General features: G+C 62.1%; 194 protein-coding genes, 1 tRNA gene and 1 pseudogene (1 of these 196 cut by a window edge). 77 read left to right on the top strand and 119 right to left on the bottom strand.

Going from position 1 to position 230,686, the window contains the following annotated elements; genetic code table 11:
- A protein-coding gene (locus G3O01_RS13915; RefSeq protein WP_205805577.1) for a fatty acid--CoA ligase crosses the window boundary here: on the bottom strand, positions 1-1,109 show its 5' portion. 535 nt of this gene lie to the left of the window's left edge; 1,109 of the gene's 1,644 nt are visible here — the first part of the coding sequence; it begins with the start codon at positions 1,107-1,109; the stop codon falls past the left edge of the window.
- Positions 1,110-1,333: 224 nt separating this feature from the next.
- Positions 1,334-2,035 (bottom strand): Crp/Fnr family transcriptional regulator, encoded by a 702-nt coding sequence (locus G3O01_RS13910; RefSeq protein ID WP_205805575.1) that lies wholly within the window; start codon positions 2,033-2,035, stop codon positions 1,334-1,336.
- A gap of 134 nt (positions 2,036-2,169) precedes the next feature.
- On the opposite strand from G3O01_RS13910, the gene G3O01_RS13905 reads away from it, so the two are divergent.
- The 3 genes from G3O01_RS13905 (at position 2,170) to G3O01_RS13895 (ending at position 4,834) form a co-directional block, all read left to right on the top strand.
- The gene (locus G3O01_RS13905) at positions 2,170-2,937 is read left to right on the top strand and encodes a class II aldolase/adducin family protein (protein ID WP_205805574.1); all 768 of its coding nucleotides are present in this window, start codon (positions 2,170-2,172) and stop codon (positions 2,935-2,937) included.
- A gap of 117 nt (positions 2,938-3,054) precedes the next feature.
- Positions 3,055-4,104 carry a 2-dehydropantoate 2-reductase gene (locus G3O01_RS13900; RefSeq protein WP_205805573.1) on the top strand — a complete coding sequence of 350 codons (1,050 nt, stop codon included), beginning with the start codon at positions 3,055-3,057 and terminating at the stop codon, positions 4,102-4,104.
- A gap of 37 nt (positions 4,105-4,141) precedes the next feature.
- Positions 4,142-4,834: a Crp/Fnr family transcriptional regulator gene (locus tag G3O01_RS13895; RefSeq protein WP_241023926.1), complete on the top strand. Its 693-nt coding sequence runs from the start codon at positions 4,142-4,144 to the stop codon at positions 4,832-4,834.
- Positions 4,835-4,850: 16 nt separating this feature from the next.
- Here G3O01_RS13895 and G3O01_RS13890 read toward each other — a convergent pair whose 3' ends face one another.
- Positions 4,851-5,999, bottom strand: a complete 1,149-nt coding sequence (locus G3O01_RS13890) for a porin (RefSeq protein ID WP_241023925.1) — start codon at positions 5,997-5,999, stop codon at positions 4,851-4,853.
- A gap of 270 nt (positions 6,000-6,269) precedes the next feature.
- On the opposite strand from G3O01_RS13890, the gene antA reads away from it, so the two are divergent.
- From antA to antC, 3 genes are read left to right on the top strand one after another with little or no spacing between them, the layout of a single operon-like run.
- Positions 6,270-7,658 (top strand): anthranilate 1,2-dioxygenase large subunit, encoded by a 1,389-nt coding sequence (gene antA / locus G3O01_RS13885; RefSeq protein ID WP_205805572.1) that lies wholly within the window; start codon positions 6,270-6,272, stop codon positions 7,656-7,658.
- The gene (gene antB, locus G3O01_RS13880; RefSeq protein ID WP_205805571.1) at positions 7,655-8,143 is read left to right on the top strand and encodes an anthranilate 1,2-dioxygenase small subunit; all 489 of its coding nucleotides are present in this window, start codon (positions 7,655-7,657) and stop codon (positions 8,141-8,143) included. Before antA ends, antB begins: the two co-directional genes overlap by 4 nt.
- 14 nt (positions 8,144-8,157) lie before the next feature.
- The gene (antC, locus tag G3O01_RS13875) at positions 8,158-9,186 is read left to right on the top strand and encodes an anthranilate 1,2-dioxygenase electron transfer component AntC (protein WP_205805570.1); all 1,029 of its coding nucleotides are present in this window, start codon (positions 8,158-8,160) and stop codon (positions 9,184-9,186) included.
- Positions 9,187-9,222: 36 nt separating this feature from the next.
- On the opposite strand, the gene G3O01_RS13870 is transcribed toward antC, so the two are convergent.
- The 3 genes from G3O01_RS13870 to G3O01_RS13860 all read right to left on the bottom strand — a co-directional run bounded on the left by G3O01_RS13870 (position 9,223) and on the right by G3O01_RS13860 (position 13,071).
- Positions 9,223-10,236 carry an AraC family transcriptional regulator gene (locus G3O01_RS13870; protein WP_205805569.1) on the bottom strand — a complete coding sequence of 338 codons (1,014 nt, stop codon included), beginning with the start codon at positions 10,234-10,236 and terminating at the stop codon, positions 9,223-9,225.
- Between the two features lie 162 nt (positions 10,237-10,398).
- Entirely contained in the window at positions 10,399-11,490 is a 1,092-nt protein-coding gene (locus G3O01_RS13865) for a porin (RefSeq protein ID WP_205805568.1), read from the bottom strand.
- A 117-nt stretch (positions 11,491-11,607) separates the two neighbouring features.
- Positions 11,608-13,071, bottom strand: coding sequence for a carboxylesterase family protein (locus G3O01_RS13860; protein ID WP_205805566.1), 1,464 nt, complete (start codon positions 13,069-13,071; stop codon positions 11,608-11,610).
- 39 nt (positions 13,072-13,110) lie between these two features.
- Between G3O01_RS13860 and G3O01_RS13855 the strand changes: the two genes are divergently transcribed.
- The gene (locus G3O01_RS13855) at positions 13,111-14,229 is read left to right on the top strand and encodes a LysR family transcriptional regulator (RefSeq protein ID WP_346779181.1); all 1,119 of its coding nucleotides are present in this window, start codon (positions 13,111-13,113) and stop codon (positions 14,227-14,229) included.
- Between the two features lie 53 nt (positions 14,230-14,282).
- Here the strand turns inward: G3O01_RS13855 and G3O01_RS13850 are convergent, their stop codons facing one another.
- The 7 genes from G3O01_RS13850 to G3O01_RS13820 all read right to left on the bottom strand — a co-directional run bounded on the left by G3O01_RS13850 (position 14,283) and on the right by G3O01_RS13820 (position 21,366).
- Positions 14,283-15,839, bottom strand: coding sequence for a DHA2 family efflux MFS transporter permease subunit (locus tag G3O01_RS13850; protein ID WP_205805562.1), 1,557 nt, complete (start codon positions 15,837-15,839; stop codon positions 14,283-14,285).
- A 46-nt stretch (positions 15,840-15,885) separates the two neighbouring features.
- Complete coding sequence (locus G3O01_RS13845; protein ID WP_205805560.1) at positions 15,886-17,049, bottom strand: HlyD family efflux transporter periplasmic adaptor subunit; 1,164 nt, start codon at positions 17,047-17,049, stop codon at positions 15,886-15,888.
- A gap of 64 nt (positions 17,050-17,113) precedes the next feature.
- The gene (locus tag G3O01_RS13840) at positions 17,114-18,649 is read right to left on the bottom strand and encodes an efflux transporter outer membrane subunit (RefSeq protein ID WP_241023924.1); all 1,536 of its coding nucleotides are present in this window, start codon (positions 18,647-18,649) and stop codon (positions 17,114-17,116) included.
- 109 nt (positions 18,650-18,758) lie between these two features.
- Positions 18,759-19,193 (bottom strand): MarR family winged helix-turn-helix transcriptional regulator, encoded by a 435-nt coding sequence (locus G3O01_RS13835; protein WP_205805556.1) that lies wholly within the window; start codon positions 19,191-19,193, stop codon positions 18,759-18,761.
- Between the two features lie 88 nt (positions 19,194-19,281).
- Positions 19,282-19,533: a superinfection immunity protein gene (locus G3O01_RS13830; protein WP_205805554.1), complete on the bottom strand. Its 252-nt coding sequence runs from the start codon at positions 19,531-19,533 to the stop codon at positions 19,282-19,284.
- 159 nt (positions 19,534-19,692) lie between these two features.
- Positions 19,693-20,598, bottom strand: a complete 906-nt coding sequence (locus G3O01_RS13825; protein ID WP_205805552.1) for a LysR family transcriptional regulator — start codon at positions 20,596-20,598, stop codon at positions 19,693-19,695.
- Between the two features lie 138 nt (positions 20,599-20,736).
- Positions 20,737-21,366, bottom strand: a complete 630-nt coding sequence (locus G3O01_RS13820; RefSeq protein WP_205805536.1) for a TetR/AcrR family transcriptional regulator — start codon at positions 21,364-21,366, stop codon at positions 20,737-20,739.
- Positions 21,367-21,533: 167 nt separating this feature from the next.
- Here G3O01_RS13820 and G3O01_RS13815 point away from each other — a divergent pair, with 167 nt between their 5' ends.
- Positions 21,534-21,935 (top strand): nuclear transport factor 2 family protein, encoded by a 402-nt coding sequence (locus G3O01_RS13815; RefSeq protein ID WP_205805534.1) that lies wholly within the window; start codon positions 21,534-21,536, stop codon positions 21,933-21,935.
- A gap of 30 nt (positions 21,936-21,965) precedes the next feature.
- Entirely contained in the window at positions 21,966-22,712 is a 747-nt protein-coding gene (locus G3O01_RS13810) for an SDR family NAD(P)-dependent oxidoreductase (protein ID WP_205805526.1), read from the top strand.
- Between the two features lie 119 nt (positions 22,713-22,831).
- Here the strand turns inward: G3O01_RS13810 and G3O01_RS13805 are convergent, their stop codons facing one another.
- The gene (locus G3O01_RS13805; RefSeq protein ID WP_205805524.1) at positions 22,832-23,659 is read right to left on the bottom strand and encodes an H-NS family nucleoid-associated regulatory protein; all 828 of its coding nucleotides are present in this window, start codon (positions 23,657-23,659) and stop codon (positions 22,832-22,834) included.
- A gap of 176 nt (positions 23,660-23,835) precedes the next feature.
- Between G3O01_RS13805 and G3O01_RS13800 the strand changes: the two genes are divergently transcribed.
- Together G3O01_RS13800 and G3O01_RS13795 are read left to right on the top strand one after the other, a co-directional pair.
- Positions 23,836-24,186 (top strand): H-NS family nucleoid-associated regulatory protein, encoded by a 351-nt coding sequence (locus tag G3O01_RS13800; protein ID WP_205805523.1) that lies wholly within the window; start codon positions 23,836-23,838, stop codon positions 24,184-24,186.
- Positions 24,187-24,302: 116 nt separating this feature from the next.
- Positions 24,303-24,614 (top strand): hypothetical protein, encoded by a 312-nt coding sequence (locus G3O01_RS13795; protein ID WP_205805521.1) that lies wholly within the window; start codon positions 24,303-24,305, stop codon positions 24,612-24,614.
- 134 nt (positions 24,615-24,748) lie between these two features.
- Here G3O01_RS13795 and G3O01_RS13790 read toward each other — a convergent pair whose 3' ends face one another.
- From G3O01_RS13790 to G3O01_RS13780, 3 genes are read right to left on the bottom strand one after another with little or no spacing between them, the layout of a single operon-like run.
- Positions 24,749-26,107 (bottom strand): MFS transporter, encoded by a 1,359-nt coding sequence (locus tag G3O01_RS13790; RefSeq protein ID WP_205805520.1) that lies wholly within the window; start codon positions 26,105-26,107, stop codon positions 24,749-24,751.
- A 39-nt stretch (positions 26,108-26,146) separates the two neighbouring features.
- Positions 26,147-26,944 carry a TIM barrel protein gene (locus tag G3O01_RS13785; protein ID WP_205805519.1) on the bottom strand — a complete coding sequence of 266 codons (798 nt, stop codon included), beginning with the start codon at positions 26,942-26,944 and terminating at the stop codon, positions 26,147-26,149.
- 19 nt (positions 26,945-26,963) lie between these two features.
- Complete coding sequence (locus G3O01_RS13780; RefSeq protein ID WP_205805518.1) at positions 26,964-27,707, bottom strand: SDR family NAD(P)-dependent oxidoreductase; 744 nt, start codon at positions 27,705-27,707, stop codon at positions 26,964-26,966.
- 123 nt (positions 27,708-27,830) lie between these two features.
- Between G3O01_RS13780 and G3O01_RS13775 the strand changes: the two genes are divergently transcribed.
- Entirely contained in the window at positions 27,831-28,745 is a 915-nt protein-coding gene (locus G3O01_RS13775; RefSeq protein WP_205805517.1) for a LysR family transcriptional regulator, read from the top strand.
- 6 nt (positions 28,746-28,751) lie between these two features.
- Here the strand turns inward: G3O01_RS13775 and G3O01_RS13770 are convergent, their stop codons facing one another.
- From G3O01_RS13770 to G3O01_RS13750, 5 genes are all read right to left on the bottom strand, one after another.
- Entirely contained in the window at positions 28,752-30,587 is a 1,836-nt protein-coding gene (locus tag G3O01_RS13770) for an ABC transporter ATP-binding protein (RefSeq protein ID WP_205805516.1), read from the bottom strand.
- A gap of 201 nt (positions 30,588-30,788) precedes the next feature.
- Positions 30,789-31,025, bottom strand: coding sequence for a hypothetical protein (locus tag G3O01_RS13765; protein WP_205805515.1), 237 nt, complete (start codon positions 31,023-31,025; stop codon positions 30,789-30,791).
- 65 nt (positions 31,026-31,090) lie between these two features.
- Positions 31,091-31,873, bottom strand: a complete 783-nt coding sequence (locus G3O01_RS13760) for a class II aldolase/adducin family protein (protein WP_205805512.1) — start codon at positions 31,871-31,873, stop codon at positions 31,091-31,093.
- 106 nt (positions 31,874-31,979) lie between these two features.
- Complete coding sequence (locus G3O01_RS13755; protein WP_205805511.1) at positions 31,980-32,912, bottom strand: electron transfer flavoprotein subunit alpha/FixB family protein; 933 nt, start codon at positions 32,910-32,912, stop codon at positions 31,980-31,982.
- 27 nt (positions 32,913-32,939) lie between these two features.
- Positions 32,940-33,689, bottom strand: a complete 750-nt coding sequence (locus tag G3O01_RS13750; RefSeq protein ID WP_205805510.1) for an electron transfer flavoprotein subunit beta/FixA family protein — start codon at positions 33,687-33,689, stop codon at positions 32,940-32,942.
- A 452-nt stretch (positions 33,690-34,141) separates the two neighbouring features.
- On the opposite strand from G3O01_RS13750, the gene G3O01_RS13745 reads away from it, so the two are divergent.
- From G3O01_RS13745 to G3O01_RS13715, 7 genes are all read left to right on the top strand, one after another.
- Positions 34,142-36,241 (top strand): hydantoinase/oxoprolinase family protein, encoded by a 2,100-nt coding sequence (locus tag G3O01_RS13745; protein ID WP_205805509.1) that lies wholly within the window; start codon positions 34,142-34,144, stop codon positions 36,239-36,241.
- Positions 36,242-36,255: 14 nt separating this feature from the next.
- On the top strand, positions 36,256-37,938 hold the full coding sequence (locus G3O01_RS13740; RefSeq protein WP_205805508.1) for a hydantoinase B/oxoprolinase family protein: 1,683 nt from the start codon (positions 36,256-36,258) through the stop codon (positions 37,936-37,938).
- Between the two features lie 9 nt (positions 37,939-37,947).
- Positions 37,948-38,781: an NAD(P)-dependent oxidoreductase gene (locus G3O01_RS13735; RefSeq protein ID WP_205805504.1), complete on the top strand. Its 834-nt coding sequence runs from the start codon at positions 37,948-37,950 to the stop codon at positions 38,779-38,781.
- A 37-nt stretch (positions 38,782-38,818) separates the two neighbouring features.
- Positions 38,819-40,015 carry an FAD-dependent oxidoreductase gene (locus G3O01_RS13730; protein WP_205805502.1) on the top strand — a complete coding sequence of 399 codons (1,197 nt, stop codon included), beginning with the start codon at positions 38,819-38,821 and terminating at the stop codon, positions 40,013-40,015.
- Between the two features lie 32 nt (positions 40,016-40,047).
- Complete coding sequence (locus G3O01_RS13725) at positions 40,048-40,788, top strand: SDR family oxidoreductase (RefSeq protein WP_205805495.1); 741 nt, start codon at positions 40,048-40,050, stop codon at positions 40,786-40,788.
- Between the two features lie 33 nt (positions 40,789-40,821).
- Positions 40,822-41,574: an SDR family oxidoreductase gene (locus G3O01_RS13720; protein WP_205805494.1), complete on the top strand. Its 753-nt coding sequence runs from the start codon at positions 40,822-40,824 to the stop codon at positions 41,572-41,574.
- Between the two features lie 172 nt (positions 41,575-41,746).
- Positions 41,747-42,499, top strand: coding sequence for a FadR/GntR family transcriptional regulator (locus G3O01_RS13715; protein WP_205805490.1), 753 nt, complete (start codon positions 41,747-41,749; stop codon positions 42,497-42,499).
- A gap of 108 nt (positions 42,500-42,607) precedes the next feature.
- Here G3O01_RS13715 and G3O01_RS13710 read toward each other — a convergent pair whose 3' ends face one another.
- Positions 42,608-43,780: a branched-chain amino acid ABC transporter substrate-binding protein gene (locus G3O01_RS13710; RefSeq protein WP_205805488.1), complete on the bottom strand. Its 1,173-nt coding sequence runs from the start codon at positions 43,778-43,780 to the stop codon at positions 42,608-42,610.
- Between the two features lie 392 nt (positions 43,781-44,172).
- On the opposite strand from G3O01_RS13710, the gene G3O01_RS13705 reads away from it, so the two are divergent.
- Positions 44,173-44,901: a phosphonate utilization associated transcriptional regulator gene (locus G3O01_RS13705; protein WP_205805487.1), complete on the top strand. Its 729-nt coding sequence runs from the start codon at positions 44,173-44,175 to the stop codon at positions 44,899-44,901.
- Positions 44,902-44,904: 3 nt separating this feature from the next.
- Here G3O01_RS13705 and G3O01_RS13700 read toward each other — a convergent pair whose 3' ends face one another.
- The 5 genes from G3O01_RS13700 to G3O01_RS13680 all read right to left on the bottom strand — a co-directional run bounded on the left by G3O01_RS13700 (position 44,905) and on the right by G3O01_RS13680 (position 51,551).
- Positions 44,905-46,293 carry an FAD-dependent oxidoreductase gene (locus G3O01_RS13700; protein ID WP_205805484.1) on the bottom strand — a complete coding sequence of 463 codons (1,389 nt, stop codon included), beginning with the start codon at positions 46,291-46,293 and terminating at the stop codon, positions 44,905-44,907.
- 96 nt (positions 46,294-46,389) lie between these two features.
- Entirely contained in the window at positions 46,390-47,520 is a 1,131-nt protein-coding gene (locus G3O01_RS13695) for a 2-aminoethylphosphonate--pyruvate transaminase (protein ID WP_205805482.1), read from the bottom strand.
- 34 nt (positions 47,521-47,554) lie between these two features.
- The gene (locus G3O01_RS13690; protein ID WP_205805480.1) at positions 47,555-49,282 is read right to left on the bottom strand and encodes a putative 2-aminoethylphosphonate ABC transporter permease subunit; all 1,728 of its coding nucleotides are present in this window, start codon (positions 49,280-49,282) and stop codon (positions 47,555-47,557) included.
- The gene (locus G3O01_RS13685) at positions 49,279-50,370 is read right to left on the bottom strand and encodes a putative 2-aminoethylphosphonate ABC transporter ATP-binding protein (protein ID WP_205805479.1); all 1,092 of its coding nucleotides are present in this window, start codon (positions 50,368-50,370) and stop codon (positions 49,279-49,281) included. Before G3O01_RS13685 ends, G3O01_RS13690 begins: the two co-directional genes overlap by 4 nt.
- A gap of 125 nt (positions 50,371-50,495) precedes the next feature.
- Positions 50,496-51,551 (bottom strand): putative 2-aminoethylphosphonate ABC transporter substrate-binding protein, encoded by a 1,056-nt coding sequence (locus tag G3O01_RS13680; protein ID WP_205805478.1) that lies wholly within the window; start codon positions 51,549-51,551, stop codon positions 50,496-50,498.
- Between the two features lie 215 nt (positions 51,552-51,766).
- Between G3O01_RS13680 and phnA the strand changes: the two genes are divergently transcribed.
- The 11 genes from phnA (at position 51,767) to G3O01_RS13625 (ending at position 67,487) form a co-directional block, all read left to right on the top strand.
- The gene (gene phnA / locus G3O01_RS13675) at positions 51,767-53,002 is read left to right on the top strand and encodes a phosphonoacetate hydrolase (RefSeq protein WP_205805477.1); all 1,236 of its coding nucleotides are present in this window, start codon (positions 51,767-51,769) and stop codon (positions 53,000-53,002) included.
- 13 nt (positions 53,003-53,015) lie between these two features.
- A complete protein-coding gene (gene phnY / locus G3O01_RS13670; RefSeq protein WP_205805475.1) occupies positions 53,016-54,473 on the top strand; it encodes a phosphonoacetaldehyde dehydrogenase in 1,458 nt (485 codons plus the stop codon).
- 66 nt (positions 54,474-54,539) lie between these two features.
- Entirely contained in the window at positions 54,540-55,655 is a 1,116-nt protein-coding gene (gene ald / locus G3O01_RS13665) for an alanine dehydrogenase (RefSeq protein ID WP_205805467.1), read from the top strand.
- Positions 55,656-55,814: 159 nt separating this feature from the next.
- Entirely contained in the window at positions 55,815-56,900 is a 1,086-nt protein-coding gene (locus tag G3O01_RS13660) for a catalase (RefSeq protein ID WP_205805465.1), read from the top strand.
- 336 nt (positions 56,901-57,236) lie between these two features.
- The gene (wecB, locus tag G3O01_RS13655) at positions 57,237-58,409 is read left to right on the top strand and encodes a UDP-N-acetylglucosamine 2-epimerase (non-hydrolyzing) (protein ID WP_205805463.1); all 1,173 of its coding nucleotides are present in this window, start codon (positions 57,237-57,239) and stop codon (positions 58,407-58,409) included.
- A gap of 58 nt (positions 58,410-58,467) precedes the next feature.
- Positions 58,468-60,786 carry a cellulose biosynthesis cyclic di-GMP-binding regulatory protein BcsB gene (locus tag G3O01_RS13650; protein WP_205805458.1) on the top strand — a complete coding sequence of 773 codons (2,319 nt, stop codon included), beginning with the start codon at positions 58,468-58,470 and terminating at the stop codon, positions 60,784-60,786.
- Positions 60,786-62,957 carry a glycosyl transferase family protein gene (locus G3O01_RS13645; RefSeq protein WP_346779183.1) on the top strand — a complete coding sequence of 724 codons (2,172 nt, stop codon included), beginning with the start codon at positions 60,786-60,788 and terminating at the stop codon, positions 62,955-62,957. The genes G3O01_RS13650 and G3O01_RS13645 overlap by 1 nt, the downstream gene beginning before the upstream one ends.
- Positions 62,954-65,413, top strand: a complete 2,460-nt coding sequence (locus tag G3O01_RS13640) for a bacteriophage N4 adsorption protein A (RefSeq protein ID WP_205805451.1) — start codon at positions 62,954-62,956, stop codon at positions 65,411-65,413. The genes G3O01_RS13645 and G3O01_RS13640 overlap by 4 nt, the downstream gene beginning before the upstream one ends.
- Before the next feature lie 42 nt (positions 65,414-65,455).
- Entirely contained in the window at positions 65,456-66,313 is an 858-nt protein-coding gene (locus tag G3O01_RS13635; RefSeq protein WP_205805448.1) for a hypothetical protein, read from the top strand.
- 448 nt (positions 66,314-66,761) lie between these two features.
- Positions 66,762-67,055 (top strand): DUF4148 domain-containing protein, encoded by a 294-nt coding sequence (locus G3O01_RS13630; RefSeq protein WP_205805723.1) that lies wholly within the window; start codon positions 66,762-66,764, stop codon positions 67,053-67,055.
- A gap of 57 nt (positions 67,056-67,112) precedes the next feature.
- On the top strand, positions 67,113-67,487 hold the full coding sequence (locus G3O01_RS13625; protein ID WP_205805446.1) for a VOC family protein: 375 nt from the start codon (positions 67,113-67,115) through the stop codon (positions 67,485-67,487).
- A 16-nt stretch (positions 67,488-67,503) separates the two neighbouring features.
- Here the strand turns inward: G3O01_RS13625 and G3O01_RS13620 are convergent, their stop codons facing one another.
- Positions 67,504-68,235, bottom strand: coding sequence for a GntR family transcriptional regulator (locus G3O01_RS13620; RefSeq protein ID WP_205805441.1), 732 nt, complete (start codon positions 68,233-68,235; stop codon positions 67,504-67,506).
- A 323-nt stretch (positions 68,236-68,558) separates the two neighbouring features.
- Here G3O01_RS13620 and G3O01_RS13615 point away from each other — a divergent pair, with 323 nt between their 5' ends.
- Together G3O01_RS13615 and G3O01_RS13610 are read left to right on the top strand one after the other, a co-directional pair.
- Entirely contained in the window at positions 68,559-70,049 is a 1,491-nt protein-coding gene (locus G3O01_RS13615; RefSeq protein WP_205805440.1) for an MmgE/PrpD family protein, read from the top strand.
- Between the two features lie 110 nt (positions 70,050-70,159).
- Positions 70,160-71,191 carry a MerR family transcriptional regulator gene (locus G3O01_RS13610; RefSeq protein ID WP_205805439.1) on the top strand — a complete coding sequence of 344 codons (1,032 nt, stop codon included), beginning with the start codon at positions 70,160-70,162 and terminating at the stop codon, positions 71,189-71,191.
- On the opposite strand, the gene G3O01_RS13605 is transcribed toward G3O01_RS13610, so the two are convergent.
- The 8 genes from G3O01_RS13605 to G3O01_RS13570 form a co-directional block, all read right to left on the bottom strand.
- Complete coding sequence (locus tag G3O01_RS13605) at positions 71,188-72,978, bottom strand: ABC transporter ATP-binding protein (protein WP_205805437.1); 1,791 nt, start codon at positions 72,976-72,978, stop codon at positions 71,188-71,190. The genes G3O01_RS13610 and G3O01_RS13605 overlap by 4 nt on opposite strands.
- Complete coding sequence (locus G3O01_RS13600; RefSeq protein WP_205805436.1) at positions 72,975-73,835, bottom strand: ABC transporter permease; 861 nt, start codon at positions 73,833-73,835, stop codon at positions 72,975-72,977. The genes G3O01_RS13605 and G3O01_RS13600 overlap by 4 nt, the downstream gene beginning before the upstream one ends.
- Positions 73,832-74,761, bottom strand: coding sequence for an ABC transporter permease (locus G3O01_RS13595; RefSeq protein ID WP_205805427.1), 930 nt, complete (start codon positions 74,759-74,761; stop codon positions 73,832-73,834). Before G3O01_RS13595 ends, G3O01_RS13600 begins: the two co-directional genes overlap by 4 nt.
- Before the next feature lies 1 nt (position 74,762).
- Positions 74,763-76,457, bottom strand: a complete 1,695-nt coding sequence (locus G3O01_RS13590) for an ABC transporter substrate-binding protein (protein ID WP_205805422.1) — start codon at positions 76,455-76,457, stop codon at positions 74,763-74,765.
- A 225-nt stretch (positions 76,458-76,682) separates the two neighbouring features.
- The gene (locus tag G3O01_RS13585) at positions 76,683-77,990 is read right to left on the bottom strand and encodes an Nramp family divalent metal transporter (protein ID WP_205805418.1); all 1,308 of its coding nucleotides are present in this window, start codon (positions 77,988-77,990) and stop codon (positions 76,683-76,685) included.
- A gap of 92 nt (positions 77,991-78,082) precedes the next feature.
- The gene (locus G3O01_RS13580) at positions 78,083-79,339 is read right to left on the bottom strand and encodes a cupin domain-containing protein (RefSeq protein ID WP_205805415.1); all 1,257 of its coding nucleotides are present in this window, start codon (positions 79,337-79,339) and stop codon (positions 78,083-78,085) included.
- A 267-nt stretch (positions 79,340-79,606) separates the two neighbouring features.
- Positions 79,607-80,149 carry a carbonic anhydrase gene (locus G3O01_RS13575; RefSeq protein WP_205805414.1) on the bottom strand — a complete coding sequence of 181 codons (543 nt, stop codon included), beginning with the start codon at positions 80,147-80,149 and terminating at the stop codon, positions 79,607-79,609.
- A gap of 115 nt (positions 80,150-80,264) precedes the next feature.
- A complete protein-coding gene (locus tag G3O01_RS13570) occupies positions 80,265-81,251 on the bottom strand; it encodes a nitrilase-related carbon-nitrogen hydrolase (RefSeq protein WP_205805412.1) in 987 nt (328 codons plus the stop codon).
- A 217-nt stretch (positions 81,252-81,468) separates the two neighbouring features.
- Between G3O01_RS13570 and G3O01_RS13565 the strand changes: the two genes are divergently transcribed.
- Positions 81,469-82,425, top strand: coding sequence for a helix-turn-helix domain-containing protein (locus tag G3O01_RS13565; RefSeq protein ID WP_205805410.1), 957 nt, complete (start codon positions 81,469-81,471; stop codon positions 82,423-82,425).
- Between the two features lie 13 nt (positions 82,426-82,438).
- Here G3O01_RS13565 and G3O01_RS13560 read toward each other — a convergent pair whose 3' ends face one another.
- Positions 82,439-83,386, bottom strand: coding sequence for an amino acid ABC transporter substrate-binding protein (locus G3O01_RS13560; protein ID WP_205805408.1), 948 nt, complete (start codon positions 83,384-83,386; stop codon positions 82,439-82,441).
- Between the two features lie 13 nt (positions 83,387-83,399).
- Positions 83,400-84,707, bottom strand: coding sequence for a dicarboxylate/amino acid:cation symporter (locus tag G3O01_RS13555; RefSeq protein ID WP_205805406.1), 1,308 nt, complete (start codon positions 84,705-84,707; stop codon positions 83,400-83,402).
- Between the two features lie 435 nt (positions 84,708-85,142).
- Between G3O01_RS13555 and G3O01_RS13550 the strand changes: the two genes are divergently transcribed.
- The 6 genes from G3O01_RS13550 to G3O01_RS13525 all read left to right on the top strand — a co-directional run bounded on the left by G3O01_RS13550 (position 85,143) and on the right by G3O01_RS13525 (position 91,959).
- Positions 85,143-86,027, top strand: a complete 885-nt coding sequence (locus tag G3O01_RS13550) for a LysR substrate-binding domain-containing protein (RefSeq protein ID WP_205805404.1) — start codon at positions 85,143-85,145, stop codon at positions 86,025-86,027.
- 93 nt (positions 86,028-86,120) lie between these two features.
- Positions 86,121-86,870 carry a glucose 1-dehydrogenase gene (locus G3O01_RS13545; RefSeq protein ID WP_205805402.1) on the top strand — a complete coding sequence of 250 codons (750 nt, stop codon included), beginning with the start codon at positions 86,121-86,123 and terminating at the stop codon, positions 86,868-86,870.
- 77 nt (positions 86,871-86,947) lie between these two features.
- A complete protein-coding gene (locus tag G3O01_RS13540) occupies positions 86,948-88,276 on the top strand; it encodes an MFS transporter (protein ID WP_205805400.1) in 1,329 nt (442 codons plus the stop codon).
- A 36-nt stretch (positions 88,277-88,312) separates the two neighbouring features.
- A complete protein-coding gene (locus G3O01_RS13535; protein ID WP_205805398.1) occupies positions 88,313-89,158 on the top strand; it encodes a transketolase in 846 nt (281 codons plus the stop codon).
- Entirely contained in the window at positions 89,155-90,153 is a 999-nt protein-coding gene (locus G3O01_RS13530; RefSeq protein ID WP_205805396.1) for a transketolase family protein, read from the top strand. Before G3O01_RS13535 ends, G3O01_RS13530 begins: the two co-directional genes overlap by 4 nt.
- A 315-nt stretch (positions 90,154-90,468) precedes the next feature.
- Positions 90,469-91,959, top strand: coding sequence for a DUF308 domain-containing protein (locus G3O01_RS13525; protein ID WP_241023923.1), 1,491 nt, complete (start codon positions 90,469-90,471; stop codon positions 91,957-91,959).
- Between the two features lie 108 nt (positions 91,960-92,067).
- On the opposite strand, the gene G3O01_RS13520 is transcribed toward G3O01_RS13525, so the two are convergent.
- A complete protein-coding gene (locus G3O01_RS13520; protein ID WP_205805393.1) occupies positions 92,068-92,415 on the bottom strand; it encodes a cupredoxin family copper-binding protein in 348 nt (115 codons plus the stop codon).
- Positions 92,416-92,450: 35 nt separating this feature from the next.
- Positions 92,451-93,395: a metallophosphoesterase gene (locus tag G3O01_RS13515; protein WP_205805392.1), complete on the bottom strand. Its 945-nt coding sequence runs from the start codon at positions 93,393-93,395 to the stop codon at positions 92,451-92,453.
- 253 nt (positions 93,396-93,648) lie between these two features.
- On the opposite strand from G3O01_RS13515, the gene G3O01_RS13510 reads away from it, so the two are divergent.
- The 5 genes from G3O01_RS13510 to flhC all read left to right on the top strand — a co-directional run bounded on the left by G3O01_RS13510 (position 93,649) and on the right by flhC (position 97,289).
- On the top strand, positions 93,649-93,840 hold the full coding sequence (locus G3O01_RS13510) for a hypothetical protein (protein ID WP_205805390.1): 192 nt from the start codon (positions 93,649-93,651) through the stop codon (positions 93,838-93,840).
- Positions 93,837-94,625, top strand: coding sequence for a hypothetical protein (locus G3O01_RS13505; RefSeq protein WP_205805388.1), 789 nt, complete (start codon positions 93,837-93,839; stop codon positions 94,623-94,625). The genes G3O01_RS13510 and G3O01_RS13505 overlap by 4 nt, the downstream gene beginning before the upstream one ends.
- Before the next feature lie 180 nt (positions 94,626-94,805).
- Positions 94,806-96,062 carry a glycosyltransferase family 1 protein gene (locus tag G3O01_RS13500; protein ID WP_205805386.1) on the top strand — a complete coding sequence of 419 codons (1,257 nt, stop codon included), beginning with the start codon at positions 94,806-94,808 and terminating at the stop codon, positions 96,060-96,062.
- 301 nt (positions 96,063-96,363) lie between these two features.
- Positions 96,364-96,681: a flagellar transcriptional regulator FlhD gene (gene flhD / locus G3O01_RS13495; RefSeq protein ID WP_205805384.1), complete on the top strand. Its 318-nt coding sequence runs from the start codon at positions 96,364-96,366 to the stop codon at positions 96,679-96,681.
- An 11-nt stretch (positions 96,682-96,692) separates the two neighbouring features.
- A complete protein-coding gene (gene flhC / locus G3O01_RS13490; protein WP_205805382.1) occupies positions 96,693-97,289 on the top strand; it encodes a flagellar transcriptional regulator FlhC in 597 nt (198 codons plus the stop codon).
- A gap of 8 nt (positions 97,290-97,297) precedes the next feature.
- On the opposite strand, the gene G3O01_RS13485 is transcribed toward flhC, so the two are convergent.
- The 20 genes from G3O01_RS13485 to tssA all read right to left on the bottom strand — a co-directional run bounded on the left by G3O01_RS13485 (position 97,298) and on the right by tssA (position 122,908).
- The gene (locus G3O01_RS13485) at positions 97,298-98,137 is read right to left on the bottom strand and encodes a tetratricopeptide repeat protein (protein ID WP_346779180.1); all 840 of its coding nucleotides are present in this window, start codon (positions 98,135-98,137) and stop codon (positions 97,298-97,300) included.
- The gene (locus tag G3O01_RS13480) at positions 98,134-99,075 is read right to left on the bottom strand and encodes a Ku protein (RefSeq protein WP_205805380.1); all 942 of its coding nucleotides are present in this window, start codon (positions 99,073-99,075) and stop codon (positions 98,134-98,136) included. The genes G3O01_RS13485 and G3O01_RS13480 overlap by 4 nt, the downstream gene beginning before the upstream one ends.
- 165 nt (positions 99,076-99,240) lie before the next feature.
- Positions 99,241-100,158, bottom strand: coding sequence for a hypothetical protein (locus tag G3O01_RS13475; protein ID WP_205805378.1), 918 nt, complete (start codon positions 100,156-100,158; stop codon positions 99,241-99,243).
- A 24-nt stretch (positions 100,159-100,182) separates the two neighbouring features.
- The gene (locus tag G3O01_RS13470) at positions 100,183-100,776 is read right to left on the bottom strand and encodes an OmpA family protein (protein ID WP_205805377.1); all 594 of its coding nucleotides are present in this window, start codon (positions 100,774-100,776) and stop codon (positions 100,183-100,185) included.
- A 57-nt stretch (positions 100,777-100,833) separates the two neighbouring features.
- On the bottom strand, positions 100,834-101,577 hold the full coding sequence (gene tagF, locus G3O01_RS13465; protein ID WP_205805375.1) for a type VI secretion system-associated protein TagF: 744 nt from the start codon (positions 101,575-101,577) through the stop codon (positions 100,834-100,836).
- Positions 101,574-105,101, bottom strand: coding sequence for a type VI secretion system membrane subunit TssM (gene tssM, locus G3O01_RS13460; RefSeq protein WP_205805373.1), 3,528 nt, complete (start codon positions 105,099-105,101; stop codon positions 101,574-101,576). Before tssM ends, tagF begins: the two co-directional genes overlap by 4 nt.
- A gap of 43 nt (positions 105,102-105,144) precedes the next feature.
- The gene (locus G3O01_RS13455; RefSeq protein WP_205805370.1) at positions 105,145-106,434 is read right to left on the bottom strand and encodes a DotU family type VI secretion system protein; all 1,290 of its coding nucleotides are present in this window, start codon (positions 106,432-106,434) and stop codon (positions 105,145-105,147) included.
- A 23-nt stretch (positions 106,435-106,457) separates the two neighbouring features.
- A complete protein-coding gene (gene tssK / locus G3O01_RS13450) occupies positions 106,458-107,792 on the bottom strand; it encodes a type VI secretion system baseplate subunit TssK (protein WP_205805368.1) in 1,335 nt (444 codons plus the stop codon).
- Between the two features lie 45 nt (positions 107,793-107,837).
- The gene (tagH, locus tag G3O01_RS13445) at positions 107,838-109,652 is read right to left on the bottom strand and encodes a type VI secretion system-associated FHA domain protein TagH (protein WP_205805367.1); all 1,815 of its coding nucleotides are present in this window, start codon (positions 109,650-109,652) and stop codon (positions 107,838-107,840) included.
- Positions 109,653-109,702: 50 nt separating this feature from the next.
- Entirely contained in the window at positions 109,703-111,691 is a 1,989-nt protein-coding gene (gene tssI / locus G3O01_RS13440) for a type VI secretion system tip protein TssI/VgrG (RefSeq protein ID WP_205805365.1), read from the bottom strand.
- 1 nt (position 111,692) lies between these two features.
- Complete coding sequence (locus G3O01_RS13435; RefSeq protein WP_205805364.1) at positions 111,693-112,082, bottom strand: DUF4280 domain-containing protein; 390 nt, start codon at positions 112,080-112,082, stop codon at positions 111,693-111,695.
- Between the two features lie 12 nt (positions 112,083-112,094).
- Complete coding sequence (gene tssH / locus G3O01_RS13430) at positions 112,095-114,794, bottom strand: type VI secretion system ATPase TssH (protein WP_205805363.1); 2,700 nt, start codon at positions 114,792-114,794, stop codon at positions 112,095-112,097.
- A gap of 5 nt (positions 114,795-114,799) precedes the next feature.
- Positions 114,800-115,879 carry a type VI secretion system baseplate subunit TssG gene (tssG, locus tag G3O01_RS13425; RefSeq protein ID WP_205805362.1) on the bottom strand — a complete coding sequence of 360 codons (1,080 nt, stop codon included), beginning with the start codon at positions 115,877-115,879 and terminating at the stop codon, positions 114,800-114,802.
- Positions 115,864-117,741, bottom strand: coding sequence for a type VI secretion system baseplate subunit TssF (gene tssF, locus G3O01_RS13420; protein ID WP_205805361.1), 1,878 nt, complete (start codon positions 117,739-117,741; stop codon positions 115,864-115,866). Before tssF ends, tssG begins: the two co-directional genes overlap by 16 nt.
- Positions 117,742-117,745: 4 nt before the next feature.
- On the bottom strand, positions 117,746-118,258 hold the full coding sequence (gene tssE, locus G3O01_RS13415; protein ID WP_205805358.1) for a type VI secretion system baseplate subunit TssE: 513 nt from the start codon (positions 118,256-118,258) through the stop codon (positions 117,746-117,748).
- The gene (locus G3O01_RS13410; protein ID WP_205805357.1) at positions 118,251-119,090 is read right to left on the bottom strand and encodes a type VI secretion system accessory protein TagJ; all 840 of its coding nucleotides are present in this window, start codon (positions 119,088-119,090) and stop codon (positions 118,251-118,253) included. The genes tssE and G3O01_RS13410 overlap by 8 nt, the downstream gene beginning before the upstream one ends.
- 120 nt (positions 119,091-119,210) lie before the next feature.
- Positions 119,211-119,705 (bottom strand): type VI secretion system tube protein Hcp, encoded by a 495-nt coding sequence (locus G3O01_RS13405; RefSeq protein ID WP_205805356.1) that lies wholly within the window; start codon positions 119,703-119,705, stop codon positions 119,211-119,213.
- Between the two features lie 45 nt (positions 119,706-119,750).
- Complete coding sequence (gene tssC, locus G3O01_RS13400; protein ID WP_205805354.1) at positions 119,751-121,247, bottom strand: type VI secretion system contractile sheath large subunit; 1,497 nt, start codon at positions 121,245-121,247, stop codon at positions 119,751-119,753.
- Positions 121,248-121,276: 29 nt separating this feature from the next.
- On the bottom strand, positions 121,277-121,777 hold the full coding sequence (gene tssB, locus G3O01_RS13395; protein WP_205805327.1) for a type VI secretion system contractile sheath small subunit: 501 nt from the start codon (positions 121,775-121,777) through the stop codon (positions 121,277-121,279).
- Between the two features lie 78 nt (positions 121,778-121,855).
- Positions 121,856-122,908: a type VI secretion system protein TssA gene (tssA, locus tag G3O01_RS13390; RefSeq protein ID WP_205805324.1), complete on the bottom strand. Its 1,053-nt coding sequence runs from the start codon at positions 122,906-122,908 to the stop codon at positions 121,856-121,858.
- Between the two features lie 772 nt (positions 122,909-123,680).
- On the opposite strand from tssA, the gene G3O01_RS13385 reads away from it, so the two are divergent.
- Genes G3O01_RS13385 through G3O01_RS13375 form a run of 3 tightly spaced genes read left to right on the top strand, consistent with a single transcriptional unit; the run spans position 123,681 to position 127,336 of the window.
- On the top strand, positions 123,681-124,412 hold the full coding sequence (locus G3O01_RS13385) for a hypothetical protein (protein ID WP_205805312.1): 732 nt from the start codon (positions 123,681-123,683) through the stop codon (positions 124,410-124,412).
- Entirely contained in the window at positions 124,388-125,176 is a 789-nt protein-coding gene (locus tag G3O01_RS13380) for a protein phosphatase 2C domain-containing protein (RefSeq protein WP_205805310.1), read from the top strand. The genes G3O01_RS13385 and G3O01_RS13380 overlap by 25 nt, the downstream gene beginning before the upstream one ends.
- A gap of 45 nt (positions 125,177-125,221) precedes the next feature.
- Positions 125,222-127,336 (top strand): tetratricopeptide repeat protein, encoded by a 2,115-nt coding sequence (locus G3O01_RS13375; protein WP_205805308.1) that lies wholly within the window; start codon positions 125,222-125,224, stop codon positions 127,334-127,336.
- On the opposite strand, the gene G3O01_RS13370 is transcribed toward G3O01_RS13375, so the two are convergent.
- The 3 genes from G3O01_RS13370 to G3O01_RS13360 form a co-directional block, all read right to left on the bottom strand.
- A complete protein-coding gene (locus G3O01_RS13370) occupies positions 127,333-131,070 on the bottom strand; it encodes a filamentous hemagglutinin N-terminal domain-containing protein (RefSeq protein WP_205805305.1) in 3,738 nt (1,245 codons plus the stop codon). The two genes, G3O01_RS13375 and G3O01_RS13370, sit on opposite strands and share 4 nt — an antisense overlap.
- Positions 131,071-131,196: 126 nt before the next feature.
- A complete protein-coding gene (locus G3O01_RS13365) occupies positions 131,197-132,873 on the bottom strand; it encodes a ShlB/FhaC/HecB family hemolysin secretion/activation protein (protein ID WP_205805303.1) in 1,677 nt (558 codons plus the stop codon).
- Between the two features lie 8 nt (positions 132,874-132,881).
- Entirely contained in the window at positions 132,882-135,032 is a 2,151-nt protein-coding gene (locus G3O01_RS13360) for a CHAT domain-containing protein (RefSeq protein WP_205805301.1), read from the bottom strand.
- Positions 135,033-135,425: 393 nt separating this feature from the next.
- On the opposite strand from G3O01_RS13360, the gene G3O01_RS13355 reads away from it, so the two are divergent.
- The 4 genes from G3O01_RS13355 to G3O01_RS13340 all read left to right on the top strand — a co-directional run bounded on the left by G3O01_RS13355 (position 135,426) and on the right by G3O01_RS13340 (position 141,604).
- Positions 135,426-137,504, top strand: coding sequence for a serine/threonine-protein kinase (locus tag G3O01_RS13355; RefSeq protein ID WP_346779179.1), 2,079 nt, complete (start codon positions 135,426-135,428; stop codon positions 137,502-137,504).
- Between the two features lie 39 nt (positions 137,505-137,543).
- On the top strand, positions 137,544-139,337 hold the full coding sequence (locus G3O01_RS13350; protein WP_205805299.1) for an MltA domain-containing protein: 1,794 nt from the start codon (positions 137,544-137,546) through the stop codon (positions 139,335-139,337).
- Between the two features lie 119 nt (positions 139,338-139,456).
- Positions 139,457-140,482: a hypothetical protein gene (locus G3O01_RS13345; protein ID WP_205805298.1), complete on the top strand. Its 1,026-nt coding sequence runs from the start codon at positions 139,457-139,459 to the stop codon at positions 140,480-140,482.
- Between the two features lie 216 nt (positions 140,483-140,698).
- Complete coding sequence (locus G3O01_RS13340) at positions 140,699-141,604, top strand: hypothetical protein (protein WP_205805297.1); 906 nt, start codon at positions 140,699-140,701, stop codon at positions 141,602-141,604.
- 60 nt (positions 141,605-141,664) lie between these two features.
- Here the strand turns inward: G3O01_RS13340 and G3O01_RS13335 are convergent, their stop codons facing one another.
- The 6 genes from G3O01_RS13335 to G3O01_RS13310 all read right to left on the bottom strand — a co-directional run bounded on the left by G3O01_RS13335 (position 141,665) and on the right by G3O01_RS13310 (position 147,946).
- On the bottom strand, positions 141,665-142,123 hold the full coding sequence (locus G3O01_RS13335; protein ID WP_205805296.1) for a hypothetical protein: 459 nt from the start codon (positions 142,121-142,123) through the stop codon (positions 141,665-141,667).
- Between the two features lie 108 nt (positions 142,124-142,231).
- Positions 142,232-143,092 (bottom strand): IclR family transcriptional regulator, encoded by an 861-nt coding sequence (locus tag G3O01_RS13330; RefSeq protein ID WP_205805295.1) that lies wholly within the window; start codon positions 143,090-143,092, stop codon positions 142,232-142,234.
- Positions 143,093-143,191: 99 nt separating this feature from the next.
- On the bottom strand, positions 143,192-144,589 hold the full coding sequence (locus G3O01_RS13325) for an MFS transporter (RefSeq protein ID WP_205805293.1): 1,398 nt from the start codon (positions 144,587-144,589) through the stop codon (positions 143,192-143,194).
- Between the two features lie 122 nt (positions 144,590-144,711).
- The gene (locus G3O01_RS13320) at positions 144,712-145,548 is read right to left on the bottom strand and encodes a sugar phosphate isomerase/epimerase (protein WP_205805721.1); all 837 of its coding nucleotides are present in this window, start codon (positions 145,546-145,548) and stop codon (positions 144,712-144,714) included.
- A gap of 44 nt (positions 145,549-145,592) precedes the next feature.
- Positions 145,593-146,204 (bottom strand): NIPSNAP family protein, encoded by a 612-nt coding sequence (locus G3O01_RS13315; protein ID WP_205805291.1) that lies wholly within the window; start codon positions 146,202-146,204, stop codon positions 145,593-145,595.
- Entirely contained in the window at positions 146,201-147,946 is a 1,746-nt protein-coding gene (locus G3O01_RS13310) for an FAD-dependent oxidoreductase (protein WP_205805289.1), read from the bottom strand. The genes G3O01_RS13315 and G3O01_RS13310 overlap by 4 nt, the downstream gene beginning before the upstream one ends.
- Before the next feature lie 104 nt (positions 147,947-148,050).
- Here G3O01_RS13310 and G3O01_RS13305 point away from each other — a divergent pair, with 104 nt between their 5' ends.
- Positions 148,051-148,959 carry an NAD(P)-dependent oxidoreductase gene (locus G3O01_RS13305; protein ID WP_205805287.1) on the top strand — a complete coding sequence of 303 codons (909 nt, stop codon included), beginning with the start codon at positions 148,051-148,053 and terminating at the stop codon, positions 148,957-148,959.
- Between the two features lie 14 nt (positions 148,960-148,973).
- Here the strand turns inward: G3O01_RS13305 and G3O01_RS13300 are convergent, their stop codons facing one another.
- Complete coding sequence (locus G3O01_RS13300; RefSeq protein ID WP_205805285.1) at positions 148,974-150,011, bottom strand: Gfo/Idh/MocA family oxidoreductase; 1,038 nt, start codon at positions 150,009-150,011, stop codon at positions 148,974-148,976.
- A 166-nt stretch (positions 150,012-150,177) separates the two neighbouring features.
- Between G3O01_RS13300 and G3O01_RS13295 the strand changes: the two genes are divergently transcribed.
- From G3O01_RS13295 to G3O01_RS13265, 7 genes are all read left to right on the top strand, one after another.
- Complete coding sequence (locus G3O01_RS13295) at positions 150,178-151,458, top strand: ABC transporter substrate-binding protein (RefSeq protein ID WP_205805284.1); 1,281 nt, start codon at positions 150,178-150,180, stop codon at positions 151,456-151,458.
- Positions 151,459-151,561: 103 nt separating this feature from the next.
- Entirely contained in the window at positions 151,562-152,431 is an 870-nt protein-coding gene (locus tag G3O01_RS13290; protein ID WP_205805282.1) for a branched-chain amino acid ABC transporter permease, read from the top strand.
- Entirely contained in the window at positions 152,428-154,980 is a 2,553-nt protein-coding gene (locus G3O01_RS13285) for a branched-chain amino acid ABC transporter ATP-binding protein/permease (RefSeq protein ID WP_205805280.1), read from the top strand. The genes G3O01_RS13290 and G3O01_RS13285 overlap by 4 nt, the downstream gene beginning before the upstream one ends.
- Positions 154,977-155,819 carry a shikimate dehydrogenase gene (locus tag G3O01_RS13280; protein ID WP_205805270.1) on the top strand — a complete coding sequence of 281 codons (843 nt, stop codon included), beginning with the start codon at positions 154,977-154,979 and terminating at the stop codon, positions 155,817-155,819. The genes G3O01_RS13285 and G3O01_RS13280 overlap by 4 nt, the downstream gene beginning before the upstream one ends.
- Positions 155,816-156,565, top strand: a complete 750-nt coding sequence (locus G3O01_RS13275; RefSeq protein WP_205805268.1) for an SDR family NAD(P)-dependent oxidoreductase — start codon at positions 155,816-155,818, stop codon at positions 156,563-156,565. The genes G3O01_RS13280 and G3O01_RS13275 overlap by 4 nt, the downstream gene beginning before the upstream one ends.
- A gap of 54 nt (positions 156,566-156,619) precedes the next feature.
- Positions 156,620-157,837 (top strand): porin, encoded by a 1,218-nt coding sequence (locus tag G3O01_RS13270; protein ID WP_205805266.1) that lies wholly within the window; start codon positions 156,620-156,622, stop codon positions 157,835-157,837.
- A gap of 174 nt (positions 157,838-158,011) precedes the next feature.
- A complete protein-coding gene (locus G3O01_RS13265; RefSeq protein WP_205805263.1) occupies positions 158,012-159,784 on the top strand; it encodes an FAD-dependent oxidoreductase in 1,773 nt (590 codons plus the stop codon).
- A gap of 21 nt (positions 159,785-159,805) precedes the next feature.
- On the opposite strand, the gene G3O01_RS13260 is transcribed toward G3O01_RS13265, so the two are convergent.
- Both G3O01_RS13260 and G3O01_RS13255 read right to left on the bottom strand, forming a co-directional pair.
- The gene (locus G3O01_RS13260; protein ID WP_205805261.1) at positions 159,806-160,783 is read right to left on the bottom strand and encodes a 2-keto-3-deoxygluconate permease; all 978 of its coding nucleotides are present in this window, start codon (positions 160,781-160,783) and stop codon (positions 159,806-159,808) included.
- A 137-nt stretch (positions 160,784-160,920) separates the two neighbouring features.
- Positions 160,921-162,447 (bottom strand): altronate dehydratase family protein, encoded by a 1,527-nt coding sequence (locus G3O01_RS13255; protein WP_205805720.1) that lies wholly within the window; start codon positions 162,445-162,447, stop codon positions 160,921-160,923.
- 186 nt (positions 162,448-162,633) lie between these two features.
- On the opposite strand from G3O01_RS13255, the gene G3O01_RS13250 reads away from it, so the two are divergent.
- On the top strand, positions 162,634-163,335 hold the full coding sequence (locus G3O01_RS13250) for a FadR/GntR family transcriptional regulator (RefSeq protein ID WP_205805259.1): 702 nt from the start codon (positions 162,634-162,636) through the stop codon (positions 163,333-163,335).
- On the opposite strand, the gene G3O01_RS13245 is transcribed toward G3O01_RS13250, so the two are convergent.
- Together G3O01_RS13245 and G3O01_RS13240 are read right to left on the bottom strand one after the other, a co-directional pair.
- The gene (locus tag G3O01_RS13245; RefSeq protein WP_205805257.1) at positions 163,332-164,084 is read right to left on the bottom strand and encodes an MBL fold metallo-hydrolase; all 753 of its coding nucleotides are present in this window, start codon (positions 164,082-164,084) and stop codon (positions 163,332-163,334) included. The two genes, G3O01_RS13250 and G3O01_RS13245, sit on opposite strands and share 4 nt — an antisense overlap.
- 32 nt (positions 164,085-164,116) lie before the next feature.
- Positions 164,117-165,652 carry a cytosine permease gene (locus G3O01_RS13240; RefSeq protein WP_205805256.1) on the bottom strand — a complete coding sequence of 512 codons (1,536 nt, stop codon included), beginning with the start codon at positions 165,650-165,652 and terminating at the stop codon, positions 164,117-164,119.
- 84 nt (positions 165,653-165,736) lie between these two features.
- Here G3O01_RS13240 and G3O01_RS13235 point away from each other — a divergent pair, with 84 nt between their 5' ends.
- Positions 165,737-166,294 (top strand): nuclear transport factor 2 family protein, encoded by a 558-nt coding sequence (locus tag G3O01_RS13235; RefSeq protein ID WP_241023922.1) that lies wholly within the window; start codon positions 165,737-165,739, stop codon positions 166,292-166,294.
- Here G3O01_RS13235 and G3O01_RS13230 read toward each other — a convergent pair.
- The 11 genes from G3O01_RS13230 to G3O01_RS13180 all read right to left on the bottom strand — a co-directional run bounded on the left by G3O01_RS13230 (position 166,286) and on the right by G3O01_RS13180 (position 177,877).
- Complete coding sequence (locus G3O01_RS13230) at positions 166,286-167,422, bottom strand: porin (RefSeq protein WP_205805255.1); 1,137 nt, start codon at positions 167,420-167,422, stop codon at positions 166,286-166,288. The two genes, G3O01_RS13235 and G3O01_RS13230, sit on opposite strands and share 9 nt — an antisense overlap.
- A gap of 23 nt (positions 167,423-167,445) precedes the next feature.
- Positions 167,446-168,945: an aldehyde dehydrogenase gene (locus tag G3O01_RS13225; RefSeq protein ID WP_205805254.1), complete on the bottom strand. Its 1,500-nt coding sequence runs from the start codon at positions 168,943-168,945 to the stop codon at positions 167,446-167,448.
- A gap of 64 nt (positions 168,946-169,009) precedes the next feature.
- Entirely contained in the window at positions 169,010-169,801 is a 792-nt protein-coding gene (locus G3O01_RS13220) for a gamma-glutamyl-gamma-aminobutyrate hydrolase family protein (protein WP_205805253.1), read from the bottom strand.
- 48 nt (positions 169,802-169,849) lie between these two features.
- A complete protein-coding gene (locus G3O01_RS13215) occupies positions 169,850-170,806 on the bottom strand; it encodes a PDR/VanB family oxidoreductase (RefSeq protein ID WP_241023921.1) in 957 nt (318 codons plus the stop codon).
- Positions 170,803-171,837 (bottom strand): Rieske 2Fe-2S domain-containing protein, encoded by a 1,035-nt coding sequence (locus tag G3O01_RS13210; RefSeq protein ID WP_241023919.1) that lies wholly within the window; start codon positions 171,835-171,837, stop codon positions 170,803-170,805. Before G3O01_RS13210 ends, G3O01_RS13215 begins: the two co-directional genes overlap by 4 nt.
- A 27-nt stretch (positions 171,838-171,864) precedes the next feature.
- Positions 171,865-172,704, bottom strand: coding sequence for an SDR family NAD(P)-dependent oxidoreductase (locus G3O01_RS13205; protein WP_205805252.1), 840 nt, complete (start codon positions 172,702-172,704; stop codon positions 171,865-171,867).
- A 24-nt stretch (positions 172,705-172,728) separates the two neighbouring features.
- A complete protein-coding gene (locus tag G3O01_RS13200) occupies positions 172,729-173,148 on the bottom strand; it encodes a VOC family protein (RefSeq protein ID WP_205805251.1) in 420 nt (139 codons plus the stop codon).
- Positions 173,149-173,180: 32 nt separating this feature from the next.
- A complete protein-coding gene (locus G3O01_RS13195) occupies positions 173,181-174,254 on the bottom strand; it encodes a C45 family peptidase (RefSeq protein ID WP_205805250.1) in 1,074 nt (357 codons plus the stop codon).
- Positions 174,251-175,090, bottom strand: coding sequence for a polysaccharide deacetylase (locus G3O01_RS13190; protein ID WP_205805248.1), 840 nt, complete (start codon positions 175,088-175,090; stop codon positions 174,251-174,253). The genes G3O01_RS13195 and G3O01_RS13190 overlap by 4 nt, the downstream gene beginning before the upstream one ends.
- 119 nt (positions 175,091-175,209) lie before the next feature.
- Positions 175,210-176,850: an APC family permease gene (locus G3O01_RS13185; protein ID WP_205805716.1), complete on the bottom strand. Its 1,641-nt coding sequence runs from the start codon at positions 176,848-176,850 to the stop codon at positions 175,210-175,212.
- A 559-nt stretch (positions 176,851-177,409) separates the two neighbouring features.
- Complete coding sequence (locus G3O01_RS13180; RefSeq protein ID WP_205805246.1) at positions 177,410-177,877, bottom strand: Lrp/AsnC family transcriptional regulator; 468 nt, start codon at positions 177,875-177,877, stop codon at positions 177,410-177,412.
- 369 nt (positions 177,878-178,246) lie between these two features.
- On the opposite strand from G3O01_RS13180, the gene G3O01_RS13175 reads away from it, so the two are divergent.
- The 3 genes from G3O01_RS13175 to G3O01_RS13165 all read left to right on the top strand — a co-directional run bounded on the left by G3O01_RS13175 (position 178,247) and on the right by G3O01_RS13165 (position 181,223).
- Positions 178,247-178,414 carry a hypothetical protein gene (locus G3O01_RS13175; RefSeq protein WP_205805244.1) on the top strand — a complete coding sequence of 56 codons (168 nt, stop codon included), beginning with the start codon at positions 178,247-178,249 and terminating at the stop codon, positions 178,412-178,414.
- A gap of 97 nt (positions 178,415-178,511) precedes the next feature.
- On the top strand, positions 178,512-179,882 hold the full coding sequence (locus tag G3O01_RS13170; RefSeq protein WP_205805242.1) for a glutamine synthetase family protein: 1,371 nt from the start codon (positions 178,512-178,514) through the stop codon (positions 179,880-179,882).
- Positions 179,883-179,909: 27 nt separating this feature from the next.
- Positions 179,910-181,223 (top strand): FAD-binding oxidoreductase, encoded by a 1,314-nt coding sequence (locus G3O01_RS13165; protein ID WP_205805241.1) that lies wholly within the window; start codon positions 179,910-179,912, stop codon positions 181,221-181,223.
- A 109-nt stretch (positions 181,224-181,332) separates the two neighbouring features.
- Here G3O01_RS13165 and G3O01_RS13160 read toward each other — a convergent pair whose 3' ends face one another.
- Together G3O01_RS13160 and G3O01_RS13155 are read right to left on the bottom strand one after the other, a co-directional pair.
- Complete coding sequence (locus G3O01_RS13160) at positions 181,333-181,800, bottom strand: YaiI/YqxD family protein (RefSeq protein ID WP_205805240.1); 468 nt, start codon at positions 181,798-181,800, stop codon at positions 181,333-181,335.
- A 218-nt stretch (positions 181,801-182,018) separates the two neighbouring features.
- Entirely contained in the window at positions 182,019-182,615 is a 597-nt protein-coding gene (locus G3O01_RS13155; protein WP_205805239.1) for a TetR/AcrR family transcriptional regulator, read from the bottom strand.
- A 273-nt stretch (positions 182,616-182,888) separates the two neighbouring features.
- On the opposite strand from G3O01_RS13155, the gene G3O01_RS13150 reads away from it, so the two are divergent.
- The 3 genes from G3O01_RS13150 to G3O01_RS13140 all read left to right on the top strand — a co-directional run bounded on the left by G3O01_RS13150 (position 182,889) and on the right by G3O01_RS13140 (position 185,451).
- On the top strand, positions 182,889-183,551 hold the full coding sequence (locus G3O01_RS13150; protein ID WP_205805238.1) for a DUF3313 domain-containing protein: 663 nt from the start codon (positions 182,889-182,891) through the stop codon (positions 183,549-183,551).
- Between the two features lie 28 nt (positions 183,552-183,579).
- Complete coding sequence (locus G3O01_RS13145; RefSeq protein ID WP_205805237.1) at positions 183,580-183,789, top strand: hypothetical protein; 210 nt, start codon at positions 183,580-183,582, stop codon at positions 183,787-183,789.
- Between the two features lie 102 nt (positions 183,790-183,891).
- Positions 183,892-185,451 carry an MlaD family protein gene (locus G3O01_RS13140; RefSeq protein ID WP_205805236.1) on the top strand — a complete coding sequence of 520 codons (1,560 nt, stop codon included), beginning with the start codon at positions 183,892-183,894 and terminating at the stop codon, positions 185,449-185,451.
- A gap of 30 nt (positions 185,452-185,481) precedes the next feature.
- Here G3O01_RS13140 and G3O01_RS13135 read toward each other — a convergent pair whose 3' ends face one another.
- The 5 genes from G3O01_RS13135 to G3O01_RS13115 all read right to left on the bottom strand — a co-directional run bounded on the left by G3O01_RS13135 (position 185,482) and on the right by G3O01_RS13115 (position 192,988).
- Positions 185,482-186,882: an efflux transporter outer membrane subunit gene (locus tag G3O01_RS13135; protein ID WP_205805235.1), complete on the bottom strand. Its 1,401-nt coding sequence runs from the start codon at positions 186,880-186,882 to the stop codon at positions 185,482-185,484.
- A complete protein-coding gene (locus G3O01_RS13130) occupies positions 186,875-188,071 on the bottom strand; it encodes an efflux RND transporter periplasmic adaptor subunit (protein ID WP_205805234.1) in 1,197 nt (398 codons plus the stop codon). Before G3O01_RS13130 ends, G3O01_RS13135 begins: the two co-directional genes overlap by 8 nt.
- Positions 188,061-191,243, bottom strand: coding sequence for an efflux RND transporter permease subunit (locus tag G3O01_RS13125; RefSeq protein WP_205805233.1), 3,183 nt, complete (start codon positions 191,241-191,243; stop codon positions 188,061-188,063). The genes G3O01_RS13130 and G3O01_RS13125 overlap by 11 nt, the downstream gene beginning before the upstream one ends.
- A 128-nt stretch (positions 191,244-191,371) precedes the next feature.
- Positions 191,372-192,052, bottom strand: coding sequence for a response regulator transcription factor (locus G3O01_RS13120; protein ID WP_205805231.1), 681 nt, complete (start codon positions 192,050-192,052; stop codon positions 191,372-191,374).
- A 12-nt stretch (positions 192,053-192,064) separates the two neighbouring features.
- The gene (locus G3O01_RS13115) at positions 192,065-192,988 is read right to left on the bottom strand and encodes a LysR family transcriptional regulator (protein ID WP_205805229.1); all 924 of its coding nucleotides are present in this window, start codon (positions 192,986-192,988) and stop codon (positions 192,065-192,067) included.
- A 60-nt stretch (positions 192,989-193,048) separates the two neighbouring features.
- On the opposite strand from G3O01_RS13115, the gene G3O01_RS13110 reads away from it, so the two are divergent.
- Both G3O01_RS13110 and G3O01_RS13105 read left to right on the top strand, forming a co-directional pair.
- Entirely contained in the window at positions 193,049-193,219 is a 171-nt protein-coding gene (locus G3O01_RS13110; protein ID WP_205805227.1) for a hypothetical protein, read from the top strand.
- Between the two features lie 166 nt (positions 193,220-193,385).
- A complete protein-coding gene (locus G3O01_RS13105; protein ID WP_205805225.1) occupies positions 193,386-194,531 on the top strand; it encodes a porin in 1,146 nt (381 codons plus the stop codon).
- A gap of 132 nt (positions 194,532-194,663) precedes the next feature.
- Here the strand turns inward: G3O01_RS13105 and G3O01_RS13100 are convergent, their stop codons facing one another.
- On the bottom strand, positions 194,664-195,842 hold the full coding sequence (locus G3O01_RS13100; RefSeq protein WP_205805224.1) for a porin: 1,179 nt from the start codon (positions 195,840-195,842) through the stop codon (positions 194,664-194,666).
- A 351-nt stretch (positions 195,843-196,193) separates the two neighbouring features.
- On the opposite strand from G3O01_RS13100, the gene G3O01_RS13095 reads away from it, so the two are divergent.
- Positions 196,194-196,430: a DUF4148 domain-containing protein gene (locus G3O01_RS13095; protein WP_205805715.1), complete on the top strand. Its 237-nt coding sequence runs from the start codon at positions 196,194-196,196 to the stop codon at positions 196,428-196,430.
- Between the two features lie 160 nt (positions 196,431-196,590).
- Here the strand turns inward: G3O01_RS13095 and G3O01_RS45745 are convergent, their stop codons facing one another.
- The 5 genes from G3O01_RS45745 to G3O01_RS13070 all read right to left on the bottom strand — a co-directional run bounded on the left by G3O01_RS45745 (position 196,591) and on the right by G3O01_RS13070 (position 200,222).
- A complete protein-coding gene (locus tag G3O01_RS45745) occupies positions 196,591-197,268 on the bottom strand; it encodes a response regulator transcription factor (protein ID WP_205805223.1) in 678 nt (225 codons plus the stop codon).
- A 14-nt stretch (positions 197,269-197,282) separates the two neighbouring features.
- Entirely contained in the window at positions 197,283-198,698 is a 1,416-nt protein-coding gene (locus tag G3O01_RS13085) for a HAMP domain-containing sensor histidine kinase (RefSeq protein ID WP_241023917.1), read from the bottom strand.
- Positions 198,699-198,711: 13 nt separating this feature from the next.
- Positions 198,712-199,398 carry a response regulator transcription factor gene (locus G3O01_RS13080; RefSeq protein ID WP_205805713.1) on the bottom strand — a complete coding sequence of 229 codons (687 nt, stop codon included), beginning with the start codon at positions 199,396-199,398 and terminating at the stop codon, positions 198,712-198,714.
- 168 nt (positions 199,399-199,566) lie between these two features.
- On the bottom strand, positions 199,567-199,851 hold the full coding sequence (locus G3O01_RS13075) for a hypothetical protein (RefSeq protein WP_205805222.1): 285 nt from the start codon (positions 199,849-199,851) through the stop codon (positions 199,567-199,569).
- Between the two features lie 50 nt (positions 199,852-199,901).
- A complete protein-coding gene (locus G3O01_RS13070; protein WP_205805221.1) occupies positions 199,902-200,222 on the bottom strand; it encodes a DUF4148 domain-containing protein in 321 nt (106 codons plus the stop codon).
- A gap of 263 nt (positions 200,223-200,485) precedes the next feature.
- On the opposite strand from G3O01_RS13070, the gene G3O01_RS13065 reads away from it, so the two are divergent.
- Positions 200,486-200,848, top strand: a complete 363-nt coding sequence (locus G3O01_RS13065) for a hypothetical protein (protein ID WP_241023916.1) — start codon at positions 200,486-200,488, stop codon at positions 200,846-200,848.
- A gap of 55 nt (positions 200,849-200,903) precedes the next feature.
- On the opposite strand, the gene G3O01_RS13060 is transcribed toward G3O01_RS13065, so the two are convergent.
- Entirely contained in the window at positions 200,904-201,800 is an 897-nt protein-coding gene (locus G3O01_RS13060; RefSeq protein WP_205805219.1) for a LysR family transcriptional regulator, read from the bottom strand.
- A 111-nt stretch (positions 201,801-201,911) separates the two neighbouring features.
- On the opposite strand from G3O01_RS13060, the gene G3O01_RS13055 reads away from it, so the two are divergent.
- The gene (locus G3O01_RS13055) at positions 201,912-202,970 is read left to right on the top strand and encodes an alkene reductase (RefSeq protein ID WP_205805218.1); all 1,059 of its coding nucleotides are present in this window, start codon (positions 201,912-201,914) and stop codon (positions 202,968-202,970) included.
- A gap of 43 nt (positions 202,971-203,013) precedes the next feature.
- Here G3O01_RS13055 and G3O01_RS13050 read toward each other — a convergent pair whose 3' ends face one another.
- The 6 genes from G3O01_RS13050 to G3O01_RS13025 all read right to left on the bottom strand — a co-directional run bounded on the left by G3O01_RS13050 (position 203,014) and on the right by G3O01_RS13025 (position 208,884).
- Positions 203,014-203,961, bottom strand: a complete 948-nt coding sequence (locus G3O01_RS13050) for a 2-dehydropantoate 2-reductase (protein WP_205805216.1) — start codon at positions 203,959-203,961, stop codon at positions 203,014-203,016.
- Between the two features lie 223 nt (positions 203,962-204,184).
- Positions 204,185-204,604, bottom strand: a complete 420-nt coding sequence (locus G3O01_RS13045; protein WP_205805214.1) for a DUF3830 family protein — start codon at positions 204,602-204,604, stop codon at positions 204,185-204,187.
- 23 nt (positions 204,605-204,627) lie between these two features.
- The gene (locus tag G3O01_RS13040; RefSeq protein WP_205805213.1) at positions 204,628-205,380 is read right to left on the bottom strand and encodes an aspartate/glutamate racemase family protein; all 753 of its coding nucleotides are present in this window, start codon (positions 205,378-205,380) and stop codon (positions 204,628-204,630) included.
- Between the two features lie 14 nt (positions 205,381-205,394).
- Positions 205,395-206,810, bottom strand: a complete 1,416-nt coding sequence (hydA, locus tag G3O01_RS13035) for a dihydropyrimidinase (protein ID WP_205805212.1) — start codon at positions 206,808-206,810, stop codon at positions 205,395-205,397.
- A 10-nt stretch (positions 206,811-206,820) separates the two neighbouring features.
- A complete protein-coding gene (locus G3O01_RS13030; protein ID WP_205805211.1) occupies positions 206,821-207,549 on the bottom strand; it encodes an aspartate/glutamate racemase family protein in 729 nt (242 codons plus the stop codon).
- A gap of 39 nt (positions 207,550-207,588) precedes the next feature.
- Positions 207,589-208,884, bottom strand: coding sequence for an MFS transporter (locus tag G3O01_RS13025; protein WP_205805210.1), 1,296 nt, complete (start codon positions 208,882-208,884; stop codon positions 207,589-207,591).
- A 226-nt stretch (positions 208,885-209,110) separates the two neighbouring features.
- Here G3O01_RS13025 and G3O01_RS13020 point away from each other — a divergent pair, with 226 nt between their 5' ends.
- On the top strand, positions 209,111-209,809 hold the full coding sequence (locus G3O01_RS13020) for a GntR family transcriptional regulator (protein ID WP_241023915.1): 699 nt from the start codon (positions 209,111-209,113) through the stop codon (positions 209,807-209,809).
- Between the two features lie 51 nt (positions 209,810-209,860).
- On the opposite strand, the gene G3O01_RS13015 is transcribed toward G3O01_RS13020, so the two are convergent.
- The 7 genes from G3O01_RS13015 to fdnG all read right to left on the bottom strand — a co-directional run bounded on the left by G3O01_RS13015 (position 209,861) and on the right by fdnG (position 219,114).
- Positions 209,861-209,953: transfer RNA gene (locus tag G3O01_RS13015), tRNA-Sec, on the bottom strand.
- Positions 209,954-210,016: 63 nt separating this feature from the next.
- Entirely contained in the window at positions 210,017-211,960 is a 1,944-nt protein-coding gene (selB, locus tag G3O01_RS13010) for a selenocysteine-specific translation elongation factor (protein ID WP_205805209.1), read from the bottom strand.
- Positions 211,957-213,402: an L-seryl-tRNA(Sec) selenium transferase gene (gene selA / locus G3O01_RS13005; RefSeq protein ID WP_205805208.1), complete on the bottom strand. Its 1,446-nt coding sequence runs from the start codon at positions 213,400-213,402 to the stop codon at positions 211,957-211,959. The genes selB and selA overlap by 4 nt, the downstream gene beginning before the upstream one ends.
- Before the next feature lie 37 nt (positions 213,403-213,439).
- Positions 213,440-214,372, bottom strand: coding sequence for a formate dehydrogenase accessory protein FdhE (gene fdhE, locus G3O01_RS13000; RefSeq protein WP_205805206.1), 933 nt, complete (start codon positions 214,370-214,372; stop codon positions 213,440-213,442).
- 95 nt (positions 214,373-214,467) lie between these two features.
- Entirely contained in the window at positions 214,468-215,100 is a 633-nt protein-coding gene (locus G3O01_RS12995; RefSeq protein WP_205805204.1) for a formate dehydrogenase subunit gamma, read from the bottom strand.
- Positions 215,097-216,035, bottom strand: a complete 939-nt coding sequence (fdxH, locus tag G3O01_RS12990) for a formate dehydrogenase subunit beta (protein WP_205805202.1) — start codon at positions 216,033-216,035, stop codon at positions 215,097-215,099. The genes G3O01_RS12995 and fdxH overlap by 4 nt, the downstream gene beginning before the upstream one ends.
- Positions 216,036-216,045: 10 nt before the next feature.
- Complete coding sequence (fdnG, locus tag G3O01_RS12985) at positions 216,046-219,114, bottom strand: formate dehydrogenase-N subunit alpha (protein ID WP_205805200.1); 3,069 nt, start codon at positions 219,112-219,114, stop codon at positions 216,046-216,048.
- Between the two features lie 265 nt (positions 219,115-219,379).
- Here fdnG and G3O01_RS12980 point away from each other — a divergent pair, with 265 nt between their 5' ends.
- Positions 219,380-220,702 carry a YihY/virulence factor BrkB family protein gene (locus G3O01_RS12980; RefSeq protein WP_205805197.1) on the top strand — a complete coding sequence of 441 codons (1,323 nt, stop codon included), beginning with the start codon at positions 219,380-219,382 and terminating at the stop codon, positions 220,700-220,702.
- A 397-nt stretch (positions 220,703-221,099) separates the two neighbouring features.
- A complete protein-coding gene (locus G3O01_RS12975) occupies positions 221,100-222,308 on the top strand; it encodes a porin (protein ID WP_205805195.1) in 1,209 nt (402 codons plus the stop codon).
- A 151-nt stretch (positions 222,309-222,459) separates the two neighbouring features.
- Here the strand turns inward: G3O01_RS12975 and G3O01_RS12970 are convergent, their stop codons facing one another.
- The 6 genes from G3O01_RS12970 to G3O01_RS12945 all read right to left on the bottom strand — a co-directional run bounded on the left by G3O01_RS12970 (position 222,460) and on the right by G3O01_RS12945 (position 230,225).
- On the bottom strand, positions 222,460-223,368 hold the full coding sequence (locus G3O01_RS12970; protein ID WP_205805193.1) for a proteasome-type protease: 909 nt from the start codon (positions 223,366-223,368) through the stop codon (positions 222,460-222,462).
- A 155-nt stretch (positions 223,369-223,523) separates the two neighbouring features.
- Entirely contained in the window at positions 223,524-224,330 is an 807-nt protein-coding gene (locus tag G3O01_RS12965; RefSeq protein ID WP_205805191.1) for a transglutaminase family protein, read from the bottom strand.
- A 13-nt stretch (positions 224,331-224,343) separates the two neighbouring features.
- Positions 224,344-225,294, bottom strand: a complete 951-nt coding sequence (locus G3O01_RS12960; RefSeq protein ID WP_205805190.1) for an alpha-E domain-containing protein — start codon at positions 225,292-225,294, stop codon at positions 224,344-224,346.
- Positions 225,295-225,427: 133 nt separating this feature from the next.
- Complete coding sequence (locus G3O01_RS12955) at positions 225,428-226,837, bottom strand: circularly permuted type 2 ATP-grasp protein (protein WP_205805189.1); 1,410 nt, start codon at positions 226,835-226,837, stop codon at positions 225,428-225,430.
- A 1,134-nt stretch (positions 226,838-227,971) separates the two neighbouring features.
- Positions 227,972-228,427 carry an HU family DNA-binding protein gene (locus tag G3O01_RS12950; protein WP_205805188.1) on the bottom strand — a complete coding sequence of 152 codons (456 nt, stop codon included), beginning with the start codon at positions 228,425-228,427 and terminating at the stop codon, positions 227,972-227,974.
- 328 nt (positions 228,428-228,755) lie between these two features.
- Positions 228,756-230,225, bottom strand: coding sequence for a PLP-dependent aminotransferase family protein (locus G3O01_RS12945; RefSeq protein ID WP_205805187.1), 1,470 nt, complete (start codon positions 230,223-230,225; stop codon positions 228,756-228,758).
- 133 nt (positions 230,226-230,358) lie between these two features.
- Here G3O01_RS12945 and G3O01_RS12940 point away from each other — a divergent pair.
- A pseudogene (locus G3O01_RS12940) lies at positions 230,359-230,686 on the top strand (hypothetical protein); the annotation flags it as partial.

Raw genomic sequence — 230,686 nt, 5'->3', positions numbered from 1 at the left:
GGTACGGGATAACCGGTCTTGCAGCGCAGGCGCACTTCTTCATCGAGACCGAGCGGCTCCGTGTGCAGCGGCAGTTGCGCAAGACTCAGCACCGGGCACGTTTCGGACATGCCGTAACCCACGAACACATCGATGCCCCGATCGAGCGCGGCGCGCGCGAGACCATGCGGCAGCGCGCCGCCACCGATCACGATCTTCCATTGGCTGAAGTCGATATGCTTCGCTTCGTCACACGAAAGCAGCATGTGCAAAATCGTGCTGACGCAGTGCGAGAACGTGACGCCTTCGTCGCGCACCAGTTGCGCGAGACGCTCGGGCACATAACGGCCCGGATAGACCTGCTTCACGCCGAGCACCGTCGCGATGTAAGGCATGCCCCATGCGTGCACATGGAACATCGGCGTGAGCGGCATATAGACGTCGCCGCGATGAAAGCGCTGGCCCGATACCGGGCTCGCCAGCGCGCCCATCAGCGTAATGGTGTGCAGCACCAGCTGACGATGCGAGAAGTAGACGCCCTTCGGCAAGCCCGTCGTGCCCGTCGTGTAGAACGTGGTGGCGCGGGTGTTCTCGTCGAAGTCGGGAAAGTCGTAGGTGGTCGCGCTCGCGGCGAGCATCGCCTCGTATTCCGTCGCAAATGGAATCGTATGCGCGCTTGCGTCGCTGCCTGGTTCATCGATCCAGATGAACGTGCGGACCGTTTCGAGCTGATCCTTGATCGCTTCCACAACCGGCAGAAAGTCCGTATGAACCAGCAGCACTTCTGCGCCCGCATGGTTGATCGTGTAGGCGATTTCGGCCTGCGACAGCCGCACATTCACTGTCTGAAGCACCGCGCCCATCATCGGCACCGCGAAGTACGATTCCAGATAGCGATGGCTGTCCCAGTCCATCACGGCGACCGTCGCGCCGTGGCGCACGCCCAGATCGTGCAGGCCGTTCGCGAGCCGCGCGATGCGCTCGCGCAGCGTCGTATAGGTCATCCGCAACTCGCCGCGGTAAACAATTTCCTGATCCGCCGCCTGGATGAAGGTCGTGTGCAGCAACTGCTTGATCAGCAGCGGATAGGCGTACGGGGATGGCGTCGAGTGATGGCCGGCGTCCTGCATCGATGTCTCCTGAAGTCTTGGGATGAACCGGGCTCGCACAGGGCCGTCAGGGCGTGTCGTGCGCGGTGCATCCGGGGTGAGACCATGATCGATTTGTTCGGCGGGAAGCAATATCCCCTAAACGGGGGAGTCCCACGCGGCGGCCGCCTGGACACAATACGGCTTGAGGAATGCAGGAAGGAAAGTGCTGAAAGAAACGGTGTTAGCTTACGTGGAGCCTACGGTCAGGTGGGAGTACCAGCGCTGGCCGCACGCAGCCGTTCGAGGTCGAGAATCTGGATTTCGCCGAATTTCAGGCTGATGATCTGCTGGCTTTCGAGGCTTTTGAGCAACTGGTTCGTGGTCTGGCGCGACAGCGAGACCATCGATGCAAGGCTGTCCTGCGAAAGCCGGATTTTGCTCTGCATTGCGTTGAGGCCGTCGTAGCCTTCGGCGATCAGCAGCAGACGGCTGGCGACGCGTTGCGCCGCCGGCTGCAGCGCCAGCGACTCGGTGCTCTTGAACGAGAGCCTCAAACGCTGCGCCATCAGCAGCGCGAAATCGCGCCAGTAGCGCGGCGAGGCATCGAGCAGATTTTGCAGCGCGGCTTCGGGCACATGCAGGAAGAGTGAACGGCTGACGGCAATGGCGTCGTGCGGACGCGGCAAGCCGTCGAACATCGAGATTTCGCCGACCCACGCAGTGGGCCCCAGCACGGCAAGCAGCGATTCCTTGCCGTCGATACCAACCGTGCCGATCGACAGCGCGCCTTCGAGTACGGCATACAAGCCATAAGAAGGATCGCCGTATCGATACAGCAGTTGGCCTTTTTCGAGCCGCAGCAGCGTGGCGTGGCTCATCAGGTAGTCCTGCAGTTCGACGGGCAGGCCGCGAAACCATGGCGTCGATTCGAGTTGAGGACGATAGTGAAGCAGCCTGGAATCCATGCCCATCCCGACGTGTCGGCTATGCGACAGATTTTACGCGGGATTGCCGACATCATGCGTTCACGGCATTGGCCGCCAGCGCAGTCAGACGCGCTGTTTTCAGACGCACGAACCATTGATCAAGGAGTCTCGCCGTGAGCTCAACGGATGTCAGCCTGAAGCACGCAGTATCGCCCGCCGAATGGGAAGCACGAGTCAATCTTGCGGCGGCGTATCGCCTCGTCGCGCTATTCGGCTGGGACGACCTCGTGTTCACGCATATTTCGGCACGCGTGCCCGGTCCGGAACACCATTTCCTCATCAACCCGTACGGGATGATGTTCGACGAGATCACCGCGTCGTCGCTGGTCAAGATCGATCGGGACGGCCGCAAGGTGTCCGATTCGCCGTTCGACGTGAACCCCGCCGGCTTCAATATTCACAGCGCCGTGCATGCAGCGCGCGAAGATGCCCTCTGCGTGATGCACACGCATTCGGTCAACGGCGTCGCCGTGTCGGCGCAGGAAGCGGGCTTGCTGCCGCTGTCGCAGCAATCGCTGGTGGTGCTCGCGTCGCTCGGCTATCACGACTACGAAGGCATCGCGCTCAACGAAGAAGAGAAGCCCCGACTCGTGCGCGATCTCGGCAGCAACACGTATCTGATGCTGCGCAATCATGGTCTGCTGACTGCGGGCGCGACGCCTGCCGACGCGTTCGTCGCGATGTACTTCTTCGAGGCCGCCTGCATGATCCAGGTTCGCGCACAGGCGGGCTGCGGGAAGCTGCTGCCGGTCGCGCAGCCGATTCTCGACGGCATTGCGAAGCAGGCAGCGCATGCGACGCGCGGCGTGAGCGCGGGACAGCTTGCATGGCCCGGCCTGCTGCGGCGGCTCGACCGGCGCAACCCCGGCTATGCGGACTGAGCGCATAGCAACCCATTGAAAGAAGCGATGCGGGAACTGGGCGGCAGCAACATGACGAGCCGTGTCTGCCGCCCAGCGCATCGAACGTAGCGACAAGCGGCTCGATCGAGATAACGCATGGCGAAGATTTTTATCTATGGCGCGGGTTCCATTGGCTGCTACGTGGGCGGACGGCTGCTCGCCGGTGGCAGCGACGTGACGTTCATCGCGCGCGAACGCGTTGGCAAGCAATTGCGCGAGCACGGGCTGACGCTGTCGCAGTTCGGCGAGCGCCAGTGGTACGTGCCCTCCGAACACATCGACGTATCGGCGGATTACACGACGGCGGCTCACGCGGATCTGGTGCTTGTCACCGTCAAGTCCGCGGCGACACCGACGGTTGCTGCAGAACTGGCTGGCGTGCTGCGCCCTGGCACCGTCGTGGTCAGCTTCCAGAACGGCGTCGGCAATGCCGATATCCTGCGCGCCGCGCTGCCGAACCAGACCGTGCTCGAAGGGATGGTGCCGTTCAATGTCATCGAACGCGGGCCGGGTGCTTATCATCAGGGATCGGGTGGCGAACTGGAAGTCAGAAGCGCGCCCGGCTTGCAGCCGTTCGTCGATGACTTCGCAAGTGCAGAACTGCCGCTGCAACAACATGCCGACATGCTCCCCGTGCAGTGGGCCAAACTGCTGCTCAACCTGAACAATGCGATCAACGCATTGTCGAACCGGCCCTTGAAAGAAGAGCTATCGCAGCGCGCGTATCGACGCAGCCTCGCGATGGCGCAAGCGGAAACGCTCGCGCTGCTCGCACGCGCCGGCATCCGCCCGGCGCGTCTGACGCCCATTCCGCCCGCGTGGATGCCGCGCTTCCTCAGCATGCCCGACGCCTGGTTCGCACGTCTCGCACGCGCGATGCTGACCATCGACCCGCTCGCGCGCTCGTCGATGTCCGACGATCTCGCAGCGGAACGCGCGACCGAAGTCGACTGGATCAACGGTGAAGTCGTGAAGCTCGCTCATCGCCTCGGGCTCAATGCGCCCGTCAATGCGCGCCTCTGCCAGCTCGTGCACGAAGCCGAGCAAAGCGCTGCGCGTCCGTCGTGGACGGGTGACGCGCTATTGGCCGAACTGCGCGCTGCTGCGCGTGGCGCGTCCGCGAATAGCCAACGCGTGCCCGCCTGACAGGCGCATTCAGGCGCATTCGCGCGGATCGATCCCTATGGCGCTCCTGACCGATACCTCCGAAGCAATGCGGACCAACCTGTGGTTCCGTGCTTTGCCTGCTGCCGGGCAAGAGGCGCTCATGCGCCATTGCGAAACGGTGACGCTGCATGCGGGCGAGTATCTGTTCCGGCGCGGCGATGCGCCGAATGGCTTCTTCGGGCTCAAGTGCGGCAAGCTGAAAGCCTGCACGCTGCGCGAAGACGGCAAGGAAGCGATTCTCGCCGTGATCGAAGCGGGCAACTGGTTTGGACAGACTTCGATGACCAGCCGCCAGCCACGCCTGCGCGATGTCGTCGCGCTCGAACGCTCGACCCTGTTCGTCGTCAGAGCCCAGGCATTCGACGAATTGATGAACAACCAGGCGTTCTTCCGCGCGATTGCGGAGTTGCAGGTCATCCATATGAACTGGCTGTATCGCATGGTTGAAGATGCGACCTTGCATTCCACACGGGCACGCATTGCCCGCCGCCTGCTGCTGCTCGCATCGGGGGACGTGACGATGCTGTCGCAGAGCCGCCCCGACGTCGCCGTCTCGCACGACACGCTGGCGATGATGCTCGGCATCACGCGCCAGACGCTCTCGCTGGAACTCAAGGCGATGGCCGAGCAAGGCGCGATTGTCCTCCGGTACGGCCGCATCGAAATCTGCTCGAAGGACGTGCTTTCCTCTTTCCAGGAAAGCCGTTGATCGCTGGCTTCATGCGCTAGAACGTGTGCCGCAAGCCGACCATGACGCCCAGCTGCGTCGTGCCGAACGCCGAACTCACTGCGCTGATGCCCTGGAATTGCGCGCCCACCATGCCGCCACGATACAGCGAGTAGTCGGCTTCCACGTACGTATCCGTGCGCTTGGACAGGTTGTAGTCCGCTACCAGCTGGAACTGCGTCGCGTTGCCGTCGGCGGGCTGCGTTTTGCCCGTCTGGATCGTGCGCCACACGTTGGCCGACAGATGGGTCGCATCGCCCACGAGTTGCGACACGCCGCCGAAATACATCTTGCGCGAACTGAACGTGTTGAACTTCAGCGCAGTCAACCCCGGTGCGCTGAACGGACCATTCGGGAAGTTGCCGACGAATCCATCGTCCTGCCGGTTCACAGCCCAGCCGGCCATGACCGTCGTGCTGCCGAAGCTGTACGAACCGCCCGCTGTCCATGATTTCAGATGCGCGGATGAGTTCACCGCATCGCGCGAATCGAGGTAGGCGGCCGCCAGGCGCAACGGCGCGCCGGGCAGATAGATCAGCGACGCGCCGATCTGACTGCCCGAGCCGAACGCACCCGCATTGCCGCCGAACGCATACGACACTTCCGCAGTGAGGTACTGCCAGCGCGCCGCGTACTTGACCATGTTGCTGGTCCACACGCCCTGCGCCATCATGACTTCCGGACGGAACTGATAGAAAGTCGGCAGCCAGGGGTTCGTGATGTAAGCGCTCAACACCGCATCGGAAAGCGGGTTGATCTGCCGGCCCATCGTCAGTTTGCCGAAGGTGCTCGATTGCAAACCGACGAATGCCGTATTGAAGAACGGATAGGCGGGATCGATCACGCCTGAGTTCGGGAAGAAGCGATCTTCGAGTTCGAAGACGACCTTGTTACCGCCGCCGATATCCTCCGTTCCCTTGAATCCGAACAGACTTTCGGTTGCGCCGCCATTACCGAGTCGAACGGCTGAATCACCCTGTGGATTTGCGTGCGTCGTATAGCGAATACCCGTATCGACAACACCGTAAAACGTCACTAGCGACTGCGCACTCGCCGGAACCGACGACAACGTCGCCGTTGAAATCACGCCTGCCACCAGTCCGCTTCTGCGAGCGGTTTTGCCCAGCATTCTCCTGACCTTCTTCATACCTCGTCTCCAACCATTTTGATTTTGTCGTACAGCCAGACAGATGAGCAGTCCGATGACGATTGCCGCCACCAAACTCACTGCTCTCAGGCTCGGCGCCACACCCATACGTTGCCCGGAAAAAATCGGCGGAACTGCCAGAAAATTTACATTTCGCCGCCGCCAAAATAATCGGATAGCGAACGCAAACTGGCTGGATAGTCCGCCCGCCCCTTTCGGTATTCAATCCATCCATCGACATTGAAGCGATGAAACGGAGGGGCACACACCATGAGCGAAAAGCGCAGCGCATCCGAATGGAGCGAGTTTGTCAGCGGCTGTCTGGACTTCCGGCCGACGGAAGGCGTCTACCGGATTGCACGCGAGATGTTCACTGAACCCGAACTCTTCTCACTGGAGATGGAGTACATCTTCGAGAAGGCATGGATCTACGCGTGCCACGAGAGCGAGATTCCCAACAGGAACGACTATCTGACGATGCGCGCAGGCCGTCAGCCGCTGATCATTTCGCGCGACGGCAATGGCAACCTGAACGCGATGATCAACGCGTGCCAGCATCGCGGCGCGACGCTCACGCGGATGAGCAAAGGCAATCAGTCGACTTTCACGTGCCCGTTTCATGCGTGGTGCTACAAGAACGATGGGCGCCTGGTCAAGGTCAAGGCGCCGGGCGAGTACTGCGACGACTTCGACAAGTCGGTGCGCGGCCTGAAAAAGGCCCGCATTTCGAGCTACAAGGGCTTTGTTTTCGTCAGCCTCGATGTGGATGGCACCGACACGCTGGAAGACTATCTCGGCGATGCGCGCATTTTCTTCGACATGATGGTCGCGCAATCGCCCACAGGCGAACTCGAAGTGTTGCCGGGCCGCTCGAGCTACACGTTCGACGGCAACTGGAAGCTGCAGAACGAAAACGGTCTGGACGGCTATCACGTCAGCACGGTCCACTACAACTACGTCGCGACCGTCAAGCATCGGCAGGAGACGAACAGCCAGAATGGCGACACGAACAGCACGCTCGACTACAGCAAGCTCGGCGCGGGCGACGCCGATACCGACGACGGCTGGTTCGCATTCAGGAACGGCCACAGCGTGCTCTTCAGCGACATGCCTAACCCGGAAGTGAGGCCTGGTTATGCGAGCGTGATGCCGCGTCTCGTCGAAGCGTATGGACAGCAGAAAGCCGAATGGATGATGCATCGGCTGCGCAATCTGAACGTCTATCCGAGCCTCTTCTTCATGGATCAGATCAGCTCGCAATTGCGCATCGTGCGGCCTGTTGCATGGAACAAGACTGAAATCATCAGCCAATGTATTGGCGTCAAGGGCGAATCGGATAAAGACCGCGAAAGCCGCATCCGCCAGTTCGAAGACTTCTTCAACGTGTCGGGCATGGGTACGCCGGACGATCTCGTCGAGTTCCGCGAACAGCAGCGCGGCTTTCAGGCGCGGCTCGAACGCTGGAGCGACGTTTCGCGCGGCAATCACAAGTGGGAATCGGGTTCGACTGCGAATGCCGACCTGCTCGGCATCCAGCCCGCGATGACAGGAACCGAAATGACGCACGAAGGCCTGTACGTGAACCAGCACGGAACGTGGCGCGACACCATTCTCAAAGGCCTGGCGAAGTCCGGCGACGTTCAGGGAGAGCAAGCATGAGCCAGCTTCAGCATTCGGTCGAACAGTTTCTTTACCTGAAGTCGGATCTGTGCGACCGCCAGCAATGGGACGAGTACCTCGAACTGTTCGATCCGCAAAGCGTATTTCATGTGCCGCAATGGGATTCGGAGCATGTGTACACGAAAGACCCGGCGCGTGAAATGTCGCTGATCTATTACACGGATCGCGCCGGACTCGAAGACCGCGTGTTTCGCCTGCGGACAGGCAAGTCGGCGGCATCGACGCCGCTGCCCCGCACGATGCATCAGATCAGCAATGTGCGTCTGACCGAAAAGGCCGATGCGCGGATCGAAGCGGCCGTGAACTGGTCGACGTTGTACACCCGCCAGGGCACGACCGATTACTTCTACGGCCGCGCGGTTTATGACCTGCATGCGTCGGGAGATAGCTGGAAAATCGCGCGCAAACACGTGCTTCTGCTGAACGACACCATCAATGCGGTGTTGGACTTCTATCATCTGTAACCGGGAGCACGGCCATGACGCATAAGGTCGCGTTGAACTTTTCCGACGGCAAAACCGCTTTCTTCGACGTGCATGCAAACGAGTTGCTACTCGACGCAGCATTACGCAACGGCGTGAAGATTCCGCTCGACTGCCGCGAAGGTGTGTGCGGCACCTGCCAGGGACGCTGCGAATCGGGTACGTATACGCAGGACTACGTCGATGAAGAGACGCTGAGCGAGGATGATCTCGCGCAACGCAAGGTACTGTCGTGCCAGACGCGCGTTCAGTCAGACGCGTCGTTCTACTTCGATTTCGATTCGAGCCTGTGTCAGAGCGGCGGCACGCGCATGGTGTCCGCGCGCGTCGAGGCAGTCGAACTCGTGTCCGAAACGACGGCGATCCTGCGCATCGATGCAAGCGCGCATGAAAAGCGGATCGATTTTCTTCCTGGGCAATATGCACGCGTGAAAGTGCCTGGCACCGATCAGTGGCGCTCGTACTCGTTCGCGAATCATCCGAACGATCAGAACAAGCTGCAATTCCTCATTCGCCTTCTGCCCGATGGCGCGATGAGCAATTACCTGCGCGACCGGTGTGCGGCAGGTGATGAGATCGAGTTCGAGGCACCGTTGGGCGCGTTCTATCTTCGACAAATAGAGCGTCCGCTCGTGATGGTTGCGGGTGGTACGGGTTTGTCGGCGTTTCTCGGCATGCTCGACGATATGTCGGAAAAGAAAAGCGCCAGCCATGCCGTGCAACTCTATTACGGTGTAACCAACGCGCGCGATCTGTGCGAACTGGAACGCCTGAACGGCTACGGCACGAAGATCGACGCTTTCACGCTTGAAACCGTCGTGATGAATCCCGCTGCAGAATGGAATGGGAAAACCGGTCTGATACCGGAGCATTTCGACCGCTCGTTTCTGGAGTCGAACGGATTCGATATGTACGTGTGCGGGCCGCCGCCGATGGTCGAAGCGATCAAGACGTGGCTCAATGAACAGCGCATTCAGGACTATCGGCTGTTCTATGAGAAGTTCGGCGAGAGCAACACGCGATAAACGCTTGCATGGCTGCGTACCGGCACGCCATGCAGTCTAGCGCTTGCCCGCAGGCTTGCTTGCGGCGCGCTTCAAGGTATCGGACGGCGACTCGCCGAACAGCGCCTTGTACTCCGTCGAAAAGCGTCCCAGATGCGATATGCCCCAACTCATCGCAGCCGATGAGATATTGCGCACTGAGCCGTCTTCGAGAATCTCACGCCGCACGCATTCGAGCCGATACTTTCGGACGTAGCCCATCGGCGCGCAGCCGAAGTGCTGCTTGAATCCCTCGAACAGCTTGAATCGCGACACACCCGCAGCGCGCTCGATGTCTTCGAGCGTGAGCGGTTCACGTGCATTGTCGTGAATGAATTGACGGGCTCTCGTCAGATAATGCGGCGGCGTCGGTGCCGACTTGCTGGCCAACTGTTCCGAGTAGTTGTGCGGCTGTGAAAGCAGCAGGCCTTTGAGCAGCGTCAGTTCAAATTCACTCGACAGATAGAACTGCGCCAACTGCGGCCCTGCCCGCTCCATTTCACTTATCAGAAACTTGACCATTCGCCACCACGCGGCCTGGTCGCCCGTCACGGCGTCCATGTCCGGCTGAAATACGATGGGTGCGTCGACGGGCCGTTGCAGCATGGCCTGCAATACCTGTTGCAACGCAGAACGGGGGATCGCGAGATGAATCTTCCGACAGTTCCCTGCTATGTCGAGATCTTGCGATTCCTGCGGGCTGACGATCAACCCGCGGTCCTGGTCCGACACCCACAGCTTTCCTTGTGCCGCCAGTTCCTGCTGGCCGATCACGGGCAAACTCACGCTATAGCAGTTCAGCGGGCTGTCGCCGTTGACGGCGACGGTCACATCCGTTCCGTATTCGACATAGCCGACTGTGGTGGACATCGAGCGCAGCACGGTGCCGGACTGATGAAACTTCAGCCGTTCGGGACGGGTGACGCGCAGGCCATGAGGGCCGCATATGGAAGCCATCCAGTCGCGCGCGCCATCCATGTCGCTGAGCGCGGCCTGGATATCGCGGTAACCTTGCTCCGATATAACCGGCATTTTTATGAATGACCTGCTGAATAGCCGCTCGCCGGATAACGGCTAGCGGGCGCGAGAATGGGGATTGATGTCGATTCCCGTAAGACTACATCAAGCGTTACCGATGCGCAGGTGAACAAAAATGCCCGTGCGGTGCACGCTGGAGCGTGCACCCGAAGCGGGTCAGAATTTCTGTTGCAGGCCGACCATGACACCGAGCTGATTCATGCCAACACCAACGGATCCGCCGGCCGCAACCGCGTTCGCAGCCTGCGCACTGTTGAACATATACCCGACTGAGGTGTACACCATGGTGCGCTTCGAAAACAGGTAGTTGGCCCGACCGACCAGCAAGGTGGAGTTCGCATCCTTCTTGCTGTCCGCGCTGCGCTGAAGATAGCGCACACCTTGCGCGTCGAAGAATAGCGCCGGCGTCGCATAGTACGTCGCGCCCGCAAAGAAAATATCCGTCTGCAGATGGGTCGCCGTCGCGAGATTGTTTCTGATCCAGCCGAAGCCTATTTTCGCGGAGCCGAACACGACGTAACCGTCGACGACGTTGTGCGTATCGGTATAGGCACTGCTGTTCAATGGCGCCGTTGCACCTGTGCCGCCGCGAAGCACGTCGTATGACGCTGCGAAACCGAAGCTCGCGCCGTCGTAAGCGAGCAGCGCGGTGTATTGCCGGCACGCAAGCATATTGCCCGGCACCTGCCCCGGACAGTTGGTTGCGCCCGGACCCGCCGGTCCCGCGGCATCACGCCCAAAACTGTAGGTGCCGCCAATCGTGAATCCGTGGAATTTGCCCATGTAGCCGATCGCATTGTCGCTGCGTGCGTTCGGCAAATAGGAATCGAAAACGCTTAGCGAGTGAATCGACGGGCCAATGACATCCGCGTTCATCAGCGCGTACATCGTCATGCCCAATTGCCGGCCGAGCGTGATCGCACCATAGTCGCTGCTGATGCCCACATTCGCCTGAATACCGAAGAGACGGCCGCCGTAGTTCAACATGCCGTTGCTGGGTTGAAATCCATTCTCCAGTACGAAAAAGGTCTTGAAACCATTGCCAATATCTTCGGAACCTCTGAGGCCCCAGCGGGATGGCAATCGTCCCGTCAGTGAAGCCATTCCGATCGTCGACCCGCCTTTGGCAGTCGCATGGTTGTAATACGATAGACCCGTATCGACGATCCCATACAGCGTGACGGTGCTCTGGCCGTGGGCGAGCCCCGTCGCAGCGGCCAGAAGCGCCGCGCTCCATCTCATCTTCATGACGAACCTGTCTCCGGTTTCTCGTGGTATCCGCGTCGCCAACCGTTTGTTGTTCTATTTCGAATGAGCCGTTGGAACGCGATACCCGAGTTTGATTTTCTGTGGCCTCTGTATTTCTCAGTGCTCCGCGGTATTCACGTTGTTTGTAACGACGTGAATCAGATCCGCGAAATGCATCGTCGGCTTTTGCGTGCCGTCGTAGACCGGCCATTGCGGCAGATCGTTTCCATTTGGATTGCCCGACTCGACAAAGTTGAGAACATATTCCTGAATGCGTGTCGACAGGGCACGGGCAGCTGACATGTCGAGCCCGGCCAGCATCGGCGCCTCGACCCAGTTTTCGAAGTTGCCGAACAGGAAAGGCAGCTCGAAGCAGTGACACGCGCCAACCGCATCCTGAGGCGATGGATAGTCGAACTGATAGGCAAACACGTTGCTGCCGGACGATTGCAGCGTCGCCGCGAATCCGGTCGATGGCAGCCTGATCAGCTTGTCAGAACCCAGATCGACGAGCGCCGTGTACGGCCGGCCATCGATGCGGCGCTTCACCGCCCGCTCGTAGCGTTGCTTGCCCTGCTCGCCAAATTCGTCGGTGTACTTCTTCAGCGCCTGCTGGTACGTTGCACTGACAAGCGACGGATTGCTCGCGAAGAAACTCCCCGCTTCCTCACGCGTCCAGCCGATCATCAGCGGCTTGCCCGCGAAGTTGCGCGCCGCCTGCTCACCCGGATTGGCTGGCACGACGTCGTCGCTGACCGGGCGGAACAGGACGGGAACCTCCGCGTAGACGCTTTGCTCACGCAACATTTCAGTCTGCAACGCCAGAATGCGTTCGACAGGCATGGTCCGCAACGCTTCGCCCGACGGTTCGATACCGGCGATCCTGCAGAACTGCTCGGCCAACGTCTGCGCGGTCTCTGGCATGAGTGGCGGCAGCCCCGGATAACTCATCATGATGCCGGCCTTGAAGAGCGAGTTCGTCGACTCCATCGCGGCTAGCAGTTGAGTGAACCAGGCACCCGCTGATTGTCCTGCGACGACGATCGCATCCGGATCACCGCCGAAGTTCGCAATGTTCGATTTGACCCATTGCAGAGCCAGTTCCAGATCGCGAACGGCGAGGTTTCCCGCAGAGACGCCTTTCATATACAGGTTGCCAAGCAGACCGAGCCGATAGTTCACGGTCACGACAATGGCCTGCCTGCTCCTTGCGAGTTCGTCACCGAAATAGCATGGGAGCGAACCGCCGCCCGTCAGGAATCCACCGCCATGAATCCAGAAAATGACGGGAAGATTTCCGGTGAGTGAAGGCGTAAAGACATTCAGGCGAAACGCATCTTCCGATAATTCGACGCCTCTGCAGGTCGGCCCCATGACGAAGTCGAGCCGGCTCGCCAGTTGCGGAAAAACAGGTCCTGCCCGCGTGCAATCCCGCTCACCATCCCATGTGGGCGACGCGATCGCCGGAAGGAACCGGCCTGCATTGGCAGCATAGGGAATATCGAAGAATGTGTGGATACCGTCATTCAGACTGCCTTTGAGGGCGCCCTGGGCGCAATGCGCTTTTGTCGTTTCGTCCATCAGGTTGACTCACTTTGACTTTCAGAAATAAGTAAGGGGATGTCGCATTGCGCATCGCCTTGCAGCGCGATATCCCGTCGCTCTCCCCGTTTCTCCGGATATTCAATGCCTATCCGGCCACGTATGGTGTCCTGCATCGGAAGCGATAATCGCGTACGCGGAATGGAAATAAAACGGAAAGATTCGACTTCACCCTTGAAGAAAATTCATGCCCCCGACACCATGACTTCAATGCAGCAGCGTCTAAAACTCCGCCACATTTCGGTGGTCCTCGAAATCGCGCGATGCGGGAGTTTGCAAAAGGCAGCGGAGGCACTGGCCGTGGGCCAGTCCGCGATATCGAAGGCGCTGGCAGAAGTGGAGGCCATCGCAGAAGCGCAACTGTTCGAACGCACGCCATCGGGCATGCGGCCGACGGTCTATGGCGAGGCGCTCGTGCGTCACGGCTATCTGATCGCGAGCGACGTGCAACGGGCCGAAGCAGAACTCGACGCCTTGCGCAGCGGCGATATCGGAACGCTGTCCCTCGGGATATTCTTTCCGCTCAACTGGTGGGAAGCACTTGCCGACTGCATCGCCGACTTTCGCGCCGCATCGCCGAAAATTCGTTTGAGCGTGCGTGAAGAATCGATGGAGACCTTGCTTGAACTGCTCGATCAGGATCTCGTCGATATCGTGATCGGTCGCCTTGCGAGCGGTTACGGAAGCGACCAGTATGCGCAGGCTTTGCTGCGCGAAGATCATCCGCATTTTGTCGCACGTGAAGGGCATCCGCTCACCCAGGGCCCCGTGACGCTCGAAGACCTGTTGGGCTTCCCCTGGGTGTTGCCCGAACAACCGAATATCATCCGTCAACAGCTCGAGTTCGCAGTGCGTGACATGGGCCTGCGTTCGGGAGCCGACGTCATGTCGTCGCAAGTGTCTCCGCTGACTTTCCGCCTCGCGAGCAAAAGCGACACACTCGTTCTTGTGTCGCAATGCATCGCGGAAGAACTGCGCGCGTTATATGGACTGAAGCCGGTACTGTGTAACTTGCCGCTTCATCTCGGTCCGCTCGTCGCCGTCACACGAAGCGACAAACCTGTCAACCGGGCAGCGACGGCGTTCATGCAGAAGTTGAAAAACGCGATGACCGCGTCGGGCACTGCGAGTATGTAAGGAAAACGGACCCGGCACGCGGCGTCTGTTCGACGCGCGTGCCGCTTCCCGCTTCAGTGCGCCCCGGCCGCCGCGTCGCTCGAACCGCCAGCCTTGCCGGGCTTCGTGATCCAGATCAGCGGAATGATGATGATCATGACAATCGCCGCGCCATAGAACACATCGTTCAATCCCATCATGGCCGCCTGCGTTTGCACCGTGTGGTCGAACAGCGCATACGATGCCTGCTTGCCGAGACCGAGCAGCGAGTGATACGCATCGAGTTGCTGGTTGAAGATCGGGTTGGTCGGGCCCGACTGCTGCGTCAGGATTTCATGATGAAAGATCGTGCGGTTATTCCAGATCACATTCGCAATCGATGTGCCGATCCCGCCGAAGAACATCCGTCCAAAGGTAGACAGACCCGCTGCCGCAGGCACCTTTTCGGGCGGCTGTCCCGACAGGATGATCACCGTCAGCGGCGCAAAGAACAGCGCCATCGGAATGCCTTGCAGCAGCGTCGGCAGAATGATGTAGCCTTCGCTGAGGTCCGTGTAGAAGAACGAGCGCATGTAGTACACGATCGCAAAGCCGATAAACGCAAACGTACCGATAATGCGTGCGTCGGAACGCGGCAGGATCTTGCCCATGATCGGCGCGCCGATCACCGCGAAAATACCAAGCGGTGCCGTTGCGAGCCCTGCATCGACGGCCCGGTAGCCGAGGTACTCCTGCATCCACTGCGGCAGCAATACGAGTGTCCCGAAGAAGATCGCATACGCGACCGCAATGGAAACCGTTCCACCCAGAAAATTGCGCTGCTTGAACAGCGTCAGGTCGACAATCGGATTCTTGTCCGTCAGTTCCCACACGATAAAGAGTGCGAGCCCGACCGCAGCGACAATGGTGAGAACGACGATCGTCGTCGACGAGAACCAGTCGAGATCCTTGCCTTTATCCAGCATCACCTGCAACGCCGCGACCCACACGATCAGCAGCAACAGGCCCACTATATCCACGGGTATCTTCTTCGACGGCGTATCGCGATGCCGGTAGAGCATCCACACCATGCCCGCCGCGAACAATCCCACAGGAATGTTGATGTAGAAAATCCACGACCAGCTATAGCTGTCGGTGACCCATCCGCCGAGCGCGGGACCGACGATCGGCCCTGTCACGACGATCATCGAGAACAGCGACAGCGCCAATGATGACTTGCTCTTCGGCCACGAACTCAGCAACAAGGCCTGCGACATCGGAATGAGCGGGCCGGCCACGGCGCCTTGCAATATCCGGGCGGCAAGCAGCACGGGCAAGGAAGGCGCGATGCCGCACAGCCACGACGCGATCACGAACAGCAGGATCGAGCCGACGAAAAGCCGGACCTGTCCAAGGCGTTGCGTGAGCCAGCCGGTCAGCGGTATCGCCACCGAGTTCGCCGCGGCAAACACGGTAATGACCCAGGTGCCTTCATCGACGGAAACGCCGAGATTGCCTGAGATAGTTGGAATCGCAACGTTCGCGATCGACGAATCGAGCACGGTCATGAATCCGGCCAGACCGACGACGAACGAGCCTAAGGCAAGCTTCGCTCCCGTCAGCGGCGGATGAGTTAGTTGGGGGGTGGTCATGGTGATCCAGCCTTCGTGAATACGGAGAAAGGGGCGCGCAAGCGCATCATTCGTTCGCGGCGATGATGTGTGCGATCGCGGCGTTCGCCTCGTCGCCGTACTTCGCGAATACGTCGGTCTTGTAGCTCGAATGGGGATCGACGGCCGTAAGCGTTGCTGCGCTCGTATCCTTCACGTCGACGTTGACGTTCATCGAAAGGCCCACGCGCAGCGGGTTCTTTTGCAGTTCTTCGAGCGGGATTTCGATGCGCACGGGCAGCCGTTGCACGACCTTGATCCAGTTGCCCGTCGCGTTCTGCGCAGGCAACAGCGCGAGCGCCGACCCTGTTCCCGGCGTGAGGCCCACGACCTTGCCGTGATAGGTGACCGACGAACCATAGACATCGGCGGTCAGTTCGACGGGCTGGCCCACGCGAATGTGCCGAAGCTGCCACTCCTTGAAGTTCGCATCGACCCACACCTGATTGAGCGGCACCACCGACATCAGCGGCGTTCCCGTTGCGACGCGCTGACCGACCTGCACGCTGCGCTGCGCGACATAGCCCGTGACGGGCGCGGGCAAGGTCGTGCGTGCATAGGCGAGGTAGGCGTCGCGCACATGAGCGGCGCTGGCCTGCACGTCGGGGTGGTCCTCGATCGACGTATTGGCCGTCAGCGCGCGGTTGGCGCCGAGCTGCTGTTTCGCGGCGTCGAGCGCGGCCTGTGCGGACTTGACGGCGTCGCGTGCATGCGAGATTTCTTCTTCCGACACCGCGCCCGTCATGCCCGTGGAAAGACGGCGGCGCAGATCGTCCTGTGCCTTCGACAGATCCGATTGCCGCTCGGCGATATCCGCGCGGTATTTGTCGTCGTTGACATAGAGGCCATGCACGCGGCGCACCGTCTGGCCGAGATTCGCTTCGGCCTGTTGCAGGGCGATGCGTGCGTCAGCGGGATCGATCCGTACGACCGGCTCACCCTCATTCACGATCTGCGTGTTGTCGGCATCGACGGCAATCACGGTTCCGCCAATCTGCGGCGTGATCTGCACGACGTTGCCGTTCACATACGCGTCGTCCGTTTCGACGTGAAAACGCGCGACGGTGTAGTAGTACGCGCCATACGCGGCGCCCGACGCCGCCAGTGTCGCCGCCAGCAGCGCGAGCAGCAGCTTGCGCTTTCCGGCTTTTTTCGGCGGTTCGTTGACCGGTTGGGATTGAGGTGCATTCATGATTTGAACTCCAGCAAGGCTTGGTCGACGCCACGCATCGTTCGATGGCGGCGGCTCGAATGGGTTAGTCGTTGGTCTTGACGTTCGAAGGCGTCGGAATCGGCGTATCGGTGTTCGACGCGAGGCCGGCTTGCGTCGCATCGAAGCCGCCGCCCATCGCCTTGATGAGACCGATCTGCTGATCGCGGCGCCCCATCTGCAGGTTGATGACGGACTTTTCGGCGGCGAGGCGGTTGTCGTCGGCGTTCAACACCTGCAACTGCTGGGTCAGTCCGGATTTGTAGCGAACCAGCGCCAGTTGATATGCCTTCGTCTGTGCGTCGAGCGCCTGTTGGGAGTCGACCAGTTGACGATCGGTCGACTGGATCTGCGAAACCTGTGTCGCCACGTCCGACAGCGCGTTGATCAACGTGTGGTTGTAGGTCGCCACGTCGTAATCGAAGTCGGCGTAGCGGTCTTTCAGTTGCGAGCGCAGCGCGCCGGCGTCGAAGATCGGCAGATGGATGGCCGGGCCCGCCTGAATCTGGCGGCTCGACGCCGTGAGGAAACGTCCCCATCCGAATGCGTCCAGACCCGCCGACAGCGACAGATTCACATCGGGATAGAACTCGGCCTTCGCGACCTTTACGTCGTGCATCGCGGCATCGACTTGCCAGTAGGCCGCCACGATGTCGGGCCGGCGCGAGATGAGATCGGCAGGCAGGTTATCGGGCAACGCAACGGCCGGGCCTGTGCCGAACGAAGGATTGGCAATTGCGAGCCCACGGTCCGGGCCCTTGCCCAGCAGCGCGCCCAACTGGTAGCGCACCGTGGTGATCTGTCCGTCGAGATCGCTGACACTCGCGCGGCTGGTGGACGTTTCGCCACTCGCAGTCTGCTTTTCCACGTTGGTGTCGAGACCTGCGCTCACGCGGCCATCCGTGATCCGCCCGATGTCTTCGCGATTGCGCACTTCGCGGCTCTCGACATCGCGCAATGCGTAGAGGAGCGCGAGATGGTTGTACGTGCTCGCCACCGATGCAGCCAACGTGATGCGAACTTCCTCGGCCTCTGCCTCGGCGACCTTTTCCTGCGAAACGGCCTTACGCAGCCGCTCGCGATTCTTGCCCCACAGATCGAGATCCCATGACGCGCTGACGAGCAGGTTGTTCTCGCTCTGCGTCGAGCCTGCGTAAGGCGGCGGCACGATCGCGTTGGCCGAGTAGTGTTCGCGGGTCCACGAATAGCTGCCGCTCACGCTGGGATACAGCAGGGATTTCGCGCTGCCCACGTACGACGTCGCTTTCTCGATGCGCGCACGCGCCTGATCGATAGTCGGGTTGCCTTGCAGCGCTTCGTCGATCAGCTTCGGCAATTGCGGGTCGCCGAACTGCTGCGCCCAGTCGAGCGCGGGCCATTTCCCGCCTTCGTCGGGCAGGCTCTGCTTCGTTTCATAGGTCGCAGGTGCCTCGATGTGCTTGTCGCTCCTGATACCGGCGTAGTTGACGCATCCCGCCAGACTGAAGGCCGCGACTGCCGCTGCGAGCAGCGCAGCCGGTTTGCTGACGAACGACACGGCTCGCCCTTTCTGCGGCACGTTTTCCAGTCTCGTCGTGTTCATTTGCGTGATCATGCTTTCGCATCCGTTAAAAAGTGTATATGCACATGCTAGTGTTCGTTGATGCACGCATCAATGCGCGGGAATGCATCAGTTTGTTGCCTTGCTGTTATCAGACGCTGGGCACGTCGCGCGTGATGCGGAACAGTTCGTTGCGCAAATGCACGGCCTGCTCGCGGCCAAAGATGAGTTCGAAGTTCGCCTGCGCCGCGTGCCAGTGAGCGGTCGCCTGCTCGAGACGTTCACGGCCCTTTTCGGTGAGCATGAGGCGCAGACGTCGATTGAGCCGCTCTTCGGCGGGCGCGACCACGAGGCCGTCGCGCAGCAGCGGCTTCAGGATGCGCACGAGCGTGGTGCGGTCCATCACCAGCGCGTCGGCCAGCTGGACCATGGTTGCTTTCGGATTGCGATCCAGCATGCTCAGGATGCTGAACTGGGTCGGCGTAATGCCGACCTTGGAAAGATGGCGTTCGTACAGCTTCGAAATATGCCGCGCTGCCTGGCGCACGGCGAAGCAGTCATCGGTTTCGGATGAAAATGGATTCATTTCTACGGGATAGTCTGCGATACCGTTTTCTATTTATATTTGGCATCCTTAATATTTAACGTGAAGCCAGCCCGCTGGCAGGCTACTCTCAGCGGCGCTCCGACTCCAGCGCGCGGCGCTGCAACCGTGCCGCGTTCTCCGCGCTGCGCAAATCGACGTCGAATGATTTCGTCGCCCAGCTCAGCGCCGCGATCCAGCCCGCGATGGTCCATCCGAGGAACAGATTGAGGAGGAGAACCCGGGCCGCTTCCTGCTTCATCCTGCGGCGGGCGATCATCGACGGCGTGAAATACACCGTCACACCCATAGCAACAATGACAAAAGACATGAATACGTGCATCTGACACCTGTTCTGATAACGCTGAACTTCAGAAAACACACTCGAAAGTGCATGCGCACAGAATAGCCAAACGACGTGCGGGAAGCGATGCCCGGCGCGTCATCAGACTGTTGCCGTCAGACGCATCAATTGGACCGGGATGGCGAGCGTGGCGCCCCTTCAGCGCGGCGCGGTGCGCTCGAAGAATTCGATCGCGTGATCGATGAACGCGCGGACCTTGGCGGGCAGCAGCGTCCGGTTGCTATACGCGAGGCGGATCTCGATGCCGATGTCAACCAGTTCGAAACCGGCGAGCAGTCGTACGAGCTTGCCCGATGCCAGTTCCTTTTCGATCAGCGCGACAGGCACGATGCCAATGCCGAATCCGCGCAGCACCATTTCGCGGTTGAACGCGGGGCTGTTCGATGACATGTCGAAGTGAAGGGGAATCGTCAGTTCTTCGCTGCCGACCCGAAAGCTGACGCTCGGGCGCCGCAGCGACGGCGACATCGCCACGAACTGATGATTCGCCAGCTCCGACGGATGATTCGGCGCAGGCGTTCGCTGCAAGTACTGCGGCGACGCGACGAGGATCACGGGAATGCGTTCGAGCAAGCGCACCACGGCCGTTTCGCTCGTCAGCATATAAGGCACGACGATGCCGAGATCGTAGCCGTCCGCGACGAGGTCGACGGGACGTTCCGTCAGCGTGACGTCGAGTGTGATTTTCGGATGCGCGAGTTTGAATTCGGCGATCAACGGAACGAGCCGCTCCATCGTCGACGTCGTGTGCGCGACGAGGCGCAGCACGCCGCCCGCCTCGCGCGTCTGGTTGCCGACGTCGGCTTCGAGGGCGTCCAGATCGTCGAGAATGCGCACGCAGCCTTCGTAGAACCGTTCCGCGGCCTCGGTGAGCGACACCTGCCGCGTGGTTCGATGCAGCAACCTGCAGCCGACGCGCTCCTCCAGCGCCGAAACCGCCCGCGATACCGCCGGCCTCGCCAGCCCGTGCATGTCCGCCGCGCGCGCGAAGCTCTTCAACTCCACTACCGACCGGAACACGCGCAGGCTCTCGACATAGTCCATGAAGCGATCTCGCTATAGGTGCAGGGGCGGCGGGTTTGCCGCAGGCAGGTCTTCAGGTACGACGCGTCCCGTCCGCGCATGCCGCGATACTACCCCGGAAGGCTTTACCGCACGATTGCCGGGCACGCACCGCGTACGTCAGCGCTTGCCCTGCCCGCCTTCCAGCGCGAAATTCTTCAGCAGCGTCTGCCGGCTCGCCTTCAGTATTTCCTCGCCCAGACGTGGATCCGCGCCGCCGACCGCCCGCGACAGAATCAGCGCACCGACCATCTCGCTGTAGAACGCAATCGCTTCGCGCCGCGCTTCATCCGCATCCATGCCTTCTTCGCGCTGTTCGACGACGAGCGCCGTCAACGTGTCGAACATCGTTTCCAGTCCGCTTGCAAAGTGCGTTTGCGCTTCCGTGCCGAGCCGGCGAACGTCGGCGGTCAGTCCGGCGACGGCGCAGCCCTGTTCGATATCGCCGCAATGCGTGCCGGACAGATAGAAATCGACCTGCCGTTTCAAGCGGTTGCCGCCCCGCTTGATGGGCGCGGCGATCGCGTCCTTCAGGTCGCGGTTGGCCTTGTCCATCGCGCTCGCCACGACCTCGGCCGCAAGCGCTTCCTTCGATTCGAAGTGGTTGTAGAAGCCGCCTTGTGTAAAGCCCGCCGCCTTCATCAGCGCGCTCAGGCCCACGCCGTCTATCCCATGTTCACGGAATAATTTCTCCGACGCCGCAATGATGGCCTTGCGGTTCTCTTCCGCCTGCTGTTTCGAGACTCCCATCGTTCGATGCTCCCACGCGCTTGTCGCCCAGTTTGTTGCCGCAATTATAGCGTCCTTCGAAAAATACAATGGTGACCACCATTGACATCTCGCGGACGATCAACCAAACTCAATGTCAGTCACCATTGTGTTTTCGGTGAACCCTTCAATCTGGACAGGAAATATTCATGACCAATACGACGGCAGACGCCAACAAGGCCCTCGTGCTAGAGGCATTCGACACGCTTTTCAACCAGCGCGATTACGCCGCCGCAGAGCGCTTCTGGTCGCCCGGCTACATCCAGCACAGCGCGCATATCGAGCCCGGCCGCGACGGCCTGTTCAATCTGATCAAAACGCTGCCTCCCACCTTGCGATACGAACCCGGCGTGATCGTCGCCGATGGCGACCATGTGATCGTGCACGGCCGCTTTTCCGGCCACGGGCGCCCCGTCGCATGGATTGCCGCCGACATCCTGCGCATCGAAAACGGCGTACTCGCCGAGCATTGGGACGTGCTGCAGGACGAAGCCACCCAGTCCGAATCGAAAAGCGGCCTGCCGATGTTCGGCAACCGGTTCCCGGACTAACGACATCCTCCACTTCAAGGCGAATCAATCATGAAACTCACTGGCAACACGATCTTCATCACGGGCGGCGGCTCGGGCATTGGCCGCGGTCTCGCCGAAGCGCTTCACAAACGCGGCAACAAGGTGATCATTTCGGGCCGGCGCGCGGAGCGCCTGCAGGCGACCATCGACGCGAATCCCGGCATGCGCGCGGTATCGCTCGACATGACGGATCCTTCAGACGTGCAGGCCGTGGCCGCGAAGCTGATCGCGGAGTATCCCGACCTCAACGTGCTGATCAATAACGCGGGAGTGATGTATCCCGACGGCGCGCAAGGCCCCGTCGACGACGATCTGCTGCGCACGACGGTCGACACGAACCTGCTCGGGCCGATCCGCATGACGTCCGCGCTGATCGAACATCTGAAGACCCGCGACGATGCCGTGGTCGCCAATGTGACGTCGGTGCTGGGTTTCGTGCCGCTCGCGATTGCTGCCGTCTATAGTTCGACGAAGGCCGCGTTACATTCGTACACGTTGTCGCAACGCTATCTGCTGCGGGACAGCAACGTTTCCTTCATCGAAATCGCGCCGCCGTGGGTTCGCACCGAGTTGCTGAACAGCACGGAAGAAGAACGCGCGATGCCGCTCGATACGTTTATCGAAGGCGCAATCGAGCAATTGGGTACTGATGCGAATGAGATTCTCGTGGGCCCGGCTGTCGCGATGCGAGCCAATCCTGGCCCGGGCGAGCACGCATGGGTCAACGAGTTCAACGATATGTTTGCCGCTGGCTGAGCGCTTTGCGTTGCCGCTTATGAGCGGCAACGGGCTCGGTCGGGGGGATCCGAACAGGCTTTTCAAGCCCACATGGAGTCAAGCGGGACACGTCGGTCCCGCTTGAACGACGGTTTCCGTTACGCGGAGACCGGCGCGTTCGTCGCTTCAGGCGCAACCGCGGGAGCCGCGCTTTCCGTGCCGACGCTTACCTTCTTTGCCGCGACCTTCCGGGTCGCCGCCTTCTTCGCAGGCGCCTTCGTGGCGGGCGCCGCGGCCTTCTTCACAGCACGCTTCCGGGCGGCCGGCTTTTTCGCCGCAGCCGCTTTACCGGTCGGCGCTGCTGCCTTCTTTGCAGCAGCGGCCTTCGGCTGCGCCGTGTTTTCCGTCGCGCCTTCGATCAGAAACTTCGTACGGTCTTTGGCGCCAGCGAGCCATGCGGGTGCCGGTCCACGGCCGCTCCACGTCGCACCGCTTTTCGGGTCGCGGTACTTGGGCGCTTGCGGGCCACGCACATAGTTGCCTGCCTTTGCGACTTTCACTGCCTTTCCGGCTTTCGCAACCTTTGCGACTTTAGTGGCCTTAGCGGCCTCAGCGACCTTCTTGCCAGCAGGCGCCGGAGCAGAAGCAGCGCCTTCAACCAGAAACTTGTTGCGATCCTTCGCGCTGGCAATCCACGCAGGCGCACGGCCGTGGCCGGTCCAGGTGGCGCCGGTTTTCGGATCACGATACTTCGCGACCGACGCAGACGCCTTGACTGCAGCCTTGAGCGCGGCCTTCACGCCCGGCTTGCGACCGCGCTTCTTCGCGCCGCCGATATGCGCTTCGATATCGGCAGTGGTCAAACCATGCTTATCCATAATCTCGCGGATCTTCGCGATGACGCCGGACGACTGCTTTGCAGCCAGCGCTTCCGCCTGAGCCTGAAGTTTGGCGATTTGCGCCTGAACCTTCTCGAGTGTTGCCATACTATTCCTCCCTATGATTAGTGTTGGCGGCACTATGCCATATAACCGTGCAAATAGGCGATAGTGCGAAAGACCTTATTAGCAACATCGAATCGAGAGTGATAATCTCAAGGCACAGGGCTTGCGCTCGCACAGTGACGCGTCCGAGGGCGCAAATCGTAAAACGGGGAAATTTCATGGATGAGAGAAAGCGCGACAGTATGGTCGCCTATCTGCGCAGAAGAATGGCTGAGGTCGGAATTGAACTCGACGATCTCGCCGCCGCAATTGCCGAAGATCAAATCCGGCAGAAATCGGCGCGCTATCGCAGCGCCACGGGAGAAATCTGGTCGGGCGAAGGCGAGATGCCCCAATGGCTGAAGCAGGCCATCAGCGCGGGGCAATCAATTGACCATTTTGCCGTGGGCCGCGCGGCGCAAAAGGAACAGCAAACGGAACCGGAATCGCCGTCGAAGGTCGACTGGAGCCAGGATCCGTTCGCAGGCAGCCGGCTGGCAGCTTCCCAATCCGCGCATCGCACCCAATGAAACGGCCGTTCTCCGCTGGACTGCACTAAATTGAATGAGTAATCTGTGGGCGCAGGAAGAGATTTGTTGGGGTTTGTTGGCCACGCCGACCTTGATCTTCGTCCCGGGGAGGACTCATGGAAGTGAGTACCGAAACGCTTGTCGACATGCTCAGAGAAGTAGAAGCAGAAGATCCCATCGACTACGCAGACCTGCCATTTGGAGAGCAGGAACTCAGACGCCTCATCGTCAGTTCGCTCGTTGAACGCCATCACAACGTGGAATCAGGCATGTCCACTTCCGACGTGCACGCGCTGTATCTGCTGAGCACCGCAAAGCTGGTTCTTGAAAATACGGTGCTTCATGCGCGACTGCTGCTTTTTCAAGGACATCAGCTCGATATCGATTCCTTGCTGGCGCCTTTTACGCTCAAAGGAAAACGTAGCTGATTGACAAATTCGGCCACGTATTGCGCTATATCCAGGCAGTGGGTGCGGTAGATGACGCACGGCGAATGCCGTGCGAATCGCAAGACTATTTGCACGAGCATTCGCATGCATCACACCCACTCACCATCGAACTTTCAACGCGTCCGCCCTTCGCGAAGTCCAAGTCGCTCGAGCGGAACGTTGTAGGTTTCCCGCATCGCGTAGATCGACACAGCGGACAGCAGGCAGACGAACGCGGCGAACGCTGCCGGCAGCATCCACGGCGCGGTGCCGAATCTGCCGATCAACGCCGTTTCAATGAGCGGCGCAAAGCCCGCCACCGCGAAGCCAAATTGCGTACCAATCGCCATTCCCGACAGACGGACCTGGGTTGGAAACCGCTCGGCGTAAGTGGCCGGCCAGACCGCGTTGGTAATACTGAAGACAATGCCGCCGAGCATCACGCCCGTGAAGAGCACCAGACTGTCGCTTCCCGTCGTGATCGACCAGAGAAAAACCGCAACACCGATTGCGCAGAAAATGTTGCCCGTGATGAACACAGGACGCCGCCCGATCCGGTCCGACAGACTCGCATAGACGGGGATAATGAACACCGCGATCAGGTTGGCGATCACGGCCGTCCACAGCATCGTCGACGTGCTGACGTGATGCTCCATCGTGCGGGAAAAGGACAGGGAAAACACGGCGAAGGTCGTGCCGATCGACGAGATGAGCGCCGCGAAAAATACCTGAAACAGTTCCTTGCGATAACTGGTGAGAAGCGTCTTGAGCGGCGCCCTCGGCACTTCGCCATGTGACGCTTCGCTCTGGAAAGCAGGCGTTTCCTCCAGACGCGAACGCACGATGAAGCCGACGATCACGACCAACGCACTCAGCCAGAATGGCACCCGCCAGCCCCACGACAACAGCTGGTCTTCCGACAGCAAAGCGGCGAGCGGCAGTACGACAGCTGGCGCAAGCACCTGGCCGCCTTGCGTCCCGCTCAATGTCCAGCTCGTGTAATACCCGCGACGGTCCGCAGGCGCATGTTCGAATGACATCGAATTCGCGCCCGCCTGCTCACCGGCTGCGGAGATGCCTTGCAGAATACGCAGTACGACGAGCAACGCGGGCGCGAGTAATCCCGCACTCTGAAAGCTCGGCAGGCAGCCGACGAGGAACGTCGACAGACCCATCAGCAGCAACGTGCCGACCATCACCACCTTGCGGCCAAGACGGTCGCCGTAGTGCCCCATCAGGAACGAGCCAAGCGGACGGGCTGCATACGCGACGCCGAAGGTCGCCATCGATGCGAGTGTTGCGGCAGCCATGTCGCCCGGCGGAAAGAAGATGCGCGGAAATACGAGCGCAGCGACCGTGCCGTAAATAAAGAAGTCGTAGTACTCGAGTGCGCTGCCGATCCACCCTGCAATGGCCGCTTTTCTCGCGTGCCGCCCGCCGGTGGCGGCAGCAAGCGCCGGGGCAGCGCCATTTCGCATTGCGTCAGTCGTCATGTTTGTCTCCGAATATTTGTTTAGGAATGTATGAGGCCGCTAGGCGCTTTCGCGTATTAACCGCTCGGTGGCCTGTCGAACGAGACTTGCCCGTTTCATCGAATCCGGTTCGCGTGCGAGCGGCACTTCGGCAAATAGCGGCACGTCGTTGGGAAGCACAGCGAGCAACTCTCTCAAAGGCAATTCACCTTCGCCCGGCAAGAGCCGGTTGCCGCGCGCTTCGTCGATGATTCCCGCAGGCGGCGGCGATGCAAGCGGCGCATCGCAAAGCTGCACGCTGCCGATCAGCGCAGGATCGAGCGCCTCGACCGATGCGACCGTCCCGCCAGAGCGCGCCAGATGCAGTGCATCGACGAGAACGAAGGCATTCGGTTTGCGAACCGCCTTCACGACACTCGCGGCATCTTCGAGCCGCGCGACAGGACGCCACACCATGAACTCGACGTCCAGCGCGAGACCGAACGGCTCGGCAAGGTCACAAAGCTCTCCAAAGCGATCGATGACTCTTGCGCGTTCCGCGTCGTCGATGTTGATGCATACGCGTTGCGCGCCAAGCTCGGCGCCCGCTTCGAACGCTTCGGCGTAGTCGCTCGCACGCGTATCCGGTGCAATGCGAACCACTTCGATATCCGATACCGCCACGTCGTGCGCATCCATCAGACGCCGCGTTTCGCGCAGCTCCGGCGATCCGGCGCGCAACGGGTACGCCACGCCGCCGGGCATCGGAGCACACAGACGAATACCCACCGCACGAAATCCCGCCTTGGCAGCGAGCGAAATGAGATGCGGCGGGCCTACATCGAGGACAGTCAGATGAGACAGGGATAACCGTTTCATTGCGTCACACTCCGTCCCGTCAGTAAGTAGCGCGTCCGCCCGTGAGATCGAACGCGGCGCCCGTCGTGAACGAGCACTCTTGCGTCGCGAGCCATGCGACCATCGACGCGACTTCGTCCGGGCGGCCTGCGCGCCCGAGCGGAATCTTCGCGAGCACGAAGTTGCGCGATTCGGCGGTCATGTTGCGGAGCATGTCCGATTCGATGGCGGCAGGCGTGACGCAATTCACACGAATATCCGTGTCCGCGAGTTCCTTGCTCAGCGACTTGGTCAGCGCAATCACGCCCGCCTTCGACGCGCCATACGCGCCCTGATTCGGATTGCCTTCCTTGCCGCCGACCGAAGACAGATTGACGATGCGCCCATGCCGCGCGCTGCGCAGATACGGCAGCACCTCGCGGCAGCAGATGAACACCCCCGTGAGGTTGATATCGATCACCTGTCGCCACGCATCGATCGAATAGGTTTCGACGGGTCCGATAGGGCCGTTGATGCCTGCCGCGTTGATCAGCACATCGACCGATCCGAAGCGCTCGTACACGTCTTTTGCGGCAGTCGCGACGTTGGCGGCATCCGTGACATTCACCTGCGCCGACGACACAGCGCATACCTTTTCAGCGGCTGCATGAGCGGCCGCGCCGTCGATATCCCACAGCACGACCTTCGCGCCCGACGCAACGAATCGTTCGGCAATCGCATAGCCGATAGCGCCCGAGCCGCCCGTGATGACACATACGCGATCCTGCAGATCCAGCTTGTTCATGTACCTCGTCTCCAAAGGGTTAGGCATCGTTTGAACGGATACTAAGGAGAAACGCCCTCTTTGTCGTATGCTGAAGTTCCGATAACCTATAACTTTCGGTTAACCAGCAGCGGGCGATGTGCGATGCGCTTCAAACTCAGGCACATGGAAGTGTTTCGCGCGGTCATGCTGACGGGATCGATCAACGCGGCCAGCAAACTGTTATTCGTCTCGCAGCCTGCCGTGAGCAAGCTGGTGTCTCACATCGAAACAACGCTCGGCTTGCGTCTGTTCGAACGCTCCAAAGGCCGCCTCGTCCCGACGACGGAAGCGCACGCGCTGTTCAGGGAAGTCGAGCAGGTGTATCAGGCGGCCGTGCGGGTCGACGAGTTCGCGCATGCGCTGTCGCTCGGGCCGGCGAGCCTGTTGCGCGTGACGTGCAGCGCGTCGCTGGCCATGAGCGTGGTCGCGCCCGCACTGGTGGATCTCAAGAAGAAACTGCCCGCATTGACGGTGAACTGGCAGACCACGCTGATGGCCGACATGCCGATGGAACTGCTGAGCAAGGAAGCGGAGGTTGCCATCTCCGCGATGCCCGTCACGCACGAGCATCTGAACAACGTGCCTTTCATGTCTGGCAACATGGTCTGCGCGATGCCGAAAGGACACCGGCTCGCGGCGCAGAAAAGCGTCGCGCTTGCCGATCTCGTCGATGAACCGGTTGTCCTGTTCAAGCGCGATATCCCGTTCGGGACGGTGATTGCGCAGGCGTGTCAGCAGGCGGGCGTCGAACTCAAATCGACCATCGACGTGATGCGTGCCGATCAGGCGCTTGCGCTCGTCGAAGGCGGGCTCGGCGTGACCATCGTCGACAACTTCGCGACGACGGGAAGTTCACTCGTGATTCGTCCGCTTCGCGAAAACATCGAGCTGACGGCGCATTTTGTCTACTCGCGCTTCACGCCTCCATCGCGGAATGCGAGCCTGTTCATGCAAGCCGTGTATCGGCGCGCGGAGAGCCTGAAGCGCGCTATTCCGGACGCTTCCCTTCCGCAGTAACGCTGTTTATCCCGGCATGGCCGCCATACGACGCTCCTGCCGCAGCAGCACATCGCGGTAAATCCCCGGCCGTCGCGCCAGTTCCGCAGGCACGCCATCGTCGACGAGCCTGCCATGCTGGATCACCACGATCCGATCGAAATTCTGCAAGGTCGACAAGCGATGTGCGATCGCGACCACCGTGCGGCCTTTCATCAGTCGATCGAGCGCGATTTGAATCATCGCTTCCGATTCGCTGTCGAGCGCCGACGTTGCCTCGTCGAGCAGCAGGATCGGCGCATCTTTCAGGAACGCCCGCGCGATCGCGATGCGTTGCCGTTGACCGCCCGAAAGGCGCGTGCCGCGCTCACCCACTACCGTCTGCAGGCCGTCGGGCAGCGAGCGGATCAGTTCGAGACAATTGGCGTGCTCGCAGGCCTGCAACACGTCATCCTCGGTCGCGCCCGGGCGGCCATAACGCAGATTGTCGAGCAGCGTGCGGTTGAAGAGCGAGATATCCTGCGGTACGACGCCCACGGCATCATGCAGACTGCCCAGACTGATATCACGCAGCCGCTGCCCCGAAATGCAGACGGCGCCGGCTCCGGACGGCGGGTCGAAGGACCGTTGCAATAGCGCGAGCACGGTTGTTTTGCCGGCACCCGATGGTCCGACGAGACCCACCCGCTGTCCCGCGTCGATATGCAGGCTGAAATGATCCAGCACGCGGCGGCGGCCGGGATAGGAAAACGTGACGTTCTCGAAGTCGATGTTCGCGTCACGAATCTGCAACGCCGGGACACCCATCCTCTCTTCCATCTCGCGCGGCACGAGCAGCGCTTGTGCGGCGTCGGCCAGCCGAGCGACATGCTGAACCATGTCCACCAGCGCCACGGCGAGATCGCGCGTGCCATGCAGAATCGCAAAGCCCAGCGAACTGACCAGCACCACATCGCCTGTCGTGGCGCGCTCTTGCGTCCACAGCCACAGCACCCAGCCAAGCAGGCCGCACGACAGCACCGCGGTGATGACGGCATGCACCAGCCGGAGCTTCTCGAGGTGCCGCAGGCTCGCCTTCCGCGCGCTCATTTCCTGTTCGAGTATCGATCCGATACGTTGGCTTTCGCGTGCCGTCGCCACAAAAGTGCGGACTGTCGACATGTTGCCGATCACATCGACCAGTTCGCCATCGACGGAAGCGGCACGCGACGCGAAATGAACATGCCGCGCGCCGCCGCGCCTTGCGAGCCAGAACAGAAATGCGGTCATGCAGATGGAAATACCGATCAGCGCGAGCGCCATGCCCACACTGACCCACCCGATCAGCACGATGGCGCCCACGACGGAGAGAAGCGGCGGCAGCGCATTCCACGCCGAGAGATTTTCGATGGTAAAAACGGCATTCGCGGTCGCCGAGATGCGGCTTGCGAGTGTGCCCGGTTGCACGTTCGAGAAATACCCCGGCGAATGTCCGATCAGATAACCGAACAGTTCGCGGCGCACATCCCCCGTCACGCCGACGAACGTCCGCACGCTCGCCCAGCCCGCAAGACGCCAGAACATGGTGTCCGCGAAAAGCAGCGCAACGATCACAAGAAATGCATCGATTACCAGCGCGGGATGCGCGCGGCCGTTGGGCAGCGCGTCGATGAGATTTTTGATCGCGAACTGCGAGCCCAATGAGCACGCGACAGCCGCCACGATACTGAAGACGACAACCGCGTGCTGCGCGCGATGCTGGTCCACGTAACGCAGCAGCAACCTGACGGGATGTGCGGCATAGGCGGCGAGCGCCTTCGCGCGCCGCCCTCGCGTATAGCCGGACACTCCCGCGCCCGCAGCCTGTGAGCCTGGCGTACCCATGTTGTTCCGCCCCAATCATGCGCCGTCCGGCGCGATCGGAGCGCGGGCGCGGCAGTCAGCGAAAGCGCCCTCGATCACTACGGGCGAACCCATCCCGCATACGCCGTTCCCGCTACGCCATGACGAACGCATGACGCAAGGTTTCCCGCGATCACCTTGCTGCCAGCTAACGGTCCGCCACGTGTGAAGATTCCAGAACGCCTATTTCGCGGGCGCATTGGCCGCTGCTGCCTGGCTCGCCGCTTTCTGCTTTTTGGACGCCTCGTGATGACCCACAGCGCAGCCTGCCGCGGCACCGGCGACACCGTGCTTTCCCGCTACGTGTCCCGCTACCCCGCCGACCACGGCGCCTTCGGTGCAACCCGCCGCGTGCGCAAAACTGCTCAGCGCCATTGTCGAAATCACACATGCAGTCGCGGCAATCAGTTTCAATTTCATTTCAACCTCCCGTTGTTGTATCCCGGGACGTCTTCGCAACCGGCATGCCACGCCGTCTGCGCGTATCAGACCTTGTAGTTGCCGCCGTCGCGATCGAGCAATCGCAACAGCGCGGTCCATTCGCGGTCCAGATGCACGGTGTCGAGATACGCGTAGTTATCGTGCTGCTTCGCCGCGTGCTCGCACACTTCCGGCGATGGAATCACCACCTTCTGCCCAGCCGACAGCGTAGCGACCTGAATCTCACACGCCTTGTTCAGGTAGTACATGCGCGTGAACGCCTCCGCCACCGAACGGCCCGTCGTCAACAAACCGTGATTGCGCAGAATCAGGTAATCCTTCTTGCCGATCGACTCGACGATGCGTTCGCGTTCATCGAGTTCGAGCGAAATGCCCTCGTATTCGTGATATGCGACGCGGTTGTAGAATTGCATGCTGATCTGGTTCAGCGGCAGCAGACCGCACTCCATCGCCGCGACGGCCATGCCGTAAGTCGTGTGAAGATGCACGACACATTCGACATCGTGACGCGCCTGGTGCAGCGCGCTATGAATGGTGAAGCCGGCGGCGTTGACTTCGAACCGGTCGTCGCCGATGGGGTTGCCGTCCACATCGATCTTCACCAGCGACGATGCCGTAATCTCGTCGAAGAACCAGCCGTGCGGGTTGATGAGGAACTGATCGGTGGTGCCCGGCACGCGCGCGGAGATGTGCGTGTAGATCAGGTCAGTGAGTTCGAATTTCGCCGCGAGTCGATAAGCTGCAGCAAGCTGAACACGCGTGTCCCACTCGGCTTGAGAAATATTGCGGGGCTTGCGATTGACGTGTGGATCGGTCGTGGAAATCATGCTGAATGCACTCCGGGTTCGGGAACAACGACGTTTTCGTGACGCGGCGCATGGGTGGAATCCTCTTCCGGCCAGCGCCCGCTCTAATTTGTGAATCGCAACAGGCTCACACTTCGCTCGTGAAGCGCGGCACCATGTCGAACAGATCGCCGACGAGGCCGTAATCCGCGACGCTGAAGATCGGCGCTTCTTCATCCTTATTGATTGCGACGATGACTTTCGAATCCTTCATGCCGGCGAGATGCTGGATCGCGCCTGAAATGCCGACGGCGATATACAGTTGCGGCGCGACGATCTTGCCGGTTTGGCCGACCTGATAATCGTTAGGCACGTAGCCAGCGTCGACCGCTGCGCGCGATGCGCCTAAAGCGGCTTGCAATTTGTCCGCTAGCGGTTCGAGTACCTTTGTGTAGTTCTCGCCGCTGCCAAGGCCACGTCCGCCCGACACGATGATGTTCGCGCTCGTGAGTTCCGGACGGTCGAGCTTCGTCACTTCGCGGGTAACGAACTGCGAGATACCTGCATCGGCGGCTGCTTCGATTTTCTCGACCGATGCGCTGCCGCCTTCCGCAGCAACAGGATCGAAGCCCGTCGCGCGCACCGTGATGACCTTGATCGCGTCTTGCGATTGAACTGTCGCGATTGCGTTGCCAGCGTAGATCGGGCGTTCGAACGTGTCGGCGCTGACTACGGCGGTAATCTCGCTGATCTGCGCAACGTCGAGCTTTGCCGCGACGCGCGGCGCGATGTTCTTGCCGTACGCCGTAGCCGGAGCGAGGATGTGTGAATAGTCCTTCGCGATGGTCAGCACCGTTGCTTCGATGTTTTCCGCAAGGCCTTCGGCGAGTTGTGGCGCATCAGCCAGCAGCACCTTCGAGACACCTGCGATTTTCGCAGCCGCCTCAGCCACATCTTGCGCATTGTGGCCAGCGACCAGCACATGCACGTCGTCACCGATCTTCTGTGCAGCAGCAATCGTATTCAGCGTCGCTGCCTTGATCGAAGCATTGTCATGCTCAGCAATTACCAGAATCGTCATTTCATTCGTCTCCGTGTGCGCGAATATTCAAAGCACTTTGGCTTCCGTCTTGAGCTTCGCAACAAGCGTGGACACGTCGGCGACCTTTACACCAGCCGGGCGCTTCGGCGGCTCGCTGACCTTCAGCGTCATCAGACGCGGCGTGACATCGACGCCCAGATCTTCCGGCTTCACGGTTTCCAGCGGCTTCTTCTTCGCCTTCATGATGTTCGGCAGCGTCACGTAGCGCGGCTCGTTCAGGCGTAGATCGGTCGTGACAACAGCGGGCAGCGTCAGCGATACCGTCTCCGCGCCGCCATCAATTTCACGCGACACGATCGCCTTGCCGTGCGCCACGACAACCTTCGATGCAAACGTCGCCTGCGGCAAACCAGCCAAAGCAGCCAGCATCTGGCCCGTCTGGTTCGCGTCGTCATCGATCGCCTGCTTGCCAAGAATCACAAGCGACGGCTGCTCCCTGTCGACCAGCGCTTTCAAAAGCTTCGCGACCGCCAGCGGCTGCAACGCTTCATCGGATTCAATCAGCACAGCGCGGTCCGCGCCGATCGCCAGCGCCGTGCGCAGCGTTTCCTGACATTGCGCAACGCCCGCCGACACGACGATCACTTCCGTCGCGACACCCGCTTCCTTCAACCGCACCGCTTCTTCAACCGCGATTTCATCGAACGGGTTCATCGACATCTTCACGTTCGCGATATCCACGCCCGAGCCATCCGACCTGACGCGAACCTTCACGTTGTAATCCACGACCCGCTTCACTGGCACCAGAACCTTCATCGTCTATCCCTTTGCCGTTACCCCGGATTCCCGCAAACAGTCGCTGCGACCGGGCCAGCGCTACTTATTCAAAATCGATCAAAAACCGCAATTTTTCCACTGAACCGCACTCTCGCCGGACACGCCGTCCAGTGCTTTTCAAAGACGCAGGAAAAACCCATAGAAAACCCTATAAATCATTACAAAACATAGCTTTACAAACACATCCACGCACCGAAAAATAGCTTCATAGCGAGAATTTAATTTGTTCGTGTTGACACCACTGTAAGACGTCACTCATCATATGTCAACGAACAAAAAACATCGCTCCGAAGCTCCTCAAGACAGGCGACGATGCACCCGGTTTTGACGCGCGCATCATGTCGTCAGCAGGCGCAAACGGGGTTCGTGATACGGATTTCCCGCCGGGCCACGCACGTCCGGCGCATGTCATGGTTTTGATCAGGAGAGTCATGGTGGCCAGTCACGACAAGGCACGAGTAGGTGTTGATATCGGTGGGACCTTCACCGACGTTGCGCTGGAACTCGGTGGAGCGCTCTTTTCCACCAAGGTGCTGACGGATTACACGGCGCCCGAACGCGCCATCATCAAGGGCATCGGCATCGTTGCGGAAAAGGCCGGCATTGGTCTGAAAGATATCGGCGTGATCATCCACGGCACGACACTCGCCACTAACGCACTGATCGAGCGACGCGGCGCGAAAACCGCCTTCATCACGACGGAAGGCTTTCGCGACACGATCGAGATGCGCACGGAAAACCGCTTCGAACAGTACGATCTGAACATCAAGCTGCCGCCTCCGCTGATCGAACGCTGCGACCGCTTCACGCTCGGCGAACGTATCGACGCCCAAGGCGGCATCCTGCTCGCGCCGACAGAAGCGCAGATCGCATCCATCGTCGATCGTATCGAGCAAGGCGGTTACGAAAGCGTCGCGATCGGCTTCATCCACGCGTACGTGAACGGCGCGCATGAACGCACGATGCGCGACGCGATCGAAAAGCGCCTGCCCAATGTGTCGGTGTCGATCTCCAGCGAAGTGTCGCCGCAGATCCGAGAATTCGAACGCTTCAATACGGTGTGCGCGAACGCGTATGTGCGCCCCATCATGAAGTCCTATCTGGACCGGCTCCTCGGCAAGGTGCGCGAAGCAGGCGCGGACTGTCCGCTCTTTATCATTCACTCGGGCGGCGGGATCGTGTCGATTGAAAGCGCGTCGGCATTTCCCGTTCGACTCGTGGAATCGGGTCCGGCGGGCGGCGCGATTTTCGCCGCGCACATTGCCGCGCGCTACGACCTGAACAGCGTGCTGTCGTTCGACATGGGCGGCACCACCGCCAAGATCTGCCTGATCGACGATCTCACGCCTAAGACGGCCAACACATTCGAAGTCGCGCGCACGTATCGCTTCAAGAAAGGCAGCGGTATGCCCATTTCGATTCCAGTCGTCGAGATGGTCGAAATCGGCGCGGGCGGCGGCTCGATTGCTTCCGTCGACGTGATGCGCCAGATTCGTGTCGGCCCGCATAGCGCGGCTTCAGAGCCCGGCCCCGCGTGTTATCAGCGCGGCGGCACGCAGCCGACCGTCACCGACGCCGACCTGCTGCTCGGCCGCCTCGATCCTGCCAATTTCGCGGGCGGCACGATTCCGCTTTCCACCGACAACGCAGCGTCGGCGCTCGTCAGCGAAGTGGGCGGCGCGATCAATCTGAGCGCCGAAGAAACGGCCTACGGCGTGGCAGAAGTCGTCGACGAAAACATGAGCAACGCGGCGCGCGTGCATGCTGTGGAAAGCGGCAAGGACATCGGCGACTACACGATGATCACCTTCGGCGGCGCCGGCCCGCTGCACGCGGCGCGTCTGTGCGAGAAGAGCGGCATCCGCAAGTTCATCGTGCCGCCGGGTGCAGGCGTCGGCTCCGCCATCGGCTTTTTGCGCGCACCGTTCGGTTACGAAAGCGTGCGCAGCGCGAGCATGCGCTTCAGCGAATTCGACCCCGCCGCGCTCAACGAAATCGTCGATCAACTCAGCGAAGAAGCCGTCCACTTCGCGCGGCAAGGCTCGGGCGACGCCGAGCCACTCGTCGAGATCAAGGCCTTCATGCGTTACGTCGGCCAGGGTTGGGAAATCCCCGTGATGATCGCGCCTCGCCGTTTCAGTGCCGAAGATTGTGCGACCTTCACGGATGCCTTTACCAAGGCTTATACGCAGTTCTTCGGCCGCCCTATCGATGGTCTCGACATCGAGATCGTCAGCTGGGCCGTGAAGGCAAGCTCGCCGATGCCGCCCGTCGAACGCCTGCGCCTCGTCACTTCCCGCGATACCGTGACGCCCGCAAAAACGCGCCGGATTTTCGACGCAGCGTTGCATCGTTTCGTCGAGGCCGCGATTGTCGAACGGGCAACGCTGAAGGTCGGCGAATGCGTGACGGGCCCCACGATCATCGTCGAACCGGAAACTTCGACGCTCGTCACCTCGTCCTTCGATGCGATGGTGCAGCCGGACGGTTGCCTCTTCGTCGTCGCCAAAGACCCGAATGCCAACCGTTGATCAGGAGTAGAACCATGTCCCTTGGCAATCTCGACACCATCCACATGCAAGTGATGTGGAACCGCCTGATTTCCGTGGTGGAAGAACAGGCGATGGCGCTGATCCGCACGGCATTCAGCACCAGCGTACGCGAGGCGGGCGACCTCTCGGCGGGCATTTTCGACAAGCGCGGCCGCATGCTCGCGCAAGCCGTGACGGGCACGCCCGGCCACGTGAATACGATGGCGGAAGCCGTCGAGCATTTCATGAACGACATCGGCATCGACCGGATGTACGAAGGCGATGTCTACCTGACCAACGATCCGTGGAAAGGCACGGGTCATCTTCACGATTTCACGGTCGTGTCTCCGTCGTTTCATCACGGCGAACTGATCGGCTATTTCGCCAGCACCGCGCACGTGGTCGATATCGGCGGACGCGGCTTCGGTCCCGACTCGCGCGAGATCTATGAAGAAGGCCTGTTCGTGCCGATCATGAAACTGATCGAGCGCGGCGAAGTCAATCGCGATCTGATCAACATTCTGCGCAATAACGTGCGCGAGGCCGATAAGGTTGTCGGCGATCTGTATGCGCTCGCGTCGTGCAACGAGACGGGCCACAAGCGTCTGCTCGAAATGCTGAAGGAATTCGATCTGAAGGATGTCGAAGGCATCGGCGAATTCATTCTGACGCGCAGCCGTGAAGCGACGCTCGAACGCATCGCCGCGCTGCCGAAGGGCACGCAGACCAACGCGATGACACTCGATGGCTACGACAAGCCCGTTACGCTCAACGTGACGCTGACAGTCGATAACGATCATCTGCTTGCGGACTTTGCAGGGACGTCGCCCGCCAGTCCTTTCGGCATCAATGTGCCGCTGCTCTATGCAAAGGCTTACGCGTGCTATGGACTGAAGTGCATCATCGCGCCGGAAGTGCCGAATAACGCGGCATCGCTGGAGCCGTTCCGCGTGCAGGCGCCTGCTGGCTGCATTCTCAATGCGCAACGGCCTAGCCCTGTCGCCGTGCGTCACGTGCTGGGCCACTTCGTGCCGGATCTCGTGCTCGGCGCGTTGCACAAGATCCTGCCTGACCGCGTACCTGCCGAAGGCTCAGGCGCGTTGTGGAATCTTCATGTCAGCGCACGTCCCGTCGAAGAAGGTTCCGGCCTGAAAGGCAGCGAAATCCTGATGTTCAACAGCGGCGGCACAGGTGCGCGCGCGGAACTGGACGGCCTGTCCGCAACGGCGTTTCCGAGCGGCGTGCACGCGATGTCGGTCGAAGCTACCGAACAGGTTGGACCGATCGTCGTGTGGCGCAAGGAAATGCGCTCGGGTTCGGGCGGCGCAGGCAAGCTGCGCGGCGGCCTCGGGCAGATCGTCGAAATCGGGCCACGTGCCGGTTATCACTTCCGCTTCAACGCGATGTTCGATCGTATCGATCACCCTGCGCGTGGACAGTCGGGCGGTCATTCAGGCGCGCCAGGCCAGGTCACGCTGTCCGACGGCACGAAGATGAAGGGCAAAGGCACGCAGGCGGTCGGCGAGCATGAACGCGTGACGCTGTCGCTGCCTGGCGGCGGTGGCGTCGGATCGCCGGAACAGCGCGATCACGATGCGTTGCTACGCGACATCCGCAACGAGTACATCTCCGAAGCGCAATTGCGCGACGACTATGGCCTCACGCTCGATACGCTCAACGCATCGGCGAGCCACTAAGGAACTGACATGACCGACATCACCAAGCCTCCTTTCAAGAACATCCTGATCACGGGCGCTGCTGGCGCGCTCGGCTCTGTGCTGCGCGAATCGCTGCGCCCTTATGCCGAAACACTGACACTCAATGATCGCGAACCGCTCGGCGAAGCCCGCGCGAACGAACGTCTTTTCGTCAGCGACCTGGCCGACCGCGACGCCGTGTTCGAGATGATGAAAGGCGTCGACATGGTCATTCATCTGGGTGGCGCACCGCGTGAGAACACCTTCCAGGTGATCCTCGATTCGAACATCGTCGGCAGCTATCACATCTACGAAGCGGCGCGCCAGGAAGGCGTAAAGCGCGTGATCTACGCGAGTTCGGTGCACGCGATCGGCTTCTACGAATGCGTGCAGACCATCGACGCCAACGTGCCGCAGCGCCCCGACAGTCTGTACGGCGTGAGCAAGACGTTCGTCGAAAATCTCTCGCGCTACTACTTCGACAAGTTCGGCCTCGAATCGGTATGCGTGCGCATCGGCTCGTGTTTTCCGAAGCCGGTGGACCGGCGCATGCTTGCGACGTGGCTCTCCTACGATGACTTCTCGCATCTGTGCATTCAGGCCATCATGACGCCAAGCGTCGGTCACATGATCGTCTATGGCAACTCGAACAACAGCGCGAACTTCTGGGACAACACGCAAGCCGGTTATCTCGGCTACCACCCGCAGGATTCCGCCGACGCGTATCGCGCCGAGGTCTATGCGAACACGCCCATCGGCGACCCGCGACATCCGGCAGTGCGTTTTCAGGGTGGCCAGTTCGCCGCTGACGGCCATTTCGAAGACAAACCGAACGACAAGTAAGCGCCGCTAAACCGATCGACTTTCTGGAAGCATTGAGATGGCACAGCAAGCATCAAAGTCTCACTATGACGTGGTGATCGTAGGCGGCGCCGTGGTCGGCAGCGCGACCGCGTACTTTCTCGCGAACAATCCGGATTTCAACGGCTCGGTACTGGTGATCGAACGTGACTGGACTTATGCGAAGTCCGCGACTGCGCTATCGAGCGCGTCGATCCGTCATCAGTTCTCGAATCCGCTGAACATCAGGATCTCGCAGTTCGGCACGGAGTTCATTCGTAATTTCCATGAACGCGTGGCCGTCGATGGCGACGCTCCGGAACTCGGATTCAAGGAAAACGGCTATCTGTATCTCGGCGATGCGAAGAGCGCGCCGATGTTCGAACGTAATTACGCGACGCAGCGCGAATGCGGTGCCGACGTCGCCCTGCTCGACCAGAAGAAATTGCAGGCGCGCTTTCCGTGGCTAAAGACAGAAGATCTCGTGAACGGTGTGTACGGACAAAGCGGCGAAGGCTGGTTCGACAGTTATGGCCTGCTTCAGGGCATGCGTCGCAAGGCACGTTCGCTCGGCATTGAGTACATCGAAAACGAAGTCGTCGATGTACTGCACGAAGGTTCTGTCGTCACCGGCGTCAAACTGAAGAGCGGCGAATCCATCAGTTGTGGCCTGATGGTGAATGCTGCAGGCACACGTGGTCCGGCGATGGCACGTCTCGCGGGCCTCGACATTCCCGTCGAGCCGAGAAAGCGTTGTCTGTTCGTATTCGATTGCCGCACGCCGTTGCAAGGCACGGTTCCGCTCACTATCGACACGACAGGCATCTTCTTCCGCCCCGAAGGCCAGTACTACCTGACGGGCTGCTATCCCGAACCGGATCCGCTCGCTGACGTCGATGACTTCGACGTGATTCACTCGGAGTTCGACGAGATCATCTGGCCTGCGCTCGCTGAACGCATTCCCGCATTCGAAGCGATCAAGGTCGTCAATTCGTGGGCAGGTCACTACGACTTCTGCAAGCTGGATCACAACGCGATAGTCGGCCCGCATCCGCAAGTGAAGAACTTCCTGTTTGCCAATGGCTTTAGCGGACATGGTTTGCAGCAATCGCCTGCTATTGGCCGGGGCTTGAGCGAATGGATTACCTATGGCGCGTTCCGCTCGCTCGATCTCTCGCCGCTCGGCTATGAACGTGTCATCGAGAACAAGCCTTTCCTCGAAGAAGGCGTGATCTGAGCGCATCGTCACTATTTGCAGAGACTGACAATATGACTTCTCATCCGTATCGAAGCGCGCTGGTGACGGGCGCATCCAGTGGCATCGGGCGTGCTGTTGCACAGCGTCTCGTCAATGACGGGCTTCAGGTCTACGCACTCGGGCGCGATGCCAAAGCACTAGACTCACTCGCACGCGAATGCAACGTAACGCCGATCGCACTGGATCTGCATGACACGGCGCCGTTGCGCGATCTCTTTGAGCGCGTCGAGATCGACATCGTCGTGAATAACGCGGGGTTGCTGCCCGCTATTGCGCGATTCAACGAAAGCGAACTCGCGGATATCGACGGCATGATCGATATCAATCTGCGCGCGCCGCTGCGCCTCGCGCATATGGCGCTCGACGGCATGATCAAACGCAAGCGTGGTCATCTGTTTTTCATCGGCTCTAGCGCGGGACGCTTTCCGCATCCGAATACCGCTGTCTATGGCGCAACCAAAGCGGCCATCAGCATGTTCTGCGATTCGCTGCGTTGTGATCTGCTGGGCACCAAAGTCCGCGTCACGGAAATCGCACCAGGCCGCGTACAAACGAGTCTGTATCGCACGGCACTCGGCGCAGAAGGCGCGAACGAAAAGCTCTACGACGCCTATCGTTCGATCCAGCCCGAGAACATCGCCGAACTGATCGCCACAGCAATTGCACTGCCCGACGCCGTCGACGTGTCGCGCATGGAAGTGTTCCCGACCGACCAGGCCGCGGGCGGCTCGCAGATCGTATCGGTCAAGTAATTCACGCACCTTGAAACAGGACACATTCGAATCATGAAGAATCAACGAGTTGTTATCGTCGGCGGCGCTTCCGGTCTTGGTCTGTCCGTCGCAAAGCTGATGCTCGCCGAGGGTGCGGAAAGCATTGCGCTGATCGACAAGAACGGACCGCTGCTCGACGAAGCCGTGAGCGCGCTGAAATCGCAAGGTCATACCGTGTTCGGTGCAGTCGGCGATATCACGCGCAAAGGCAGCGCGCATGAAGTGTTTCGCAAGGCACTCGAATCGCTTGGCCGCGTAGACTGCCTGATCAATAGCGCGGCAATCTATCCGCGCCGCCCGATCCTCGACATCTCCGACGACGAATGGGATCTGGAGAACGCCGTCAACATCAAAGGCACCTATCACATGATGGTCGCAGCAATCGAACATATGCGCAGCCGTCCGAAGGTCGAGGCGCATGTGGCGGGCCGCATCGTGAATATCACATCAGTCGATGCGTTCAAGGCACATCCGCAGAATGCGCACTACGCCGCGACGAAAGCGGCTGTCGTGAGCCTGACGAAATCGTTCGCGCAGGAAGTGGCCAAAGACGGCATTCTTGTCAACTCCGTCGCGCCCGCAGGGTTCGCCACCGACAAGGCGAAGAAGGCAGGCTTCCTCGGTGAACTGGCCGCCGCGAATCCGCTGGGACGTGCAGCAGAACCCGAAGAAATCGCGCAGTGGGTCGTCATGATGGCAAGCGCGCGCAACAGCTATGCAACGGGCGAAAACGTGATCGTCAGCGGCGGCTATATCTACGCCTGATCTATCGCAATGTCTCGCCCCGTCTGGCACACGGGCGGCGGCGAGCCGACCACCGCTGTGGTAAAGTCATAATATGTCATACGGCGCAGGTCACACAAAAACATACTGCGCCGTCGCGGTATGTCTGCAGCCGTAAATTGCAGAGTTCTTTATCCGGTGTGGAGCACACGGAATGACTCTGGACGCTGAAACCCTCCTTAAATCGGCCGCGAGCTCGGGAAAACGCCGCAGCCTGACCGAACTCGTCATTCAGGCGCTGAACGATAAAATCGATCGTGGCGAATATGCGCCGGGCGCCAAATTGCCGACTGAGCCTGAACTCTGCACTGAATTCGGTGTGAGTCGTACTGTCGTGCGCGAAGCGGTTGCGTCGCTGAAACTCGGGCGCCGTCTGATCGCGCGTCACGGTGTCGGTGTATTCGTCGCCGATGCGGCCAGCCTCTCGCAAGAAAAAGATTTCATCGATTCGACCACGCTGAATAACTCGATGCACGTGCTCGAGTTGCGTATCGGTGTGGAAACGGAATGTGCGGCGTATGCAGCGCAGCGCCGCTCTGAAGCGCATTTGCGTGCGTTGAAAGAGGTTTATGCACGCATGGAAATCGTCGCGGTCGACAATGACGAGGAATGCGCACGCGCCGACTTTGAATTTCATCTCGCCGTCGCGACCTGTTCCGAGAACCCGCACTTCACGTCTATTCTGCGCACCTTGGGCCAGGAGATCATCATAGATCTGCGGCTAAAGCACGCGAAAGCGAATCCCAAGGAACGCAAGACGTACATTCGCCGCATTCAGCGCGAACACGCGGACATTCTCGATGCAATCGAACGCCAGGATGAAAGCGCCGCGCGCCGCGCAATGCGGCGCCATCTGAACGAAAGCCTCGAGCGGTATCACAATCTGACGAGCACGCGCACCGAGTAAGTTGCGCGTTATTCGTATCAGCGGCAAATTAATCGCGCGACAAAATGAATCGGGCGACGCGGAACCTGAAAGGCTCCAGCGTCGCCCGTTGATACATTCACACGGATATCAGTTCTTCAGCGGCTCGACCTTGTCGCCGACTGCAACCGCCTGTGGCACCCACTTGCCGCCCACGACCTTGTAGAAAGTCGCCGTCGGATCCTTCATGTCGCCATTCGGCATGAACGCGATGTTGCCGGAGATGCCTTCGAACGAAACCGACTTCACGAGCGGGCCATACACTTTCGGATCGGTCGAATTGGCTTTCTGCATTGCGTTGATCAGCACCCACGTCGCGTCGTACGCGGAAGGCGCATAGGCAACCACGCCTTCCTTGTACTTCGCCTTCATCTTCTCGTCGAACTCACGGCCCGTTTTCATCTTCGACAGCGGAATGCCGTAGTCCCACGACATCGCGCCTTCCGCGCTCTCGCCCGCCACCTTCAGGAACGTTTCGTTCTCGAAGCTGCCGCCGCCGAGCATCACGGCCTTGATGCCAAGCTGGCGCATCTGCTTCATCAGCAAACCCGCCTGCTGGTCGAGACCGCCCCAGAACACCACATCCGGATTGAACGACTTGATGCGTGTGAGTTGCGACTTGAAATCGACGGCCTTGTCCTGCGTGAACTCGCGATCGACGACCTTTCCTCCGGCCGCCTGCACGCCCTTCACGAATTCGTCGGCCATGCCCTGACCGAACGCGGTCCGGTCGTCGATCACGGCGATGCTCTTGCCCTTGAGCGCGTTGACAGCCGAATGACCCGCAAGCTGCCCCATCTGCGCGTCGGAGTTGACCACGCGGAACACGTTGCCAAAGCCCTGCGACGTCAGCGTCGGGTTGGTCGCCGTCGGCGAAACCATCGGAATGCCGGCGCCGTTGTAGATGCGCGAAGCCGGAATACTGGTGCCCGAATTGAAGTGTCCGACGATACCCACGACCTTCGAATCGACCATCTTCTGTGCGACCTGCGAACCCATGCGCGGGTCGCCCTGATCGTCTTCGGCGTCGAGCACGAAATGCACCGGCTGCCCGCCGATCACGAGCTTCTTCGCGTTGGCGTCATCGAGCGCGAGTTCGACGCCGCGCTTCAGATCGACGCCGTAGTGCGCTGATCCGCCCGTCAGCGGCGCTGCGAAGCCAATCGTGACGTCGTCCGCGAACGCGGCGGGACTGGACGCGAGCGCGCCGGCAGCCAACGACATAGCCAACGCGAAGCGGGTGAATGAAAGCGCGGTTTTCATGTGTTTCCTCAGCGGTTTGCGAATGGATGGACTGCGGCAGTCCGGCGCCAATTCGCGCGCGGCTGCGGTTACGGCGGGCCAAACCGGACAACCCGCGTAGACCGCGAGCGTGATTTCCGGGAGCGCCACGGACACAAGGTATTAGGTAAGACGTCATATGTCAACGCATCAAAAAACCGGATTGATCCAGGGTTTTCGAGGGTGCGTCGGGAATCGCCGACTGGCCGTGGGCGGGCTGGTGACGGGCATGCGTTCGTTGACGAACGCTCGCCGGGTGATGCTCTGGGCGCAGAAAATATGAAGGTGTGACGCGTTTTGTTGACAATAAACACAACCTGCCGCAATGTTCCTGGAGACGATGTACGACCGTTCACATTCCGGGATCGATCTCCATGAACGACAACAACAATCTGCCACTCGCTTTCGAGCTCCTTCGGCGTCAATCGCTTGCGATGCTCGTGCAGGAAAGTCTTCATCGCAGCATTCTTTCCGGCGAGTTCGCGCCCGGCGAAAAACTCAACGAAGTCGAAATCGCCACGCGCCTGAACGTGTCGCGCGGCCCTGTGCGCGAAGCGTTCCGCGCACTCGAAGCGTCAGGGCTATTGAAGACGGAAAAGAATCGCGGCGTGATCGTGCGTGTCGTTTCGCTGCGCGAAGCGGAAGAGATTTACGAAGTGCGCGCGATGCTCGACGAATCCGTCGCGCGCAAGCTCGCGAATCACATGCCGCCCGACACGCTCGCCAGACTGAAGAACATCATCGCGGAGATGAAAGCCGCGAAGAAAACACGCGATCTCGCGCGCTATACCGAACTCAACGTGCAGTTGCACGGCGCGATGGTCGAAGGCGTCGGCAATCAGCATCTGCTTGCGACGTATCGTCAGCTCGTGTTGCAACTCGGGTTACTGCGGCAGGCAGCGATCGAAACGGATCAGAGCGCGTTGAGCGAATCCGTCGCCGAACACGAGAAGATCGTCAATGCGCTCGCCAGCGGCGATGAAGAGCGCGCCGTTGCGCTCGTGCGCGAGCATGTCGCGCACGGCATGGCGAGAATGCGGTGCGCGCATGAACGCTGGATCGAGGCTACGCCTTCGAACGGTACATCGGCAGCAGAGGCGTAAAACCTACGCCTTGTCCGATTTACCCGCCGCGCTTGCGAAGCGGCTCAACCATCTGTCGACAAGCCACGGCTGCCTGTCTTCGTCCTCGGCGCGCTCCTTGCGGCGGATCGCGTTGCGCACGGTAATCGAGCCGACGTAGCGAATCGGCTCAGGTGGAAAGTGACCCAGCGGTCCGCGCGTCAACGGGCTGCGCGTCCATGCGTTGTCGAGTCCCAGCACCAGCGACGACAGGATCTGCCCGCCCATATACGTCGGCCCCACACCGTTGCCTGAATAGCCGAATCCGTAGAACACATTCGGTGCGTCGTCGAGTCTGCCGAAGAACGGGAAGCCCGTTACCGACCGATCCGATGGACCGTTCCAGCTCGCAGTCACAGGCACATCGCGCAACGCGGGGAAAAAGGCATGCAGGCCGCGCGTCAACTCGGCTTCATATGGTGAGCGCTGATCGAATACGGGGGCAATCCGGCCGCGCCATGCAAACGTATTGCCGCCCTTGCCGAGCATCAATCGTCCGTCGGGCGTGCTGCGGTAGTAGTACACGAAGATGCGTGAATCGAGTACCGAGACGCCGTCCTTAAGGCCGCTGCGTGCCAGCAGTTCAGGGCATTTCTCCGTGACGATCATGTCGCTCGAAACGATGGCAAGCGTGCGTTCGAACTGCCGGAAACGGCTCGCCATCCACGCGTTGATCGCGAGCACGAGTTTTCCGGCCGTTACGCTTCCCGCTGGCGTACGTAGGGTTACGCTCTCGCCGTTTGTGAAATCAAGCATCGGCGTGCGCTCGTAGATGCGTATGCCCATTTCGAGTGCGACGCGCCGCAAACCGCGCACGAGTTTGCCAGGATGCACCGTCGCTGCGGTCGGCGAGAACACGCCCCCCAGATTGCGCGTGGACCCGGAACGACGCGCAACTTCATCAGGCGCAATCTCATGATACGAATGGATGCCGTGATCGCGCAGTGCGGCGATAACGGGATCGAGCGCACCGATCTGCGCACGCGATGTCGCCGTGTAGAGCGTGCCGTCCATGCGCAGTTCGGCGTCGATACGATGTGCCGCGCAGAAATCGCGGATACGATGCACGGCGTCTTCCGACGCCCTCACCAGCCGCAGCGCTTCCGCTTCACCAAACAGCCGCCGCAACGTGAAGAACTTCGTCGACCACGTCAGCATGCAGCCGCCGTTGCGGCCACTCGCGCCCGCGCCGCACAGATCGCTTTCGATAATCACGATATCGGCGTCGGGTTTCAGCAGCTTCGTTTGAATGGCTGTCCACAATCCCGTAAAGCCGCCGCCGACGATACACACGTCGGCAGTCGTCGCGCCTTGCAAGGCCGGTGACAGTTCGCCATCGGAGAAAAGCGCCTGTTCGATCCAGAAGGGTCGCATGTTTGCTCGCAAGTTGGTTGTATGTGTCAAACACCGTGATGTCGAAGACTTCGTGCGCATGCACCCCGCGCGAAGTCTTCGAACGAGCGTTGCCGTTCAGGCAAGCGCTTTCGACGACACCTGCGCAATGCCCATCGCCTTCAACGTATCGGCGATTGCCGCCACGGCGCCGGGAATACCCGCTTCACCAAAGTGCCCGATACACCCGACGCGGAACGTTTCGATCTGCGTCAGCTTGCCCGGATACAGGATGTAGCCGCGCTTCTTCACTTCCTGATAGAAGGTCTTGAAGTCGTAGGCTGGATCATCCGGAGCATGAAACGTGACGATGATCGGCGCCTGAATCGACGGATCGAGGAACGGCCTGAATCCCAGTTCCGCCATCCCGTCGATCAGCGCGCGGCAGTTGCGCGCATAGCGTCCACCGCGCGCTTCGAGACCGCCCTCGTCGATGTACTGCGCAATGGCCTGATCGAGCGCCGCGACGACGTGCGTGGGCGGCGTGAAGCGCCATTGTGTCGTGCGGTTCATGTACGTCCACTGGTCGTAAAGATCCATCGCGAGCGAATGGCTGTTGCCCTCGCAGCGCTCCAGCGTGCTGCGGCGGACGATCACGAATCCCATCCCGGGCACACCTTCCAGACACTTGCCCGACGCGGCAACGACGGCATCGAACGGCGTCTGACGTGCATCGATATCGATTGCGCCGAACGAACTCATTGCATCGACGATCAGGCTGCGCCCATGTTTTGCCACCACCATCGCGATCTCGTGCAGCGGATTGAGCACGCCCGCGCCCGTTTCGCAATGCACCAGCGCGACATGCGTGATGCTCGGGTCGGCGGCCAGCAGGCGGTCGATATCGGCGGGTTTGACCTGCGTATCTTCCGGATAGTCGATGGTCTGATGACGACGCCCGAGCGCGCGGCAAATCTTCGCGATGCGCTGGCAATACGCGCCATTGTTCGGCACCAGCACATGACCGTCGCGCGGCACGATGGTGCCGATGGCTGCTTCGACCGAAAACGTGCCGCTGCCCTGCAAGGGCACGCACTCGTGCGTGTCCTCGCCATGCACGATGCGCAGCGTCTCGCGGCGAACGCGCGCGGTGATCTGGTTGAAGTCGCCATCCCACGATCCCCAGTCGCGCAGCATGGCTTCGCGCGTGCGGTCGGACGTAGTGAGCGGACCGGGAGTGAGCAAAATCGGTTGACGGGGCAGATTCACGGCATCTCCTTGATGGACATGATGAAAGTTCGGTTCAGCCACGGCGCGACGTGCGCCATGCCTGGGTTCGGCGCAACACACCGTGCGATACGCCGGCAAACAGCAGACACGCAAACGCAGCCGTCACGAGCACGAGCGTCGCCATCGCGGCGGCTGGCCCGATCTGACCGGCATCGTCGAGGTTCAGGATCGCCACCGAAGCTGGCTGCGTATCAGGCGAATAAAGGAACGCAACCGCGGACACCGTCGTCATGCCGTTGACGAACAGATAGCGCGCGATCTGCAGGATCGACGGCAGACAGACGGGCACCGTGACGCGCCAGAAGGTCTTGTAGAAAGGCACTTTCAGCGAAGCGGACACCGCTTCGAATTCGTTGTCGATCTGACGCAGCGCGGTGACAGCCGTCAGATGACTCGACGAGTAGTAATGAACCACCGTCACGATGGCGAGCAACGCGAGCGTGCCGTACAGACCGTTTAAAGGATTAGCAGGCGAATTGAACAGAAAGATGTAGCTGATGCCGAGCACGAGCCCCGGCACGCCCATCGGCAGGATCGCGCAGAGATTGATGAAGCCGCGCAGCCAGCGCGGACCGCGCGTCTTCTCGACGAGATACGCACCGCCGAACACAATCGCCGTGCCGCCGATCGCCACACAGGTCGCCATCCGCAGACTGTTCTTGTACGCATCGAAAATGCCGGCTGCGATCAGGCCCATCTTGTAGTGCTGCAAACCGAGGCTCATCTGATACGGCCAGAACTTCACGAACGACGCGAACACCGAAATGCCGACCACGGCGATCATCAGCAGACAGACGACACCGCAATAAGCGAGCATCGCCATGTCGAAGCCGCGCGACGGCTTCGGCTGGAACGGCGTCGAACGTGCGCCGAGTTGCGATTGCTGTTTGCGGCGAATCAGGAAATCGACAGCGAACGCGACGAGCGCGGGACACAGCAGAAGCAGACTGACGACGGCACTGCGATTGAAATCCTGCAAGCCGATGATGAGCTTGTAGATATCCGTCGACAGCACTGTGTACGGTCCGCCGATCACAACCGGCACGCCAAAGTCGTTGATGCAGATCGTGAACGACACCATCGTCGCACTGATGAGTCCGTACTTCGCGCCCGGCAGCGTGATGGTCAAGAACTTGCGCAGACTGCCAGTGCCCATTGCATCGGCGGCTTCGTACAGGCGGCCATCGGAAAGCGACAGCGCCGTGACGAGAATCATCAGCACATGCGGAAACGCCGCGTAGACGAGACTGCAGACAATACCCGGGAAACCGTAGATCGAATGTCCGTGCAACAGCGGCTTGAGCAGCCCCGAATTGCCGAACCAGTAGATGAACGACACTGCAGACAACAACGTAGGCGCGAGCAAGGGCAGCAACGCGACTGTGCGGACGGCGTTCTTCATCGGCATGCACGAACGCGTCAACGCATAGGCAAACGTGAACGCCATCGGAATGACGATCGCCGTCACCGTGCACGCAACCGTCACCGAATGCAGCGTCGACGTCCAGACAGCCGAATTGCCCAGATAACCGCTGAAATTCGCGAGCCCGATAAAGCGGCCGTCCGCATCGACAAAGCATTTACCGATCACGAGCGCGAGCGGAACCAGCAGAAACATGGCCAGCAACGCGGACATCAGCAACAGCGCAAGCTGCGCGATCCTGTCGTGCCAATGCGTGATTTGCCGCACTTCGGCGTGCGCTTCTTCGCCGCTGCGACGTTCGATCAGGACGGCGCTCATTGCAGACGCTCCTTCGCGGCCGTGAACACGCAGACGTTTTCGCGTTGAATGGCAAGATCGAAACGCGCGCCTGTTTGCACGCCTGCGCGATGCATTTCATGGAACGACAGATCGGCGACGATCTCCTGTCCCGCGAGTCCGTCGACCTTGAAGCTGACGCGGCAGAATGCGCCGAGAAACTCCAGCTTTTCCACCGACGCGGCCAGCACGTTGTCAGGCGCGCTGCCAGGCACACTGATATGAATATCTTCCGGTCGCACGAACGCCGAGACCTTCGATCCCGCCGCCGGCTGCGCGCTCCCGCAGCCGTATTGAAGCCCGATTTCGCCCGCCTTCAGCGTGCCGTCGCGCATCACTTCGGCCGGAATCATGTTGACCTTGCCGATGAAATCCGCGACGAACGGCGAGGCAGGCTCGCGATAAATCTCGTGCGGCGTGCCGATCTGTTCGATCACACCATGATTCATCACGACGATACGGTCAGCCATTGACAGCGCTTCTTCCTGATCGTGCGTGACCATGATCGTCGTGACGCCGAGGCGCTGCTGCAACTGCCGGATCTCCTGGCGCAGCCGTACGCGCACACGCGCATCGAGCGCCGACAGCGGCTCGTCGAGCAACAGCAATCCGGGCGACGTCGCGAGCGCGCGAGCCAGCGCAATGCGCTGCTGCTGACCGCCCGACAACTGGTTCGGATGCTTGCGATGCGAGTCGGGCAAGCCGACCAGCGCAAGCAGTTCATGCACGCGCTCTGCAATCGCCTTGCGCTTCATCTTGCGATTCACGAGGCCATACGCGACGTTGTCGAATATCGTCAGATTCGGAAACAGCGCGTACGACTGGAACACGATGCCGTAGTCGCGCAATTGCGGCGGCAGGCGCGAGATATCGCGGCCGTCCTGCGTGATGCGTCCGGCGCTCTGCGTTTCGAGACCGGCGATGATGCGCAGCAAGGTCGTCTTGCCGCAGCCCGACGGTCCGAGGAAACACAGCATCTCGCCCTTCTTCACGCCGAGATGAATATCCTGCAGCACGGTCGTGTCGTTGAACCGCTTGGAAACCTGCTCCACGCTCAAATACGTTGTCATCTGATCCTCCGGCTTCGCCTTTCTCCTGCAACCCGGCAGCACGCGCGACATGCACGACGCGCCGCCCGCCCCGACCGAAGCGCGCAACAGGCATGACATGCGCGCGCTTCACACGAGACCCGTCGCTACTTCTGTTCCTTGCTGCCGTAGCGCTTTTGCCAGTCGTCGAGAATCGACTGGCGGTTCTTCGCGGACCAGACGAAATCGTTTTTCACGAGCAACTGGGAATAGTTGTCGGGAATGCCGGAGAGCTTCTTCGCGACACCCGGATACGCGACGATCGCCCACCATTGCGCGGTGATTTCGTTCGCTTGCCGGCTCGCCATGAAGTCGGCGAGCTTCTTCGCTTCGTCGGGATGTTTGGTGGTCTTCATGACGCCCGTGGCTTCCATGTCCCAACCGAGTCCTTCTTTCGGGAAGATCAGGTCGATGGGCGCGCCTTGCGCCTGCAGTTCATGGCCGCGGAACTCGAATGAAATGCCAATCGGGAATTCGCCCGTGCCCGCCAGCGTGCAAGGCTTCGAACCGGAGTGCACGTATTGCGCGACGTTCTTGTCGAGCGCGTCCATGTACTGCCAGCCCTTCTCGTCACCGAAGGTTTGCAGCCACGACGTCACATCGAGATAGCCGGTACCCGACGACACCGGACTCGGCATCACGATCATCCCTTTGTAGATGGGCTTGGCGAGGTCTTCCCACGAAGTCGGCTTCGGCAGATGACGCTTTTCCGCTTCGACGCGGTTGTAGCAGATGGTCGCGCCCCACACGTCCATGCCGACCCAGTGCGGCGGATTGTTGGTGTCGCTGTATTTGCGCGTCAGGGCGTCGAAGCCTTTCGGCTGATACGGCATCAGCATGCCCTGCAGATCGAGCAGCGTGAGGCTCGATGCGGCCAGTCCAAGCACGACGTCGGCGCGCGGATTGCTCTTTTCGGCGAGCAGCTTCGCCGTGACCGCGCCCGTCGAATCGCGCACCCAACGGATCTCGATGTCGGGGTTCGCCTTCTCGAATGCGTCCTTGTACGGCTTCATCGCCTCGTCTTCGAGCGCCGTGTAGACGAGCAACTGCGTTTTTGCGTGCGCCACCTGCGCGACACCGAACGCCATCGACGCCGCCATCACACAGCGCGCCGCCACTTTCAGAAACGCCTTACAACCGTTGAATCCCGCTCCTTCCTTCATTTTCCAGACCCCTTGATGAGTGGCGTCGCGGCCAGCGACGAAAACGGCCAGCGCTGCACATGCGGCTTCGACTACTGCGCTCCCCGGAGGACTTCTTTGTTGTTGTCTGTTGTTGACAATCTACAAAGCGTCAATTTTAATGTCAAGTATTGCCGCACAATGCCACACAACGCCACACGTCATTTACAGGATTACCCTGGTCAAAGGAGAAGCGAATGAGCACATCCCCTGCATCCGTCGAAGTGAACGGCCGCCGCTACAACTGGATGCGCAGGCCCGTCGTCGTGGTCTGCGTGGACGGCTGCGCGTACGAATATCTGGAGATGGCGGCCGCCGCGGGCGTCGCGCCGTTCATCGGCAAGCTGCTGAAGCCGGGCACCGCGCTCAAGGGCGACTGCGTGGTGCCGAGCTTCACGAACCCGAACAACCTGTCGATCGTGACGGGCGTGCCGCCCGCCGTGCACGGCATCAGCGGCAACTACTTTTTCGATCGCGAGAGCGGCACCGAGGTGCTGATGAACGATCCGAAGTACCTCGTCGCGCCGACCGTGCTCGCGCGGTTCGCCGAAGCGGGCGCGAAGGTCGCCGTGGTCACCGCGAAGGACAAATTGCGGCGCCTGCTCGGCAAAGGGCTGAAGGGCATCTGCTTTTCATCGGAGAAGGCGGATGAGGCGTCGCTCGAAGAAAACGGCATCGACCATGTGGTCGAACTGGTCGGCAAGCCGGTGCCGGGCGTCTATAGCGCGGACCTGTCGGAGTTCGTCTTCGCGGCGGGCGTGCGCCTGCTGGAGACGCGCGAGATCGATCTGATGTACCTGTCGACCACCGACTACGTGCAGCACAAATGCGCGCCCGGCACGCCCGGTGCGAACGCGTTCTATCAGATGATGGACGGCTATCTGCAACGTCTCGACGAACTCGGCGCCGTCGTCGCGCTCACGGCCGACCACGGCATGAACGCCAAACACAACGAAGACGGCGAGCCGAACGTGATCTATCTGCAGGAGCGCTTCGACGAATGGCTCGGCGAGAGCGCGGCGCGCGTGATCCTGCCTATCACCGATCCGTACGTCGTGCATCACGGCGCGCTCGGTTCGTTCGCGACCGTGTATCTGCCGGAGTCTGCGGATGTCGAAGCCTTGCGCAGCAAGCTCGCGGCCGAACCCGGCATTGAACTCGTGCTGAACAGCGAAGACGGTTGCGAGCGCTTCGAACTGCCGCCCGCGCGGATGGGCGACCTGATCGTGATCTCGAAGCGCGACGTCGTGCTCGGCACGCAGCGCATCCGGCACGACCTGTCGGGGCTCGACGCGCCGCTGCGCTCGCACGGCGGTCTCGCCGAACAGAGCGTGCCGCTGATCTTCAGCCAGCCCGTCGCGAAGTCCGCCGCGCAACGCGCGCGGCTGCGCAACTTCGACGTCATCGATATCGCACTCAACCATCTCCAGTGATCAGGACATGCTCATGAACGCCATTGCAGACACGACGAAAGCCCACGCGCAGGTTCGCCACGAAGCGTTGCGTATCGACGGCGAAAAGATCTGGCGCGATGAAGTCATCGAAGTGCGCAGCCCCTATGACGGCGCGCTGGTCGGCACGGTGCCGAAGGCGACGCTCGACGATGTGCGCCGCGCGTTCGCCGTTGCGCGCGCCTATCGCCCCACGCTCACGCGTTACGAACGTGCCGCGATTCTGCGCCGCGCAGCGGATGCAGTGCGCGCACGCACAGCGGAAATTGCCGCGCTGATCACAGCGGAAGCCGGCCTGTGCATCAAGGATTCGACCTACGAAGCAGGACGTGTTGCCGATGTGCTCGTGTTCGGCGCAGGCGAAGTGCTGAAGGACGACGGCCAGATCTTCTCGTGCGATCTCACGCCGCATGGCAAGAAGCGGCGCGTCTACACGCAGCGCGATCCGCTGCTCGGCGTGATTTCGGCCATCACGCCGTTCAATCACCCGATGAACCAGGTCGCGCACAAGATCGTGCCGTCGATTGCAACCAACAACCGCATCGTCGTGAAGCCGTCCGAGAAGGTGCCGCTGTCGTGCTATCTGCTCGCCGACATCCTGTACGAAGCAGGCCTGCCCGTGCAGATGCTGCAGGTCGTGACGGGCGACCCGGCCGTGATCGCCGACGAACTGATCACCAATCGCGCGATCGATCTGATCACCTTCACGGGCGGCGTGTCGATCGGTAAATCGATTGCGTCGCGCATGGGTTATCGGCGCGCGGTGCTGGAGCTGGGCGGCAACGATCCCATCATCGTGATGGAAGACGCGGATCTCGATGAAGCCAGCACGCTCGCCGTATCGGGCTCGTACAAGAACTCGGGGCAACGCTGCACGGCCATCAAGCGAATGCTGGTGCATGAAGCCGTCGCCGACCGCTTCACCGATCTCGTGGTCGACAAAACGCGCGCGTGGAAATACGGCAATCCCGCCGATGCATCCGTCGACATGGGCACCGTGATCGACGAAGCCGCCGCGCGTTTCTGCGAGCGTCAGGTGGACGACGCGCTCGTTCGCGGCGCGCGTCTGCTGGCCGGCAACCAGCGCGATGGCGCGCTCTACTCGCCAACCGTCGTCGATCGCGTGAGTCCGGATATGCCGCTCGTCAAGCATGAAACCTTCGGCCCCGTGTCGCCGATCATGCGCTTCAGCAATATCGACGAAGCGATCCACATGTCGAACAGCACCGACTATGCGCTGTCCTCTTCCATCTGCACGAACCGCTTCGACTACATCACGCGCTTCGTTTCGGAACTGGAAGTGGGCAGCGTCAATGTGCGCGAGGTGCCGGGTTATCGCCTCGAACTCACTCCGTTCGGCGGCGTCAAGGATTCCGGCCTAGGCTATAAGGAAGGCGTGCAGGAGGCGATGAAGAGCTTCACCAATACCAAGACCTATTCGCTGCCATGGTGAACGTCTGACGAATAGAGCGAACGAGACAGCCTGAATGCAGGCATGCAGTCCCATACAGGAGGCAATATGCACATCGGCGTTCCGAAGGAGATCAAGAATCACGAGTATCGCGTCGGTCTCACACCCTCTTCAGTGCGTGAGATCGTCGCGAACGGACACACCGTGAGCGTAGAGACAGGTGCGGGTGCGGGTATCGGTGCATCGGATGACGCGTATCGCGCGGCGGGCGCGCAAGTCGCGGCCAACGCCGCAGCGATATTTTCCAGCGCCGACATGATCGTCAAGGTGAAAGAGCCGCAGGCACGCGAGCGCGCAATGCTGCGCGACGGGCAGATTCTCTTCACGTACCTGCACCTTGCGCCGGATCCGGAACAATGCGCGGACCTCGTGAAGAGCAACGCGGTGTGTATCGCCTACGAGACGGTCACGCAGGCGAGCGGAGGATTACCCTTGCTCGCGCCGATGTCGGAAGTGGCGGGCCGCATGTCCATTCAGGCGGGCGCTTTCTGCCTGGAACGCGCGCATGGCGGCAAAGGCATTTTGCTCGGCGGCGTCGCAGGTGTGCCTTCCGGGAAGATCGTGATTCTCGGCGCAGGCGTGGTCGGCAGCAATGCCGCGCAGATGGCTGTCGGCACGGGTGCACAGGTGGTGGTGATCGACCGCAATGTCGAGGCGCTGCGGCGCATGGACCGTCTGCTGGGCGCGCGCGTGATCACCGTGTATTCGAACCGGGACAATATCGAACAGCATGTGCTCGATGCCGATCTGGTGATCGGCGGCGTGCTGGTGCCGGGTGCGGCCGCGCCCAAGCTCATCACGCGCAAGATGGTCGAGCAGATGCGCCCAGGCTCCGTGATCGTCGATGTCGCGATCGACCAGGGAGGATGCTGCGAGACAGCAAAGCCCACTACGCACGCGGAACCGACCTACAAGGTCGGCGAAGTCGTCCACTATTGTGTCGCCAACATGCCGGGCGGTGTGCCCAATACTTCGACTTATGCGCTGAACAACGCCACCCTGCCCTTCGTGCTGGACATCGCGAATAATGGCTGGCGCAAGGCGCTCGGCGAAAACGTGCATCTGCTTCATGGCCTCAACGTCGCGTTCGGCAAGGTGACGTGTCCGGAAGTGGCGGCGTCGCTGGGTTATGTTTGCGAGGATGCGGCGTCGCTTGTCGCGTGACGATGTTTGCTATAACGCGGTTCGCGGTTGCCGGTGGTGACCGCGAACCGTTGCGACGCTGCCTGCGATGCCCGCTTGCGGCCTTGCACAGACGGGCAAGAGCGCCTATCAATGTGTACGTATGCACGCGTAGCGCATTGAACCTGTTCGGAGGCGATCATGGCAAACGAAACGTCACCTGGTGCAAGCGGACAACCGTCAGCCATCGGCACGGGATGGGAAGACCGCCCGGACACACCGGACACGCTCGCCACGCTGGTCGGCAAGATTCGCGCACAACAGGAATCGATTGCGTCGAGCAGCAAGACGGGCTTGAACGGACGTATCGACAGGGGGCAGCATCAGAAGCAGTTGATGGGCGCATTCGGTACGCTGCGCATCTTCGACACGGTGCCGCAGGCGCTGGCAGCCGGTCCTTTCGCAAACCGCGGTAACTCAGGCGCGCCGCTCCAGTATCGCGCGGCATGCCGTTTTTCGAACGGACAGCCCTGTCCTTTCGCGGACACCGAGGCCGACGTGCGCGGCGTCGCCATCAAGTTCTTCACGCCCGAAGGCACAGAAACCGATCTGCTCGCGACCAACGAAGGCGGCCGATCGCACACACGCGACGCAACAACCTTCATGGAAATCGCCGATCTGCTCATCGCGCAGATAGAAGGGGGATTGACGGGACTGGTCGGCAAGGCGACCGCCGACACGTTCAGCCACAAGCTCGGACCTGTCGAGGCGGCGCGCTCCTTCGGCATCCTGGCCGAAGCAACGAAGCTCCACAAGGTGGCGAGCCTCACGACGGAGACGTTCTGGGGCTCGGTCGTCAAACTCGGCGATGCTGCCTTCAAATACGCATTGCAACCGCATCCCGACACGGTGCCCGGCACTGATGGCGATCCGCATGGCGAGCAGTATCTGCGCGACGATCTGCTCAACCGCGTCGGCAAGGGCGCGCTGAAGTGGCAACTGGCCGTACAGCTCTTCACCGACGAAAAGCACACGCCCGTCAACGACGCGTCGATTGTTTGGGAAGCGCCGACGGTCGTGATCGGGGAACTCGAGATTTCATCGGCCCCTTCCACGGACGACGAGGCGGCCATCAATCAGATGGCGTTCAATCCGGGCAATGGATTCGAGCCGCTCGGTATCACGCATGCGCGCAAAGCGGTGTATGCGGCAAGCGCGGCCAACCGCAAGGACCGCGGGCTGATGTCGGGTGAACAGGCACGCGCACTGATCGACAAGACCCGTTAAATTTGAACGTCCGATGTGTTTGACTCTGAATTGACCAGGTTAAATCGTTAAATCGTTCAGAGTCATATCGACGAATTGAAAGCCGCAATCTGCTAAAACTTTAATCAAACCATGCAAAAATTCCATTGCGGCTCTTTAACCCGTCAGCAATTCATTCCTTATTAAATCAATTATTTTTCCCGCCCCATTTTCTACCGGGAAAACGCTTCCTGGCGCCGCTCGCCACATGGCATAAATACCGCATCTGTTTGAAAATTTTTCTTACACATTACGCGCTTGCGCTTTTACGCGGCAATTTAATATGCCGTGCAATACGCATAACGACCGTAATGAAAAATGAAAAAGAAGATCATGTCGGTATTTGGGACGCGGCCCGAAGCCATCAAGATGGCGCCTTTGATCCGCGCAATGCAGGCGGACCCCGAGATTGAACCCATCGTGTGTCTGAGCGGCCAGCACCGTTCGATGCTCGATCAGGTGCTGACTGCATTCGGTATCAGCGCGCATTTCGATCTCGCGCTGATGACGGGGAACCAGACGCTCAACGGCGTGGCATCGAAAGTGATCGCCTCGCTCGACCATGTGATCGCGCAGGTGCGGCCCGATCGCATCGTCGTGCACGGCGACACGACGACAGCCTCGGCCGCTGCGATCGCCGCCTTCAATTCACGCGTGCCTGTCGCGCACGTCGAAGCCGGCCTGCGCACGCGCGACCTGCAACACCCGTGGCCTGAAGAAGCGAACCGGCGCGTCGTCGACGTCGTTGCGGATCTGCTGTTCGCGCCCACGCGCCAGTCGAAATCGAACCTCGCAGCCGAAACGCTTGCGGGCAAGGTCTATGTGACGGGCAACACGGTGATCGACGCATTGCATTCGATGGTCCGCCGCATCGAGCACAATCCGCCGTTTTGCACGAGTCTCGATTCGCGCTTCCGCTTTATCAATCCGATGAAGCATCTGGTGCTGGTCACCGGGCACCGCCGTGAGAATTTCGGCGCCGGGCTCGCGAATGTCTGCGCGGCGCTGGCGGATATCGCGCGACGTGACGATGTACAGATCGTCTATCCAGTGCATCTGAATCCGAACGTGCTCGGCCCCGTGCGCGATGCCTTGAACGGCGTTCGCAACGTGCATCTGATCGAGCCGCAGGACTACGCGGGCTTTATCCGTTTGCTCCAGTGCGCCACGCTCGTGCTGACCGATTCGGGCGGCGTGCAGGAAGAAGCGCCCGCGCTCGGCAAGCCGGTGCTCGTCATGCGCGACACCACCGAGCGGCCCGAAGCCATCGAAGCGGGCACCGTTCAGCTGGTCGGCACCCGGCGCGACACGATCGTCGGCGCGGTCACATATCTGCTCGATGATCCCGACGCGCGCGCCGCCTTCGCGCGACGCGTGAACCCTTATGGCGATGGCCGCGCTTCGCAGCGGATCGTCGCCGCGCTGGCCGGGCGCGCGTTCGAGGAATTCGCGCCGCCCGCCGACGTCGCCCCGCTCGCTGCTTTGGCCTGATCGCCTGCACGTCGACAGCACTGCACTGCTCAACTTCGTCCGACGAGACTCCGACCTGATGATCGACACGTTACGCCGTGGCATCGCGCGTGCCCGTCCCGCGCTTGCCCGCTATTCCGTTGGCTCCTGTATCCGCCCGTTCGCGCTCGTCGCGGTTGCGATGTGCTCCGTGCCATCGTTCGCCGCCGGTGCGTTCGACAGCCTGAACCAGAGCGTGATCGAAACGCGCACTGTCACGCTGCGTCAGCTCGGCCTGCTGAGCGCCGTCACGCTGACGGCACCCGACACGCGCAGAGAATTCTTCCTGCCCGTCCCCGCCGACGTGCCGCTCACCGACGCAAGCCTGCAATTCGACGGCGGCTATGTACGCGGCGACGGCGGACGCACGACGATGCTCGTGTCGCTCGACGGCTCGCCCGTGGCCGCACGCGCACTCGACAAATCCGAAGGCGGCGTGACGATCGACCTCGGCGTCGATGGCGCACCGCGTTCGGCGGGATTCGTGCGGCTCGGTCTCGGCTACGCATCGGTCATCAACGACAACGTCTGCACGGATCAGACCGCGATCGGCAACGTGTTGCGCGTGGACCCATCGACGCGCCTCACCTACCGCTTCGATCCCGCCAACGTGCGCGACATCCGCACCGCGTGGAGCGCCCTGCCGTACGTGCCCGTGCTGACGATCGCGGGCCGCAGCCTCACCGCCGCTTCCCTCGACAACGCGTGGCGCACCGACGCGCTGTTGCAGCGCGACGGCAAGCGTCCGTTGACGCAGGCGATGCCTGCTGTCGGTTCGAACGTCGACCTGTCGTCGCTCGCGATACCGGCATCGCTGCGCGGTATCCCGGCGTTCGACGCGCTCGCCGCTTCCGCTTCCGCCTCCGCCTCCGCGCCCGACGCGCAACAACACCCGGTCGCCAACGCGGCAGAACTCGGCGCGATCCTCGCGCTCGCGCCGCGTCGCGTGTTCGGTCCCGACGTGATCGTCGCGGACGAGGCGCTGCGTGCTTCGTTCAACGCGGCGCTCGATGCGTTGCGCGCACAGATCGCGCAATCGTCGGCTGCAATGCTGCCTTCGTTCGACGCGTGGCGCGAACACACTGCCAGCCAGCTCGTCGCACCGCTCGCAGCAGGCGAAGTACGCGTCGCGCACTACGGCGGGCGGGCGGTGATCGTCGTTGGCGACAACGCGGGCGTTGCGGTGCTCGCGCGCAGCTGGCGATCCATCGACATATCGCGCCGCGTGGTTGTCCATCAGATCGATACGGGCGAGCGCACGCATGGCGATGCGATCCTGCTGTCCGAGCTCGGCGGCGAGCCGCGCAGCGTCGACGTGCATTCGACCGCCGCGTGGGAAGCGAGCTTCGATCTCGCCGCGGCCTCGGGCAACGGCAAGCTGCCCGACGAAGTCGTGCTCGATCTCGCCACGTCGCCTACGTTGTCGAACGGCGCGGCGACCGCGACCGTCTATTTCAACGACGTGATGATCGGCGCAAAGCTGCTCGATATCGACGGCAAGCGCGAGCGTCTGAGCCTGAAAATTCCACGCTATGCACTCGCGCGTAGCAACGACCTGCGCGTCACGTTCCGACGTCAACCGGATGCCGGTTGCCAGGCGCGTCAGTCGTACCCCGTCGCCGTGCTGCCGAGCAGCTATCTGAAGCTCGCCGACGGCACGCCGGGCAAGGATTTCGTCGGCATGGCGGCGCGCTATGCGTCGTCGGCGACCGTCATCGTGCCGCAGTCGTATCTGGACAATGCCGTCGACAGCGTGCCGCGTCTCGCCGTGCTGACAGGCGCGGCAGGCGTCGCGCCGTTGCCCGCGAAGTTCAGCGTGGTCGCGAACGGCGCCAGCGCGAATCCATCGGGCCCGTTCCTCGCCGCCGATGTGCCGCTCGCCGACGAGCACGATCCCGTCTCGTTCTCCGCCGACCGCCTGTCGCTCAAGTCGGCGCAGGGCGACCGTCTGATCGACGTGTCCGGCCTCACGCGGCTCGCGGTGCTGAGCGTTGCGAGTTCGGGCGACGCGAACGGCATCGTCTATCGCTCGGCGGGCGAGTCGCCCGTGCTGACGGACAAGCTGCAACTGTCGCGCGGCAATATCGCCGTGGTCGATTCGACGGGCGTGCTCAAGCGCTTCGACACCGTGAACCCTGACGATCTCGCGGCAACGGGCGCGAGCAGCACGGAATGGGTCATGCATCACTGGGCGCGCTGGGGCATTCCGTTCACGCTGATGGTGCTGCTGTTGCTGCTGATCCTGGTCGCTCGCATGGCCCGGCGACGCAAGCTCGCTGCGCGCAACGCGGCCATGTCGCAGAACGGCAATGGCAACGGCGGCGACAACGCAACCCGGAAGCCGCAGGACAAGGCGTGATACTCGCGACCCTTCACTTCTACGGCAGCGTACTGCTCGCGCAGTACTACCAGTTGCTCGAAGACACATCGGCTGTCGTCGCCGCGCTGATCCTGCTGTCGAGCCTCGACGATCTGTTCATCGACGTCTGGTACTGGGCGCGTGAAGCCGTGCGTCACTTGACGGTCAAGCGGCAGCATCGGCCGCTGACCGTCGGGCAACTGAACGAGCGCGCCGAGCAGATGATCGCGATCATGGTGCCCGCGTGGCACGAGCATGACGTAATCGCCGCGATGATCGAAGACCTCGTGCGCGTGCTCGACTATCGCGCGTACCGCGTGTTCGTCGGCACGTATCAGAACGATCCCGCGACGATTGCCGAAGTCGAGCGCATGCGGCATCGCTACAAGCATCTGCACCGCGTGGAAGTGCCGCACGATGGGCCGACCTGCAAGGCGGACTGTCTGAACTGGATCGTGCAGGCCATTTTCCGCTACGAATTCGAAGCGGGCGTCGAGTTCGCGGGCGTCGTGATGCACGACAGCGAAGACGTGCTGCATCCCGTCGAACTGAAGTTCTTCAACTATCTGCTGCCGCGCAAGGACATGATCCAGTTGCCCGTCGCGTCGCTCGAACGCGACTGGTACGAACTGGTCGCCGGCACCTATATGGACGAGTTCGCGGAGTGGCACGCGAAAGATCTCGTGGTGCGCGAGAGCCTTGTCGGTACGGTGCCGTCAGCAGGCGTCGGCACCTGCTTTTCAAGGCGCGCGATGCTCGCGCTGATCGAGGAAACCGACCGGCAGCCGTTCAACACGGAAAGTCTCACGGAAGACTACGACATTGGTGAGCGCATCGGGCGCATGGGACTGCAATCGATCTTCGCGCGCTTTCCCGTCGAATACACGTTGCGCCGCACGTCACCGTTCAGCCGTGGCTCGGGACACGAAGTGACGATAACGATGCCGCTGTGCGTGCGCGAATATTTTCCCGACACGCTGCGCACCGCCTATCGTCAACGGGCGCGCTGGACGCTCGGCATCGGTCTGCAAGGCTGGGCGCTGACGGGCTGGAGCGGATCGCTCGCCAACCGCTATCTGCTGCTGCGCGACCGCAAGGGCGTGGTGACGTCGTTCGTCGGCATGCTCGGCTATCTGCTCGTGATCCAGTTCACGCTGTTCGGGCTCGCGTCGCTGCTCGAACTCACGCCGAATCTGTTTCCGTCCCCGTTCATCGATTCGCCTTTGATGCATACGCTGCTCGCGGCGAACTTCATCGCGTTGTCGCTGCGCGTGGTGCAGCGCGTGATCTTCACGACCCGCCTCTACGGATGGAAGCACGGCGTGCTGTCGGTGCCGCGTCTCGTGATCGGCAACTTCATCAATTTTCTTGCGGTGCTGCGCGCATGGCGCCTCTTTCTCGTGCATCTGGTGACGGGCAAACGCCTCGCGTGGGACAAGACGATGCACGATTTCCCCAGCACGGACGCCTTGCGCAACACGCGTCAGACCCTGGGCGAACTGCTGGTGTCGTGGCAGGCCATCGACGCCGACAAGCTCGAACGCGCGCTGCACGACGAGCATGCGCGCGAAGCGCCGCTCGGACGCGTGCTGATGGCCAACGGCTGGCTCGACGAAGAGACGCTCGCCGAAGCCGTTGCGTTTCAGGCCGATCTGCCGCGCGGCAGGCTCGCGCCGGCGTTGCTGCACGATACGGGCAATCAGGTGCCAATGGATGTACTGGTGCGCCTGCGCACCTTGCCGCAAGGCATCGACGAGAGCGGGCATGCCGTGTTCATCGCAGCGAACCTGCTGCCGGATGTTGCGCTCGATGAACTGCGCGCCGTCACGGGCCACACGGTGTCGCTGCAGATCGTGCGCGAAAGCGAGGTCGCAGCGGGACTGCGCATCCTGCGCGGCGTGTACGAGCCGCTCGTCGAAGACGACGAGACGGTGCGCTCGCCTGTTGAACAAGGCGCGACACGCGGCGTGCCGTTGCTTGGCGACCTGCTGATCGAAATGCGCCTCGTGACGCATGCTGCATTCGAAGCGGCGCTGAACACCTATCGCCCGGATCGCGACGGACGGATCGGCGATTACATGGTCGCGCGCAACATCATCTCGCCTTCCGCGCTGCAAAGCGCGATCGCCGCGCAGCAGCGTCTGCGCGAAGCACAAGCGGACGGCCGATGAAGCGGCGCACGAAGAAACTCAACGCGCCGTGTCATGCGTCCGCGCCACGCTCACGCACAACGGTGGCCGCATGCGTGATCGCGGGCGTGCTTGCATGGCATGCGCGTGCCGCGGTTGCGGATGAAGTGTTGCCTTTGAGCCTGTCCGGCGCGGCATACCGGGTCGCGCAGCAGGCGTATGCGGCGTATGGCGAACATCGCTATGCGGACAGTGTGACGCTCGCGCATGAAGCGATCCGCCAGCGCCCTGACGTCGTCGAACTGCGCATTCTGCTCGCCAATGCGCTCGCTGCGGACGGTCATCGCAGCGATGCGCTACGCACGTTGAACGACGCGACGCGTGAATTCGGTCCGCAAGCGTCGCTGGTCGCACGTCGCGCGCAGATCGCCGCGGGCGACGATGGCGGCGCAAGCGATCTGCCCGGCGCGGCTGGCGTGGCAGCACGCGCCGCGTATCGCGCGTATGCCGGCAAGGATTACGACACGGCCGTCGTCGAAGCCAAGCGAGCCATTGCGCTGGCGCCTCAGGTCGAGCGGCTGCACTATCTGCTGATCGATGCGCTCTCCGCCTCGGGACGCGACGACCAGGCGTATGCAGCCGATCAGAACGCGACAAGCCGTTTCGGCGATACGAAAGCGTTACACACGCGGCGCATGTTCATCGGTGCGCGTCTCGCGCCCGCCGCGTCGTCGGCCGCATTCGACGCGCGGCAGCGAGGCGATCTCGCCGACACGGAACGTCTCGCGCGTGAAGCGATCGCGTACGCGCCCGAGCGGCGCAACTTCAGGACGCAGCTATTCGACGTGCTGATTGCGCGCGACGACATGGCCGGTCTCGAACAGGCCGCGACGCAGGCAATCACACAGGACGATAACGACGTGCTCGCGTGGACGTTGCGCGGTTACGCGCGCGCGGCACTGCACGAGCCCGGCGCCGACGATGACTTCGCGCATGCACTCGACGTGCCGCTCAATGACGAAACAGCAGGACCGGCGATGCGAAACACACGCGTCGCCCGCACGATCATCGCGGATACATGGCTCGCCGAAAACCGTCCGCAGGCCGCGCTCGACGTGCTCGCCCCGCTCCACCCTGAACATGACGACACGGACGACGCTATCGCGCTGCGTCGGCTGCGTGCGCAGCGCGCGATGTCGGCGCAAGCACAAAGCATCGATACGCTCGCCAGACCCGTGTTCGATTGCCACGCCGACGCATTCGGCGCATCGTGCGATATCTATGCCGCCGACCCCGGCTTCGACGCGATGCGTACCGCACGTTCGGCGACACAGCGCGGCGACCATCATGCCGCCGTGCTCGCGCTGCGTCAGGCCGTGGCCGCCGTCCCCGACGACCCACAACGGCGCATTGCGTTGATCGACGCACTCGTGGCCGACGGCGATACGTCGCAGGCGAAAAGCGAAGCACGCGCAATGATCGCCGCTGGCATGACGAACGGCATGACGCCGCTGCAAACCGCGTATCTGGCGCAACGCGCAGGCGACGGTCAGCTTGCCTATACGTCGTTCGAACAGGCCGACCGCGACGGCTCGCTGCCCGCTTCGGCCGCAGGCGATGCCGGCTATGCGGCACTGGCAGCGCATCACAACGAAGCCGGCGCCGCGTGGCTGGAACGCGCGATCGACAACGGCACGCAGGCATCCGGCAATACGACACCGATGACGCCTCAGGCCCTGCTCGATGCACAACAGGCACACGCCGACGCAACCCGCAAATGGGGTTTCAACACGACGCTCAACTATCGCGGCGGCGGCATCGCGAACGGGCTCGCCACCAATCCGGCTCCGGGCCTGTCGAACAACTGGCAGGCGGGCACAGAAGCGTACTGGCGGCCGTTCGGCAGCCTCGGCGAGCGCGCGTTCGAAGTCTATGCGCGCGGCTACGAGAACTTCGGCGTGAAGGGCGATTCGCCTTCCGGCGTGACCACGTTGCAGGCTGCGCTCGGCGCGCGCGTCAAGCCGTTCGCGTCGACCAATGCGATCTTTGCGTTCGAACGGATTTTCCCGATCGGCTCCAGCGCGCGCGGCGACTGGCTCGCGCGCGCGGCGTGGTCGGGCGGCTTCGGAACGGAGCGGCGCATCGACGTGCCGAGCTGGTGGACGGGCATCGTCTACGGTGAAGCGGGCCACTACGTGCAGCATCCGTCATCCTATGCGACAGCGAATGCACGACTTGGCCGCACGTTCCGCGTCGACAGCATCGATCCGCGCCTGACTGTGTTCCCGCATCTGGTCGCGGGCGCGGACTACGATTCATCGATCGATCACAGCGTGCCCGTCGGCGTAGGCGCCGGCATCGCAACGCGATTCTGGTTCAGAGGAGGTCCATACGATGCGCCGCGTTCTTTCGTCGATGTGTCGGTTCAGTATCGCGTACGCGTCGCGGGCGACAGCCGCGCGCGGGGCGTGTTCTTCGGTGCGGTGTATTCGTACTAGCGCCTGCGTGCGTCAGGCACGGCACCTCGTCAGATCATCGACATGAACGGTTCTTCGCTTCGCGCTATCGTCACTGCGCTCGCGCTTGCCGTGCCGTGTCTCACGTCGTGCGCGAACGGCAATGCGTTGCCGCCCGTGGCGGGCATCGTCTGGCAGCCGGATAGCGATCATGCCAATCCGCGCGGCGACTGGGACAAGCTCGGCGCACACGAACTGCTCGTGCAATGGACAGCCGTGGATGGCATCGCGTTTGTCGGCGGCACGACGATGCGTGCGTCCGCGAACATGCCTGACTGGAACCGCATCGCGCGCGAACCGTGGGCCCGCGATGTGATCGTCGGACTGGCGGGACGCTTCGGCGAGAACGCCGCGCGTGCGGATACGGCGGCGCTGCTGCGCGAGTCCGCTCAACTGATGCAGGCGCCGCTTCCCGTGCACATCACCGGCTGGTATTTCCCCGTCGAACTCGATCCCAGCTGGAAATCCGCGGCCGCCACCTTGCGCCCTGTGCTCGACGCGCTGCCCCGGCCGCTGTGGATCAGCGTGTACGACCGGCAGAACGTTGGTGGCGATGCGCTCGCGACATGGCTCGCGTCCTGGCTGCCGCAGGACGTCGGCGTGCTGTTGCAGGACGGCTGCGGCGAATATGCGCGCGAGCCGCGCATCGCGCGGCAGTATGCGGACCAGTTGTCGGCAAAGCTCGGCAAGGCGCGCGTGCGCATCATCGCCGAGGCGTTCAGGCCGCAGCCGGGCGGCGGCATGCGCGCGGCCACCGCCGATGAACTGCGGCCGCAACTCGATGCGTATCGCGGATATCGCGTCTATCTGTTCGATGGTCCGCACTATGTGTCGGACCAGCTCGTGCGTGAATTGCAGGCGACACAGCCGCCTTCGCACTAGCCGGACGACCGTCTTCACGTATTCGATGCAATCGCCGCAGAGCCAAAAACCCGCTTTGTGGCAAGATGCGGAGCCTATCGCACTATGGAGGTAATGTAATCAATGCTGATGCGAGCACTTATCGCCGCTACGCTGCTCACGACCACACTGCTGAGCATCCCGCAAACGGCTAGCGCACATCAAAGAATGGAGTGCCGCCGCTACTGGCACCATGGACATCAGGTGCGGCGCTGCAAGCCGGCACCCCGGCATCACCATCGTCCTCCTCCTCCGCCGCATCATCGTCCGCCGCCTCCGCCGCCGCATCGCTACTGATGAATCACCTGGGGCGGCAGCATGCAACGCCTGCCGCCCTCGCGTGATACAACCGCTTCAAAATACGCCAGCAACCGGAATAAATATGGTTGTATAACAGTCACCGAATCAACGGATGAACGAGAGACGTGAGATGAAGCACTCGCCGATATCCCGGCTGATCCTTTCCACGTTGGCACTGGCGCTGGCGGGGTGTGCCGCGGGCAGCATGCAGCAAGCCACGACCCATCTGTCGCCCACGCAATGCCGTGACCTTGCCGAACTCCGGAACAACGCGCCGCCCACGCCGCAGCGCAACCGGAGCGAACTGGCTGCGCTCAGGCAAGCCGGCTACGACCCGTCGCGATGGTACGACCCATACTATCCAGACGATCTGCAGGCAGCGCAGCGCCAGGTGGACCGCTGGTTCCAGACTGAATGCCGGTAGACGGTGCGTGACTGAAGTACCCGAATGCAGCAGGGCCCACACACGCGAGGAGCGCGCATGTTCGACCACGTCAAATTCGGAGTCAGCGACTATGCAGCGAGCAAGGCGTTCTTCCTCAAGGCACTCGAACCGCTCGGCGTAGCGATCGTGTCGGAAGGCACGCCGACGTATGGCGTCGAACTCAGCGCGAAGGACAAGACTTCGTTGTGCCTGTTCCAGACCGACGAGAAACCGGCGCATCTTCATCTGGCGTTCAAGGCCGACAATCGCGGGCAGGTCGACGCGTTCTATCGCGCGGCGCTCGATGCCGGTGCCAGAGACAACGGCGCGCCGGGTCTGCGGCCGCAATATCACGCGAACTACTATGCGGCGTTTGTGATCGGTCCGGACGGGCACAACATCGAAGTGGTCTGCAATGAACCCGAGGCCTGACTGAGCCGACCCGACATCAGTCGCGTTCAGCGTCCACGGCACTCGCGCTGAATGGCGCGTCGTCCCACGCCTTTTCGATTGCCTGCAACGCGCTCAGCACGATCGAGCGGTTCAGCGCTGCCGCCAGCACGCCATCGCGTTCGGCATACGCCTCGCACAGGCGTTGATGATCGGCGCAAGACCGCTGCAAGCGCCCCGGCAGCGACGTACTAAGCCGCCGCAAGCGGTTGGTGCGCATGCGCATCGAGTCCAGCACTTCCTTGAAGATGCCATTGCCGCACACGCGCAGTTCTTCGTCGCGAAAAGCGACATTCGCCCAGAAATAGCCGTCGACATCGCCCTGCGCGGCCACCTCGGCAAGACGCCGATGCGCGCGCCACAGCGCTTCGATGTCGTCGTCCGTCGCACGTTCGACGATTGCCGTCGACACCTGCGCATAGAGGATCGCGCGCAACTGGTAGATCTCGCGCACTTCCGTCAACTCGACGGTCGACACGCGCGGGCGGCGGCGCGGCGACCAGTCGACCAGCCCTTCGCGCGTCAACACGAACAGCGCTTCGCGCACCGGCGTGCGGCTCACATTGAAGCGTTTCGCGAGATCGACCGAATTCAGGTCGTGCCCCGGCAGCAGGCGCCCTTCGATGATGCCGCGCGCCACCCAGTCGACGATCTCCGCGACGGCCGATGCTTCGCCTGACGACGCGTCGCCGTCCGCTTCGAGCGCATTTCTGTCGACATTCCGATGCATCGCAGTGTTCCTGATGAAGTCCGTCCCAGCGGAACGGCACGCGCCGATTCTAGCAAACGACGGCCTCGAATCCGCTCCTGGCAAGACTTTCCACGCTCGCGCGGTTGGCTCTAAGTGTATACATTTGAGCATATTTTATTGCATTGACAGGCGCGTATCCGCTAGACTTCACCTAAAGTGTCGACATTTACGACACTTCCTCGCCGCCTCAGTGCGCGACTGGATCAGACAACGGAGACGCAGACTGGTGACCCGCTCTCAATCGGAACACTGCCGCCCGCGCGCTCCACATCGCATTCACTATCAGACAGAAGGAGACACGCATGTCCATCATCGACCGCCGCCGCTTCCTGAAGACGGGAGCCGTCGGCGCGTTCGCCGCGGCCGCCAGCGGCACGACCGTGTACGCGCAATCGCAGGACGCCGCGAAGCCGGCTTCCGCGCCCGACGCGGCTAGCGCCATGAACGCGCGGCCGCCGAAAGTCACGCGCATCCTCGCGGACTTCATCGTGAAGACGCGCTATCAGGACTTGCCCGCCGACGCGCGCAAGGAAGGCGTGCGCACGTTGATGAACTGGGTCGGCGTCGCCGTGGGCGGCTCGCACGACGAGACGGTGAATCGCGCGGTGGCCGCGCTCACGCCGTTCTCGGGTCCGCCGCAAGCGAACCTGCTGGGCCGCACCGAGCGCTTCGACATCATGAACGCGGCGTTCCTCAATGGCGTCAGCAGCCATATCTTCGATTACGACGATACGCATCTGAAGACGATCATCCACCCTGCCGGCCCCGTTGCTTCCGCGATTCTCGCGTACGCGCAATACCATCCGGTGTCGGGCAAGGACTTCCTCAACGCACTCGTGCTGGGTGTCGAAACGGAACTGCGCATCGGCAACTCGGTGTATCCGAATCACTACGATGTCGGCTGGCACATCACGGGTACCTGCGGCGTGTTCGGCTCGGCCGCGGCAACGGGCAAGCTGATGGGCCTGAGCGTCGAGCAGATGGTCTGGGCATTGGGTCTCGCAGCCTCGCAACCGGTCGGTCTGCGCGAATCGTTCGGCTCGATGAACAAGAGTTTCAATCCGGGGCGCGCCGCCGCGAACGGCATCTTTGCCGCGCTGCTCGCCGGCCAGAACTACACGAGTTCCGACGGCATGATCGAAGCGAAGCGCGGCTGGGCGAATACGATCAGCACGAAGCAGGACTATCGCGAGATCACAGAGGGTCTCGGCTCTCACTACGAATCGACGCTGAACACGTACAAGCCATTCGCGTGCGGCATCGTCATTCATCCGGCCATCGATGCAGCGGTCCAGCTGCGCAATCAGTACCATTTGCAGGCGGACCAGATCGAGCGCATCGATCTGCGCGTGCATCCGCTCGTGATCGAACTGACGGGCAAGAAGACGCCGCAAATCGGCCTCGAAGGAAAGTTCAGCATCTATCACGCCGTCGCGATTGCGATCATCGACGGCGCGGGAGGCGAAAAGCAGTTCAGCGATGCAAAAGTGCGCGACCCCGTGACGATTGCGCTGCGCGAGAAGGTGAATGCCATCATCGATCCCGCGATCAAGCCCGAGCAGGTCGACATGACGATCACGCTCAAGGATGGCCGCAAGCTGCACAAGTTCATTCAGCATGCGATCGGCAGCACCGAGGTGCCGATGACGAACCAGCAGCTCGAAAAGAAATTCACGGACCTCGCCGACGGCATCCTGCCGCCCGACCGAACGCGCGCGCTAATCGACACGTGCTGGCGCGTCGAGCAATTGCAGAGCGCGGCTGAGATCGCGACAGCGGCCTTGCCGACGTAGCAACTGTCAGGTTGCCGGCAAGACAGATCGATAGAATCATCGAATCCTGTTGACCCGGCCCCAAGGGTCACCCTCATGCTCACAGGCACCCGTCAACCTGGAGGTGACCCATGACTTCTTCTACGAAGTGTCTGAATGCGTCGGAGGCGGCCAGCAGGCTGGGCGTATCGATCAAGGCGTTGCGGCTTTATGAACAGCATGGTTTGCTGAGTCCGGGCCGCACGGCAGCGGGATATCGTGCGTATGGCGAGCACGACATCGCGCGGGCCACGGAAGTCGTGAGCCTGCGTGCGCTCGGTCTCAGCCTGACGGAAGTCGCCCGCGTGCTCGATGGCGATGCGCGCAGCCTGGCCGCCGCGTTAGCTGCGCACGAAACGGCGCTGGGCACGCAGATGCGCGATCTTGTCGCGAAACTCGACAAGGTGCGAAAGCTTCAAACCGACCTCGCGCAAGGCCAGTTGCCCGCTGGCCAGGAACTAGCCGGGTTGATCGGCGGGGGCGGCCCGCGCGTCGCGTTCGAACTGCCGTGGCCATGGGGCGGGGAATGGTTCGAGTTGCGCGATATTCGGCCGCTGAACTACATCATTGGATCGCTGGGTAGCGGGAAGACACGGCTGGCACGACGGCTCGCGCAGACGCTCGAAGGCGCGGTGTTTCTCGGTCTCGACCGGCTCGACGATCAAAGCGCGGCGTTGACTATGGATGACGGTCTCCGCTCGCGTGTCGATCAGGTGCTGGCGTGGCTTGTCGACGAAGGCGCCCGTGCTTCGACAGCGCTGACCACCTTGCTCGCCGCGCTGGAAAGCGAGGCACCTCACGCGCTGATCGTCGATATGATCGAACAGGATCTCGATCGATCCACTCAGGAAGCGTTGATCGTGTATCTGCGCCATCGCGCGAAAACGGCGCGGCGGCCCCTGTTCATGTTGACGCGCTCGTCGGCCATTCTCGATCTCTCGCTGGTCGGCCCCGACGAAGCGATTACTCTTTGCCCCGCCAATCACAGCCCGCCCACGCGCGTCGCGCCGTATCCCGGTGCGCCGGGTTACGAGGCAGTCGCCACGTGCCTCGCGTCGCCCGAAGTGCGCGCGCGAGTGGCGCGCACTCCGGAAATGGCGTCACGTTCGACGATTAGCGTCTAGCCCGCGAGCGATTCGACATCACGCACACGCTCCACGCTGCGCTCCTCTTTTGCCCGCCGCAGCGACGGCGCGGAGGACATCAGCAGGCGCGTGTACTCGTGACGTGGCGCGTCGAAGAGCCGTTGCGCATCGCCCGCTTCGACCACGCGTCCGTCCTTGAACACGAGCACGCGGTCGCTGACATGCCGGATCACATCGAGATCGTGCGAGATGAACAGCAGCGACAGACCCAGTTCAGCCTGCAACGTGCCGAGCAGATCGAGCACCTGGGCTTGCACGTAGACATCGAGCGCCGACACCGGCTCGTCGCAGACGATCAGCGCCGGCTGCGGCGCAATCGCGCGCGCGATCGCCACACGCTGCCGTTGTCCACCCGATAGCGACAGCGGCCGCCTGTCGAGATGGCGCGCATCGAGTCCGACCTGTTCGAGCAGTTCGACGCTGCGCTCCCGCACCTGATGCGGCGCGAGCCCCGACGACGTCAGCGCCTCTTCGAGCAGTTGCCGCACGGAGTAGCGAGGATCGAATGAACTGAGGGGATCCTGCGGGATGTACTGCAGCTTCGAGCGCAGTGCGCGGCGCGCGGGCTCGCGCACATCTTTGCCGTTCCATTGCGTGCCGAGAAAACGCACCTGCCCTGCCGATGGCGCTTCGAGTCCGAGCACGAGCTTCGCACAGGTGCTCTTGCCCGAACCCGATTCGCCGACGATCCCCACCACTTCGCCGCGCCGCACGTCGAATGACACGTGATCGAGCGCGATGAAATCGCTGCTGTCGGACTTGCCGTTTGCGGCGATGGCGCGCGGGCCGCGCCGTGCGTAACGCTTGCCGAGGCCTTCGACCTGCAACAGCGTCTCGCCCGACACGCTTTGCCGCGCCGGCAACGGATCGCGCACGACCAGCCTCGCGCGATCGGCATGCCCATGCGCGTCAGTACCGAGACGCGCCGACGTCAGCCGCTGCCCGCGCGAGTGCGCAGACGGCTGCGCGGCGATCAGCCTGCGCGTGTACGCATGTGCGGGACGCGTCAACACGTCGTGCGTCGAGCCACGTTCGACGACCTCGCCGCGATGCATCACCAGCACACGGTCCGCGATCTCCGCCACGACGGCGAGATCATGCGACACCAGCAACACACCGACGCCCTCGCGCAGACGCGCCGCCAGCACGTCGAGAATCTGCGCCTGCACGGTCACATCGAGCGCAGTGGTCGGCTCGTCGGCGATCACGAGCGCCGGGCCCGCGACGATCGCCGACGCGATCAATGCCCGCTGCCGCAAGCCACCCGACAACTCGTGCGCATACTGTTGCGCGCGGCGCTCCGGTTCGGGCATGCCGACATCGCGCATCGTCGCGTGCACGCGCGCCCGGCGCGCGCGGCGCGTTGCACGCGAGCCTGGGCGCGTGTGCAGCGCGAGCGTCTCTTCGATCTCGGCACCGATCGTACGCAACGGATCGAGCGACACCAGCGCGTCCTGCATCACGAGGCCCGCGAACCCGCCGCGCACGCCGCGCCAGTCGCGTTCACTGAAGGGCAACGCGCTCCTTCCATCAATCTCGAACTGTTGCGCCGATATCCGCGCGCCGTGGCCTGCAAGGCCGATCAGGCTGCGCGCCGTCAGACTCTTCCCCGAGCCCGACTCGCCGACGAGCGCTACGCATTCGCCTGCGCGTATCGACAGATCGATGCCGCGCACCAAAGGCTCGCCGTCGTTCGCATCGGGAAAGCGGATCTGGAGTCCGCGTATATCGACCAGCGTGCGCGCCGTCGAAAAATCATTCTTCATCGCGCTTTGACTCCGTAGACGCGGGACAGATGCTTGCCGATCACGGAGAACGCGACCACCGTCAGCGTGATCGCCATGCCGGGGAACACGCTCGGCCACCACGCGACGCGCAGCACGTCGCGTCCTTCGGCGAGCATCACGCCCCATTCGGGCGTCGGCGGCTGCGGGCCGAGACCGAGAAAGCTCAGGCCGGAGACGGCGATGATCGCGCTGCCGATATCGATGGTGGCGATCACGGGCACGGCCGCCAGCACGTTCGGCAGGATGTGGCGCAGAAAGACTTCGCGGCGCGACAGTCCCCACACGACGGCATGCGTCACATAATCGGCGCGGCGCACGACCAGCGTCTGAGCGCGCAGCACGCGCCCGAACTTCGGAATGCCGGCAATGCCGACAGCCACCGCGATATTGACGATGCCCTGACCAAGAAACGTCACCACGAACAGCGACAGCAGAATGGGCGGGAACGCCGACAGCACGTCGAACACACGCGACGCGCTTTCATCGACGACGCGACGCCCGAGCCCCGCCGTCATGCCGACCACGAGTCCGATCAGCAGACTGACGATCATGCTCGCGAGTCCGATCAGCAGCGAATAACGCGCGCCGTACACGACGCGCGCGAACACGTCGCGGCCGATGCGGTCCGTGCCGAACCAGTGCGCGGCGTCGGGCGCCTGCATCGCGTGTGCGACATCGCTGACGAGCGGATCGTACGGCGTGACGACGCGAGGAAACGCCATCGCGAAAGCAAGCGCAACGAGAAAAGCCGCCGACACGAGCACGGCTGCGGGCAGACGATTGACAAACGTCAGGCGCCACCGCTGTCCGACGCCTGGAGTAGAAAGATCGCTCATGATGCCCGCAGCCTCGGATCGATAAACAGATACAGCACGTCGAGCAACGTCGAAATCGCGACGTGCACGAACGCGGCCAGCAACACGACGGCCAGCACGACCGGCACGTCCTGCGAGGTCACCGCCGTCAGCGTCACGCTGCCGATACCGGGCCGGCCGAACATTTTCTCGGTGATCACCGCGCCGCCCAGCAAACCGCCGATCAGCCAGCCGCCCAGCGTGATGACGGGCAGCAACGCATGCCGCAACACATGCCGGGCGCGCAGTGCGAATTCGGACACGCCGCGCGCTCTCACCGTCGTCACGAAAGGCCTTTCGAATACGGCCTCCAGCGCCTCGCGCATGACCTGCGAGAGCATGCCTGCCGTCGGCAATGCGAGCGTCACGGCGGGCAGCACGAGCGCGCGCCAGCCGGCCGCGCCCGATACCGGAAACAGCCGCCAGTGAAACGAAAACACGATCAGCAGCAGCAAGCCGAGCCAGAACACGGGCGACGACGTGAACAGCAATTCGAGCGCCGACGCGATGCGGCTCGCCCACGCGGCACGGCCTGCCGCGAGCCCCGCCGTCGAGGTCGCGACGAGCAGCGCGAGCACGATGGCCAGCACGCCCGCCGCGCAAGCGAGCTGGATGGTCGGCCACAACTGGCTGCCGAGCACGGCGAGCACCGGCTGCTGCATCACGAAGGACGTGCCGAGATCACCGCGCGCAAGACGCAACAGGAACTGCCCGTATTGCCACAGCAGACTGTGATCGAGGCCCCATTGCGCGGCGATCGCCTCGCGCAGGCCTGGATACGCGAGGTCGCCTGCCAGCACGTCTTCGATACGGCCAGGCAGCGCGTGTATCGCGAGGAACGCGGTGGTCGCCGCGAGCCACATCACCAGCGCGCCCGTCAAAACCCGCGTGACGATCTGCTTGAGCACGTCAGCCTCCCTGCTTCTCGACCCAGATGTCGTACGCACTCGCCGGGCCATCGAGCTGCGGCTCGAAGCCCACGCCATGCACCGTCGACTTCGCGGCGAGATGATAAGTGGGCGCGAACAGCGGCACGATGAACGCTTCATCGACGGCGCGCTTTTGCACGAACGCGAGCAGCTTGCGGCGCTCATCGCCGATGGGCAGCAGGCGCGAGCGGTTGATCGAATCGACGATGGTCTTGTCGGGCGTCTTGATCGCGTTATAGAGGAAGCCCTGGTCGCCCAGCATGTCCCACAGTTCCATCGCGACGTCGGACGGATTGTCGGTGTTCGGGTAGATCGTCCAGTTGCCCGTTGCCTTCTGGTTCGCGAAGTCGCCCGCCGTGGTGATGCGCAGGCCGAGATCGAGGCCGATGTTCTGGCGCAGCGCCGACTGGATCGCGCGGATCAGCACGTCGCGGCTGTCGCGCACATACGGCTGCGGATAGCCGACTTCGATCGACAGACGCTTGCCGTCCTTCGTGCGGAAGCCCTCGCTGTCGCGCGTCGTCCAGCCCGCTTCGTCGAGCAGGCGGTTGGCCTCCTTGACGTCGTTGCCCCACGAATGCTTCAGTTCCGCGTTGTAGTCGGGATTGTCCGGGCCGATGTTCGACCACGCGCGCTGCACCGTGCCGAGATACACGCTCTTGACGATCGCATCGAGATCGAAGCCGTCGCGCAGCGCGCGCCGTACGCGCACGTCGTTCGCAGGCGCGACCGTGTAGTTGACGTTCAGCGTGAACGAGGTCGTCGCGGATGGTCCCGTCAGGTACTGGAAGCCGTCCACCTTGTCGAACACGCTCGCGTCTGTCGGCTGCACGCCTTCGATCAGATCGACCTGTCCCGAACTGAGCGCGCCCGTGCGCACTGCCGCTTCGGGCAGAAAGCGATAGGTCACGTGCTCGAGGTACGCCGTGTCCTGATGCTGCGCATTCTCCGGCGCCCACTTATACGCGGCATTGCGCGTGAAAGTCGCCGATTGTCCGCGCTGGTACGAACTGAAAACGAACGGCCCCGTACCGACGATGCCGGGCCCGCCGCCGCACAGATCCTTGTTTTCCGCGAGCGCCTTCGGCGAGATGAAGCCTAGCTTCACGCTCGACAGCGATTCCAGCGTAGTGGAATCCGGCTGTTTCATCACGAGTCGCACGACATACGGCGACACGACCTCGACGCGATCGAAATGCACCAGCAACGACGCGGATGCCGATGTCGTGCTGACGTTCTTCAGGATGTAGTCGAAGTTCGCCTTGACGGCATTTGCATCGAACGGGGTGCCATCAGTGAAATGGACATCGTCGCGCAGGTTGAACGTGTAGCTCTTGCCGTCGTCTGCCACTGTCCACGATTTCGCGAGCCACGGCGCGTAGGTGCCGTCCGTTTTCTTGCTGATCAGCGAATCGATGTAATTGCGGATCACCCAGAAGGCGTTTTGCTGCGACGCGCGGTGCGGATCGAAACACGCGGGCTCCGTCGTGACGCCCCATGTCAGCGTGCCGCCCGCGACGGGCTTCAGCGATTGTGCGCGCTGCGCCGTGGTGTTGGCGTCCGATTTGTCGCAGCCGCTCAATACGAGTGACGCACCAATAACGAAAGTGCCGATTAATGCGAGCGTGATTGTCTTCAGGCCGAATGTGCGTGCGCGAGTGGAATCGTGAATCATCGGTAGAGGTGTCGAGGGTAATCCCGCAGCGTAAGTAAAGACTTGCGCTCTCTCCAACGAATCAATCTTGCTATCGATAGCTGATGCGCATGCAATGCCCGAAAGCGTGCCCGCTCAATAACGATTTCCGTCGATACTGCATCGACCGTGAATGCGATGTTCGCTATTTCATGAGAATAACCACGCGCTTAGCACGCGTGGTCGATTGCAAAGCAGCAGATATCGTTAGGCAAGCGCCTGCCAGATCAGCACGATATTGAGTCCGACAATGACGAGCGCCGCGATAGAGGCCAACCCCAGCGTGCGTGGCTTCACCGCGAATTCCCCCATCACAGCGCGCTTTCCCGACAGCAACAGCAGCGCGATCATCGGCAGCGGCAGCGCCATGCTCAGCACGACCTGGCTCACGATCATCGCGTGCGTCACATTGCAGCCCATTGCGACCACGACAAACGAAGGCACGATCGTCACGAGCCGCCGCACGACGACGAGAATCTTCGTACGCACGAAGCCTTGCATGATGACTTGCCCCGCCATCGTGCCGACTACGGAACTCGAGATTCCCGACGCCAGCAATCCGACCAGGAAAATCGCTGCCGCGCCGCCGCCAAGCACGGGAATCAGCGTCTGATACGCCGCGCCGATATCGCTGATGCCCGGCGCCACGTGATGAAAGACAGTCGCCGACATGACCACCATCGCCATGTTGACGAGCGCGGCGGCGCCGAGCGCGAGCATCACTTCACGGTTGGAAAAGTCGATGAGCCGGCGTCGTTCGCCGCTGTTCTTTGCGGCCACGCGGTTTTGCGTCAAGCCCGAATGAAGATAGAGCGTATGCGGCATGATCGTCGCGCCGACGATACCGACTGCGAGCGTCAATGCACCGCTATCCTTCAGTTGCGGCACGAACGTATTCGCGATGACGGCGGGCCACTCGGGCGGCGCAATCATCAACTCGCACACATAGGTTCCGCCGATCACCGCAACGAGCGTCGCGATGAGAATTTCGAGCGGCCGGAAACCGCGCTTTTCGAGCGACAGGATCGCGCACGTCAGCGCCGCAACAATGCCCATCGAAACCAGCATCGGTAGATGAAACAGCAAGGACAGCGCGAGTGCGCCGCCGAGAAACTCGGCCAGATCGGTCGCAATGGCCGCGATTTCAGAAGCGAGCCACATTGCCATGGTGACGCGCGGCGGGAAATGCTCGCGACACAATTCAGCGAGGTTCTTTCCGGTGACGATACCGATGCGCGCGGACAGTGCCTGAAACAGCATCGCAATGAGGCTCGACAGCAGCACGACCCATAACAGGCCATAGCCGTAATGCGATCCCGCTTCGATGTTGGTGGCGAAGTTGCCCGGGTCCATGTAACCCACTGATGCGATCAGCGCCGGCCCCACGAATGGCAGGAACGCGCCGATCCCTTTGCTTCTGCCTTCGAGTGCGGCTCGCACGGAAAGGCCTGTCTTCTGCGTGGACGTCAGGCTGACTGTCGCTGCGCGTTTGCTTGATGTCGGCAGAGGATGCATGTCGACTGACTCCCGGTCTCGTTCTGGCATTGATCGATCAACAGAAACAGCAACGCCGGCAGCGCGCGTGCGCGCCGGCGTATCGCGACTACTTATTGCGGCAGGATGTCGGGCCGGTCGCGCGGGAACTGCGCGAGCGTTTCGGCGCTGATGTTCAGCGTCTGCATGACCATTTCAGGCGGTGTGTGCGTGAGCCAGTCGGACAGCGAGACTTCGGCGAAGTGATCGGCCTTGAAGACTTCCAGGAAGATCAGGTCGGTGTCGCCCACGTTCTGCACGTAGTGGCCGAGGCCTTTTTTCACGTAGCCGATGTCGCCCGCGTTGAAGTCGGCGGTCTCGGCCTTCGGGCCCGTGTCGAATACGGTGACGCGTCCCTTGCCCTTGATGTAGTACTGCCATTCGTCCGCGTTCGGATGCCAGTGCAGTTCACGCAGGCCGCCCGGATGAACCGTCACCAGTGCCGCGGCGATGGCTTCGGATATCTTGAAGTTGCGGCTGTCCGCGATCTGCACGTGACCGCCGCGCGTCTTGCGAACCGGCTGCGAGCCCGCCAGCGAGAATGTCACGGGCAACGCAGGCGGTCCCTTCTTCGATGCTGCCGCGCGCTGATCCGCTGCGAGCGGGCCCGGCTCCTTGCCCTGGAAGATCCACAGGTTTTCGAGCGGAATGTTCCTGAATGCTTCGACAGGAACACCGAAGTTCTGCGCGAGGACGTCGGGCGGCGTATGCGCGACCCAGTCGGTCAGCAGCAGCGTGTTGAATTCGGAAGCCATGCCTGCATCGAACGCAATCAGGAATTCGGTGCCCGTCGGCCCCATGCCTTGCAGCGAGTGCGGCAGGCCCGGCGGGAAGTACCAGAGATCGCCTGCGCTCACGTCCTGAACCGACGGACGGCCGAGTTCGTCGAGCGTCGTGATGCGGCACGTGCCGTCGAGCACGATCGCCCATTCGGCCTGCCGGTGCCAGTGCATTTCGCGAATGCCGCCCGGCCCCAGGCGCATGTTGACGCCGGAGATGTCCTTTGAAATCGCGAAGTCCGCCTGCGTTACTTCGCGTGCCCAACCACCGTTCTGGATGCGCTTGTGCGCGTTGTTGAATGAAGACCAGAACAGCGGCATGCCGTTGATGTCGGTAGCGGGAGGATTCTGGAACGACGGGAACTGGTTTTGCAGCGCGTGGCTGTGCGGGCCGGGATCGGTCAGGCCGAGCGGATTTTTTGCGTTGACTGCGCCTTCGGGCGGCAGGTCGGGATTGCCGAAAGTGGCAGCTTTCGCCGTCACGGCGACACCGGCGGCCATTGCGGCCGTCGCTGCGCCGATCAATGCCTTGCGTCGGGACAGGTTCGTCATGTTATTCCTCGTTACGTTGATCAAGGGCTGCTCGACTGACTGATGGCGTATCGATGCGTTTGCAATCAGTGAAGCGAGCCTTGACGAGCACAGTAACGATTGAGACGAACGACGCCTATCAGACCTACGGGAAGCCGTAGCATCCATCGACATGGGCGTCTTATACGAAAGATTGAACGCGCAATACGCGCGGGTCGATCGGGTGATGATCGAGGCGGGCTGGCCGTGCAATTACGCAATCTGCCGGCCCTTTCACCCAGCCGATTCTCAGCCTGCCGTCTCACGCAAAGGCGCGGGAGGAACCACGGTCTTGATGAGACCTGTCTTGACGTCGTACACCAGCCCCGACACGATCAGGTTATCGGGAAGGTTGCCGTTCGCGCGGAGTGCCGCGACATCGAGTGCCACCGCCTCGTACGGTTCCGTGATCGCGAGTTCATCGAGCGCGTCTGTCTCGACGCCGAGATGCTTCGCGAGCAACGCAGGCGCATGCTTGTGGCAGCCGATGATCCCGCAGTCGGTGTGCTGCAGCAGGACGAGATTGCGCGCACCATCCGGGCGTCCTGCCGCTTTCGCGACGACGCTCAGGACTGCCAGCGTTTCGAGCAGGTTTTTGTTGACCCGGCCACCGACATTGCGAATCACGGCCGCCTCGCCCTGTTTCAAACCCAGCACACTGGCGGGATCGACGCGCGGGTCGACACAGCCGACAACCACCGTTCCCGTCGACGGCATCATCTTCAGTTCGGGCGCGAACGCGGTGTTCGCGAAGTCGGCGTTACGCTCCAGCATGACATCGTTGAAGTCCATTTTGCTTGCTCCTGCGTTGTTGGCACAAAGTGGCCTGGTTGAATCTCAAGTGTCAGGCGCGTCGCAATCGCGCGATGCGCACTCGACGACGGTATCGCGCGATTTCACACGCGGCTCAGGCGAGCTCTTCCAGATCTTTGACGGGCTCTTCACCCGCCGCGCGCACCGATCGCTCGATGACATGCAGCTTCGGTGTGCGGTCGATCACGAGGCCAAGCACGTCGGGACGGCTGTAATGACCACGCGAGTCCATCATGCGTTTGCGCTTGTCGATCTGCCAGAAATCCAGATCGGCGATGATCTCGCCTTCTCCTTCACGCAGCGGCGCGCCACCCATGTACTCGCCGTCCGGCGAAACGATGGCGGTAAAGCAGCCGCTGGAGATCGGGCCGATCTGGGTTGTGTTGGTATCCTTCAGAATCTGCTGATGCTGCTCGGGCGCAAGCCACGCGGTCGCGTTGACCACGAAGGCCCCCGCCTCCAGCGCGTGCTGGCGAATGTTCACGGAAATCTGCTCCGAGAAAAGATCGCCGGCAAACGAACCCGGATACATGGCCGAATGGATTTCCTCGCCATCGGCCATCAGCGCGTAGCGGGCGAGCGGGTTGTAGTGCTCCCAGCACGCCAGCTGCCCGACCCGGCCCACTGCCGTATCGACAGCGCGCAGGCCCGAGCCATCGCCCATTCCCCAGACCATTCGTTCGTGATAGGTCGGCGAGAGCTTCCGGCGGCGCTGCACGAGCGTGCCATCGGCATCGAACAGGAGTTGCGTGTTGTAGAGCGTGCCGCCGTCGCGTTCATTGACGCCAATCGACACCACCATTCCGGCCTGGCGTGCCGCTTCGCCGATTGCGCGAGTCGTCTCCGACGGGACCGTCACGGCCTGTTCGAGCAGCTTGTAATGCTCGGCACCCATGGCAAATGGCGATTCGATGAACGAGAAGTACGGATAATAGGGAACGACGGTCTCAGGGAACGTCGCGAACTGGACGCCCTGCTTGCCGAGCTCCAGAATTTTCTTGACGACTTTATCGACAGTGCCTTCCCGGCTATAGAGGACAGGCGCAATCTGGACGGCTGCGGCGCGGATGATCTTCGACATGATGAGGTTCCTTTCGCTGGTGCGAGACGGATAAGAGAAGTGCTTGTACCTTAACGTCGCGGCCCATTACGAACCATGTCGTTGTTGCCACCATTCATGACATCCGTCGTCCGGGCGCAGTAAGCTCACTACTCGGATTCATCAGTCCGCTATCGGGGAATTCGACCCGGACGGCGCTCGTTCACACCACGTTCATATTGCAGACGGCAGGTCAGATATGCACCGGATTGGCTTCATAGTGCCGAAAAGATTTCAGCTGATGAGCCTCGCGGCTCTGACGGTGTTCGAGATCGCGAACATGCCGCCGAGAGGCCCTTGCTACGAGATCCATCTGCTGTCCGAACACGGTGGTCCTGTTGTCTCTTCGGGTGGCATGACACTGGAAACCGAGGCGTTCGGCGATCCCGCATTCGACACGGTCATCGTGGGCTCGATCACCGAAATGAAGATGCCGGCTTCCGACGCGCCTGTGGTCGCATTCGTCAGGGAGGCAGCGAAGGTATCCAGACGGATATCCTCGATCTGCAGTGGCGCATTCGTCCTCGCCGAGGCAGGACTGCTGGATGGCAGACGCGCAACCATGCATTGGGCTCACGCGGCCGAATTCAGAGCGCGCTTCCCGAATGTCCGCACCGAAGAAGACCGCATATTCATCAATGACGGTCCGTTCTGGACGTCGGCGGGAATGACGGCGGGGATCGACCTCGCCCTCGCGTTGCTCGACAACGACCTCGGCCCCGATGCCGCAAAAATGGTGGCCCGACTGCTTGTCATGAATCAGCGTCGACTGGGTGGCCAGTTGCAGCATTCCGCACTGCTGGACATGACGCCGAAATCCGATCGGATCGAACTGGTCCTCGCGCACATTCGCCGCAACCTGCGCAATCCACTCACCATCGAAGAGCTTGCGGAAGTGGCGAACTTGAGCCCTCGCCAGTTCAGCCGCGCGTTCGTCGCCGAGACCGGTCAGTCGCCCGCCAAAGCTGTCGAACAGCTTCGTCTGGAAGCAGCCAGATTCATGATCGAGCAAGGGCGCCACACGATTAACGTGGTGGCGCAGGAAACAGGTTTCGCGGACCGGGAACGAATGCGCCGTGCGTTCGTCCGCACGTATGGCGTACCCGCCGATATCCTGCGCAGAAGCGCCCGGTCGGAATCCGCCACCGGCAGCTGAAGCGGCGCGACGCTCACTGCGCCTCGCCACCCGCCATGGTCTGAATGATGGTCTGAAGCTGCGCACTCATCGGCAGGTTGAGGCTGGTGCCCGAAGGCAGGCGGCGCAGGAACCAGCGCTTGTACTGCCGGTCGATCTCTCCGTCCGCGGCAAGCTCCTGGAAGGTGTCCTTCACCACTTGCGCGAGTTGCGGATCGTCCTTGCGGAACATGATGCCGTACGGGTCGTACGACAGATAATCGCCGACCACGCGATACTCTCCCCCCGCATTGGCATGTTCCGCGATCAGGCCGTACAGCAGCACGTCGTCAGTGGCGAATGCATCGGCCTGGCCGTCGGCCACCCGCGCGAAACCCTGCGCGTGGTCGGGCACCACCTGCAACTGCATCCCGAGCCTGAACTTCTTGTCGAGATCGCGCAGCGCCGTTTCGTTGGTGGTGCCGGCCGTCACCGCGACCTTCTTACCCGCGAGATCGCGGAACGATGTGATTGGCGAACCTTTCTTCACCATCACCTTGGTGCCGGCCACGAAGATGATCGGCGAGAAGGCCACGCGCTTCTGGCGCTCCACGTTGCTGGTCGTCGAGCCGCATTCCAGATCGACCCGGCCGCTGACCACCGCGTCCATGCGGCTTTCGGGCGTGACAGGCACCCACTGGATGGTCAGCGTGCGGTTGACCGCGTCGCCGATCGCCGATACCAGCGCCTTGCACAGTTCGATCGAATAGCCGATCGGCTCCTTGCGCGCGTTCAGATACGAAAACGGCACCGAGGATTCGCGGTAGCCCACCGCGATGCTGCCCGTATTGCGCACCTTGGACAGCGTGCCCGTCAGCGCCGCCGGCGCGACGTTGTCGGGCGCCGGGCTGGACGGCAGCCTGTCCTCCTGCGCCCGCGCGGCTGAACCGGCGATCAGCAGCCCTGCGATGGCCAGCATCGACCAGAATCGCTGCGTCTTCATGGCGCGGTCCCTGTCAGCTTTCTGCCGGACGGGCGAGCGTCGCGTCCAGCTCGGCGTCGATGCGCGCCGCATTGGCCGCGGCGTCGGCTTCGGACATCAGTTCCCCTTCCCACTTGGCGACCACCGCGCTGGCGATCGAATTGCCCACCGCATTGGTGGCCGAGCGGCCCATATCGAGGAACGTATCCACGCCGAGGATCAGCAGCAGGCCGGCTTCGGGGATGCCGAACTGGTTGAGCGTGGCGGCAATCACCACCAGTGACGCGCGCGGCACGCCTGCCATCCCTTTGGACGTCAGCATCAGGACCAGCAGCATCGTCAGCTGCGTGCCTATCGACAGATGCATGTTGTACGCCTGCGCGATGAACAGCGACGCGAACGTGCAATACATCATCGAGCCGTCGAGGTTGAACGAATAGCCCATCGGCATCACGAAGCTGGAAATCTTGCGCTTCACGCCGAAACGATCCAGCGCGTCGAGGATCTTCGGATACGCGGCCTCCGAACTCGCGGTCGCGAACGACAGCATGAAGGCTTCCTTGATCAGCCCCAGCAGCTTGAACACGCGCGGCCCGAGAAACAGAAAACCAGCCGCCGCGAGCAACGCCCACAACAGGAACAGGCTGAGGTAGAAGTCACCCATGAAGACCGCGAACTTCAGCAGGATGGTCAACCCGTTGACCGCCACGGTCGCGGCCATCGCCGCGAGCACCGCCAGCGGGGCGAGTTTCATCACGTAACCGGTGATCTTGAGCATCACGTGCGAGAGCTGGTCGATCGCGGCTACGAGCACCTTGCCTTTATCACCGAGCGCGGCCAGCGCGATGCCGAAGAACATCGAGAACACGACGATCTGCAGGATCTCGTTGTTGGCCATCGCCTCGGCGAACGACCGTGGGACCATGTGACCGACAAAGTCCTTGAGCGTGAACTTGGCAGTCGCGAGATTCGCCGACGCGCCGATGTCGGGCAACGGCAGTCCGAGATTCTCGCCGGGCCTGAGCAGATTGGACATCAGCAGGCCGAGCAGCAGCGAGATCAGCGACGCGGTGACGAACCAGCCCAGCGCCTTCGCGAACACGCGCCCGACCGAGGCTGCGTCGCCCATGTGCGCAATACCGACGACGAGGGTCGAGAAGACGAGCGGGCCGATCACCATCTTGATCAGTCGCAGAAACACGTCCGACACGAGCGAGATGTATCCGGCGATCTCGGTGGCCGCTTTCTTGTCCGGAAAGTTCGTGTAGATCATGTAGCCGATCCCGATGCCTACCAGCATCGCGACCAGGATCCAGATGGCCGCGGCATTCTTTTTCATCATCTCGAAGCCTCCAATCACTGCATGGTCTTGCGGATGGAAAGGTCGAAACAGGATGCGACACGCGTTGCCCGGGATGCTGGCGGCTGCGTTCAAGACTGTGGCCGGGTTCAGAAGATTGCTTGCCCGCGCACCCCTGCCCGTCCCAATAGCTTACGGCAGATCGTGTCATAAAGTGTAGCGTAGCCGCGCGGCGAGGCAACCAGCGCGAGCGGGGTCGGTCGGGAAGCAGACGGGAAGCGGTCGCGCATCAGAAGACAAAAACGGATAATGCATTGCGGTCTCCGGCGCGGTTGTGCGGCTCAGTTGTGCGGCTCAGTTGTGCGGCTCAGTTGTGCGGCTCAGTTGTGCGGCGCATCAAGCCGTCCACCGGACGGCAGCGCAAATCACGCGCAGACAAAGCGGTTTCATCCAACTGCAGCGAGAAAAAATTCCACGATGCGTATTCCACCGCTCAAGTCCATCATCGCGTTCGAGAGTGTCGCCCGAACCAAAAGCGTCAACCGCGCGGCGGAAGAACTCGGCCTGACGGCTTCGGCAGTGAGCCATCAGTTGAGCAATCTCGAGTCGATCATCGGCCAGCCGCTGTTCCAGCGCTCGGGGCGCGGCCTCGTGCTGACGCCGACCGGCGAGCGCTATCTTTCCGACGTGACGGGCTCGCTCGCCGATCTGAGCCGCGCAACCGAGCGCGCGTCGAGCCGCACCGAGGTTGACATCCTGCGGGTGCATTCGAGCCCGAGCTTCGGACTCATGTGGCTGCTGCCGAGGCTTTCTTCGTTTCAGGAAGCGAATGGCGATCTCCAGCTCAATCTCGCGTGTTCCTATGAAAACGTCTCGTTCTCGAACGGCTATTACGACATCGACATCCGGCATGGCTACGGCAACTGGGACAACCTGGAAGTCAAGACGGTGCGGGGCGAATTCATCGCGCCGCTCGCTTCGCCAGCGTATCTGGCGCGGCATCCCGTCGAGACGCCGGAAGATCTGCTCGCGCATCGGCTGATCTATTCGGAAACGCCGCTCGTCCAGTGGAAACAATGGTTCGGTCGGACGGGTGTATCCGCCAAACAGAAGACATTCGACTTTTCGTTCGACCGCTCATACATGTCGATCGAAACCGCCGCGCTTGGCCTCGGCATCGCGCTCGAAAGCCTCACGCTGGCGTCCGTGAAAATCCGCGATGGCCTGCTTGTGCCCGTTTTCGACGAGACGTATTCGGTCGAAGTCGGCGCGCATCATCTGGTTTACCCGATACAAAATGCCGGGTTACCGCGTATCCAGCGCTTCCTTGCATGGATCGAGCGGGAAGCGGCGCCCACCTGAATTTTTCTCAGCCATTGTTGAGCGTTTCCGCGTTGATGGCGTTGCCCTGTACACCGACACTACAGGCACTCATCAACACTCAGGAGACAAGCAATGTTGCTCGACGACAAGATCATCGTGGTGACGGGCGCGGCATCGCCGCGAGGTATCGGCAAGGCGACCGCGAAGGCGCTGGCCGCGCAGGGCGCGCGAATCGCGATCCTCGATCTGCGCAAGGAAGATGCGCAGGCGGCCGCCGCCGGTCTCGGCAACGAACATCTTGGCCTCGCCTGCGACGTGACCGACAAGGATGCCTGCGTCGCCGCTGCGCGCGCAACGCTCGAACGATACGGCCGCATCGACGGCCTCATCAATAACGCGGGAATCACGCAACCGGTTCGCACGCTCGACATCGGCGGCAAGGACTTCGACGCGATCGTCGACGTCAACCTGCGCGGCACGCTGTATATGTCGCAAGCCGTGATTCCCGCGATGAAAGACCAGAACGGCGGCAGCATTGTCTGCATGTCGTCCGTTTCCGCGCAACGCGGCGGCGGTATCTTCGGCGGACCTCATTACAGCGCCGCCAAAGCGGGCGTGCTCGGGCTTGCCAAAGCCATGGCGCGTGAATTCGGCGCGAATCGCATACGCGTCAATTCCATCACACCGGGCCTGATCCAGACCGACATCACCGGCGACAAACTGACGCCCGAGATGCGCGCCGATATCATCAAGGGCATTCCGCTCGGACGGCTCGGCGACGCAGCCGATGTCGCGAACGCGTGCCTCTTTCTGGTCAGCGACCTCTCGACCTATCTGACAGGCATCACACTCGACGTGAACGGCGGCATGCTCATCCACTGACAACGGCGCACGCCACATTCGCGCAGCGTCTGTTCTTTAGCACCCGGGACAACCCGGGGCCATGGCAGGAGACACACATGAAATCCAGGTACACCGCGCCGCCCATTCCAGGCGACACGATCTCTCGCAACGATTCGTCGACATTCGAGGCCAAGACGTATGCAAAGGTCAGCCGTCGACTGATTCCCTTTCTGATGCTGTGCTATCTGGGCGCCTACCTCGATCGCGTCAACGTCGGCTTCGCAAAACTGCAGATGCTGAGCGATCTGCGCTTTAGCGAGACGGTTTACGGAATGGGCGCAGGCATCTTCTTTCTCGGCTATTTTCTTTTCGAAGTACCGAGCAATCTCATCCTTCACAAGGTCGGCGCGCGCAAGTGGCTTGCGCGGATCATGCTCACGTGGGCGGTCATCTCCGCTTCCTTCGTGTTCGTCAAATCGCCGGCTGTCTTTTACATGCTGCGCTTTCTGCTCGGCGTCGCCGAAGCGGGCTTCGCGCCGGGCGTGATCCTTTACCTGACCTACTGGTATCCCTCCGCGCGCCGGGCAAAAGCGCTGTCGCTGTTTTTCATGGCGATTCCACTGGCCGGCATGATTGGCGGTCCGTTGTCGGGCTGGATCATGCATTCGCTGCAAGGCGCGATGTCGATGGCGGGATGGAAGTGGCTGTTCCTGCTCGAAGCCGTGCCGTCGCTGGTGCTCGGCGTCGCGATCCTGCTGTATCTGGATGACAGCATCGCAAAGGCAAAGTGGCTCACCGACTCGGAAAAAGCCCTGCTCGCCCGCAATGTCGCTGGGGACAACGCGCACAAGACCGCGCACCTGTCGATTAGAGCGTTTATCGGCGACCGCCGCCTGTGGCTGATGGCTGCGATCTACTTCTGCGTCGTGCTCGGCCAGTATGGCCTGACCTTCTGGCTGCCGACCATCATCCGCAAATCGGGTGTATCGGACCCGCTGTGGATTGGTATTTTTACCGCGATTCCGTACCTGTGCGCCATCGTCGCGCTGCCGCTGATCGGCATGAGCGCGGACCGCCACCGCGAACGCCGCTTCCACCTTGCCATTCCCATGCTGATCGCCGCCGCGGGCTTCGCCACCTTGCCTGCACTGGGCAGCGTCGTGGCATCGATTATCTGCCTGAGTATTGCCGCCGCCGGCATTCTCGCCTCGTCTTCGCAGTTCTGGTCGCTGCCGACGGCGCTGCTTGGCGGGGTGTCCGCCGCGGCGGGCATCGCGGCTGTGAACTGTTTCGCCAATCTGGCGGGCTTCTTCTCACCCGCCATCGTCGGCTGGCTCAATGACCTGACAGGCAAGTCGACAGCGGGCCTCGTCTTTATCTCCGTAGCGGTGACGCTGGGTGCCGCGCTCGTATTCCTCGTCCCGGCCAGATCCGTCAACCGCTGAGGTTTCAGGATTCATTCGATATCAAAGGAGCACTACATGGACACCGACATCATGACCGAGAACGTCTCGCTCGCTGAGCATGCGTACCGGATCAGGAGGAACGCGCTGCTGATGGGCGAAGTACAGGGCCAGGGCTATATCGGCCAGGCGCTCGACATTGCCGACGTACTGGCCGTCGCGTACTTCGGCGCGATGCGCTATCAGCCGGAAGACCCCGAATGGGAAGGCCGCGACCGCTTCCTGCTGTCGAATGGTCATTACGCCATTGCGTTGTACGCCGCGCTCTTCGAAGCCGGCATCCTGCCCGCTGAAGAACTCGAAACCTACGGCAGCGACGACAGCCGTTTGCCGATGTCCGGTATGGCGAGCTATACACCCGGTATGGAAATGTCAGGCGGCTCGCTCGGACAGGGGCTGACCATTGCCGTCGGCCGGTGTCTGGGTCTCAAGCGCAAGAACTCTGACGCCTTCGTCTACACGCTCTTCTCCGACGGCGAACTCGATGAAGGCGCGATCTGGGAAGGCCTGATGTCGGCCGCGCACTGGAAGCTCGACAACCTGATCGCGATGGTCGACGTGAACAACCAGCAGGCCGACGGTCCGTCGACGCAGATCATGGCCTTCGAGCCGCTCGTCGAAAAACTGGAAGCGTTCGGCTGGTACACGCAGCGCGTGAACGGCAACGACATCGAAGCCGTGAAGCGCGCATTCGATAACGCCCGAAACCATGACAAGCCGCAGCCGCGCATCATCGTGTGCGATACGAAGATGGGCTGCGGCGTGCCGTTCCTCGAAGAACGCGAGAAGAACCACTTTATCCGCGTCGACGCACACGAGTGGAAACTCGCACTCGACGCACTGGAAGCAGGGAGACAGGCATGAGCACCATTGAAAAGAAGCCGCGTCTGAAGACATCGGCGATGATCGCGTCGATTGCAGGCGAAGGACAGGTCACGCGTTCTGCACCGTTCGGCCACGCGCTCAGCGAACTGGCGCGCATGAAGAGCAACGTGATCGGCATGACAGCCGACCTCGGCAAGTACACCGACCTGCATATCTTCGGAAAGGAATTTCCTGACCGTTACTATCAGATGGGCATGGCCGAGCAACTGCTGATGGGCGCAGCAGCCGGTTTCGCGCATGAAGGCGCGCAGCCGTTCGTCACGACGTATGCCGTGTTTGCCACGCGCCGCGCCTATGACTTCATCCATCAGACGATCGCCGAAGACAACCTCGACGTGAAAATCGTCGCCGCGCTGCCGGGTCTCACGACAGGCTACGGTCCGAGCCATCAGGCCGCCGAAGATCTCGCACTGATGCGCGCGATGCCGAACATGACGGTAATCGACCCGTGCGACGCGCTCGATATCGAACAGATGGTGCCCGCGATCGCCGCACACAAAGGCCCTGTCTACGCGCGTCTCTTGCGCGGCAACGTGCCCGCCGTGCTCGACGAATACGACTACACGTTCGAACTCGGCAAAGCGAAGCTGCTGCGCGACGGCAACGACGTGCTGATGATCTCGTCCGGGATCATGACGATGCGCTCGCTCGAAGTCGCGAAGGCGCTGGAGGCGGACAACATCGGCGTCGGCGTGCTGCACGTACCGACCATCAAGCCACTCGATACGGCGACGATCCTGCGTGAAGCGAAGCGCACAGGCCGTATGGTGATCGTCGCGGAAAACCATACGGTGATCGGCGGGCTCGGCGAAGCGGTGGCGAGCACGCTGCTCGGCGCAGGCGTCACGCCGACATTCCGGCAGATCGCGCTGCCCGACGCGTTCCTCGATGCCGGCGCGCTGCCAACGCTGCACGATCGCTATGGCATTTCCACGGGCACGATGGCCGCCTCGATCAAGACATGGCTCGCGTGACCGGTCAGGCTGCTGGATAAAGCGCAACGAGCTTGCCTGCGCGACAGTCGCCGCTACGAACGGCCGCTTTTTCCAACGGAAAGCGGCCGTTTTCAGCCTCTGATAGCCGAGCCTCGGCCCGGCGAGACGTCATCAAAAACAGTCCGGACGATACATCAATCGCGCCGCGTATCGTCACACAAAACAACCTGCATCCCGAGCGCGAGAATCGCACTATGATGCGTTGTGCTACAGGCGCGCGGCATTGCTTGCCGCTTGCGCAACCCACCCCGCCCCGGCTGTCGGCAAACGGGTACGTGCAGCGAGGATTCAATCATGGTCCGGCTCGTGATGATTCTTCTTGGTGTCGACTATCTTCGCGTCCGCTGGCGCGAACTGCTGATGGTCGGATGCCTGAGCGTCTTGCTTGGCCTGACGATCTTCTGCGATGCGCTCGACGGCGCGCTGTGGTTCCCGATCATGCCGTTTGCCGCGCTGCTCCTGCTCGAGGGCGTCGCGACGATGTGCGTCGCATGGACAGGGATGGGCGGCCAGCGCACCCTGCGCTACGTGAAAGGAATCACGTTCATTCTGTCCGCGGGACTTGTGCTGGTCGGCGGAGAACACGGCAACTTTATTCTGTCGATGATCTTCGGCACGCTGTTTCTCGTCGACGGTACGTTGCAGATCATCGCGGCGAAAGTGGTCCGCTTCCGGAAATGGAAAGTCGCCGTAGCGGGCGGCGTACTGGAAGTTGCAATCGCAATCTTCTTCTATCAGCCCTACCCCGATCACTATGCCGGCACCGTCGCGTACTGCGTTGCGTTCGGCCTGCTGTTCGGCGGCTGGAACATGATCCTGCTCGCGATGCGCGTGCGGCGGCTGGCAGTCAATCCCGCCGTAGCCGACGACAAAGACATCAGACGCGCGTCTACCGCAACGTCGACGGATTCGCCCGTCGCACACAAGCCTCAACCATCCGTCTCATTCGACGGTCCGCCCGAACCGCACGAGCACGTATTGACCGTGCACGTATGGACGCCTGCCGGTACGACAAAAGCCGAAGCACGGCGGCAGCCGATCGTCGACCGCTACATTGCGGCGGTCGACAGGAACGGCGCGATCTCGACAGGGCACGCCGCGCTCGAAACAGCAGAGGGCATCTACATCAGCCTGTATCCCGCTGTCGAAATCGAGCGCTCACCCGAGGAGTTCTCGCGGATCCTGCGCGCGACGCGCGACAACGATGTACCCGGACTGTTTCAGCCGGACTATGCGACGGAATCGGCGGCATGGTGCCCGTCGACGCGACAGGTCCGCATCCGCAACTATGACCCGGAACGGCTCGAACGCTTCTGGACAGAGTACCGGCGCGATGCCACCTATAACCTCACGTACCGCAACTGTTCGAGCACGGTCGCGAAGGCGCTGGAAGCGGCGATCGAGGGCGCATCGGTTCGTGCGTGGGGAAAGGGCAGCGGCTGGAAGCCGTTCCTGCGCGTCGCGGCCACACCCGAACTCTGGGTCGCGGCACAAGTGAGAAAACGCTCGGCAACGATGGCATGGACGCCCGGGCTCACGCTGGACTATGCACGCGCGCTCAGCATGCTGGCCGATCCGCGTCCCTCCGGCTGGGTGAAGATGGCACGCATCGCGCTGCAGACGATGCATGAATCGCGTCGGCGCTGGCGGGCCGAACAGGCGGCCGCGCAGAACATTTACGACACGGGCGCTACGACGGCTCAGGAACCGGGTTCTGAAAAAGGATTCGAGCCGGACGCTGCCGCCCGTTCCGACGACAGACCCGATGCATGGCGCCACCCTTAGCATCGGCCGACGCAATCGTACTCACTCGCACTGTCGCTCGCGGCGCGCGCCGCAGGGAGCCCGAACGCCCTGCAGCCGCCATTTCCGCAACAAAGTCTCCGTCATGTCCTACTGCACCGTAATGGTCGCTTTCATGTTCGGGTGTATGCCGCAAAAGACCTTGTAGACGCCCGGTTTGTCGAACTTGTACTGATACGTGTCGTTCTCGTCGAGCGCGGCGGAATGAAAAACTCCGGCGTCGTTGACCACCGTATGCGGTTCCCCGTCGAGGTTTTTCCAGGTCACGGTCGAGCCTGCCTTGACCGTGAGCGACATCGGCTCGAACATGAAATTCTTGATCACGACCGCATTGGCATCCTGCGCATGCGCGACGTTGAACCCCGACGTCAAGGCCGCAATCAGAATCCATCGTCCGATGGAGACGGCACAAGCGCGTTTGAGGATGTTGGATGGCATGATGAAAATCCCTTGTAGATGAATGACGTCTGCGATCAGACGAGCGTCGTGTCGGAAAGCGTTGCCTTGAGCGGATGCTGCGAGATCTTGATGCTGGTCACGCCCAGCATCTTTGCCAGCTGGTCGCCGGGCACCTTCAGCGGCATGGGTCCCGGACCGTTGCCGGCCGTCGGTTGCGGATAGGCGGTCGAACGCGCGGTATGGAAAGTGATATTCCCTTCCACCTTGGACACGATCTGGTGGATGTGGCCATTCAGCACCGTGACCGAGCCGAACCGTTTCAGGTAATCCATCGCCCTGCCCGAATCGCCCGTGCCCCATCCCCAGGGTTCGTAGATCGTCCACATCGGCATGTGCGCGAACACCACAATCGGCGTGCTCGACGAGCGTCCCTTCAGATCGTTTTCCAGCCACTCGAGCTGTTCGTCGCCGAGGCCACCCAGGCCGTTGGGCTTGAAATGCATCACGTTGACGAGGCCGACGAAGTGCACGCCGTTGTGATCGAAGCTGTAGTAGCCCTTGTTGTCCGAGGCCGCGCCGAAGCGCTTGAAGTACTCCGTGCCCGGTCCGTCCGTCACGTCATGTTCTCCAGGCACCGTGTGCAGTTCGGTGATGTTCAGTCCCGACAGCAACTGGCCTGCGAGGTCGAACTCCGAAGCTTTCGAGAGATGCGTGATATCGCCCGTGTGGATCGTCAGCGCCGGTTTGACGGGCATCGCGTTGACGAAGTCGATCGTCTGCTTGAGCGTGCCCGCGACATCCGGATTGGCTTCCTTGTTGAAGCCGATATGCGTGTCGCTGATCTGCAGGAACAGCGGAACGCCCGAGGACGCCGACTTGTCAGCCATGCTGGCGGCGGAGGCGAGCTCCATTGGCGCGAGCACGCCGCCGGACAGCATGAACAGGGTGCCTGCGCCACCGAAGGCGAGGCATTTCAACGCGTTACGTCGCGACGGATTGGAAGGAATATCTGACGACATGATGTCCTCTCGAGTGGAGTTCAGAAGGTAGGCCGCCGGGCAATCAGGTGGACTACCGCAGTGGGGTTCAGGCGCTATACCAGCGCGTCGTTGTTTTTATTCCGCATCGCCGGCGCTTCCTGTTCGGCGCTACTGCGGCCGCGCATGCCCGTAATGAACCCACTGCCCCGTCTCATCTGCCCGGGTTGCGCCAGGGAATAACTGATGCGCAAGCAACGTCTTGCAGGCAGGACACACGAAATGGGGAATTGAAATGAACATCGTCGACATGGCCCGTGAGTCGGGATTGACAGTCATCCTCGATGGCAAGATCGGCCGGGAGGAATATCAGAGCGTATGCGGATCGATGTCGGCATTGCAGCGATTTGCCGAAGCGCTGTGTCAGCACGCTGTAAAGCAGAATGCCCCGCGCACGCCGCACAACACACGCCGGAGTCTGAAATGAAAAGCACGGCGATAGCCGCGCCATACCGGCGCATCGAGGCTTCGCTGCAAGGCGTGCTACGCCGGCTTCAGTTCGGCTCGGGCGTGGTGCTGCTGACTTATCTCTTTCTGCATCTCGTCAACCATGCCCTTGGTATCGGGTCGCTGGAACTTGCCGGGCGCGGTCTTCTGATCGCGCTGCGACTCTGGCGGAGCACGCCAGGCACAGTCGCGCTGTATGGCGCGGCATCGCTGCATTTCTCGCTTGCGTTGCACACGATCTACCGGCGCCGCCAGTGGACGTTGCCGCTCGCCGAATGGATCCGGCTGTGGGCCGGCCTCAGCCTGCCGCTGCTGCTCATGCGCCACGCGGTGACCACCCGGCTCGCCTCCACGCTCTACGGCTTCGAGCCGAACTATGAGCGAGTGGTCATCATGCTGCTCACGAGCGGAACGCAGGGCCTGCAACTCGCGCTGCTCGCACCGGGCTGGATACATGGGTGCCTCGGACTATGGTTCCGGTTGCGCCACTATCCTTTGGCAGCGCGCATGAGACCCGCGTTGCTGGCGTTTGCCGCGCTGTTGCCGCTGCTGTCGGCGGCAGGCTTTATCCAGATGATGCGAGCCGTCGAGGCAAAGAACGTCCTGTTCCGCGCGCCCGATCCGAAGCTGGTCACGCATCAATTCGCGCTCGAATCCTGGCGTCACAACCTCGTTGCGTTGTACCTGCTTCTGATCGTCGGCGCCTTCGTCGCCGGCCAGGTGCGCAACGGATTTGAACGACGTCGACTGGCGAAGATTCGCTGAACGTGTGAACCGTCACGACGACACGCGAGTTCGACCGCGCCGGAGTAAGTTGAAGTAATGCACCCAAAGCCTTCCTGCTGGCCGCAACTCTTATACTCGGCCAACTACACGACGAGGTTCGTCAGCCTCTCTTCCATCATAAAAGCCATCGAACTGGCGCTATAAGACGGAACGCTCTTTTTGAACAAGAACCGTTTGGCGAATCCGGCTGCGTCGAAGCCGCATATCGTTATCGACGCCCGGACCATGTTGGGCGAATGTACGACGGGAATCGGCCGGTACACGCTGGAGATCGTTCGTGGCATCGATCGGCTCGCCGCCACGCGGCAATTTTCGTATTCGTTACTGGTGCCGCGCAAACACTGTGACCGGCCCGGTTTGCTCGCCGGTTTTCGTCATTGCGGTGGCGTCACGCCGTTAGGTTCGCTGGCGAAGAACGCAGCGCATCAGATCCTGAAGCGGCGGCTGCCGCTATCGATCGATTCGATCCTGCCCAGAGGAGCGTATTTCTTTCCGGCTTACACGATGCTGCCCATGCGGTCCCGCGCGTCGGCCGTCGTGATTCATGATCTCGCGCATCTGGAAGTGCCGGACTGCGTGGAAGCGGGCAATGCGAGGCTGCTGGACTACGCGCTGCCGCGCTCCGTCAAACAGGCGGGCGCGATCATCACGATATCGGAATACACAAAGCAACGCCTCCTGCATCACTTCGGCATCGAGCCTTCGCGTATCCGCATTGCGCCGCCAGCCGTGGATAGACATGTGTATCGGCGGATCGATCATGCGACGTCGAGAAGCGTGCGTGAACGTTACGGGATTACCTGCGAAAACTATCTGCTTGCAGTCGGCACGCTCGAGCCTCGAAAAAACCTGGCCCGGGTGATCGATGCCTTCTCGCTGCTGCCGGAGCCCGTTCGGCAGCAATACTCGCTCGTGTTGATCGGCGCCAACGGCTGGGACAAAGGCGAGACGCAGGCGCGCATCGGGCAGGCGCAGGCAAAAGGCATACGGATCCTGCGACCGCGCGGCTACGTGCAGGACGACGACATGGCCGCCTTCTATAGCGGCGCGCAAGGGCTCGTCTTCCTGCCGCTCTACGAAGGGTTCGGCATTCCGCCTCTGGAAGCGTATGCATGCGACACGCCAGTGCTGGCGAGCCGGGTTAGCTCCGTGCCCGAGGCGGCCGGCGACATGGCGCTCTATGTCGACGACCCGAAGGACCTCGACGCGATCCGGCGCGGGATGCTGGAGCTGCTGGCAATCGACGAACCCCGCCGTGAGGCGCTGCAACCGTCGATGCGCCGCCATCTCGACAGTTTTGGATGGTTGCAAAGCGCGGCCACGACGGTCGATGCGTTGACGGGACTCTGCGCCGACAGCCTGATGCGCGCTGTGTCGTCGCGGCCTGAACAAACTCCAGATATTGCCCACGCATAAACCGGGGCGTTGAGTTCGCCGTCTCTTCGCCCCTGTCCTGCTGCCGATTGCCGGTTCGCGGCCGGCGTTTTCACCGGGCCGCCGGTACCTTTTTACCCCTTTGGTAGATTGTGAAAGGAAAGCGCTTATCGGCGCGCTTGCCATGACTATCGGTCGAACCTATGCTTACGCCCAATATGTAACTAAACGTTACTTATGTATCAAGACGTGCACCGGACAATCGACACAGGCCCGGGAAGTAAAAAGACTGCACGGCAAAATGCCGGCATGACCATCGGGGTTTTCGGCAAAGCGGGAAACCATGCATAGCAGTGAATTGCTTGACTCGATCCGTGAGATCAATCTTTCGTACCTGATTCTTGCGCAACGCATGTTGCTCGAGGACAAATCCGTCGCCGCGTTCCGGCTCGGCGTTTCGTCCGAGATCGCCACGATCCTGGCGAGCCTCACGCTCGCGCAGATCATGAAGCTCGCCGGATCGAACCAGCTTCTGTGCGCATTCCGGTTCAACGACCACGTGTCGTTGTCCGCGCTCGCGCAACCGGCGACGCACGTGGATGTGGCGGCCAGCCACATTGCCATCCTGCTGGCGGGCCAGCCAGCAGAACAGTTTGCGTGAGGACAGCGACCATGCTCCGCAAAACTATCAGCGAAGACGCCCATGAAGTCTATCGTGCGATCGAGTTGATCGAACTCGGCGCCCGGATGCAGCTGCTCGAATCGGAGCTGACGCTTTCGCGCGACCGCATGATCCGTCTCTATCGCGAAGTGAAAGGGACGTCGCCGCCGAAGGGCATGCTGCCGTTTTCGGCGGACTGGTACATGACGTGGATGCCCAACATCCATTCATCGCTGTTCTACAACATGTATCTGTTCTTCCGGGACCAGACGGACTGTTCGCGCCTCGACTCGTTGACCAAGGCGTACCGGCTGTACGTCGGACATTGCGAGAGCCATCAGCTCGAAGTGGTCGTGAGCCTGACGCGCGCATGGACGCTCGTGCGCTTCTTCGAGGCGGAGTTGCTGCAGCGCACGTCGTGCTGCCGCTGCAAGGGCATGTTCGTCGGGCATATGCACGACCCTCAGTCGAACTTCGTGTGTGGCGCCTGTCAGCCGCCGTCGCGCGCGGGCAAGACGAAGAAGGCCGCGAGCGAGCGCGATGCGTCGGCCGAGCGCCAGCAGCGTGCAACCGATGATGAAACAGAACGGCGCCCGCTGGCGGCCTGAAGCGTAGATCAGGTCGTGAGCCGCCGATAGGCGTTCAGATGTCTGAGCAGACCCTGCGGATCGCCGCGTTTCTCGAGCAGGATAGCCAGATTGTGATGCGCGTCCGCGTAGGCCGGATCCAGTTCCAGACAACGTTGATAGCTTTGCTCGGCGTCGTCGAACCGGCCCAGTTCTTCGAACGCGATCGCACGGTTGAAGTGCAGCACGGCATCGTCCGGAAAATGAACGAGCGCTTCGTCGAATACGCGCAGCGCGTCATTGCAGCGCGCGTCGAGTTCGCATAGAAGCGCACCCAGATCCACGTACGCCGCATAGTAAGGTCGCGGCGATAGTTCGATCGCATTCCGGTACGCCTGCTCCGCCCCGTTGACGTCGGATGACCGGAGCTGCTCCCCGAGGTCGTACCATTCCTCCGCCTGTCGATCGCCATGGCGCCGTGCCGGTGCAGTGTCGAGGAATACGACATCGCCCTTGATTTCCGCGACTTCGAAGTCCAGCAGCAGTTGACCAGTCACTGCGTCCCACTGCGACGGCCCGGTCCGCACAGCCACGTCGTTGCCGACCGCCGATACGCGAATACCCGTGAGCGGCAACTCGTCGGGCAGCGCCTCTCTGAGTCGCGAGAGCGCCGCGATGATCTTGCGCGGCGGTATCCGCGCAGCCCGCAACTGCAGCGCCGTGCGCAGCAGAACGGCGTCCTGGAACGTGAAGCGATAGGCGTTGCGAGGTCCGCGCGCCGGTGTCACGAAACCCGCTGCGACCAGGCCCGAGAGCACGCTGCGCGACACGCCAAGCATGCCTTGCAACTCGCGCATCGACACTTCGCGTGCCGGGACGTTCGACGTCACTTGCGCGCCCGGACCTTCGCCGGTGTTTCAGCGGGCGCTTTCGCGGCACGCGTTGCCGGCTTGCGCGTGCGCGGCGCCACGGGAAGGCCGGCGACAGGCTCCGCGCTCTTGCGCTTCGGCGCGGCGGGTGCGGCGGGTGCGGCCACCGCCGCCTTTGGCTTCGCGCCCTTCAGACTCGCGCGCAATGCTTCCATCAGATCGATGACCTGCCCGCCGCCGTCGGTCGCCTCTGCAGGCTCATTCGCGACGATCTGCTTGCCTTCGATCTTCTTGTCGATGGCGGCGAGAATGCGCTGCTTTTCCTCGTCCACGTAGGCTGCGGGATCGTAGTTGTCTTCCGTGCCCTGCTCGATGATCTGAAGGGCGAGCTTCAGCTCGCTAGCGGATATCTCCACGTGCTCGATATGCAGGTCGCCTAGTGAACGAACCTCATCCGCGTAGAGCAGTTGCTGGAACACGAGCCCACCTTCTTCGGGCCGCACCTGGACGATCCTCGTCCTGCCCCGGAACGCCCATTTCGCCAGTGCGCAGCGGCCGCTTTCGGCAAGCGCCTGCTGCAGCAGGCTATATGGTTTTCCGCCGCGCTTGTCCGGCGCGATGTAATACGCCTTGTCGTAGAAGACCGGGTCGACCGATTTTTCCGGAATGAACGCCATGATTTCCACGACGTGACTCGCGCTATCCTCCAGCGCTTTCAGTTCGTCGGGGGTGAACACGACGAACCGGTCCCGCTCGAACTCGTAGCCCTTGTTCATGCTGGAACGTTCGACGACCGCGCCGGTTTTCTCGGACACGTACTGCTGCTTGACGCGCGAGCCGTCGGGCGCGAGCAGATGAAACCGCACATCGGAAGAACTCTCGGTCGCCGCGTAGAGCTTCACGGGGATGGAAACGAGCCCGAAAGAAAGGGACAGCGAGGCGATTGAGCGGGCGGCCATGGATTTCTCCTGACGGATAGCGCGTCCAGAGCCCGTGCAAGGCACGTGCCACCGCTTGGGCGATGGTCGGCAGTCTGAACCGCTCAACCCATTGTAGACGCCTGATCGAAGATGCCAACGGCTGCGCGGCGGCGCCCGTCACCGGGCATCGATCGCCCCGGCCTGTCAGCGGCTCGCCTCGCTTACTGTCTTCTGCAGCCTGCCGCGAACCCTCGCGATATCGACGCCGGCCGGACCGGGCGCATCCACAAGCGGCATATAACGCGCGGGCGTATGCAGCAAATACGCCTGCATCTCGTCGATGATGATCCGGTCGCCCGGATCGTAGCCCATGCCCTCGAGCTGCCGCGTCAGCTCGGCGCGTTCCGCGTAGCTGAGTTCATGCCACCAGAATGTGCGGCATGCATGCGCGTACGCATCGTTCGAAAAATATTGCCAGTGACCCAGTTCATGACTGAGGATCGCCGCCCGCACGGGCACGTCGATCGTCTCGCCGCCAGGCGCAGGCCCGAGCCCCGGAATCGTGATCAGAAAATCATGCGTGCTGCGCGCCTGCCAGCTTCCGTTACGCTGCGCGATCAACCCGATTTGCACGACCACACGCTGCAGCGTACGTTCGCCCGGCGTCAGTTCCAGACGCTGCAGCCGAGCCACGTCGAAGAAGTGCGCAAGTTCGACCGAGCTGAAATTGTTGCCCGCCGTCAGTCCCGCCGGGTCCGCGCCGAAGCGCCGCGCGTGAGCCGCGATTGCCGCCATCGTCACGATATGATCGTGCGGCATGTCGCGGCGCTCGAACAACGCAACGACCCGCGAAAACATCGCGCCCTGCTCGGCCAGACTCGGCGCCTGCAGCACATAGAGTCCCGGGCGATCGGCAATTGCAAAGAGCGCGAGCCTGGCGTCGCCCGGCAGTGACGCATCGAGCTGTCCGAGCGGAATGCGCCGCACGTCGATATGCTCGCTCTGCGTTTCGAGCCGCGCGGTACCTGTCTGCGCAAACGCGTCGTCGACGGCCCAAGCCGCTGACAACGAGAGCGCGCACGCCGCCGTGACGCGGATGCCATGTGTGCAGGAGATTTTCATCACCGCCAGCACGGGCGCCTGTGCCTAGTTGGTCACCGTGACGATCGTCACGCGACGGTTTTCCGGCGCGGTCGGATTACGCCTGTTCAGCGGCTCCGACGAGCCCTTGCCGACCGACGTCAAACGCTCGGGCGCGATGCCATCCTTTTGCGTCAGATAGGCGACGACGGCGGCAGCGCGGTCCTGCGATAACTTCATGTTGGCGTCGTCCGAGCCGCGCGGGTCCGCGTGCCCTTCGACACGGAAGCGATACGCCGCGAGCCGTTCCGATTGCAGCGCGTGGGCGACCTTGTCGAGCGCGGCTTGCGCGCTGTCGGTGAGCGTCGACGAATTGGTCGTGAACGTGATCAGCATCTGCAACGAAGCCGGTTTGGCCGGGGCAGCCGGTTTCGCCTGCGCTGCGCCGGGCTTCGACAGCACAAAGCCGCGCGTGACGATGTTGTCGCCGTTATCGTCGGGCGTGAGCGCTTTGGTCACCGAGTTTTCGTCGATGTCCTGCTCCTTGACCACTGGGTCCTCAGCGCGCGCGACGCCCGCGCATGCCATCACACACAGCGCGATCCACCATGCCCCGCGCGCCGGCTGTCTCTTCAGAAACGAAACGATTGAGCCAGACATACCCCGACCTCCGATCAATGCCTACACTGTCTGCCGCTTCGGATCTTCGAGCGGTTCTCACACCCGTAATTCGACGACCGACCGCCAGCCGCTGCGCGTTTTGTCGAGCAGCCCGACAAAACGCTCGCCATCCGGCAAGCCTGGGCCTGCCAGCATCGACGCGGGCACCGCGCCCGACCCTTGCGTCCACCACACGCCCGATCCTCGCGCCGCGTAGCGCACAAGCAAGGCGGAGAAGCGCTCGGGCGCGTCGTCGGCCGGTTCCGCATCTGCATCCGCTACGCTCACGGTGTTCTCCCCTTCCGCCTCGTCCGCCGGATGCAGCCGCCACGCAGCCGTAGGTGTCGGCAGCCGTCCCGCCGTCAACGGCCCCCATGCATCGAGTTCCGCATCGAAACGCTCCAGCACGAAGTCCGGCTCGAGGGTCGATAGCGCGCGCCGCGTGGCCTCGTCGTACCAGGCCTGCGCGCCGCCTAGCCAGTTCGCGAACTCGTCGAAGGCGAGCGGCGCGGCGAGCGTGAACGGAAAATAGCGTCCCACCCGGTCGACACCCGGCATCAGCACACCCGCCCACGCCGATTCGCCGCATACGTCCGCGCCGAGCGCAAAACACCAGACGGGCGCATTCAGGTAAACCGGCAGCCACTGTGCGTCGAACCATCGCTGCGCGAACAGCATCCCTTGCTGCAGACACGCGTCCCACGGCGTAACGAAATCCGCCGGCAGGCGCCGCGTCACGAAGTCCCCATGCGTGCGCACCTTGCCGAAAAAGCCTGGCCCTGCTGCGGCGAACGCGCTCATAGCCGGTCTGGACAGCGGAACTGCTCGAAGCCGCCGCGACGGAACGGATTCGTCACGCTGCTCGCGTCAAGCTGAAGCACGAGCGGGTGTCCGTCCGATTCGAAGTTCACCTTGAACCGGTCCGCTTGCGCGGTCGGCTGCAAGCGGGCGTTGTCCATCAGACGCAGCAGCGCCCACGGCCCATCTGCCCGCGCGGAATCGCCCGATGGGTCGAAATCGACGTGCGCCTGTCCCGTGCCTTTGCCGCTCGGCCACTGAAACACCATCGACTGATCGACATGGGCGGCCACAAATTGCTGCCCGTCGATATCGATGGTGGCATGGTCGATCGCGGGATCGATATCGAGCACCTTGAGCGTGAAGCGCACCGACACGTCGCGCCCGCCCGCGCGGAAAAACGCATCCCTGATCTGCGCGGCCCGCTGGAACTGCACCAGCACGTCTGACGGAATACCGAGCGAATCGGCCCCGGTGCGCCAGCGCCATTGCGGCCCCGACATATCGACGAGTGTGGCCAGGTTCTTCTGGAAGAAGTCGTCGATCAACCCGCCTGGTCCGAGGATCCGCCCAAAGTCATCCGGTGCTGCGTCGCGGCTGGAGCCGCGCACGAGCGGATAGCGGCCGTCGAGCGCCTGCCGGCATAGCTGCGCGACATTGGCCTGCCACAACGCATTCAGACGCGCGCGCTCGCCGCCGACCATCAGCATCGCGCCGCCGTTCGCGATGTCGTCGGCCACGGCCGCGAGCGGCGCGGGCGCGCCTTGCGCGACCTGTTTCAGCTTGTTCAGCGCGTCGCCCGGCGGCGCGGGCAATCCCTGCTTGCGCGCGGCGTCGGACGCCTCGAGATAGGACGCCGCGTCCTTGAGCGCCGCGAGTTGCGTATCGAGCGGCACGGGACCCGCCGCACCCGGCTTGCCTGCAAGATCATGCAGCGCCTGAAAATGCGCATCGACGGGATTGACCTGCGCGGGCGGCGGCGCGGTATCGTCAGGCTGGTTGCCGAGCGCGTTTTCGAGCCGCTTCTTCACCGCGTCGAGCTTGTTGCTCAACGCGCCGACGCCCTGTTCGGCCAGCGAGCCGCCCGTCTTCACCGAGCCGAGCGTGGTTTCCTGCGACGCAGCGAGCATCAATGCCTTCAACGGCGAATCGGGCGCGGCGAGCACGTTCGCCACGCGCGCGCCCTTCTCCACGCCATCGAACGGCACCACGGCGATATCCGCCAGCAGCGCATCCCACTGTCTGATGTACTCGTCGTAGTACAGCTGCGTCATCGCCGCTTTCAGATCCTCGATCGCATTCGGCGTCAGCACGGATTCCTCACGACCGAGCACCCAGTTGTCCCGCGCAACGTCGATCACCGCCTCGTCGCGCAACTGGCCGAACTTCTGAAAGCCCGCCCGCGTGTAAGCGCCGGAAACCCCGCGCGTCAGCGGCGCGCCGCTCTTTCTGACCAGCACCAGCGCCGCGTTGCGCCCGGCCGCGGCCGCGACGCTGAACGGCGGCAGCTTCGCCTGTTCGAGATCGCGCGCGACGCGATTGAACATGCGTTGCGCGAGCGGCATCCTGGCAAGCGTCGTGCGCGCCTGCGCGATCAGATCCTTGTCGAGCGGCAGCGACGCGTCGAACTGCGAGGGCTGGAACAGCGCCGCGAGATGCCCGTCGATATCGTTGCGCTGATCGTCGCTGGCATCGTGCAGCGGCCCGCGCCGCCAGTCGATATCGGCCCACAGCCGCACGGAATCGGCGTCGAAGTGCGCCGGATCGCCGAGCATCAGGTACGCGCGCAATACCTCGTACTGAAAGTCGGGATTGTTCGCGTCGCCGCGCCGCAACTCTTCTTCCATCCGGCGCACGACGAGCGGCAGCAGGGTCTGCTTCAGCAGACGCCGGTAGCTCGCCTGCGCTTCGAGGCCCAGCTTGTCGCCCTGATATAGCCCGAGGCGCGAGAGCCACGGCACGGGCCTGTTGCGATCCGCGTAGCCGCCCGGCAGGTCGCGCGCCGCATTGAGCAAGGGCAGCAGCGTGAGCGGATCGTCGCCCGCACGGGTGGTCTGCGCGAGCTTCTGGAGTTCGCTCACATGCTGCTCGACACTGGCGACATACGCGCGATTGCGTTGATAGCTGATGAAGAACAGCACCAGCGCGAGCACGACCGCGATGCCAACCAGCCCGAGCGCGATGCGCTGCAGCCATTTGCGGCGAAGTTCCAGTTTCGGGTTGGTGCCGGCCAGCCCTGCTTCCTGAAAAATCACGTCGCGCATCAGCCGCGTGATGAAGTACGCACGCCCGCTGGCCGGGTCCGGCAGCACGACCTGACGCTGCAAGCCGAGCGCCGCCGCGACCGCGCTCATGACGCGGTCGATCGGCCGGCCTTCCTGCGTTCCGCTCGTGAAATAGACGCCTCGCAGCAGCGCCGCTTCATCGAAGCGTGACGTGCTGAAGGTCTCCTGCAAAAAGCCCGTGAGCATGCTTTCGAGGCCGGCGAACTGCTGCGGAAAACCGTACACGAGCGCACGCCGGCGCGTGTCCGTCTCCTGCTGCATGCGATGCAGCACGCGGGCCTGCAACTGTTTCTCCAGCGCAGCAAACTCGCCGCGGAAGGACGCGAGCGCTTCGTCGGGGCCGCCCTGCGCGACATACGGGAACGTCACGCCCCACACCTGTTCTCGCTCGTCGCGGCCGAGGTCGTCGAAGAACTCCGCAAAGCCCGCCAGCAGATCGCATTTCGTCACGACGACATAGACGGGAAAGCGCATGCCGAGGCGCGTGTACAACTCCTTGAGCCGTTCACGCACCGCGCCGGCCTGGACAGCGCGCTGCGTGTCGGACAACTGCAGCAGATCCTGCACCGACAGCGCGACGATCACCCCATTCAACGGCCGCCGCGGCCGGTACTTGCGCAACAGCTGCAGAAAGCCGCCCCATGCGGCCTGATCGGCTTCGGCAAAGCTGTCCTGCGTGGTGAAGCGGCCCGCTGTGTCGAGCAGCACGGCGTCGTCGGTGAACCACCAGTCGCAATTGCGCGTGCCGCCGACGCCGCCCACCGCCTGCTTGCCCAGCCGCTCGGCGAGCGGAAACTTGAGGCCCGAATGCAGCAGTGCCGTCGTCTTGCCGGTGCCGGGCGCGCCGACGAACATGTACCACGGCAACTGATAGACGTACTGGCTGCCAAAGCGCCCCTTGACACGCGCCTTGCGCAGGATCGTCATCGCTTCGTCGAAACGCTGCTTCAGCGCGGCGACATCGGCTTCCGATTCTTTCCTGCCCGGCTGCGGCGCCTCTTCCGCGACCACGCGCGTAAACTTCACGTTCGCGAGCCGCACGATCAGCCAGCGCACGCCCCAGTAGAGCACCCACAACGCGAACAGCACGACGATCAGGATCCAGCGGCTCATGGCCGTTTCGAGCGGCGCCTTGCCCGCGAACGCGAGCAGCGGCCCTTCGATCCAGACGATCACCGCCAGCGCCAACACACCGAGAAACGACAGCACGATCGGCCGTCTGAGCCAGCCAAGCAGTTTCATGGGCAACCACCTTCAAGGTGTGGCGCACGAAGCGCGTGCGGATTCACGATGACGCCCCCGGCGCGAGGATGGTGATATCGACGCGACGGTTCTTCGCGCGATTCGCCGGCGAGTCATTCGGCGCGATCGGCTCGGTGTCGCCACGGCCTTCGGCTTCGAAACGATTCGGCGTGCCGGTGCGTGCGGCGAGCATGTCTCTCACGACATCGGCGCGTGCCTGCGACAGATGCCAGTTCGACGGGAAGCGTGCCGACAGCAGCCGCTGGTTGTCCGTATGCCCGGCGACGACGACATGGCCCGGCACGTCCTTGAGCGCATCGCCGATACGCTGGATCAACGGGATATAACCCGATTCGACTTCCGTGCTGCCCGACGCGAACAGCCCATCGCCTTTGATCTCGACGACCGTGCGGTCCGGCAGTTCGGCGACCGTCACGAGGCCCTGGGCGATTTCCGGCGCGAGGAACTGCGACAGCTTTGGCGCGAGCGGCGGCGGCGGTGCGGCTTTTTTCGCGGCGAGCGGCTGCGGTGCAACGCGTATGCCATGCAAGGCCGCGAACACACGATCGGACTCGTCGTTCAGGCGCAGGCTCAGCACCAGATGCACGGCGACCAGCAGCACGCAGGCGATCGCCGCGGCGACCCACAGCGGCACCAGTTGCAAGAGCGGCTTGCGCTCCGTCTTCACCGGCAGCCAGTGCACCGACAGATCGCGTTCAGTCGCGCCCCGTTGCGAGCGGATCATCGTTTCGAGCCGCTCGCGGATCGTGTCCAGCTGCGTACGGCCGCCGTCGATCAACCGGTAGCGGCCCTCGAAACCCAGCCCGAGAATCACGTAGATCAGTTCGAGCACATCGGCATTACCGGCGGGGTTCTGCGCAAGCCGCTGCAGGATCAGGAAGAAGCGCTCACCACCCGACGCCTCGTTATGAAACGTCACGAGCAGGCTGCGGCTCGCCCACATCCCCGCGCCCCACGGCGTGCTCGCAATCGCCTCGTCGAGAAACGTGCACAGGCAGTAGCGCGACGCGCCGAGCTTCTCGTCGTCGATGCCGTTCGCGCGCCCCTGCGTCTCGAACGTGCGCATCATCTGGATGAGTTGCGTGCGCAGCTCTTCGACGTTCGGATGGGTTGGCAACTGGCGCAGCGGCACCGCCAGTTCGAGCAGCGGATTGGCCGCGCGCAGCAGCGGATTGAGGCCGCCCGTCTGCGGCGGAATCGGCGCCGCGGTCGCCGCGGCTGCGACAAAAGCGGCACGCGCGCCGCCCGGCGTTGGAATCAGGATCGTCGCGCCAGGGTCGTCGAGCGGACCACGAGGTTCGTCAGGAGTCACGATGAGTGTCCTCGATCAATGCGTCAGCGGCGAATGGCCCAAAACTCCATCGCCAGGCCCGGGAAATCGCCCGCGACGTGCAACGCCATACCGGCGGACGTCGCGAACTGCTTCCACAAATCGTTGCCGCGATCGAGCTCGAAATACGTGAACCCCGCATGAAACGGCAACTGGCGTGGCGCGACGGGCAGCGCGCGCAGCCCGATACCGGGCAACTGCAGATTCACGAGATCGCGAATACGCTCGATCGGTCCAATCTTCACCTGCGGCGCGAAGCCAGTCAGGATGTGCTCGGCCGGCATCTGCGCGCGCACGGCCAGCACGAAAGTCGCTGAAGCGAACAGGTTCTTGTCCGGCACGAGCGCGACGCGCAAACCGAACTTGCGCTCTTCGAGCGGGATCGGCACCGCGTGCGGGTCCATCACCATGCTGAGCGACGCGCGCAGGTCGTCGATCACCGGTGCGAAGGTTTCCCGCAGCCGGTCGTGCCGGTACACGGGATACACCGGCGGACGCTTGGTTGTCTGGCTGAACGTGGCGAGTTCTCCCGCCAGCTGCACCGAGATCTGGAACAGCGCTTCCGGGTGCAGCCCCGTCATCGTCGACAGGTGCGCAGCAAGCGGCTCGTGGCGGTTGATGATCTGCAGCAGCAGGAAGTCCGAGACTTCCGCGACGCCTGTCACGCCGGGCTGCGCGAGGCGCGCGGCGAGCGCCTCGCCGCGCTGGTGCAGCAGGCCGACAAGATCGTCGACGAACGCCGCGAGACGCCGCCCGACGCGGTAATCCAGACACGGCGGGCTATAGTCGTTCTCGAGCACGACGCGGTTGTCGGGCAGCCGCTCGACGACGCGCGCGATGCCGAGCACCGCATACGCATTCGCAACGTCCGGTTCGAGTGCGAGCCGCACGCGCAGCTTGCCGATCTGCATCAGCGCCGGGGCGGCATTCGGATCGTTGCTGTCGCCAACCTCCAGTTCGGTCACGCGATGCCGGGCGAAGTTTTCTCCGCTGGCTTCGTTGCCTGTCTCCGCAATACCCGGACGACGCACGGGGAGCGCCAGCGCGACCAGCGTGTTGCGCGTGCCTTCGGGAATATCGAGCGGTTCGGGAAGATCGTCGTCGGCGGGCAAATTGAAGGGCGTGCCGTCGGGCATCACGCCCGCGCACGACAGGAGCGCGAGCTTGCCGAGCTTGAGCAGCTGCTCGTCGATTTCGAGCGCCGTCAGCCCCCAGCTATACGGACGCAAGCCGGCAGCCCGCGTTTCCAGCTGGGTCTGCAGATAGCGGTCGTGCTGCTGCAGATGCTGCGGCTGCAGGAACATTCCCTCCGACCAGATGACTTTGCTGTTCCAGGACATTTTTTCTCGTATCTTTCGAGTGGTCTTCTCGTGGTGAGAAGCGGGTCAGTGATGGCCAGTCGGGTCCGTCTTGCCGCTTTTGCGCGCGGCGTGCAGCGCGTCGATCTGCGCTTCGTAGGCGTCGTTGAACGCCTTGCCGAACAGTCGCTGAAAATCGTCCTCCGCTTCCCGCGCGACATCCGCCTGTCTGTCGACGAACAGGTCCCACAGCTTCGCCTTGCGGTTCGACAACACCTTCTCCATGACGCCGCCCTCTTTCAACTGGGCTTCGATACTGGCGGGATCAAAACGGCTGAGCACTTCCGCCAGCGCCGCCCGCATGCCGACGATCACCGCCAGTTCGTGGGACTCGATATCGGCGAACGCCCGCTCGAGCGCTTCGGCGGGCGGCAGATAACCCGCGCCGCGGCCCGTCAGCATCTGCGCCAGCGCGCTGTCGACATCGGGGAAAAATTTCAGGGGATTGTTGTCACGCGCAACGATCAGCGTGACGTCGAGGCGCGCTTCGCGCCGCGTCATCGAACGCGCGCGCAGCACCGCCATCGTGCCGCGCAACGCCTCACGCAGCATCATGCCGACCAGTCGCGCGAGTTCCTCAGGCGGCAGGTTGGGCGCGCGCGTGGGGTCCAGGCCCAGCCCTTCGAGCAGCGCCGCGAACGCATCGCCATGCGAAGTCGGGCTGCGCGGCAGCGCGGGCTCGGATGGGGCCGGCCGGGCAGACGGCGCGGCGGTGTGAGCGGGGGGTGATGCGGCATCGGAAACAACTGCGGAAGCAACAGCAGACGCGACACTCGCAGCGCGCGGTGCCTCACGCTCACGTTGCGTGAACGCAGCATGCTGCACGGCTGGCTCTACCGACGCAGGCGCGGGAACGGGCACAGCAGGCTTCCGCGCCGCCGCATCCGGCAACGAAGAAGCAGGCGCGATCTCGGTGAGGTCTTCCGGAAGAGGTGTGCCCGCTACCGGCGCAAGCAGATCGTCGAACGGTGTGGCCGCGCCAGCGCCGGGGCTGTCGAGCAGGCTGGCCGGCAAGCCGGTGGGCCCGCCTGCTGGCGCAGCGCTCTGCGGTGCGATTAAAGGCGCAGGCGCAACGTGCGGCGCAGGCGATGCCGCAGACGGCGGCGGCGCAAAGAGCGGCGACGTATGCGCTGCTGCCGTCGGCATGCCGCCAGGTTGCGACGGCGCTTCCCATTGCGCGAGCACATCGGCGAGCGGGTCGTAATCAGCGGGGATCCCGCCAGACGAACCCGTCGCCGGACCCGGCACGACGGGCGCCGCAGGCGTGGGAGCAGGCGGTGTGGCAACAGGCGCCGAGAACGCCTGAAACTCCGGCGCGACATGATCGCTTTCCGAACCCGTGTAGCGCGGCCCCGACGCAATCGGCGCGCGTTCGCCGAACGCGGGCTGCCCCAGCGGATCGAGTGCGCCGAGACCAAACGGGTCGCCCTGCGCGTCGGCAGGCAACGGTCCGTCGAGCACCTTCACGGACGCCAGCGGATCAGCCAGGCCCGTCACGCTGCGCGCTCCCGCCACGCACGCGGCAATCGTCACTTCGAGCAGGTAGGTGCCTATCAGCAGCCGGTCACCGTTCGCGAGCCGCGCCTCGCGCGTGCCGCCCAGCGCGCGCTGGTTGAGCACGCTGGGGTTGCTGCCGAGATCGCACAACAGATACTCGCCGCCGCGGAATTCGATGCGCGCATGCACGCGCGAAATCGCGCGCTGCTGGTCGGGCAACACCAGCGTGCAATCCGTCGCGCGGCCAATCGTGCCGCCCGCCGGGCCGAACTCGACCGCGATCGGCTCCGCGACCGGCTCGTCATTGAAGCGCGCGACGCGCAACGAAAGAATCAGATCGTCCACTTGTCTCCCCGGCCCCAACGGCCAAGCATCGCGTCATGATGTGAGCGTCGTCATTTAAGCTTCTTCGTGCCATCGTCGGCGTCTTTTGGCGCGGTCGGCGCGGTCGGCGACGAGCCGCTGCCGGAGCCCGCCGAGCCACCCGAATTCAACAGGATCGGCGTCCCGGACACCGCGACGCTCGCTGGCCCGACCACGATGAAAGCGCCGCCTGCCTTGAGGGTGATACTCACACCCGCTTCGATCACGACGTTCATGCCCGCCTTGATATGCACGTTCATGCCCGCATCGAGCGCGTAGTCCATGCCGACTTTTTCCTGCAGCTTCTGGCTGACGTTCAACGAATCGTTGCCGTCTACTTTTGCGTTGCGGTCGCCCGTCACGGCATCGTGCCGCGCGCCCGTCACCGCGATGAATTCGTTGCCCGTGACTTTCAGATGCCGGTCGTTGCCGACGTTGGCCAGCGTGTCGTTCTTGATCCACGTTTCATGGTCTTTTTCCGCGTGAAAGAACAGTTGCTCGCTGCCCTTCGTGTCGTCGAAACGCATTTCGTTGAAGCCGCCACCGCCTTTGGTCGAATTGCTCTTGAGCGTCGAGAGCGCGGAATTCGCCGGCAGGTCGTAGGGCGGCATCGTGTTGGCGTTGTATACGCAGCCCGTCACGAGGGGCCGGTCCGGATCGCCTTCGATGAAATCGACCAGCACTTCCTGACCGATGCGCGGAATGAAGAACGTGCCCCAGCGCTTGCCCGCCCAGCTGTGCGACACGCGCACCCAGCAGCGCTTCATCCGTTCGCTGCTATCGGACGGCGGCGCGAACTGCTCCCAGTGAAACTGCACCTTGATGCGGCCATACTTGTCGGTCAGGATCTCGTCGCCGTCGGGGCCGACCACCATCGCGGTCTGCGGTCCCGCCACGACGGGGCGCGGCGTGATGCGTTCGGCGCGGAACTGGTTCTCCTTGCGCAGCACCGTGAAGCTGCAATCGAAGAACGGCAGCGCAGGGTTGTCGTTGTACGTCGACAGATAGGTGTCCGAGTTGATTTCGTAGTCGGCGCTTGTCACAAGATAGTCGTGGTTCTGCGCATCGCACGCGTGTTCCTGCAGCTTGAAGAGTCCGCCCGGCCACACGCCGCGTGCGCTGGTGCGTCCGCTGATGCTATCGTTGCGCGCCTGGCGTATTTCCACGCCGACCTTCGCGTAACGGTCGCCGTCGCTCGACTCGATATGGCCGCTCAGATGCTCCTGCATCGTGTACACCGGCGGGTCGTACACTTTCGGCCTCGTCGCCCGCGACAGCAGGCCCTGCTGGTTGCTCGACGACGGCTTCTCGAAGTCGTATTCGTTGACTTCGTACTTGCCCGTCTGCAGTTCCGCACCCGACGACCATTGATACACGCATTCCTTCTCCTGCACCGGTTCGTACCAGCCGTCGTACGAAATGGTCGCGTAGTGAGGGATCGACGTGTGGACGTCCGCGGAATCGGTCATCACGAGCGTATGCTTGCCGCCTTTATGCTCGACGTAGTAGTAGATGCCTTCGTGCTCCATCAGGCGGCTGACGAACGCGAAATCGGTCTCGCGATACTGCGCGCAATGCTCCAGCGTCGAATAGGTTGCCGAGCATTTGTTGCTCATGTCGACGTCGTAGTCCTGCAGCACTTTCGCGATGATGTCGGGCACCGTCATCTCGTGAAAGAACCGGCAGTGCGACGCACGCGTGAGCAGCCAGAGCCTCGGCCGCACTATCGCCTCGTAGCGGGCCATGCGGCTGCGGGTCTTGTCGCCGGGCGCGAGCAGACGAAAGGCGGTCACGATGCCGTTGATCTGCCGCTCGCCGTCGGACGGCAAGTCGATCGCCACGGAGATGTCCTGGCCGAGCAGATCGCCCGGCTTCAGGTCGTTGCTCGTGCTGAGCACATCCAGATGAAACTCGCTCAACCGGCCCAGTTCCTCATGGCCCGTCAGGCGCAGGAACAGCAGGTCGCTGCCGGCAGGCGCGCAACTGACGGTGACGTGTCGGGAGGTGTCCTGGCTGGTCATGTCACGGAATCATTGTCTTGACGGTGGCCGGGTTGACGATCGTGACCACACCGCCCCAATTGCACATGCACTTCGAGACGTTGTCGAGCGACGGCTGATTGCCGAGCAGCACAGTCGGCGCACCCGTCACCCACGGCGACATCGTCGCGGGTATGCACGGCATCGGCGTCAGCACGCCGAGCGCCGCCGTCGTCGCGGCAGCCACCGTCGGATTGGACGGCGCGCTGCACATGCCGAACGGCATGATGTTCACGAGCGGCACGTGATCCATGATGTTGGCCGCAGGCGGCCCCTCGCCCATCACGCGATTCACGGGCAGCACCACGAGCGTCGACGGCGCTGCGCCGAACGAGCATTGCAGCGTCGCACCCATGCTGACCTGTTGCGGCATACGAACACTCCGTCAATCGAACGCGTAGACGAACTCGCCGTCGCGCGCGCCAATCTGCACCCTCGACACGGACGTGCCATTCATCATCCGCGTCAGGAACTCATTGCTGATATGCGGCAGCAGCGTGTTCGTCAGAATCGCGTCGATCATCCGGCCGCCGCTTTCCAGTTCCGTGCAGCGGCTCGCGATCAGCTTCACGACGTCGTCGTCATACGCGAAGGGAATCTTGTGCGTCGTGCGCACGCGCTTCTCGATTCGCCCAAGCTGCAAACGGATGATCGCGCCGAGCATCGCGTCGGACAGCGGGTAGTACGGAATCACGACCACGCGCCCGAGCAGCGCGGGCGGAAACACCTTCAGCAGCGGCTCGCGCAGCGCCTTCGCGATGCCCTCCGGCTCAGGCATCAATTCCGGGTCCTTGCACAGGTTGGTGATGAGATCGGTGCCCGCGTTGGTCGTGAGCAGGATCAGCGTGTTCTTGAAGTCGATCACGCGCCCTTCGCCGTCTTCCATCCAGCCCTTGTCGAACACCTGGAAGAAGATCTCGTGCACATCGGGATGCGCCTTTTCCACCTCGTCGAGCAGCACGACGCTATACGGGCGGCGGCGCACCGCTTCCGTCAGCACACCGCCTTCGCCATAGCCGACATAGCCGGGCGGCGCACCCTTGAGCGACGACACCGTGTGGGCTTCCTGATACTCGCTCATGTTGATGGTGATGACGTTTTGCTCGCCGCCGTACAGCACTTCAGCTAGCGCCAGCGCGGTTTCCGTCTTGCCCACGCCCGACGTGCCCGCGAGCATGAACACGCCGATCGGCTTGTTCGGGTTGTCGAGGCCGGCGCGCGAGGTCTGGATGCGCCGCGCGATCATCTCGGTCGCGTGACCCTGGCCGATGATCCGCTTGTTCAGGTTCTCGGCGAGTTTCAGCACGTTCTCGATCTCGTTGCGAACCATTCGCCCAACGGGGATGCCCGTCCAGTCCTGCACCACGGAAGCAACCGCCTGCTGGTCGACAGTGGGCAGAATCAGCGGATCGTCGCCCTGGTGCTCCGCAAGCTTCGCCTGCAGTTCACGCAGCTCGGCAAGCTGCGTTTCGCGCGCGGCTTCATCGGCGGGCGTCGCGGCAACGGCTTGCGCTGCGCCTTCGACCTTGCCCGTCTCGTTGCGCAATTGGGCGCGCAAATCGAGGATGCGCGTGACCAGTGCCTTTTCCGCTTCCCAGCGCGCTTCGAGTTCAGCCAGACGCGCCCGCTCGGCCGTCACGCGTTCAGTCGCTGCAGCGAGCCGTTCCGCCGTATCCACACCGACAGCCGTCTCGCGTCCTATGATCTGCAACTCCGTTTCGAGCGCCGCGATGCGCTTTCTCGAATCGTCGACGGAAGGCGGCGTAGCGTGCTGGCTCACCGCGACCCGCGCACACGCGGTGTCGAGCAGACTCACCGATTTATCCGGCAACTGGCGCGCGGGAATGTAGCGATGCGACAGCCGTACGGCCGCTTCGAGCGCTTCGTCGAGCACCTGCACCTTGTGATGCTGTTCCATCGTCGAGGTGATGCCGCGCATCATCAGGATCGCCTTCGTCTCGTCGGGCTCGGGCACCTGCACGACCTGGAAGCGGCGCGTGAGCGCCGGGTCTTTTTCGATGTGCTTCTTGTACTCCGCCCATGTGGTCGCCGCGACGGTGCGCAGCGTGCCGCGTGCAAGCGCCGGCTTCAGCAGGTTCGCCGCGTCGCCCGTCCCCGCCGCGCCGCCCGCGCCGACCAGCGTATGCGCTTCGTCGATGAACAGGATGATCGGCTTCTCCGATGCCTGCACTTCCTCGATCACCTGGCGCAGCCGGTTCTCGAATTCGCCCTTCATGCTCGCGCCCGCCTGCAGCAGACCGACGTCGAGCGTGCGCAACTGAACGTCGCGCAGCATAGGCGGCACGTCGCCCGCGACGATGCGCTGTGCGAAACCTTCGACCACGGCCGTCTTGCCGACGCCCGCTTCGCCCGTCAGGATCGGATTGTTCTGGCGGCGGCGCATCAGAATGTCGACCACCTGACGGATCTCTTCGTCGCGACCGACGATCGGGTCGAGCTTGCCGCTGCGCGCCTGCTCGGTCAGATCGGTAGTAAAGCGCCTGAGCGCTTCCTGCTTGCCCATCGCGGCGGGCGGCACGGTGCCGTCCGCGCTGCCGGATTGCGCGGCGCCTGCGGCCTGAGAACCGTCGGTCGCCGTCATCTCCGCTTCGGGCGAGCCGCCCAGCAGACTATCGAATTCATCGACGAGCGCATCGAGCTTGATCCGCTCGAACTGGCGCGAGATGCCGTACAGCCCGTTGCGCAGCGACGGCGTCTTCAGCAACCCGACCACGAGGTGCCCCGTGCGTACCTGATACTCGCCGAACATCAGCGAGCCGAACACCCAGCCGCGCTCGACGGCTTCTTCGACCTGCGACGAAATGTCGACCACCGACCCCGCGCCGCGCGGCAACCGGTCGAGCGCTTCCGTCAGATCGCGTGCAAGCGCCGATGGCTCGATGCCGAAATGCTTGACGATGCGATGCAGGTCCGAGTCCTGCAACTGCAGGATCTGATGGAACCAGTGCACCAGTTCGATATAAGGATTGCCGCGCAACTTGCAGAACACGTTTGCGCTTTCGATGGCGCGATAGGCCAGCTTGTTCAGCTTGCCGAACAACGCCGCTCGTTTGATCTCGGCCATGTCTGTCAGTCCTTCGATGAGTGTTGGGATGCCGGCTCGCTCGCCCGTGCGTCGCTGCGCGCGGGCTCGCCGGGCCGTCCGGACAACGAAGCGGGATGTAATCGCAACTGACGCTGGTCCTGCGTGGCCGGACCGCCCAGCAGCCAGCTCGTGTAACCAAGCCGCGCGTGCCGCCCCAGCGCGAGACGCGGTACTTCCGCCTGCCTGAGCCACAGGTTCACGTCCCAATCGAGGCCGTCGCGCGCGTAGTTGCGGACCCAGTCGGTGAGACGTCGCAGGCTGTCGCCGCCAGGCAGGAAGCGTTCATAGTCAGTGAGCGTCAACGGACCAATGACGATGCGAAACTTGTGCTGGCAATCCCACACGCGTGCGCCAAGCAGCGTGGAGACGCCGAGCGATGCCGACCCGTCTCGCGCGCCAAGCCGCGAAAGCGTGTCGCGCGGCAGTTCCATCCAGTGGCCAATCCATTGCTCGATGCGCACGGGCAGGTTGAAAAAGCGCGCCAGTATCAGTTGCAGTCCTTCGGCGGGACGCGTCGGTCCCGCCAGCAGGCCGGCGAAATGCAGCTTCGCGAAATCGGGTACCGCGTCGCGCTCGCGCAGCGCCGCTTCACCCAGCCCGAACGTGCTGCCGACATACACGGAAAAGCGGTCGCGCTCCGGCCGGTCGAGACTCACGGTCGGCTGCGCATTGGCCCACGCGCGATAGAACAGCGACACCATCCGGTGATGAAAAATGTCGAGAAAGCGCGCGAAGGTGGGATCGTTCGCGTTGCGCGCACGGTCGCGCACGTACTCGGTCAGGTGCACGGGCATCGGGCCGTGCGGTCCCAACAGGCCGAAGAAGTTGACCGCCAGCCGCGCCGCGTGGCCATCGTGCGACGGACTCAACACGCCGAGCGTGGTCGGGTGAAAGATCAGCTCGGGTTCCTGCGAGAAGCGCACTGCGTCGTCGCGCGGACGCAGCGATTCGCCGATGCGCGGCTTGTCGCGGTAGGCATTCTCGATCAGCCTCAGCGCCTGGAAGAAATCGAAGCGCGAGGCGTGCGCTTCGAGTTCGCGCAGCAGGGTCAGAGCGTCCGGCATTGTCCGACCCTCGCTGGCCAGCGCATGATCTCGCCGCGCGACAGCGTTCTGACCACCGTCTCGGCGAATGAATTGATCGATACGTATTGCGCGAAATAGTGCGACAACACCGCGCCGAGCAGAAATGCGCCCGCCCCTTCGAAAGCCGCGTCGTCGAGCGTCACTGTGATCGCGAGTCCACGTCCGAACACGATCGGCCCGGTCGTGGGCAGACGCCGCGTGACGGGCTGAGACCCGATCGAATGCAGGCCTTCGATCATGCGCTGAGCAGGCGCGTCGTCGACGGGACAATAGAGGCTCAGCAGATCGCGCATCGCGCGAGCGCCCTCTTTCGCGTCGCTGTCGACGAGCGACGCATAGTTCAGCGACAGATGACTCAGCAGCCGCCACGCGACCGCGCCATCCGCATACGACGGCAGCGGACGGCTGGGTCCGCTCACACACCGCACGCTTTCGATGGGCGCCTCAACGTCGAGGGTAAAGTCACTCGCGCCGACGCCGATCGACAACGTGAGCGGCAGATCGCGGTTCGTACAGAGCACTTGCAGCCCGAGCTGGCGCAGGTCGCCGCGAAACGGCGCGTTCGCGGCATCCACGAGCGCGATGAAAGTCTCGCTGCCCAGATAGCTGGTGCGCGGTCCGCGCTCCGTCTGACGCGACGAGCGCATGCGTTTGTCGCGCCGCACCTGGTAGAACGCGCCTGAACCATAGCCGGCGCCGAGGTCGCGCGCATGATAGAACGGCTCGAACTTCTGCTCGGCGGCCGCCCCTGCGCCGTAGCCGGTGACGTCCTCGATCCGGTAGATCTCGAAGTCCATCGGACGCGTGCGGTCGGCCACCACGTGATATTCGAACTGCTCGGCCGACAGCGCGATGCGGTCGGTACGGCGCGGAAACAGGTTGATCGCGGGCGTGCAGTAGAGCGCGAAATTCGATGAATCGACAGCCTGTTCGAGCATCGGGTCGCCGCGCTTCAACAAGACGATCACTTCGACCTCGTTGTCGCCGCAACGCCGTAGCGCCTGCTGCAAGCCGTCGATCGCGACGAACATGAAACGCGGCGCGAACGCGAAATACTCCTGCAACAACCGGTAGCCCTGAAACGATTGCTTGCTGATGGGCAGCAGCGCTTCGTCTTCGGCGAAGCCTGTTGGCGCGACGGCCGTGGCGGGCAGTTGCGCGTGCCAGGTCGCGGGCCGCGATACGGGCATCACGACCACACCCATCGCCGAGCCGACGAGTCGCTCGTAGAGACGCGTGGGCATCGAGTCGGTGCCGCGCAGATACAGCACCAGTCTGTCGAGCTTCAACTGGTTTATCTTCAGGCCTGCCGTCGCGCGCAGACGCAGCCGCAGGCCGGCCTTGACGCCCGCAGGCAACGCGATGTCGGCGCCGCCCAGCGAGCCGGAATGCGTGAAGAACTTTGCATCGGCAATTTCAAGCGGCCATAGCGTCAGGTCGTGCGCGCTGCGATATTCGCAACGTGTCGAGCCGTTCTTGTCGAGCAGGCTGCGCAACGCGCTGCCGCGCGCAATCTTCACGCCTTCCGCGAGACCCGCGTTGCTCAGATCGGGCTGGATCTGCACGACCGCCATCGACGGCGTCGGCGCCAGATAGTGCGGATAGACCAGTTCCGCGAGATGCTGCGTAAAGCGCGGAAACTCCGCATCGATCTTCAGTTGCACGCGTGCCGCGAGAAAGCTGAAGCCTTCGAGCAGACGCTCGACGTACGGGTCCGCGCATTCCAGGCTTTCGAGCCCGAGCCGCCCGGCGATCTTCGGAAACTCTCTCGCGAACTCGCCACCCATTTCCCGCAGGTGCTGGAGTTCCGTGCTGTAGTACTTGATCAGTTCCGGGTTCATGGGTTCAGCGCGTGCCGCTCTGGTCGATCACTCTGATTTCCCCGGCCTCCAGATCCAGTTCAGTGCGGAAATAGAGTCGTTCAGGGTACGGTTGCGCCCACAGATCTCCTTCAATCAGAAACGACACCGTGTTGTGGCGGCCCGTGGTCTCTTCAACCTGGATCGCCGTCACGCGCACCGTCTCGCGCAGAATGCGCGGCTCGAACGCCCAGATCGCATCGCGCACGTGCTTTTCGAGTTTCGCCCGGTCGACACCCGACGCGGTCTTGCCGGCGATATCGGGAAAGCCGTAGTTCAGCACCGAATTGCTCACATACGGATAAGCCGACAGGTCTTGCACCGAAGCGAGACCGTTCGCATTGAGAAGCCAGCCGAGATCGCGCTGCACGCTCTGACGCAGCGCGCGTATCGACAGCACACGGCGTTCGCGTGCTTCCTGCTTGAGTTCGGGCTCGTGGTCGGTCAGCCGGTCGAGCAACGACGGTTGCAGCCGGTCGCGCGTGCTCAGTTCAGCCATGATCCCGTACGGCGCCCGCGCCGCCCTCGCTGTCGCCCGACGGTGCCTCTACCGCCAGTTCGATCGTGCGGATATCGAGCAATGCGTAGTCGTTTGCATCGGTGGTCAGCATCCGTTGCCCGACGGGACGGGCGAAAGCATCGTCGCCGATCCATTCGGTCAGGTGCGCGAGCCAGAGCGCGTGCTTCTTCTCTGCCAGCGTGCCGGCGTAGCGCGTCGGAATGAGCCCCGCCGCCTGACCATCGTTGGCCCAGGTCAGCACGGCCGGCATCCAGACGCGGTCGCGCAGATCGACAGGCGCCTCGATCTCGATGCGCTTGATGCGGAAAAACGGCACCCAGTAGTAACGGCCGTTGAGCACCGTTTCGAGCACCGGCCCGAGCCGCGTGTCGGCATCGGCGATCCACTCGAAGGGTTCGCCGTTCACGTTGCCCGGGGTGGCGGGCGCTTCGCCGAGCGCCTGCTCGCGCGCGGCCACGGCGGCTGCGTGGTCGCCCGCAGCATCGAGCCGCAATGCTTCGACCAGCAATGCGAGCCAGCTGGTCGGCTCGCCGAAAATTAATGGCGCATGGGCGCCGTTGAAAACGGCCTCACGCAGCGCTTCACATTGCAGCGCCTCGCGATAGGTTTGCACCATCGGCAAGGCCGCAGCGTCGAGATCGCCGACCACATTGAGCTGCGTCAACGCGCGGTCCCACGCGCCGAGCACGGCGAGCAGCTGAAACAGGAACACGCGGTGCGCCGCTTTCGACGGATCGTTGCGAACCTGCATTTGCAACAGGCGCAGACACTCGTCCAGATTGCCTTCGCGCAAGCTTTCTTCTGCCGTCATGTCAGTTCGCTCCGTCAGGCCGGGTCAATGCTGCTGCACCACATTGCGATGCCGGCGCTTGCGCGATGGCATCGCAATGCCGCCGCGCCACACACCCCGAGGCGCGGCGGTAAGCTGCTGCTAGCCGTTGGTTGCGTCGTTCTTGACGATGTTCCACTTCATCTCGACGACCCCACCTTCCTTCGCGCCCTTCGCGTTCTGCGGCTGATATTCGACGTGGAACTGCTCGAAGTTCAGCGTCACGTTCTCGGTGAAGCGATCCTCGCCACCCGAGCCGCCCGTCGAATACGAACTGATCAGGCACGCGGTCAGTGTGACCTTGTAGTACTCGAGTGGATTGTCGCCGCCAGCCTTGCGCACGGTCAGAACGACTGAGTCGATGTGCGAGCCCTTCGCGCAGGACAGCATGATCGTCGGCGTCGCCTTGTCGACGTATTTGGTGAACGATATGTCCTGCACGTTCACCTTGCCGGCCCCGCCGCCCGTTCCCAGATGCATCGTGCCGCTCTGGCTCAGCCCCCAGCTCCACGCGAGTACATCGATCTCATCCTTATGGCTCTTATCCTGAGATTCGCCCTTGATGTCACCCAGCTTAATGAACATATCGACGGCCATGTTCTTCTCCAGTCAAATCGGTTCGCCACTGATAATGGAATTCCGTCAAGCCGCCTTGGCGGACGGAAGCTTCGAGACCAGCCGCAACGACACGGTCAGGCCTTCCAACTGATAATGCGGACGCAGGAAAAACTTCGAGGTGTAGTAACCCGGGTTGCCTTCGACTTCTTCGATCACGACTTCAGCTGCGGCTAGCGGCCGGCGAGCTTTCGACTCTTCCGTGGAATGGGCCGGGTCGCCGTCGACGTATTGCAGGATCCAGTTCTGCAGCCAGCGCTGCATGTCGTCCTTTTCCTTGAAGCTGCCGATCTTGTCGCGCACGATGCACTTCAGGTAGTGCGCAAAACGGCTGCATGCAAACAGATATGGCAGGCGCGCCGCCAGATTCGCATTGGCGGTTGCATCGGCGTCTTCGTATTCGGCGGGCTTGTGCAGCGATTGCGCACCGATAAACGCCGCAAAATCCGAGTTCTTCTTGTGCACCAGCGGCATGAAGCCGTTCTTGGCCAGCTCCGCCTCGCGCCGGTCGCTGATCGCGATTTCGGTGGGGCACTTCATGTCGACGCCGCCGTCGTCGGTCGGGAACGAATGCACCGGCAAGCCTTCCACCGCACCGCCCGATTCAATGCCGCGAATCCGCGAGCACCAGCCGTACATCTTGAATGAGCGGTTGATGTTGGTCGCCATCGCATAGGCGGCGTTGGCCCACGTATATTTGCTGCTGTCCGCGCCCGCGGTGTCTTCCTCGAAATCGAATTCCTCGACCGGGTTCGTCTTCGCGCCATACGGCGCACGCGCGAGAAAGCGCGGCATCGCAAGACCGATATAGCGCGAGTCTTCCGATTCGCGCAGCGAGCGCCACGCGGCATGCTCGGGCGTCTGGAAGATCTTCGTCAGATCGCGCGGGTTCGCCAGCTCCTGCCACGAATCCATCAACATCACCGACGGGTCCGCGGCAGAGATAAACGGCGCATGGGCGGCGGCCGATATCTTCGCCATCTGCGTCAGCAGGTCGACATCCGGGCCGCTGTTGTCGAAGTAGTAGTCGGCGACCAGCGATCCATAAGGCTCGCCACCGAACTGGCCATATTCTTCTTCATAGAGCTTCTTGAAGAACGGGCTCTGATCCCATGCAGTGCCTTTGTACTTCTTGAGCGTCTTGTGCAACTCGCCCTTCGAAATGTTCATCACGCGAATCTTCAGCGTTTCGTCCGTCTCGGTGTTATTCACCAGATAGTGCAGACCGCGCCACGCACTCTCCACTTTCTGGAACTCTTCCGAGTGGATGATCAGGTTGATCTGATCGCTGAGTTTCTTGTCGATCTGGGCGATCAGGCTTTCGATCGTCGCCAGCACGTCATTGGAAATAACAGCGGTATCGCGCAGCGCCTGTTCGGCCAGCGTGCGCACGGCTGTTTCGACGGCTTCCTTTGCCTTGTCGCTTTTCGGCTTGAATTCCTTCTGCAGCAGATTCGCGAAGTCGCTCATCTCGAGCGTGCCCTCGGTCTGCTGGACTTGTCCTTCCGGGGTGGGTTCGGCCATGGTCAGACTCCACTGTTAGTCAGTCGCGCTTATTCCTGTGGCTTCGGCGCGGATGCGAGCGATTGCAGCAAGGCCGGGTCGTTCAGCACCTTCGCGATCAACTCCTCGGCGCCTGTCTTGCCATCCATGTAAGTCAAGAGGTTCTGCAACTGGCCGCGCGCTTCGAGCAGCTTCGACAGCGCGTCGACCTTGCGTGCGACTGCGGCAGGAGAGAAGTCGTCCATGCTTTCGAAGGTCATGTCGACGGCAAGATTGCCTTCGCCCGTCAACATGTTCGGCACCTGGACCGCGACGCGCGGCTTCATCGACTTCAGGCGTTCATCGAAGTTGTCGACGTCGATTTCGAGAAACTTGCGGTCTGCAACGGGCGCGAGCGGATCCGCTGGCTGTCCGGAGAGGTCGGCCAGCACGCCCATCACAAAAGGCAGATTCACCTTCTTCTCCGAGCCATACACTTCGACGTCGTACTCGATCTGCACGCGCGGCGCGCGATTGCGTGCAATGAATTTCTGACTGCTTTCTTTGGCCACGACAGTTCCCCTGGTTGACGCCGCACCGTCGACAGGCGGGGCGGCGTATCCGTTACGATGCTGACGACTCCCCGACGACTATTCTTCGATACCGCCAACCTGCCGGGCCTGGCCGAGACCTTCCGGCGCGAGGTCCTGCAATATCTCCATGAAGCTCTTGTCCACCAGACGGCGCGCCCGTGCCAGCAACAACGGCAACGGGCTCGACGGTTCATGCTGTTCGTAATAGGCGCAGATCTTGTCGAGCAAACGGATCACGTCTTCGCGGCTGTTGACTTCTCCGCTGGGTGCCGCGCGCGCCGATCCACCTGCGCCGCCCGCGCCACCTGCGCCGGCCGTCGCGTCATCCCCGCCTTCGCCGGCTAGCGCGTCGCCCTCTGCCTGCTGGCCAGCGCCGCCGATTCGCTCGCCGAGGAAGCCGGCCGCCTGTTGCAACAGACGCGACAGCGGCGACAGGTCGATCGCCTGAGCCGCGCCGACGCGCTCCGTCAACAGCAATTCAATGCGGATGTTGCTCTGGCGCGCAGCGAGCAACGCGGCATGCACGGTTGCCGCTTCGTCTCGCACGTCGGCGATTGCCGCGTCGATCGAGGCGAGCGTCGGCGGTTCGACGCCCTCGGGTACGGGCGTATCGCCCATCGCATATTCGATGTCGCGCAGACGCACGATTCCATGCGTGCGCGACGCGGCAAACGCAGTGTCGCGCACATCCAGCAGCATGCCCGCCTGTTCGACGAGCACGGCCAGCGCATTGATGCGCGCGGTTGGATCGTTATCGTCGTCAGGATCGAGTTGCGGATAGACGTGATCCCAATGCCGTTCGAGCAGGCCTTCGATCAGGCCCATTCCTTCGGCAAGACCCGTGAAGCCCTGGCGGTTCAGGAGCGCGCGCACAAGATGTGCGGCGACACGCAAGTCGCGGCTCCTGTTGAACAGTTCGAGAGAGAGGGCTTGAGCTGTCTTCCAGTCAGGCGGTGTGGCGGCGACTACCGTGTCGCCGTACTGGACTTCCGGTTTGCCGTGCACGACCTGTTCGAGTTCGAGAAACATCGGGTCGTACTCGACGTCGTCCCCGCATGGGCTGTCAGGCGATATATCGGCAAGCAGTACCCCGGCATCGAGCGTGGCCATTGTTGTATCGGCTTCAGTCTGAAACGAATAGTTTTAGCGTGCTGATCCCTCGCGACGAGGCACGCCACGGTAACTTCCGAATCCGGTCTTATTCAAACCGATCTACAACAAATTAATACGCAATGCCTATAGAAATACACGATACCGTGATGCTTCGCTACGGACATTTCGACCACAGACCGATATGAGGATAGCACGCAATATTCAAATTAAAAGGACCTGCTTCATAGTCACGAATCTGAAAGAGACGCCGCGAAAAACTGCTCCATACAATACTTCTTAAGTGCCTTAAAAAAACAGTTAGATGACGATATACAGTACTTTCTGATCATTGTTCACACAGTGTCACGCTCTGTTCATTGATGACGAATTACTCACCAATCGAGATCATTGTCACTGGTAAACGTATCGGGTTTACCAAAATGAAAACGTATTGAAATCGAATGCCGCAAGGTAAACCCTCATATAGCTTTTGTCGTTCAATGTGCAATACCTAAAGCGTTGCTTTTCGCAGTGTTTAGGCGAAAATCAGGTTCTCCCGGTCACGCCCGATAACAGCGTGCCGATAGTCGTAGCCGCATTCCGGCATCCCCTGCTTCAAACGAACTGACACGTATCGAACATCGGGAAGTGAATCCGCACAGCGTGACGCTGTGCTCATCATGCGGGGTGACATGTGACACACATTGAAAGCGCACACGCAGCCGAGTGCGCGTGCGACAGTGCGTTACCTGACCTGTGGCAACGACGCACATCTCTGAATCACGAAGAGATGGCTTCGATCTACAGGGTCGTGCGCCATGCGTTGCAGGGATACCATCCATTCGAACTACAGGCGCTAGGCGAAGACAAGGAAGAACTCATTTCGCAGTTCATCTACTTCAAGGTTTTCCGCCTCGAAGCCGCAAATCCGCACCCGGAAGCGTTTCCATTGCACAGCGCGCCATCGAGCGGTCATGCGGTGTGCGCGTACTTTCGCCGCTACCTGATCGATTGCCTGCGTAATGCCGCGCATCAACGCAACGTATCGTTCGACGATGAAAGCGTGCTGGCCGAAGTCGAGCAGCAGGCGGCCGCGCAAAGCGATCCCGTTGGCTCCGCGCTGATCCAGTACGGGCTCGACGAGCAAACCGTGCGTGAGTCTGCCGCGCGCTTCATCGCGGGACTCGACGATCCCGACTGGTTGCTACTGTCGGGAAGTCTGGGCTGGCTGTCGAACGAAAAGGGCGGACTGTCGCAGATCGCAGCCCGCTATGGGATTGCGTCGTATCACTATCGCGCCCGAAAGCTCGGCGTGACGCTCAAAAAAGGCTCTTTGCCAGCCGACTTCGCCGCAACGAGTATCGGCGAGTGGATCAGCCATACGCTTGGCATCGACATTGCCGCGGAGAACCGCGTCGCGATCCTGATCGTACTGGGCATCCTCTCCGAACAATCGCGCGCACCGTCGGCTGAGCCCGGTCCGGCCAGAGGCTTCCTGTGCGACTTGCCACAGCAAGCCTGAGCGATCGCGGCGGCCGGCAGCGCAACGAGGACGCGATAGGCGACTGGTCGAGCGAGCGCCTTTACTACTGCGTGCTCGCGGACGGCGCGGGCGGACACGGCGGCGGCGATACCGCATCGGCAATCGTCGTCAACAGCGTACTCGCGGACTTGCGCTACCTGACGGTTGCAGAATTGCCGCCGACTGGCCAACGCCTCGTCAGAGCGATTGAGAATGCGAACGCGAATATTCTGGAAGAACAGGCGCACGGCGATGTCGCGTTGAAAGACATGCGCTCGACCGTCGTGCTGCTCGCGATCGACTGCGAACTGCGCACCGCGGCATGGGCGCATTGCGGCGATTCGCGACTTTACTGTTTTCGCGGCGGGCAGGTCAGCGTGCAAACGCGCGACCACAGTCTCGTTCAGGAGATGATCGACGCGCGCCTGATCACACCGGGCCAGGCGCGTCGTCATCCGCGCCGCAATGTGTTGCTCGCCGCGCTCGGCACAACTGGCGAGCTGGAAATCGACGGCGTCGAAGGCACGTACGGTCTGCTCGATCGCGACGCATTCCTGCTGTGCAGCGACGGCTTGTGGGAATACGTCGACGAAACCTATATGAGCGAGGCGCTCGGCGACGCCGCGACCCCGGATGCGTGGCTCGGCGCACTCGCGGCGCGCGTGCATGCGCTCGCGCCCGCAAGCCATGACAACTTCAGTGCACTGGCCGTGTGGATCGTCGATCCGGACGACATGGCGTCGACGATACTGAAGCCCGGTTGATCTGCATCGACACATAGGGCGCTATCCGTGCAATCACCGGGCGATATGAACGATACCGAACAGCGGCTCGACGCCGCCCTCGACCATCACCGGGCTGGCCGGCTTGCCGAGGCAAAGGCGCTTTACGGGCAGATACTGCAGGCGCAGCCTCGACAACCGGATGCACTGCATCGGCTTGGGCTGCTCGCCTGTCAGACCGGGCAACACGAAGCGGGCATTGCACTGATGGAACAGTCGCTGACGGTGCGCCCCGATGCGGTGTGTTGCAACGATCTGGGCATCGTGTTGCGCGAACGCGGGCGGCCCGGCCAGGCAATCGCGCAGCACCGGCGCGCGCTCGCGCTGCGGCCGGACTATGCCGAAGCGCACAACAATCTGGGTAACGCGCTGAGAGACACGGGCGAGCTTGAAGCAGCGGCGGCCAGTTATCGCCATGCCATCGCATTACGCCCGGATTTCGCGCAGGCTTACGTCAATCTGTCCGCCGTATTCCGTCGTCAGAAGTCGTATGCGCTTGCGGTGAGTACCGCACAGAGGGCGGTGGAACTCGCCCCTGCACTCGCGCAGGCGCACAACAATCTGGGCAATGCGTACCAGGGGCTCGACGACCTTGCTGCGGCCGTCGCGTGTTACCGGCGCGCAGTCGAACTCGATCCGCCCGATTCCGCTATCCATCACAACCTGTCGCTGGTCCTGCTCAAGCAGAAACAGTATGGCGAGGCGCTGACGCATTGCCGTCGCGCGATGCAGACATGCGCGCCCAATGCATCGATGTATGTGTGTCTGGGCGATATTCTGCGCGCGCAGGGCGACATGGACGGAGCGATCGACGCCTATCGCGCGGCCCATGAACGCGATCCTCACGCAGCGACCCTGGCGCTTCAGCGGCTGCTGTTTTGCTCAGCCGGTTCGCCTCACGTGACCCCCGCGCAGTTTCTGAACGATGCACGGCACTATGGCCGTGTGATGGCCAGCCGGGCGCGTCCGTTTCATCACGACCGGCAGCAGCGGGCCGCTCATGCCGCGGGTCGCCCGCTGCGGGTGGGTTTTGTGTCACCCGATCTGCGGCAGCATCCCGTGGGCATCTTTCTGGAGAACGTGCTCGCGCACATCGACCGGGCCCGCATCGAACCGGTCGCGTATGCAACGCATCCCGCCGAAGACGAGGTCAGCGCGAGACTCAAGACGCACTTCAGCGCGTGGCACAGCCTGGTGGCGCTCGACACCGGGTCCGCGGCGCAGCGCGTTCTCGCCGACAACATCGATATATTGATCGATCTGGCCGGTCACACCGCATGGTCCGGACTGCCCATGTTCTGCTGGAAGCCTGCGCCCGTGCAGGCGAGCTGGATTGGCTTCTTCGCGACGACGGGATGCGAGGCGATCGATTACGTCATCGGCGACCGTCACGTGCTGCCCGCAAGCGAAGAAAGTCACTTCGTCGAACAGCCGTGGCGCCTGCCCGACAGCTACTTGTGCTTCACACCGCCGCCCTATGATGTCGAGGCCGCGCCGCCACCCATGTTCGCAACAGGCACGGTCACGTTCGGCTTTTTCGGAAAGCTCACCAAGGTCACCGACGACGTTGTCGCGCTCTGGTCGCAACTGCTACACGCGATACCTCGCTCCCGTCTGTTTCTGAAAGCGCGCGAACTCGAAGCACACGACATCCAGCAAGCGATTGCCCGCAAATTCGCTGCACATGACATAGCGCCGCAGCGCCTGACGCTGGAAGGCGAATCGCCGCGAGATCAATACTTTGCCGCCTATAACCGCGTCGATATCGCGCTCAGTCCCTATCCGTATTCCGCCGGCACGACGACGGCCGAAGCGCTATGGATGGGTGTGCCCGTGCTCTGTCTCACAGGCGACCGCTTCGTCATGCATATCTGCGAAAGCATGCTGCACACGGTCGGACTCGAAGAATGGATCGCGCCGGACAGACAGGCGTACGTGGAGAAGGCCGTCGCCTTCTCGAACGATCGCACAGCGCTGGCGCACTTGCGCGGAACGTTGCGCGCACGAATGCTAAACTCTCCGCTGGGCGACGCGCCGCGTTTTGCACGCAGTCTCGACGCAGCATTCCACGCGATGTGGCAACGCTACGTCAGCGGCGACGGTCCGCCGTCTGCGCAAAAAGCGAGCCATCACGAAACCTAGAAATCGCCACACCCGTGCTGACTGTTCAGCAACATGCAACTATTCAGATTTGGTTGCGAGCGCACACGTTTCCATTCGACTGCAAGCAGATCCTGATTGTCGCCCGGCGGCGCCGTGCTGAAAATCGGCTGGTTCGAGCCGATGCAGATGTTGGTGCCTTGCAGGTTGTTCTCGTAGACGAACGTCTGCTGCTCGTTGCTGAAGAACGATTGCAAGCCCGCATTGGCGACGGGATTGATCACAGGAACGACAGTCAGTGTGCCCGGCACTTCATCGACGATATAACCGACGCTCGACGCGAAGTTCGGATTGATCGGATATTGGCCCGGCTGCGAACTGCCGTTGGCCGGGGTCGTCAGCGATCCCGTCAGCGTGCCGCTCGCCGTGTCGCCATTGATCAGTCCGCTGACGGTAAACGTGAAAGCCGGGTTCGGTGCGCCGGCGACGCGCGTCGCGCCGTTCGCGCTCACCGTCACGGTCGGCCGCGCGATGTACACATAGTGATCGCCCGTCGTGGAGACTGTGCCGCCCCAACTGCAACCCGCACCGAATGTGCATCCGTAGAAGTTGGGCTGCGCCGTGTTGGGCTGCACGTTGCCGCGCGTTTCACCCGTCCACGTGCTAGCCCAGATCCGCCAGCCATTGGTCGCGCTCAGCGCGCCCGCAGTGCCTGCATTGAAGAGCCCGTTCTCCGCGACAAGATCGACCGTGCCACCCGCAGTCAGGCTGCTGTTGAGCGCAACGTTGCCGGTCGTGGCCTGTGCCACCAGATTCCCCGTGAGTGTCGAATTCGTGCCGTTCAACGTGGTCAGCTGGCCGGTGCCCGAATCATAGATCTGGCCGGTCACGGGTCCGATCGCGAAACCTTGCGAATTCGTGAAGTTCACGTTGCCCGCATTGACCATCGCGAGCACACCGACATTGTTCTGCGGATCGGTCAGTGTGAAATTGCCGGGGCCGGCGAGCAGCAGGCTCGCTGCCTGAATCCCGCCAGGATCGGTGACAGGTCCGGCCGACGACAAGGTCAAGGTATGGCCCGGCATCGACATGCCTGCGTTCATCGCAATGCCCTGGCTGCCGGTGCCCGGATTGGCCAGCGTCAGGTTCGTGCTGAAGACGGGTGTCTGCGTGCAGGGACTCCCGTCACATCCCGCGCCGCCAACCGTAATCTTGCCGGTCTGGGTCGTGCTGCCTAGCACGATGTTCTGGAAGCCACTGAACTGCCCGTAGAACGTTGCCTCGTCGATACTGAGACCCGGCACGGTCACGAAGAGTCCAATCGGCAACGCATCGCCGCTGGTGAAAGCGAATGTCTGCGAGTTCACGCCGCCGGGAAGAATCGTCAACGTACCGCCATTGGAAGCAATCAGGCCCGTCGTACCGACTCCCTGGATCAACAGGCTCGTGGCGGTGTTGTCGTTCATCGCGCGCAGTGTGACGTTGCCGCCCGTTCCGGCCGAGATGAGCGTGCAGCCCGCGCAGTCCCCGGTGATCCGCACGCCGGGCAACGCCTGGTCGGTCGATCCGGCGATCGAGACCGACGTACCCGGTCCCGTTGCCTGAATTTTCGAATCCGCGATGCTCACGCCGATTCCGTTGGCATTCTGTGCGGCCGTGCCGGACCCCGTATAGACGCCACGGATATCGATCGAACCGCTTTGCGTGCTGATCGTCGAATCGAGTATGTCGATACCCTGGTTCGCGAAGGTGTCGCAGAAGTTCGTCGGCCCAGCGGCCGCGCCGTAGAGCCTGATCGCGCCAGAGCCGGTGGTCAGCGTCACGCCGTCGAGTTCGAGGCCGGGGAAGCCCGAGCCGCTCGCGGGTACCGTGCCCTGATTGACCTGGATATCGATTGCGCCGCTGCCGGTCGTGATCGTCGTCCCGCTTCCGAGGTTGACCGCCGACGTCACGCTGCCCGGCGTTCCCGTGCCGCGTAGCGTCACCGTGCCGTTATCGACGCCGCCCGGCGCAGTGACGCTCGTATCGATCGCGCCGTCGATGTTGACCCGTATGCCATCGTTGGACTTGCCATCCAGACCCGCACCGATTGCCACGCTGCCGCCATTGGTGGCGAGCGTGCCGTTGATCGTGACGGAGTTGGCGCCGGTCGCCGCCTGCGACTGGTTCGCCGCAAACACCAGGTTGAGCGAACCCGCCGTCGCGGTGATGCTCTGATCATCGAGAATAATCGAGCCTGCGGCACTGAACGTGAGCGTTGGAACGTTGGTCGAGGCAACCGACTTCGTGATCAGCGATTCAATGTAGATGTTGCCCAGTTGCGCCCCGCCCGTTCCCGTCGAGATCGTCACCGACGTGCCGTTGTTGAGCGGCGTTTCAATGTCGGACTCGAACAGGAACGTGTCGTTGCTGGTTGCCGTGAAGGTGATGGACGACGGCGGGGTTGCCGGTACGTCCGCCGTCGCGACATCGGCCGTTTCGCCGTTCACGATATAGACGTCGAATGGATCGAGCAGCCACTTGCCGCCTTGTCCGTGCGGCGCCGAGGCATCGACCTTCAGCCCGCTGGTATCGAGGTAGTGACCCGACGTTTCGATCAGCCCGCCGTCGCCGCCCTGCGCGCCGCCTCTGGCTGTCAGCGTCCCATACAGACGGCTCGCGGCCGTGCTGAACACGACCACATGGCCGCCGCTGCCGTTGGCGAGCGCATCGGCGTGAATGCCGGCTGTCGGCGACATCCACACCGCGTTCGCGTTGCGGATATCGGTGTCGCCGCCTGCCGCGCCGCCGCCGAAGCGCACGACGCCACCGCCCGCCGCGCCGCTCGCGTCGATCCGTGCGCCATCCGTGAGCGCGACGTCGTAGCCTGTCACATCGACCTGGCCGCCTGACCGCCCCGCACCGCCCGTCGCATCGAGCGTGCCGCCGACCATCGCCACACCCGTCGCGCCGCCGTCGAGCACGATACGGCCGTTGCGCTCAGCAAGGCTTTGCGCACGAATGATTCCCTGCTGGTTGATGACGACCGCCGCCAGTGCATCGGCCGTCTGCGCGCTCATCACCACCAGTCCGCCATCGGCGGCCAGCGTGCCGGTGTTGCCGATCAACGCATGCGCAGCGCCTTCGTTGATCTTCAGCGTGGTCAATCCGTCGCCGGCAAAGTCCACCGTGATGTCGTTGCCCGCGCCAAGCGCGACCGTCCCCAGGCGCGCACTCACCGTGCCCGAATTGCTGACACTGCCGCCAAGCAGCACAATGGTGCCGCCTGTCCCCGCGACCAATGTGCCGGCGTTGCTGACGGGCGCAACCGAGTTGCCGACGAAGCGAAAGTTGCCGGCCAGAAAATCTGCGTTCGAAATATTGAGGGTCGACGCGACCAGCGACCCGACATTCACCGACGAACCCGGTGCAAAGATCACGCCGGCGGGATTGACGATGAACACCTTGCCGTTGGCACGCAGTTGCCCCGCGATCGTGCTCGGGTTGTTGCCCATCACGCGGTTGAGCAGCGCCGCCGATGACGAAGGCTGGACGATCGTCACGCCTTCGTTCGCGCCGATCGAAAACGTGTTCCAGTTGACGATCGCTTTCGGCGTGTTCTGCGTGATGTTCATCTGCCCCGCGCTGGGCGTGTTGACGCTCACTGCTCCCGACACCACCTGGGCGCCCGTCGGATTCGCCAGCGCGCCCGGCACGCACGACGCCGCGAACAGCGCCGCCACCGCACTGGCGACGGTGCCGGCACGCCGCGGCCGCAGCTTGATTGGCTTCTTCATCGCACACCTCAGTGCCGGGCACAGCCCGGCTTGAAACCGTTCTGACCGATTCCATTCGCACGACGCCGGCGGCTCCCGAAAGAATCCGTGGCGCGCGAGACGAACATCACTTCTCTCCCCGAGGCATCAGAAAGTCTTCGTCAGTTGCACGTAAAAGCGCGGCACCTTGTCATCGCCGGACGTGTCGGAGCCCGTCGTGCGCCACGCAACCGTGCCCTGCAGCGCAATGCCGCCCGGCGCGATCCAGTACCCGCCGAAACCGACGCCGCTGCGCGTGATCACGTTCGGCCCCTGGTTCGGCCGCGAATTCGCGTTGTACCAGCCCGTGCCGAAATCGAAGAAACCGAACACCGTCGCCTTCGAATTGATCGCGTAGCGTCCTTCGACCGTCGCGACGAAGCCCTCGTCGACCAGCCCTTCGGACGGCGAATAGGCGCGCACCGCATGGGGGCCGCCCAGCAGGAAGCGCGACGAGTTGTCGAGTGTCGTCGCGGCCCACTGCCCCGATATGCCGGCGAACATGCTGAAGCGCTCCGTCACCGCATTGAGACGGTTCGCGAAAAACGTCGCGCGCATTTCGGTGCCCTGGGTGTTGCGCCCGAACGCGGACGCGTCCAGTTCCTCGTTAGCCGCATTCCTGAAATGCAGGCTGCCGATCAGCAGCTCCACGTCCGCACTGTTGAAGCCGCCGCCCACCAACGTGTCGCGGCCCTCGTAGCTCAGACCGATGCTGCCCTCGACCAGCGAGCGCGGATTGTGCGAGTCCACCGCGCCGATGTTGTCGATCAGGTCGCGATACTCGATGTTCGCGCGGGCCAGCAGGTTCTGGTTGCGGGTACGCAGCAGCGGCTGGGTCACCGTCAGGTCCGCGACGGTCGCTTCGCCCTGCGCATCGAGCGATGCAAACTCTTTGCCGAGCGCATAGTTGAGCCGAGACAACGCGACACCCACGCGCGTGCCGTACGCGTTGACAGGCGCCTCGTAGCCGATGCGGCCATACACGGTATCGAGCCGCTCGCTGGCGAGAACCCGCACGTCGAGGTTGTCGCCGATCATGAACGGCGAATTGAGCCGTGCCAGCGCGCCCAGACGCCAGGTGCCGCTCGACGATGCGCCGTAGTTGTCGAGGTCGACCGCAAACGTCCAGCGTTTGGCGGGCGCGATGCTGATCGTCAGATCGACCGTGCCGGGCTCGTTGCCCGTTTCGATGGCCGACGTCACGAGGATGCCGGGCAGGTCCGACAGCAGCAGCATCGTGCGCTCCAGATCGTGCTGCTGCAGCGGCTTGCCCACGGGAATCTGCGCAACGCGCGCACGCACCAGGTCTTCACGAATCGGCGTGCCTGCCGCGATATCGAGCCGCACATGGCCGACGCGTCCCTCCAGCACAGTGAATTGAACCGTGCCCGCGCTCACGTCCTGCGGCGGGATCACCACCTGGGCGAGCAGATAGCCACGCGCGCGGTAGACCTGCGTCACCCTGGCGGCAATCGTTTCGAGATCCGCAAATCCGATCTGCCTGCCGATCTGGTCGCGTACGGGTGCAAGCAGATCTTCCGAAGGAATGGAGTCGTTCCCCTTGAACGTGATGCCTTTGAGCTCGAACGTCGGACCGGGCGCCGTGACGGGCGGCGCAGCCGCCTGCGGCACAGCGGGCAGCGCCTGGCCGCCGCCCGGCGGCGCCGGGCGCGTGTCGCGCGGTGCGGTTTGCTGCAGGATGCTGCCGGCATTCGGCAGCGTCTGGCCCCACGCGATCGTTCCGCTGCAGGCCAAGGCAGCCGCAATCAGTCGAAGTCTGTTCATTGTTCTTCTTAGCGCGCAAGGCTCAGGCGCCAGCCTCCCATCAGGTCGAATGGTGCCCAGAAGAACGGATGTGCAAAGCGTGGGTTCTGCATCACCGCGAGTTGCGCGGTCCGCATCGCGTCGATGGCTTCATGGCCGTCGGCGAGTTGCGAGTAGAAGGTGCGCATCGTCAGCGCGCTGGATTCGTCGGCCACGGGCCACATCGACACGATCAGGCTCGTCGCACCGGCATAAAAGAAAGCGCGCGTGAAGCCGAGAATCTCGTCGCCGCGCGCGATTCGCCCAAGCCCTGTTTCGCAGGCCGACAGCGTGACGAGCGACACGTCGTTCAGCTTCAGGTTATAGATGTCTTTCGCGAGTAGCGAGTCCGGGCCGTCGGCCGGCTGCGTCGCGGGCGCGAGCAGAATGCGCGAATGCAACGGGTCGATCGTGTCGGCCTCCGCATGGGTGGCGACATGCAGTACTCGCCCTGTGGGCGCATTCTCGCGAAAGCTCACGCGCGTCGCACTGGATTGCAGAAACACTTCATTGCGCGCAAACAACGGCGCAATGCCGCGCACCTCCGCCTCGGCGCCAGGCAGTGCATAGGCGGGCGCGATGGTCGGATTGCCGAACGCGACCAGATTGCTCGCCACCTGCCGCTCGCGCGTGGCAAGCTGCACCGCGACGCTCGCCGATGGTTCGAGTGCGATCGGGTGGCGCTGGATCAGGAAGCCGTCCGGGCCGTGCAACGCCTGGTACGGCAGATAGTGCAGCGCGCCGTGCGGAACGATAATCAGCCGATCATCCGCACGCAATCCGAGTGGCGCGATCAGCAGCGCGTAGAGCTTGTCGCCATACGTGATCGCAGTCGGCCGGCGGCGCACGATGGCATTGCGGAAATCCGTGACGGCCGTATCCATGTCGGCGCGTGCGATCGGCAGCGTGTAGCCTTTTAGCCCTTCGTTGCGGATCACCCACACGATAATCGCCTTCTCGAGGCTGTGATATTCGACGAGCGTCTCGTTCGGCTTCAAGCCGTTGCGCACCACGTCGAGGCCCGGCACGTTGCCGTTCAGCTGGCGGTCGTCCACGCCGGCATCGACGCGATTGCGCACCACATCGAGCAGCGCACGCGCGCGGCTGCGCTCGGACAGATTCCATGCCGATGCATAGTCGCCCACTTCGACCGTCAGCGCGATGGCCATTTCGAACACGGACTGCGTGTCGCCGAAGAGACCCGTCTTGAACTCTTCGCTGCGAAAGCGTGCGCGGATTTTCTCCGAATCGTCCACGGCCAGCAGGTACGCTTCACGCGCCCTCGCTCGCTCACCGAGCGCGAGATCGGCGCGGCCGATGCCCTCGTGCGCCCACAGACGGTCGTAATTCGCGTCGCTTCCGCCGCTCTCCGACAGCAGCGTGGTGAACGCCAGCAGCGCCTCGCGGGGCTTGCCTTCGGCGAGCAGCAGATTGCCTTCGATACGCCGGTATTGCGGCGCGAGGTCCGCGCTCGGCGCGGGACTCGCGGCGTCAAAGGTCTTGCGCGCACCAGCCGTGTCGCCCGCGGCAATCTGCGCGTTCGTCACGGACAGCAGCACCAGCGGACGGTAGCGCGGCGACGCTGTGTCGAGCGCACGCTTGTATGCGTCCAGTGCGTCTTGCGGGTGGCCGCGGCGCAGCGCGACATCGCCCAGCACCTTGTTGGCGGGCGCGAATACCTGTTCGGGCGCTTTGGGGGTCGAGGCCAATGCCTCGGTGGCATAACGTTCGGCGTCGTCGAGATCGCCGGCGTAGCTGTAGGCGATCGCGAGATCGCGTTTGGAGAGCGCGGCCAGATCGGCGTTGTCGGTCCGTTGCGCCATCACCAGCGCACGGGCTGCTGCCTCGACGCTGTCACGGAAGTCGCCGCGCTCGGCTGCCGATACGGCCATGCTGCAGTAATCGTAGGCAGGCAGCGTGACGCGATCGCGCGAAAGCAGCAAACGTCCTTCGGAGGTCAACGATTGCAGTGTTTCGGCATCGCGTTCGCGCTCGGCCGCCTGTCGAAAGCCCGCCGATTCAGGCGCGAGACCTGGCGCCACGCCGCTGGCAGATGCGGCAGGTGCGGCCGCTGTTGCCGCGAATGCGCCGCCGTCCAGACTGAACGTTGCCCAGCCGGCAAGCACGACGATACCCAGCATGCGCTGCGCCCCGCCACGCCAGCGCGTAGCGCCGCCTTGCACTCCACGCCTCGCGGTGCGCGCCCTGCAGGACATCGGGAATCGTATGCGTTCGTTCACATCGTCTTCCTGCTGGACGGTCGATAAACGCGACGGGAGAGCCGTTGTGACTGCGAGGGCATGCGGGCCAGAGCGAGCGCCACTGGAGCTACCTGCAACTCTTTATAAAGAAACGATTGTGAGCAGGTCATTTTGAAATCTTCGCCGCACGCCAGAGGCATCGGCACATGCATTGACAGCGTCGACGAACTGGCAACCGCTTCAAAAACGATCGCGTGATTCGTCTAGTAGATACACGCGTGCGCGTGAGGATGCTGCATGCTCGTTCGCAGCGCCTCTCGACTGGACTTTCCTGTGGATCACGTCCTGATGACCAGCCACGACGACAAGACGGTAATCGTGTCACAACCGCCCGAGCCCGAGCCCGACAGCCGGTCGATCCCGGCCGGGACGGCAGGCGCGGATAGCACCGGTGACGCAGATAGCGCGACCATCATGCCGTCCGTATCCGCAGGCGGCGACTCGCATCACGCGTTGCCGACCGGCACGCGGGTCGCGGAATTCGAAATCAGGGGATTGGTCGGCGAAGGCGGCTTCGGCATCGTCTATCTCGCCTACGACACGCAATTGGGCCGCAATGTCGCGCTCAAGGAATACATGCCATCCGCGCTGGCTTCACGCGGCAGCCGTGCCGAAGTCTCGGTGCGCTCCGAGCGCCACGAAGAAACCTTCCGCGCGGGCCTGAAAAGCTTCGTCAACGAAGCGCGGCTGCTTGCGCAGTTCGATCATCACTCGCTCGTCAAGGTCTACCGGTTCTGGGAGGCAAACCGCACCGCCTACATGGTGATGCCGTACTACGAAGGCGTGACGCTGCGCGATGCGCTGCGAGCGAAGCAGGCGCCGCCCGACGAAACGTGGCTGCGCACGCTGCTGACATCGCTCATCAGCGCGCTCGATGTGATGCATCGTGCGCAGTGCTACCACCGCGACATTGCGCCGGACAACATACTGCTGCTGAAAGACAGCGGGCGACCATTGCTGCTCGACTTCGGCGCGGCGAGACGCGTGATCGGCGACATGACGCAGGCGCTAACCGTGATCCTGAAGCCCGGTTACGCGCCCATCGAGCAGTACGCGGAAATCGAAACGCTCAAGCAGGGACCGTGGACCGACATCTATGCGCTCGCGGCCGTCGTCTACTTCGCGATCGTCGGCAAGACGCCGCCGCCCTCGGTCAGCCGGATGATGAGCGACAGCTACGTGCCGCTCGCGACGCAGGCGGCTGGCCGCTATTCGGCAACCTTCCTGCAGGCGATCGATCACGCGCTCGCTGTCAAGCCCGAAGAGCGGCCGCAAAACGTGCAGGCGCTGGCGGCGGAATTGGGCCTCGCGCTGGGTGGCCAGGATGGCGCGCATGACGAGGCCGTTGCGATGGCGTCGCTGCGTGCGGCTGCACCTGCCGCGAGTGCCGCGAGTGCCGCGAGTGCTGGCACGGCGGCATCCGCAACAGGCAGCGCGCTTCGTACGGGCGCGGCAGCTTCCAACAACCCGGCCACGTCCGGCACTGGCGCCAAAGCACCGTCCGGCCCGGACAACGTATCGCATGGCGCAAGCCGGCGCGCCACATGGATAGCGGCTGGCGCAGTCGTCGTTGCGCTGGCGGCGCTCGGCGGCTGGTTTGCCTTGCGGCCCTCGACGACGATCGCGCCGCCCGTCACCGCCCGCGATCATTCGACGGCGCCGGGCGCGGATCACGCGCAGACCGGAACGCCGCCTGCGCCGCAGGCGGCCAGCACCGTCATCGAGGCGCCGTCGGCACGTGCGCCTGCAAGCGCCCCGCCGACCACGACTGCGAACACCGCACAACCCGCCGCACCGACCGCACCCGCAGCACCGGAGCTACCGCCGTACACGCCCGACGGCGAACTCGACCGGATCGTCGCTCTCGGCGATCCATCGATCCGCGTGACGGCTACGTCGCGCAGCACGACCGCGCGGATCAACAAGGATCATCTGCAATTCAGGGTCGGCAGCAATCGCGCGGGATACGTGTACGTGTTCATGGTCGATCCTGCCGGGCAATATCTGATGCTGTTTCCGAATGGACTCGACAAGAACAACGCCATTGCCGCGGGACAGACGCTTTCGTTGCCGCGCGCGAGCTGGCCGATGATGGCGGGCACACCGGCGGGTCCGAACCATTTTCTCGTGATGGTCTCATCGGCGCCGCGTGACTTTTCAGACGGCGGGCTGCACAGCGAATCGGTGTTCGCGGATTTTCCGGCAGACGCGCAGCGCGCCGCCGCGACCCGCCGCACCGGCAGCACGTCACCGTTCGCCGGCAAGCCGCAATGCGCGGCAAGCGCGAGCCAATGTCCGGACACGTTCGGCGCGTCAACTTTCACAATCAACGTTGTCGGTCCGTCGACGTAGCGGACAGGGTTGTCCGCACATCGGCGACGAGGAGGCGGCATGCACAACGTAGCCTGGAAGCTCGGTCTGATCGTGGCGCTCGCCGGTTGCGCAAGCAGCCAGCCTGCATCGACGACGACCTTCGGGCCGGCGGGCGGACAGCCAGCCCCGGCGTCGATCCAGCCGGTAGCGCAAGTGGCGTCAGCCGTGCCCACGCCTGCTGTGCCAACGCCCGCGGTGTCAACGCCATCCGCACAGACTGACGCGGCCCGCGTCACGTCACCCATCGTGGCCGTCTCGCCTGCTCCCGCTGCAAGCAACGCAAGCAACAGCATTGCCTTCGCGACGCGTCACGCGTATTACGCGTCGGCGCGCTTCGCCGATCTGCCTGGCTGGAGCATCGACGACTTGAGCGGCTCGTGGGACGCGTTCAAACGCAGTTGCGCGGTACTCGGCTCGCGGGCCGGCTGGTCGGAACCGTGCGCGGCGTCGCGCACGGTCGATGCGGGCAATGCGGCCGCCATCCGCCAGTTCTTCGAGACGTACTTCAACGCTTACCAGATCCGCAATACCGACAAGAGCGGCGACGGCACGCTGACTGGCTACTACGAGCCTCTGCTCAATGGCAGCCAGCAATATGGCGGCGCCTTCCTCTACCCCGTCTACGGCACGCCCGACGACATGCTGTACCTCGATAGCCGACGCCTGCCGGACAGCGCGCGCGGTTCGACGAGCGCCGCGCGCATCGAAGGCCGTGCAGTCGTTCCCGTCGCCGACGCCACGCCGGGGAGCGCGAAAGGTGTCTACGTGCTCGACCTGCGCGACAGCGTGCCGGACATACGCGACAAGAAGATCCGCCTGCGGCTCGATCACGACCGCATCGTGCCGTACTACACGCGCGCGGAGATCGAGCGCGGCGCGCTCAAGGCGCCGATTCTCGCGTACGTCGACGACCCTGTGATGCTGTACTCGATGCAGGTGCAAGGCGCCGGCAAGGTGCGCATGCGTGACGGCACGGTGCGCCGCTTCGCCTACGCGGAACAGAATGGCCGGCCATTCCTGCCGCCTGTCGCGCGCACGAATGGCGGCGGGCAGCGGATCACCGTGCGCGGCATGGATGTCGAGATCGACGTTCAGGATGAGTCGTCGACAGGCAACGCCACTGCACAGACGGTGGGAGATGCCGTCGGCGGAGTCCCGGCCACACGCTCGCAGGACGACGATGAACCCGTGTCGCCGCTGCTGCGCGGCTTCAAACTCGCTTCAGCCACACCGCAAAGCGGCGACCCGGTGACACCCGCCGTACGTCCCGCTTCCACCGGCAGCCTGGCAGGCACGACATCGAATGGACCCGGTGCTTCGAAGACGGGCGGCGCAGTGGCAAACAACGCTCCCGTCAAGCGCGTGTTCGCCATATCGGACCCCAGCTATGTGTTCTTCAGGCTGATTCCCGATTCGCCGAATGGCCCTGTCGGCGCGCTCGGCGTGCCGTTATCGGCAGGCCGCTCCGTGGCTGTCGATCCGCGCACCACGCCGCTCGGCGCGCCCGTCTTCGTCTCGACGCGCGACGATCCGCAAGCCCCCGGCGCAATCGACCGGTTGATGATGGCGCAGGACTCCGGCGGTGCGATTCAGGGCGCGGTGAGAGCGGACTATTTCTATGGCTTCGGGCAGAACGCGCAGACGCAGGCGAGCCGAACGAAGGAACGCATACGGATGTGGGTGCTATTGCCGAAAGGGCTGCCCATCTCCGCGAGAGATGCCGCGCTGAAAACGCGGGGCGGTGGCGCGGCGGCGCCGAGTGCCGATTGCGTCGTTAGCGATCCAGAATTGTGTGTCGACGATACGCCTTGAGGTCTGGTAGCGCGCTACGAGACGCAGGTTTCGCTGATATCAGATGGAATGTGACCGTTGTTTTGTCGCACGTGAACGGCCTTGACGCAAACGTAGTGAACCTTTAGCTGGAGATCATCATGAAGGTCACAAGCACACATATCTCAGCAATCAACGCGATTCTGAAAAGCGGAAAGCGCGACTTCGATTCCGATCACTTTCTCGCCATGCTAACCGGTCAGTTCATCATTTACGGCATGGACGAACCGCAGCGCAACTATCTCGCGATTGCGTTGCTGGCGGAGGAAGCCTTTAAGGCAAAGCAGGTTGAAATCAAGGAAGACAGTATAAAAACGGCGACCGACAAATCGGTCACGAAACACGTCTCCAACTATTTCATCGACTTCAATAAACAAGGCAATGTCGTCGGGCAGATCGGCGGCTTCACGCTGAATCGCACCGCTGACCTCGCGCCGAAAGATCCAGTACGCGAAGCAGACAGGGCTGCGTTCGGTACCCGGTTCGAGACTTCCGTACTCGGTCTCAAGGCGTCGCCAGACGACGCTCACCTCAAGTGGGGGGTGAGAAAAGACAATATGGGCATAAAGGAAAGTTCAATCGATCTGAAGAAGATGACGGGTAGCCTCAGAAATTTTGCTGTGCGTCGTGCGTGCAAGTTTCTGATCTACGACTCCATCAAAGACGGCATCAAGATTGCCTATTCGCTGGACGACATGAACCTTTCCGCGGTTGTGAGACGCGACGCGCTCAGCCTCAGAGATGAAGATGGCAAGTCCGTCAAGCAGAAGGTCCCCGTCTGCACATCGGAGATCCGGGAGATCTTCCGCAACTGGGACTACCTGGAAAAGCATGTCGTGTTCTTCAAGGATTTCAAACGCGTACCGCCGCCGTGGTGCATACCAACCGGCACGGCTGCCGACGTCAAACTCTGGGCGAACTATGCCGCCGCACGGGCGAAGAAGCTGCAGGTAAAGTATGGCAAAGCCAATAACAAGCTCTACGAGTCGGTGAAAAATACTGTGTCCGAAGCCGCGAAGAACCAGATTCCGCCTCATACGGTACGAGATTTTCACTTATCGAAACCGAGCGCCTTCAATCCAAAATATGCACTGCCCGTCGACCACGAGAAACACGAGGACACGTGAGCGGAGTAGGAGCGTCACATCGCATGTCAGCATTGATGCGCGTACTGCAAGCGGTTCATCGAGGTACCGCTTGCCGCGCCAATATCACTGGCTGTGATTCGAGCTATGCACTACCCTCGTATTGCTGCAGAAACTCACTCCGCGCGACACGTCGCTGGATATGTCGCACACCGGAAAGCCGACTAATTGTTAACCGTCTCCAACAGGTGGTGTGACATGCCGTGGAATATCGAATTGAAGAAAAATGTGTCGATGCACGAAGGCGTGAGCGGCACTTTGCCGCGAGAAAAAATCACGCCCGAAATTGAGGCAAAACTCAAACAGGCGGTTCGCACTGCCCCTATCATGACAGCCGCCGCGATTCAGATGATCCAGCGATTCGCCGTGGTGGAACCAACGAAAAAAGCCACACCCGCCAATGTGGAAGTACAAAACACGCTGACCAAGTACTTCACGCTGAACCCCAACGTCGGCAGATACGAGCAGATCGTCAATCGCATTGTCGCCGTCTATCGCGCAATGCAAACGGGTCTGGTAGGCGGATATTCTCTTTATGCCTATGCCCAACCACGTACGGAAAAATCGTTCGAGCACGCGTTCGTCAAGGTCAATCACAATGCCAACAAAGCGCTGAGTCATTTCTTTGCCGATGTAGGCGAACGACACTGGCAATGGGATAAATTCAAAGAAGAGGCGCGAAAGTATGCTGGCGAGCCCGACAGTGCATTGGCCGAAGACATCCACTTGAACTACGAATGGTTCAAGGATAGCAACGTGGATATGGATATGGTTGCATTGACCATCGTTCACGAGGCATCGCACAAGTGGGCGCACACCACGGATGTCTGCTACAAGTCCAGCACATTCAGCAAGACAGCATCATCCGATTCACTTGCCGATGGCGTTCGGCAAGGCTTCCAGCCGACTATCGAACGTCAGAATGAACCCAAAGGGCCGATCTACGTGATGGTCAAAAACGGTCCGAAAAAGGTACTGGCATATCCATCCACGTTCAACGTGATGCAAAACGAAGCCTGGATCACGAACGCAGATAGCTACGCCTGGGCGGCCAGAAGACTCTGGAAGAGAGTGGAGTCGCTGATGACCCACGCCACGTTTTAGTGCGTGGATGAACTGCTCCCGCGGTATCCGGATACGAGCCAGCAGTGCACGCGCAATCCGCTAATAAAGATACTCGGCGGGGATCAGGGTATCTTCATCGTATCCGCTGCGGTGCTCGTCTTTTGAATTGCAAACGGGATCGAAGATCCAGATCAGATCACCCTCGATCTCTCTCGCAACCACACAGCCCGCCCAACGCACATAGAGTGCGTTGGGCGCTGCCTGATACATCTTGTTCAGCAGTTCGAGTCCGGCATGCTTGCTGGGGTTGCCACCGGGCCGCGCGAATCGTCGAAAATACACACCAAGGCGCCGCTGAAGCGTCTGTCGCGCACCATCCGCCTTTCCGACGTAGACGACATTGCCGGCCGATAAGGGCTGGTCATTGGTCGAAAAAATATAGATGCCCGCGCCGGGCGGAATCACGTCCCGGCTGATCATGTTCGCGACGAAGTGCGTAACGGGAATCGCCGGAGCGTGCCATCGCAATTGCGAAAACCAGATGGGCATGGATGTCATGCGGTCGCCCCTGAAATTCGAGGTATACGTCGACCGAGTATAGTTCGCCGGCAATCATTCGCGAAAGAATCCGGCTGAACCCGAGGCTCGTTCGACGCCCGCCAACGTCTACTTCACCTTCGGCCTGACCGACGCACGTTTCTTCGCTACTGACGTCGACTCCGCCGGCGCTGTCTCGCGTGCCGGCGAATGCTTGAACAGCGACGAACTGAGCGTGGCCGCACCCATGTCCGACGCAGCGCTCAACAGCAACGGCGCAAGCTCCTTCAGACGCGACTCCGGCAGCCGGCTTGTCGGCCCCGCGAGACTCACGATACCCACGACCTCAGCGGTCACCGGATTTCGCACAGGTGCGGCAATCGACGTCATGCCCGCCTCATAGGTTTCGATCGCCACCCCGTAGCCGCGTTGCCGCGCGCCGTTCAGATCTTTCAGGAACTGCTGGATGGTCTTCGGCGCACGCGGCGCGTTGGCCGATTTCGGACCGAGCCCACCCTGCTTCGATACCAGTTCGATTGCACGCTCGTCGGAGAGCGTGGATAGCCACGCCTGTCCGCTCGCCGTGCAATGAAGCGGTGGCTGGCTGCCCATGTCCGGGTCGTAACGCAAGCCCGACTTCGCGCCCTGCGCCTTGCCGACGAACGTGATGTGTTCGTCCTCGACCACGCCCAGACGCGCCAGTTCACCCGAGCTTTCCGCGAGCCGGTCGAGCACCGGTTGCGAGATATCGGCCACGCCGCTCGTCGACAGATAGATCAACCCCAGCGACACCAGCTTCAGCGCGAGCGTGTATTCGCCGTGATCCTCGTCCTGGCGCACGAAGCCTTCGTCGATCAGCATCGACAGCAGACGGTGCGTGCCGCTGCGCGGAATGTTCAGCGTGTCGGCGATGGCCGCGAGCGTCATGCGGCCGCCGTTCTTCGCCAACAGTTCGAGCACCGCCAGCGCCCGCTCCAGATTGCCTGCCATATTGCACTCTCATTCAATTTGCCGTGGGCAAATGAGAACACGATTCCATAGTGGAATTCAAGCAGTTTCGTATGTCCCCGACCGAAGGTGGGTTCCTCGTCAGTGCCCCGCGCTCACGCTGACCTGCGCAACCGGCCCGTTGTGCCGCGCGCCCTTCAGCAACACGCCCGCCGCGCCGACCGCGGCAGGCACCGCCAACGCCATGAACACTTCGCCGAAACTCCAGTTCGCATGCAGCATCGACGCGCCGAGCATCGCGCCCGCGATCCCGCCAAAGCGGCCGACGCCGAGCATCCAGCTCGTGCCCGTCGCGCGCATGGACGTCGGGTAGGAACCCGCCGCGAGCGCGCAAAAGCCCGTATTCGACCCGTTCATGCAATAACCCATGCCGAACGCGAGCACGCAGATCATGCTGAAGGTATGTGCCGACGACCCCATGTACCACGCCAGCACGCCGCCCGCGAACACGGTCAACCCCAGCGCGCGATGCGGATTGAAGCGGTCCATCTGCCAGCCGATCAGCACCGAGCCGACCGTGCCGCCCGCCTGGAACAGCGCGCCGACCACCGCCGCTTCGGCGAGCGTGAAGCCGATTCCGCGAATCAGCGTCGGCAGCCAGTTGCCGAGCAGATACACGGTGAGCAAACCAGCGAAGTAGCAGATCCACAGCATCACGGTGCCGAACGCATGGTCGCGCGAAAGAATCGCGCGCACGGGGCTGCGTTCCGCGCGCTCCGGTTCGTGCGAGATGAAACGCGTGGTGCCGTCGGCGCTACCCGGCTTCAGACGATTGAGCACATCGACGAGACGCATGCGGCGGCTCTCCTTCAACGCCAGATAGCGCGCCGATTCCGGCAGCCATTTGATCAGCACGGGCACATACAGAATGGGCAGCACGCCGCCGAGCAGCAGCACCGAATGCCATCCGTACGCGGTAATCAGCCACGCGCTGACGAAGCCGCCACCTGCCGCGCCGAACGTGAAGCCGCAAAACACGATCGTCACCATCAACGAACGGCGATGCGGCGGCGCATATTCGGCCATCAGCGTCGCGGCATTCGGCATCGATGCCCCGAGGCCGATACCCGTCAGAAAGCGCAGCACCGTCAGCGAGGCGACATCCGTCGCGAACGCCGATGCGAGACTCCACACGCCAAAGAAAAGCACGGCGGTCGTCATCACGGTCTTGCGGCCGAAGCGATCCGACATCGGCCCGGCGCCGAGCGCGCCGAAGGCAAGACCGAGCAGGCCGCCGCTCATCACGGGACCGAGCGCATCGCGCGGGATCGCCCATGCAGTGGAAAGCGACGGCGCGATGAAGCCGATCATCACCGTATCGAGTCCGTCGAGCATCACGATCAGCATGCACATCAGCAGCACGAGAAGCTGGAAGCGTCCGATCGGCTGATCGTCGAGGAATTGCTGAACGTCGAGCGCGCGTTCGCCGCGCGCAGCCGTTCCTTGAGCGGACCGTTTGGCCGCCTGCGAGAAGGTCATCGGGTGTCTCCGGATGATTTGTTCTTGTTATGTGTTCGTTCAGAAAGATGCCGGCCGCTCGCCGCCGTTCTTTTTGCACGGCGACGCTAAAAAGGCCGGACATCACATTGGCGTGCTGGAAATCAGGTCGCTGTCGCGTACGCCTGTTCGATCACAGCACGTGTCGCTTCATGCAAGCGTCGGGCACGATCGACGGCACGCGTAGTTTCAGCCCAACGCTGCGTCGGCACTTCGACGCTCACAGGCAAGTGGTCCGGCAACGCGCGCAGAATGCCAGCCAGATCGAGACCGCCCTCGCCCGGAATCATCCGTTCGCAACGCGCCTGATACAGCAGCGTATCGAGATCGGTCGGACGCTCGGCGGGTGCGTCGCAGAACTGCACATAGCCGAAGTAGTCGCGCGGCAACGCGCGCAACGCGTCGAGCGAATCAGCTGCACGATCGAAGTGAATCGGATCGATGATGAGGCCCGTGTTGCGCTTTCCGCTCGCCGCGACAATGCGCGCGCCCTGCGCGATGTTCTTCACCTCTGTCCACGGCATCGGTTCGAGCGAAGGCGTGATGCCGAGCGGCGCGGCGATATCGCACAACTGTGCAAGACGATCCGCCGTGCGCGCTTCGTCCGGATCATTGCCCGCCACGAGCGCGAAGCGCGCGCCGAGTTCGGCGGCTGTTTCGAGCATGGGCTTGTACGACGTCACGTCGGTCTCCGGCTTGAGCCGCATGATCTCGACATCGAGCACGCGCATACCCGTGCCCTTCAACACCGCGAGCGTCTCGCGCTTGAGCGCGGTATCGCCGACGATTTCGTGCCGCACTTCGTGATCGGTCGCGGGCAGCAGACGCAAGCCGACGAGGTCGTAGCCTGCGTCGGCCGCGCATTGCACCATCTGCGGCGGCGTCAGTTCCAGCACGGTCAGCGCCGACAGCGACAGCGCGCGCGCATGAGCCTGAGTCATCATGTCTCCTTTATCCAGTTCGAATCCTGTCTCACGTGCGCCGTTCAGCGCAACGGCGAAAACGGTGCGGGCACGTAGATCGTCGATTCCATCGTCGTCAGATGCGCGGGTCCGCCCTTCGGCGGCCAGATGCCGTCTTTCACGGCTTCCGCGCGAATGCGCGAGCGCTCGTCGACGCTGGCATACGGCCAGATGTTAAGAAAGCGCGGCACGGTGCCGTCGAGCGAATACATCGCACCGATCAGCGGCGAACGCTGCGTGCGCTCGGGCACGGCGTTTTCCCAGGCGTCGATGGTGTGTTGCAGACTTGCGAGCTTCGTGCCGTAGACGCGCATCTCGTAGATGCCGCCATGCACAGCCGGTTCGATCGGCGGCAGGAACGGGAAAAGCGCGTAGCTTTCCACCTTCACGTCCACGATGAATTCGCCGCAACCAAACGGATTGCCTTCGAGCAGCAGACGCTTGCGCTCATTCACGAGCGCCGCTTCCGATTCGAAGCCGCGCAGCACCATCACCTTGCCGAGCGCGCCGATATCCGAATACCAGCAGCCGAGCAGCGTCGAGCCCGGCTGATTGCCGCTCGCCTTGATGCTTTCGAACACCTGCGCATTCGTGCCGATTTTCACGGTGAGCGTGACTGTGTCATACAGTGTCATTGCATGGATCCTTGATGTGAACTGGAGGAACCGGTGCGCGTCGGTAGATGCGCTGCACCGGCGAGAGAAAGTCCTGCGAGATAACCGAATGTCATCGCCGGGCCGAGCGTGATGCCGCCGCTCGGATAGCAGCCGCCCATCATGCTCGCGCTGTCGTTGCCAACTGCGTAGAGGCCGGGAATCGCGTGGTCGTTGCGGTCGAGCACGCGGGCGCTGGCGTCGGTGGCGAGGCCCGAGAAGGTGCCGAGGCTGCCCGGCAGCAGCTTGACTGCGTAGAACGGTCCGTTGTCGATCGGAGCGAGACAGGGATTCGGCTTGTGTGCCACATCGCCCTGCACGCGGTTATAGGGCGTCGAGCCTTTGTGGAACTGCGGATCGAAGCCGTCTTTCGCGTACGTGTTGTACGCGCCGACCGTGTTTTCGAGGCCTTTTGCATCGATGCCGCACACCTTGGCAAGTTCAGCGAGCGTCGCACCGCGTTTCAGATAACCCGAACTCACATAGCTCGAAACGGGAAACGGAAACGGCTTCGAAAAACCGAGCCCGTAGCGGCGCTGAAACCGGTGATCGCAGATCAGCCACGCGCACACTTCTTCGCCGCGCGGCGTCGTGCCGAGCAATGCGGAAATGAAATCGTGATACGACGACGCCTCGTTGACGAAGCGCTGTCCCGCGCGCGTGACGGCAATCACACCCGGCTTCGCGCGTTCGATCAGATGCGCGAACGCCACGTCGCCACCGCGTTGCGGCACGAGCGAAACCGGCGCCCAGGCGGCGGGTGCATCGAGCCGATCATTGAAATGTCCGCCAATCGATTCGCCGAGGCGAATGCCGTCGCCCGTATTCGAGCGCGGCGCGGCTGACCAATGTTCTTTTCCCGAAGGCGTGTACGCAAACGTGCTGGCACGCCGCGCGACATCGTGTGGAAAGCCGCCGCACGCCAGCACTACGCCACGCGACGCACGCACCTCGTGCACCACGCCGTCGATCTCGACACGTGCGCCCGTCACGCGCGCGTCATCGCGCAGCAGGCCGATTGCCTTTGCCCGCGTACGCAAGTCGACGTTGCGATCCGCCGCCGATTTCAACAGCCGCGCGACCAGTGCATTGCCATTGACGAGATGCATCGAGCGCCCATGGCGCAGCTTTTGCCACGCGAAGGCAGCTAGCCGCCGCGTCACGTAAAGCGCGGATTTCACCGAACGCGTCGCGCGATAAAAATGCGCCAGATCCTGCCCCGACGCCAGCGCCATGCCCTTGATCGTCATCACCGACAGCGGCTCGCGCAGCTTGTGGATCAACGGACCGAGTTCCTTGCCGTCGAACGGCATCGCGCATACCGAACGGCCGCCCGGCGCGGCGCCCGGCGTGGTATGAAAATCAGGAACGCGATTGCCGTCGATGAAACGCATCGCCGTATGCCGCTCGAAAAACTCGATCATTTCGGGCCCGCGCTCCAGCAAGGCGTTTGCCTTGTCCGCATCGAACTGCGCGCCGAGTTCGCTCTTCAGATAGGTGCGCGGTGCGTCGATGTCTTCGCGGATGCCCGCGCGCGTCGCCAGCGGATTGCGCGGAATCCACATCCAGCCGCCCGACCACGCGGTCGTGCCGCCAAACACGTCCTCCTTTTCCGCGACCATCACGCGCAAGCCCTGCGCAGCCGCCGTCACGGCCGCCGACAGTCCGCCCGCGCCGGAACCCAGCACCAGCACATCGCATTCGAGTATCGGTTCACGTTTCATCTTCGCTTCTGCCTGCCCAAAACTATGGAACTAACTTTCTTTGTGGAATACTATTCCACAAATTGCGATCTTGCAAAGTTTTTGTGACGACGAGGAGGAGCGACATGCGAGTACTGGTTACAGGCGGCAGCGGTTTTCTGGGGGCGTGGATCATGCGGCGGCTGCTTGCACATGGCATCGAATGCGTTGCGTTCGATCTGCAGACGAAACCGCAATTGCTGCACGCGATCGCGCCGGAATGGGCGGATACGGTCCAATGGCGTACGGGCGATATCGCGCAAGCCGCCGATGTCGCGCGCGCACTGGACGGCTGCGACGCCGTCATTCATCTGGCGGGCATCCTGACGCCCGATTGCGCCGCCAATCCGGTGCGCGGCGCGCAGATCAACCTGATCGGCACGCTGAACGTCTTCGACGCAGCGCGGGCCGCAGGCCTGCAGCGCGTGCTGTACGCCAGCAGCGCGGGCGTATTCGGTCCCGACGATGGCGCAACGCCGCATCCGCAAACGCACTACGGCGCGTTCAAGCTCGCGTGCGAAGGCTCGGCGCGCGCTTACTGGAACGACCACGGCATCGCGAGCGTCGGCTTCCGGCCGCTGGTCGTCTATGGCGCGGGGCGGGAGACGGGATCGAGCGCCGGCCCGAGTCTCGCGTGCCGCGCTGCAGCGCTCGGCGAGCACTACACGATGCCGTTCACGGGTTCGACAGGTTTCATCTACGCCGACGATGTCGCGGCCGCATACGAAGCCGCGTTGTTGCGCGACGTGGAAGGTGCGCACGCGTTCACGCTCGCAGGCGAGATCGCGTCCGTGCAGACGGTGATCGACAAGATTGGCACGATCGTGCCCGAAGCGCGTATCGATGCCGCGGGCGCTGCGCTGCCTATCGCAACTGCGTTTCCGCACGATCCCGCCCTGGAACGCCTGTTGCCGGGTCTGCCGCAAACCTCGCTCGAAGAAGGTTTGCGGCAGACGGTAGCGTTCTATCGTCATGCGGTTGCTGCGCAACACTGACGATAACGAAACCCTCAGCGCGCCGGCGCAACCGGCGCGCGCGCCGCCACGGCCCGATGCACGGCAAGCGTCGCGGACAGCGTGCGCGCGGCATCGTCGGCGGAACACAGCGGCGCCTCTTCACGCGAGATCACGGCAGCGAAGTGGCGCAACTGCTCGTGATACGGATCAGCGCTATGCGGCGTGCTGCGCTCGACGGTCAGCGGCTCGTGCCAGCCCTTGCGCGAGCGGTACTCCCACACATCGAGTTGCGGCAGCGTCAACGACGCGTCCGTGCCGATCAGAAAATGCGTGTTCACCTGCTGGCGCGGATAGTGCGCCGCTTCGCCCGCCGCAAGATCCCAGTTCCAGGGCGCAGCCGCGCAGTCCGACACGGCGAGCGTGCCAAGCGCACCGCTCTCGAAGCGCAGCAATGCCGCAGCCGTATCTTCGACTTCGAAACCGCGCACCGCATTCGACGTCAACGCCTGCACCTCGACGATCTCGCCAAGCAGGAACCGCATGATGTCGATGTCGTGGATCAGGTTGATCAGCACAGGCCCGCCGCCCGCGCGCCGACGCCATTCCACATCGAAATAGGAGTCCGGTTTGTAGAAGGTCGCGAGCGCGTTCGCTGTCACGGGCTTACCCAGTCGCCCTGACCCGACGATTTCCTTTGCGCGCCGCAGGATCGGATTGTGCCGACGATGATGCCCCACCAGCACCGGCACCTTCGCTTCGTCGGCTGCGCGGCTCAACTGTTGTGCGGCGTCCACATCGTCGGCGATGGGCTTTTCGATCAGCGCGGGAATGCCGCGCGCGATGCACGCGAGCCCCACGTCCACATGCGTCGCGTTCGGCGTCGCGACGATCGCGCCTTCGGGGCGCACTTCGTCGAGCATCGCTGCATAGTCGGCGAACCAGCGCAGCCCTTCCTGTTGCGCGAATTCACGCGCGGCGGGCGACGGATCTGCAATCGCGACCACCTCGGCCTGCGGATGCAGTCGCGCCCGCTCGACATGCATCCGTCCGATCGCACCCGCGCCTATCACCGCCAAACGTCTCCTTGCCATGTCCTTCGTCTCCTCAGGTTGACCACATTTAAAGCTTCCCAGGTGATTACCCGGATTTTATGAAACACGCTTTGATTGTTGAATACTATTCTAATTCAAACTACAGTTCACCAAAAGTTTTGTTGTCGACAGGTTTGCGACCGGATACGGACAGGAGCGGAGAGACATGAAAGACGAACAGAAACAATCAAGCAATCAGGAAGCGCAGAGCACGGGCATGACGCGCCGCACATGGCTCGCCACGGCGGGCAAGACGCTCGCGAGCGGCGCGGCCGTGCTGGCCGCACCCGCAATCGTGCGTGCGCAAGGCGAGCAGCCGCTCAAGCTGGGCCTGCTGATGGCCAAGCAGGGTGTGTGGACCGAACAGGGCGAAGTGATCGCGAACGGCGTGAAGATGGCGCTCGACGATGCGAACAACCAGGCGCGCGGCCGCCGGGTGGATCTCGTCTGGTACGACGAGCCGAATCCGCAGTCGGCGCAGCAGAACATGCAGAAGCTGATCGAGCAGGACAAGGTGATCGCTGTGATCGGCGGCACGAATAGCGGCACGTCGCTGGCGATGTCGTCCGTTGCGAACCGCACGAAGACGCCGTATATCGCACCGAACGCCGCGGCGCGCGAACTGACGGGCAGCAGCTGCAACCCGTACACGTTCCGCGTGCTGAGCCCGACGCCCGTCACGTGCCGCGCGCTCGCGCCGTCGCTGCTCGCGATCGGCAAGAAGTGGCATTTCCTCGTGGCGAACTACGCGTATGGGCAGGACATCCAGCGCTCGATGTCCGAACTGCTGAAGCAGTCGGGCGGCACGATCACGGGCGCCGATGTCACGCCGCTCAACACCACGGATTTCAGTTCCTTCATCCTGAAGATCCGCCAGTCGAAGCCCGATGTCGTGATGCTCGGCCTGCCGGGCGGCGATCTGTCGACCTTCCTCAAGCAGTACGCCGAAATGGGCATGAAGGACAAGATTCCCGTTGCGTGCCCGATCATCGGCGACTCGGATTTGTGGTCGATCAACGTCGATGCCGCCACCGGTTACTACGGCAAGCCGTGGCACTACAGCTCGCCGGGTCATTCGCCGGAAGAACTCGCGTTCATCAAAAAGTACACGGCGAAGTACGGCAAGCCGCCTGCCGACAAGGCGTGGATCGGCTGGTTCACGACGCGCGCATTGCTCGCGGGCGTCAACCAGGCGAAGAGCACATCGGGGCCGGACATCGTGCAGAGCCTGGAGACGGTGCAATTCGGCGACAGCAGCGGCCCCGCGTATTTCCGCCCATGGGATCACCAGATGCTGCGCCGCTGGACGGTCTTCAAGGTGAAAGACCACATCACCGACAAGTGGGACTGGCTCAACCAGGTGTCGGCTGTTCCGCAAAACCCCGCCGAACTCGATGCGCTGTATGGCTCGAAACAGGAGATCGGCTGCACGATGGCCGCGCGATAACGCGCATCGAATGGTCGTGTTCGTGAACTTCACGCAACGGCCATTCGCTCCCGAAGTGTCCTGCGCTTATCTGCGTTTATCTGCATTCACCTGGAGTACAGGCATGGCAGAAATGGTGTTGTCCCAGATCGCCAACGGGTTGGTGCTGGGGTTCCTCTACGTGTTGCTCGCGATCGGTCTGTCGATCATCTGCGGGCTGCTTGGCATCGTCAACTTTGCGCACGGCGCGTTGTTCGCGCTTGGCGCGTACTTCGCCATTGCGCTGTCGATGCAGTTCGGCTGGGCTGCCGTGATCGTCGCGCCGATTCTCGTGGCGCTTGCGGGCATGCTGATCGAAGTGATTTTCATCCGGAGGCTGTACGGCAAGGAACCCTTGCTCGGGCTGATCGTGACATTCGCGTTGTCGCTGCTCCTCACCGCGCTGATTCGCCTCGTGTGGGGTGCGGGCGGTTTGCCGTTCAGCCCGCCCGCTGCGCTCAGCGGTTTTCTCGTCTATGGGCCGCTGTTGATCACGAAGTATCGGCTGTTCGTGCTCGCCGCGACAGTCGCGATTCTGCTTGCGCTGTGGTGGTTCATGAAGTTCACGCCTTATGGACGCATCTTGCGCGCGGGCAGTCGCGATCCCGAGATGGTAGGTCTGCTCGGCATCAACCTGCCGCGCGTGCTGACGGGCGCGTTCGGCCTCGGCGCGCTGCTAGCAGGTGCAGCGGGCGTGCTCGCCGCACCGCTGCTGACCGTCACGCCCAGCATGGCGACCGCGGCCGTGATGCCCGCCTTCGTGATCGTGACGATCGGCGGTCTGGGCTCGTTTGCGGGCGCTGTTGTCGCTGGCCTGCTGGTCGGCGTGGTGACGGCGCTGGCCGTGCAGTTCTTTCCTGAAGGGTCGTCGGTGGCGATGTATGTCCTGATGGCGCTCGTGTTGCTCGTGCGTCCGCGCGGGCTGTTCGGCGAACGCTGGGAGCGCTTCGAATGAATGTGAAACTCTTGACCCGGCATCCCGTCGCGCTGCTGACCGCGTGCCTCATCATCGTGTCGATCGCGCTGACCTCGAGCGGCACGCCGCTCGAACGCGCGACGCAGATAGCCATCTATACGCTCTACGGCATGGGCGTGAATCTGCTCGTCGCTTATACGGGTCTCGTGCCGTTCGGTGCGTCGGTGTTCTTCGGCACGTCGACGTATCTGGTCGCGATTTCGCTGCAACGCATGATCGGCAATGAAATCGTTGCGCTCGCGGCGAGCGTGATCGTCACTGCCGTGATGGCTGCATTGATCGGCGCAATCGTACTCAAACGACGCGGGTTGTACTTCTCGTTGCTCACGCTCGCCTGCTCGCAGATCGCGTTTGAAATCGCGTTCAAATGGACCGACGTGACCGGCGGGGAAAACGGTTTGCAAAACGTACCGCGCCCGACTTTCGCAACGACCACAGGCTTTCATGTGTTCGCGTGCATCACGGTGATCGCCGTCGCGTATGGCCTGTGGCGCCTCGTCCACGCGCCGTTCGGACGCGCGTTGCAGGCGCTGCGCGACAACGAGCAACGTGCCGCGAGCCTCGGCTACGACACGTATCGTCTGAAACTGTACGCGTTCGTGATCTCGGCGGCTGTGATCGGTTATGCGGGCGGTCTGCTGTGCCTGATGCTGCAAGGCGCGTATGCGAACAACCTGAGCTGGGAACACGCGGGCGACAGCCTGCTGATGACAGTGCTCGGCGGCGTGCATCAGTTTCTCGGCCCGCTGTGGGGCGCGATTGCGTTCATCCTGCTCGAAGACAAGCTCAGCAGCCTGACGGAGCACTGGTGGCTGATGTTCGCGCCGATCATCATCGCGTTCGCGTTCTTCTCGCCGGAAGGCATTCAGGGTCTCGCGCAACGCCTGCTGCGCCGGCCGCGCTGGACGCTCGTGCGCGACACCATTCCCGCTCGCCCCGAAGTGATAGCGCCGTACCGCGCGAGCCGCATCGACATGAATCCGGACACGCCGATTCTCAGCGTGCGCGGGCTGTCGAAGCAGTTCGGCTCGCTCGTGACCGCCGACAACATCGATCTCGACGTGTATCCGTACAAGCTGCACAGCTTCATCGGACCGAACGGCGCGGGCAAGACGACCTTCTTCAACATGCTGACGGGCGTGCTGCCGCCGACGTCGGGCACGATCACGTTCGACGGCAAGGACGTGACGCGACTCGCGATGTTCCGTCGCGTGCGGCTCGGCATGAGCCGCTCGTTCCAGATTCTCAGCGTGTTCCGCAATCTCACCGTGTTCGAGAACGTGCGCGTTGCCGTGCAGGCGGCGCAGCGCGAGCGGCTCGGCTTGTGGCGCGACGCGCATACGCTCGACAAGCAGAACGCGCAGACGTGGTCGCTGCTGTCGGCAGTGGGGTTGGCCGATCGCGCGGCGGCATCTTGCGAAAGCCTCTCGCATGGTGAACAGCGTCTGCTTGAAATCGCGCTCTCGCTCGCCACGCAAGCCCGCCTGCTGCTGCTCGACGAACCGCTCGCGGGTCTCGCCGAAGCGGATCGCGCGATCGTCGCGCGCATCGTGCGTGAACTCGCGAATCATCACGCGGTGCTCCTGATCGAGCACGACATCGACCGCGTGCTGACCATCTCCGATCGTGTCAGCGTGCTGCATCGCGGGCATCTGATCGCGGACGGCTCGCCTGCCGACGTGGCGGCGCATCCCGAAGTGATCGAAGCGTACATGGGTCACGCAAAAGGCCAGCGTCCCGTCGATGCACGCCTCGCCGAACGCGTTGCGCACAAGCGCGATGCATCGGCAAGCAGGCGCGTGCTTCTTCACATGCAAAACGTGAAGGCGGGCTATGCGGGCAACACGATCCTCGACGGCATCGATCTCACGTTGCACGAAGGCGAAGTGATCGCCATTCTCGGCCGCAACGGCGTCGGCAAGACGACGGCACTGCGCGCGGCAACGGGCGTTGCACAGATCAGCGAGGGCACGATCACGTTCGACGGACACGACATCACCGCCCGGCCGATGCACGAGATCAACCGGCTCGGCCTCGCGATGGTGCCCGAAGGCCGCCGCCTCTTCCCGAACCTGACTGTCTACGAGAACTTGCGGCTCGCCGCGCGCAAGGGCGGCGCGAGCGTCGACGAGATGTATGCGCTCTTTCCGCGGCTCGCGAATCGTAAGGACGTCCGTGCCGAGCACCTTTCCGGCGGCGAGCGTCAAATGGTGGCTATCGCGCGTGCGTTGATGGCGCCCGCGAAAGCGATTCTGCTCGACGAACCGTTCGAAGGCCTCGCGCCTGCCGTCGTGCAGGAAGTGCTCGACGCGGTCGTGAAGCTGCGCGAGCGCGCAAGTGTGGTGATTGTCGAACATCAGGCCGATATGGTGTTGCCGATCGCGGACCGCGTGTACGTGCTCGTCAATGGCCGCATCGCGTATGAAAACACGGCTGACGCGCTCGCGCAGGACAGCGCGACGCAGGCCAAACTGCTTGGCATCGTGCATGACGATGCCCGTTCTACTCTGGAGGTAAAAACAGCATGACCCAGGCAACTGCAACCCATGTCGCCGTATCGCTCGACGAGGGACTCAGCGGCGCGACGCGCGTGTACTTCATTGTTGGCGACCCGATCGCGCAGGTGCGTTCGCCCAAAGGCGTAACGGCCGCCCTGCGCGAAGCGGGACGCGACGCGCTCGTGGTCCCCGCGCATGTCGCGCCGGACGATCTCGCGGCATTCTTCGCCGGTGTCGCGCCGATGCAAAACGTCGATGGCGTGATCATCACCGTGCCGCACAAGTTCAGCGCGGCCGGCTTCTGTTCGAGCCTGTCGGAAGAAGCCGCGTTTCTCGGCGCGGTGAACACGCTGCGCCGCACCGCCGATGGCGGCTGGCATGGCGGCATGTTCGACGGTACCGGCTTCGTTGCCGCGCTCGAAGATGCGGGCTGCGATCTGCAAGGCAAACGCGCGCTGCTGATCGGCGCGGGCGGCGCGGGCTCGGCGATTGGCCAGGCGCTCATCAAGGCGGGCGTTGCATCGCTAGACGTGCGCGACAACGATGCAGAGCGCACCGGTTCGCTCGTCAAGCGTCTCGCCGCGATGCAACGCGGTGCCGTGCAGGTGGCCACTGCCGATGTCGAAGCTGCATCGTACGACGTGGTCGTCAATGCATCGCCGATGGGCATGCGCGCCGACGATCCATTGCCCATCGACGTATCAAGCCTGCCCTCTTCCACTTTTGTCGGCGATGTCGTCACCAAGCCGCCGCTCACGCCGTTTATCGAAGCGGCGCGCGCGCGAGGCTGCAAGACCGTCACGGGCACGCAGATGTTCGGGCGCGTGTGCGACCGCATGGTCGAGTTTCTGCTCGACGCGACAGCATGAGCGTTGCGCAGCGGGTCGCCGTCGTCACGGGCGGCGCCGGCGGCATTGGCCGCGCGATTGCGGCGCGGCTGCAACGCGACGGCCTGTGCGTCGCGTTGTGGGATCTCGATACGCGCGCAGCGCGTGAGGCCGCTGACGCGCTTTCCAATGGCAAGGACGACGCGGTCATCGGCGTGCATGCGGACGTGACGGACGAAGCCTCCGTCGCGGCCGCGCTGAACACGACGCTCGACCGGTTCGGCGCGCTGCACGTGCTGATCAACAGCGCGGGCACGACAGGCCCGATCGCAACCGTCGCCGACAGCGCGCTCGATGCATGGCAGCGCTGCATCGACGTCAATCTGCGCAGCGTGTTCCTGTGCTCGCGCGCCGCCGTCAAGCCGATGCTCGATGCGGGCTTCGGCCGCATCGTCAATCTCGCGTCGATTGCGGGCAAGGAAGGCAATCCGTCGATGTCCGCGTATTCGGCGGCCAAAGCCGGTGTGATCGCGTTCACGAAATCGATGGGCAAGGAACTGGCGCTCACACCGGTGCGCGTGAATTGCATCGCGCCCGCCGTAATCGAAACGCCCCTGCTGCAACAGATGACGCCCGACGCGCTCGCCGCGAGTCTCGCGAAGATTCCGATGCAGCGCGCGGGCACTGCCGACGAGGTCGCGAATCTCGCCGCATGGCTGGCATCGGATGAATGCTCGTTTTCGACGGGCGCGACGTTCGATCTGTCAGGCGGGCGCGCGACTTATTGACGTCTGTTCGAACACAACACCACCACTACCCAAAAAGAAGGAGCAGGACAGGAGATGAAGCGCAGCAACGAATTCAAACAACTTGCGCTCGGCGCCGCCATGTTCGCGGCAATGCCCGCATTCGCGCAGAGCAGCGTGACCTTGTATGGCGTCGTGGATACCGGCATCGCGTATCAGAACAGCCAGACGACGCTGGGCTCGACGGCAAATGGCCATTCCGCCGTCAAGATGGTGACGGGCGTGTGGGCAGGCAGCCGCTTCGGCCTCAAAGGCGCCGAAGATCTGGGCGGCGGCACGAAAGCGATTTTCACGCTTGAATCAGGTATCAATTCGACGACGGGCGCGCAGCAGTACACGAACGCGATGTTCGGGCGGCAATCGTGGGTCGGGTTCAGCAATCCCGCGTATGGCTCGCTCACGTTCGGGCGCCAGTACGCGTCTTACTACCAGTTGCTCTCGCCGTACAGTCCGACGAACTGGCTGACGGGTTTCTTCGGCGCACACCCTGGCGATATCGACGGGCTCGACACGATCTACCGTGCGAACAATACGATCGAATATATGTCGCCCAAACTCTACGGCTTTACGTTCAGCGGTTCGTATTCGCTCGGCGGCGTGGCGGGCAGCCTCAACAGCGGCTCGACATGGGCAGGCGCGATCCAGTACGCAAACGGACCAATCGGTCTTGCAGTCGGCTTCTCGCGCATCAACAATTCGACGACTGGCGGCGGCACGTTCGGCGCGGATTCCACCACGTCGAACAACGGCGCACAGGCGGGTGTATCCGCGCTGACGAACGGCTACCAGACGGCACAGGCGCAGCAGCGCTTTGCCGTGGGCGGCAGCTACACGTTCAACAGCGCGTGGGACGTGTCCGCCACCTACTCGAACGTGCAATATATTCCAGGCATCGGCTCGAAGTTCACCGACACAGCAATCTTCAACACGGGCGGCATTGTGCTGCACTGGAAACCCGCTGTCACATGGGACTTCGGCGCGGGCTACAGCTTCACGCGTGCAACGAAGGCCAACGGCATCACGAGCGCGGCGCAATATCAGCAGTTCAATCTGTCCCAGTACTACGCGTTGTCCAAGCGCACCGGCTTCTATGCGCTGGAAGCGTATCAGCACGCGAACGGCAAGACGCTGGGCACCGCAGGCGCCGGTCAGATCATCGACGCAACCGCCACGCTCGGCGACGGCTTTAATTCCGCGCCCTCGTCCACCCGCAACCAGTTCGCGGCGGGCGTCGGCATCGTGCACCGGTTCTGACGGACTTCATCGGCGCTGGCAATCTTGAATCGGATTCCACATAGTTTACTGGAATACAATTCCATTTTTAACTATACTGGAATCTGATTCCATGCATTCTTCGGACCGCTCGCACGAAGCCGGGTCGCCCAGGAAGCACGGAAAGGCGACAAGGCATCGGAGGAGACATTGGACATGAATTCAGGCAGCAGCATCCATTGGGACGAAGAAGTCGACGTGCTGGTGTTCGGCGCGGGCGCGGCGGGCATGACGACGGCGCTGATCGCGCATCACGAAGGGCTGGACGTGCTGCTGTGCGAAAAGACGGATGCCGTCGGCGGCATCACGTCGACGTCGGGCGGCACGACCTGGGTGCCTGGCACGCAATTGAGCGTCGATGCAGGCGTGCCCGACAGCGTCGACGACGCACGGCGTTTTCTGCAATCGGTGGTCGGCGAACGCGGCGGCGACGAAGCACGCGAAGCCTTTCTGCAAAGCGGCCCGCTCGCCATCGACGAATTGCAGCGCATCAGCGACGTGAAGTTCGTCGCAGCGGCCGCGCATCCGGACTATGTGACGGGACCCGGCGCGGCATTCGGCGGGCGAGCGCTCGCGCCCCTGCCATTCGATGCACGCGTGCTGGACAAGGATTTCTCGCGCGTGCGCCCGCCGCGCAAGGAATTCATGGGCCTCGGCGGGATGATGGTCAATCGCAGCGACCTCGGTGCGCTGCTCAATCCGTTCGCGTCGGTAAGCAATTTCAGGCGCACGGTCGAAGTGGTCGGACGTTATGTGATCGACCGCATGCGTTTCTCGCGCGGCACGCAACTCGTGATGGGCAATGCGCTCGCCGCCCGGCTTTTCTATAGCCTGCGCAAGCGCGGCGTGGCCGTGCGCTTCGAAACGCCGCTCATCGAACTGGTGCGTGAGCAGGGCCGCGTGACGGGCGCGGTGGTCGGTTCGCATGATGGCAAGCAGCGGCGTATCCGCGCGCGTCGCGGAGTCGTGCTCGCCACGGGCGGCGTCACGCGGCATCCGGCGCTGCGCAAACAGTTGTTTCCTGCTGCCGCCCAACCGCTATCGCTCGCGCCCGACACGCACACGGGCGACGGCGTCGGCAGCGCGCTGGCTATCGACGCACGGCTCGAAAACGGCGGCGACAGCCCCGGTCTGTGGATGCCCTGCTCGATCCGCCGTTCGCCGAACGGCGACGACAGCGTATGGCCGCACATCATTCTCGACCGCGCGAAGCCTGGGCTGATCGCGGTGAACAACCGGGGCGAGCGCTTCGTCAACGAATCCAACTCGTATCACGACTTCGTGATGGGCATGCTGCGCGACAGCGGCAACGGCACCAGCGTTCCGGCACATCTGATCGTCGACGCAGACTTTATCCGCAACTATGGTCTGGGCCTGTTGATGCCGGGACGCAGCCGTGCGCGCATCGCCGAGTTCGAACGCGCCGGTTATCTGGTCAAGGGCGACACGCTGGCCGCACTGGCAGCGAAGTTGAATGTGGACGCAGAAGGCCTCGCGCGCACAGTCGAGCGCTATAACCGCGACGCGGCATCAGGCAACGACCCTGCATTCGGCCGCGGCTCCAGCCCGATGAGCCGCTTCAACGGCGATGCCGCACAGAAGCCCAATCCGTGCATCCGTCCGTTGGGCCAAGGCCCGTATTACGCCGTCACCGTATGGCCCGCCGATCTCGCGTGCAGCGCGGGCCTGGGCGGCACGGCCAACGGCGAAGTGCTCGATGCGAACGGCAGCGTGATACCGGGACTCTTCGCGTGCGGCAACGATCTCGCTTCGATCTTTCGCGGCACGTATCCGGGGCCCGGCACGACCTTGGGCCCGGCACTCGTGTTTGGATGGCGAGTGGCGAAGTTCATCGCGGGCAAGCTGGACGATGGCGCTGCCGGCGGCACCACTCGCGTGGATGGCAAAGCGGCCACGCTGTCGATCTAGAACCGCACTCGCCCGCAGTCTTCACGCGTCGGCGTGCTCGACGATCGTGACTTCCTCAACGGTTCCTGTTGCACGGCGTGCGCGCCATCGTGCATACGCAGCCGTCAGCAACGGTGCGAGCAGCGAAGTGACGATCGTGGACGCAGCGATCTGAGGCGTGGCCACCGCGACCAGCGAGCCGAGCCGGGGATCGACGGCAGCGATCGCCGTGGGCGTCGCCACCGCGTTGCCCGCCGTCGTCGCCGACGCCACGCCGCCCACGCCCGAACCGCCCGCAAGACGTGAAGCGATCACGTTGAATACCGCGCCGACTGCCAGCGTAATCAGACCGAGCACGACTCCCGACAAACCCGCGCCAAGAATCGCGTGCAGATTGATCTGTGCGCCGAGACCGAATGCGAAGAACGGAATCAGCAGATCGCCGCCCGACTTGAGAAACCTGCGCATGTCCTCGTCGATGTTGCCCAGCACCATGCCGATGACAATCGGCAGCACGGTTGCGACGAGATCGAGAACGGGGATCTTCGCGAGACCCGACAAGCCCAGCGCGAGCATCGTCACGAATGGTCCTTCCAGAATGGACAGAACGGCAAGCGCACCGCGATCGACCTCGTCGCCGAATTGCCGTGTCAGTGCTGCGTAAAGTCCCATGTTCGCGTTCGTCACGGCCGCGATGATCGCCATGCCGGAAAGACCGAGAAAGCCGTTCGCGCCGAACACCTTGCCGACGAGCAAACCAATCAGCACGCCGCTCGCGAGCTTGGCAAGCGTGATGGCGGCGCCGTTCCTCAGCGCGCGCGGTGCCGTGCGCAACTGGATTTCCGCGCCCATGCAAACGAAGAACACCGCGAGGATAGGCAACGCGCCATGCGCGAGCTGCGTCGAAAAACTGCCGATACCGAGCACCTTCGGCGCGAAAGTGTTCAGCAGGCTGCCCCAAAGCAAAGGAATGACCATCATGCCGCCAGGAAAGCGTTCGATGGCTTGTTTGATTTTCATGTCGAGTCTCCATGATCCTGGCGCGGGTTCGACATGGCCCGACCAGCATTTATCTTGCGGCGTGCGGTGAACTGAAGACACAGTGCTCCAACTGCACCGCACGGTTGCGCATCGCGTGACGCGACGCGCGCGGTCTCTTACATCTGCGCGCCGATCATCCAGGGCACGAATTCTTCATTGCCGACGCCCAGCGCTTCGCTCTTGCTCTTGTGGCCCGATGCGACGTCGATGATCATCCGGAAAATTTCTTCGCCCTTCTGCTCGACGCTCACGGTGCCGTCCATGATGTCGCCGCAGTTGATGTCCATGTCATCGGCCATCCGCTTGTACATCGTGGAGTTGGTTGCGAGCTTGATCGACGGCGCCGGTTTTGCGCCGAAGCAGGAGCCGCGGCCCGTCGTGAATACGACGAGATTCGCGCCGCTCGCAATCTGCCCCGTCGCGCCCATCGGGTCATAACCCGGCGCGTCCATGAAGACGAGGCCGTGGGTGTCGATCGGCTCGGCGTAGCGGTACACGCCCATCAGCGGCGACGAACCGCTCTTGGCGACTGCACCCAGCGATTTCTCGAGAATCGTCGTGAGGCCGCCCGCCTTGTTACCCGGCGTCGGATTGTTGTCGATGCTGCCCTTCTCGCGCTTTGCGTAGTCTTCCCACCAGTGAATCCGCTCGACGATCTTTTCGCCCACGTCCTTGCTCACGGCACGACGTGTCAGCAGATGCTCCGCGCCGTAAATCTCCGGCGTTTCCGACAGGATCGCGGTGCCGCCGTGCCGCACCAGCAGATCGACCGCCGCACCCAATGCCGGATTGGCCGTGATGCCCGAATAACCATCGGAGCCGCCGCACTGCAGCGCGATGTTGATGTGCGAAACAGGCACGGGCTCACGCACTGCCTGATTGGCGACAGGCAGCATGTTTTTGACTGCGGCGATGGCTGCGTCGACGGTCTTTTGCGTACCGCCTTCTTCCTGCATCACGAGCGGCACGAGCAGCGGACCCGGTTCGACACCTTCCGCGATGAACATGGCGCCCATCTGGTTCGCCTCGCAGCCAAGCCCGATGATGACGATGCCGGCGAAGTTCGGATGCTTCACGTACCCGCCGACCGTGCGGCGCAACTGCTGAATGCCTTCGCCATGATGGTCGATACAGCAACCGAAGCTGTGCGTGATCGGCACGATGCCGTCGACATTCGGATAGGCGTCGAGCGCGCCCGGTTGCGCGAAGTGCTGCGCAACGAGCTTCGTGACGGTGGCCGAGCAGTTCACGGTGCTGACCACGCCGATGTAGTTGCGCGTCGCGACGCGGCCGTCCGCGCGGCGAAAACCATTGAACGTGAGCGGCGCCGCAGCGGGATCGACCGCCTTCATGTCTTCGCCGAATGCGTAGTCGCGCGCGAAATCGCCCATCGACATGTTGTGCACGTGAACGTGATCGCCCGCGCGAATCGGCTGCGTCGCGAAGCCGATGATCTGGCCGTAGCGCCGCACCGGCGCACCTTGCTCGACGTCGCGGCAGGCAATCTTGTGCGCGGCGGGAATGTCAGCCGCCGCAACGAGATTGTCGAAATCAGCGAGAATAGTGCCGGCGGCAAGCGCGCCGCGTGCGATCAATACGTCGTCGAGATCGTGCAGTTTAATGGCGGGTGTGACCTGGCTCATCATGGTCCTCCTGTTCCGGATTGTGGGGTTGAGCGGGCGACGCTCTCTGCTGGAATGCGGAGCGTTTGCCGGCGCGGACTCATATTGCGGCCGGCGCGACACGACGCGCAAACTGGTCAGGCCACTTTTATCAGGGGACAAGATGCGCCCCGCGTGGCTGACGAAGGATGAACTGTGGAAAGTCGATTGAAAGCAACGGGCGCATTGGCGCAGACAATCCGCCGCATCGAATCGGGCATTCAGGAAGGCCGCTGGCAACCCGACGAACGCCTGCCGTCCGAACGCACGCTCGCGGAGTCATTCGGTGTGTCGCGCGCGACGGTGCGCGAAGCGATCGGACGCCTCGCCACGAAGGGGCTGCTGGAAACGCGGCGTGGCAGCGGTGTGTATCTGCTGCGCAGCAAGCCGGCGACACTCACGGCGCCGTGGCTTCAACTCATCGCCGATACGCCGCCGCTGCGTTCAGAAACGCTTGAATTTCGATTGGTATTCGAGTGCGCGGCAGCCCGTTTCGCTGCGCAACGTGCGTCGCATCGCGAGCTCGAACGTTTCGAGGCCGTGCTTGAACGCATGCGCAACGCGGTTGCGGGTAAGGATGTCGATGAAGAAGCGGCGACAGACGGCGAGTTTCATACTGCGCTAGTGGCCGCGTCGCAAAACCGGCTGCTCGACCAGTTCTATGCAAGCGTGATCGGCATGTTGCGCGATCACATTGCGAGCAATACCTACGACGCAACCGTCAACAACGCGAACGCCGCCGAGCAGGCGCGCAATCGCCTGTGCCAGCACGAATCGATTTATTACGCGATTCGTGAAGGCAATGCCGATGCCGCGCAGCAGGCCATGTACGTGCACATCGATTATGTTGGACGGCAGTTCAACGTCTAGCGCGGACAGCCCTGAAGACGTTTTCCCGCCTGATAGTCGTCGATCAGTTCGCTGAAACGCTGCGCACCAAAGCTCGGAAAGTGTCCGCCATGCACGACGCGCACGGGCAATTCGCGCAATCGCTCCATGGATTCGCAATAGTCGTCGACAGATGAGCGGAAGGCATCGTCGATTAACGGCCCGTCGTACACGCAATCGCCGGAAAAGAGCACGCCTGTCTGTGCCTCCCACAACGCGATCGAGCCCGGCGAATGACCCGGCACGTGCAACACCTGAAACTGCCGGTCGCCCAGATCGATGACGTCGCCGTGTTCGACGACGCGCGTCGCGGGAGCGGGTTGAACGCGATACGCCTGCTGTGCATAGCCGCCCGGTGGCAGCGCAGAAAACATCTCGACGACGGCGAACCGGTCGGCGAGTGTCTCGCGTGGATCCGGCTGCGCGAGAACATGTGCCTCGGCGCAATGGCACACCCGCTGATCGAATTCGTGATGGTTGCCGATATGGTCGAAGTGGCAGTGACTCGCCACTGCCGTGACCGGTCGCTCCGCAAGCCATGGGATCGACGCCTTGAGACTCACCACGCCCATGCCGGAGTCAATGAGCAGATCATGATCGCGCCCGCGCACGTGCCAGATGTTGCAGCGGTAGAACGGATCGATAAAGCGCTCGGATATCAGCGTAACGCCCGCGTCGAACGACTGGACTGCGTACCAGTCTTCCGCCTTTGCTGTGCCGATGTGCTGCATCAGGCGCTCCAGTTATAGGCGATGATGAGCGCTCAAGCTACCGAGCGGTCGCGTCCTGCCCGGATCTCTTCTGCGGTGCTCGCACCGGCGCTCACAAGACGCGGACCGCGCGGACCGTACACATCTGCCGGCTCAGGAAAGAGTCGCAACAGGCTCAGATACAAGGTCGCGGCAAGCGCCATCGTAACGGGCAGACTGATATCGATGCCGCCCGCCAGATTGCCGAAGCGGCCGACGAACTGTCCCGGCACGTTCACGAAGCACAGCCCCAGCACGGCGCTCGGAATCCATGCGCCGAGTCCGCGCCAGTTCCAGCCATGATGGAACCAGTACGCGCCGCCCTGCTGTCCGCGCGTGAACACCTGCAGATCGTCGGCCTTGTAGAAGCCGCGGCGCGTCAGATAGCCGAGCATCATGATGACCATCCACGGCGTCGTGCAGGTGATGATCAGAACCGCGAACGTCGACACGCTCTCGACCAGATTCGCCGCGAACCGGCCCACAAAAATGAACACGATCGATGCAACGCCGATCAAGAGCGTCGCCCGTGCGCGAGAGAGCCGCGTGAACACGCTCGACATGTCCAGCCCGGTGCCGTAGAGCGAGGTGGTACCCGTCGAGAAGCCGCCGATCAGCGCGATCAGGCACACGGGCAGAAAGAACCACGTCGGCGAAATGGCGAGCAGGCCGCCGACGTAGTTGTTGTCCTTGATGTATTGCGGCGCTTGCGTCGCCACCAGCGTCGCGGTGACGAGCCCGAAGAAGAACGGAATCAGCGTCGCAATCTGCGATGCGAACGCGGCCAGCATCACGTTACGCTTTGGCGTATTCGCGGGAATGTAGCGGCCCCAGTCGCCGAGAAACGCACCGAATGAAATGGGATTGCTCAGCGCCAGCACCGTCGCGCCGACGAAAGAAGGCACCAGCATTGCGCGCGTCGCGGCGTCGGCGGAAGCGCCGTACTGGCCCGCGTAGTTCGGGTCGAACGCGCCGCCGAATGCGAATACGCCCAGCAGAAACAGCGCGCTGGCGCTCCAGACCGCAATCTTGTTGACGTACAACATGAAGCGGAACCCGTAGATGCAGATCACGAGCACCAGCACTGAAAACAGGCCATAAGCGCATGCCAGCGTGACGTTGTTTTCCGGCAGGCCCAGCAGTCGATGAGCGCCACCCACGAGCGCGTCGCCCGAACTCCAGACCGACAGCGAAAAGAATGCAATCGCGGTCAGCAGCGACAGAAACGAGCCGACGATCCGCCCATGCACCCCAAAGTGCGCGCCCGACGATACCGCGTTGTTGGTGCCGTTCAGCGGCCCGAACACCGCCATCGGCGCGAGTATCAGCGCGCCCAGCACCACGCCCGTTACGATGCTCGCGGCGCCCTGCCAGAACGAGAGGCCGAACATGATCGGGAATGCGCCCAGTACCGAGGTCGCAAACGTATTCGCGCCGCCGAACGTGACCCGGAACATGTCGAGCGCCGTCGCCGTGCGCTGGTCGTCGGGAATCTGTTCAACGCCTATCTGTTCGATCGTCGTAATTGACGACTCTGACGAGGATGCCATGCTCGGGTCTCCGCTTTAGGTTCTGGCCTGCGAAGTGTAGAAGCAGCATCACACGGAAAAAAATTGCCAGATGCGAACTGTACATTGATTGATCTCGATGTATCGGTCGCATCGGGCGCGGTCGAAGCGAACATCGACAGGTTGATCTTTAAGCTGGTGCGCATTCGTAGATACTGGGCGCCAATCGCTTTATCAATTGATCGCTCTCACCTGAAACGGGCAATCCCGGGAGATTCCATGGCGTCGGTTCAAGAACTCGAAGTGCACGAAGCAGCGCAAAAACTCGTCGCGGCGTTCGCCAGTCACGATACGGAGCGGTATTTTCAGGCGTTTGCGCCCGATGCGACGTTTGTATTTCACAACGTGCCCGGGCGCCTGGAATCGAGAGCGGCCTATCGCTCGCTCTGGAACGACTGGGAAGCGGACGGCTTCAAAGTGCTTTCGTGCGAATCGTCGGATCAGCATGTTCAATGCATGGGCGACGTCGCCATCTTCATGCATAGCGTCAGTACCCGCGTGCGGTTCGGGACGCAGGAAACGCATTCGCAGGAAAGAGAAACCATCGTTTTCCAACACGATGGTTCCAGTGGATGGCTGGCCGTGCATGAACATCTGTCGGCACTGACATCGAGCCTAGAATGAGTGCGTCATCCCGATACGCGCCACGGCCTGATGTGAATTCGACGACGGGCTCGCCGCGCCGGGAATGAATGCCGTATCCAGCGCCGTTCCCGTATTGCCGCCGCTGAGCTTCTGGTAGACCAGTTGCGTATAGATGCCGGTGCGCCTGGACAACAGGTACTGCGCCATCAACCCGATCTGATTCCAGTGCAACGCGCTTTCTGTGCCCTCGCGTTTCAGATGCGCCATCGTGTACGTGTACATTGCGCCGACCGACACATCCGGTCGAACGTCGTACTTCACGTTAAATTCCACGTTGTCGAAACGCAGACCCGAGTTGTTCAGGCCGAGATCACCGATATAGACGGATGAGGTCGGCTGCTGCAGATTCACGTGCGTGTAGACCAGGCCGAGCGTCGCGGGCCCGGCGACGTAGCTCGCGCCAATGCCGTAGATCTTCTGGTTCGTCGCAACGAAGCTCACGTCGTCGGAAGCCACGGCGCCTGTCGATGTCGCACCCGGATTCGACAGGTCTTCATACACCGCGCCGATCGTGAACGTCGCATAGCTGTACTTCAGGCCCACACTGTACATGCGATTGCCCGCGAATGCGCCTGCCTGATTGCTGAATCCGTACAGCCCCGTGGCTGACAATCCACCGTAGTCGTTGCTCGTGAATTTGACCGAGTTGTTCGCGTGGAATGTGGCGTCGGTGTTGTCGTTATCGAGCGGATGGGAGAACAGGTAACCGCCCCAGTATCCGTTCGCCGTCATCAGGCCGATGACATCGGTAACGGAATCGAACTGCCGTCCAAACGTGAGCGTGCCGAGCGAATCCGATTGCAGGCCGACATACGACTGGTAACCAAACAGCCTGCCGCCGTAATAGGCGCTGCCGTTATCCAGCGTAAAGCCGCTCTCCAGATCGAAGATCGCGTGTAATCCGCCGCCCAGGTCTTCGCTGCCCTTCAATCCCCAGCGGCTCGTCACCAGATCCACACTCGACGTCTGCCACGCCTTGTGGCCGCCCGCATTGCTAGTCAGGTTGATGCCTTCGTCCAGCACGCCAAACAGCGTGACGCTGCTTTGCGAATGTGCGCCAGCGGACGCGAACAGCATTCCCACTGCCAGAGCCATCTTGGCATTCATGTCGCTTCTCTCCAGGGTTTGAATTAACGCAGGCGGATCAGGGTCGATTTGAGTTCGGTGTATTTCTCGAGCGCGTGCAGTGACTTGTCGCGGCCATTGCCCGATTGCCGGTAGCCGCCGAACGGGAAGTTCATGTCGCCGCCTTCGTCGTAGCAGTTGACCCACACGGTGCCGGCCCGCAATCTGCGCGATACGTCGTGCGCGGTGGTCAGGTCGGCTGTCCAGACAGCGGCGGCGAGTCCGTAGTCGCTCGCGTTCGCGATGCGCACGGCTTCGTCGATCGTGTCGAATGTGATGACGGACAGCACCGGCCCGAAGATTTCTTCACGTGCGATCAGCGCGTTGCCGTTGCCGGTGTCGAAAATGGTCGGTTCGATGTAGAAGCCGCCATCGACTGCATGCGCGCGCGATCCGCCCGTCAACAGCTTCGCCTCGCGCCTTCCTGCATCGACATAGCCGAGCACGCGATCGAGCTGTGTCTGATCGATGATCGCGCCCATCGCCGTGGCAGGATCCAGCGGATTGCCGGGCACGTAGCGGCGTGACGCATCGATCAGCTTGTCGAGAAAGGCTTCCTTGATATCCCGATGCACCAGCAGCCGCGAGCCTGCCGTGCACATCTCGCCCATGTTGTAGAAGATCGCGCTTGCTGCCGTCTTCGCGGCACGGTCCAGATCGGGACAACCGGGCAATACGATATTCGGCGACTTGCCGCCCAGTTCGAGCCACACGCGTTTAAGGTTCGATTCCCCGGCGTATTGCGTGATCAGCTTGCCCACCGGAGTGGAGCCTGTGAAGGCGATGCAGTCCACGTCGCGATGCAATGCGAGCGCCTTGCCTGCTTCGCCGCCGCCCGGCAACACGTTGAACACGCCCGGCGGAATGCCTGCTTCGAGCGCCAGCCGCGCGACACGGATCGCCGTCAACGGAGACTTCTCCGAGGGTTTGAGCACGACGCTGTTACCGGCCGCCAGCGCAGGCCCAAATTTCCATGCCGCCATCAGCAGCGGAAAATTCCATGGCACCACAGCGGCCACGACGCCGATGGGCTCGCGTGTGACGAGACCAACCAGATGCTGATCTGCTGGCGCGACTTCGCCGCCAAACTTGTCGATCGCTTCTGCAAACCATTCGATGCAATACGCCGCGCCGGGCACATCGACAGTGGTCGTATCGGCAATCGGCTTGCCTGCGTCGAGCGTTTCGAGCAATGCCAGTTCGTCCGCGTGTTCGCGAATCAATGCAGCCCAGCGCAACATGATCGCCTTGCGGGCGCGTGGATTCAGACCGGCCCATCCGTTCGAATCGAAGGCGCGGCGAGCGGCGCAAACTGCATCGTCGACGTCCGCTTCGCCGCATGCCGCGATTCGGGCGAGCAAAGAGCCGTCAATCGGGCTTATGCAGTCGAACATGTGACGGCTCCGCGCGTCCCGATACGTCCCGTCAATAAACGCACGCCCTTCGATCTCCAGCGTCGCGCGGCGCGACTGCCAGTACTTCAAGTCCTTGTCTTGCGTTTCCATGCAAAGCACCATCCCATGCTTGTTTCAGTTGTCAGTCGCAGCAGTACGCGCAGTTCCATTGCATTCACGCCTTCGCGAGCAGCGCGTCTGCATCGAGTGCCGCGTCTTTTGCGCGCCGCCTTTCGCGACACGCTGAGCCGAACGCGCGAAAGATCGCTGTCGATAGCGGGTTGTCCGCGTGCTGCCATTCCGGATGCCATTGCACGCCCAGTGCGAATGCGCGCGATGACGCGACACTGAACGCTTCGATCAGCCCATCCGGCGCCACGGCTTCGACCCGCAGCCCCTCGCCCAACCGCTCGACGCCCTGGCCGTGCAATGAATTCACGCGTGCTTCCGTCAAACCGCTGCACGCATGCAACACGCCGCCCTTCCCGATCCGCACTGAATGCGCAGGACCATATTGCGTTTCGATTGGATCGGCCTTGTTTTCGCGGTGATCGAGCAGACCGGGCACAGCGTGAACGGCCTGATACAGCGTTCCGCCGAACACGACGTTCATCTCCTGAAAGCCGCGGCAGATTGCAAGGACAGGCACGCCGCGTTCGATCGCCGCCTGCATCAGCGGTAGCGTGGTGTCATCGCGATGTGGATCGTGCAGCGTGCCCGGCGCGCTTGCCGCGCTGCCGTAGCGATGCGGCTCGACATTCGAATAGCTTCCCGTGAACAGCAAACCATCGACGCAGGCAAGCATCGCGTCGATCGACTGCCGGTCGCCGAGCGCAGGCAACACCACAGCAAGCGCGTTGCAACCGTCCACGATCGGATCGATATATTTCTCGCCGACCGCATGCGACCAGTGCAAACCGATCTTCGTTCGATCGGCAGTTAAACCGACAATAATATTGCTTTGCATGACTAATCTACCGGGTTGGTTTCAGCCGATTTCATTGTGGCAATCTGCCTACATATCCAGCGTGATAGTTGGCGTCAACGCACGCGACACGCACACCATCATCACATTGCCGCGTTGCCGCTCGCTCTCGGTCAGCAGCATGTCGCGATGATCGGGCGTGCCGTCCAGCACGCGCGTTTCGCACATCCCGCACACGCCCTGCTCGCACGACGACGGCACGTCGTGCCCTGCATCTCGCAGCGCCTGCATGACGGAGCAATCGTGCGGCACATCGACCGTAGCGCCGCTGCGCGCGAGAATCACGCGCAGCGTGTCGCTCGAACATGGCGCGGCAACAGGCGCAGCGCTGAAGCGTTCGATATGCAGACGCTCGCTCAACCCTGCCGACGCAAAGCGTTCAGTGAGGGCATCGAGCAACGCAGCGGGACCGCAGCTATAGACCTGCGCGCCTTCGGCAGCCTTTGCCACGACGTCGTCGAGATCGAGCAGGCCCGTTTTATCGGCGGGCCGGATCTCGACATGCTCGCGTCCGAGACGCTCCAGTTCCGGCACGAACGCCATCGAAGCACGCGAGCGTCCGCCATACAGCAGATGCCACCTGGCATTCGCGCGCTGCGCGGTGCGGATCATCGGCAGAATCGGCGTAATGCCGATGCCGCCCGCAACGAACAAAAAGGAATCCGCGGGCTGCAATTCGAACGCGTTGCGCGGACCGCGTACCGTCACCTGCTGCCCAAGACGCAGTCCGTGCACTTCGCGCGATCCACCACGTCCATTACTTTCGAGCAGTACCGCAATGCGCATGCGCTGCGTATCACCAGGCTCGCCGCACAGCGAATACTGGCGTGTCAGACCCGACGGCAACACGAGATCGATATGAGAACCGGCTGTCCATGCAGGCAACGCCGAACGGTCGGGCATCTGCAATTCCAGCGAAATCACACTTTCCGCTTCGATGCGCATGCCGGTGATCTGCACATCGAACGCCGTGTTGCGCGCGTTCATACCGTCTCCGCCTTGACTTGCAGCGTGATTGACGACACCGGCTGCTTCGCGCGCTCCATGAACTCACGGAAGGCGCGCCGATAGTTCAGCGTGAAAAGATCGGCGGGCACGGAGTGCTCGACATACGTGCCGTCCCAGTCGATCTCACGCGGCTGAATGCCGGCTGCAATCGGCATGTCCTCCAGATACACCATCTCTTCGATGCGCAGGCATTCCTCCAGATCCGCACCGCGATAGCTGCGCTCGTTCGCCACGCCCCAGAAAATGCGTACCTGGTCATACGCGACAGGCGACGGGAAACCCGCCACGATGCGCTTGCCGAGCTTCTCGTAGTTGTACGTGATGGATGCCAGGCCGGGCGCCGCGCAGTGATAGAACATCATGCAGTCGCCGTCGTTGGCCCAATCGCCTTCGCCTGCATCGAGCTTGCGCTCCATCCAGACATCGAGCCCTTCGCGCTTCACTTTCAACGGCTCGACCACATGCTTCGACGGTCCCATCGACACTTCATGGACGAACGGAAAATGCGCGACGTCACGGAAGTTTTCGATCGCGACAGCAACGCCCGTCGGCGATTCGAGCGGCGTCGCCGCCAGCCAGTCGAGTTCGAGTTCGCGCCACTGCGCGGGGTCGTAAAGATCTTCGACGGGTTCTTCGAGCACGGTCCACACATGCGCAAAGCGTTCGATCACGGGATACGTGTGAATCGCGGCTTGCGGCGGAATCCTGCATTGATCTTCGAGCGACGGCACATGCGTGCACTTGCCGTTGTCCGCCGAGAACTGCCAGCCGTGATACGGGCACGCGATGTTCTCTCCATGCACCTTGCCGAGCGCGAAGTCCGCGCCGCGATGCGGGCAGCGCGCATCCTGCACGATGGCCTTGCCCGACTCCGTGCGATACACGACGAGGCGCTGGCCGAGCAGCGTCGCGCTTTGCGGCGTCGTCAGATCGACGGAACGGGCGACGGGGAACCATTGACGGCGCATCGCCAGTTCGGCTTGAGAGCGCAGTGGAAATTGCGGGGACATAGACACCTCTAACGCTAAAAGTTGTATTCAGATGCCGACGACGAGCGCGCCGCCGTTCACGGGAATCGATTGCCCGGCGATAAATGCGGCTTCGTCGGATGCGAGAAACGCGACGGTGCTGGCGATCTCTTCGGGATGCGCGAGCCGGCCAAGCGGTATCGCCTGCTGCTCGCCTTCGATGTATTCGTCGGGCACCATGCGCGTGAGAATCGCGCCCGGCGTCACGGCATTGACGAGAATGCCTTCACCGACGAACTCCTTTGCCATCGTCTTCATCAAGCCGAGTTGCGCGGCCTTCGCGACCATGTAGCCATACGAGTGACCGTCGGGCACTTGTCCCCACTGCGAGTTGATGAAGATCACGCGCGGCGCGCGGCTCTTGCGCAGATACGGCAACGCGGCCCGCGTGAGAAAGAGCGGCGCATGCACATTGATAGACAGTAACTGGTTGAAGTTGTCGTCGTCGGTGTGCTCGAGGCCGGTCAGCGAGTACATCATTCCGGCGTTGTGCACGATGATGTCGATGCCGCCGAAGCGGTCAGCGGCTTCGTGGATCACACGCTCTGCGAGATCGCGGCGTGTGATGTCGGCCGTGAGCGCCAACGCGCGGCCACCCGCCTGTTCGATTTCAGCGGCTGTCGCACGCGCCACTTCTGCGTCGATATCGACGATCACCACAGAAGCGCCGCGCAGCGCGAGCAGCCGTGCATGCGCGCGGCCTGCGCCGCGTCCGCCGCCCGTGACGAGCGCGACACGTCCCGTGAGACGCCCGGCTTCGGGCGACAACGCGAGCACCGTTTCGGGAGCCTGACGCGCCGGTGCGCGTTGAGTTGCGCGCTGAGTTGCACGTTCAGTTGCCTGATTCATATCCATGATTCCTTCCGCGATAACTCAGGCAGCGACCTTGTGCGGCTCGGTCACATACAGCATGTTGCCGTCGGGATCGAACATCGGGCGATAGCGATAGTGCGTGCCATTCGGGTGCTGCCATTCGATCGGCTCGTCGGTGACCCATTGCACCTTGCCGTCGAGCGCGCGAATCGCGTCGTCCAGGTTCTCGACTTCGAAAGCGAATGAATCGAAACCAGGCTTGTCTTTCAGATTCACAGCCGTGCGTCGTTCGACGGGCGTCGCGTCTTCCGTGCGGAAGATATAGAGCGTCACGTTGCCCATTTCGATGGCGGCCCACTGCTCTTCCGGCTGATACGGCAGGAAGAAACCGAGGCCCAGCGTGCCGTGATAGAAATCGACCAGACGCTGTACATTGGGCGTCAGGATGTCCATGTTGTCGATGCGCTTGAGTTTGAGCATGGCGAACTCCTTGTTGTCTGTGTGAATGAAAGTCAGGCTGCGGCAAGCAGTTGCACGTGATTGCATGGGCCGCCGCGCAGCGCGCGAAGCGTGCCGCTGGCGACGTCGATAACGATGGTGGCGAGCGTTGCGTACTGGCCGTTCTCCGGCAGCGCGGGATCGGGGTGACAGCACAGCGCGCCCGTCGTGCCGAGATGGCTGTTCATCGCGCCGATCACCTGCAGCGCCGAGAGCTTTGCGTGACCGCCGAGCCTGCGTGTGAGCAGGTCGTGACGCACCAGTGTGTCGGGGTATTGGCGCGGTTCGGTATCGCCCGCCGCTGCCGGTGAAGAAAGAAAGTGATTGGTATGCACGAGCAGGCCGTTGGCATCGGGGAATACGAAGCCGGGACCGCCCGGATGCAGTTCCACCGATACCGCCGTGCTGCCGTTATCCGCCGCCGCGATTACCGTCAGCGACGACGACGCGGAAACTTCCGCCGATGCCAGCAGCTGCAACGCCTGATTGATATCGCCGCAGGTATCGAGCATCCAGCGCGACGCGACGTGCACGGGCACGCCGATGGTCGCGCCATCGCGCTCGTGATGCAGGATGTTGAAGTGCACGCCAATGCCGCGATCGTTCACACCCGCCTTGCCGACGATGCCGATCTCCGTCACGGTCGTCGTCACGTGACCATTGGCGTGCGGGATTTCCCACGTCAGCCATTGATCGGCGAATTCGGCGTACCAGTCCCACGTCTGCACAGCAACAGGATGCGCGCTATGCGCATCGACCTGCACGACCGTCGAGCATTCGCCGCGCAATGGTGCGTTCAGTGCCGCGAGGATTTCGGTGCGCGCATTGATCGCGCCCAGCAAACGCACGTCGATATCCGCGCCTTCTGCCATGCCCTCAATCTCAGCATGCAACGGCGGCGCGAAGCGCGCAATGCTGTCGAGCGCCTGCGCGCCCATCGCGTGCAGATCGACCGGGCGTTGCGCGACACGCTCGAACAACGCGCGATAACGCGCGACGCCCGCATGAATACGACGCGCGTGCGCCGCACCGAATTCGCGTCCGCGCGCGGCCGGTTCGGTCTGGGTCGAACGGAATACGAAGCTCATGCTGCCACCCGTTCGAGTTGCGGCGCGACGTGCTTCGCGACTTCGTCGAGACGCGCAAACCACACGTCGCCATCCGCGACGAGTCTTTCGACGAAGCGTTCGAGCTGATCGAAACGCGCGCCGCGTCCGATCACTTCGGGATGCATCGTGAAGGTCGTGTGGCGTCCGTCACGCCGCGCGGATTCGTATTCGGCCAGCCACGTATCGACCAGCGTGCGCGGCGCCGTGAAGTTGCCGCCGTTGTCGATCGTCCAGCCGAACATCGGATAGTCGTCGAGCGACCAGTGCACGGGCAGTTCGAGAATCGAGCGGCCATTCCAGCTCTCGTGATACGGACGGTCATCGCCCATGCAGCTGGAGTCGTATGCAAAGCCGTTATCGAGCACGAGGTCGAATGTTTCAGGCGTCAGTTCCCACGACGACGAACGATAGCCCGCGGGTTTCGGCGCACCGGCTTTCTGCAATGCTGCGAGACCAAGGCGCATTTCATCGGCTTGCGCTTGCGCGGACACCTTGTCGCTGCGCAGATGCATATGGCCGTGATGACCGATTTCGTGCCCGTCTTTCAGCAACGACTCGATCAGATGCGGATGCTGTTCGGCCGTATAACCCGGCACGAAAAACGTCGCGTGAATGCGATGACGGCGCAGCAGTTCGACGATGCGCGGCACGCCGCGCACCACGCCGAAGCGTCCTTCGGAAAGACTCGTCAGACGGCGCGCATAGGTTGCGCTCTCGCCGAGATAACCGGCTTCGGCATCGACGTCGAACGTCAGCGACACCGCCGTCGATTTCGTATTGGGCCACTTCAGCGTGGCTGCGTTTGGGGTCGTCATGGTGTTTGACTCGCTTGTTGCAGGTTGAATCGAAAAACGGCGAAAACAGTCCCCCGACAGTGCGCCGGCTGTCACCGGACGCACTGCTCAACGTTGCTCGGAAGGGGGAGAAAAGCGGCTCAGGTAATCACGGTCAGCTTCGCGGAAATCCACACGATGGCCACGGCGGCAGCGAGCGCGAGATACGGCAGGATGCCGGCACGCGGATGCGGCAGTTCGATGTCACGCCGCATCGACTCGGGAAAGCGCCCCTTGTCCTGAATGTAATGACGGAAGAAGAACACGGGGACGATCAGCACCATCGCCACCAGACCATTGCGCAACGTGTTCTCGCCCTGGAAGTTCGCGCCCGCGCCGACGAAGGCAAGGTCGACGAAACCGCACAGCGCGCCCAGTCCCAGCAGCCAGTTGCGGCAGCGATACGGACGCGGCCAGTCCGCGCGGTCGAGCCGGTGAATCCAGCCCGATTGCAGGTTCAGGAACACGAAGATCATGTAGCAGACGTTCGACAGCGCGAGCACCGTCATGTAGTCGGACATCAGCAGCAGGATCACGTTGAAGCCGAGATCGGTCCACATTGCGCGGGTCGGCGCGCCGTGCTCGTTGACGTGCGAGAGGTACTTCGGCAGCCAGCCATCCACGGACGCCTGATACAGCGTGCGCGATGAGCCCATCATCGAGGTCATCACCAGCAGCAGGATCGACAGCACCATCATCACGACGATCACGTTGAACACGATCGGCCCGCCGTTGACGAAGCTCGCCATCACCGCGCCGACGCCGGAACCGTCGACCACGCTCGGCGCGAGCATGCCCTTCAGGCCAAGTACGCCCTGGAATGCGATCGGCACGGCGATGAACATGAAGAGGCACAACAGGCCCGACGCGAAGATCGCCTTGAACGTGTCCTTCTGCGGATTGCGGAATTCACGCGTGTAGCAGACCGCCGTTTCGAACGCGAAGGTCGACCAGCACGCGAGGAACATCGCGCCCATCGCCGTGCTGACGCCTGCTGCGTTCCAGTGCCCCATCACGGCGGCGCCGGACGCGTCGTGCGTGAGCGGCAGCATCGGCAGGAAATGCGTGGACGGCATGTCGCCCGTGATCAGCGGCACCAGCGAGACCACCAGCAACGGCGCCAGCGACGCAATACCCAGAATGCGCTGCGTCTTCGCCGCCGCCGATGCACCCGCGTGCTGCAGCTTGAACGCGATCAGCAGGAAGGCGAGCGCGAGCAGGAACGTCGCGTTGATGCGCAGCGTCAGGCCCTTCGTGATGAAGCCGAGATCGACGAGCGTGATGTGCCAGGTATTGATCGCGGCATTCGCGGGGAACAGACAGCTCAGCATGTAGCCCGCGGCGAGACTGGTGCCGAGTGCGAGCATCGGCGACCACGCAATCCAGTTGCACCACACGGACACCGGCGCGACGAACTTGCTGTAACGCACCCAGCCGAGCGCGCCATACACCGACGCGCCGCCCGACTTGTGCGGATACAGGCCGGAAATCTCGGCATAGGTAAAGCATTGCGCAAAGCCGATCAGGATGGCCAGCACCCAGATCAGCCACGCGGGCTGGCCGATGGTCGCCGCCACGCCGCCGATCGTGAACAGCACGCCGACAGGAACGCCGCTCGTCACCCAGAACGCGTCCTTCCACGTCAGATTGCGATGCAGTTCGTGTCGCGTGGACACCTGATCCTCCGCCGCTGCGCCGCGCACGTTGTCCTGCGCCGACAGGATGTCTTCTTGCACGCTCATCATCGCTCTCCCTGTTGCGACGTGGGAGCCGCGTGAGGGGAAGCGTTGGCGCCGCCCGTCGATAGTCGTGGAAAGTCTGCCGCTCCGTCCTGCCGCCGGCGCGCCGATACAGCGGCCACATTCAGTGTGGCGCCTGAAAAAGCTGTTCGCATGGGTGTCACTCTCATCTCGGGGGTTGAACGACGGCGAGCTCGCGATGAGTGAATCCTAAGCCCTCAAATTGCGCATGTGTATACTTTTTAACCCTAATAGCTGCGCATTGCGCATTCATACGATCTGTAATCTTATTTTTGCGCAAACACGGGGCGCTACGCACCGTAGTCGGGCGTGCCGGCCCGGCGTGTGCAAGCGATGCGCGGAGCATGGACGCGCCAATGCCCGCGCGGGTTCGGCGGGCTAAAACGAGGAAACGGGGAGATTTCTGGCGTGGCGCGTTCGAGGTGAATTGCGCCAGATTGGAGCGTAGATGCTACGCGTTGCGCAAAATATTACCGTGTGTTTTGCGCAACGTAGAGGGAATCTGGATTGGCGTAACGGAGCAAAAAAGCGCCGCCCGGGATCACTCCTCCGGTTCGACGGGCGGAATCGTAAAGCGGATCTTGTGGACCTTGACCTCGTGCATCGTGCGCACCGCGCGCACGCCTGGCAGCGCGCGAATGCGCTGTTGCAGCGCGAACAGATCTTCGTCGTCGCGGCATAGCACCTGCACGCACAGATCGGCATCGCCGAGGACGGTCGACAGATAACTGACCTCGGACCAGCGCCCGAGATTGTCGACGGCACGGTCGTGATCGTTCGGATCGACCTCGACGAACAGCAGCGCCAGCTTGGCGTGGCCGAGCTTCGACGGATTCGTGAAGGCGAGAATCTGCAGGATGCCCAGCTCCTGCAGGCGCTTGACGCGCGTGCGGACGGTGGCTTCCGGCACGTCGACATTGCGGGCGATTTCGCGGAATGCGCGCCGCCCGTCTTCCTGCAATTCACGAACGATCTGAAAGTCGAGAGGATCGAGTATCGAAGTCGGCATGGTGTGATGTTGTCGATCTGAATGGAGCGCGGGCGGCTACGGACACGCCGCGCGACTTGCTTCAAACGCAGAAGGCTAACAGAAACATCGCGCAACGCAGCGGCCTGTCGTCGCGCGCTGTCAAGGCTTCGCTCATCCTCAGACGGCAGCCTCCGTGAATTTTGCGCAGAAATTCGTCCGTATTTTAGCGCATTGCAATTTCAGGAAGGCCATAGTAGATTGAATGCGCAACCCAACAAACGGAGCACGCGCGATAACCGCGTCCGTTAGTCGGTCAGCAATGCGCAACAGCATCATTGCGATGTTGCGCATTGCGTGCAGTACCTTGTCGGCTGGCGCCTCGCGCAGCCCCTCAACTCCGAGTCCTTCATGAACACGGCAAGCCTTCCGATTCGCGACATCCATTGCCCGCTCACGGCGGGACGGCACACGCGCATCGAAGCGGCCACGCTCAATCCGCTGTCGAACGTGATCCTCGCGTTCTGGGCGATCTTTCATTGCCGCCACGCGCGCCCTCCGTTGCGTCGCCCTTCGTAAACACCTGCCGCACAAGCGGCTTTGCGTCACTCATTGATACCGGCCGTCCGCATCAAGCGGAGGACCACGCACGCGCTCACGCGCAAAGAGCACCGTCATGCCTACGACATTCGCCCACGAGCAGGAAGCCCTCACGTTTCTCGAACAGCATCCCGACATCGATCTGTTCGAACTTTTTATCGTCGACGCCGCGGGCGTGCCGCGCGGCAAGCTGCTGCATCGCGAGGAACTGCTTGCCGTGTATCGCAGCGGCCGGCCGCTGCCTAGCGCGATCATGAATCTGACGATCAATGGCGACGATACGGAAGACAGCGGTCTGGTCTGGGATGTCGGCGATATCGATTGCCGTGCGTATCCGTTGCCGGGCAGTCTCGTGCGCCTGCCATGGCGCAAGCTGCCTACAGCAGCCGTTCAGGTGCAGATGCATCCCGAGGAAGGCTTGCCCGCAGGCGTCGCTGATCCGCGCCAGTTGCTCGCGCGGATCGTCGATCGCCTCGAAGCCGATGGTCTGTATCCCGTGATGGCGTGCGAACTCGAGTTCTATCTGCTCGATGCGCGGCCCGATGCGCAAGGCCGTCCGCAACCCGCGCTCGACACGGATGGAAGGCGTCCGCGCGCAACGCAGGTCTATGGCTTGCGCGAACTCGAACAGATCGAGCCGTTCCTGAAGGATCTCTACGATGCCTGCCGCGAACAAAACATCCCCGTGCGCACCGCGATTTCGGAGTACGCGCCGGGCCAGGTCGAAATCACGCTGGAACATGGCCCCGCTCTCGAAGCAATGGATCACGCCGTGCGCTACAAGCGCATCGTCAAGGGCGTGGCGAACGCGCACGGCATGAGCGCGTGCTTCATGGCGAAGCCGTTTGCAGAGATCGCGGGTTCGGGCATGCACATGCACGTGAGCCTCGCCAACAAGGCGGGCGACAACCTGTTCGCCTCCGAAGACAAGGCAGGCACGCCGATGCTGCGGCATGCGGTTGGCGGCATGCTGCACGGCCTGCTCGATTCGATGCTGCTGTTCTGTCCGAACGCAAACTCGTATCGCCGCTTTCAGGCCAACAGCTATGCACCGTTCACGCCGACGTGGGGCGTCGATAACCGCACGGTGAGCCTGCGCGTGCCGGGCGGTCCTGCGCCGAGCCGGCACGTCGAGCATCGCGTGTGCGGTGCCGATGCGAATCCTTATCTGGCTGCCGCCGCCATTCTCGCGGCTTCGCACTACGGCGTGCGCGAGAAGCTGGATCCGGGCGCGCCTGTCGAAGGCAATGGTTACGCACAGGCCGATACGCTGCTGCCGACCGACTGGCTGAGCGCGCTCAACGCACTCGAACAGTCGTCATGGGCGAAAGATATGTTCGGCCCGGCGTTCCTGAAGGTGTTTCTCGCGATCAAGCGCGCCGAGTACCGGCAATTCATGGGTGAAGTCGGTGAGCAGGACTGGCGCTGGTATCTGAACCAGGCCTGATTCCCACCTTCACTGAACAGGAACATCATGAACGCCGCACTTCCACTTCACGCGGCTGCCGCGGAACGCAGCCCCTCTTACTACACCGCGACGATCGCGCACGAAACGGATTACCCCACGCTGGAAGGCGAACATCATGTCGATGTCGCGATTATCGGCGGCGGATTTACGGGCATTGCGAGTGCGGTCGAACTCGCGGAGCGCGGGCTGAAGGTCGCGATCGTCGAGACGAACAAGATCGGCTGGGGCGCGAGCGGCCGCAACGGCGGCCAGATCACGGGCAGCCTGTCGGGCGACACTGCGATGCGCAAGCAGATGCGCGCGACGCTCGGCGACGATGTCGACGACTTCATCTGGCGGTTGCGCTGGCGCGGACACGAAATCATCGAATCGCGCGTTCAACGCTATGGCATTGCCTGCGACCTGAAACATGGTCATCTGCATGCGGCGATGAAGCCGTCGCATCTGCGCGAACTCGAAGCGAGCTATGAAGAAGCGCAACGGCGCGGCATGGGTGACTCGGTGGAACTGCTCGATCGCGATGGCGTGAGAGCGCACCTCGAAACCGATCTCTACTCCGGCGCGCTGAAAAATACGCGCAATATGCACGTGCATCCGCTGAACCTGTGTATCGGCGAAGCGCGCGCCGCCGAAAGCCTCGGCGCGCTGATTTTCGAGCATTCGCAGGTGCTCGATATCGTGCATGGTGCGAAGCCTGCCGTTGTCACGTCGCGCGGGCGGATCAACGCGCGTCAGATCCTGCTTGCCGGCGACGTGTATCACAAGCTCGAACGCAAACAGCTCGACGGCAAGATCTTTCCGGCGATGGGCGGCATCGTCGCGACCGAGCCGCTCGGCGAGCGGGCGAAGCAGATCAATCCGCACGATCTCGCTGTGTACGATTGCCGTTTCGTGCTCGACTACTACCGGATGACCGCCGACGGCCGCCTGCTGTTCGGCGGCGGAGCGAACTATTCCGGGCAGATGTCGCGCGATGTTGGGCAGGAACTGCTGCCGTATATCGAGCGCACGTTTCCACGTCTGAACGGCGTGCGCATCGATTATCAGTGGACGTGCGCGATGGGCATCGTCGTCAACCGCATTCCTCAGCTTGGCAAGCTCTCGGATAACGTCTGGTATTGCCAGGGTTACTCGGGTCACGGTGTCGCGACGAGTCACATCATGGGGGAAATCATGGCGGAAGCGATCACCGGAACGCTGGCGCATTTCGACACGTTTGCGGCCTGCCGGCACATTCGCGTGCCCATGGGTGATGTGATCGGCAATCCGCTGCTGGCTGCGGGCATGTGGTACTACCAGATGCTCGAGCGACTTCGTTAGTTTTCAGAGGTGTCGCCGGTCGATTGACGCAGGCGGATGTGGTGCTGTTGAGCGGAATACGAGGCCCGGATGGGCCTCGTTCGCACAGTCCGAATTGCTGATACGTGTATCAAGCGCCCCCACCAGGCGACGCACGATGGCGCGCGAGGAAGCGGTCCAGTTGCGCAGCAAACGCCTTGCTATCGTTGGCGGAATAGGGTGCCGGGCCGCCCGTCTCGACGCCTGAACTCCGAAGCTGATCCATCACGTCGCGCATGGTCAGGCGCTCCTGGATATTTTCACGGCTAAACCAGCTTCCGCGTGGGTCGAGCACATGCGCGCCCTTGTCGAGCGCTGCGGCGGCAAGCGGGATATCCGCCGTAATCACGAGGTCACCGCTCACGACCAGTTCGACGATGCGCTCATCGGCCGCGTCGAAGCCCGCCGGCACCTGGATCGCCTTGATAAAACGTGACGGTGGCGTGCGCAGATACTGATTCGCAACCAGCGTGACACACACTTCGACACGACGTGCTGCACGAAACAGCATCTCCTTGACGACGACTGGGCATGCGTCTGCGTCAACCAGCACTTGCATTGAGGTATGTCCAATAAAGGGCGAAAACCGCATGTTACTGCCGACGGGCGTTTGAGGCGAGCCGTTCTGCCGCGCGTATCGAATGTGCATCGCCTATCAGCTTCGCCTATAGCAGAAGGATTCGATCGATAAAAGAACTATCAGTCTGGCTCCAATGTGAACGCTACGCGGCCGGGCGCACGACCGGCCACTTTTCGGTATCGCGACGACGCCAAAACCTAGCGTGCACTTCGCTTTCGCGCACTGCCCTCTTCTTTTCGCGTTTCCCAGCTATCGTCGTCAAGCAGACGTGCAAACAGCCGGTTGACCATCGACTGGGGCAGCGGCACAAGCCCGAGTAACGAATTGAACGCTATACCGCTCGCCGCGAAATAACGCAGCAACGACAGTTCGAGATCGCCCGATTCCTGCTGCAGCGTTTTCAACGTCCCTGCGTCCGCGGCCTTGAAGTCCTCGAGCAGTTCCGGACTCTCGACCAGCGCCGCCAGCACGGCGCGGGACACGGAATGATGCTGCTTGATCGACTCGCGATACACCGCTATGTGAGCCGAGAGATTTGGTTCGGCCTTTGTCCCGCCTTCCTTCGCCAGATAATTCAGCCGGATCTGTTCGAACTGGTGCCGCTGATGATCGAGCAGTGCGGTGAGCACACCGTTCTTGGTGCGAAACTGATGCAACAGCCCACCTTTGCTCACACCACTTTCCCGCGACAGCGAATCGAATGTGAGACCACCTACGCCTTCGCGCTCAAGGATGGCCAACGCGGCCACAATAGCCTTCTTGCGCGTGTTTTCGGAACGTGTCGGATTGTCCATTTACCTGTAAAGATCAAGTCGCGCCAACCGGCGGAACCGCCTGTCGCAACGCATGGTGAGGGGCGGCCACCCGTCGCGTTCGGCAACATCCAAACTTGAAACCGATGACCCGCCTGTCCTGTTCTGGACTGAATTGTACGCCAGAGCCTTCCTCACAAACAAACCGGGCAGACGGTTTACTTCCAAAAATGATGGTGCTACATTTCGGCCATGCGCCGGGCTTCCCGACGCGACTTCCCGCCAACGTCCGACATCGCTCCCACGGAACACGACATGTTCAAGCCCAGATCGACTTCACTTTTCCTGAGCGGCGCAGCGGCGCTCATCCTGACGGCCTGCGCAGGTGTGCAGCCCGTCGCTTACTCGGGTATTCCGTCCGCGCCGCAACTCAAGCAGAACAGGGATGACGATTCCGCCAAGGTGCCTTATCGGTACGCCGCGCCCGTTGTCTGGTCGCGCTACTCGCAGGTCATTGTCGACCCCGTCGTCGTATATCGGGGTGGCGACAACCAGTTCGGCGATATGAGCGACAGCGACAAGTCGATGCTGGCGGACTATATGGGCAAAACGTTCGCATCGAAGCTATCGAAACGTTTCGACGTCGCTGCACAGCCTTCGCCCGCAACGTTGCGAATCAAGCTCACGCTGACGGGCGCCGAAGCGACCACGGCGGTGATCGGACAGTTCATGCATTTCGATATCGCCGGCAATCTGTACAACGGTGTACAGGCCATCCGCGGAGGAAAAGGTGCTTTTAGCGGATCCGTGTCCTATGCAGTCGAGGTGTTCGACAGTTCGAATGGGCGACTTCTAAAGGCGTATATCTCCAGGCAATATCCGAACGCAATGAATCTGCCGGCTGCCTTCGGATCGCTCAGCGCTGCAAAGACAGGGCTGGATAAAGGTGCGGATGCCCTTGTCGCTCAACTGCAATAGGCACCGGGATGTACGGCGCGATCATCCAATGATGCATGCACTGGTCGACTTCATCCTCACGACGCCGCCGCCGTTGATGGTCGTGATCGTATTCGCGCTCACGTACTTCGTCGTGGGTCTGCCCGTTCACCTGACACGCGGCGCCGGCTACCGGGATGTGCTCGGGACGATGGCGGGTGTATTCGCTGCACTGGTCTACATCACACTGGTTGTCGACTTTCATGCGAACCGCCATTAGCCGCCGCGACGGGCATCATCGCTATCGATGGTGCAAACGTTTCGCGGCGAGACTTCGACAGATCGGCAGACTCCTGCGCGACGTGATCACTGGCACGCTTTAATGAACAGCGCTCGCCGGTTGCCGGTCATATGGCTTATCCCCGTTGCCGCTGTGCTCGTTTGCGTTGCGCTGTTCGTTCACGCTATCTTGCAACGCGGGCCTCGCATCACGATCGGCTTCGCCAGCGCCGAAGGCCTCGAGCCCGGCAAGACACGCGTGCGCTACCGCGATGTCGAGATCGGCACGCTGCAGAGCTTGCGTCTCACGGCGGATCGAACCGGGATTCTCGCCGACGTGCAACTCGATGACCCGGCCAAGTTGTTCGCGCCATGTGACACGCGATACTGGGTCGTGCGGCCGCGTATCGGCATGACAGGCATCTCGGGACTTGCAACTGTCATTTCAGGTTCCTATATCGCCGCCGATATCGGACACACATCTCGCCATTGCACTGACTTCAGAGGCCTGGATGTACCGCCTTCTATCACTTCCGACCAGAAGGGCAAGCGCTTCACGCTGCACGCAAATTCACTGGAGTCGCTGACAGCAGGCTCGCCCGTGCTGTTTCGACGCGCACAGGCTGGCCAGGTGCTCGACTACTCGCTTTCCAGAGACGGCTCAGAAGTGGTCATCCATGTCTTCGTGAACGCACCATTCGACCAATACGTCACGCCCTCCACGCGCTGGTGGCACGCAAGCGGAATCGATCTGCGATTGGGTTCCGACGGTTTCCGGCTCGAAACGCAGTCGGTGGCATCGCTGCTTTCCGGCGGCGTTGCGTTCGACACCACCGCCCCCTTCACCACACAGCATCAGGCATCGGACGGCACTTCCTTTGCATTGTCGGAATCGCGAATGGATGCCCTGCGCAAAGCGGGAGACGGACCAGCCGCTCAAGTGGTCATGCGCTTCACGCAGTCATTGCGCGGGTTGTCCGTTGGCGCTCCCGTCGATTTTCATGGGGTCGAACTGGGTCAGGTCGCGGCGATAGACGTCGACTTCAACCCTGTCACTGGACATATCGACATGGTGCCGACACTTCAGCTTTACCCTTCGCGACTCGGAAAGCGCTACCGCGAAGCGCTCGGAAATGGAGAAGGTGTCGAAGGAAAGCGTCTGCTTCATCGGCTGGTCGCCGACGGATTACGCGGACAATTGCGCATGGGCAGCGTGCTGACCGGCCAACGATACATAGCACTCGATTTCTTCCCGCACGCGCCTGTCGTCAAACTCGATACAACGCGAATGCCCGTCGAACTGCCGACGGTACCCAACACACTCGAAGAACTTCAGGATCAAATCGCGAGCATAGTGAAAAAAATCGACGGCGTGCCTTTCGATGAGATCGGACGCAATCTCGACACAACGCTCGCTGGCGCCGGGTCGCTGTTCCAGAAGCTCGACAGCGAGCTGGTTCCCGCGGCGCGCGACGCGCTTGCAGCCTCGGAACGATCGTTCAACGCGGCGAACGCTACCCTGTCGCAGGATTCTCCGCTCCAGTCCGATCTTCATCAGGCGCTGACGGAATTGCGCCGGACGCTCGAATCGCTCAATTCACTCGCCGAATATCTTCAAAGGCATCCTGAATCGCTGGTTTGGGGAAAGAGCCGTCGTGAGTAGCGAAACGTTAGCCTTTTCGTAGCCTGCCCATCACTGCCAGCTTCCACCCAGCGCCTGAATCAGATTCACCGACGCAACCAGCTGCCTCGTGCGCAGGTCCAATGAGGCAATCTGCGCGTCGAGTTCGGTTGTCTGAGCCGTGACCACATCCAGATAGCTGACCGCGCCATCCCTGTACTGCGACGTTGCGAGCGTCAACGTCTGTTCGGCAGAAGCGAGCGCATTGTCTTCGTTCCTCGATTCATCGCCGAGATGATGCAACAGCGCAAGCTCGTCCTCGACCTGCTGAAATGCGCTCAGCACCGTCTCACGGAACTTTGCGCCATTCTCTGCCAGCTTTGCACGCGCATTGGCGACTTGCGCGTCGCGCCTGCCGCCATCGAAGAGCGTGAACATGAGTTGCGGTCCAATCGACCAGATCTCATTGGGCGCAGCCAGCCATGGCGAAAACGTGTCGCTTTGATAACCACCGTCGAGCCCCAGCGAAACATCCGGAAAATACGCGGCTTTCGCCACGCCGATGGTCTCATTGGCCGCCGCGACGCGCCGTTCTGCGGCGGCGATATCCGGACGGCGTTGCAGAAGTTCAGAAGGGACGCCGACGGGAATCTGCGGCACGGCATGGCCCGGCGTTGCAGGCGCAAGCGCAAAGCTCGACGCGGGCGTGCCCGTCAACGTGGCGATGGCGTGCTCCAGCAGCGCGCGGCTCGCGGCCGTGTCATCGACGGAAGCCTGCGCCGACGCCAGTTGCGTTTGCGCGCGCGACACATCCATGCCGGACGCGAGTCCGCCAGAATGGCGGCTTTCCGTCAGTTTCAATGCATGCTGATACGTCACGATGGTTTCCTGCAGCAGCTTCGTACGCTGGTCCAGACCACGCAGCTGGAAGTAGTGGTCAGCCAGACTCGCCTGCAGGCTCAGACGCAACGATTGCAGGTCATCGGCGCTCGCTTGCTCATCGGCCCGGCCCGCCTTCACCTCGTTGCGTACCTTGCCCCACAGGTCGAGGTCGTATCCGATGCCCACATCGACGTCGGCCGAGTTGTAGACGGAAGGCTGATTCGTACCGCGCAGCGGCCGGTTGTCGGACTGACGCTGCCTCGTCACCGACGCTTCCGAGCCGATGGTTGGAAAGAGCCCCGAGCGTGCCTGCTGCACGAATGCCTGCGCTTCGTCATGGCGCGCAACCGCTGCCGCCACATCTGGATTCGCGCTGACGACCTTTGCCTCCAGACCGTTTAGTACGGGATCGTCGTATATCTTCCACCAGCCGTCACGTGAGATCCGGTCTGAAGGCTTTGCAGTCTGCCACGGGCCCGCCTCTTTGAACGCCGTCGGGATCACGGCTTCCGGCGCATGATAGGGCGGCGCAAACGAGCACGCGCTGAGGACACTCGCGGCCACACATGCAGCAATGCCGCGCTTAAACATGCTTGCCCTCCGATGCCGCCATCCTGAGCCCCGCGAGATGCACCTGGTCCCCTTCAGCGAGCGAATCGGGCGGGTTGTCGATCACACGGTCCGTCGGCTCGAGCCCCGCGCCAATCAGCACCGTGCTGCCCAGATCCGTCGCAATCTTCACGTCGCGCAAGTGAACGTGATTGTTCGCATCGAGCACGGCAAGCTGGACATTGTCGGTGCGGAACATCAACGCGCTGGCGGGAACCAGAAGCGCGTGACCATCGCTCGGCAAGGCGAAATGAACCTGCGCATACTCTCCTGGCATGAGTTGACCGTTTGCGTTATCGACGGACAACTGTACGAGCATGGTGCCCGAGGACGGCGCGATCGCGTCGTTCGTATCGACCAGATGGGCGTCGAATGTTTTGCCCGGCCGCTCCGGCACGGTAAGCGTCGCCGTCAGGCCGCGCTTGATCGCTGCCGCATCGCTCTGCGGCACGTTCACATAGACGCGAAGCTGGTGCGAGTCGGTTACCGCAAAGAGTTCCGGGCCGCTTCCACCGCCCGCATTGATGAGCGCACCCACATCCGTTTTCCGGGCGGTGACGACGCCATCGAAAGGCGCCGTGATGCGCTTGAACGACTCCAGCGCTTCCAGTCTTGCGACGTTTGCACGGCTCGCTTCAACTGTCGCCTGCTTCGCCGCGAGATCGCTCGTTTTCTCATCGGTCGCCTGCTGCGACACGGAATCCTGAGCGAGCATCTGCGTCCAGCGACGCGCTGTCGTTGCAGCAAGCTTTTCATTGGCTATCGCGTTGGCCAGGTCGGCGCGGGCCTGCTGTAGCTGCTGGTCCAGATCAGGCGTGTCGATTTGCGCAAGCAGTTGCCCCGCCTTCACATGCGTTCCAATGTCCGCATACCACGCATGCAGGTAGCCGGACACGCGCGCATAGATGGGCGCATTGACGTAGGCATCCAGCCGCCCCGGCAGTTCGACCTCATCAGTGCGTTTGGGCAACTGGGGCGCGACGACACGCACGGTAGGAATCGCTTGCGCGTCGGTCCAGCTGGTCAGCGCCCGATTGCTCTGGATACGGCTCACGATCCCCTCAGCCGCTACGCCCGCTGCGACCAGCATCGCAACGACGCAAATGAGTTTCAGATGACGCAGCTTCCTTGCTGCATGCTGATGCGGTTGACCGCTGGTTTCAGTGGACATGCGTGGCCTCCGTGTCGGAAGGAATTGAATCTTGGGAAGTCTTGTCGTTGCGGTGAACGATGCTAAAGACGACAGGCACGAACAGCAGCGTCGCCAGCGTCGCGCAGATCAGGCCGCCTATCACGGCCCGGCCGAGCGGCGCATTCTGTTCGCCGCCGTCGCCCAGACCGAGCGCCATCGGCAGCATGCCGATGATCATCGCGAGCGCGGTCATCAGCACGGGGCGAAAGCGGGTCGCGCCGGCTTCCATCGCTGCGAGGACAGCGTCGCCAACATGCGCAAGACGCTCGCGTGCAAAACTGACAACCAGAATCGCGTTGGCGGTCGCCACGCCCATGCAGAGAATGGCGCCTGTGAGTGCGGGCACGGAAAGCGGCGTATGCGTGATGAACAGCATCCATACAATGCCGGCAAGCGCCGCCGGCAGTGCAGTCACGATGACGAATGCGTCCATCCACGAGTGGAAGTTCACGACGATCAACAGATAGATGAGAAGGATTGCGCCCGCAAGGCCAAAACCCAGTCCACTGAATGCCGTGTTCATGGTCTGCACCTGACCGCGAATCGTGACTGTCGAGCCCTTCGGAAGCTGCGCGTGCATCTGCTGAACGACAGTCCTGATTCCCGACGCAACCGCGCCAAGGTCCCTGCCCTGCGGCGTCGCGTAGATGTCGTAGAGGGGCTCGATGTTGTAGTGCGATACCACCGCATTGCCGATCCCCCGCTTGATGGTCGCAAGTCCGCCCAGAATCTGCGAATGACCGTCCGTTCCCGTGACCATCATGTTGTCCAGCGAGCCGAGCGAGTTCATCAGGTACTGCGGCGTCTGCGCGACGATCGGATAGCTGACGCCGTTCTTCGGATTCAACCAGTAAGTGGGCGACACCTGGCTCGTGCCGGACAGGTTCGCGACGACGGCATTGGTTACGTCCTGCTCGGTGATACCCAGTTCGTCGGCACGGGTTCTATCGACCGCAATGGAAAACTGCGGGTAGTTCGTGGGTTGCTGGATCCGTGCGTCCGCAACACCTGGAACACGAGTGACGCGCTTCAGCAGCGCTTTCGCGAAGGCGAGATTTCCTTGTTGATCCGGTCCTGCCATCTGAATGTCGATGGGAGCCGGTGCGCCGAAGTTGAGAATCTGCGAAATGATGTCGGCGGGCAGAAATGAGAACGTCACGCCGGGATACACATGCGGCAGCGTCTCCCGCAATCGCTTCACGTACTGCGCAGTGGGTGCATGCCCCTCGCCAAGCGAGATGAGAATATCGCCATCCGCGGGCCCCATCGTGCCGCTGTTGTTATAAGTCAGGTTGATGCCGCTGACTGGCAAGCCGATGTTGTCGACCATGCTGCCCAGTTGCTCCGGCGGAATCGTACGGCGTATGGTTCCCTCGACATGGTCGAACAGCGCAGCCGTCTGTTCGATACGCAATCCAACTGGCCCACGCACGTGCAACGCAATTTCACCTGAATCGATATCCGGAAAGAAGTTGCGGCCCAGAAACGGAGCCAGTCCGAAAGAGACCGCCACGACCAACAGAAAGCCGACAACGAAACGCTTGCGCGAAGTCAACGCAGTGTGCAATAGCACGCGATAGACATCGCGGACCTTTTCGAAGCGGCGTTCGAAACCACGCTGGAAACGAACGAGAGGATTTTTTGTCGGCCTGTGCTGTTCGCCATGAACATGTGGCTTCAGAAGGTACTGCGCCATCATCGGCACAAAGGTGCGCGACAGAACGAAAGATGCGACCATCGCAAAGATCACGGCTTCAGCCATCGGCACGAACAGAAAGCGCGCGATGCCATCGAGCATCAGCATCGGAACAAAGACGATGCAGATACAGAGCAGCGAAACAAGCGCAGGGCCGACGATCTGCGCGGCGCCATCGAGAATCGCCTGCCTGACGGGCTTGCCGTGCTCCAGGTGCCAATTGATGTTCTCGATCGTCACTGTTGCATCGTCCACGAGAATACCGACGGCGAGTGCGAGTCCGCCCAGCGTCATCACGTTCAGCGTCTCGCCCATTGCGGACAGGGCGGCAATCGCCGCGAGCACGGCCAGCGGAATCGACGAGGCAATGATCAGTGTCGAGCGCCAACTGCCGAGAAACAGCAGAATCATCAACGACGTCAGAGCGGCGGCAATGATCCCTTCACGCGCCACGCCGCTCACGGCGCCCTTCACGAATACCGACTGGTCGCCCATCGTGATGACCTTCAGGCTGGGCGGAAGCGTCTGCTCGATAAGCGGCAGCTTCGCCTTGACGCCCGCCACGATATCCAGTGTCGATGCCGACCCGTTCTTCAGCACGCTCATCAGCACCGCGCGGTGGCCGTCGAGCCGCACGACGTTGGACTGCGGCGGAAAGCCATCACGCACATGTGCCACGTCGCCGATCCTGATAGTGGCGCCATCTACCGTCTTGACCGGCAGATTGTTGAGATCGTTGATTGCCAGCGGACTGTTGTTCAGCTTGACGTTGTATTCGTAACTGCCGATCTTCTCGGTACCCGCAGGGATAATCTGATTCTGCTTTGCTAGCGCGTTCGCCACGTCGACAGCGGACAAACCATCGGCTTGCAGTGCCTGAGGATTCAGGTCGATCTGCACTTCCCGCACTTTGCCGCCATACGGATTCGGTATCGCGACGCCCGGCACGCTCAACAGCGCCGGGCGGATAAAGTTGGTCGCATAGTCGGCAATCTGCTGTTCGTTCAGCGTGTCACTCGTCAACGCAATCTGAATGACGGGCACCGTCGACGCGTTGTAGTTCAGGATCTGCGGCGGCGTGATACCCGGAGGCATCTGCTTGAGAACGGTCTGCGAGAGCGACGTGACCTGCGCGGTCGCTGTCCGGATATCGACGGCAGGTTGGAAAAAAATCTTGACGATGCCGTATCCACGAAACGACTGCGACTCGATGTGCTGGACGTCGTTGACGGTAGTCCCGATCGAGCGCTCGTAATAGGTGACGATGCGCCCCGCCATGTCATCGGGCTGCAGCCCCGCATAACTCCACACCACGCTGATAACGGGAATACGGATATCCGGAAAGATGTCCGTCGGCGTGCGCAGCATGGAAAGCGGACCGATAACCAGAATCAGGAGCGCTAGCACGATAAACGTATAGGGCCGGGTGAGAGCCAGCCGGACAATTTTCAGCATGAGGGAACTGCTCCGATAGATACGCTTGACAGCACTGATAAGGCGGATTGTGTCGTTAGCGCGCTAACATCCGGACGGATGAAGTGTGAAACTTGTTTTAGTTTTCACGCTGGCCGGGACGCATAACCTTATTCGCCGTCTTCGAGCATGTAGCCCGCGCCACGAATGGTTTTGAACATGGAGATGCCGCACGTCTGCTCGACTTTCTTGCGCAGCCGGCCAACATGGACGTCGATGAGATTCGTGCCCGGGTCGAATCTGCATCCCCAGACGCCTTCAAAAATCATCGTGCGGGTGAGAACCTGGCCGGAGTGACGCATCATGAATTCGAGCACCCGGAATTCCGTCGGTTGCAGACTGAAGGGCTGTCCGTGATAGCTCGCGGTTCGCCGGACAAGGTCTAGTTCAATTCCGTTCGTGTTCAGCGTGGTTTGACCGCGTTGACTGTTACCGCGACGCAGTAACGCATCCACTCTGGCCTGAACCTCATCGAGTGCGCAGGGCTTCGTCAGATAGTCGTCGCCGCCGGCACGTAATCCCTGAACCCGGTCATCGGTATCGCTCATCGAACTGATGACCAGTACCGGTGTGCTCATGCCGATTCCACGTATCGCCGTGAGAACTTTCAGGCCATCGATGTCCGGCAACATCCGGTCAAGCGTAATGACGTCGAATGTGATGCTTACCGCTGCGGCCATTCCTTCACGTCCGGAGCGTGCGATATGCAGGTCATAGCGCGGAACCGGCAACGCGCGTCGCAGCTCGGTCACCATGAAATCGTCGTCCTCGATCGAAAGGACCTTGTACATGATGCGCGCCTCTCAAGCGACCACACGCATCAGCGATCGCGCGTACGGAGCACGATAGTGATTCACTGAAAAATCGATGAAATGCCGCACCCTTGCCGACAGATAGTTTCTGCTGGTGTAGAGGATCGACACCTGCCGCATGCCGTCAGCAATTTCGAATTGATTGAGAACCGGCACAAGACTCCCTTCAGCCACATCTTCCTCGACGAGTGGAGTGGGAAGCATTGCCACGCCCATATCGGCAAGCGCCGCGCAGCGGATCGTGGCGCAACTGCTGGCTTGCAGCGCGCTGCCTGCAGGTATCCGGTATGTTTCGGATCCGTCGGTGAATTTCCAGGACTTCGATGGCCCGTTCGATATCGTCAGAAGATGGTGTGAAGCCAGATCACGCGGACTGGAAGGGGCACCGTGTTTCTGCAGGTATCGCGGCGACGCAACGACCATCTGTTTGACCGGCTTCAGCTGGCGTGAGATCAATGCCGAGTCCGGCATGTTCGGATCGTCCGAAAAGCCGACATCGAAACCGCCTTCAATGAGAGACACCGGTTCGTCGTTGGTGGTGATATCGAACGAGACGCGCGGACAAAAGCCTCTATACGCAGCGAGAAGACTGCACAGGCCGGTCATGGCGAAACTACTCGAGGTCGACACTCGCAAAGTCCCGTTGAGCTCTCGTGTCGAGCGCACCAGACTGGATTCCATCGCGTCGAGCTGGTCGATGATTTCCCTGCACCCGTCGAGATACAGCTGACCTTCGTCTGTCAGCGAAACGTGGCGGGTCGACCGGTTGAGAAGACGCAGATTCAAATGCGCTTCCAAAGTCATCACGCTACGTGTGGTGGCAGCCGCCGACATGCCGAGCTGCCTCGCGGCCGCACTAAAGCTGGCAAGCTCGACGACGCGCACGAATACGCGCATAGCCTGTATCTGGTTCACGCTTTCACCCCTGCATTCGAAACCGCGGCTAGTGCCACACGTGCTTGAACGAGCTTTTTCATGAACTTCCCGGTGAGAATGAATAAATCCGTCGACAGGCAGCTGATCGCCATCGGTTGCGAGAAGGTTAGAGGCATCGTCGCAGCGGGACTGCGTAAAAAAGATGAAGAGTTTTTAATCTGGCAGAGCGGACAGAACACGATTGATCGCCACGCAGTTTCGGCGCGATGACGCATCACCGTTTCACGCAATTCAGTCTTTCCGAATAATCGAACGCCGCCGAATAAAGGTTCCTTAATCTGCCCCCGCGCTTAGGAGACTCGTCAGCGAGCCCGACATGGGCATCGATGACAGTCGCGCACACACAGACAATCTCTTTGCATTGGGGTAGAAAACCATGAAGAAATCGATGTTGGCAGTTGCGTTGCCGGCCTTGGCGGTTTGCAGCGTCGCACATGCGCAGAGCAGCGTGACGCTGTACGGCCTGATTGATGAAGGCCTGAACTTCACGAGTAACGCGAACGGTCACCACGGATACCAGATGGTCAGCGGCGACACGGTCGGCAGCCGTTGGGGCATTCGCGGCAGTGAAGACCTGGGCGGAGGTCTTTCGGCAGTGTTTCGCCTCGAAAACGGCTTCAACATCAATAATGGCGCACTCGGTCAAGGCGGGGCCGAGTTCGGCCGCCAGGCTTATGTCGGTCTGTCATCGAATCAGTACGGCACGCTGACAATGGGAACGCAGTACGACCCGACAGTCGATATGTGGAGCGGCTTCACGTCAGCCGGAAATCTCATCGGCGACCTGTCGGCACACCCGTACGACAACGACAACGCCGACTGGGATTATCGGATCCATAATTCGGTGAAATATGTGTCTCCGACTATCGCCGGTTTCACTGGTGAAGCGATGTACGGCTTCAGCAACGAGGCTGGAGGATTCGCGAACAACCGCATGTACAGCGCGGCGGGCTCTTACAAGTTGGGGCCGATCTCGGCGGCAGTGGCCTATATGAAGATCAACGCAGGCGGTGCTACATCGACAGGCGCCCTTTCGTCTTCTACCAGCGTTTTCACTGCGCAATCGCAGCAGAATATCGACGCTGGCCTGTCTTACACCTTCACCAACAACGCAGTCGTGTCGTTGGCGTATTCGCACGTCGATGTGTACAACCCTACATCCAACGCCTATTTCAGTACGCAACCCGAAGCCGGTTCGCAGAACTCCTGGAAATTCGATAATTACGAAATCAACGGACAGTACTTCTTCAAGCCGGACTTCTGGCTGGCGGCGGCGTACACGTTCACGCAGGCACATATCGCCACCACCACAGGGAACTTCTCACCGAAGTGGAACCAGGTATCGCTGATGCTGGACTACGACATCAGCAAGCGGACCTCTGTGTATGTGCAGGGCGCTTATCAGCATGCAGATGGCGACACGGGGCTGGAATTCGACAATGCAAGCATTATCGGTTCCGCGGGTACCTCTTCGAGTGGAAACCAGATGGTGTATCGCGTCGCGATGCTGCATCGCTTCTAGGTCGCGGCTACGACGGCCCGGTTGCTGACCGGCCGTGCGCTTCGTACTGTTGAAAGAAAAGGACCCCGGCAACGGTATCTTCAGTTCCCGGGGCAAACTCTTAACCCTCGCTCTACAGCTTTACACGTTCCATCAGAACCGGTGACGTATCCCGGCAGCAATGACTGCCTGCTTGCCATTCGACGATGCCGCCAGCGAGTAGATTCCAGCATTCGCCAGCGGCGTCACGCCCGCTGCACCCGATACGTGCTGATAGACGCCCTCCAGATAGGCGTCAGTGCGTCGACTGAGCGAGTAGTCAGCCTGAAGCATGAATGAGTTCCACCGCGGCGAGAGGTTGCCTGCGTCGGTATCGAAGCGACCATCCGTGAAGGTGTACGACCCGCCCAGACTCAGTTGCGGCGTCATCGCATATTTTGCGTTCAGCTCGTAGTTGTTGAAGGTGAGCCTGTTACCGTCGAGCGTGCTGTAGGCGCCGCCCTGCGCGATTTCCGCTGGAGCGTCCAGCATGGAGCGCGTGAAGACGAAACCAACCGTTGCCGGACCCGCCGCATAACGCACAGCGGCCCCGATAAGGCGCTCGCGCTCGCCGACGAGGACTGCGTCTCCGTCCGTGCTGGAAAGAGCCCCGCCTGTGTTTGCTGGTGAATTGAGGCCACCAGGATGGTTCGCCTGGAAATAGGCAGCGGCGAGACTGAATGGGCCCGTTGTATAGGACGCACCGGCCGTATAGGCGTTGTTGTTGCTAAATCCCCCCGCTGCATTGCTGAGCGCGACCGCTCCGCCGAACACGAGGCCGCCATAGTTCACGCTGCGATATTTGACAGCGTTGTTCATCCGAACGTCGTTGTTCAGATTATCGTTATCGAACGGATGCTCTGCGATGTTGCCGCCGAAGCCGGAGCCCGTCGCCGACAGCGGTGCGACGAAATCGACCATCGAGTCGTACTGACGGCCGAGTGTCACCGTGCCGTACTGGGAACTCGACAAGCCAACCCACGCCTGCCGCCCGAATTCATCTCCACCATTCGACAGTTTCCCGTTGTCGATATTAAAGCCATTCTCGAGATCGAAGATCGCGGAGAGTCCTCCACCGAGGTCCTCACTGCCTTTGAGCCCCCATCTGTTCGTACTCAGATTTCCGCTTTGCACTCCCCATGTGGAATGTCCGCTTCCTCCCGATTTCTGATTCGATATCCAGTCGATGCCAGTATCGAGTACCCCCGATAGCGACACGCTGCTTTGTGCGAATGTAGCCTGTGAAAGCGAAGCGGCCACTACGGCCGCTGCAGTCATTAACGTCTTGTTCATCAGTAACGGTCTCTTGAACGGAGGCTGTTCTTTCGCTTCTGCACCGCGCAGAAAGTGTGGCGGCTCAGCCACCCGGCCCGCCACGCGAGAACCGCTAATGTAGAAATGACACGTGACGCTCGAGTGTGAAAACAAGGGCCTTTTATGATGATTCGTTTAATCTGTCGACGCGATTCATTTAAGGAAACCCATTCGCCGCAGCGCCGGGTACATGAGCATGTGCTACCTCATGAAACCATCTTCATCATTTGATGCCTTTGCGTATAACCCGATTGGATATCCTGCTTTCACGGGTATCACAGAACATTCAGGTACCCCTCCACGTTCCTAAAGGAGTTCACTGTGAAAGTCATGACAATCGTCTTTGCACTGGCAGCAGGCGCCACGAGCCTCTCATGCTTTGCCGCAACTACGCCCGCTCAATCTTCCGCACAGACGTCTGCAAGCACGCAGAATGGGCAATGGATACCGCCCTACGGCGTGAAGGTTCCCGAAAAGACACGCGCCGAGGTTTATCAGGAACTCGTGCATGCCGAGAAAGACGGCCAAGAGGCGTACCTGAACAGCACGCTTTATTCGCACGGTTGAATGTGATGGCGCGGAGAATTCGACGCGCTTTCGCGATCGCAGGTCTGGTGATCGGTTTCGGCACGCTCGCCGGATGTGCGACGTCGCAATCGAGCCCCACCGGCTGCGTTGGGCCTGCGGGCTTCTGCACACCGTACTTTGGCTCGTAAGCGGTTTAACGTTATTGCGAGCGCAGTTGGTAGCCGTATCGGCTGACGGTTTCCAGCTGCGCCGTGAATCCGTGTTGGGCGAGCTTCTTTCTCAGACGTGCAACAACCAGATTGACACTCGCCGGATCCACGGACTCCTTTTCTGGCCACGCGTATCGAATCAGCTGATCACGCGGCACAGGCAGATTCACCTGCCGCAGCAAACATTCGATAAGTAGGAATTCCCGCTTGCTGATCGACAGCCGATACTTCCCCTCGATCACTTCGCGCGTAGAGGCATCCAGTCGAATAATTGCCTGTGCATTCGAGTCATTGCTCAGGCTCGTGGAGCCACGCTGCAACGCTTTCAGCCGCTCCTGCAGTTCAATGAAAGAGTATGGCGTGACAAAGCAGGCATCGGCACCTGATCGCAGAAGCTGGGCCCTTTCTCCCGCGCTCGCATTGCCCATTATCACGATGACCGCTGGCGAGCCAGGCAGCTTCGCGAACTCAGGCAGCAAGCCGCCGAGACTCTCAAGCGTTTCGTCGCCCAGGGCAACCACCAGAATCGCATCATATGGTTCGAGTGTGCCGAGGTAGAGACCGTCGCGAATGTCGTCGGTCGATTGCACGCTATGTGCGCTTTCGCGAAGCGCCTTGTAAAGGAAGGCGTGTTCTGCGCGAGCTGGCGAGACGAGAAGTACGCGCACGGAAGGATCCTCAGTTAATCAAGCGCGTGCGGCCAGCATTCGACTGACATCGCCGTACCTGTCCCTGCCGACGACTCATTGCGACCCACGCGCAGCACGAAGTCGTGCAGATGCATGACAGCCGTCACGATGCTCAACCCCAGCCCCGAGCCCGGTATATGACGCGCCTTGTCCGCCCGATAGAAGCGGGCAAGAATCGCTTCGCGCTCTACTTCGGGAATGCCGGGCCCCGTGTCGCTGATCACGAGCTTCGGCCCTTGCGACGCCATGCTCAGCGCGATGCTGACTTCACCGCCTTGCGGCGTGAACTTGATGGCGTTGTCGAGAAGATTGCTGAACGCCTCGAACAGCAACGCGCGATCTCCGGTCACGGCATCGACGGGCGTTGCGCTGACGTTCCATTTGACACCGCGGTCTTCGGCGAGAGGACCATATAGTTCGTTGAGTTCATCCACCAGAGATGCAAGATCTACAGTCGCAAATCCGCTTCGCCGCTTGAGCGATTCGATTTCGGAGATTCTAAGCATGGCCCTGAACCGTTCGAGCAACATGTCGGTTTCGAGTCGCGCCTCTTCGACCATATTTCTGAGTTCGTCGTCGCCGCTCTCGCGAGTACGTAGCGCCACATTGGATAGCAGCGTGCGGATGTGAGCGAGAGGCGTACGCAAGTCATGCGCAATGCCGTCGCATGCACCTTTCACCTCGGTCATCAAACGCTCGATATCATCAAGCATGTGATTGACGAGATGCGAAAGCATGTCGAGTTCATCCCGGCCTCCTATCGGCAGACGCTGATTGAGGTCTCCCTCCGCGATGCGCAGCGTCACACGGCGGATATCGCGCACGCGGCGCATCTGCCGAACGCTCAGCAGAAGACCCGTCGCGATGCTGACAATGAGGAAGAACAGCCCGCCCGTCACGAGTGCGTTGATGGCGACTTCGCGTATGCGAAGGATCGACGTGAGATCGCGTGCAATCACCAGCACCGAACCGTCGGACCGCCGGGCTGCCGACACCCGGACCACCTCGGGCGTATGCTCGCCGCGAACCCGCAGCTTTCCGCTCAGCGTATGGCCCGCCTCGTCGAGTTTGAGTTCTGGCGGAATGGACTCGATATCGCCGGCAATTCTCGACCCGTCCGGCGCAAACAGGCCGAAGTAGCTGATATGCAGGTGCTCCTGCTCGATACGCCGATGAATGGCCAGCGGGAGGTTCGGGCTCGGGATTGATTCGAAATAGTAGAGTTGCCAGTGCAGAAGACCGTCGGTGTCATTCTGCATGCGCGTTGTCACAGACCATCCGATAAAACCGACCAGCAGCATCACCGACAACGAGAAGATGACTCCATAGACGGAAAGCCACTTGAAGGTCGTGGTGTGCCAGCCTCTTCCAACCTGAACGGGTGCGGAGGATTTGATAGCGTGTGACAAAATGAATCAGCTTTTACTGGTCGATAAGGACATAACCCGAACCGCGCACAGTCTGAATCAACTGTTGTGCACCCTGAGTATCGACTTTCTTGCGAAGCCGCCCCATGTGCACATCGATCAGGTTAGTCCCGGGGTCAAAGTGATAGCCCCACACGGCTTCGAATAGCATTGTACGGGTGATAGTCTGGCCCGCATGCCGCATGAGGAACTCAAGAATCCGATACTCCGTAGGAAGCAGCGTGATTTCGACGCCGTCGCGCGTCACCTTGCGCGTAATCAGATCAAGGTTTAATGGTCCGACCTGAATACTCGTTACCGCCTGAACGGGCACGTCCTTGCGACGTCGCAACAGTACTTCGAGCCGGGCGACAAGTTCATCGGGGTCGAACGGTTTGGTAAGGTAATCGTCACCACCTGCCCGCAGCCCGCGAATACGTTCATCGACATCGCCGAGCGCGCTGAGCATCAGAACGGGCGTTTCGATTCCCACGGTGCGCAAGGTGGTGAGGATGGTGAGACCATCGACGCCCGGCAGCATGCGGTCAAGCATGATGAGGTCGAAGTGGCCGCTGATCGCACGTGCCAGACCGTCCGTACCGTTATCGACCCAGTCCACCTCGAAGCCGGCCTTTCGAAGCTCGGTCACAATCTCTTTCGCAGTGAGCGGGTCGTCTTCAATCGTCAGTACGCGGTTTGCCATCGTTTCCATATCGGCGGCGTCACCCTGCGACCAACTGCCGACATCACCTGAATCTCGTGGACTTTCCATGATGCCACAAGCAGGAGCGGCCGGTTCGTCGGTTTGCAAGCTTCGGTATAGGGTAGCGGACACAGTCATGGGAACGCAGAGTGAACAGCACACTGTTCTTTATCGGCCTCCTTCGTGCAGCATGGACAGGAGGTCTCTGGTCTGCCCGTCGATCGGAGCGCGCATATCGTTACGTCGCACGTCGGTACGCGTCAGCGTCGATGCCGGGGCCGCCCTGGACGGCAGATTGGACTGTTGATCCGGCTTCTTTGCTGGCTGCACCGCCTGGGCAAGTGCAGCGCTGCTGAGGAAGAACGACAACAGACCAGGCGCGACCAAAAGCGATTTCATGCCTTGCTCCCTGTTGACCAGGTCGCGATGGGAAGCGTATTCCTTCGATACCATCGCGACATCGGATGTTTCATGAAGAAAAATTTAGTTTTCGGGCCCGCTGTTCAGTTGACGCTCGAAGCGCCCGGCGTCTGGGCCCCTGCGACCGATGGCGTCATGCAGTCGTGCCGGTATTCATTGCGCAGCTTCCGCTCAGCCACGTGAAGATCGTGCGGATAGTCGTTTTCAGCGCCGCCCGGTTGATAGCCCACATCTTCGAGTTCGCCCAGCTCCTGCATCAGCTGTTTGTGCGTGACCTCATGCGTCAGTTTGACGAACGGGTAATCGTGACATTCGGCCTGCGTGAGATGGGGCGTTGCTGCATTAGCCGAGAGGCTCGCAAATGCAAGAACGAGACTGCCAAGGACAACGGGAACATGTTTCATGACTCTTCTCCTGAAGTTCACCAGCTCAGCTGGCATCTGTGTGTCACCCTCGATTGAAGTGACGGGAGAAGATTAGCAATGCGCGAATGTCGCGAAATCTAACACTCGATGAAAACTTATTCATGTAGCAATGCGCCTTATTCTGGACGACTGGTACTTAAATAAAGATTCATTGTGGTGCCACGATGTTTAAGTCGGAGCAACGCGATATTTGCCCATAATTACCGGGTGATTTTCGCGAGGGAACCCCTATGCTGCGACAGATGAGTGTCGAACTTGTCAACGATGGCGGTAAGCACGCGGTATGCATTTCGATAGACGACAAGTCCGTCATACTGCAAACAAACGACGTGGATGGTGTCATCGATCTTCTGAGCCGAATGCGTACGACGATGCGTCCGGAGATCCCGAAGGAACCGTCGCGGACGCAACAATACGTGGTGGAAATGGACCCGTGCTGGCACGCAGAACCTCACCCTTTCTACGATGGTGTCGTCCTGATATTCCGACACAGCGGCCTTGGCTGGGCGGGATTCGCGTTGCCGAGACATAGCCTTGAAAAGCTATGCGAAGCAATGACTCAACAGGTCGAAACCATCGCGACAGACCAAGGCCTGCTGAACTAGTCGACGTCCATCGCGTCACCGGCTGCAGGTGCCGCCGAGTCCGTGAGCTGTCCGCTCAACGCGCGCGATTCGCTGCCTGCCGCGCCAGCCGCGTCTGAAGAAACTCGATAAAGCGTTGCGTCTTCGCGGGTAGCAAACGGGTTTCGGTGATCGCGTAGATCGGCGTAGGGGTGCCGTGCCAACCAGGCAGGACCGGGCACAACGCGCCGCTGGCCAGATCATCGGCAACGACTTCCTGCGGCAGCAGAACGATACCCATATCGAGCGTCGCCAGACGACGGATCATGCCGACACTGTTGAGCGCGATCCGCCCGCCTACGGGAATCGTTGCCGTACGTTTGCCGTCGTGCAAGGTCCATGCACCCGCCTTCAGGATGGTCAGACATTCGTGCCGCTCCAGTTCAGCGGGCCTGGCGGGCTCACCCGCTCGCGCCAGATAGCCGGGCGATGCATACAGGTAAGGCGTGAGCGAAGCCAGTGTCCGCGCGATCAGTTGCGAACTCTCCGACTCGCCGATGCGGATTGCCACGTCGACGGGTTCTCTGACCAGATCGACGCGACGCGGCGTGAGATCAAAATCGAAACTGATGCCGGGGTACATGCCCGCGAATTCCACGATCAACGGCGCAAGGTATGTCACGGCGAAATCCACCGGCAACGACACGCGAAGCGTCCCGCTCGGCTGCGCGAGCATGTCACCCAGTTGCTCGTGCGCCAGGCGCGCCTCGTCGACGATGCGCTTGCATCGTTCGAAGTAAACCTGCCCGGCCTCGGTCAGTTCGATCTTGCGCGTCGTCCGATGCAGCAGCCGCAGCCCGATGCTCTTCTCCAGCGCGCTGATCCGGCGAGACAGCGTCGAATTCGGTATCCCTATCGCTTCGGCGGCGTTACGGAAGCCGTTAGCCTTGACGACCTCGACGAACAGCGCCATGTCATTCAGGTAATCGTCCATTCTCATTGCTCCACGAATGGATCAATGATATCCGAAAGGCCATCTTTATCTTCAGTGTGCAGCAGGTGATGATCGAACCATTGCCCGTTCAACCTGATTGAGGATTCCGTCGTGAGCAAACTGTTCGATTCCATCCATGTTGGCCGCTACACCCTGCAAAACCGCCTCGTCATGGCGCCGATGACCCGTTCGCGTGCCCAGTACGACGGCACGCCCGGCGACCTCGCCGCCCGCTATTACGCGCAGCGCGCGGGCGTTGGCCTGATCGTCTCGGAAGGCACGCAGCCTTCGGACGACGGCCAGGGCTACCTGACGACACCCGGCATCTACACCGATGCACATGTCGCAGGGTGGAAGAAGATCACGAACGCGGTGCATGACAAAGGCGGCCGCATGTTCATTCAGTTGATGCACGCAGGGCGCATGTCGCATCCGGATAACACGCCGCACCACCGCCCTGCTGTCGCGCCGTCGGCCATTGCGCCGGGCGCGGGCATGTTCACGGCCAGCGGCATGCAGGACATTCCCGTTCCGCGCGCACTGACGCGCGACGAAGTTCGCCAGACCGTTGCGGACTTCGCCTTCGCGGCGCGACGTGCAGTCGACGCGGGCGCCGACGGCGTCGAGATCCACGGCGCGAACGCCTATCTGGTCCAGCAGTTTTTCGCGCCCAGCGCCAACACACGCACCGATGAATACGGCGGCCCGTTCGAGAACCGCGCCCGCTTTGCCATCGAGGTTGCCACGGCCATCGCCAACAAGATCGGCGCCGACCGGACGGCCATCCGTCTGTCGCCGGGCACGGCGATGTGGGGCATCGACGAGGGAGAGGAAGTTCACGCGTTGTACCGCTACCTTGTCGCTGAACTCGACAAGCTGGGCCTCGCGTATCTGCACATCATGCATCTGGGCGACGAGGCGCTGCTCGCCGATATCCGCAAGCTCTGGACGGGTACGCTGATCCTGAACCGCCCGGGGCGTCCGCGCGAACAGGTGGGCACCGATGCCGCATCGGGCATGGCCGATCTGGAAGCCTATGGCGCGATGGTGCTGGCGAACCCCGACTTCGTCGAACGACTCAAGATGAATGCGCCAATGAACGAGCCTCAGCGTGAAGGTTTCTTTGGCGGCACGGAGAAGTTCTACACGGACTACCCGACGCTGGCGTGATCCCGTAGGCTGGCGTCGACGGCCGGATTGCCAGTCACAGGCTTCAGGCTGGCACGCGATCCGTCGCACGCCCCTTCAGCGATCGATCATCAGTCCGTTGGCTATCAATCACCGTAACCAGCATCACCAGAAGATGATTGACGGGCGCGGCAACGCCCAACGCCAATCCGCGCCTCACGATATACCCGTTCAGATGGTCGATTTCAGTGGGCCGGCGCGTCGCGATATCGTGCGCAGTCGACGAATACTGTCCGGCGGGAATCGTCGCCATGATCTTTGCGACTGTCGAGTCCACGTCGCCTGATATGTCCACACCGTCGGCGCTGGCAACCGCGAGGCACTCCGCCACGATATCGCGCATGGCCGGCGCCACGGCCGTGCCGCCCCGCTGACAAAGCTCGCCGAACGGCAATTGAACGAGCGCTGAAATCGCGTTGTATGCGCAGTTCAGTACGAGCTTTTCCCACAACGCACCACGTACATTCGCAGATATCGCAGTGGATATCCCCGCCTCATTCAAGACGTGTGCGAGACGGTCGCTGGATTGGCCGGGCTCGATGATCAGTTCACCTCGCCCGTGGTGTCGAACGTGACCGGTTGCGTACATTTCGCATCCGACGTAAACGACGGCCGCGAGTACTTCGCACCCAATCTTGGCACGCACCCTCTCGGCATTGTCGACGCCGTTCTGCAGCGTGACGATGACGGCGGACTCCGGCAAATACGGTCTCATCGCGGCGACCGCCGCTTCGGTATCCGGTGACTTCACGCACAACAGCACGACGTCTGCGCCCGCCACGCCTGACGCATCCGTGCAAGCCGTCACCTCGATGAACTCATCGAAGGAAGCCGCTTCGAACCGCAGACCATCCCTGCTGATTGCAGACACATGATTCGGCCGGCCGATCAAGGTCACGTCATGCCCCGCTCTCGCAAGCATGCCTCCGTAGAAACACCCCACCGCGCCCGCACCCATCACCGCGAATTTCATGTCGCCCTCTAACGTTCGAATGGTCACCCGGCCGGCGCCAGATGGAGTCAACCATCAACCGCCGCCATCACTCGATAACACCCGGTTCCGTCGTCTATTCCACGCTTGAAGAAGCACGAAGTGAATGTCCAACGTTCGGGCAATTAGAAGGGCTGAACTTGTCTCGCGTATTTCGTCGGTGTATCGAAATGTATCCGCGCGGAACAGGCGGATCTGACGGGCGCTAGGCGTCCAGCAACGAAAACGTAATGTCTTGCGCGCCTTCCCACAGCACAAGCTTACCGAATGCTGCCAGATGCTCGTGGCCTTCAATCAACGTAAATAAATGATTGCCGGCCAATTGGCCCATTTTGCTCGCGAAGATGGAGCTGCCATAGACGAACAGAAATTCCGTCTCGCTGAAACCGCCCGGGTAGAGAAGGATGTCTCCACGTGACGCGTGGCTGGTGTGATTTTCGAAAGTCAGACCCGTATCGAAGTCGCCCAACGGAATCCACACGGCCTCGCCGCTCCAGCGCGAATGGATGACCTTGTTTTTGAAGGGCAGCAATTCGAGGAAGCGTTGGCAGGTGCGCGGTGCTTTCTCTTCTTCGAGTTGTCCGACGAAGCGGTAGGGTCCGGCTTCTACGAGAATCTTTTTCATGTCGCCTCCATGGAAGGATTGGATCAACCAGTATGACCGTGGCGCAGCAGCCGTTCGAGCGATTCGGGCAGGCCCCGGTTCGGCTTGACTGGCGGCCGGGAAAAACTGCCCTTTTCCGCCTTTTTCGGACCTAGCCGGATCAAGCCTTCGAGCTGGGTGATCGCACTCGACACGCCATCGACGACCGGCACCGGCAGTTCATTGCGGATCTCACGTGCGAGCCCTGCGAGAGGTGCACCGGCGATGATGATAACGTCGGCGCCGTCATCGTCGACCACCTGGTTGCACAGTGCCTTCAGTCTCGACGCGTGATCCTGCTGCACGTTGCCGATATCGCGCAGCGGTTCGTCGAGCGCGCGGATGCTCGCAAGCCGGCTCGCCAGATGACTGCGCTCCACAGTCTCGCGGTACCACGCCTTGATTCGTGGCGAAATCGCGATGATCGAAAAGCGTTGCCCGAGCGTTGCCGCCGTCATCAGTGACGACTCGGTCAGCCCGACCACGGGCACGTCGATCAATTCCTTGATGCCCTGCAGGCCGGGATCGCCGAACGCCGCGACCACGACGCCATCGTAAGTACCATGACGTTCGGCCGCCACGCACGCGCTCGCGTACGCGCCGACCAGCGCTTCGAAGCGCGTCTCGATGTATGCAACACCGAACGGTGCCGTCGCGACCGCGATCTCGGTTCCGGGAGACGCGCTGCGTTGCGCTTCCGCCTGAATCAGCGTCGAAACGCTTTCGGAAATGTTGGGGTTGATGACGAGTATCTTCATGCTGCGCTCCGATATCAGAGGTCGACGTACTGCGGCTTGCCAGCAGCGAGAAACTGCCCCCGGCCCGCTTCCGGCTCGAGATAACGGCCGCTCTCGACCAGCAGTTCGCCGCGTGACAGACAGTGCTTCGGCCAACCCTGGACGGTGCGGCCCTCGTACGGCGTGTAGTCGACGTTGTGATGCAGCGCGTCGTTCGCGATCACAACCTGCTTTAGCGGATCCCACAGCACGATGTCGGCGTCGGCACCGACAGCGATCGTTCCCTTGCGAGGATAAAGGCCATACAGCTTCGCGGGATTCAGGGACGTCAGTTCGACGAACTTGTGCAGCGACAGCTTGCCCCGGTTCACGCCATCGAATAGCAGCGCCAGACGGGTCTCGATACCGGGAATGCCGTTAGGGATGTGTTCGAACGAGACCTCCTTGCCGCCAGGCTTCTTGCCCTGAGGATCGTCGAATGAGAACGGCGCGTGGTCGGACGAGAACACGCTGAATACGCCACGTTTGAGCGCACTCCACACAGCTTTCTGGCTGAATGCGTCGCGCGGCGGCGGACTGCAAACGCACTTCGCGCCGTGATAGCCGTCCTCATGGCCGAGATCTTCGGCGGTCAGGTAAAGATACTGCGGGCAGGTCTCGGCGTAGATGTTCAGGCCGCGTTGCTGCGCCCACTCGATCTGCTCGATCGCATCCTGGCCCGACACGTGGACGATCAGGATCGGCACGTCGACGAGTTCGGAGAAGGCAATCGCACGGTGTGTCGCCTCGCGCTCGACCACAGCCGGGCGCGACAGCGCGTGATACATGGGCGCGTAGTTGCCGGCTTCCGTGAGCTTGTCGGTCAGCCACGCGATGCAGTCCGAATTCTCGGCATGCACCATGACCAGCGCCTGGTTGCGGCGTGCGACGTCCATCACTTCGAGGATCTCGCGGTCGCTGAGCTTGAGGTCGTCGTAGGTCATGTAAATCTTGAACGACGTATAACCGGCCGCGATCAGTTCCGGCAGTTCGCGCTCCAGTACTTCGGGCGTCGGATCGGAGACGATCAGATGGAACGCGTAGTCGGTGACCGCGCGACCATCGGCGCGGCGATGGTAGTCGGCCACTGCCGCTTTGAGCGATTGCCCCTTGGCCTGCGCGGCGAACGGAATCACCGTCGTGGTGCCGCCGCACACTGCGGCGCGTGTGCCGCTCAGGAAGTCATCGGCCATCTTCAAGCCGTCGGGCATTGGCTGATCGAGATGGCAGTGCGCGTCGATACCGCCGGGCAACGCCAGCAGGCCAGTGGCGTCGATCTCGCGCCGGCCTGCGTCAAGCTGGCGGCCCAGCGCCACGACGACGCCGTCCTTCACGCCAATATCGCAGTTAAAGCGCTCGGACGCGGTCACCACGTCGGCGTTGCGGATCACCAGGTCGTACACGGTTGTCATGGCAGGTCTCTCAGGCAACTTCGGAAAACAGGCGGCCCCAACCCGTGAGCCGGGTCGTATCGTAGCCGGCGAGCGTCAGCGACTTCCACACCACGGTGGAGATAGTGTCATAGAGCGGGATGCCGTGTTGCGCTTCCACTTCCGAGGCCAGATGCGCGGCATGCAGGTTGGTGCAGAAGGTGACGATCGCCTCCGGGCTTTGCTTCGCGACTTCGCGGATCTGGGCGCGCAACGTATCTTCGGTGACTTCGGAAAATTCGAAGTTCACCTTGAGTCCGAGATGGTTTTCGGAGGAGCAGTCGATACCGTTCTCACGGTAGTTCGCAACGATCTTCTGCTGGACCTCCTTGAGGTACGGCGTGACCAGACCGAATTTCTTCACGCGGGTCCTGTCCAGAATTTCGTTTAGCGCCAGCACCGAGGTGGTCGCCGGGATGCCCGTCGCCTCCTCGATTTCGCGGCACAGGCGGCGGTCGGTCTCGAAACCGAGCCACCCGGATGACGTGCCGTTCCACGCGATCACATCGACCTTGGCATCGGCCAGCAGCTTCGCTGCCTGAATGATGTTGGTCGTGTCGAACTGCCCGAGAGCGCGATCGGACAGCGAGATTTCGGTGACCGTGAAGCGCGAGAAATGGGCGCTGACACCGGGCAGTTGGGCCACCATCGCGCTCGTGATCGGTTCGAGCGCGGTGTTGGATGACGGGGTAAGCATGCCGAGCATGACGCGTTTGCTCATGATGAAATCAGCAATCAGTTGTTAGAGGTGAAAAAAAGCTCAGACGGGCAGCTTGCGTTCGTAGTCGATCAGTGTCGAACAGACGAACAGGCCGACGCCTGCGGCAGCGAAGAACATCAGCGCCAGAAAGTACGAACCGGTCGTCTGCACGATCAGGCCAACGATGATCGGCACGAGCACACCGCCGATATTGCCGCCCAGGTTCATCAGACCGCCGAGAAAGCCGATCTTGTTGCGCGTGCCGAGGATGGAAGGCAGGCACCAGTACAGACCGCACCAGCGCAGGAAAAACAGCGTGGACGCGAGCAACACCACCACCGTCACCGGATTGCCGACATAGGCGACCGAGAAGATCGATGCAGTGGCCGCCACGGCGGCAATACCGAACAGTGTGCGCATCACCCGATTGGGCGAACCGCCCGCTGCCTTCCATTTGTCGGCGATCCATCCGCCGATCAGTTCACCCACGAACCCGCTGAAGAAGATTGCGAAACTGGCTCCGCCCATCTGCTGGATGTTGAAGCCGTGAACCTTGTTCAGATAGTTCGGCATCCAGGTGAGCAAACCGTAGAACAGTGAGTTGAAGCACATCCAGCCGAAGAACATGCCCCACACCGAGCGATAACGGAAGAAATCCAGGCTGCGGCCGCTGGCATGAACCGGTTCGCTGCGATGTTCTTCCAGAAGGGCCGCTTCGAGGTAGTCTGCTTCGGCCTGATTCACAGCCGGATGCTCGCGCGGGTTGTTCCGGATGTAGTACCAGGCGAACAGGCCGGCAAGCATGGTGCCCACGCCGGCCACTACGAAGGACGTGCGCCAGGATCCGAACTCGCTGATCAACCCGGAGATGATCACGGCACCGAATGCCGCGCCCAGCGGGGCGCCACCGTCGAGCAGCGTCGCGCCGCGGCCACGTTCGTGCCGCGTCATCCACATGGCGTTGAGCTTGCCGCCCGCCGGATAGATCGGCGCTTCTGCGGCACCCAGCCCGAGGCGGGTGAGAATCAGCGCCGTGGCCGTCGTGCAAACGGCGGCAATGCCCTGGAAGAAGCCCCAGAACAGCGTGGCGCACGCGATCACGATCCGCGGCTTGAATCGGTCAGCCAGCATGCCGCCCGGAATCTGCATCAACGCGTAGGTCCAGAAGAACGAACTGAGAATCAGCCCCTGCACGGCAGGGGCGATGTGGAACTCCTTCGCGATCAGCGGCATGGCCACCGACAGCGAGGCCCGGTCGATATAGTTGATCGAAATCAGCATCAACATGACCAGGAAGATTCGCCAGCGTACGCCGGTCCTGACTTCGGCCTGCACGGCCGCATTTACGGTTCGCATCTATGTCTCCTCCGTTCGCCTGAGAATGGCCTTCGGGTCTCATGTCTGTAGCCGGGACCGCTTCCGGCCCGGTGCGCCGCATGCGCCAACGCAGTATATGATGTCTAATTATGAATTACAAGCGCTGTATTTCGTTGATTTTTATACGTTTTTATTTTTGTAGATCGTCAGTCGAAGCTGTAAGACAATTAAGCAAAAGCGGAAGATGCAAACGGAAACAGGCGACATGGACATGAAGTCACTACCGGCTGAAACACGCAAGCGGATCAGCCTGCGCGGCACGGGTATGTATGCGGCGATCGCAGAGCGGCTGCGCGAGATGATTCTCGAAGGTGAGTTGCCGCCCGGCGAACATATAGATGAGAAAACGCTGTGCGAACAGTTCGACATCTCCAGAACGCCCTTGCGCGAAGCGCTCAAAACGCTGGTGACCGAGGGGCACGTGACTCATCGGCAGCACATGGGTTTTCAGGTCGCACCGATCGACCGGGACGAGATAGCCGCCATCTTTGAAGTACTGCATGGACTCGAGGAAACCGCTGGACGGCTTGCCGCGAAGCGTATCGACGACAAGCAGATGAGGCTGCTGCTGGAGCGTCATCGCACCATGGAGACGTATCACCGCGAGGGCAAACGGACGGCCTACTACCGCGCCAATCAGAAAGTGCATCAGCACATCGTCGATGTTGCCGGCAATGCCGTGCTATCCGACCTGTACTCGTCGCTGATGAGCAAGATCCATCGCGCGAGAGGCGCGGCAAATGCCGACGTGTTGCGCTGGGCTGAGTCTCTTGGCGAACATAGTGAAATACTGGATGCGCTGGCGAAGCGCGACGGAGTATCTCTCGCCCGGTTACTGCGCGAACATTCGGAACATACAGCGGCGGAAGTGATGAAAGTGCTGGAGGGCACGACTGGGAAATAGACGTGGCGGCGGCGCGGCGGCGAATAGCAGAGTGTCCAACAAACCCAAGGGCGGAAGGCAGCCGGAGTCGAACCGACCAGAGAGTGTCTGACACCCTCTACAGGGTTTGAAGCCCTGCCGCACCACCAGATACGAATGCCTTCCGTTGACCACTCACCTCACATCATCCAGCAACGTCACGCGCAACCGATTATAGCGACCGCAAAATCAACTCTCATCGGTTGCGCACGCAATCGCTTCATGCAAAAGCGAATCCGGCCTCAGCCAATGCACGTCGCGTTGAAAGCGCGTATAGCCGATGCGATCGAAGAACTCCAGAATCTGAATCGCACGCTTGCGGCCCAGACCCGCCGCATCGCGAAACGCTGACGCGCCCAACGCGCCGCCCTGCTCGCCCGCAATCCGGGCGACGAGCCGCGCCAATTCGTGCACCACATCGCGGTGATAAAACAGATCGCGGACAATCTGATGCACGTCGCCTTGCCGCGCGAGCTTGCGCAACACCAGGCGCACGCTTTCTTCGTGCTGTCCCGTCTTCTTCGCGAGATCGCGCACCCACGGCGGATCGTATCGGCCCGCCAGAAGCAGCGGCAGCAACATATCGGCGATACCTTGCTCGTTCGTATCGAGCACAACCGAATGCGCCGGCAAATGCAGCCACGGCCCGCTTTTCGCCATCGCGCCGCCGGCGACGAGCGAATCCACCAGCGCACGCCACATCGCGTCGTGCACCAGCGGCGCCGCGATGCGGCGCAAGCGCGCCATATCCGGTCCCAGTTCGTCGGGCGAACGCGCGTGGTATTGCTCGAGCGCCGCGATCACGCTCGACTGCAAGCGCGCCCAGTGCTTGCGCAACACGATGACAGCATCGCCCGCGTCCTTGCCGTGCAGCGCGATGGAGTCGGCGTCGTCGGGTAGCGGCAACGAATCGGCGGGCAATCCCGTCAGTTGCATCAGCATCGATCGCGCAACGCCGCGCGGCGCTTCTTCGAGCAGCGGCCCGATGCGCCCCTCGTCGAGCCAGACCTGCAACGCGTCGAGCCATGCGCGCCTCTCGGCCGTCCTGCGTTTGCGCGGCGGCCCAAATGGATCGAGCACGCGCCCGCCGCCCACCGTACGCGTCGCCTGCGCATTACGCACGATAAAGCGATCGCCCGGCAATGCGCAGACGAGCGAATCGAACACAAGTTGCACGCGCGCACTGCCGCCGGCAGAAAGCGTATCGCCTTCGAGCAACGCGACATGCGCGACACGATGCAGCGTGCCGATATGCACATGCAACGGCGCCCAGTGTTGCAGCGTGATATCTGCATCGGCGAGCAGCGTCAGTTCGACGTCGAGCCGCTCGCCCGGCTGAGCGAGCCGCGCATCGACGATCCAGTCGCCGCGCGTCATCGCATCCTTGTCGATACCCGCGAGATTGAGCGCGCAGCGCTGCCCTGCGCGTCCTACATCGGCTGCGCGGTTCTGCGCGTGAATGCTGCGCACGCGCACTGCTTGATGCGCGGGTTCGAGCATCAACGTGTCGCCTGTCGCGACGCGTCCGGCGAACACGGTGCCTGTGACGATCGTGCCTTGCCCAGCCAGCGTAAACACGCGGTCGATGGCCAGCCTGAACAGCCCGTCGTCGCGACGCGCACGCCATGCAACCGCTGTGTCGCGCAGATGCTGCAACAGCAAGCGCACGCCCGTATCGTCGGCGGCCGTCGCGTTCGTTTCGAATAACGGTGCTTCAGAAAACGGCGTCGCCGCGAGCCACGCATGAACCTCGTCGCGCACCTGTGCGACGCGCGTCGCGTCCACGCGGTCCGTCTTCGTCAACGCGACGGCGCCACTTGTCACGCCGAGCAGTTGCAGGATCGCCAGATGCTCGCGCGTCTGCGGCATGATGCCGTCGTCGGCGGCAATCACGAGCAGCGCATAGTCGATGCCGCATGCGCCCGCCGCCATCGTATGCACGAGCTTTTCGTGGCCCGGCACGTCGATCATGCCGAGCACGTCGCCGTTGTCGAGCGGCGTGTACGCGTAGCCAAGCTCGATCGAAATGCCGCGCGCCTTCTCTTCTTTCAGACGATCGGTATCGACCCCCGTCAGCGCGCGCACCAGCGTCGTCTTGCCGTGATCGATATGGCCCGCGGTGCCGACGATCATAGGCGCAACTCCGCGCATTGCGCGACGAACACGGCTTCATCCGCGGCTTCGAGGCAGCGCAGATCGAGGCGCAGCGCGTCATCGGCAATGCGTCCAATCACCGGGCGCGGCAATGCGCGCAGCGCTTCTTCGAGCTTCAACAGCGCACGCCCGCTGCGCTTGCCAGACGCATTTCGAAGGACAAGACCAAAGCTCGGCAACTGATCGACAGGCAATGCACCACTGCCGATCTGGCTCATCATCGGCTCGGCTGTCATGCTGTACGCGTCGCCAAGCGCGCGTTGCAATACCGCTTGCACGCGCTCCGCCTGCGCTTGCATGTCGGCGGCGGGACGCGTCAGCAGACGCAAGGTCGTGAGCCGCTCGCGCAACAATTCAGGCGCACGATAAAGCTGCAGAACAGGTTCGAGCGCCGCAAGCGTCAGCTTGCCGACGCGCAATGCACGTTTCAAGGGATGCTTCTTGATCTTGCGGATCAACTCCGCGCGCCCGACGATCAGCCCCGCTTGCGGCCCGCCCAGCAGCTTGTCGCCGCTGAACGTGACGAGATCGGCGCCGGCTTCGACCGTCTCGCGCACGGTCGGCTCGGTCGGCAAGCCGAACTGCGCGAGATCGACGAGCGTGCCGCTGCCGAGATCGACGGCCATCGGCAGGCCGCGCGCGTGCGCAAGCTGCGCGACTTCATCGACGGAAACGCTTTTCGTGAAGCCTTCGATTGCATAGTTGCTGCAATGAACCTTCATCAGCAGCGCGGTGCGCGCGTTGATCGCTTCGTCGTAATCCTTCAGATGCGTGCGGTTGGTCGTGCCGATCTCGCGCAGCTTCGCACCCGCGCGCGACATGATGTCGGGAATGCGGAACGCGCCGCCGATCTCGACCAGTTCACCGCGCGACACGACCACTTCTTTCTTCGATGCGAGCGCCGACAGCGTCAGCAGCACGGCGGCGGCGTTGTTGTTGACCACTGTCGCCGCCTCGGCGCCCGTCAGTTCGCCGATCAGGTCATCGATCAGATCGTCGCGATCGCCGCGGCTGCCCGTGGCGAGATCGAACTCCAGGTTCATCGGCCGCGTCAGCGCTTCGACCACCGCGCGCACGGATTCGTCGGGCAGCAGCGCGCGGCCGAGATTCGTATGCAGCACGGTGCCGGTGAGATTGAACACGGCGCGCAGGTTGGGCCGCGCGCGCGCGGCGAGCGAACGCGATGCGTCGTCGATGAGCTTCACGTCGAAATTAACCGGTTCATCCAACGCGGCGCCCGAGAGCAGTTCGCGCCTGAGTGCATCGGCTGCCGCGCGGATCGCATCGACCACCTGCGTGCGTCCGTATTCGCCGATCAGAGGCTGCGCAGCCGCCGACGACACGACACGCTCGACCGCCGGCACGCGCGCCAGCGACGCGCGCATGTCTTTGCTCAACTCGTTCCCCGACACTTCGCTCACGCTCGTGTTCTCCCCGCGCTATTGTCAGGACGACGGCTCAACCGTCCGAAGACACTTCCGGCCACAGCAGCGGATTCGGGCTGCTGCGCCGATAACCCGCTTCGTTCATCAGAAGATCGAGCGTGAGGCTCGCGAGATCGTCGGCAAGCGGCTCGAAGTCGTAGTCCTTCTCCTGATAGCCGATCTTGCGATACGTGCGGCACTCATCGCACGATTCGGCCTTCAGCGCTTCACTGCCGCCGTCGATGCCGTGATACGCGATGCCTTTGGTCGAATCGCAGTTCGTGCACTTGACGCGCACCACGTGCGTTTCCGTCGAACACAGCCCGCATTGCACGTAGCGATAGCCCTGAAATTGCCCGCCCACGCGCACGATGCTCGCAACAGGCGGCGTGCCGCACACCGGGCACGCGCCGGGCGTGTCGAGATACGGCACGTCGCGCGGGTCGAGCCGGCTCGCGATGTCGGTCCACACGACCTGCAGCGCGGCCATCACGAACGGCGCGGACGCCGGTTCGACTTCGTTGAAACGCAGTCCGACGACGGCATCGGCGAGCGCATCGAGTTCTTCCGCGCTCTTGACGCGCAAGCCGTCGATCACTCGGGCCAGCATCGGCGTCACCAGTCCCGCCGCTTCGACGCGATCGAGCAGGCGCTGCAATACGTCGCGCCACAACGGATCGCGTTCGCTCGTGCTCGCGGGCGCGATCGGCATCGAATGCTGCTGCGCGAGGGCAATGGATTCAGCGGAGGGCAGCGCGGCGCCGATCTGCTCGAGCATCTGTTGCTGCGCGTCGGCGAGCGCCGCCATCAGCCGGATATAGCCGCCGATCGGGCTTGCGCCCGCAAGCTGGCGAAGACGCGCGGCGCGCGTAGAGAAAAGTGTCGCGCGCTCCGGCATGCGCAGACGGGGAATGGCGGATTGATCGAGCGATTCGATCTGGCCGGGTTCGAGGATGCGTTGCACCAATTCAGGTTCCTGTCATTCAGAAAACTGGATGGCGTCAACAGTAGCAGATATACGCGGGCAACGCGCGCTACCCCCGGCAGCGCGCGTTGAACAGGTCACTTGATACTTTCGCGGAACCACTTCGGATGATGCTTGCGCGCCCAGCCCAGCGTCACCGTGCCGCGCACCATCGCGCCAATCGAGCCTTTCACCCAGATCGCCGCGTAGATGTGCACGATGATGCTGCAGATCAGCACGAACGCACTGATCGCGTGAATCACGGCCGCAATGCGCACCACTTCGATCGGGAAGTAAAACGCGAAATACGCGCGCCAGATGACGATGCCGCTCAGCAGCAACATCAGCAGACACAGCACCAGCACGAAAAACAGCAGCTTCTGCCCGGCGTTGTACTTGCCGATTTCCGGCAACCGGTCTTCGCGGTTAGTCAGCACGTCGTTGATCTGGCGCAGCCATTGCACATCGTCGGCGTCGAGATAGTTGTGATGCCAGAAACGCAGCGCCAGGATCATGAACGACACGAACATCACGATGCCGACGAACGGATGCAGAATGCGCGTCCATTGCCCGCCGCCGAACAACGCGGTGAGCCAGAACATCGACGGATGAAACAGCGCGAGGCCCGACAGCGCGAGCAATACGAAGCTGATCGCCGTGATCCAGTGATTCGTGCGCTCGTTCGGCGTATAGCGCACGATCAGTTCCGGGTTGTCATGTCGATGTTTCATTTGACCGGCTCCTCGGGCTTGTGCTCGCGCTTTTCGCGGATGTCGTGCGCGGCGTTGCGTGCGGCGTCTTCGTCTTCTTCCGTGACCTCGTTCGGGCCGATGCGCGTGTAGTGGAAGAACCCTGCCAGCGCCGTCAGCGCCATCGCCGCGACGGCGAGCGGCTTCGCAACGCCCTTCCACAGCTTCACGAACGGGCTGATGTGCGGATCGTCGGGCAGGCCGTGATACAGCGAGGGCTTGTCAGCGTGATGCAGCACGTACATCACATGCGTGCCGCCCACGCCTTCCGGGTTGTACAGGCCCGCGTGTTCGAAGCCGCGCTCTTTCAGATCCGCGATGCGCTCTTCCGCGTGCTCGATCATGTCCACTTTGGTGCCGAACACGATCGCGCCCGTCGGACAGGTCTTCACGCACGCCGGTTCCTGGCCGACGCCGACGCGGTCCGAACACAGCGTGCACTTATAAACACGATGATCCGCCTTCGACAGCCGCGGAATATTGAACGGACAACCCGCAATGCAATAGCCGCAGCCGATGCAGTTTTCCTCATGGAAGTCGACGATGCCGTTCGTGTACTGCACGATCGCACCCGGCGACGGACATGCCTTCAGGCAACCGGGATCTTCACAGTGCATGCAGCCGTCCTTGCGGATCAGCCATTCGAGGTCGCCTTTCGGGTTCTCGTACTCCGTGAAACGCATCACCGTCCACGAATGCTCGCTGAGATCGCGCGGGTTGTCGTAGACGCCCGTCGTGATCCCCACTTCGTCGCGCAGGTCGTTCCACTCCATGCACGCCGTCTGACACGCCTTGCAGCCGATGCACTTGGTCACGTCGATCAGCTTCGCGACCGTGCCCGTCACCGGCTCCCGCACCGAAGTGGGCTGCACGGTGGTCGCGGAAAGGCGCTTGATATCCAGAGATTGAAATGCCATGGCGCCTCCCCTATGCCTTCTCGATTTTTACGAGGAACGACTTCGATTCAGGCGTCTGCGAATTGCCGTCGCCCACGGCCGGCGTCAACGTATTGGTGATATAGCCCGGTTTCGTCAGCCCCTTGAAGCCCCAGTGCAGCGGAATGCCCACCGTCTGCACCTTCTTGCCGTCGATCATCAGCGGCTTGATCCGCTTCGTGACGACGGCCACGGCGACGATGTAACCCCGCTTGCTCGACACCTTCACGCGATCGCCCGCCACCACGCCGATCTCCTTCGCGAGGTCTTCGCCAATCTCGACGAACTGCTGCGGCTGCACGATCGAATTCAGACGTGCGTGCTTCGTCCAGAAGTGGAAGTGTTCGGTCAGACGATAGGTCGTGCCCGTATGCGGGAATTCCGGCGACTTACCAAACGACGCGCGATCGTCGGGAAACACGCGCGCGCCCGGATTGTTCGTCGCCAGCGGATTGTTCGGATGAAACGTGTTGTAGCCGAGCGGCGTCTCGAACGGCTCGTAGTGCTCGGGGAACGGTCCTTCGTTCATCGAATCGCGCGCGAAGAAACGCGCGACACCTTCGGCGTTCATGATGAACGGATTCATGCCGTTCTCGGGCGGCTCGTCGAGCTTGAAGTCGGGAATGTCGGGCCCGCTCCAGCTCGTGCCGTTCCACGCGATCAGCTTGCGCTTCGGGTCGAACGGCTTGCCGTTCAGGTCGCACGACGCGCGGTTGTACAGCACGCGCCGGTTCGCCGGCCACGCCCACGCCCAGTTCAAGGTCTGGCCGATACCTGTCGGGTCGCTGTTGTCGCGCCGGCCCATCTGGTTCCCAGCCTGGGTCCACGAACCGCAGAAGATCCAGCAGCCCGAAGTCGTCGTGCCGTCGTCCTTCAGTTGCGCGAAGCCAGCCAGCTGGTCGCCCTTCTTGACAAGCACCTTGGTCGGGTCTTTCGGATCGGGCAGATCCGCGAGCGCCCGGCCGTTGTACTCCATCGCGAGCTCTTCGGGCGTCGGGCTTTCGGGGTTCGCGTAAGGCCAGTCGAGTTTGACGATCGGATCGGGATACTTGCCGCCCTGCTCCTTGTACGCCTTGCGCATGCGCAGGAAGATGCCCGACATGATCTCCAGGTCGCTGCGCGCCTCATCCGGCGGCTGTGCACCTTGCCAGTGCCATTGCAGCACGCGGCTCGAACTGACCAGCGATCCACGCTCTTCGGCGAAGCAGTTGGTCGGCAGCCGATACACTTCCGTCTGGATCTTCGACGAATCGACGTCGTTGTATTCGCCGTAGTTCTTCCAGAACTCCGACGTTTCCGTCGCAAGCGGATCCATGATGACGAGCCACTTCAGCTTCGACAGGCCCGCCGAGGTCTTCGCCTTGTTCGGCGCGGCCGCGAGCGGATTGAAGCCCTGCGCGATGTAGCCGTTGACCTTGCCCTGATTCATCAATTCGATCATCTGCATCAGGTCGTAGGGCTTGTCGAGCTTCGGCAGGAAGTCGTAGCCCCAGTTGTTCTCGGCTGTCGCGGCCGGCCCCCACCACGACTTCATCATGCTGACGAAAAACGCGCGGTAGTTCCGGTAATAGCTCAGCTGGTTCGGCCGCAGCGGCTGCGCGGCGCGCTTCTTGATGTAGGCTTCGAAATCCTGTTCCGGCTCGTTCGGCAACGTCATATAGCCAGGCAGCGAATTCGACAGCAGCCCGAGATCCGTCAGGCCCTGGATGTTCGAGTGGCCGCGCAACGCATTCATCCCGCCGCCCGAAATGCCGATATTGCCGAGCAGCAGCTGCACCATCGCGCCCGTGCGGATCATCTGTGCGCCGACGGAGTGCTGCGTCCAGCCGAGCGCGTAGAGAATCGTGCCCGCGCGGCCCGGCGTGGCCGTGCTCGCGAGCGTCTCGCACACATGCAGGAACTTCTCTTTCGGCGTGCCGCAGGTCTTCTCGACCATCTCCGGCGTATAGCGCGAATAATGCTGCTTGAGCAGGTTGTACACGCAACGCGGATGCTGCAGCGTCATGTCGACCTTCGCGTAGCCGTCGTCGCCGCGCTCGTAATCCCATGTCGTTTTGTCGTACTTGCGGGCTTTCGCGTCGTAGCCGGAATAGATGCCGTCGTTGAACGCGAAGTCTTCACGGACGATGAACGCAAAGTCCGTGTAGTTCGTTACGTACTCGTGCTGGATCTTGTCGTTGGTCAGCAGATAGTTGATCACGCCGCCCAGAAACGCGATGTCGGTGCCCGTGCGGATCGGCGCATAGAAGTCAGCGACGGACGCCGTGCGCGTAAAACGCGGATCGACGACCATCAGCTTCGCCTTGTTGTGCGCCTTCGCCTCAGTCACCCATTTGAAACCGCATGGGTGTGCCTCGGCCGAATTGCCGCCCATCACCAGAATCACGTCCGCGTTCTTGATGTCGACCCAATGGTTCGTCATCGCTCCACGGCCAAACGTCGGGGCAAGACCTGCCACCGTCGGGCCATGTCAGACACGCGCCTGGTTGTCGAACGCGAGCATGCCCAGGCTGCGCATGGTCTTGTGCGTCAGATAGCCAACTTCGTTGCTGGCCGCCGACGCCGCAAGCATGCCCGTGGTCAGCCAGCGGTTGACCGTCTTGCCGTCCGCTGTCTTCTCGATGAAGTTCGCGTCGCGATCTTCCTTCATCAGCTTCGCAATGCGGTCGAGCGCGTCATCCCACGATATTCGCTGCCAGTGATCGGACCCGGCGGCGCGATACTCGGGATACTTCAGACGGCTGGGACTGTGAATGAAGTCGATGAGGCTCGCCCCCTTCGGACACAGCGTGCCGCGATTGACCGGGTGGTCGGGGTCGCCTTCAATATGGATGATGCTGGCAGTCGCGTTCTTCGCACCGTCGCCGAGGCCATACATCAGGATGCCGCAGCCGACTGAGCAATAAGGACACGTGTTGCGCGTTTCGGTAGTACGAGCCAGTTTGTACTGTCGGACTTCGGCGAGCGCGGGTTCCGGCGAGAAGCCCATCAGGGCCAGGCTCGAACCGGCAAGCGTGCTTGCCGTCACCTTCAGAAACTGACGGCGGGACATTTGCAACATGATCGCCTCTCGTTCTAATTGTGGGGAGGTGAAAAAAGTATAAGTCGTTTCCTGACTGCCGTAAGCAAAGGGGAACGCCAGGCCGCTGCACGCCTCATGCCCGATGACTCGCCCTTGTTGTATCCGCATAGGTAGATGGGCATGTGGTTTGCGTAATACGATTGTCAGTCGCATGTGTCCGCCACACGCGCGATGGAACCGGCGAGTCATGCGAAGCGCATCCGCCCGCATCTGCTGTGTCACACCCTCGTCAAGAAGGACCGTCATGGAACTCGATTCACTGTCCGCCGACAAGTTGCAAACGGCCGCGAAGAAGCAGGCGTCGTGGGCCGTCGGCGCGTTGCGGCAGTTCGCCGACAACCGCTGCGCCGCGATGGCGGCGGGCATCGCGTTCTATGCAGCGTTCTCGCTCGCGCCGACGCTCGTGATGGTGATCGCCGTGTCCGGCTGGTTCTTCGGCGCGGAAGCCGCGCGAGGAGAACTCTTCCGACAGGTGCACAGCGTGCTCGGCAACGACGCAGCGGCAGCCGTCACGACCATCGTGCAGAACGCGCATCGCAGCGGCGGCTCGGGCTTTATCGCGGCGATCATCTCATTCGTTCTGCTGTCCATTGGCGCGTCGGCGACGTTCTCGTCGCTCAATAGCGCGCTCAATATCGTCTGGCCGTCCGTCGCGCCGCGCACGTCGAGCGTGATGGCGCTGGTGCGCGTGCGGCTGATTTCGTTTGGGCTCGTGCTGGGCGTCGCTTTTCTGCTGATCGTGTCGCTGGTGCTCGACACGGCGATCACCTTTATCGGCAACTGGATCTGGGGCGATTCGCCCTATGTGGTGATCGGCAACCTGCTGCAGCTGGCCGTCGGCTGGATGGTGCTCGGGTTCGCGTTCGCCGCGCTGCTCAAGTTCCTGCCCGATGCGCCCGTGCGCTGGCGCGACGCGCTGGTCGGCGGAACGGTGGCGGCCGCGCTGTTCACGGCGGGCAAGAAGCTCTTCGCGCTCTATCTTGCGCACGCCGGGATGGCCAATTCGTTCGGCGCGGCCGGATCGCTGGCGGTCCTGCTGATGTGGCTGTACTTCTCGGCTGTCGTGCTGCTGCTCGGCGCCGAGTTCGCCGCCGCGCGCGGCCGCATGCACGATCCGCGTGGCGCGTGGGGTTTCGCGCCCGCCGCACTGCCGGGCAGCCGCGCGATGCTGGCTTCGGCGCTGGCGGCATCGACCGTGGCGGCAGACGCGAAGCGCGGCCCGGTACGCGGACCGACGGCTTCTAGCGCGGGCAAGCCCGTCGAACCTCCCGTGGCGCGGGCGTCGGTGGCCAGGCGGCTCGCGGCGAAGCACGATGCGGGCATCGGCAAGGCCGTGGCGATCGGCAGGACCGTCATCAAGGCCGAAACGCAGGCGACCCGCGCCGCCGCGCAAACACTCGTCGAAGCGAAACGCAGAGCCGTCGTGGCCGACCGCTACGTGCGGCGGCATCCGTGGGAATCGATGCTGATCGCGGCGAGCACCGCGATGGCGCTAGCCGCTTTTGCGCGGCGTCGCATCGGCCAGAATGGCAATGAAACGCCGCATTCGGATCAAGCAGACCATTAAGCGTCTACTACAACAACGCCGGCACGCGGCGATCACATCCAGCAGAACCTGTCCACCCGAATCGTCAATGTCGAGACCTGCAAGCGTGAATTGCTGCTTTATGCAGCAGCGGAAATTTCCGCATTCGACTAGACAACTTTCTTACGCTTGACCTTCGCAAACGTGTGTAATTCGTACCGATCCCACGGATCACTGTCATAAAAAGCACAATAATGCATAGTCAAGCATTCAATATTGCTAAAACAGAAACAATCGCCTACAACCTTACGATATAAGGCTTCTACCGGGTTGTCACTTTTTCGATACACCTTAATTTTTTTCAGTTCTTACACTTGGAGACACTGAGCTATTCTCCGTTTCGCAACAACGAAAACCAATCATCTGCGTGGAGAAATGGATGAAACGAATCGCACTGTCGACGCTCTCGCTGGCACTGCTCGGCGCTGCAGGCGCAGCACATGCACAGAGCAGCGTGACGCTTTATGGCTTGATCGATGACTCGATCCAGTACGTTCACAACGTTCAAACGGGCCCGAACCAGAACAGCAACCTGTGGCAACTCGCAGCGGGTAACCTGCAAGGCAGCCGCTGGGGCATGAAGGGTACGGAAGACCTGGGCGGTGGCCTGAAGGCAATCTTCCAACTGGAAAGCGGCTTCAACCCGAACAACGGCAAGATGGGTTCGTACGGCACGGGCACGAAGCTGTTCGGTCGTCAGGCATACGTCGGTGTGACGCATGACGCGTACGGTACATTCACGGTTGGCCGCCAGTACGACCCGCTGGTCGACCTGGTTCAGCCGCTGACGGCTGATAACTACTTCGGCAGCACGTTCACGACGCCGGGCGACGTTGACAACAACGACAACAGCTCGCGTACGAACAACGCAATCAAGTACGTGTCGCCGGTGTGGAGCGGCTTCCAGTTCGAAGGCATGTACGCTCTGGGCGGCGTTGCTGGCGCAACGGGCGCTGGCCAGTCGTACGCAGGCGCAGCAACGTGGAGCGGCGGTCCGTTCAGCGTTGCAGCTGGCTACTTCCGCATGGACAACGGCAACACGCTGGCAAGCCGCGGCGTGACGGCTGCAAATGTGGGCGGCACGTGGAACGCAGGCGTGACGTCGGACGGCACGTTCGATGGCTCGAACATCAACGGCGCATACCAGTCGGCCAAGTCGATCACGATCTCGTCGGCAGCTGCGCAGTACGTAACGGGTCCGTTCACGTTCAACGTCCGCTATAGCTTCGCGCAGTACAAGCCGGACGCATTCTCGGGCTTTACGGAGCAAGAGAAGTATCAGGTTGCAGGCGCATACGCTGGCTATCAGATCACGCCGGCAATGCTGGTCGGTCTGGCATACAACTACACGCACGGCGCAGGCGACACGTCGGCGAACTACCACCAGGTTTCGCTGGGTGGCGACTACAACCTGTCGAAGCGTACCGACCTGTACCTGATCGGCGCTTACCAGCACGCAAGCGGCCATCAGCGCGATGCAACCTCGGGTCAGGTTGTCGACGCAGGCGCATCGGTTGGTTCGTACGGTCTGCAATCGGCTTCGAGCTCGCAAGAGATCATCAGCCTGGGTATCCGTCACAAGTTCTAATAGAACAATATGACCTACGGCCCGAGACGTCGGGCCGTACCCTGAAGCCAGCCAAGGCGCAAGCCGAAGCTGGCTTTTTTCATTGTTGCGACGGCAATGATTGAATGCGTCCGCAAGGGACGCGTTGACGTGACGCTCGCGAGCTGCAGAATCAGCCGCGTGCTTTTGGCTTGTCGGCTTGTGCCAGCGTTTGCGCGGGCCGCACATCGACGCCCGGCGTGCCGCGATCGGCGTCCATATGCAGTGCGCCCGGCGGCCGATACAGCACCATCTCGCCGACATGCCCGTTTTGCGGCACGTCACCCGAGATCTGCCAGTCCGGATCCGGAATCTCGCCGAACACCTGCCGCAGCCGCTCGCCCCACGTGCGATGGATCATCTGGTAGTACGCGTTGTCCTGATCGATGGATACGAAACGCGTCACCTTCAGCGTGTTCTTCTCATAGACGAGCAGATCGAGCGGCAAGCCTACGGACAGATTGGAGCGCAGCGTCGAGTCCATCGAAATCAGCGCGCATTTCGCGGCCTCGTCGAGCGGCGTGGACGGCACGAGAACGCGGTCGATGATCGGCTTGCCGTACTTCGATTCGCCGATCTGAAAGTACGGATTCACGCGCGACGACTCGATGAAATTGCCCGCCGCGTAGATCATGAAAAGACGCGGGCGCGGCTGTGCGCCGTTATCGCTCTCTGCACCATCGCGGATCTGTCCGCCGAGGATGAAGCTGCAATTGAAGTCGACACCGAATTCCTGTAGCGCATTGGCCTCGCGCTGGTGCACGTCGCGCACCGCCTGACCGACGACGCGCGCGGCATCGGCCATTGTCGGCACGTTCCAGAGTGTGGGCTTCGACGGCGCACCGGGCTCGGACAGCTCTTGCAGCACGGCCTGCGTGAGCGACAGATTGCCCGCGCCCAGCAGCACCAGCATGCGCTCGCCGGGCTCTTCGAACACCGACATCTTGCGCGCGGTGCTGATGTGATCGACGCCGGCATTGGTCCGCGTATCCGACAGGAACACAAGCCCTTCGTCGACGCACATCGCCACACAGTAAGTCATGACAGGAATCCAGACGGCTGCCCCAAACGATCGGTTGAGCGAGCCGGAAAGAGGCACAAACCGCGGCAGCGCCGCGGGACGCTGCCATTGTAATGCGCGCGCGGCGCGCGCTGCAGCCGTCGTTTGCCCGAAGAAGCCCGATGGCGCGCGCCGGATTACTGCGGCGATTGTTCCTGTGCCTTTACTGCGACGGACACATCGAGGGTCTCTTCCAGCCCGCCGATCCGCCGTCCGCGCACGGGCGACGCCGCTTCGTAATCGCGCGCTGCGGCAAGCCGGCAATACATCTCGCTGGCAAACGTGGCGTGCGTGACGTCGATGGAAATCCAGCCGGTTCCCGTAAGCCACACATCGACCCACGCGTGACTCGCCGCGTGCTCGACGTCGCCCGGTTCGATATAGCCGCTCACGTAGCGCGCCGGAATGCCGCGCGCGCGGCAGCACGCGAGCATCAGATGCGCGTGGTCCTGACAAACGCCCTTGCCGAGCGCGAGCGCCTGCGACGCCGTGCTCGCCACGCCCGTCGCCCCTGCCTCGAACGACACGCGATCGATGATCTTTTCCGCCAGTGTAATCAGCGTGGCCGGCTTATCGAGCGAAGGCACGGACGCGGCCAGTTCGCGGATCGCGGGATCGCAGTCGGTCAGGCGCGTCGCGCAGGTGAAATGCTCGAGCGGGATCGCGCCCGCGTCGTCGCCGAGCTGGCCGTCGATCAAAGGAAACGTGTCGATTTCCCCCGATACATGCACGCGTATTTCGTCGTGCGGCTTGTTGAGCACGAGCGTATGCAGCACGTTGCCGTAGGCATCGAAAGTCGAGTCGAGCTTGCCGGGCGCGTCGAGCGTCCAGCGCCGCACGATTTGGGAAGCACCGCTCGACGGCGTGAGGCGCAATTGCTGGATCGAATAATGGACCGTCGATTCGTAGCGGTAAAACGTGTCGTGGCGGATCGTCAGAAACATTGAAAGCACTCCATCAGGCAACGGGCAGCATCAGATAGGTGCGTGCAACCATGTTGCCGAGTTCGAACACGCGGGCGAGAAACTGCGTGAGCCACGCATGCAGGCCGGCTTCGAAAATCTGCCGGATATCCGCGTAAAGCAGTTCGGCGCGCAGCTTGCCGGCAAAGCGTTCGCATTGATTCGAGCCTTGCGTGCGCAGCATCGCGAGGTTCTCGCACACGCCATCCAGCGACGCCAGCAGCGAGCGCGGCATCTGCGAATTCAGAATCATCAGCTCGACCACGCGCGCGGGCGTCACGACATCGCGATACACCTTGCGATAGATTTCCAGCGCCGACACCGAGCTGAGAATCGACGTCCAGTAATAGAAGTCTTCGAGCTGGCGGGCCGCCTCACGCGAGTTCGGCTCGGCGTCCGCGAAACGCGCGTCGAGAATCCGCGCGGTGTTGTCCGCGCGTTCGAGGAAGGTGCCGAGCTGCGTGAAGAAGAACGCGTCGTCCTGCAACGCGGTGCCGATCGTCACGCCGCGCGACAGGTGCGAGCGGAACTTCACCCATTCGAACAGCGCAGACAGATTGTTCGCCACCTGACCGTGCGTCGTGCGCTCGTTGAATTCGAGCCACGTATCGTTGATCGTTTCCCACCATTCCGTCGTCAGCGTGCCGCGCACCGCACGCGCGTTTTCGCGCGCCGCCTGCAGGCACGAATGAATACTCGACGGATTGGTCGGATCGGCGACCATGAAATCGAGCACGTTTTCGCGCGTCGGCTCGTCGTAACGCTGCTCGAACGCGTATTCCAGCTCCGAGATGCGCAGCACCGAGCGCTGCGTGCGCTCTTCCTGCTCGGGCGTCTGCGGCAGCAATTGCGCCTTCAGGTTGATGTCGAGCATGCGCGCGGTGTTCTCGGCGCGCTCCATGTAACGGGCCATCCAGAACAGATGATCGGCGGTGCGGCTCAGCATGTCGGCTTTCCGTGTTTGTTTGGACGCGCTTTCGTCGGCTGTGACGCGAAGCGCGCCGGGTTGCCCGTGGTTTGTCGGCTTGCGCGCCTGCATCGCGCGATGCGGGCGCTGTGGAATATCGGTCGAATGCGGTTCAGTCGACCATCCAGGTGTCTTTCGTTCCGCCTCCCTGCGACGAATTGACGACCAGCGAACCTTCCTGCAAAGCGACGCGCGTAAGGCCGCCCGCACACATCGTCACCGTCTTGCCGGACAGCACGAACGGGCGCAGATCGATATGGCGCGGCGCGATACCCGCTTCGACGAAGGTCGGGCAGGCGGACAGCGCGAGCGTCGGCTGCGCGATATAACCGGCGGGCTTTTCGATCAACCGCTGCCGGAACGCTTCGATTTCCGCCGTCGTCGACGCCGGCCCGACGAGCATCCCGTAGCCGCCCGCACCGTGCACTTCCTTGACGACCAGTTCAGGCAGATGCGCGAGCGTGTACGCGAGGTCATCGGGCTTGCGGCACTGGTAGGTCGGCACGTTGTTGAGGATCGGCTTTTCCCCCAGATAGAACTCGATCATCTCGGGCACGTACGGGTAGATCGACTTGTCGTCGGCGATGCCGGTGCCCATTGCATTCGCGAGCGCGACGCGCCCCGCGCGATACGCCGTCAGCAGGCCCGGCACGCCGAGCGCCGAATCAGGCCGGAACGCGAGCGGATCGAGAAAGTCGTCGTCGACGCGGCGGTAGATCACATCGACGCGGCGCGGGCCTTGCGTCGTGCGCATGAACACGTAGTTGTCGTCGACGAAGAGATCCTTGCCTTCGACGAGTTCGACGCCCATCTGCTGCGCGAGGAACGTGTGCTCGAAGTAGGCGGAGTTGTACATGCCGGGCGTCAGCACGACGACGACGGGATCGTCGACGCCTTCGGGCGCGACCGAGCGCAGCGTGTCGAGCAGCAGGTCGGGATAATGCGCGACGGGGGCGATGCGGTTCTGCACGAACAGTTCGGGGAAGAGCCGCATCATCATCTTGCGGTTTTCGAGCATGTACGACACGCCCGACGGCACGCGCAGATTATCTTCGAGCACGTAGAACTCGCCGTTCTCGCCGGCGCGCACCACGTCGACGCCGGCGATATGCGCATAGACGGCGAGCGGCACGTCGACGCCCTGCATCTCCGGCCGATATTGCGCGTTGGTATAGACCTGTTCGGCGGGCACGATACCGGCGCGCACGATGTTACGGTCGTGATAAACGTCGTGGATGAAGAGGTTGAGCGCCTGGACGCGCTGCCGGAGGCCGGCTTCGAGGGTTTCCCATTCGCCGCGCGGGATGATGCGCGGGATCAGATCGAACGGGATGAGCCGTTCGGTGCCCGAGAGATCGCCGTTGACCGCAAACGTAATACCGACGCGGCGAAACAGAAGATCGGCTTCGGCCCGTTTTCTTTCGATAGCTTCACTGCCCTGCTGCACGAGCCAGCGTTCGAACCGCTGATAATGCGGCCGCACGGCGTCATCGAACTGACGCATCTCGTCATAGCATCGCATGTCACGCCCCACTCTTTTTGTCGGATAGAAGGCGAATGCGCTGCGCATTCGGTTTTCGCTTTCGCTCTCGATGAAGCAAGCGTTATGCCATTCTGACGTGTGCGCTGCGCGCGGTAGATGCACTACGAATGCGCACTGCGATGGCGCTCGTTTGCCGGTGTCATCGTAGCGCGAGGAGGGGTTATGCGCTACTACGGTGCGTGGGGGGCCGCACACGGTGCGGGGAGCTTTTTTGTTTTTCTGGCCTGGCGGCGGTTGGTTTGGGTTGTCTTGCGATGGTGGGTTTGGTTTTTTTTTGGGGTTTTCGCTGGCATCCGCGTTTTGTTACTGGTGCTTCAAGCGTTGCCCCTGTGCGGGGCGGCACTCACTTTCTTTGCCGCCGCAAAGAAAGTAAGCAAAGAAAGCGGGCTAACACCGCAAGTGCTTGACCACCGCCTGAGGGCCCCCAACGGTTCCTCCACTTCACACGGCGTTCTGCCATTCACTGCCCGTTGCCAACGCCTTGAATGGGCGTTTCACCCACCTCAATCACCCGTAGCGCAGCCAGCGGCAGCGAATTGTTGATGCCGCCCAGGTGGCAAACTGTGTGTCGGTCGTAGTGCCTCACGCGTCAGCGCTCCTACGACACCGATCGTGCTTTCGAGCCGGGACCGTGATTTTCAGTCCGGAGTGATGTGCGTACGTCGCGAAAGCCTACACACAGTTTGCAGCTATAGAACGTGGGCGACTTGATCGCGTATGGGGCGACGCGGGAGTGTGAAGCGGGTGATGAGCCAATTCGAAGCGTTGGCAGCGGGCATCAAGAAGAACGATGCCGCGTGAAGGATAAGAACCTGTGGGGGCCCTCAGGCAATGACAAGAGCGTGCGGTGTTCAGCGGCTTTCTTTTGCCTACATTTCTTTGCCGCGGCAAAGAAAAGTAGGTGCTGCCCCGCACAGGGGCGACGCTTGAAGCAGGCAAAACAAAACGCGGATGCCAGCGACAACACTAGCAAACCACACCAGCGTCGCAAGACAAAACCAAAACCAAACCAAAACCAAAACCAAAAAACAAAATCCCCGCACACTTCCGCATGCGGGGACCGCAACAATCAAGATCACTCACAGCAACTTGCGCCGCTGCAAGCAACATCAATTACGCTGCTGCTGCGTCCTTCAGCTTCTTCAGCGCACGTGCCTTGATACGCACGCTCGCCGGCTTAGCCGGGAACCAACGATCTTGACCCGTGAACGGGTCCTTGCCGAAGCGCTTCTTCTTCGCCGGAACAGCTTGAACGACGATCTTCAGAAGACCCGACAGCGTGAACTCGCCTGCGCCCTTCTTGTGGACCGAACCGAGGATCGTGTCTTCGAGTGCAGCCAGAACTGCCTTCGCCGACTTCGGCTCGACGCCAGCACGCTCCGCAACGTGTGCAGCCAGCGAGGCCTTCGTGAAGGTGTCCTTGATCGGCGACGGAGCGCCGGACGCCTTCACGGCGACCTTCTTAGCCGTGACTTTCTTTGCGGGAGCAGCAGCTTTCTTTGCAGCAACCTTCTTGGTCGGAACCGTAGCAGCCTTCTTAGCCGCTACCTTTTTTGCGGAAGTCGCCATATTTCTCCTACCTCTAAGGGTCAGTAATTGCGAGAAGCGCACGCGATATGCACACGCTTCAAGGCCGGATTCTACAAGCGCTTTTGCTTTCTGCGCGAATCTTTTGTGTATAACGGTTACGGTTTGTTGCGCGGCGCTGACTACCCCGTGCATTTCGAGCCTGTTTTTAAGGGGTAAACGCGAGCATCAAGCCATTTCGACGCACCTGTCCAGCACCAATCGTCGAACCCATCAACAGGCCCTGGACGTCCATCCTGACGGTAGCGTCATGCGCACAACCGTCAGAAACACCCGACAAAGCGGCTCGCGTATGTCGTCAAAGCAATGCTCAAGTCCTTGATTCGACACGCGGCAGCAGCTTCGCGAGCGTCACGAGCGCGCCGTCGATCTGTTCGGCCTCGATGCCGCCGTAGCCGAATACGAGTCCTGGCCGCGGCTTCGCGCGCACATAAAACGGCGCGAGCCCATGCAACGCGATCGATTCGCCGCGCGCCGCTTCGATCACATTTGCTTCCGTCAGGGGCGCTTTCAGCAGCGCCGCCATATGGATGCCTGCCGTCGGCGCGATCGGCTCGAACCAGCGCGCGAGGTCCCCCTGCAGATGCGTGAGCAAGACTGCGCGGCGCGCTGCGTAAAGCTTGTGCATCCGCTTCAGGTGTTTCGCGAAATCGCCGTTCAGCATGAAACTGGATAGCGCGGTCTGCGTGAGCGAGCATCCATGCCAGTCGCCGATCTGCCGGGCCTTGCACAGCGTGTCAAATAGCGACGCAGGCGGCACCATGTAGCCAACGCGCAGCTCGGGAAAAATCGTCTTCGAAAACGTTCCCACGTACGCGACGAGACCCGCGCGGTCGAGGCTCTTCAGCGGCTCCATCGGACGTCCTTCGAAGCGGAATTCGCAGTCGTAGTCGTCTTCGATGATGACGGCGTCGCGCGCCTGCGCCCATTCCAGCAGTTCGACGCGCCGCGCGAGACTCATCGGCATGCCGAGCGGAAACTGATGCGACGGCGTCACGTAAACGAGGCGCGCGTTCTTCGGCAGTTTGCTCACGATCAACCCTTCGGCATCGACGGGCACGGCCGCGACCTTCGCGCCGACAGCGGTTAGACATGCGCGGGCAGGCGGATAGCAAGGATCTTCGATAGCGGCGACGTCGCCTGGACGCAGCGTGACGCGCGCGATCAGGTCGAGCGCATGCTGTGCGCCCTGCGTGACGATGACATCTTCCCAATTGCTCGCGACGGCACGGTTGAACGCGAGATAGCGCGAGATGGCGAGTCGCAGTTCCTGTTCGCCGGCGGCATCGCGATACGTGCCGCGACCGCGCGCCTGCACGCGCAGTGCGTGGTTGACGCAGCGGCGCCAGACATCGAAGGGGAAATGGGATTTATCGGTGATGCCGCCGATGAAGTCATACGGTGTGCCGGGGGTCGGCTGCGGGCCGAGCACTTCGGGCACGGTGCGCCAGATGGGTTGTGCCCGGGCACTGGAGCTCGTGGGTTCGGTTGCGTCCTGCGCGGCGCGGGCGTGTGCCGGTTTTTCTGCTGGCAGGCGCTGGAAACCTTCCGCGACGAAGGTGCCTGAGCCAGGTTTTGCGTGCAGGAAGCCTTCTGCTAGCAGGCGCTCGAAGACGTCGAGGGTCGTTTTGCGGGAGACGCCGAGTTGCGTCGCGAGATCGCGCGTCGAAGGTAACTGGGTGTTGCCAGCCAGGCGACCTTCTATGATTCCTGCGCGGAGCTGTCTGTAGATTTGTCCCGCCAGGTCGTGGCGGCCCTCTACTGATATGTGGATTTCCATTTTTTTGGCTGCGCCGCTGGGGGTGGGGTTTGGGGTAGCTTAGCGTTTGTCTGTCTGTGACGCTGGGTTTGGTTTGCTTTTGTTTTTGCTGGCATGCGCTGCGTGGCGCCTACGCGGTGCAAGCGTTGCCCCTGTGCGGGCTGCACTTGCTTTTGCTTGTCTTGCGACGCTGGGTTTGGTTTTTTTGGGGCTTTCGCTGGCATCCGCGATTTGTTTTGCCTGCTTCACGCGTCGCCCCTGTGCGGGGCGGCATGTGCTTTTGGCTTGTCTTGCGACGCTGGAGTGGTTTGCTTTTGCTTTCGCTGGCATCCGCGTTTTGTTATTGGTGCTTCACGCGTTGCCCCTGTGCGGGGCGGCACTTACTTTCTTTGCCGCCGCAAAGAAAGTAAGCAAAGAAAGCGGGCTAACACCGCCCGTGCTTGACCACCGCCTGAGGGCCCCCAACGGTTCTTATCCTTCAC

Origin of the sequence: Burkholderia sp. Ac-20365 (assembly GCF_017104715.1) — a bacterium.
Taxonomy (GTDB): domain Bacteria; phylum Pseudomonadota; class Gammaproteobacteria; order Burkholderiales; family Burkholderiaceae; genus Paraburkholderia.
The sequence above is the reverse complement of the archived record's forward strand: the minus strand, read 5'-3'. Positions and strand labels throughout refer to the sequence as shown.

Bases quoted from the DNA above. Each gene is read 5' to 3' on its own strand.
- G3O01_RS13910 (WP_205805575.1), bottom strand. From the start codon at position 2,035: ATGGATTCCAGGCTGCTTCACTATCGTCCTCAACTCGAATCGACGCCA.
- G3O01_RS13900 (WP_205805573.1), top strand. From the start codon at position 3,055: ATGGCGAAGATTTTTATCTATGGCGCGGGTTCCATTGGCTGCTACGTG.
- G3O01_RS13895 (WP_241023926.1), top strand. From the start codon at position 4,142: ATGGCGCTCCTGACCGATACCTCCGAAGCAATGCGGACCAACCTGTGG.
- G3O01_RS13890 (WP_241023925.1), bottom strand. From the start codon at position 5,999: ATGAAGAAGGTCAGGAGAATGCTGGGCAAAACCGCTCGCAGAAGCGGA.
- antA (WP_205805572.1), top strand. From the start codon at position 6,270: ATGAGCGAAAAGCGCAGCGCATCCGAATGGAGCGAGTTTGTCAGCGGC.
- antB (WP_205805571.1), top strand. From the start codon at position 7,655: ATGAGCCAGCTTCAGCATTCGGTCGAACAGTTTCTTTACCTGAAGTCG.
- antC (WP_205805570.1), top strand. From the start codon at position 8,158: ATGACGCATAAGGTCGCGTTGAACTTTTCCGACGGCAAAACCGCTTTC.
- G3O01_RS13870 (WP_205805569.1), bottom strand. From the start codon at position 10,236: ATGCCGGTTATATCGGAGCAAGGTTACCGCGATATCCAGGCCGCGCTC.
- G3O01_RS13865 (WP_205805568.1), bottom strand. From the start codon at position 11,490: ATGAAGATGAGATGGAGCGCGGCGCTTCTGGCCGCTGCGACGGGGCTC.
- G3O01_RS13860 (WP_205805566.1), bottom strand. From the start codon at position 13,071: ATGGACGAAACGACAAAAGCGCATTGCGCCCAGGGCGCCCTCAAAGGC.
- G3O01_RS13855 (WP_346779181.1), top strand. From the start codon at position 13,111: ATGTCGCATTGCGCATCGCCTTGCAGCGCGATATCCCGTCGCTCTCCC.
- G3O01_RS13850 (WP_205805562.1), bottom strand. From the start codon at position 15,839: ATGACCACCCCCCAACTAACTCATCCGCCGCTGACGGGAGCGAAGCTT.
- G3O01_RS13845 (WP_205805560.1), bottom strand. From the start codon at position 17,049: ATGAATGCACCTCAATCCCAACCGGTCAACGAACCGCCGAAAAAAGCC.
- G3O01_RS13840 (WP_241023924.1), bottom strand. From the start codon at position 18,649: ATGAACACGACGAGACTGGAAAACGTGCCGCAGAAAGGGCGAGCCGTG.
- G3O01_RS13835 (WP_205805556.1), bottom strand. From the start codon at position 19,193: ATGAATCCATTTTCATCCGAAACCGATGACTGCTTCGCCGTGCGCCAG.
- G3O01_RS13830 (WP_205805554.1), bottom strand. From the start codon at position 19,533: ATGCACGTATTCATGTCTTTTGTCATTGTTGCTATGGGTGTGACGGTG.
- G3O01_RS13825 (WP_205805552.1), bottom strand. From the start codon at position 20,598: ATGGACTATGTCGAGAGCCTGCGCGTGTTCCGGTCGGTAGTGGAGTTG.
- G3O01_RS13820 (WP_205805536.1), bottom strand. From the start codon at position 21,366: ATGGGAGTCTCGAAACAGCAGGCGGAAGAGAACCGCAAGGCCATCATT.
- G3O01_RS13815 (WP_205805534.1), top strand. From the start codon at position 21,534: ATGACCAATACGACGGCAGACGCCAACAAGGCCCTCGTGCTAGAGGCA.
- G3O01_RS13810 (WP_205805526.1), top strand. From the start codon at position 21,966: ATGAAACTCACTGGCAACACGATCTTCATCACGGGCGGCGGCTCGGGC.
- G3O01_RS13805 (WP_205805524.1), bottom strand. From the start codon at position 23,659: ATGGCAACACTCGAGAAGGTTCAGGCGCAAATCGCCAAACTTCAGGCT.
- G3O01_RS13800 (WP_205805523.1), top strand. From the start codon at position 23,836: ATGGATGAGAGAAAGCGCGACAGTATGGTCGCCTATCTGCGCAGAAGA.
- G3O01_RS13795 (WP_205805521.1), top strand. From the start codon at position 24,303: ATGGAAGTGAGTACCGAAACGCTTGTCGACATGCTCAGAGAAGTAGAA.
- G3O01_RS13790 (WP_205805520.1), bottom strand. From the start codon at position 26,107: ATGACGACTGACGCAATGCGAAATGGCGCTGCCCCGGCGCTTGCTGCC.
- G3O01_RS13785 (WP_205805519.1), bottom strand. From the start codon at position 26,944: ATGAAACGGTTATCCCTGTCTCATCTGACTGTCCTCGATGTAGGCCCG.
- G3O01_RS13780 (WP_205805518.1), bottom strand. From the start codon at position 27,707: ATGAACAAGCTGGATCTGCAGGATCGCGTATGTGTCATCACGGGCGGC.
- G3O01_RS13775 (WP_205805517.1), top strand. From the start codon at position 27,831: ATGCGCTTCAAACTCAGGCACATGGAAGTGTTTCGCGCGGTCATGCTG.
- G3O01_RS13770 (WP_205805516.1), bottom strand. From the start codon at position 30,587: ATGGGTACGCCAGGCTCACAGGCTGCGGGCGCGGGAGTGTCCGGCTAT.
- G3O01_RS13765 (WP_205805515.1), bottom strand. From the start codon at position 31,025: ATGAAATTGAAACTGATTGCCGCGACTGCATGTGTGATTTCGACAATG.
- G3O01_RS13760 (WP_205805512.1), bottom strand. From the start codon at position 31,873: ATGATTTCCACGACCGATCCACACGTCAATCGCAAGCCCCGCAATATT.
- G3O01_RS13755 (WP_205805511.1), bottom strand. From the start codon at position 32,912: ATGACGATTCTGGTAATTGCTGAGCATGACAATGCTTCGATCAAGGCA.
- G3O01_RS13750 (WP_205805510.1), bottom strand. From the start codon at position 33,689: ATGAAGGTTCTGGTGCCAGTGAAGCGGGTCGTGGATTACAACGTGAAG.
- G3O01_RS13745 (WP_205805509.1), top strand. From the start codon at position 34,142: ATGGTGGCCAGTCACGACAAGGCACGAGTAGGTGTTGATATCGGTGGG.
- G3O01_RS13740 (WP_205805508.1), top strand. From the start codon at position 36,256: ATGTCCCTTGGCAATCTCGACACCATCCACATGCAAGTGATGTGGAAC.
- G3O01_RS13735 (WP_205805504.1), top strand. From the start codon at position 37,948: ATGACCGACATCACCAAGCCTCCTTTCAAGAACATCCTGATCACGGGC.
- G3O01_RS13730 (WP_205805502.1), top strand. From the start codon at position 38,819: ATGGCACAGCAAGCATCAAAGTCTCACTATGACGTGGTGATCGTAGGC.
- G3O01_RS13725 (WP_205805495.1), top strand. From the start codon at position 40,048: ATGACTTCTCATCCGTATCGAAGCGCGCTGGTGACGGGCGCATCCAGT.
- G3O01_RS13720 (WP_205805494.1), top strand. From the start codon at position 40,822: ATGAAGAATCAACGAGTTGTTATCGTCGGCGGCGCTTCCGGTCTTGGT.
- G3O01_RS13715 (WP_205805490.1), top strand. From the start codon at position 41,747: ATGACTCTGGACGCTGAAACCCTCCTTAAATCGGCCGCGAGCTCGGGA.
- G3O01_RS13710 (WP_205805488.1), bottom strand. From the start codon at position 43,780: ATGAAAACCGCGCTTTCATTCACCCGCTTCGCGTTGGCTATGTCGTTG.
- G3O01_RS13705 (WP_205805487.1), top strand. From the start codon at position 44,173: ATGAACGACAACAACAATCTGCCACTCGCTTTCGAGCTCCTTCGGCGT.
- G3O01_RS13700 (WP_205805484.1), bottom strand. From the start codon at position 46,293: ATGCGACCCTTCTGGATCGAACAGGCGCTTTTCTCCGATGGCGAACTG.
- G3O01_RS13690 (WP_205805480.1), bottom strand. From the start codon at position 49,282: ATGAGCGCCGTCCTGATCGAACGTCGCAGCGGCGAAGAAGCGCACGCC.
- G3O01_RS13685 (WP_205805479.1), bottom strand. From the start codon at position 50,370: ATGACAACGTATTTGAGCGTGGAGCAGGTTTCCAAGCGGTTCAACGAC.
- G3O01_RS13680 (WP_205805478.1), bottom strand. From the start codon at position 51,551: ATGAAGGAAGGAGCGGGATTCAACGGTTGTAAGGCGTTTCTGAAAGTG.
- phnA (WP_205805477.1), top strand. From the start codon at position 51,767: ATGAGCACATCCCCTGCATCCGTCGAAGTGAACGGCCGCCGCTACAAC.
- phnY (WP_205805475.1), top strand. From the start codon at position 53,016: ATGAACGCCATTGCAGACACGACGAAAGCCCACGCGCAGGTTCGCCAC.
- ald (WP_205805467.1), top strand. From the start codon at position 54,540: ATGCACATCGGCGTTCCGAAGGAGATCAAGAATCACGAGTATCGCGTC.
- G3O01_RS13660 (WP_205805465.1), top strand. From the start codon at position 55,815: ATGGCAAACGAAACGTCACCTGGTGCAAGCGGACAACCGTCAGCCATC.
- wecB (WP_205805463.1), top strand. From the start codon at position 57,237: ATGAAAAAGAAGATCATGTCGGTATTTGGGACGCGGCCCGAAGCCATC.
- G3O01_RS13650 (WP_205805458.1), top strand. From the start codon at position 58,468: ATGATCGACACGTTACGCCGTGGCATCGCGCGTGCCCGTCCCGCGCTT.
- G3O01_RS13640 (WP_205805451.1), top strand. From the start codon at position 62,954: ATGAAGCGGCGCACGAAGAAACTCAACGCGCCGTGTCATGCGTCCGCG.
- G3O01_RS13635 (WP_205805448.1), top strand. From the start codon at position 65,456: ATGAACGGTTCTTCGCTTCGCGCTATCGTCACTGCGCTCGCGCTTGCC.
- G3O01_RS13630 (WP_205805723.1), top strand. From the start codon at position 66,762: ATGAAGCACTCGCCGATATCCCGGCTGATCCTTTCCACGTTGGCACTG.
- G3O01_RS13625 (WP_205805446.1), top strand. From the start codon at position 67,113: ATGTTCGACCACGTCAAATTCGGAGTCAGCGACTATGCAGCGAGCAAG.
- G3O01_RS13620 (WP_205805441.1), bottom strand. From the start codon at position 68,235: ATGCATCGGAATGTCGACAGAAATGCGCTCGAAGCGGACGGCGACGCG.
- G3O01_RS13615 (WP_205805440.1), top strand. From the start codon at position 68,559: ATGTCCATCATCGACCGCCGCCGCTTCCTGAAGACGGGAGCCGTCGGC.
- G3O01_RS13610 (WP_205805439.1), top strand. From the start codon at position 70,160: ATGACTTCTTCTACGAAGTGTCTGAATGCGTCGGAGGCGGCCAGCAGG.
- G3O01_RS13605 (WP_205805437.1), bottom strand. From the start codon at position 72,978: ATGAAGAATGATTTTTCGACGGCGCGCACGCTGGTCGATATACGCGGA.
- G3O01_RS13600 (WP_205805436.1), bottom strand. From the start codon at position 73,835: ATGAGCGATCTTTCTACTCCAGGCGTCGGACAGCGGTGGCGCCTGACG.
- G3O01_RS13590 (WP_205805422.1), bottom strand. From the start codon at position 76,457: ATGATTCACGATTCCACTCGCGCACGCACATTCGGCCTGAAGACAATC.
- G3O01_RS13585 (WP_205805418.1), bottom strand. From the start codon at position 77,990: ATGCATCCTCTGCCGACATCAAGCAAACGCGCAGCGACAGTCAGCCTG.
- G3O01_RS13580 (WP_205805415.1), bottom strand. From the start codon at position 79,339: ATGACGAACCTGTCCCGACGCAAGGCATTGATCGGCGCAGCGACGGCC.
- G3O01_RS13575 (WP_205805414.1), bottom strand. From the start codon at position 80,149: ATGGACTTCAACGATGTCATGCTGGAGCGTAACGCCGACTTCGCGAAC.
- G3O01_RS13570 (WP_205805412.1), bottom strand. From the start codon at position 81,251: ATGTCGAAGATCATCCGCGCCGCAGCCGTCCAGATTGCGCCTGTCCTC.
- G3O01_RS13565 (WP_205805410.1), top strand. From the start codon at position 81,469: ATGCACCGGATTGGCTTCATAGTGCCGAAAAGATTTCAGCTGATGAGC.
- G3O01_RS13560 (WP_205805408.1), bottom strand. From the start codon at position 83,386: ATGAAGACGCAGCGATTCTGGTCGATGCTGGCCATCGCAGGGCTGCTG.
- G3O01_RS13555 (WP_205805406.1), bottom strand. From the start codon at position 84,707: ATGATGAAAAAGAATGCCGCGGCCATCTGGATCCTGGTCGCGATGCTG.
- G3O01_RS13550 (WP_205805404.1), top strand. From the start codon at position 85,143: ATGCGTATTCCACCGCTCAAGTCCATCATCGCGTTCGAGAGTGTCGCC.
- G3O01_RS13545 (WP_205805402.1), top strand. From the start codon at position 86,121: ATGTTGCTCGACGACAAGATCATCGTGGTGACGGGCGCGGCATCGCCG.
- G3O01_RS13540 (WP_205805400.1), top strand. From the start codon at position 86,948: ATGAAATCCAGGTACACCGCGCCGCCCATTCCAGGCGACACGATCTCT.
- G3O01_RS13535 (WP_205805398.1), top strand. From the start codon at position 88,313: ATGGACACCGACATCATGACCGAGAACGTCTCGCTCGCTGAGCATGCG.
- G3O01_RS13530 (WP_205805396.1), top strand. From the start codon at position 89,155: ATGAGCACCATTGAAAAGAAGCCGCGTCTGAAGACATCGGCGATGATC.
- G3O01_RS13525 (WP_241023923.1), top strand. From the start codon at position 90,469: ATGGTCCGGCTCGTGATGATTCTTCTTGGTGTCGACTATCTTCGCGTC.
- G3O01_RS13520 (WP_205805393.1), bottom strand. From the start codon at position 92,415: ATGCCATCCAACATCCTCAAACGCGCTTGTGCCGTCTCCATCGGACGA.
- G3O01_RS13515 (WP_205805392.1), bottom strand. From the start codon at position 93,395: ATGTCGTCAGATATTCCTTCCAATCCGTCGCGACGTAACGCGTTGAAA.
- G3O01_RS13510 (WP_205805390.1), top strand. From the start codon at position 93,649: ATGAACATCGTCGACATGGCCCGTGAGTCGGGATTGACAGTCATCCTC.
- G3O01_RS13505 (WP_205805388.1), top strand. From the start codon at position 93,837: ATGAAAAGCACGGCGATAGCCGCGCCATACCGGCGCATCGAGGCTTCG.
- flhD (WP_205805384.1), top strand. From the start codon at position 96,364: ATGCATAGCAGTGAATTGCTTGACTCGATCCGTGAGATCAATCTTTCG.
- flhC (WP_205805382.1), top strand. From the start codon at position 96,693: ATGCTCCGCAAAACTATCAGCGAAGACGCCCATGAAGTCTATCGTGCG.
- G3O01_RS13480 (WP_205805380.1), bottom strand. From the start codon at position 99,075: ATGGCCGCCCGCTCAATCGCCTCGCTGTCCCTTTCTTTCGGGCTCGTT.
- G3O01_RS13475 (WP_205805378.1), bottom strand. From the start codon at position 100,158: ATGAAAATCTCCTGCACACATGGCATCCGCGTCACGGCGGCGTGCGCG.
- G3O01_RS13470 (WP_205805377.1), bottom strand. From the start codon at position 100,776: ATGTCTGGCTCAATCGTTTCGTTTCTGAAGAGACAGCCGGCGCGCGGG.
- tagF (WP_205805375.1), bottom strand. From the start codon at position 101,577: ATGAGCGCGTTCGCCGCAGCAGGGCCAGGCTTTTTCGGCAAGGTGCGC.
- tssM (WP_205805373.1), bottom strand. From the start codon at position 105,101: ATGAAACTGCTTGGCTGGCTCAGACGGCCGATCGTGCTGTCGTTTCTC.
- tssK (WP_205805368.1), bottom strand. From the start codon at position 107,792: ATGTCCTGGAACAGCAAAGTCATCTGGTCGGAGGGAATGTTCCTGCAG.
- tssI (WP_205805365.1), bottom strand. From the start codon at position 111,691: ATGACCAGCCAGGACACCTCCCGACACGTCACCGTCAGTTGCGCGCCT.
- G3O01_RS13435 (WP_205805364.1), bottom strand. From the start codon at position 112,082: ATGCCGCAACAGGTCAGCATGGGTGCGACGCTGCAATGCTCGTTCGGC.
- tssH (WP_205805363.1), bottom strand. From the start codon at position 114,794: ATGGCCGAGATCAAACGAGCGGCGTTGTTCGGCAAGCTGAACAAGCTG.
- tssG (WP_205805362.1), bottom strand. From the start codon at position 115,879: ATGCCGGACGCTCTGACCCTGCTGCGCGAACTCGAAGCGCACGCCTCG.
- tssF (WP_205805361.1), bottom strand. From the start codon at position 117,741: ATGAACCCGGAACTGATCAAGTACTACAGCACGGAACTCCAGCACCTG.
- tssE (WP_205805358.1), bottom strand. From the start codon at position 118,258: ATGGCTGAACTGAGCACGCGCGACCGGCTGCAACCGTCGTTGCTCGAC.
- G3O01_RS13410 (WP_205805357.1), bottom strand. From the start codon at position 119,090: ATGACGGCAGAAGAAAGCTTGCGCGAAGGCAATCTGGACGAGTGTCTG.
- G3O01_RS13405 (WP_205805356.1), bottom strand. From the start codon at position 119,705: ATGGCCGTCGATATGTTCATTAAGCTGGGTGACATCAAGGGCGAATCT.
- tssC (WP_205805354.1), bottom strand. From the start codon at position 121,247: ATGGCCGAACCCACCCCGGAAGGACAAGTCCAGCAGACCGAGGGCACG.
- tssA (WP_205805324.1), bottom strand. From the start codon at position 122,908: ATGGCCACGCTCGATGCCGGGGTACTGCTTGCCGATATATCGCCTGAC.
- G3O01_RS13385 (WP_205805312.1), top strand. From the start codon at position 123,681: ATGGCTTCGATCTACAGGGTCGTGCGCCATGCGTTGCAGGGATACCAT.
- G3O01_RS13375 (WP_205805308.1), top strand. From the start codon at position 125,222: ATGAACGATACCGAACAGCGGCTCGACGCCGCCCTCGACCATCACCGG.
- G3O01_RS13370 (WP_205805305.1), bottom strand. From the start codon at position 131,070: ATGAAGAAGCCAATCAAGCTGCGGCCGCGGCGTGCCGGCACCGTCGCC.
- G3O01_RS13365 (WP_205805303.1), bottom strand. From the start codon at position 132,873: ATGAACAGACTTCGACTGATTGCGGCTGCCTTGGCCTGCAGCGGAACG.
- G3O01_RS13360 (WP_205805301.1), bottom strand. From the start codon at position 135,032: ATGCTGGGTATCGTCGTGCTTGCCGGCTGGGCAACGTTCAGTCTGGAC.
- G3O01_RS13350 (WP_205805299.1), top strand. From the start codon at position 137,544: ATGCACAACGTAGCCTGGAAGCTCGGTCTGATCGTGGCGCTCGCCGGT.
- G3O01_RS13345 (WP_205805298.1), top strand. From the start codon at position 139,457: ATGAAGGTCACAAGCACACATATCTCAGCAATCAACGCGATTCTGAAA.
- G3O01_RS13340 (WP_205805297.1), top strand. From the start codon at position 140,699: ATGCCGTGGAATATCGAATTGAAGAAAAATGTGTCGATGCACGAAGGC.
- G3O01_RS13335 (WP_205805296.1), bottom strand. From the start codon at position 142,123: ATGACATCCATGCCCATCTGGTTTTCGCAATTGCGATGGCACGCTCCG.
- G3O01_RS13330 (WP_205805295.1), bottom strand. From the start codon at position 143,092: ATGGCAGGCAATCTGGAGCGGGCGCTGGCGGTGCTCGAACTGTTGGCG.
- G3O01_RS13325 (WP_205805293.1), bottom strand. From the start codon at position 144,589: ATGACCTTCTCGCAGGCGGCCAAACGGTCCGCTCAAGGAACGGCTGCG.
- G3O01_RS13320 (WP_205805721.1), bottom strand. From the start codon at position 145,548: ATGACTCAGGCTCATGCGCGCGCGCTGTCGCTGTCGGCGCTGACCGTG.
- G3O01_RS13315 (WP_205805291.1), bottom strand. From the start codon at position 146,204: ATGACACTGTATGACACAGTCACGCTCACCGTGAAAATCGGCACGAAT.
- G3O01_RS13310 (WP_205805289.1), bottom strand. From the start codon at position 147,946: ATGAAACGTGAACCGATACTCGAATGCGATGTGCTGGTGCTGGGTTCC.
- G3O01_RS13305 (WP_205805287.1), top strand. From the start codon at position 148,051: ATGCGAGTACTGGTTACAGGCGGCAGCGGTTTTCTGGGGGCGTGGATC.
- G3O01_RS13300 (WP_205805285.1), bottom strand. From the start codon at position 150,011: ATGGCAAGGAGACGTTTGGCGGTGATAGGCGCGGGTGCGATCGGACGG.
- G3O01_RS13295 (WP_205805284.1), top strand. From the start codon at position 150,178: ATGAAAGACGAACAGAAACAATCAAGCAATCAGGAAGCGCAGAGCACG.
- G3O01_RS13290 (WP_205805282.1), top strand. From the start codon at position 151,562: ATGGCAGAAATGGTGTTGTCCCAGATCGCCAACGGGTTGGTGCTGGGG.
- G3O01_RS13285 (WP_205805280.1), top strand. From the start codon at position 152,428: ATGAATGTGAAACTCTTGACCCGGCATCCCGTCGCGCTGCTGACCGCG.
- G3O01_RS13280 (WP_205805270.1), top strand. From the start codon at position 154,977: ATGACCCAGGCAACTGCAACCCATGTCGCCGTATCGCTCGACGAGGGA.
- G3O01_RS13275 (WP_205805268.1), top strand. From the start codon at position 155,816: ATGAGCGTTGCGCAGCGGGTCGCCGTCGTCACGGGCGGCGCCGGCGGC.
- G3O01_RS13270 (WP_205805266.1), top strand. From the start codon at position 156,620: ATGAAGCGCAGCAACGAATTCAAACAACTTGCGCTCGGCGCCGCCATG.
- G3O01_RS13265 (WP_205805263.1), top strand. From the start codon at position 158,012: ATGAATTCAGGCAGCAGCATCCATTGGGACGAAGAAGTCGACGTGCTG.
- G3O01_RS13260 (WP_205805261.1), bottom strand. From the start codon at position 160,783: ATGAAAATCAAACAAGCCATCGAACGCTTTCCTGGCGGCATGATGGTC.
- G3O01_RS13255 (WP_205805720.1), bottom strand. From the start codon at position 162,447: ATGAGCCAGGTCACACCCGCCATTAAACTGCACGATCTCGACGACGTA.
- G3O01_RS13245 (WP_205805257.1), bottom strand. From the start codon at position 164,084: ATGCAGCACATCGGCACAGCAAAGGCGGAAGACTGGTACGCAGTCCAG.
- G3O01_RS13240 (WP_205805256.1), bottom strand. From the start codon at position 165,652: ATGGCATCCTCGTCAGAGTCGTCAATTACGACGATCGAACAGATAGGC.
- G3O01_RS13230 (WP_205805255.1), bottom strand. From the start codon at position 167,422: ATGAATGCCAAGATGGCTCTGGCAGTGGGAATGCTGTTCGCGTCCGCT.
- G3O01_RS13225 (WP_205805254.1), bottom strand. From the start codon at position 168,945: ATGGAAACGCAAGACAAGGACTTGAAGTACTGGCAGTCGCGCCGCGCG.
- G3O01_RS13220 (WP_205805253.1), bottom strand. From the start codon at position 169,801: ATGCAAAGCAATATTATTGTCGGTTTAACTGCCGATCGAACGAAGATC.
- G3O01_RS13215 (WP_241023921.1), bottom strand. From the start codon at position 170,806: ATGAACGCGCGCAACACGGCGTTCGATGTGCAGATCACCGGCATGCGC.
- G3O01_RS13210 (WP_241023919.1), bottom strand. From the start codon at position 171,837: ATGTCCCCGCAATTTCCACTGCGCTCTCAAGCCGAACTGGCGATGCGC.
- G3O01_RS13205 (WP_205805252.1), bottom strand. From the start codon at position 172,704: ATGAATCAGGCAACTGAACGTGCAACTCAGCGCGCAACTCAACGCGCA.
- G3O01_RS13200 (WP_205805251.1), bottom strand. From the start codon at position 173,148: ATGCTCAAACTCAAGCGCATCGACAACATGGACATCCTGACGCCCAAT.
- G3O01_RS13195 (WP_205805250.1), bottom strand. From the start codon at position 174,254: ATGAGCTTCGTATTCCGTTCGACCCAGACCGAACCGGCCGCGCGCGGA.
- G3O01_RS13190 (WP_205805248.1), bottom strand. From the start codon at position 175,090: ATGACGACCCCAAACGCAGCCACGCTGAAGTGGCCCAATACGAAATCG.
- G3O01_RS13185 (WP_205805716.1), bottom strand. From the start codon at position 176,850: ATGAGCGTGCAAGAAGACATCCTGTCGGCGCAGGACAACGTGCGCGGC.
- G3O01_RS13180 (WP_205805246.1), bottom strand. From the start codon at position 177,877: ATGCCGACTTCGATACTCGATCCTCTCGACTTTCAGATCGTTCGTGAA.
- G3O01_RS13175 (WP_205805244.1), top strand. From the start codon at position 178,247: ATGAACACGGCAAGCCTTCCGATTCGCGACATCCATTGCCCGCTCACG.
- G3O01_RS13170 (WP_205805242.1), top strand. From the start codon at position 178,512: ATGCCTACGACATTCGCCCACGAGCAGGAAGCCCTCACGTTTCTCGAA.
- G3O01_RS13165 (WP_205805241.1), top strand. From the start codon at position 179,910: ATGAACGCCGCACTTCCACTTCACGCGGCTGCCGCGGAACGCAGCCCC.
- G3O01_RS13160 (WP_205805240.1), bottom strand. From the start codon at position 181,800: ATGCAAGTGCTGGTTGACGCAGACGCATGCCCAGTCGTCGTCAAGGAG.
- G3O01_RS13155 (WP_205805239.1), bottom strand. From the start codon at position 182,615: ATGGACAATCCGACACGTTCCGAAAACACGCGCAAGAAGGCTATTGTG.
- G3O01_RS13150 (WP_205805238.1), top strand. From the start codon at position 182,889: ATGTTCAAGCCCAGATCGACTTCACTTTTCCTGAGCGGCGCAGCGGCG.
- G3O01_RS13145 (WP_205805237.1), top strand. From the start codon at position 183,580: ATGATGCATGCACTGGTCGACTTCATCCTCACGACGCCGCCGCCGTTG.
- G3O01_RS13140 (WP_205805236.1), top strand. From the start codon at position 183,892: ATGAACAGCGCTCGCCGGTTGCCGGTCATATGGCTTATCCCCGTTGCC.
- G3O01_RS13135 (WP_205805235.1), bottom strand. From the start codon at position 186,882: ATGTTTAAGCGCGGCATTGCTGCATGTGTGGCCGCGAGTGTCCTCAGC.
- G3O01_RS13130 (WP_205805234.1), bottom strand. From the start codon at position 188,071: ATGTCCACTGAAACCAGCGGTCAACCGCATCAGCATGCAGCAAGGAAG.
- G3O01_RS13125 (WP_205805233.1), bottom strand. From the start codon at position 191,243: ATGCTGAAAATTGTCCGGCTGGCTCTCACCCGGCCCTATACGTTTATC.
- G3O01_RS13120 (WP_205805231.1), bottom strand. From the start codon at position 192,052: ATGTACAAGGTCCTTTCGATCGAGGACGACGATTTCATGGTGACCGAG.
- G3O01_RS13110 (WP_205805227.1), top strand. From the start codon at position 193,049: ATGAACTTCCCGGTGAGAATGAATAAATCCGTCGACAGGCAGCTGATC.
- G3O01_RS13105 (WP_205805225.1), top strand. From the start codon at position 193,386: ATGAAGAAATCGATGTTGGCAGTTGCGTTGCCGGCCTTGGCGGTTTGC.
- G3O01_RS13100 (WP_205805224.1), bottom strand. From the start codon at position 195,842: ATGAACAAGACGTTAATGACTGCAGCGGCCGTAGTGGCCGCTTCGCTT.
- G3O01_RS13095 (WP_205805715.1), top strand. From the start codon at position 196,194: ATGACAATCGTCTTTGCACTGGCAGCAGGCGCCACGAGCCTCTCATGC.
- G3O01_RS13080 (WP_205805713.1), bottom strand. From the start codon at position 199,398: ATGGCAAACCGCGTACTGACGATTGAAGACGACCCGCTCACTGCGAAA.
- G3O01_RS13075 (WP_205805222.1), bottom strand. From the start codon at position 199,851: ATGGTATCGAAGGAATACGCTTCCCATCGCGACCTGGTCAACAGGGAG.
- G3O01_RS13070 (WP_205805221.1), bottom strand. From the start codon at position 200,222: ATGAAACATGTTCCCGTTGTCCTTGGCAGTCTCGTTCTTGCATTTGCG.
- G3O01_RS13065 (WP_241023916.1), top strand. From the start codon at position 200,486: ATGAGTGTCGAACTTGTCAACGATGGCGGTAAGCACGCGGTATGCATT.
- G3O01_RS13060 (WP_205805219.1), bottom strand. From the start codon at position 201,800: ATGGACGATTACCTGAATGACATGGCGCTGTTCGTCGAGGTCGTCAAG.
- G3O01_RS13050 (WP_205805216.1), bottom strand. From the start codon at position 203,961: ATGAAATTCGCGGTGATGGGTGCGGGCGCGGTGGGGTGTTTCTACGGA.
- G3O01_RS13045 (WP_205805214.1), bottom strand. From the start codon at position 204,604: ATGAAAAAGATTCTCGTAGAAGCCGGACCCTACCGCTTCGTCGGACAA.
- G3O01_RS13040 (WP_205805213.1), bottom strand. From the start codon at position 205,380: ATGAAGATACTCGTCATCAACCCCAACATTTCCGAAAGCGTTTCGACG.
- hydA (WP_205805212.1), bottom strand. From the start codon at position 206,810: ATGACAACCGTGTACGACCTGGTGATCCGCAACGCCGACGTGGTGACC.
- G3O01_RS13030 (WP_205805211.1), bottom strand. From the start codon at position 207,549: ATGAGCAAACGCGTCATGCTCGGCATGCTTACCCCGTCATCCAACACC.
- G3O01_RS13025 (WP_205805210.1), bottom strand. From the start codon at position 208,884: ATGCGAACCGTAAATGCGGCCGTGCAGGCCGAAGTCAGGACCGGCGTA.
- G3O01_RS13020 (WP_241023915.1), top strand. From the start codon at position 209,111: ATGGACATGAAGTCACTACCGGCTGAAACACGCAAGCGGATCAGCCTG.
- selB (WP_205805209.1), bottom strand. From the start codon at position 211,960: ATGATCGTCGGCACCGCGGGCCATATCGATCACGGCAAGACGACGCTG.
- G3O01_RS12995 (WP_205805204.1), bottom strand. From the start codon at position 215,100: ATGAAACATCGACATGACAACCCGGAACTGATCGTGCGCTATACGCCG.
- fdxH (WP_205805202.1), bottom strand. From the start codon at position 216,035: ATGGCATTTCAATCTCTGGATATCAAGCGCCTTTCCGCGACCACCGTG.
- G3O01_RS12980 (WP_205805197.1), top strand. From the start codon at position 219,380: ATGGAACTCGATTCACTGTCCGCCGACAAGTTGCAAACGGCCGCGAAG.
- G3O01_RS12975 (WP_205805195.1), top strand. From the start codon at position 221,100: ATGAAACGAATCGCACTGTCGACGCTCTCGCTGGCACTGCTCGGCGCT.
- G3O01_RS12970 (WP_205805193.1), bottom strand. From the start codon at position 223,368: ATGACTTACTGTGTGGCGATGTGCGTCGACGAAGGGCTTGTGTTCCTG.
- G3O01_RS12965 (WP_205805191.1), bottom strand. From the start codon at position 224,330: ATGTTTCTGACGATCCGCCACGACACGTTTTACCGCTACGAATCGACG.
- G3O01_RS12960 (WP_205805190.1), bottom strand. From the start codon at position 225,294: ATGCTGAGCCGCACCGCCGATCATCTGTTCTGGATGGCCCGTTACATG.
- G3O01_RS12955 (WP_205805189.1), bottom strand. From the start codon at position 226,837: ATGCGATGCTATGACGAGATGCGTCAGTTCGATGACGCCGTGCGGCCG.
- G3O01_RS12950 (WP_205805188.1), bottom strand. From the start codon at position 228,427: ATGGCGACTTCCGCAAAAAAGGTAGCGGCTAAGAAGGCTGCTACGGTT.
- G3O01_RS12945 (WP_205805187.1), bottom strand. From the start codon at position 230,225: ATGGAAATCCACATATCAGTAGAGGGCCGCCACGACCTGGCGGGACAA.